The organism is Gardnerella vaginalis ATCC 14018 = JCM 11026 (assembly GCF_001042655.1).
GTDB lineage: Bacteria > Actinomycetota > Actinomycetes > Actinomycetales > Bifidobacteriaceae > Bifidobacterium > Bifidobacterium vaginale.
Genome location: NZ_AP012332.1, coordinates 692,057 through 922,742 on the forward strand (window position 1 = coordinate 692,057; position 230,686 = coordinate 922,742).

General features: G+C 39.5%; 190 protein-coding genes, 8 tRNA genes, 2 pseudogenes, 1 CRISPR repeat array and 3 riboswitches (2 of these 204 cut by a window edge). Of the genes and pseudogenes, 118 read left to right on the forward strand and 82 right to left on the reverse strand.

The window, feature by feature from the left end:
- From casB to cas2e, 6 genes are all read left to right on the forward strand, one after another.
- Window positions 1-324, forward strand: the 3' portion of a protein-coding gene (casB, locus tag GAVG_RS02595; RefSeq protein ID WP_009994023.1) for a type I-E CRISPR-associated protein Cse2/CasB. It extends 291 nt beyond the left edge of the window; only the last 324 of its 615 coding nucleotides appear in the window; the start codon falls outside the window, past its left edge; it ends in the stop codon at window positions 322-324.
- A 94-nt stretch (window positions 325-418) separates the two neighbouring features.
- On the forward strand, window positions 419-1,507 hold the full coding sequence (gene cas7e / locus GAVG_RS02600; RefSeq protein ID WP_004138505.1) for a type I-E CRISPR-associated protein Cas7/Cse4/CasC: 1,089 nt from the start codon (window positions 419-421) through the stop codon (window positions 1,505-1,507).
- Window positions 1,508-1,565: 58 nt separating this feature from the next.
- A complete protein-coding gene (gene cas5e, locus GAVG_RS02605; RefSeq protein ID WP_009994022.1) occupies window positions 1,566-2,441 on the forward strand; it encodes a type I-E CRISPR-associated protein Cas5/CasD in 876 nt (291 codons plus the stop codon).
- A complete protein-coding gene (gene cas6e / locus GAVG_RS02610) occupies window positions 2,442-3,089 on the forward strand; it encodes a type I-E CRISPR-associated protein Cas6/Cse3/CasE (protein WP_004112674.1) in 648 nt (215 codons plus the stop codon).
- Window positions 3,090-3,114: 25 nt separating this feature from the next.
- The gene (cas1e, locus tag GAVG_RS02615) at window positions 3,115-4,056 is read left to right on the forward strand and encodes a type I-E CRISPR-associated endonuclease Cas1e (RefSeq protein WP_004112676.1); all 942 of its coding nucleotides are present in this window, start codon (window positions 3,115-3,117) and stop codon (window positions 4,054-4,056) included.
- A 1-nt stretch (window position 4,057) separates the two neighbouring features.
- On the forward strand, window positions 4,058-5,137 hold the full coding sequence (gene cas2e, locus GAVG_RS02620) for a type I-E CRISPR-associated endoribonuclease Cas2e (protein WP_004112679.1): 1,080 nt from the start codon (window positions 4,058-4,060) through the stop codon (window positions 5,135-5,137).
- Between the two features lie 107 nt (window positions 5,138-5,244).
- Window positions 5,245-7,041: a CRISPR direct-repeat array (repeat unit 28 nt; unit sequence GTATTTCCCGCATACGCGGGGGTGATCC).
- A gap of 215 nt (window positions 7,042-7,256) precedes the next feature.
- Here cas2e and GAVG_RS02625 read toward each other — a convergent pair.
- The 3 genes from GAVG_RS02625 to GAVG_RS02630 form a co-directional block, all read right to left on the reverse strand.
- Window positions 7,257-7,586, reverse strand: coding sequence for a hypothetical protein (locus tag GAVG_RS02625; RefSeq protein ID WP_004111911.1), 330 nt, complete (start codon window positions 7,584-7,586; stop codon window positions 7,257-7,259).
- 10 nt (window positions 7,587-7,596) lie between these two features.
- The gene (locus GAVG_RS06835) at window positions 7,597-7,758 is read right to left on the reverse strand and encodes a hypothetical protein (RefSeq protein ID WP_004111910.1); all 162 of its coding nucleotides are present in this window, start codon (window positions 7,756-7,758) and stop codon (window positions 7,597-7,599) included.
- Between the two features lie 126 nt (window positions 7,759-7,884).
- Window positions 7,885-8,169: a hypothetical protein gene (locus GAVG_RS02630; protein ID WP_013399556.1), complete on the reverse strand. Its 285-nt coding sequence runs from the start codon at window positions 8,167-8,169 to the stop codon at window positions 7,885-7,887.
- A gap of 170 nt (window positions 8,170-8,339) precedes the next feature.
- Here GAVG_RS02630 and GAVG_RS02635 point away from each other — a divergent pair.
- The 4 genes from GAVG_RS02635 to GAVG_RS02650 all read left to right on the forward strand — a co-directional run bounded on the left by GAVG_RS02635 (window position 8,340) and on the right by GAVG_RS02650 (window position 8,727).
- Window positions 8,340-8,412, forward strand: a tRNA-Gly gene (locus tag GAVG_RS02635).
- Window positions 8,413-8,440: 28 nt separating this feature from the next.
- Window positions 8,441-8,511, forward strand: a tRNA-Cys gene (locus tag GAVG_RS02640).
- A 31-nt stretch (window positions 8,512-8,542) separates the two neighbouring features.
- Window positions 8,543-8,614 (forward strand) — tRNA-Val (locus GAVG_RS02645).
- Between the two features lie 40 nt (window positions 8,615-8,654).
- A tRNA-Val gene (locus GAVG_RS02650) sits at window positions 8,655-8,727 on the forward strand.
- Window positions 8,728-8,973: 246 nt separating this feature from the next.
- On the opposite strand, the gene GAVG_RS02655 is transcribed toward GAVG_RS02650, so the two are convergent.
- The 3 genes from GAVG_RS02655 to GAVG_RS02665 form a co-directional block, all read right to left on the reverse strand.
- Window positions 8,974-9,906 carry a LysR family transcriptional regulator gene (locus GAVG_RS02655; RefSeq protein ID WP_004115343.1) on the reverse strand — a complete coding sequence of 311 codons (933 nt, stop codon included), beginning with the start codon at window positions 9,904-9,906 and terminating at the stop codon, window positions 8,974-8,976.
- A gap of 99 nt (window positions 9,907-10,005) precedes the next feature.
- Entirely contained in the window at window positions 10,006-10,692 is a 687-nt protein-coding gene (locus tag GAVG_RS02660; protein ID WP_004111901.1) for an HAD family hydrolase, read from the reverse strand.
- A 14-nt stretch (window positions 10,693-10,706) separates the two neighbouring features.
- The gene (locus GAVG_RS02665; RefSeq protein ID WP_009993726.1) at window positions 10,707-11,750 is read right to left on the reverse strand and encodes an ADP-dependent NAD(P)H-hydrate dehydratase; all 1,044 of its coding nucleotides are present in this window, start codon (window positions 11,748-11,750) and stop codon (window positions 10,707-10,709) included.
- A 341-nt stretch (window positions 11,751-12,091) separates the two neighbouring features.
- On the opposite strand from GAVG_RS02665, the gene GAVG_RS02670 reads away from it, so the two are divergent.
- The 5 genes from GAVG_RS02670 (at window position 12,092) to thrS (ending at window position 18,194) form a co-directional block, all read left to right on the forward strand.
- Window positions 12,092-13,276 (forward strand): metal ABC transporter solute-binding protein, Zn/Mn family, encoded by a 1,185-nt coding sequence (locus GAVG_RS02670; protein ID WP_004115334.1) that lies wholly within the window; start codon window positions 12,092-12,094, stop codon window positions 13,274-13,276.
- Window positions 13,277-13,370: 94 nt separating this feature from the next.
- On the forward strand, window positions 13,371-14,183 hold the full coding sequence (locus GAVG_RS02675) for a metal ABC transporter ATP-binding protein (protein ID WP_013399558.1): 813 nt from the start codon (window positions 13,371-13,373) through the stop codon (window positions 14,181-14,183).
- Complete coding sequence (locus tag GAVG_RS02680) at window positions 14,173-15,117, forward strand: metal ABC transporter permease (RefSeq protein WP_004111894.1); 945 nt, start codon at window positions 14,173-14,175, stop codon at window positions 15,115-15,117. Before GAVG_RS02675 ends, GAVG_RS02680 begins: the two co-directional genes overlap by 11 nt.
- Window positions 15,118-15,119: 2 nt before the next feature.
- Window positions 15,120-16,019, forward strand: coding sequence for a metal ABC transporter permease (locus tag GAVG_RS02685; RefSeq protein WP_004111893.1), 900 nt, complete (start codon window positions 15,120-15,122; stop codon window positions 16,017-16,019).
- 144 nt (window positions 16,020-16,163) lie between these two features.
- Complete coding sequence (gene thrS, locus GAVG_RS02690) at window positions 16,164-18,194, forward strand: threonine--tRNA ligase (protein WP_004115326.1); 2,031 nt, start codon at window positions 16,164-16,166, stop codon at window positions 18,192-18,194.
- Between the two features lie 118 nt (window positions 18,195-18,312).
- On the opposite strand, the gene GAVG_RS02695 is transcribed toward thrS, so the two are convergent.
- From GAVG_RS02695 to GAVG_RS02715, 5 genes are all read right to left on the reverse strand, one after another.
- Window positions 18,313-19,227: a dihydrodipicolinate synthase family protein gene (locus tag GAVG_RS02695; protein ID WP_004117946.1), complete on the reverse strand. Its 915-nt coding sequence runs from the start codon at window positions 19,225-19,227 to the stop codon at window positions 18,313-18,315.
- A 123-nt stretch (window positions 19,228-19,350) separates the two neighbouring features.
- Window positions 19,351-20,124 (reverse strand): amidohydrolase family protein, encoded by a 774-nt coding sequence (locus tag GAVG_RS02700; protein ID WP_004111888.1) that lies wholly within the window; start codon window positions 20,122-20,124, stop codon window positions 19,351-19,353.
- A gap of 66 nt (window positions 20,125-20,190) precedes the next feature.
- Complete coding sequence (locus GAVG_RS02705; protein WP_004111886.1) at window positions 20,191-21,477, reverse strand: MFS transporter; 1,287 nt, start codon at window positions 21,475-21,477, stop codon at window positions 20,191-20,193.
- A gap of 142 nt (window positions 21,478-21,619) precedes the next feature.
- Window positions 21,620-22,411, reverse strand: coding sequence for an SDR family oxidoreductase (locus GAVG_RS02710; RefSeq protein WP_004111884.1), 792 nt, complete (start codon window positions 22,409-22,411; stop codon window positions 21,620-21,622).
- Window positions 22,412-22,543: 132 nt separating this feature from the next.
- Window positions 22,544-23,827, reverse strand: a complete 1,284-nt coding sequence (locus GAVG_RS02715; protein ID WP_013399559.1) for an enolase C-terminal domain-like protein — start codon at window positions 23,825-23,827, stop codon at window positions 22,544-22,546.
- Between the two features lie 496 nt (window positions 23,828-24,323).
- Between GAVG_RS02715 and GAVG_RS02720 the strand changes: the two genes are divergently transcribed.
- A complete protein-coding gene (locus GAVG_RS02720; RefSeq protein ID WP_004111881.1) occupies window positions 24,324-25,367 on the forward strand; it encodes a LacI family DNA-binding transcriptional regulator in 1,044 nt (347 codons plus the stop codon).
- A 142-nt stretch (window positions 25,368-25,509) separates the two neighbouring features.
- On the opposite strand, the gene fucO is transcribed toward GAVG_RS02720, so the two are convergent.
- On the reverse strand, window positions 25,510-26,661 hold the full coding sequence (gene fucO, locus GAVG_RS02725; RefSeq protein WP_004111880.1) for a lactaldehyde reductase: 1,152 nt from the start codon (window positions 26,659-26,661) through the stop codon (window positions 25,510-25,512).
- A 562-nt stretch (window positions 26,662-27,223) separates the two neighbouring features.
- On the opposite strand from fucO, the gene GAVG_RS02730 reads away from it, so the two are divergent.
- The 3 genes from GAVG_RS02730 to GAVG_RS02740 all read left to right on the forward strand — a co-directional run bounded on the left by GAVG_RS02730 (window position 27,224) and on the right by GAVG_RS02740 (window position 32,585).
- Complete coding sequence (locus tag GAVG_RS02730) at window positions 27,224-28,051, forward strand: ABC transporter ATP-binding protein (RefSeq protein ID WP_004111879.1); 828 nt, start codon at window positions 27,224-27,226, stop codon at window positions 28,049-28,051.
- A 17-nt stretch (window positions 28,052-28,068) separates the two neighbouring features.
- A complete protein-coding gene (locus GAVG_RS02735) occupies window positions 28,069-30,762 on the forward strand; it encodes an ABC transporter permease (RefSeq protein WP_009994141.1) in 2,694 nt (897 codons plus the stop codon).
- Window positions 30,763-31,133: 371 nt separating this feature from the next.
- Window positions 31,134-32,585 (forward strand): DNA topoisomerase 2-like domain-containing protein, encoded by a 1,452-nt coding sequence (locus GAVG_RS02740; protein WP_004111876.1) that lies wholly within the window; start codon window positions 31,134-31,136, stop codon window positions 32,583-32,585.
- A gap of 205 nt (window positions 32,586-32,790) precedes the next feature.
- On the opposite strand, the gene GAVG_RS02745 is transcribed toward GAVG_RS02740, so the two are convergent.
- Entirely contained in the window at window positions 32,791-33,522 is a 732-nt protein-coding gene (locus GAVG_RS02745; protein WP_013399561.1) for a response regulator, read from the reverse strand.
- Between the two features lie 23 nt (window positions 33,523-33,545).
- The gene (locus tag GAVG_RS02750; protein WP_004111865.1) at window positions 33,546-36,074 is read right to left on the reverse strand and encodes a sensor histidine kinase; all 2,529 of its coding nucleotides are present in this window, start codon (window positions 36,072-36,074) and stop codon (window positions 33,546-33,548) included.
- A 129-nt stretch (window positions 36,075-36,203) separates the two neighbouring features.
- Between GAVG_RS02750 and GAVG_RS02755 the strand changes: the two genes are divergently transcribed.
- The 4 genes from GAVG_RS02755 to GAVG_RS07430 all read left to right on the forward strand — a co-directional run bounded on the left by GAVG_RS02755 (window position 36,204) and on the right by GAVG_RS07430 (window position 40,527).
- The gene (locus GAVG_RS02755; RefSeq protein WP_009994144.1) at window positions 36,204-37,583 is read left to right on the forward strand and encodes an alpha/beta fold hydrolase; all 1,380 of its coding nucleotides are present in this window, start codon (window positions 36,204-36,206) and stop codon (window positions 37,581-37,583) included.
- Between the two features lie 135 nt (window positions 37,584-37,718).
- On the forward strand, window positions 37,719-38,522 hold the full coding sequence (gene proC / locus GAVG_RS02760) for a pyrroline-5-carboxylate reductase (RefSeq protein ID WP_009994145.1): 804 nt from the start codon (window positions 37,719-37,721) through the stop codon (window positions 38,520-38,522).
- Window positions 38,523-38,579: 57 nt separating this feature from the next.
- On the forward strand, window positions 38,580-39,668 hold the full coding sequence (gene ychF, locus GAVG_RS02765; protein WP_004111854.1) for a redox-regulated ATPase YchF: 1,089 nt from the start codon (window positions 38,580-38,582) through the stop codon (window positions 39,666-39,668).
- Between the two features lie 115 nt (window positions 39,669-39,783).
- Window positions 39,784-40,527 carry a L,D-transpeptidase gene (locus GAVG_RS07430; RefSeq protein ID WP_009994147.1) on the forward strand — a complete coding sequence of 248 codons (744 nt, stop codon included), beginning with the start codon at window positions 39,784-39,786 and terminating at the stop codon, window positions 40,525-40,527.
- A gap of 80 nt (window positions 40,528-40,607) precedes the next feature.
- Here GAVG_RS07430 and GAVG_RS02775 read toward each other — a convergent pair whose 3' ends face one another.
- A complete protein-coding gene (locus GAVG_RS02775) occupies window positions 40,608-41,669 on the reverse strand; it encodes a YeiH family protein (RefSeq protein WP_013399564.1) in 1,062 nt (353 codons plus the stop codon).
- Window positions 41,670-41,917: 248 nt separating this feature from the next.
- Here GAVG_RS02775 and GAVG_RS02780 point away from each other — a divergent pair, with 248 nt between their 5' ends.
- The 3 genes from GAVG_RS02780 to GAVG_RS02790 all read left to right on the forward strand — a co-directional run bounded on the left by GAVG_RS02780 (window position 41,918) and on the right by GAVG_RS02790 (window position 47,605).
- On the forward strand, window positions 41,918-42,286 hold the full coding sequence (locus tag GAVG_RS02780) for a DUF488 domain-containing protein (protein ID WP_004115283.1): 369 nt from the start codon (window positions 41,918-41,920) through the stop codon (window positions 42,284-42,286).
- Window positions 42,287-42,628: 342 nt separating this feature from the next.
- Window positions 42,629-43,918, forward strand: a complete 1,290-nt coding sequence (locus tag GAVG_RS02785; protein ID WP_013399566.1) for a uracil-xanthine permease family protein — start codon at window positions 42,629-42,631, stop codon at window positions 43,916-43,918.
- 132 nt (window positions 43,919-44,050) lie between these two features.
- The gene (locus GAVG_RS02790; RefSeq protein ID WP_013399567.1) at window positions 44,051-47,605 is read left to right on the forward strand and encodes a UPF0182 family membrane protein; all 3,555 of its coding nucleotides are present in this window, start codon (window positions 44,051-44,053) and stop codon (window positions 47,603-47,605) included.
- Between the two features lie 86 nt (window positions 47,606-47,691).
- Here GAVG_RS02790 and GAVG_RS02795 read toward each other — a convergent pair whose 3' ends face one another.
- On the reverse strand, window positions 47,692-48,483 hold the full coding sequence (locus GAVG_RS02795) for an ABC transporter permease (protein ID WP_004111838.1): 792 nt from the start codon (window positions 48,481-48,483) through the stop codon (window positions 47,692-47,694).
- A gap of 314 nt (window positions 48,484-48,797) precedes the next feature.
- On the opposite strand from GAVG_RS02795, the gene GAVG_RS02800 reads away from it, so the two are divergent.
- The 3 genes from GAVG_RS02800 to mfd all read left to right on the forward strand — a co-directional run bounded on the left by GAVG_RS02800 (window position 48,798) and on the right by mfd (window position 54,206).
- Window positions 48,798-49,850: an ABC transporter substrate-binding protein gene (locus GAVG_RS02800; RefSeq protein WP_004111836.1), complete on the forward strand. Its 1,053-nt coding sequence runs from the start codon at window positions 48,798-48,800 to the stop codon at window positions 49,848-49,850.
- Between the two features lie 164 nt (window positions 49,851-50,014).
- Complete coding sequence (gene pth / locus GAVG_RS02805; protein WP_004111835.1) at window positions 50,015-50,614, forward strand: aminoacyl-tRNA hydrolase; 600 nt, start codon at window positions 50,015-50,017, stop codon at window positions 50,612-50,614.
- Entirely contained in the window at window positions 50,604-54,206 is a 3,603-nt protein-coding gene (gene mfd / locus GAVG_RS02810; protein WP_009994014.1) for a transcription-repair coupling factor, read from the forward strand. Before pth ends, mfd begins: the two co-directional genes overlap by 11 nt.
- A 33-nt stretch (window positions 54,207-54,239) precedes the next feature.
- Here mfd and GAVG_RS02815 read toward each other — a convergent pair whose 3' ends face one another.
- From GAVG_RS02815 to GAVG_RS02825, 3 genes are all read right to left on the reverse strand, one after another.
- The gene (locus GAVG_RS02815; protein WP_004111829.1) at window positions 54,240-54,980 is read right to left on the reverse strand and encodes an ABC transporter ATP-binding protein; all 741 of its coding nucleotides are present in this window, start codon (window positions 54,978-54,980) and stop codon (window positions 54,240-54,242) included.
- A gap of 58 nt (window positions 54,981-55,038) precedes the next feature.
- A complete protein-coding gene (locus GAVG_RS02820; protein ID WP_004111826.1) occupies window positions 55,039-56,043 on the reverse strand; it encodes an ABC transporter substrate-binding protein in 1,005 nt (334 codons plus the stop codon).
- A 187-nt stretch (window positions 56,044-56,230) separates the two neighbouring features.
- Complete coding sequence (locus GAVG_RS02825) at window positions 56,231-57,028, reverse strand: ABC transporter permease (RefSeq protein ID WP_004138162.1); 798 nt, start codon at window positions 57,026-57,028, stop codon at window positions 56,231-56,233.
- Window positions 57,019-57,121, reverse strand: a riboswitch (TPP riboswitch). It overlaps the preceding gene by 10 nt.
- 148 nt (window positions 57,122-57,269) lie before the next feature.
- Between GAVG_RS02825 and eno the strand changes: the two genes are divergently transcribed.
- The 8 genes from eno (at window position 57,270) to GAVG_RS02865 (ending at window position 66,402) form a co-directional block, all read left to right on the forward strand.
- Window positions 57,270-58,565 (forward strand): phosphopyruvate hydratase, encoded by a 1,296-nt coding sequence (eno, locus tag GAVG_RS02830; protein WP_004111823.1) that lies wholly within the window; start codon window positions 57,270-57,272, stop codon window positions 58,563-58,565.
- Between the two features lie 221 nt (window positions 58,566-58,786).
- Window positions 58,787-59,701, forward strand: coding sequence for an L-lactate dehydrogenase (locus GAVG_RS02835; RefSeq protein WP_009994092.1), 915 nt, complete (start codon window positions 58,787-58,789; stop codon window positions 59,699-59,701).
- A 185-nt stretch (window positions 59,702-59,886) separates the two neighbouring features.
- Window positions 59,887-60,507, forward strand: a complete 621-nt coding sequence (locus GAVG_RS02840) for an FtsB family cell division protein (protein ID WP_004115258.1) — start codon at window positions 59,887-59,889, stop codon at window positions 60,505-60,507.
- Window positions 60,508-60,567: 60 nt separating this feature from the next.
- A complete protein-coding gene (locus GAVG_RS02845) occupies window positions 60,568-62,196 on the forward strand; it encodes a DUF501 domain-containing protein (protein ID WP_004117978.1) in 1,629 nt (542 codons plus the stop codon).
- A 41-nt stretch (window positions 62,197-62,237) separates the two neighbouring features.
- Window positions 62,238-62,321 (forward strand) — tRNA-Leu (locus GAVG_RS02850).
- A gap of 211 nt (window positions 62,322-62,532) precedes the next feature.
- Entirely contained in the window at window positions 62,533-63,702 is a 1,170-nt protein-coding gene (locus GAVG_RS02855) for a branched-chain amino acid aminotransferase (protein WP_004111815.1), read from the forward strand.
- A gap of 181 nt (window positions 63,703-63,883) precedes the next feature.
- Window positions 63,884-64,639, forward strand: coding sequence for a trimeric intracellular cation channel family protein (locus tag GAVG_RS02860; protein WP_004111813.1), 756 nt, complete (start codon window positions 63,884-63,886; stop codon window positions 64,637-64,639).
- Between the two features lie 71 nt (window positions 64,640-64,710).
- A riboswitch (Lysine riboswitch) is annotated at window positions 64,711-64,902 on the forward strand.
- 51 nt (window positions 64,903-64,953) lie between these two features.
- Window positions 64,954-66,402 (forward strand): amino acid permease, encoded by a 1,449-nt coding sequence (locus GAVG_RS02865; protein ID WP_009994095.1) that lies wholly within the window; start codon window positions 64,954-64,956, stop codon window positions 66,400-66,402.
- 66 nt (window positions 66,403-66,468) lie between these two features.
- Here the strand turns inward: GAVG_RS02865 and GAVG_RS02870 are convergent, their stop codons facing one another.
- The gene (locus GAVG_RS02870; RefSeq protein WP_009994097.1) at window positions 66,469-67,392 is read right to left on the reverse strand and encodes a hypothetical protein; all 924 of its coding nucleotides are present in this window, start codon (window positions 67,390-67,392) and stop codon (window positions 66,469-66,471) included.
- 209 nt (window positions 67,393-67,601) lie between these two features.
- Window positions 67,602-67,677: transfer RNA gene (locus GAVG_RS02875), tRNA-Asn, on the reverse strand.
- A 276-nt stretch (window positions 67,678-67,953) separates the two neighbouring features.
- On the opposite strand from GAVG_RS02875, the gene GAVG_RS02880 reads away from it, so the two are divergent.
- Together GAVG_RS02880 and GAVG_RS02885 are read left to right on the forward strand one after the other, a co-directional pair.
- Entirely contained in the window at window positions 67,954-68,715 is a 762-nt protein-coding gene (locus tag GAVG_RS02880) for a M23 family metallopeptidase (RefSeq protein WP_009994099.1), read from the forward strand.
- 94 nt (window positions 68,716-68,809) lie between these two features.
- Window positions 68,810-70,624, forward strand: coding sequence for an AMP-dependent synthetase/ligase (locus GAVG_RS02885; protein ID WP_004111801.1), 1,815 nt, complete (start codon window positions 68,810-68,812; stop codon window positions 70,622-70,624).
- A gap of 6 nt (window positions 70,625-70,630) precedes the next feature.
- Here GAVG_RS02885 and GAVG_RS02890 read toward each other — a convergent pair whose 3' ends face one another.
- From GAVG_RS02890 to GAVG_RS02905, 4 genes are all read right to left on the reverse strand, one after another.
- Complete coding sequence (locus tag GAVG_RS02890) at window positions 70,631-72,349, reverse strand: substrate-binding domain-containing protein (RefSeq protein ID WP_004115246.1); 1,719 nt, start codon at window positions 72,347-72,349, stop codon at window positions 70,631-70,633.
- Window positions 72,350-72,426: 77 nt separating this feature from the next.
- A complete protein-coding gene (locus GAVG_RS02895) occupies window positions 72,427-73,233 on the reverse strand; it encodes a fructosamine kinase family protein (RefSeq protein WP_013399572.1) in 807 nt (268 codons plus the stop codon).
- A gap of 89 nt (window positions 73,234-73,322) precedes the next feature.
- The gene (locus tag GAVG_RS02900) at window positions 73,323-73,766 is read right to left on the reverse strand and encodes a DUF2871 domain-containing protein (protein ID WP_004111798.1); all 444 of its coding nucleotides are present in this window, start codon (window positions 73,764-73,766) and stop codon (window positions 73,323-73,325) included.
- A 74-nt stretch (window positions 73,767-73,840) separates the two neighbouring features.
- Window positions 73,841-74,281, reverse strand: a complete 441-nt coding sequence (locus tag GAVG_RS02905; protein ID WP_004111796.1) for a hypothetical protein — start codon at window positions 74,279-74,281, stop codon at window positions 73,841-73,843.
- Window positions 74,282-74,486: 205 nt separating this feature from the next.
- Here GAVG_RS02905 and leuS point away from each other — a divergent pair, with 205 nt between their 5' ends.
- The 36 genes and pseudogenes from leuS (at window position 74,487) to GAVG_RS03085 (ending at window position 119,554) form a co-directional block, all read left to right on the forward strand.
- Complete coding sequence (gene leuS / locus GAVG_RS02910) at window positions 74,487-77,471, forward strand: leucine--tRNA ligase (protein WP_009994106.1); 2,985 nt, start codon at window positions 74,487-74,489, stop codon at window positions 77,469-77,471.
- Between the two features lie 151 nt (window positions 77,472-77,622).
- Window positions 77,623-78,414: a ComEA family DNA-binding protein gene (locus tag GAVG_RS02915; RefSeq protein ID WP_004117231.1), complete on the forward strand. Its 792-nt coding sequence runs from the start codon at window positions 77,623-77,625 to the stop codon at window positions 78,412-78,414.
- A gap of 26 nt (window positions 78,415-78,440) precedes the next feature.
- Window positions 78,441-80,264: a ComEC/Rec2 family competence protein gene (locus GAVG_RS02920; RefSeq protein ID WP_013399574.1), complete on the forward strand. Its 1,824-nt coding sequence runs from the start codon at window positions 78,441-78,443 to the stop codon at window positions 80,262-80,264.
- Between the two features lie 126 nt (window positions 80,265-80,390).
- Window positions 80,391-81,362 (forward strand): DNA polymerase III subunit delta, encoded by a 972-nt coding sequence (holA, locus tag GAVG_RS02925; protein WP_009994112.1) that lies wholly within the window; start codon window positions 80,391-80,393, stop codon window positions 81,360-81,362.
- Window positions 81,363-81,480: 118 nt separating this feature from the next.
- Entirely contained in the window at window positions 81,481-81,996 is a 516-nt protein-coding gene (gene tsaE, locus GAVG_RS02930; protein WP_020760277.1) for a tRNA (adenosine(37)-N6)-threonylcarbamoyltransferase complex ATPase subunit type 1 TsaE, read from the forward strand.
- A 38-nt stretch (window positions 81,997-82,034) separates the two neighbouring features.
- A complete protein-coding gene (tsaB, locus tag GAVG_RS02935; protein ID WP_004117227.1) occupies window positions 82,035-82,829 on the forward strand; it encodes a tRNA (adenosine(37)-N6)-threonylcarbamoyltransferase complex dimerization subunit type 1 TsaB in 795 nt (264 codons plus the stop codon).
- A 20-nt stretch (window positions 82,830-82,849) separates the two neighbouring features.
- Window positions 82,850-83,458, forward strand: coding sequence for a ribosomal protein S18-alanine N-acetyltransferase (rimI, locus tag GAVG_RS02940; RefSeq protein WP_009993902.1), 609 nt, complete (start codon window positions 82,850-82,852; stop codon window positions 83,456-83,458).
- Window positions 83,451-84,515, forward strand: a complete 1,065-nt coding sequence (tsaD, locus tag GAVG_RS02945; RefSeq protein ID WP_013399577.1) for a tRNA (adenosine(37)-N6)-threonylcarbamoyltransferase complex transferase subunit TsaD — start codon at window positions 83,451-83,453, stop codon at window positions 84,513-84,515. Before rimI ends, tsaD begins: the two co-directional genes overlap by 8 nt.
- Window positions 84,516-84,551: 36 nt before the next feature.
- Complete coding sequence (locus GAVG_RS02950; RefSeq protein ID WP_004111782.1) at window positions 84,552-85,652, forward strand: tRNA (adenine-N1)-methyltransferase; 1,101 nt, start codon at window positions 84,552-84,554, stop codon at window positions 85,650-85,652.
- A 21-nt stretch (window positions 85,653-85,673) separates the two neighbouring features.
- Entirely contained in the window at window positions 85,674-86,231 is a 558-nt protein-coding gene (locus GAVG_RS02955; protein WP_004117220.1) for a SixA phosphatase family protein, read from the forward strand.
- Window positions 86,232-86,407: 176 nt separating this feature from the next.
- Window positions 86,408-88,744 carry a 5-methyltetrahydropteroyltriglutamate--homocysteine S-methyltransferase gene (gene metE, locus GAVG_RS02960; RefSeq protein ID WP_009993905.1) on the forward strand — a complete coding sequence of 779 codons (2,337 nt, stop codon included), beginning with the start codon at window positions 86,408-86,410 and terminating at the stop codon, window positions 88,742-88,744.
- Window positions 88,741-89,595, forward strand: a pseudogene (gene metF, locus GAVG_RS02965) (methylenetetrahydrofolate reductase [NAD(P)H]). Before metE ends, metF begins: the two are co-directional and overlap by 4 nt.
- Before the next feature lie 49 nt (window positions 89,596-89,644).
- The gene (locus tag GAVG_RS02970; protein ID WP_009993906.1) at window positions 89,645-92,917 is read left to right on the forward strand and encodes a bifunctional [glutamine synthetase] adenylyltransferase/[glutamine synthetase]-adenylyl-L-tyrosine phosphorylase; all 3,273 of its coding nucleotides are present in this window, start codon (window positions 89,645-89,647) and stop codon (window positions 92,915-92,917) included.
- A 111-nt stretch (window positions 92,918-93,028) separates the two neighbouring features.
- Window positions 93,029-94,258, forward strand: coding sequence for an aspartate carbamoyltransferase (gene pyrB, locus GAVG_RS02975; protein ID WP_009993908.1), 1,230 nt, complete (start codon window positions 93,029-93,031; stop codon window positions 94,256-94,258).
- Window positions 94,259-94,344: 86 nt separating this feature from the next.
- Window positions 94,345-95,757: a dihydroorotase gene (locus GAVG_RS02980; RefSeq protein ID WP_004111776.1), complete on the forward strand. Its 1,413-nt coding sequence runs from the start codon at window positions 94,345-94,347 to the stop codon at window positions 95,755-95,757.
- Between the two features lie 84 nt (window positions 95,758-95,841).
- On the forward strand, window positions 95,842-96,876 hold the full coding sequence (pyrF, locus tag GAVG_RS02985) for an orotidine-5'-phosphate decarboxylase (RefSeq protein ID WP_004138240.1): 1,035 nt from the start codon (window positions 95,842-95,844) through the stop codon (window positions 96,874-96,876).
- A gap of 188 nt (window positions 96,877-97,064) precedes the next feature.
- Window positions 97,065-97,973 carry a dihydroorotate dehydrogenase electron transfer subunit gene (locus GAVG_RS02990; protein WP_004138030.1) on the forward strand — a complete coding sequence of 303 codons (909 nt, stop codon included), beginning with the start codon at window positions 97,065-97,067 and terminating at the stop codon, window positions 97,971-97,973.
- A 6-nt stretch (window positions 97,974-97,979) separates the two neighbouring features.
- On the forward strand, window positions 97,980-98,975 hold the full coding sequence (locus GAVG_RS02995; RefSeq protein ID WP_004111773.1) for a dihydroorotate dehydrogenase: 996 nt from the start codon (window positions 97,980-97,982) through the stop codon (window positions 98,973-98,975).
- Between the two features lie 62 nt (window positions 98,976-99,037).
- Window positions 99,038-99,730: an orotate phosphoribosyltransferase gene (gene pyrE / locus GAVG_RS03000; protein WP_004115202.1), complete on the forward strand. Its 693-nt coding sequence runs from the start codon at window positions 99,038-99,040 to the stop codon at window positions 99,728-99,730.
- Between the two features lie 127 nt (window positions 99,731-99,857).
- Window positions 99,858-100,799 carry a hypothetical protein gene (locus tag GAVG_RS03005; protein ID WP_004111771.1) on the forward strand — a complete coding sequence of 314 codons (942 nt, stop codon included), beginning with the start codon at window positions 99,858-99,860 and terminating at the stop codon, window positions 100,797-100,799.
- Window positions 100,800-100,934: 135 nt separating this feature from the next.
- Window positions 100,935-101,498: an elongation factor P gene (gene efp, locus GAVG_RS03010; RefSeq protein WP_004111770.1), complete on the forward strand. Its 564-nt coding sequence runs from the start codon at window positions 100,935-100,937 to the stop codon at window positions 101,496-101,498.
- A 163-nt stretch (window positions 101,499-101,661) separates the two neighbouring features.
- Entirely contained in the window at window positions 101,662-102,192 is a 531-nt protein-coding gene (gene nusB / locus GAVG_RS03015) for a transcription antitermination factor NusB (protein ID WP_004111768.1), read from the forward strand.
- A 189-nt stretch (window positions 102,193-102,381) separates the two neighbouring features.
- Complete coding sequence (gene carA, locus GAVG_RS03020) at window positions 102,382-103,596, forward strand: glutamine-hydrolyzing carbamoyl-phosphate synthase small subunit (protein WP_004111767.1); 1,215 nt, start codon at window positions 102,382-102,384, stop codon at window positions 103,594-103,596.
- Window positions 103,597-103,625: 29 nt separating this feature from the next.
- Complete coding sequence (carB, locus tag GAVG_RS03025; RefSeq protein WP_004111766.1) at window positions 103,626-107,021, forward strand: carbamoyl-phosphate synthase large subunit; 3,396 nt, start codon at window positions 103,626-103,628, stop codon at window positions 107,019-107,021.
- Between the two features lie 3 nt (window positions 107,022-107,024).
- Window positions 107,025-107,924: an orotidine-5'-phosphate decarboxylase gene (pyrF, locus tag GAVG_RS03030; RefSeq protein ID WP_004115188.1), complete on the forward strand. Its 900-nt coding sequence runs from the start codon at window positions 107,025-107,027 to the stop codon at window positions 107,922-107,924.
- A 22-nt stretch (window positions 107,925-107,946) separates the two neighbouring features.
- Window positions 107,947-108,564, forward strand: a complete 618-nt coding sequence (gene gmk / locus GAVG_RS03035) for a guanylate kinase (RefSeq protein WP_004111764.1) — start codon at window positions 107,947-107,949, stop codon at window positions 108,562-108,564.
- Window positions 108,565-108,673: 109 nt separating this feature from the next.
- Complete coding sequence (gene rpoZ, locus GAVG_RS03040) at window positions 108,674-108,958, forward strand: DNA-directed RNA polymerase subunit omega (RefSeq protein ID WP_004111763.1); 285 nt, start codon at window positions 108,674-108,676, stop codon at window positions 108,956-108,958.
- A 113-nt stretch (window positions 108,959-109,071) separates the two neighbouring features.
- Window positions 109,072-110,298: a methionine adenosyltransferase gene (gene metK, locus GAVG_RS03045; RefSeq protein WP_009994736.1), complete on the forward strand. Its 1,227-nt coding sequence runs from the start codon at window positions 109,072-109,074 to the stop codon at window positions 110,296-110,298.
- Between the two features lie 25 nt (window positions 110,299-110,323).
- A complete protein-coding gene (locus tag GAVG_RS03050) occupies window positions 110,324-112,774 on the forward strand; it encodes a primosomal protein N' family DNA-binding protein (protein WP_009994738.1) in 2,451 nt (816 codons plus the stop codon).
- A 46-nt stretch (window positions 112,775-112,820) separates the two neighbouring features.
- Window positions 112,821-113,945 (forward strand): shikimate dehydrogenase, encoded by a 1,125-nt coding sequence (locus GAVG_RS03055; protein WP_004117195.1) that lies wholly within the window; start codon window positions 112,821-112,823, stop codon window positions 113,943-113,945.
- A complete protein-coding gene (gene rapZ / locus GAVG_RS03060) occupies window positions 113,942-114,841 on the forward strand; it encodes an RNase adapter RapZ (protein ID WP_009994741.1) in 900 nt (299 codons plus the stop codon). The genes GAVG_RS03055 and rapZ overlap by 4 nt, the downstream gene beginning before the upstream one ends.
- 175 nt (window positions 114,842-115,016) lie before the next feature.
- On the forward strand, window positions 115,017-115,955 hold the full coding sequence (whiA, locus tag GAVG_RS03065; RefSeq protein WP_004111755.1) for a DNA-binding protein WhiA: 939 nt from the start codon (window positions 115,017-115,019) through the stop codon (window positions 115,953-115,955).
- 215 nt (window positions 115,956-116,170) lie between these two features.
- Window positions 116,171-117,376: a phosphoglycerate kinase gene (locus GAVG_RS03070; RefSeq protein ID WP_009994743.1), complete on the forward strand. Its 1,206-nt coding sequence runs from the start codon at window positions 116,171-116,173 to the stop codon at window positions 117,374-117,376.
- Between the two features lie 105 nt (window positions 117,377-117,481).
- On the forward strand, window positions 117,482-118,279 hold the full coding sequence (gene tpiA, locus GAVG_RS03075) for a triose-phosphate isomerase (protein ID WP_004111753.1): 798 nt from the start codon (window positions 117,482-117,484) through the stop codon (window positions 118,277-118,279).
- Between the two features lie 59 nt (window positions 118,280-118,338).
- Window positions 118,339-118,587 (forward strand): preprotein translocase subunit SecG, encoded by a 249-nt coding sequence (gene secG, locus GAVG_RS03080; RefSeq protein ID WP_004115170.1) that lies wholly within the window; start codon window positions 118,339-118,341, stop codon window positions 118,585-118,587.
- Between the two features lie 130 nt (window positions 118,588-118,717).
- Window positions 118,718-119,554: an HAD hydrolase family protein gene (locus GAVG_RS03085; RefSeq protein ID WP_048653123.1), complete on the forward strand. Its 837-nt coding sequence runs from the start codon at window positions 118,718-118,720 to the stop codon at window positions 119,552-119,554.
- Window positions 119,555-120,147: 593 nt separating this feature from the next.
- Here GAVG_RS03085 and GAVG_RS03090 read toward each other — a convergent pair.
- Both GAVG_RS03090 and GAVG_RS03095 read right to left on the reverse strand, forming a co-directional pair.
- Window positions 120,148-120,597 carry a hypothetical protein gene (locus GAVG_RS03090; RefSeq protein ID WP_004111746.1) on the reverse strand — a complete coding sequence of 150 codons (450 nt, stop codon included), beginning with the start codon at window positions 120,595-120,597 and terminating at the stop codon, window positions 120,148-120,150.
- Between the two features lies 1 nt (window position 120,598).
- A complete protein-coding gene (locus GAVG_RS03095; RefSeq protein ID WP_004111744.1) occupies window positions 120,599-120,799 on the reverse strand; it encodes a helix-turn-helix transcriptional regulator in 201 nt (66 codons plus the stop codon).
- Window positions 120,800-121,039: 240 nt separating this feature from the next.
- Here GAVG_RS03095 and GAVG_RS03100 point away from each other — a divergent pair, with 240 nt between their 5' ends.
- On the forward strand, window positions 121,040-121,687 hold the full coding sequence (locus GAVG_RS03100; protein WP_004111742.1) for a recombinase zinc ribbon domain-containing protein: 648 nt from the start codon (window positions 121,040-121,042) through the stop codon (window positions 121,685-121,687).
- Between the two features lie 478 nt (window positions 121,688-122,165).
- Window positions 122,166-122,429 carry a hypothetical protein gene (locus GAVG_RS03105; RefSeq protein WP_004111740.1) on the forward strand — a complete coding sequence of 88 codons (264 nt, stop codon included), beginning with the start codon at window positions 122,166-122,168 and terminating at the stop codon, window positions 122,427-122,429.
- A 127-nt stretch (window positions 122,430-122,556) separates the two neighbouring features.
- Here the strand turns inward: GAVG_RS03105 and GAVG_RS03110 are convergent, their stop codons facing one another.
- Together GAVG_RS03110 and GAVG_RS03115 are read right to left on the reverse strand one after the other, a co-directional pair.
- Window positions 122,557-123,738: an alpha/beta fold hydrolase gene (locus GAVG_RS03110; protein ID WP_009994748.1), complete on the reverse strand. Its 1,182-nt coding sequence runs from the start codon at window positions 123,736-123,738 to the stop codon at window positions 122,557-122,559.
- Window positions 123,739-123,776: 38 nt separating this feature from the next.
- Window positions 123,777-124,298: an HXXEE domain-containing protein gene (locus GAVG_RS03115; RefSeq protein WP_004111736.1), complete on the reverse strand. Its 522-nt coding sequence runs from the start codon at window positions 124,296-124,298 to the stop codon at window positions 123,777-123,779.
- 129 nt (window positions 124,299-124,427) lie between these two features.
- On the opposite strand from GAVG_RS03115, the gene GAVG_RS03120 reads away from it, so the two are divergent.
- The 4 genes and pseudogenes from GAVG_RS03120 to GAVG_RS03135 all read left to right on the forward strand — a co-directional run.
- The gene (locus GAVG_RS03120; RefSeq protein WP_004111734.1) at window positions 124,428-124,985 is read left to right on the forward strand and encodes a TetR/AcrR family transcriptional regulator; all 558 of its coding nucleotides are present in this window, start codon (window positions 124,428-124,430) and stop codon (window positions 124,983-124,985) included.
- 189 nt (window positions 124,986-125,174) lie between these two features.
- Window positions 125,175-126,080 carry an exonuclease domain-containing protein gene (locus GAVG_RS03125; protein ID WP_009994754.1) on the forward strand — a complete coding sequence of 302 codons (906 nt, stop codon included), beginning with the start codon at window positions 125,175-125,177 and terminating at the stop codon, window positions 126,078-126,080.
- A gap of 25 nt (window positions 126,081-126,105) precedes the next feature.
- Complete coding sequence (locus tag GAVG_RS03130) at window positions 126,106-126,909, forward strand: KilA-N domain-containing protein (protein ID WP_009994756.1); 804 nt, start codon at window positions 126,106-126,108, stop codon at window positions 126,907-126,909.
- Between the two features lie 9 nt (window positions 126,910-126,918).
- A pseudogene (locus GAVG_RS03135) lies at window positions 126,919-127,227 on the forward strand (hypothetical protein); the annotation flags it as partial.
- 590 nt (window positions 127,228-127,817) lie between these two features.
- Here the strand turns inward: GAVG_RS03135 and GAVG_RS03140 are convergent.
- Window positions 127,818-128,621: a sulfite exporter TauE/SafE family protein gene (locus GAVG_RS03140; protein ID WP_013399587.1), complete on the reverse strand. Its 804-nt coding sequence runs from the start codon at window positions 128,619-128,621 to the stop codon at window positions 127,818-127,820.
- A gap of 443 nt (window positions 128,622-129,064) precedes the next feature.
- Window positions 129,065-129,292, reverse strand: coding sequence for a hypothetical protein (locus tag GAVG_RS07565; RefSeq protein ID WP_308726788.1), 228 nt, complete (start codon window positions 129,290-129,292; stop codon window positions 129,065-129,067).
- 103 nt (window positions 129,293-129,395) lie between these two features.
- Here GAVG_RS07565 and GAVG_RS03145 point away from each other — a divergent pair, with 103 nt between their 5' ends.
- The 3 genes from GAVG_RS03145 to GAVG_RS03155 all read left to right on the forward strand — a co-directional run bounded on the left by GAVG_RS03145 (window position 129,396) and on the right by GAVG_RS03155 (window position 130,796).
- Complete coding sequence (locus GAVG_RS03145; RefSeq protein ID WP_009994761.1) at window positions 129,396-129,575, forward strand: hypothetical protein; 180 nt, start codon at window positions 129,396-129,398, stop codon at window positions 129,573-129,575.
- Window positions 129,576-129,799: 224 nt separating this feature from the next.
- Entirely contained in the window at window positions 129,800-130,036 is a 237-nt protein-coding gene (locus GAVG_RS03150; protein ID WP_009994762.1) for a hypothetical protein, read from the forward strand.
- 148 nt (window positions 130,037-130,184) lie between these two features.
- Window positions 130,185-130,796 (forward strand): CadD family cadmium resistance transporter, encoded by a 612-nt coding sequence (locus GAVG_RS03155; RefSeq protein ID WP_004120505.1) that lies wholly within the window; start codon window positions 130,185-130,187, stop codon window positions 130,794-130,796.
- 361 nt (window positions 130,797-131,157) lie between these two features.
- Here GAVG_RS03155 and GAVG_RS03160 read toward each other — a convergent pair whose 3' ends face one another.
- Both GAVG_RS03160 and GAVG_RS03165 read right to left on the reverse strand, forming a co-directional pair.
- Window positions 131,158-131,421, reverse strand: a complete 264-nt coding sequence (locus GAVG_RS03160; protein ID WP_009994065.1) for a hypothetical protein — start codon at window positions 131,419-131,421, stop codon at window positions 131,158-131,160.
- Entirely contained in the window at window positions 131,418-131,660 is a 243-nt protein-coding gene (locus GAVG_RS03165; protein ID WP_004115145.1) for a prevent-host-death protein, read from the reverse strand. Before GAVG_RS03165 ends, GAVG_RS03160 begins: the two co-directional genes overlap by 4 nt.
- A gap of 253 nt (window positions 131,661-131,913) precedes the next feature.
- Here GAVG_RS03165 and GAVG_RS03170 point away from each other — a divergent pair, with 253 nt between their 5' ends.
- Both GAVG_RS03170 and GAVG_RS03175 read left to right on the forward strand, forming a co-directional pair.
- Window positions 131,914-132,639, forward strand: a complete 726-nt coding sequence (locus GAVG_RS03170; RefSeq protein WP_009994066.1) for a MerR family transcriptional regulator — start codon at window positions 131,914-131,916, stop codon at window positions 132,637-132,639.
- 358 nt (window positions 132,640-132,997) lie between these two features.
- Window positions 132,998-133,726 carry an ATP-binding protein gene (locus GAVG_RS03175; RefSeq protein WP_009994068.1) on the forward strand — a complete coding sequence of 243 codons (729 nt, stop codon included), beginning with the start codon at window positions 132,998-133,000 and terminating at the stop codon, window positions 133,724-133,726.
- Between the two features lie 80 nt (window positions 133,727-133,806).
- Here GAVG_RS03175 and tal read toward each other — a convergent pair whose 3' ends face one another.
- Together tal and tkt are read right to left on the reverse strand one after the other, a co-directional pair.
- A complete protein-coding gene (gene tal / locus GAVG_RS03180) occupies window positions 133,807-134,910 on the reverse strand; it encodes a transaldolase (RefSeq protein WP_004111694.1) in 1,104 nt (367 codons plus the stop codon).
- 212 nt (window positions 134,911-135,122) lie between these two features.
- Window positions 135,123-137,222 carry a transketolase gene (gene tkt / locus GAVG_RS03185; protein WP_009994069.1) on the reverse strand — a complete coding sequence of 700 codons (2,100 nt, stop codon included), beginning with the start codon at window positions 137,220-137,222 and terminating at the stop codon, window positions 135,123-135,125.
- A gap of 261 nt (window positions 137,223-137,483) precedes the next feature.
- Between tkt and hrcA the strand changes: the two genes are divergently transcribed.
- From hrcA to fmt, 3 genes are all read left to right on the forward strand, one after another.
- Complete coding sequence (gene hrcA / locus GAVG_RS03190) at window positions 137,484-138,500, forward strand: heat-inducible transcriptional repressor HrcA (RefSeq protein ID WP_020759703.1); 1,017 nt, start codon at window positions 137,484-137,486, stop codon at window positions 138,498-138,500.
- 59 nt (window positions 138,501-138,559) lie between these two features.
- A complete protein-coding gene (locus GAVG_RS03195) occupies window positions 138,560-139,723 on the forward strand; it encodes a DnaJ C-terminal domain-containing protein (protein WP_009994070.1) in 1,164 nt (387 codons plus the stop codon).
- Window positions 139,724-139,838: 115 nt separating this feature from the next.
- Window positions 139,839-140,819, forward strand: a complete 981-nt coding sequence (gene fmt / locus GAVG_RS03200) for a methionyl-tRNA formyltransferase (RefSeq protein ID WP_009994072.1) — start codon at window positions 139,839-139,841, stop codon at window positions 140,817-140,819.
- A gap of 62 nt (window positions 140,820-140,881) precedes the next feature.
- Here the strand turns inward: fmt and serB are convergent, their stop codons facing one another.
- Entirely contained in the window at window positions 140,882-141,565 is a 684-nt protein-coding gene (serB, locus tag GAVG_RS03205; RefSeq protein ID WP_004117887.1) for a phosphoserine phosphatase SerB, read from the reverse strand.
- A 267-nt stretch (window positions 141,566-141,832) separates the two neighbouring features.
- On the opposite strand from serB, the gene GAVG_RS03210 reads away from it, so the two are divergent.
- The 3 genes from GAVG_RS03210 to GAVG_RS03220 all read left to right on the forward strand — a co-directional run bounded on the left by GAVG_RS03210 (window position 141,833) and on the right by GAVG_RS03220 (window position 144,955).
- Window positions 141,833-142,675, forward strand: coding sequence for an inositol monophosphatase family protein (locus GAVG_RS03210; protein ID WP_004111680.1), 843 nt, complete (start codon window positions 141,833-141,835; stop codon window positions 142,673-142,675).
- A gap of 180 nt (window positions 142,676-142,855) precedes the next feature.
- A complete protein-coding gene (gene ppgK / locus GAVG_RS03215) occupies window positions 142,856-143,626 on the forward strand; it encodes a polyphosphate--glucose phosphotransferase (protein WP_004111678.1) in 771 nt (256 codons plus the stop codon).
- Window positions 143,627-143,740: 114 nt separating this feature from the next.
- Window positions 143,741-144,955, forward strand: a complete 1,215-nt coding sequence (locus GAVG_RS03220) for a pyridoxal phosphate-dependent aminotransferase (protein WP_009994076.1) — start codon at window positions 143,741-143,743, stop codon at window positions 144,953-144,955.
- A gap of 10 nt (window positions 144,956-144,965) precedes the next feature.
- Here the strand turns inward: GAVG_RS03220 and GAVG_RS03225 are convergent, their stop codons facing one another.
- Window positions 144,966-147,185, reverse strand: coding sequence for a beta-carotene 15,15'-monooxygenase (locus tag GAVG_RS03225; protein WP_013399592.1), 2,220 nt, complete (start codon window positions 147,183-147,185; stop codon window positions 144,966-144,968).
- 14 nt (window positions 147,186-147,199) lie between these two features.
- On the reverse strand, window positions 147,200-148,801 hold the full coding sequence (locus GAVG_RS03230; protein ID WP_004111673.1) for an ABC-F family ATP-binding cassette domain-containing protein: 1,602 nt from the start codon (window positions 148,799-148,801) through the stop codon (window positions 147,200-147,202).
- A 260-nt stretch (window positions 148,802-149,061) separates the two neighbouring features.
- Here GAVG_RS03230 and uvrA point away from each other — a divergent pair, with 260 nt between their 5' ends.
- The 19 genes from uvrA (at window position 149,062) to GAVG_RS03325 (ending at window position 169,731) form a co-directional block, all read left to right on the forward strand.
- Window positions 149,062-152,085 carry an excinuclease ABC subunit UvrA gene (gene uvrA / locus GAVG_RS03235; RefSeq protein ID WP_009993971.1) on the forward strand — a complete coding sequence of 1,008 codons (3,024 nt, stop codon included), beginning with the start codon at window positions 149,062-149,064 and terminating at the stop codon, window positions 152,083-152,085.
- A gap of 43 nt (window positions 152,086-152,128) precedes the next feature.
- Window positions 152,129-154,360, forward strand: coding sequence for an excinuclease ABC subunit UvrC (gene uvrC / locus GAVG_RS03240; RefSeq protein WP_009993970.1), 2,232 nt, complete (start codon window positions 152,129-152,131; stop codon window positions 154,358-154,360).
- Window positions 154,361-154,448: 88 nt separating this feature from the next.
- On the forward strand, window positions 154,449-155,579 hold the full coding sequence (locus tag GAVG_RS03245; protein ID WP_004111665.1) for a GuaB3 family IMP dehydrogenase-related protein: 1,131 nt from the start codon (window positions 154,449-154,451) through the stop codon (window positions 155,577-155,579).
- Between the two features lie 307 nt (window positions 155,580-155,886).
- On the forward strand, window positions 155,887-156,468 hold the full coding sequence (locus GAVG_RS03250; protein ID WP_009993969.1) for a hypothetical protein: 582 nt from the start codon (window positions 155,887-155,889) through the stop codon (window positions 156,466-156,468).
- Window positions 156,469-156,679: 211 nt separating this feature from the next.
- Window positions 156,680-158,740 carry an AMP-dependent synthetase/ligase gene (locus tag GAVG_RS03255; protein ID WP_004117868.1) on the forward strand — a complete coding sequence of 687 codons (2,061 nt, stop codon included), beginning with the start codon at window positions 156,680-156,682 and terminating at the stop codon, window positions 158,738-158,740.
- A gap of 127 nt (window positions 158,741-158,867) precedes the next feature.
- Window positions 158,868-159,356 (forward strand): peptide deformylase, encoded by a 489-nt coding sequence (gene def, locus GAVG_RS03260; RefSeq protein ID WP_004115099.1) that lies wholly within the window; start codon window positions 158,868-158,870, stop codon window positions 159,354-159,356.
- A 270-nt stretch (window positions 159,357-159,626) separates the two neighbouring features.
- Window positions 159,627-160,427 carry a 30S ribosomal protein S2 gene (rpsB, locus tag GAVG_RS03265; protein WP_004111661.1) on the forward strand — a complete coding sequence of 267 codons (801 nt, stop codon included), beginning with the start codon at window positions 159,627-159,629 and terminating at the stop codon, window positions 160,425-160,427.
- A 29-nt stretch (window positions 160,428-160,456) separates the two neighbouring features.
- The gene (gene tsf / locus GAVG_RS03270) at window positions 160,457-161,308 is read left to right on the forward strand and encodes a translation elongation factor Ts (RefSeq protein ID WP_004117867.1); all 852 of its coding nucleotides are present in this window, start codon (window positions 160,457-160,459) and stop codon (window positions 161,306-161,308) included.
- 176 nt (window positions 161,309-161,484) lie between these two features.
- Window positions 161,485-162,234: a UMP kinase gene (gene pyrH / locus GAVG_RS03275; RefSeq protein WP_004111656.1), complete on the forward strand. Its 750-nt coding sequence runs from the start codon at window positions 161,485-161,487 to the stop codon at window positions 162,232-162,234.
- Window positions 162,235-162,336: 102 nt separating this feature from the next.
- Window positions 162,337-162,891, forward strand: a complete 555-nt coding sequence (gene frr / locus GAVG_RS03280; protein WP_004111654.1) for a ribosome recycling factor — start codon at window positions 162,337-162,339, stop codon at window positions 162,889-162,891.
- A 34-nt stretch (window positions 162,892-162,925) separates the two neighbouring features.
- A complete protein-coding gene (locus GAVG_RS03285) occupies window positions 162,926-163,966 on the forward strand; it encodes a phosphatidate cytidylyltransferase (protein ID WP_004111652.1) in 1,041 nt (346 codons plus the stop codon).
- Window positions 163,967-164,056: 90 nt separating this feature from the next.
- On the forward strand, window positions 164,057-164,992 hold the full coding sequence (gene lgt / locus GAVG_RS03290; protein WP_004111650.1) for a prolipoprotein diacylglyceryl transferase: 936 nt from the start codon (window positions 164,057-164,059) through the stop codon (window positions 164,990-164,992).
- 64 nt (window positions 164,993-165,056) lie between these two features.
- Window positions 165,057-165,722, forward strand: coding sequence for a ribulose-phosphate 3-epimerase (rpe, locus tag GAVG_RS03295; protein ID WP_009993541.1), 666 nt, complete (start codon window positions 165,057-165,059; stop codon window positions 165,720-165,722).
- A 101-nt stretch (window positions 165,723-165,823) separates the two neighbouring features.
- Window positions 165,824-166,426 (forward strand): CDP-alcohol phosphatidyltransferase family protein, encoded by a 603-nt coding sequence (locus tag GAVG_RS03300; RefSeq protein WP_004111646.1) that lies wholly within the window; start codon window positions 165,824-165,826, stop codon window positions 166,424-166,426.
- Window positions 166,427-166,468: 42 nt separating this feature from the next.
- On the forward strand, window positions 166,469-167,500 hold the full coding sequence (locus GAVG_RS03305; protein ID WP_013399595.1) for a DUF881 domain-containing protein: 1,032 nt from the start codon (window positions 166,469-166,471) through the stop codon (window positions 167,498-167,500).
- A gap of 11 nt (window positions 167,501-167,511) precedes the next feature.
- On the forward strand, window positions 167,512-167,844 hold the full coding sequence (locus GAVG_RS03310; protein ID WP_004111642.1) for a small basic family protein: 333 nt from the start codon (window positions 167,512-167,514) through the stop codon (window positions 167,842-167,844).
- 1 nt (window position 167,845) lies between these two features.
- Complete coding sequence (locus GAVG_RS03315) at window positions 167,846-168,748, forward strand: DUF881 domain-containing protein (protein WP_009993988.1); 903 nt, start codon at window positions 167,846-167,848, stop codon at window positions 168,746-168,748.
- Between the two features lie 18 nt (window positions 168,749-168,766).
- Complete coding sequence (locus GAVG_RS03320; RefSeq protein ID WP_004111634.1) at window positions 168,767-169,207, forward strand: FHA domain-containing protein; 441 nt, start codon at window positions 168,767-168,769, stop codon at window positions 169,205-169,207.
- Window positions 169,207-169,731, forward strand: a complete 525-nt coding sequence (locus tag GAVG_RS03325) for a MerR family transcriptional regulator (RefSeq protein ID WP_004115090.1) — start codon at window positions 169,207-169,209, stop codon at window positions 169,729-169,731. The genes GAVG_RS03320 and GAVG_RS03325 overlap by 1 nt, the downstream gene beginning before the upstream one ends.
- A 115-nt stretch (window positions 169,732-169,846) precedes the next feature.
- Here GAVG_RS03325 and GAVG_RS03330 read toward each other — a convergent pair whose 3' ends face one another.
- The 12 genes from GAVG_RS03330 to hisS all read right to left on the reverse strand — a co-directional run bounded on the left by GAVG_RS03330 (window position 169,847) and on the right by hisS (window position 184,885).
- Window positions 169,847-170,545, reverse strand: a complete 699-nt coding sequence (locus GAVG_RS03330) for an HAD hydrolase-like protein (protein WP_004111632.1) — start codon at window positions 170,543-170,545, stop codon at window positions 169,847-169,849.
- 45 nt (window positions 170,546-170,590) lie between these two features.
- Window positions 170,591-170,938: an RNA polymerase-binding protein RbpA gene (locus tag GAVG_RS03335; RefSeq protein ID WP_004111625.1), complete on the reverse strand. Its 348-nt coding sequence runs from the start codon at window positions 170,936-170,938 to the stop codon at window positions 170,591-170,593.
- Window positions 170,939-171,028: 90 nt separating this feature from the next.
- Entirely contained in the window at window positions 171,029-173,680 is a 2,652-nt protein-coding gene (locus GAVG_RS03340) for a DEAD/DEAH box helicase (RefSeq protein WP_009993989.1), read from the reverse strand.
- A gap of 54 nt (window positions 173,681-173,734) precedes the next feature.
- Window positions 173,735-174,100: a hypothetical protein gene (locus GAVG_RS03345; RefSeq protein WP_004111620.1), complete on the reverse strand. Its 366-nt coding sequence runs from the start codon at window positions 174,098-174,100 to the stop codon at window positions 173,735-173,737.
- Window position 174,101: 1 nt separating this feature from the next.
- Window positions 174,102-176,027 (reverse strand): helix-turn-helix transcriptional regulator, encoded by a 1,926-nt coding sequence (locus GAVG_RS03350; RefSeq protein ID WP_004115086.1) that lies wholly within the window; start codon window positions 176,025-176,027, stop codon window positions 174,102-174,104.
- 252 nt (window positions 176,028-176,279) lie between these two features.
- Window positions 176,280-177,707, reverse strand: coding sequence for a UTP--glucose-1-phosphate uridylyltransferase (locus GAVG_RS03355; RefSeq protein WP_004115085.1), 1,428 nt, complete (start codon window positions 177,705-177,707; stop codon window positions 176,280-176,282).
- 163 nt (window positions 177,708-177,870) lie between these two features.
- Window positions 177,871-178,974, reverse strand: a complete 1,104-nt coding sequence (locus tag GAVG_RS03360) for an amino acid ABC transporter permease (RefSeq protein ID WP_004115083.1) — start codon at window positions 178,972-178,974, stop codon at window positions 177,871-177,873.
- 5 nt (window positions 178,975-178,979) lie between these two features.
- Window positions 178,980-179,657 carry an ABC transporter permease subunit gene (locus tag GAVG_RS03365; protein WP_004111612.1) on the reverse strand — a complete coding sequence of 226 codons (678 nt, stop codon included), beginning with the start codon at window positions 179,655-179,657 and terminating at the stop codon, window positions 178,980-178,982.
- A gap of 1 nt (window position 179,658) precedes the next feature.
- Window positions 179,659-180,531: a glutamate ABC transporter substrate-binding protein gene (locus GAVG_RS03370; RefSeq protein ID WP_004111610.1), complete on the reverse strand. Its 873-nt coding sequence runs from the start codon at window positions 180,529-180,531 to the stop codon at window positions 179,659-179,661.
- Window positions 180,532-180,586: 55 nt separating this feature from the next.
- On the reverse strand, window positions 180,587-181,357 hold the full coding sequence (locus tag GAVG_RS03375) for an amino acid ABC transporter ATP-binding protein (protein WP_004137994.1): 771 nt from the start codon (window positions 181,355-181,357) through the stop codon (window positions 180,587-180,589).
- Window positions 181,358-181,573: 216 nt separating this feature from the next.
- A complete protein-coding gene (gene aspS / locus GAVG_RS03380; protein ID WP_004111605.1) occupies window positions 181,574-183,370 on the reverse strand; it encodes an aspartate--tRNA ligase in 1,797 nt (598 codons plus the stop codon).
- A 114-nt stretch (window positions 183,371-183,484) separates the two neighbouring features.
- On the reverse strand, window positions 183,485-184,885 hold the full coding sequence (hisS, locus tag GAVG_RS03385) for a histidine--tRNA ligase (RefSeq protein WP_004111603.1): 1,401 nt from the start codon (window positions 184,883-184,885) through the stop codon (window positions 183,485-183,487).
- Between the two features lie 96 nt (window positions 184,886-184,981).
- Between hisS and GAVG_RS03390 the strand changes: the two genes are divergently transcribed.
- Window positions 184,982-186,349, forward strand: coding sequence for a DUF349 domain-containing protein (locus tag GAVG_RS03390; RefSeq protein ID WP_004111602.1), 1,368 nt, complete (start codon window positions 184,982-184,984; stop codon window positions 186,347-186,349).
- 63 nt (window positions 186,350-186,412) lie between these two features.
- Here GAVG_RS03390 and GAVG_RS03395 read toward each other — a convergent pair whose 3' ends face one another.
- From GAVG_RS03395 to GAVG_RS03425, 7 genes are all read right to left on the reverse strand, one after another.
- A complete protein-coding gene (locus GAVG_RS03395; RefSeq protein ID WP_004111593.1) occupies window positions 186,413-187,561 on the reverse strand; it encodes an Mrp/NBP35 family ATP-binding protein in 1,149 nt (382 codons plus the stop codon).
- A 9-nt stretch (window positions 187,562-187,570) separates the two neighbouring features.
- Entirely contained in the window at window positions 187,571-190,453 is a 2,883-nt protein-coding gene (gene ligA / locus GAVG_RS03400; RefSeq protein WP_009994731.1) for an NAD-dependent DNA ligase LigA, read from the reverse strand.
- An 86-nt stretch (window positions 190,454-190,539) separates the two neighbouring features.
- The gene (locus GAVG_RS03405; RefSeq protein ID WP_009994729.1) at window positions 190,540-193,839 is read right to left on the reverse strand and encodes a tetratricopeptide repeat protein; all 3,300 of its coding nucleotides are present in this window, start codon (window positions 193,837-193,839) and stop codon (window positions 190,540-190,542) included.
- Between the two features lie 270 nt (window positions 193,840-194,109).
- Window positions 194,110-195,009, reverse strand: coding sequence for a LysR substrate-binding domain-containing protein (locus GAVG_RS03410; protein WP_004115065.1), 900 nt, complete (start codon window positions 195,007-195,009; stop codon window positions 194,110-194,112).
- Window positions 195,010-195,098: 89 nt separating this feature from the next.
- A complete protein-coding gene (ahpF, locus tag GAVG_RS03415) occupies window positions 195,099-196,712 on the reverse strand; it encodes an alkyl hydroperoxide reductase subunit F (RefSeq protein ID WP_004111570.1) in 1,614 nt (537 codons plus the stop codon).
- A gap of 75 nt (window positions 196,713-196,787) precedes the next feature.
- Window positions 196,788-197,351: an alkyl hydroperoxide reductase subunit C gene (ahpC, locus tag GAVG_RS03420; protein WP_004115062.1), complete on the reverse strand. Its 564-nt coding sequence runs from the start codon at window positions 197,349-197,351 to the stop codon at window positions 196,788-196,790.
- A 271-nt stretch (window positions 197,352-197,622) separates the two neighbouring features.
- Window positions 197,623-197,698: transfer RNA gene (locus GAVG_RS03425), tRNA-Gly, on the reverse strand.
- 305 nt (window positions 197,699-198,003) lie between these two features.
- On the opposite strand from GAVG_RS03425, the gene adhP reads away from it, so the two are divergent.
- Window positions 198,004-199,014: an alcohol dehydrogenase AdhP gene (gene adhP / locus GAVG_RS03430; RefSeq protein ID WP_009994725.1), complete on the forward strand. Its 1,011-nt coding sequence runs from the start codon at window positions 198,004-198,006 to the stop codon at window positions 199,012-199,014.
- A 106-nt stretch (window positions 199,015-199,120) separates the two neighbouring features.
- Here the strand turns inward: adhP and GAVG_RS03435 are convergent, their stop codons facing one another.
- Entirely contained in the window at window positions 199,121-200,131 is a 1,011-nt protein-coding gene (locus GAVG_RS03435) for a glycosyltransferase (RefSeq protein WP_004111565.1), read from the reverse strand.
- A gap of 108 nt (window positions 200,132-200,239) precedes the next feature.
- Window positions 200,240-200,391: riboswitch (FMN riboswitch) on the forward strand.
- 5 nt (window positions 200,392-200,396) lie between these two features.
- Here GAVG_RS03435 and GAVG_RS03440 point away from each other — a divergent pair.
- The 3 genes from GAVG_RS03440 (at window position 200,397) to GAVG_RS03450 (ending at window position 203,981) form a co-directional block, all read left to right on the forward strand.
- Window positions 200,397-201,011, forward strand: coding sequence for an ECF transporter S component (locus GAVG_RS03440; RefSeq protein WP_009994724.1), 615 nt, complete (start codon window positions 200,397-200,399; stop codon window positions 201,009-201,011).
- 58 nt (window positions 201,012-201,069) lie between these two features.
- A complete protein-coding gene (locus tag GAVG_RS03445) occupies window positions 201,070-203,415 on the forward strand; it encodes an energy-coupling factor transporter ATPase (protein ID WP_009994720.1) in 2,346 nt (781 codons plus the stop codon).
- Window positions 203,416-203,675: 260 nt separating this feature from the next.
- Complete coding sequence (locus tag GAVG_RS03450; protein ID WP_004111562.1) at window positions 203,676-203,981, forward strand: YhbY family RNA-binding protein; 306 nt, start codon at window positions 203,676-203,678, stop codon at window positions 203,979-203,981.
- 76 nt (window positions 203,982-204,057) lie between these two features.
- Here the strand turns inward: GAVG_RS03450 and GAVG_RS03455 are convergent, their stop codons facing one another.
- From GAVG_RS03455 to GAVG_RS03470, 4 genes are all read right to left on the reverse strand, one after another.
- Window positions 204,058-205,431 (reverse strand): replication-associated recombination protein A, encoded by a 1,374-nt coding sequence (locus GAVG_RS03455; protein WP_009994719.1) that lies wholly within the window; start codon window positions 205,429-205,431, stop codon window positions 204,058-204,060.
- 94 nt (window positions 205,432-205,525) lie between these two features.
- On the reverse strand, window positions 205,526-208,054 hold the full coding sequence (locus tag GAVG_RS03460; RefSeq protein ID WP_009994717.1) for a DEAD/DEAH box helicase: 2,529 nt from the start codon (window positions 208,052-208,054) through the stop codon (window positions 205,526-205,528).
- A gap of 65 nt (window positions 208,055-208,119) precedes the next feature.
- Window positions 208,120-210,324, reverse strand: a complete 2,205-nt coding sequence (gene der, locus GAVG_RS03465) for a bifunctional cytidylate kinase/GTPase Der (RefSeq protein ID WP_009994715.1) — start codon at window positions 210,322-210,324, stop codon at window positions 208,120-208,122.
- Complete coding sequence (locus GAVG_RS03470) at window positions 210,321-211,094, reverse strand: pseudouridine synthase (RefSeq protein ID WP_004113665.1); 774 nt, start codon at window positions 211,092-211,094, stop codon at window positions 210,321-210,323. Before GAVG_RS03470 ends, der begins: the two co-directional genes overlap by 4 nt.
- 199 nt (window positions 211,095-211,293) lie before the next feature.
- Here GAVG_RS03470 and GAVG_RS03475 point away from each other — a divergent pair, with 199 nt between their 5' ends.
- Window positions 211,294-212,280 carry an MIP/aquaporin family protein gene (locus GAVG_RS03475; protein ID WP_013399605.1) on the forward strand — a complete coding sequence of 329 codons (987 nt, stop codon included), beginning with the start codon at window positions 211,294-211,296 and terminating at the stop codon, window positions 212,278-212,280.
- Window positions 212,281-212,307: 27 nt separating this feature from the next.
- On the opposite strand, the gene GAVG_RS03480 is transcribed toward GAVG_RS03475, so the two are convergent.
- From GAVG_RS03480 to GAVG_RS03550, 15 genes are all read right to left on the reverse strand, one after another.
- Entirely contained in the window at window positions 212,308-212,697 is a 390-nt protein-coding gene (locus GAVG_RS03480) for a DUF3017 domain-containing protein (protein ID WP_004113661.1), read from the reverse strand.
- A gap of 106 nt (window positions 212,698-212,803) precedes the next feature.
- Window positions 212,804-214,444, reverse strand: a complete 1,641-nt coding sequence (gene purH / locus GAVG_RS03485; protein ID WP_042711328.1) for a bifunctional phosphoribosylaminoimidazolecarboxamide formyltransferase/IMP cyclohydrolase — start codon at window positions 214,442-214,444, stop codon at window positions 212,804-212,806.
- Between the two features lie 73 nt (window positions 214,445-214,517).
- Complete coding sequence (locus GAVG_RS03490; protein ID WP_009994709.1) at window positions 214,518-216,113, reverse strand: cell division protein PerM; 1,596 nt, start codon at window positions 216,111-216,113, stop codon at window positions 214,518-214,520.
- Window positions 216,114-216,246: 133 nt separating this feature from the next.
- The gene (locus GAVG_RS03495) at window positions 216,247-216,828 is read right to left on the reverse strand and encodes an adenine phosphoribosyltransferase (protein ID WP_004113656.1); all 582 of its coding nucleotides are present in this window, start codon (window positions 216,826-216,828) and stop codon (window positions 216,247-216,249) included.
- Window positions 216,829-216,846: 18 nt separating this feature from the next.
- Window positions 216,847-217,263: a preprotein translocase subunit YajC gene (yajC, locus tag GAVG_RS03500; protein ID WP_004113655.1), complete on the reverse strand. Its 417-nt coding sequence runs from the start codon at window positions 217,261-217,263 to the stop codon at window positions 216,847-216,849.
- A 68-nt stretch (window positions 217,264-217,331) separates the two neighbouring features.
- Window positions 217,332-218,393 carry a Holliday junction branch migration DNA helicase RuvB gene (gene ruvB, locus GAVG_RS03505; RefSeq protein WP_048653124.1) on the reverse strand — a complete coding sequence of 354 codons (1,062 nt, stop codon included), beginning with the start codon at window positions 218,391-218,393 and terminating at the stop codon, window positions 217,332-217,334.
- 6 nt (window positions 218,394-218,399) lie between these two features.
- Window positions 218,400-219,038, reverse strand: coding sequence for a Holliday junction branch migration protein RuvA (gene ruvA / locus GAVG_RS03510; protein WP_004113653.1), 639 nt, complete (start codon window positions 219,036-219,038; stop codon window positions 218,400-218,402).
- Between the two features lie 48 nt (window positions 219,039-219,086).
- On the reverse strand, window positions 219,087-219,668 hold the full coding sequence (gene ruvC, locus GAVG_RS03515) for a crossover junction endodeoxyribonuclease RuvC (protein ID WP_009994704.1): 582 nt from the start codon (window positions 219,666-219,668) through the stop codon (window positions 219,087-219,089).
- A gap of 6 nt (window positions 219,669-219,674) precedes the next feature.
- Entirely contained in the window at window positions 219,675-220,433 is a 759-nt protein-coding gene (locus tag GAVG_RS03520) for a YebC/PmpR family DNA-binding transcriptional regulator (protein ID WP_004113651.1), read from the reverse strand.
- A gap of 65 nt (window positions 220,434-220,498) precedes the next feature.
- Complete coding sequence (locus tag GAVG_RS03525; protein WP_004113650.1) at window positions 220,499-221,161, reverse strand: CDP-alcohol phosphatidyltransferase family protein; 663 nt, start codon at window positions 221,159-221,161, stop codon at window positions 220,499-220,501.
- Between the two features lie 106 nt (window positions 221,162-221,267).
- Window positions 221,268-221,338 (reverse strand) — tRNA-Gln (locus GAVG_RS03530).
- A 76-nt stretch (window positions 221,339-221,414) separates the two neighbouring features.
- Window positions 221,415-222,437 carry a ribose-phosphate diphosphokinase gene (locus GAVG_RS03535; RefSeq protein WP_032833905.1) on the reverse strand — a complete coding sequence of 341 codons (1,023 nt, stop codon included), beginning with the start codon at window positions 222,435-222,437 and terminating at the stop codon, window positions 221,415-221,417.
- Between the two features lie 126 nt (window positions 222,438-222,563).
- Window positions 222,564-223,400 carry a nicotinate-nucleotide adenylyltransferase gene (gene nadD, locus GAVG_RS03540; RefSeq protein ID WP_009994703.1) on the reverse strand — a complete coding sequence of 279 codons (837 nt, stop codon included), beginning with the start codon at window positions 223,398-223,400 and terminating at the stop codon, window positions 222,564-222,566.
- A 49-nt stretch (window positions 223,401-223,449) separates the two neighbouring features.
- Entirely contained in the window at window positions 223,450-224,025 is a 576-nt protein-coding gene (locus tag GAVG_RS03545) for a hypothetical protein (RefSeq protein WP_009994702.1), read from the reverse strand.
- Between the two features lie 49 nt (window positions 224,026-224,074).
- The gene (locus tag GAVG_RS03550) at window positions 224,075-225,424 is read right to left on the reverse strand and encodes a glutamate-5-semialdehyde dehydrogenase (RefSeq protein ID WP_009994701.1); all 1,350 of its coding nucleotides are present in this window, start codon (window positions 225,422-225,424) and stop codon (window positions 224,075-224,077) included.
- Between the two features lie 81 nt (window positions 225,425-225,505).
- Between GAVG_RS03550 and thrC the strand changes: the two genes are divergently transcribed.
- On the forward strand, window positions 225,506-227,023 hold the full coding sequence (thrC, locus tag GAVG_RS03555) for a threonine synthase (RefSeq protein ID WP_009994699.1): 1,518 nt from the start codon (window positions 225,506-225,508) through the stop codon (window positions 227,021-227,023).
- A gap of 10 nt (window positions 227,024-227,033) precedes the next feature.
- On the opposite strand, the gene GAVG_RS03560 is transcribed toward thrC, so the two are convergent.
- From GAVG_RS03560 to pgsA, 5 genes are all read right to left on the reverse strand, one after another.
- Entirely contained in the window at window positions 227,034-227,759 is a 726-nt protein-coding gene (locus GAVG_RS03560) for a regulatory protein RecX (RefSeq protein ID WP_013399611.1), read from the reverse strand.
- An 86-nt stretch (window positions 227,760-227,845) separates the two neighbouring features.
- A complete protein-coding gene (gene recA, locus GAVG_RS03565) occupies window positions 227,846-229,000 on the reverse strand; it encodes a recombinase RecA (RefSeq protein ID WP_004113623.1) in 1,155 nt (384 codons plus the stop codon).
- A 212-nt stretch (window positions 229,001-229,212) separates the two neighbouring features.
- Window positions 229,213-229,446 (reverse strand): DUF3046 domain-containing protein, encoded by a 234-nt coding sequence (locus GAVG_RS03570; protein WP_004113620.1) that lies wholly within the window; start codon window positions 229,444-229,446, stop codon window positions 229,213-229,215.
- The gene (locus GAVG_RS03575; RefSeq protein ID WP_009994272.1) at window positions 229,433-230,149 is read right to left on the reverse strand and encodes a CinA family protein; all 717 of its coding nucleotides are present in this window, start codon (window positions 230,147-230,149) and stop codon (window positions 229,433-229,435) included. Before GAVG_RS03575 ends, GAVG_RS03570 begins: the two co-directional genes overlap by 14 nt.
- Window positions 230,150-230,156: 7 nt before the next feature.
- Window positions 230,157-230,686, reverse strand: the 3' portion of a protein-coding gene (gene pgsA / locus GAVG_RS03580; protein WP_004113615.1) for a CDP-diacylglycerol--glycerol-3-phosphate 3-phosphatidyltransferase. The gene runs 85 nt beyond the window's last position; only the last 530 of its 615 coding nucleotides appear in the window; its start codon lies off the right edge, out of view; the stop codon is at window positions 230,157-230,159.

The window sequence follows — 230,686 nt, forward strand, 5'->3', positions numbered from 1 at the left end:
TATAAAGATTTGAACAAATCTGAAGATTCAGAAAATGAAAAATCTTATAACAATATGGGAACAGCTTTAAGAACACTAAGAAGTGATGAAGGCGTACGTGGAGCTATGGATAGGCGCTTTAGTGTTATGATCACTGCAAACGACTACGAAAGTTTTTACTACTACCTTCGTCAACTAGTTCGACTACTAAAAAGCAGAACAAAAGAAAATCAACAATCGATTGATTATTCTAAACTAGCTCGCGATTTATATTTGCTTCAGTTTGAAGATTCAGAAAAAGTAAGACTTTCCTGGGCGCAAGAATATTATCGCTTAAGCAAGTAGCAATAACTTTTTATCAACATCACATATTTTAAAAATTACATATTTCAAAAACAACGTTATTAAACAATTAACTAAAATTTAGAAAGGCAAAACAATGAACGCTCATTTATTCTTAGATATTCAAGCAATCCAAACTGTTCCACCATGCAATATTAATCGCGATGATGCAGGCAGTCCAAAAACTGCTCAATATGGCGGTGTAACTAGAACCAGAATAAGTTCTCAATGCTGGAAGCACTCAATGCGTGAATACTTCAAAGAGCACAGCGGTGATTCTAATGTTGGAATACGAAGCAAAAATATTGTTAAATACGTTGCCGATAAAATCATTACGTTAAAACCAGAATTATCTGAACAAGAAGCATTAGATTTAGCAGATAAAACGTTAAATACTGCTGGAGTTAAAACTAAAACAGATAAGGGGGAAACAGTTCCTACAGCAAAAGCTTTATTCTTCTTAGGCGAGACTCAAGCAAATTCTCTAGCTCAAGCAGCAATCAATAATGTTACTGACAAGAAGCAACTGCAAGAAATCTTGAGAGATAATCCACCTATTGATATTGCGTTATTCGGTCGCATGCTTGCAGACGATCCATCGCTTAATGAGGACGCTTCTTCGCAAGTTGCTCACGCAATTTCCACTCACGCTGTTCGTACTGAATTCGATTACTATACTGCTGTTGATGATTTATCTGCGGATGATAATGCTGGAGCTGGAATGCTTGGAACAATAGAATATAATTCTTCAACGCTGTATCGTTATGCAAATGTTGCAGTACATGAATTTAGCCATCAGTTGAGCGATAACAAAGAATCTACAATTAATGCTCTTAGACTTTTTATTGAAGCTTTCGCTAACGCAATGCCTACTGGCAAAGTAAATACTTTTGCTAATCAAACTTTGCCGCAAATGCTGGTGGTAACTTTAAGAGATGACAGGCCAGTGAACTTAGTTAGTGCATTTGAAGATCCAGTAAAATCTAAGGACGGATATGTTTCAAAATCTATAGAAAAGCTATCTCAAGAATACGAAAAAGTTCAAAAATTTGTCCATAAACCACTTGCATCATTCTATGTAACAATGGATTCTTCGAATGAGGAAATTAAATTAGGCGTGGAAGAGCAAAGTATGCAGCAATTGTTGGATGACTTTTCTTCTAAAGTCTCCGAATTCCTTCAGTAAATTCCTTAATAAATAACACTTATTAGTTGATATTTAGTGTTTAAGAGTTAGGAAGCTTATGAAAAGTTTATTACTGAAGTTTTCTGGGCCATTGCAATCATGGGGTACAGATTCGCATTTTGAGACTCGTCACACAGACTACTATCCATCTAAAAGTGCGGTAGTAGGCATGATTGCTGCAGCTTTTGGATATAGAAGAAGTGCAGATTGTGATGAAGCGATTGCAAAGCTTAATGATTTAGATTTTGCAGTACGAATAGATCAGCAAGGAAATTTGCTTAGAGATTATCATATTGCTGCAAAATATAAGTCTAACGGTGACTTTGAAAAAAATTACGTTACAAATCGTTACTATCTAGAAGATGCCATATTCCTAGTTGCAATAGGATCCGATAATGAGCAACTTATTTACAGTATTAACGATGCGTTGCGCTCGCCGTATTTTCAATCTAGTTTAGGCAGAAGATCATTGCCTCCTACTGCTGACTTTATTCTAGGAGTAGAAGATTGTGGAGTAATTCAGGCTCTATTAACGCATGAGTGGCTTGCAAACAAGTGGTCTAAAAAAAGATTTAATACTTTTAGACTATCTGATTCATCAGAGTCTGCTGATGAATCATGCAATGAAGTATTTATATCCTTATACGCTGATTCTGATTTAGTAGATAAAGCTGCAGCAGAATTAGTTAAAGACGATACTAGTACTTATAAAATTCAGGGATCAGTTCGCAGATTGCGCAAGGATTTCGTTAATTCTTTCTCTAACAAGGAAAGAAAATTCGGATTCCGTTACGAGTCAAAAGTGGAAATACCTATTAAGAGAATTCTCCACAATAATTCGGATTCGGAAGGTATTTCATCAGATAGTAAGCATGTGAAATCTACTGGAGATTTTATTGCTGAGCATGATGCTTTTTCTGGATTGGAGTCTTAAATGTCTTATTTAAGCAGAGTTGAAATTGATTATAAAAAGCCCTCATCATTGAGAGATCTTAAATCTGTCGGAGCTTTTCACAATTGGGTTGAGCAAAGTTTTCCCGACGAATGGGAGAATCATGAAAGAAGCCGAAAACTATGGAGAGTTGATGTTCTGCATGGAAAACATTACTTGCTTATAGTGAGTGATTCTGAACCAGATTTGCAACGTCTAGAGATGTATGGTGTTGCTGGAACAGCGTCAAGTAAGAATTATGATAAGTTTTTAGGCTCACTGATGAATGGCATGAGAATGCAATTTCGTGTGACGCTTAACCCTGTTGTTTCTATTTCTGATACTGCTGAAACTCGCACTACTAGAGGTAGGGTAGTACCACATGTTACTTATGATCAGCAGATGAATTTTTTGCTTAATCGCGCACAAAAATTAGGTTTTTCGTTGAACGAAAATGAATTCGCTATTGTTGAACGCGGATATAGCTTATTTACAAAGTCAGAAAAACCTATTCGATTAAGTAAAGCTGTTTATCAAGGTATTTTAACAATTAGTGATGCAAAGATTATGCGTAAAACACTGTTAGAAGGAATTGGCAAAAAGAAAGCGTATGGCTTTGGAATGATGACAGTAATTCCTTTAGACAATTAAATAAATGATTAAAGGCTGTAACAGTATGAAAAAGAAATTCGGTGCCAAAAAAGCTGAAATACCAGAGCTTCCACGTATAAGCGACAGAGTGAGTTTTATATACGTAGAGCATGCGAAAATTAATCGTCTTGATAGTGCTGTTACAGTCTTTGATGCAAATGGAACTATAAGAGTTCCTGCTGCAATGATTGGCGTTTTACTTTTAGGCCCTGGTACTGAGATTACTCATAGAGCTATGGAATTACTTGGAGATGTTGGTGCAAGCATAGTTTGGGTTGGTGAGCATGGGGTTCGAAATTATGCTCATGGTAGAGCATTGTCAAGAAGTTCAAGATTGTTGGAAAAACAAGCAAAACTTGTTACTAATAATAGGTCTAGACTGAGCGTTGCGAGAAAAATGTATCAAATGCGTTTCCCTAACGAAAACGTATCGTCATATACTATGCAACAATTGCGAGGTCGAGAGGGCGCTCGTGTTAGACATGTATATAGGGAAATGTCTAACCAATACAATGTCCAATGGAATGGTCGCGATTATAAAATCGACGATTTTGAAAGTGGCACTGTTGTTAATCAAGCATTGTCTGTAGGTAACGTATGCTTATACGGTTTAGTGCATAGCATAATATCTGCTTTAGGTTTAGCACCTGGATTAGGTTTCGTACATACTGGACATGATCTTTCTCTCGTATATGATATTGCAGACTTATATAAAGCTGAATTAACTATTCCTGCGTCTTTTGAAGTTGCTTCTCAGTGTGAATCCGAGGATGACATTGAACAGTTAATGCGTTTGAAGATGCGCGATTGCTTCGCAAATTGCAACATAATGTCTCGTATTGTTAATGATATACAAAATCTTCTTGAAATACCAATTGACGAGCAAATTACTGTTGATGTAATACATCTTTGGGACGATAAGGAACTTCTAGTAGATTCTGGAATAAATTACAGTGAGGTGAATTGATATGCCGTTAACTGTGATTACGATGACTAACTGTCCACTATCTTTAAGAGGTGATTTAACCAAGTGGATGCAAGAAATAGCTACAGGCGTTTACGTCGGCAATTTTAATAGTCGAGTTCGAGAAGAATTATGGAAGCGCATAGAAGACAGTGTTGGAAATGGTGCTGTAACAATGAGCTTTTCTTCCAGAAATGAAATTGGCTACGATTTTAAAACTATTCATTCGCATCGTGAGGTGGTTTATTCGGATGGATTACCTCTGGTACGTATTCCAACAGTTGATACATTAGAAAACGATATTAAACATGGATTTAGCGATGCAGCACATTTTCATAACGCAAGGAAATTTTCAAATGTTAGGCGTAAAAGTATTAATACTACTTCTAATAAAATTGAAAATAATCTTACAACTGAAAGTATTAGTTATCTAAGTTATGATAATGTTTCTCAAAATGCAAAATTTACTACAAATAATGAAGAAATAACTTGTACAGATTACTGGAAAGATTTTATTGGTAAAACAAGTAAGAATTTTGTTGTAATAGATTGCGAAACTACAGGTTTAAATAGCAAAGTTGATAAAATTATCGAAATTGGAGCCGTTAAGTTCATTGATGGGAAAATTGAAGAATTCCAGAAATTAATAAATATTAATTGCGATAGCGTTAGTAATTTTAACAAAAATAATTTTATTCCTAATGAAATTATTGAGCTAACTGGTATTACATCCAACATGCTTGAATCTTATGGTGTCGGATTAGATTTAGCATTAAGAGAATTTATTGATTTTGTGGGAAAATTACCATTATTAGGATATAACGTATCGTTTGATATTGGATTTTTTAATTCGGCTTTATTCTCATTAGATGAGAAACTCAGCAGTGCTTTTTCTGTTAATAAAGTTATTGATATTTCACGTTTTGTGAAGCATGATAGGAGGTTTTTGAAAAATTATCAGTTGAAGACTGTTCTGCATGAGTATAACATTTCTGAGTCAGTTCCTCATAGAGCTCTCCTGGATGCTAGGCTAACGGCGCGTCTTGTTCTTAATTTGACAGAATTGTTAAAGTTTCTTTCATAAGGTTATAATTTTGAAGGATTGTGTGCAACAATGGGTTAATTTTGAAAAGTAAATAGTTTTTACTATTTAGTCTTGGAAAAATAGCTATTTTATTGGGATTTTTAAGTGTATTTCCCGCATACGCGGGGGTGATCCCCTTCACGTTCTTTTGCTTTACAAGTATCCTGCGTATTTCCCGCATACGCGGGGGTGATCCCGGCACGGTTAAGCCGTTTGATATGCCGCTCCCGTATTTCCCGCATACGCGGGGGTGATCCCTCATCATTGGCTACACTCTCTGGATGCTTTAAGTATTTCCCGCATACGCGGGGGTGATCCCCGTAAAGTTTGCATAATGCGGCAACCAGATGCGTATTTCCCGCATACGCGGGGGTGATCCTGTGTTTTTACGAGGTTTTATACCTTCAAAAAGGTATTTCCCGCATACGCGGGGGTGATCCTCGTTAATGCGTGCTAAAAAGTTTTGTAAATACGTATTTCCCGCATACGCGGGGGTGATCCTTATAAGCTGTAATTATAGGTGTAATATCTTTAGTATTTCCCGCATACGCGGGGGTGATCCTGGTTTGACGGTTCAGAAACAGATGTTTATGTAGTATTTCCCGCATACGCGGGGGTGATCCTATCAATTTAAGAGCGAAAAGAAAAGTTTTTATGTATTTCCCGCATACGCGGGGGTGATCCCCGATGCGCAATGAGTGATTATGATTTTAGAGCGTATTTCCCGCATACGCGGGGGTGATCCCCGATGCGCAATGAGTGATTATGATTTTAGAGCGTATTTCCCGCATACGCGGGGGTGATCCCACTCTTGTAGATGCTGTGCTTGAGCGGCTTATGTATTTCCCGCATACGCGGGGGTGATCCGCGTCGTGCCGCGGCGTGCGATAGTGTCATCGAGTATTTCCCGCATACGCGGGGGTGATCCTTGTACTAGGTGGCGCAATCGATAGTTTTATTGGTATTTCCCGCATACGCGGGGGTGATCCTATGGCATTAAACGGCATTGACATATCATGGTAGTATTTCCCGCATACGCGGGGGTGATCCTATTTTCCTTATTTTGAGCTAATAATAAATTTAGTATTTCCCGCATACGCGGGGGTGATCCTAATCAAATTATTCGGATACTAAAAACCAAACCGTATTTCCCGCATACGCGGGGGTGATCCTCGTCATCACTCCATCCTTAAGCACAGGCTCAAGTATTTCCCGCATACGCGGGGGTGATCCTGAGCTTGTAAACGCTCTTGTAGATGCTGTGCTGTATTTCCCGCATACGCGGGGGTGATCCGTATGATGCATTGACGTGACATCTAAAGAACAAGTATTTCCCGCATACGCGGGGGTGATCCCTAACACGTTAGCAGATGTAGCCATTCGTGAACGTATTTCCCGCATACGCGGGGGTGATCCCAAACGTTCTTCATTGCTTGCATTGCAAAATTAGTATTTCCCGCATACGCGGGGGTGATCCCCCAATGGCTTCCTCATCTCTAGCACGCTGCGCGTATTTCCCGCATACGCGGGGGTGATCCCTTGTATTCTCAATCAGAGAATACTTTGAGTATGTATTTCCCGCATACGCGGGGGTGATCCCGAAGCCTGCGAAGTGTTCCTGCTGGAATGTTTGTATTTCCCGCATACGCGGGGGTGATTCCACGCCCGAATTGGGTATACTAAGTGTGTCGTTGTATTTCCCGCATACGCGGGGGTGATCCTGTCAAGTGTACCATCTTTTAATTCTTGTGCTAGTATTTCCCGCATACGCGGGGGTGATCCCGTATCATACTTTCTGAGTTTTGTCCTTATTGTGTATTTCCCGCATACGCGGGGGTGATCCCGAGTTGAGCGGCAAAGTCGAACATGAAACACAGTATTTCCCGCATACGCGGGGGTGATCCTAAGCACCCTAAAAACGCGGCGGGTATAACCACGTCTTTTCCGCATACGCTGGATAAAACCTACATGTGCGGCAAGTGTGGTTGTAGTAGTCTAGTGGTGGATATGATAGCGGACGCACAAGTGGAGGTTAAAACGCTACGCGGCGTATTATATCGCGCGCGTTGATTGTTTTTATAATAGGGTAGGCAAATAAAAACTTGCCTACCCCTTATTTTTACTGTTGATTGTTTGACTCTGCTTTAGCTGCTTTACTAACCGCCTCTTGCAGCGCTTGCCATGATGACGGCAGCTCTACAGGGCGATGTGGGCGGCGCGCAGCCCAATCACGTATAATGTCATAATCCCACGCAGGCTTTGCTGTTAGCGCACCAACTGAGTGCGTTGGTAGTGGGATCAGACCGCGGAGGCTACTCGCATCTTGACCATCTAAGGCTGCACGCCTAGATCGCACCAAATACTGGCGCATAGACTCGTAGCCGACGCCAAGAAGACGCGCAATATCATGCAGTGATACGAGTACTGTTTGACCGTTCTCATCTAGCATAATATGCTCCTTATTTTTCTTTACTACTACCCGTTAAACCAGCAGACAGTCCAGCAATACCAGCAGCTAGAGTGAATCCAATGCCAGCAAATGGCACTTGTAGAACAACGTTTGTTGCCGCTGTAATAGCGCAGATGGCTGAAATAATGCCTAATACTCTTGTTTTACTCATAATCGTATTCTTGTTTTACTCATAATCGTGTGGAAAGATTGAGGCTAGGGGTTCTAGCCAGTATCGTTGGTTGGAACCCCCGTTTTTTTGCCCATAATCCCAGCATAACACCATGACTCTTCTTGCTCACCGTCTAGCAGTGCCTTCAGCAACGAGTAGTCGAATAAGCTCAGCCGCGTCAGCTGCACTATTAGGCAAAACGATAGGGTTACGAGAACGGTTAGCAGCATACATGCGAATTGTTTCATAATTCCACAATGGTGCTTCTTGCACAATGCCTGCCAACGCGTCTGGGAGTGGAAAATCCGCAATTGTGAGCGTGCCTGCTTTCTGCTTTTTCCTAGTAATCACCAAATACTGGCGAATCGTATGACTTCCAACGCGTGTTTCGTAGCGACCGTAATAAAACATGAGCACTTTAATAATTGGCGCAAAACACAATATATAAATCTCGAATACTATACAAACTTCTTGAGCACACCAAGCGACACGCCAAAAGACGCAAAGCTTGCATTTGAGAATATTTCGGGTATAGTAGTTACTCGTGCTTCGGCGCTGGCAGTTGTCAGTGTGAGAGCATTGCGGACATAGCTTAGTTGGTAAAGCGCAACCTTGCCAAGGTTGAGACCGCGGGTTCGAGTCCCGTTGTCCGCTCTAGGTCCGGTGAGTTATTCGACCTTACGGTGGGTTAGCCAAGCGGTTAGGCAGCGGCCTGCAAAGCCGTATAGATGAGTTCGACTCTCGTACCCACCTCGATTAAGCGGGTTAGCTTAATAAACAACCTGGGCGGTTGGCGCAGTGGTAGCGCACTTCCCTGACACGGAAGGGGTCACAAGTTCGAACCTTGTATCGCCCACTCGAAAGGATTGCCTTTCACGCATAATTAAAAAAATTTTGGGTGATTGGCGCAGCGGCTAGCGCACTTCCTTCACACGGAAGGGGTCATAGGTTCGATTCCTATATCACCCACAATATTGTTCAGTTTCGCGGTATGATATACCGCATTTTTTGTATCTACTGGTATGTCTCGGTATTAGTCAGCATTTTGTTAATACATTTTTCGCGTATAGGTTGATTTAAGAATAAGCGTAGCGTCAAAATTAAACACTATTTTTGAGTTATGCACAAAAATAGTATTGGATAATGTAACGGTGCTGAATAGTGTAATTCCCAAAATCTCGCAGTTATGCTGCTCGGTTATGCTGCTCAGTTCTACTATTTAGCTCTACTTATTACTTGATATCCGTGTTTAATTAACACAGATTCGAGTTGAGAAAGATACGCAATTGCTGCAGGAGAAAGATTCGTGCGCTCATTCTTAATCCACCCAACAAGCATGGTTTCTTCGCAATCCAGCGGAATAGTCACGATTTTCTCGTTATTCAAGTCGCCATTGTCGATTCCAGTGCAAATAGTAAAACCATTAAGGCCAATAATAAAGTTCAAAATGGTTGCGCGGTCTGTAACATTAATCTTTTTAGGTGGATGTTGAGGCCATACCGCTTCCTCTGTAAAGAAGAAGCTACCATCCTCACCCTGCTCATACTGAATAAACGGATATGGTCGCAAATCCTCCAAAGTGAGTTTTTTATGACCCGCAAGTGGATTGTTTCTAGAAATAAACACATGCAATTTAGCGCGGAAAAGTGGATGGAATTCAAGATGCTTTTCTCGAAGCATCTTTCCAATAACGTCTTTGTTGTAGTCGGAAAGATAAAGCAAACCAAGGTCTGCGCGCATTGAAGTCACTTGATTAATAATATTTTTTGTACGAGTCTCCCTTAGTGAAAACTCGTACTCGTTAGAATCAATGCTGCGAATCATGTCTACAAAAGCTTCAACAGCAAACATGTAGTGCTGAGTTGCAACGCTGCAAAGCTGTTTTCTAGGCTTAGTGCTGTTGTATCGCTCTTCAAGCAAATCTGCCTGGTCTAAAACTTGTCGTGCGTATGTTAAAAACTCAGCTCCGTCAACAGTTAATGCAATTCCTTGAGAAGACCTTGTAAAAATCTCAATGCCAAGCTCTCGTTCCAATTCTTTTACGGAAGAGCTTAACGCTGGCTGTGAAACATAAAGTTCATGCGAAGCTTCGTTCATAGATCCACACTCTACGATTTTCACAATGTACTTTAATTGCAGCAGCGTCATTATTAAGAGCCTTCCGATTTTGGGATTTATACTTGACTATTTCCAACTATTACAACTATAACAACTATAAACTAACGCCTATAATCTTGCGATTAACGCCTATAATCTAACGCCTAGCGATGCTAAATCTTTGCGAGCTTGTTCGGTAGTAGTAAAAACAAACCCATGCATTCCAACGTTATGCGCGCCATCAATATTTACTGGCTTATCGTCGAAGAAAACAGTTGTTTGCGGTTTCAATCCAAATCTGCTCATAGCAAGTTCAAAAATCTCGGGCTGTGGCTTATGCAATTTTTCAACGCCAGAAATAATCGTACCTTGTAAAAGCGTGTTCAATTCTGGGAATTTACGCAATGCGAGTGGGAAAGTTTCTTTAGACCAGTTAGTCAATCCCCAAACTCCGTAGCCAGCTTTGCGTAAATCGTGCAATAAATCAACCATTCCAGGCATCATTTGCGTAAGAACTTGGTCATAGTGTGCGCAATACCATTGAAAAGCGTTACTAAGCTCCTTGCCAAAGCGCCTTTCATATTCTGGCAAAAGGTCTTTTAGTAGTTCGCCGCCGTCCATGCGGTCTTCAAACTCATAGAATCCAGCCAAATCGTCTTTTCCAAAAGTACCATTAGGGCAAATCGTGTCTACTAAATCCGGGAACTGTTTTTGTAAACAATTCCTGCAATTCCACTCGAGTAAGACCTTACAATAATCAAACATTACGTCGTGAATTTCAACAGATTCTACATTTTCATTTGTGTTGATATTTGTGTTGATATTTGTGTTTTTCATTTTTTCTTCTTTCACTAATTAAGATTCATTAAAAGACCAATAATGTAAGGCAGCGCATTAATAATATCGCTTGCTACAATTGGGTGATCTGAAGTTGAAGCATCATTTGATTCCACTATGTCTTGCGCCAATTGAGTGTAATTGTTTTCGCTGTTGATTTTAGATGCTAATGATGCTGAAATTCCGTGGATTACAGCTGCGCTCGCTGCAATAAAAGCATAGTTTTCGTTTTCTGCGTAATTCGCGTAGTTTTCTGCATAATTTTCTGCACAATTTTTATTATTTTCTTTTCTTTCGCGTTGCGCTAATAATGCTCCTAGAATTCCTGCCAGTACATCTCCTGAACCTGCGGTTGCGAGCCAAGATGGAGCGCATTTTGCAATATAAATGGGAGAGTGTAGTTCTGATGGTGATGCAACTGCTGTTGTTGCGCCTTTAACTAGCACAGTTGCTCCAGTAAGATCGGCTGCTTTTTGAGCGTAGTGTGTTGGATTGCTAGATATTTGCTGTGCGCTTATATTCAAGTCGTATCTAGTAAAAAGTGAGCTTAATTCTCCTGTGTGTGGAGTGAGAACCACTTTTGTGCAAACATGTTTTGGCAGTAAATCTAACGCTCCAGCATCTACGCATAGTGGTGGAAGATTATCTTTTTGACTTATTGATTGTTCTTTCGAATTATTATTTTCTTTCGCATATTGCGCAAGAATGCTCGCAATGTATTTTCTTTGATTTGCGCTAGCTTCAGTATTGCAATGATCCGCATCTGGTATTCCAGATCCAACTGTTATAGCGTCGATTTTTCCAGTCAATTGTTCCGAGGCTACTACTTCTGGAGATGTTTGTAATACTAAGTTTTGTGCGCGAAGAGGACCGGCATAACGAACCATTCCAATATTTGCGTGTGACGCAGCACTCGCGCTTAATATTGCAGCTCCAGGATACTCATTAGAACCCGTTACTAATCCCAGAACCCCACGCGAGTATTTATTGTAAAAAGGCTTAGGCTTTTTTAGACATTTGCTTACATCTTTTGCTTCTATGTTTAGAAGTTCACTCATGCTTACGATTGTAGTGAATATCTGGGATTGTTATTTGTGGGATTGTTATTTGTGGTTTTGTTATTTGTCACATTGCATTCGCTATATACACCATTTATTTATATAACGCAAGAAAAATCGCAATTATATCAGACAAAAAATTTGCGACACGCCACTTTTGAAAAAATATAATAAATTTTCAAAATTTCATTGACCATCCATCATATTTTTTCTATGCTTTTAAACGTTATTGCTAACGATAATCTTTCCTAATTAAAAATAATGGAGAAAGTGAAAACGCTTTTTAAACAGATTACAAGACTTGCAATAATGTGAATTCATAGATTCCGGAAAGGAAAATAGTGAAAACTGCACGAATTTTTGCCACCGCAGCCACCGCCGCTTTGCTAACTGTTGGCTTGTGCGCATGTGGATCAACAGCTAAGACAGCAGATCAAAAGACTAACGGTAATCAAGTAAACGTAGTTGCAACCACCACTCAAATCTGCGATTATGTAACTCAAATCGCATCCACTGCAGATGCAAAATCTGGATTAAGCCTTAATAAAACCGATTCTCAAGGCAAAAAGTCTGTGATTGGCGCGCCTCAAGACAAAGCAAAGTCAACAATCAACCTTACATGCTTACTCGCGCCAAACGCGTCTGCACACGAGCATGAGATGACTCCAGCGCAATCCAAAGCGCTTTCTAAAGCAGATTTAATGCTTGTTTCTGGAGTAGATCTTGAGCACTTCTTAGATCAGGCTGTAAAAGCTACTGGATTTAAGGGCACGATGGGAGTAACTTCGGGCATTCTTACCGCAGACGAAATCAAGGATTCAAAGGCAGAAGCTGCTAAAGAAAAGAATCTTCCTTACAAGATTGACCGCGGTGTTGAAAAGGTTCATGCTGAAAAATGGCCATTCCCACCAGAAGAAGGCGAGAAAGAGCCAGAATTCCAGTATGATCCACATATTTGGACTAGCACCAAGAATACTATGATTCAAGTCAAGAATATTGGTAACTTCCTTGGCAAAGCTCTTCCAGAAAGTAAGTCAATCTTCGATGAGCATGTTGAAAAGTTCGTTAAGTCTCTTACTGATTTGGACTCTTGGGCTACTGAAGCTTTGAACAGCGTGCCGCAGGAACATCGCGTTCTGTTTACTTCGCACGACGCATTCGGATACTTCTCACGCGACTACAATGTTAAGTTTATTGGCGCAGCTCTTTCTGACTTCAACAGTCAGCAGGATGCAACTGCAGACCATATTAAGGAGGCTGCAGAAGCTGTTAAAAAGTCTGGTGCCGTAGCAATCTTTGCCGAAAATTCCAACAATTCAAAGTCTATTAAGGCTGTGGCTGCTGCTGCAGGCGTAAAGGCGATTATTGGCGACGATGCGCTTTATGGCGATTCCCTTGGGCCTGTTGGCTCTGCTGGCGAGACCTATATTGGTTCCATTGTCCACAATGTTCAGACTCTTGTTAAGGCTTGGGATGGCAAAGTTCCAGACCTTCCAGAATCTGTAAAAACTGCTTTGAAAAAGTAGTTAATAGGTGGCTATATAAGTAGCTGAAAATAATAAATCACTACAAAAGTAGTTACAAGAAGGTTAATTTATAGTGAATAAGAGCGTCCTAGCAATGAAAGATTGCGACCTAGCATACGGTTATAAAACTGTTGTGACTGGGCTTAACGGAAGTGTAGAAGCTGGAGAGGCTTTAGCTTTAATAGGACCTAATGGTTCTGGAAAAACAACGTTTTTGCAGGCGATTATTGGTATTGTGCGAGTAAGCCATGGAAGCTTAACAATGCCAAAAACGGTTTCTATAGGCTACGTTCCTCAACAAGTTGATTTGGATTTGACTTTTCCAATCACCGCTCGTCAGGTTGTAGCAATGGGCTTAAGCAGGCAAACTGGATTCCTTGGTTTGCTTAAAAAAAGCCAGAAAAAATCTGTTGAGGACGCTCTTAATCATGTTGGTTTGCTAAATAGAGCAGATGTGCGATTTGGTGATCTTTCTGGAGGTCAGCGCCAGCGAATATTGCTTGCTAGAGCTATTGTTGCGCGCCCTACGTTAATTCTTTTAGACGAGCCTTTTAACGGATTAGACGAGCCGAATCGAAAAGAACTGCTCAATATTATGAAGTCCGCAAAAGAAGATGGGATTTCGTTTGTTGTCTCTACTCACGACTTGGTAATCGCGGACGCGATTTGCGAAAAAGCCTTGCTTTTGGCTGGTCGTCAAGTAGCTTTTGGGCCTCTTAGAAAAGTCATGACTAAAGAAAACATATCTTTGGCTTATGGTGGAAGTATGCCAGCTGCAAGTGCGGGTATTACTTTGAATCAATTAGCAAACAAAGATGATTCGTTAAATGCGGCGAGTGTCACAAGCACTTTTAGTGATTCAAGTATTTCGGGCACTGCTTTAGGAGACGAATCCAATGCTAGCTGAATTGGTTGAGTCTTTGCGCAAAATCCTCGAGCCTATACCAGGATTTGACTTTATTGCATCCGCTCCATACATTTTCAGACCTTTCTGTCTTCTTATTGTTCTTGCGATTGCTAGCGGAATAGTTGGCGTGTTTGTTAACTTAAGATGCGCCGAGTTTAATGCGGAGGCTTTGGTTCACGGGATTTTTCCTGGAATCGTAGTCGGAGCGTTATATGGTGGAATTGGGCAAATTATTCCAGGAGCTTCGATTTGCGCAATTTTTCTGGTTGCCGCTCTTGTGTGGGCATCTAGGTCTCAAAAAATCAACGAGTCAATAATTGCAACAGTTTTAACAACATTTTTTGCGCTTGGAATCGTAATATCTCTTAAAAAGGGAGATATGTCTGGACAGCTTGAAGCACTTATGTTTGGACGTTTGCTAGATGTTACAGATGATAGAATGACTCAAGCAATGCTTATTTGTTTATTTGCAATCGCATTACTTGTTCTAACTTGGAAGAAGCAAATTGTTGTTGCGTTTGACCGCGCTAGTGCTCCTTTAATGGGTGTTAATACTTTACTTGTAGATATTGTGCTAAACGTTGCAATTGCGTCTGTTGTAGTTTCTGCATCTTCGGCTGTTGGCGTACTTCTTGTTATTGGATACCTTGTTATTCCTGGAGCTAGCGCAAGATTGGTTTCTCGCACTGTTGGGCGTATGGCGTTTGTTGGCGTTGCGGTTGGTATTTTTGGCGTTTTATTAGGCATGTACGCTATGAACTTGGAACTTGATCATCCAGTTTCTCCGCAAGCTGCAGTGGCGCTAAGTATTTGCGCAATGTTCGTAGTCGTTTTGATTTTAAGATTCTTATACAGAGTTACATACGCACTAGTGTTTTCTAAAAAGTTTTCTAAAAAGAAAAAGTCTAGCGCAATAGATGGTGGTGGAAAGTAATAATGGTAAGTATTTGGCAAATTATTGCTCTTCCGATTGTAGAGGCAATTGCTGTTGGAGCATTATGCGGTTTTGTTGGATCCTTGGCTTTGCTTAATCAGCGTATTTTCTTCACCGAGTCTATAACTCACGCTGCTTTTCCAGGAGCTGTTATTGGAGTTGTAGTTACATCTGTTTATACGATTGACCAAAACGTTTTGTCTATTGGTCTTTTTATTGGCGCTGCTTTGGCTTGTATTGTTTTGTCTTTTATGATGCATGTGCTTTCTAAACTAAAGGGCATATCTTCTCAAGCATCTGCTGGAATAACTCTTACTGTTGGTTTTGCAAGCGGCTACTTTTTAAACAAGTGGTTTGCTCCTCTTCCATTGCGAATTGAGGGTTTTTTAACAGGATCTTTGCTTAATTGCACTCCTGCAGACGTGATTTTTGCGATTATTGCATTCGCTCTTGCACTAGGATTGTGGAGTTTTAATAGTGCTAATTTGATTCACTGCTCTTTTGACTCCACTAATTACAAAGCTTTAGGAGGCAGAAGCGGATTAATGCAAGGAATTGTTCTTGCGCTAATAATCATTACAGTTTCGGTAATTATTCCAGCTGTTGGAACTGTTGTTTCGGTATCTTTAATCGCAGCTCCTGCAGCAGCACTAAAGAGCAGAATGCGTTCCATTAACAAATTTGTGTTTGCGTGCGTATTGTCTTCTATTTTTATAGCGCTTTTAGGACTTGCCTTAGCTGTGATTTTAAGACTTTCTGCTGGCGGAACTATCGCGATTTGCGCTGGATGCTTCTATTTAGTTGTAAAGCTTAGTGAAAGTATCTTTTTGAAAATACATGAGATTTATTCTGGTTTTTGCAAAAAATCATTGTTAAAAAGTCGCTCTGTTGTTCTAGAGTAACATAGAATTGCACGTGAAAAATGCGTGCGATTGACGTCGTTTTTTGCGCGTTTTATTTATGTTTTAATCGCGTAAGTTTATCGACGCCACACAAGTCCAGGTCTGCACATTAGTAACGCAAGACCCCGATAGAAAAGGACAATTATGGCTGAAAATACCATCTCCATCACAGTAAACAATGAGCGCAAGGAGGTGGATGCAAGCTTCACTGGCGTTGAACTTTTCGCGGAAGATAAGAATATTATTGCCGTGCGTTTAAATGGCGAGTTGCGTGATTTGTACACGTCTCTTCATAACGGCGATACCGTGGAATCAGTAGCACTTGATAGTGAAGATGGCATCGCAATCATGCGTCATTCCGCTACACACGTGATGGCTCAAGCTGTTCAAGAAATTCGACCAGACGCAAAGTTGGGCGTAGGTCCTGTAATTAAAGACGGCTTCTACTACGATTTCGATGTTGATACTCCATTTACGCCAGACGATTTGAAGCAAATCGAAAAGCATATGCAGCGCATTATTAAAGAGTCTCAAAGCTTCCGCCGCCGCGTTGTAACAGAGGATGAAGCGCGCGAAGAAGAAGCAAATCAACCTTATAAGTTGGAGTTGATTGGAGATAAGGAAGCGGCTCTTGATCCGGCTGCTGCTGGCGAAATCAGCAAGCATGAGCTTAGCATGTATGACAATTTGGATCGCGAAGGCAATAAAGTTTGGAGCGATTTGTGCCGCGGACCTCATTTGCCAAATACGCGCTATATTAAGGCTTTTAAGCTTGAGCGTGTGGCTGCAGCTTACTGGCGCGGTTCGGAGCATAACCCTATGCTTCAGCGCATTTATGGCACTGCTTGGCCTAGCAAGGAAGAGCTTAAAGCTTATACAACTCGCATGGAAGAAGCTGCTAAGCGCGATCATCGTAAGCTTGGCCAAGAAATGGATTTGTTCTCATTCCCAGACGAGATTGGTCCAGGCTTAGCAGTGTTCCATCCAAAGGGTGCTGCAATCATTAACGCAATGGAAGATTATTCGCGCGAACAGCACAGAAAGCATCACTACAGCTTCGTACAAACTCCGCATATTACTAAGGGCGGCTTGTATGAGACTTCCGGCCATTTGCAGTGGTACAAGGATGGCATGTATCCTCCAATGAAGCTTGACGAAGAGCGCGACGAAAACGGTAACGTAACTCGTCAAGGTGCTGACTACTACTTGAAGCCAATGAATTGCCCAATGCATAACTTGATATTCAAGTCTCGTCAGCGTTCGTACCGCGAGCTTCCTTTGCGATTGTTTGAGTTTGGTACTGTGTATCGCTACGAAAAGTCTGGCGTTGTTCATGGCTTAACTCGCGTTCGCGGATTGACTCAGGATGATTCGCATATTTACTGCACTCGCGAGCAGATGCGCGATGAGTTAAAGAGCTTGCTTAACTTTGTGCTTGGTCTTCTTAAAGACTTCGGTTTGAACGACTTCTATTTGGAGCTTTCCACTAAGGATGAGCACAAGTTCGTTGGTTCCGACGAGATTTGGGAAGAAGCAACTAACACTTTGGCAGAGGTTGCTAAAGAGTCTGGTTTGGAACTCGTGGACGATCCAGGTGGAGCTGCATTCTACGGCCCGAAGATTTCTGTGCAAGCTCGCGATGCAATCGGCCGCACTTGGCAGGTTTCTACTATTCAGCTTGACTTCAATTTGCCTGAGCGCTTTAAGTTGGAGTATATTGCAGCTGATGGTAGCCACCAGCGCCCAGTTATGATTCACCGCGCACTCTTCGGCTCTATTGAGCGTTTCTTCGCGATTTTGCTTGAGCATTATGCCGGCGCGTTCCCAGCATGGTTGGCTCCTGTTCAGGTGACTGGCGTTCCTGTTGCAGACGAGTTTGCTCCGCACTTGCAAAAGTTTATTAGCGATTTGGAAGAGAATATGGTTCGTTGCGAAATGGACAGCTCCGACGATCGCTTTGGCAAGAAGATTCGTAACGCTTCTAAGTCTAAGGTGCCTTTCACTTTGATTGCTGGCGAAGAGGATGTGAACAACAATGCTGTGAGCTTCCGCTTCCGCGATGGTAGCCAATTGAATGGTGTTCCAGTTGAGCAAGCTAAAGAGTGGATTTTGTCCATTATTAAGCAGCGCGTTCAAGTGAATACTGCAGAAGATTTTGAGCGCTACACAAAGTAGCATTCGCGATGCAACTTACGTAGCATAAATCAACGTAAGTCAATACAAAACAAACCCGCACTTCTTAACGTTGTGCGGGTTTATTCCTTTTATTCTTGATTTATTACGAGTGACTTAGTTACTTAAGCAGCGCACGAATTGCTTCGATTTGCTCGCTATTAACTTGACTTGCAGGCTCGCGAACAAGCGTGCTAATCGGCAATCCCTTAAGATTTACAGCAGCTTTAATAGCAGAAATAAACAAGTCGGTAGTGTTGTAAACTGCCATCAAATGGCTGATTCTTTTAGCACATTCAATAAGATGTGCAAAATCGCCAGCCTCATACGCCTTATGCAAAGATGCAAAAGTTTCTGGCTCTACATTTGTAAGACCACAAATCACGCCGTTTCCTCCAGCAATCCTGTTAGGAGTGTAATACTCATCAAAGCCAGAGAAAACAACGAAATCTGGGTTTACGCGTCTAGTGGCTTCAATCATTGCGCGAGTATGGCTTATAGTATCTACCGTATCTTTAATACCAACAATATTCGGGTATTTTTCAGCAAGACTTGCAACTAAGCTTGGTGTTAAATCGCTGCCAGTTCGAGCAGGGAAGTTGTATAGAATAACGGGCAAGCTAGTTGCGTTAGCTATTGCGCCAAAGTATCGTTCGGCAGTTGGTGCAGTTGGTCCAAAGTAGTATGGAGATACAGCTACAACAGCGTCTGCTCCGCAACTTTCCGCAAACTTAGTAAAGTCAAGTACTTCGTTAAGATTTGTGTTTCCAACGCCTATAAGAACTGGAACTCTGTGATTAACATGTTCAATAGCAAACTTAGCAGCTTCCTTTTTTATGCTAAGTGGATATGCGTAGAATTCGCCGATGCTGCCAAAAATCAATATGCCATTAATCCCAGCATCAATCAGATGGTCTAAGTGCTTTGCCCATAAGTTGTAGTCAATGCTTCCGTCATCTTTGCTTACAGTTATTGATGGGCAGAAAACGCCCTTAAAAGCATGCAAATCAAGCTTTGCGATACTAGAAGTAATCATAAAATTCGTCCTTTTATTAATTATTTTGTGTATTGAATTATGGGGTATAAGACTTTAACTGGCAAAATCTTACACCCCATAAGCAATGATTATTCAAATCGATTATTCAAATAACTTAATTAATTACAGTTTAATACCATACGCCTTCTTTGCATTATTCATAAAGAAATCTTCGTCGTCGCCGAAAAGCTCAACCATTAAGTCAAGATGCTGCTTAAGTGAAGAATTCAACTTAACAACTGGCCAATTGGAGCTAAAGAGTAGGCGATCAGGGCTAAAGGTGTCTTTTACAAACTTAACAATATCTGGATTTACTGGATTATCTCCCGAAATCTTAATATAGCTGTGTGGAAGCTTTGCAAACGCACGCAAAGCATTGCAAGAATCGTCGTCTAATCCTGGAACATTGCCCAAATGGTTTAGAACAACAGTAACTTCTGGAACTTGCTCAAAAGCTTTAGCCATATCTCCAAGTTCTTCGCCACGATTGCAAAGCTCGAAAGGCATGCCCTTCTTCGCCATTGCCTTAAGACCACCAATAAACGAAGGCTCTAGGCAACGTCCGCGTGGCTCGCTTGGAATATGAAGAGGCTCGCGAATACCGGTTGCGTGAATTGGAACGCGCATAAACGGATCCAACGTGACTCTAAGCATTTTAGCTAGAATTTTAGGATTAGGATTTTCGCCAATAAGCCTATCTTCTAGCTCGTGGTCTGCAGCATCAACCTCAACGTATACGCCGCCGAGGAAGTCAACTCCTAAATCTGCATACTCTTTTTCTAGCTGCTCTAGAGTAAAAGTGTGGTTTAACTTGTCTAAGCCATCAAGCCAAGGCAAGACTTGCTTTGTTGGATCCCAAATATGAAAATGTGAATCCAAAATACGAAGTTGAGACATAATAAATTTTCCTTTCTAAAGACTTTCAAATAAAAACTTTGTAAAGACTTTGTAGTTATTCGCGAATTATTTAGCTTCTACAAGACCAATCTTTGAGCCCCAAAGAGCGTACCAAGCAACATACAAGAATCCTGGAACTGTGAGCAATACGGCGGCTTCGATTCCAGCAAAATCTTGTACCAAACCGAAAACTAACGGAATGATTGCAGCGCCAACAATGCTCATAACGAGTGCAGAAGAACCAGTCTTTGCTGCTGCTCCATGAATTCCCTTAAGAGTAAGAGAGAAGATTGTTGGGAAGCCAATGGAGATAAACAAGTACGCTACAATGTAGGCGATTACAGAAATCTGACCAAGTCCAAGGAATGCAACAAACATAAGCACTGCGCTTAAAGTCATGTACAATCCAAGAATCTTGCCACCATCAAACTTTGCCATCAAAGGAGTTGTAACAAAGCGGCCGATTGTAAACATTAAGGAAACGATTGCAAGCATAGAAGCAGCAACACCAGTGGTGATTCCAGTACCCCAATGCTTTAGAGCAAAGTCGGAGAACATTGCCATTCCAGCAACTTGAAGTCCAATAAAGATGAATTCTGCAATAATTCCAAGAGTAAAGTATGGCTTGCTCATAAGATGAATGAAGGAAGAATCACCCTTGCTTTCCTGGTCTGCCTCAACGTCTCCTGGAGGAGTAGGGAGTTTAAAGCAGAAGAAGATTGCAATAATCGCAATAAGAACAATGCCAATAACAATGTAAATCAAGCGAGTATCGCCAAGGAACTTTAGCTTAGCAACGTCGAAGCCTGGCTCGTTCTTAGCAACAGTTTTGCCTAAAATTTGACCAAGAATAAGAGGTCCAACAATGTTTCCAACTCCGTTGAAGCTCTGTGCCATGTTGATTCTAAAGGATTCGCCCTTCTCATCGCCAAGCTTAGTAATGTAAGGGTTGCAATTCGTTTCCAAAGTTGCTGCGCCCAACGCTATAACAAACATTGCAACTAGGAACATTGCGTAGCTTGCGGTAGCTGTTGCAGGGATTACCGCAAATGCGCCAAGAGCAAAGAGTGCGAGGCCACTAATAACGCCGCCCTTGTATCCAAAACGCTTTGCGATTAAGCCTGCAGGAATTGCCATAACGAAGTATGCGCCAAAATATGCTACCTGCAGCAATGCTTTTTGAGTATTATTCAGTTCAAGATAATTGCCAAATGGTGAATTCAGTGCATTGACCAAATTCATGGTCAAGCCCCATACAAAGAACAAAGATGTTACCAATACGATGGCAATCATAGCTTTTGAGCCATTTTTACTATTCTTAACGACGGCATTGTCGTTTTCTTTTGTAGTCATCGTCACTCCTGTGTGAGAATAATTCTAAAAGTTTAAGATTTTAAGTTCTTAAATGATTTTGTGCAATGGTGCGCAAACACACATTCGCATTGCGCACCATTTACTAGCTAAACTGCATTAATCTTAAATTTGCATTTGTGATTTAAGACAAAGCGCGATCAAGATGCACGTAGCCTCCATCAACGAATACCCACTGACCAGTGGTGTGCGAAGAGCGATCCGAAAGCAGGAATGCAGCTTCGTTTCCAATCTCTTCCGTAGTAGTCATGCGGTTTTCCAGAGGAATCTTGTCTGTAATAACCTTCAAGCGAGCTTGCTGAGCAGCTTCGTCACCAAATGTCTTAATCCAATCTGCATACAGTGGAGTCCAGCATTCCGAAACAACAATCGCGTTTACGCGCACGCAATCATGGACAAGAGCTGCAGCCCATTCGCGAGTCAAGCCTAAGATTCCGCCCTTTGCAGCAGCATAAGCGCTAGTCTTGCCCTGGCCAGTTAGAGCAGTCTTAGAAGAAATGTTCACAACAGCTCCGTGGCTTTCCTTCAAGTACTTTACAGCAGCATGAACAGTTTCGTAGTAGTGAGTGAGGTTTCCGTGAATCGACTTCTCGAAGTCGCGCCAAGAAGTGGATTCCAAATCCTTGTTGTCGTTAACGCCAGCGTTATTTACAATGCCGTCAATATGACCATACTTCTTATAGGTTTCTTCAATAATTGGTGCAATCTCGTCCGTGTCGTTCAAGTCGAGAAGATAAACATCGTAGTTCTTTGTGTATTGCTCAATATCTTTGCGGAATGTTTCTTCTGCAGCATCTGCGCGGTTAATAACTACTGGAATTGCGCCTTCTCGAGCAAGTTGAAGCGTAATGCCTTTACCAATTCCCTTGAATCCACCTGTTACAATGAAAACTTTGCCTTCCAAATGCAAATCCATAATGAACTCCTTTGTTAAATGATGTGGTTTGCTTTTAGTTAATTTTTAAATTATAAAATTCTATGATTTGTTATTGTTACAAGTGGCTAATCGTTAATCACTATGCGATTAGCCACTTATTTTTTATTATTTTTAGCCGCGATAAAGGTACTTTTCGGCTGTTTCCAGCGTCATCTCAGTGCCATTACCTGGGGCGGTTGGCGCAACGTAATTGCCATTCTTGATTTGTGTTGGATGTACAAAGTGCTCGTGCTGATTGTCTACGTATTCAATCATGCGACCTTCCTTTGTTCCAGAAACTGCAACATAATCAAACATTGCAAAGTGGCATACGGCTTCGCACAATCCAACTCCGCCTGCGTGTGGGCAAACTGGCTTGTTAAACTTACGAGCAAGCAAGTATTCGAGAACAACTTCTTGTGGACCTGCAACTCGAGTTGCGTCGATTTGCATTATTCCAAATGCGTTTGCCTGCAAGTATTGCTTAAACATGATTCTGCTTTGCATTTGCTCGCCAGTTGCAACTGGTATTGGGTTGATTGCGCGAGCGATTGTTGCGTGTCCAATAACGTCGTCTGGGCTTGTTGGCTCTTCTACCCAAGCTAAGTCGAAGTCGTGGAAGCGATTAATCCAAGTAATTGCTGTTGGAACATCCCACACTTGGTTTGCGTCTACTGCAAGTCGAACATTTGGGCCGATTGCTTCGCGAGCGAGTGCGAGTCTTCTTAAATCGTCGTCTACATTTTGACCAACCTTAAGCTTAATTTGCTTAAAGCCTTTAATTTGCGATTCTTCCTTAGCGATTGCAACCATCTTTTCGTCGCTGTAACCGAGCCAGCCTGCGGCAGTGGAGTATCCTGGGTAGCCGTTTACAAGCAAGTCTGCAATTCGCTCTTCCTTGCCTTTTTGGCCATCTTGCAAGAATTCGATTGCTTCTTCTGGCCTTAAAGCGTCTGTCATGTAGCGGAAGTCGAGCGTAGAGACTAATTCCTTTGGATCCATCTCGGCAAGCAAGCGCCACAATGGCTTTCCAGCTCTCTTTGCTTTAATATCCCACAATGCGCTCAAAATCGCGCCAATTGCCATGTGCTCTACGCCTTTTTCAGGACCTAGCCAGCGAAGTTGTGAGTCGTGAACAAAAAGATCCCATGCAAGTCGCATGTTGTCTAGTAATTCTTCTACGTTTCTGCCAATAAGCACTTGAGACATGGAGTCGATTGCTGCGCAAACAACATCGTTGCCGCGGCCAATCGTAAATACAAATCCAACACCTTTAATGCCATCGTCTAGGCTGGTTTTGATTTCTACGTATGCGGATGAATAATCTGGATCTTTGTTCATTGCGTCGGATCCAGAAAGCGTTTGCGACGTAGGGAATCTAAAATCATAGGTTTTTACTGATGTAATTGTACTCATAACGATTCGTGCTCCTTTGCTTTAAGATCGTTGTGACCTACTCCTATATTTTATAACAAAATAATAGAAAAATGTTCTAATTGTTAGGAAATTTTCGTAAATAATTTTTTGCGAATTTTTCCTAATCTCACGTTTTGTGATAAATGTCATATTTCGGATTTTAAGAATATTGAAAAATTGAGCTTTTATCTTTTATAACTGTTAAAAAATGAATACTTTTGGCATCGATGTTATCTGTTAAATTCTGATTATTCGGCGTGTCATAAGAAAATTTCGCGACTTTGCATAGTCTGTAGCGAAATAACATATGATATTATTTCTATTAGGCTTGATATGTTAGGCAATAATGCGGTTTTTCTATTTTTTGAATTTTCGCATTGCTGAGAATTAATGCAAAATTAAGTAAGAAATTTTCTCTGAATTTGTTTGCGACTTAAGAAAATTTTGCGACTTATAAGCATATGAGCATAGGAATATAGGAATTAGGAGAGTGCATATGCCAACTCGTAGTCACGCAACTAGCATTGCTGAAAATGAATCTTCAAAACCTCGCATAACGGAGTTGGCTAAAAAGGCGGGGGTATCGCCTTCTACAATTTCAAAGGTTATTAACGGTAGAACTGGCGTTTCAGATGAGACTCGCAAAAAAGTAGAAGAAGTTCTTTTAAAAAGTGGGCGCGAGTATTCGCTTGTAAGCACTAAGGTATCTCCGACAATTGAATTATTAGTAGATTATGTGGCAAATAATGGCACGATTGAGATGATTACTTACGCATCTCGTTGGGCGCAAAGAGAAGGATTAGCTCTTACAGTCGCTCAAACCGATAATGGTAAGAAACGTGATGAATGTTTGCGTGGAATTGTAGATAGAAATCCTCTTGGTGTTATATCTCAAATGTCTGATCTTACGCAGAAAGATAAGGAATTTTTGCGTATGCGAAATATTCCGTTGATTATAATTGATCCCGTGTCTCTTTCTAATGGGGAAGATCACACGATTTCAATCGATAATTGGACAGGAGCTTATGAGCTTACAAAACATCTGATTAATCTGGGGCATAAGAGAATAGGCGTTATAACTGGTCCTCTTAATGTTCAATCTGGTGTAGCCCGATTTGCTGGCTATAACGCTGCAATGGAGCAGTCTGGCTTGACGATTGATAAAGATTTGGTTAAAGAGGGGGATTATCTTCCTGAACGTGGCTATGAAATGGCTTGTAAGATTTTGGATTTGCCTGAAGAAAAGCGTCCTACTGCTATTTTCGCTTGCAACGATATTACAGCTGTAAATGTGTATCGCGCTGCTCGCGAGCGCGGTATGAAGTTAGGATCTGAGCTTTCTGTAGCTGGGTTTGATGACGTGTATCCTGCACAGTATTTGATGCCATCTTTAACAACTGTTAATCAGCCTTTTGATTCAATAGCAAAGAATGCTATTAGAATGATTCTTGAGATTAGGGAAGGTAAGGAGATTGAGAATCAACTGGTTCTTCCTGCGCATATTGTTATTCGAGAAAGTACTCAGACTGTTGTCGATTGATAGAAGAGTTATTAGATATAGAATTTGACTTATGATTTATGGCTTATGACATAAATCAAATAAATGTGGACGCAGCCTAAATCAAGATAAGTTGCGTCCACAAATATTGCGTATTTATTTATTATTTGATTATTTCAGAAGACTACATCAAACTTGTGTAAATCTTGCGAATGTCTTCCAAAGTGGCCTTGCGTGGGTTTCCTGGAGTGCAAACATCTGCCAAAGCGTCGTGGCTTAAGCCTTCAATATCTGCCTCACTAGCTCCAACCTCGCTAATCTTAGTAGGATTTCCAAGCTTAACAGTTAAGTCGTGAACTGCCTTTACAGCAGCATTGCGCACGGTTTCGAGGTCATCTGTGTATGCGTTTGGAACGTCGAATGCTGCAGCAATATCGCGATACTTTTCGCCAGTGTAATCCTTGTTGTATTCCATAACAGGAGCGAGCAAAATTCCGTTTGCAACGCCATGAGCAACGCCAAGGCGACCGCCGAGTGGGTGAGCCATGCCGTGAACTAAGCCCAAACCAACGTTGGAGTATGCCATGCCAGTTATATAGCTTGCGTAAGCCATTTGTTCGCCTGCTGGAACGTCTCCATCTGCGCTCTTTGCAAGGTTTTGTGCAATCATGCGAATTGTTTGCAAAGACAGGCAATCCGAAAGGCTCCATGCGCCTGGTGTAATGAAACCTTCGATTGCGTGGGTGAGCGCGTCCAAACCAGTTGCAACTTTAAGCGAGCGTGGCATGGAATCGGTTAAGTCTGGGTCTACGAATGCAACGATTGGAATATCGTGAGGGTCTACTGCAACGAATTTACGAAGCTTTGCAGTATCGGTAACAACATAGTTGATTGTTGTTTCGGATGCGGTTCCTGCGGTTGTTGGCACGCCAAAGATTGGAACAGAAGGATTCTTTGTATCTGCAACGCCTTCAAGAGAAAGAACGTCGCCAAACTCTGGGTTTGCTACAATAATTCCAATGCCTTTGCATGTATCTTGTGGAGAGCCGCCGCCGAGTCCAATAAGGAAGTCTGCTCCAGATACCTTGAACTTTTCTACACCGTCTTGAATGCATTCAACAGGTGGATTTGGCTTTACATTGTCGAATACTTCGTATGGAAGACCAGCTGATTCTAGAACGTCTGTAACTTTTTTAACGGTTCCAGTTTTTACAAGAACAGGATCTGTTACTACAAATGCTTTTTTAAAGCCGTGTGCTTTAGCAACGTTTGGAATCTCTTTGATTGCTCCGCGACCGAAGTAAGCAGTCTGATTGAAAATCATTCTATAAACCATGCGAAAATCTCCTTTGAGTTTCATATTGGCATACGCCAAATTTTTGGTAGTCGATTAATATTTTACAATATTGCATGACATTTGGCGAGTGTATTAAATAAGCTTTTTATTACTAAACTTAACAAATAAGCAATTAAAATGAACATAAAGTAACTAATTTTATGCATTTTTATTTATTTTAGATATAAATAAGCACATTTATAAAAATTCGAGCACATGATTTGTAATGCTTATTTTGAAGGAAAAATATTAATCATGTTAAGAAAAATTCTTTAATTGATGGTGTTGTAGTTGCCAAATTGACTTATTTTGCATTAACTAATCGCTTGAAATGCAAATTTGAGCTTGTAGCATTAACAATCTTATGCAAGCTTCTCATACTAAAGTATGACGATTTTATATAAGAGCATTTTTATATCAAAATTTAATATCAAAATTCCTATTATTTCAATGAGAATATCAGCCTTACGCACTATAGAGAATGCGTTTTTAATCCCGTAAATTGTAATTGTAAGGTAATTCCAATACTTGTAAGGAACTGCAAAAGTAAGCGAGGTGCAAAATGAGTGTTGAAAATAGTCAAGATACGCGTTTTACGCAAATGAATTATTCCGCTCAAGAAGGTTTGATTGGCGAGACTGCGGTTGCAGCTTTGCATGTTGTTAAAGATTTTGGCAAGGGTGCAGGCATTGTTCACGCTTTGCGAGATGTAAGCGTTAGTTTCGAGCGCGGCAAGTTTACTGCGATTATGGGTCCTTCGGGTTCTGGAAAGTCAACTTTAATGCATTCTTTGGCTGGTCTTGACAGCGTTAATTCTGGAAAAGTTTTGGTTGACGGCCTAGATATTACAGGCATGAGTGATAAGCAGCTTACGCTTATGCGCCGCGAGATGGTTGGTTTTATTTTCCAAAGTTTTAATCTTCTTCCAATGTTTAGCGCTGAGCAAAATATTCTTATGCCTCTTACTTTGGCAGGCAAAAAGCCAGATAAGCAATGGTTTAATACTTTGGTTAATACTCTTGGCTTGCAAGATCGTTTAAAGCATCGGCCTGCTGAGCTTTCTGGTGGTCAGCGTCAACGCGTTGCAATTGCTCGAGCTTTAATCTCTAAGCCTTCCGTAGTTTTTGCAGACGAGCCTACTGGCAATCTCGACTCTGCTTCCAGCTTGGAAGTTTTGCATTTCTTGAAGAAGTCTGTAACGGAGCTTGGTCAAACTGTGATTATGGTTACTCACGACGCTGTTGCAGCGTCTTACGCGGATCGAGCAATCGTGTTTGCAGATGGTCAAATCGTTGAAGACGTGCAAAATCCTACTGCAGAAGGAATGAGCAAGATGCTTATGGAGCGTAGCGAGGCTGGCGTTAATAATCAGCCTGCTCAATTGCAATAAAAGGTGGTGAACTTAGAATGTGGAAAATCGCACTAAAACTTATGCGTAAAAGCGTGCGCATGCTAATCGCCTCTGGAATTGCAATTCTTATAGGCAGCATGTTTATGAGCGCTACTTTGCTTTTTGCAAACAGCGTTGATGACTTGATGGTTCGAAACGCAACAAATGAATTCGGTAGCGCAAATTATGCAATCTCATTTAGAAATCCTAACAGTTCTCCGAGTAGTGAAATTCATTATAAAGATCTTCATTTAGACGAAATATCGAAGATGCCTGGTGTTAACGGTATTCGTAGTGACGATGCTACTGCGCTTGTAAGAGTAGAAAAAGGTGATAAATCAGTTACGAGTATTGCTTGGTCTAATGGTTTGTATGGAAATCTTCCTGTGTATAAATCAACAGAAGGTAGAGATCCGCAAGAAATAGGCGAAATCACGCTTATTAAAAGTATTGCTAAATCAATACATGCAAATATTGGCGATACTATAACTTTGGTTAAAGTAGATGACACTGGCGGAGATAAAGAAAAATCGTACGATGTTCGTGTGGTTGGTCTTGTTGACGATGGAGAACATTCTCAAATACCATTTTCAAATCGCGGCACGTATCTTGGTGGCATAACGAACGATTTTTGTGCAAAACTCGAAAATATTGAGAATTTTGACAATCAAGTTGTGCAAAGCAAAGTGTACATGAGTATTGATGAATCTAAAATAAACGATTTATCTCCTAAGATTAACGCTTTGCTTCCTTCGAGATTCTCTCTTATGTCTAGGCACGAAGTTGGTGTGAGATCTGTTCGAAATGTGTCTAACGGCACTAATTTTGTGACTATGTTTTTGCTATCTTTTGGTATTCTAGCGTTGCTTATTTCTTCGCTTGTTATAGCAAACACATTCCAAGTGCTGGTTGCTCAACGCAGACGAACTCTTGCGCTTTTGCGCGTAATTGGCGCACAATCTCACCAGCTTTATGCTGCAGTTTTGCTTGAAGCTGCAATACTTGGAGTTATTTCCGCGGCTGTTGGTGTGCTTTGCGCAATCGGATTTATGGGCGCAATTAGTAACGTGAATATTAATTCTGGACCGTTATCTAAGATTCCTTTGATTGTTTCACTTCCGGCAATTGTGTGGCCAATAGCAATTGGCACGATTGTAACAGTTCTTGCGTCTATGAGTGCTGCGCGATCTGCTACAAAAGTAACGCCTATGGAAGCGCTACGACCAATGGATTTGATTAAAGATAAGCGTGCAAGCATTATTCGCGCTGTTTTTGGCGTTCTGTTTATTGTTGTAGGTATTTTAGCTACTGCTTTAAGTGCTACTTCTTTAGCGAGTATGATTGCTGGGAAGTCACCTAATGCTGGTTCTGACTCTTGGATGACTTTGCTTGGAGCAATGTTTGGTTGTGCGCTTGTTTTCATCGGAATTATTATTACAGCAACATTCTGGATGCCGTTCGCTATGAAGGCAACTGGCGCAATCATGGCACTTTGTGGGCCTGCTTCTAAAGTTGCCAACGCAAACGTGCAACGAAACCCTAGAAGAGTTGCAGCAACTGGAACGGCTTTGCTTATTGGCGTAACGCTTGTTTCTACAGTAGTAACGGGCGCAATATGTGGTAAAGCAACTCTTAAAGGTGTTGTTGATGACCGTTACAGTGTTGACATTATTATTCAAGGCAAGAATGTTGATGAATCTCTAGCTGCCGATATTTCAAAGATTAGTGGAATAAAGCATACTGAGTTGCTTCCTGCAGTTCCTATGACTTTTAAGAACGCTAAGGGCAAAACTGAGTATGCTATGGCAGCTGGAGTTGATAATGTAAATCAACTTAAAAATGTAATGCACACTGACCTTGATGGCGTTAATATAAACAAAGATTCTATACTTTTGCCTAAGTTTAATGAAGAAGGTGGAGAACCTTTTGAGCTTAAAAAAGGAAACCTTGATCTGCAAGCTTACGTAGAAAAGTACAGTTCTGGTGAAACAGACAGTGATAATATTACGCCATTTACTGGCACGAATACAGACTCTAGTAATAACGATAAGAGCATTACTGTAAAGCAAGTTCAGTTTAAGAAGTATAGAAATGTTAATATATATTCAAGGAATACTGCTTTTGTTAGCAAATCTTACTTCAATAACTACCTTAAGCCTACAACGCATATTCTGCTCATTTCGGTAGATTCTAGCAAAGCTAATCTTGTAGATATTGTTAAAAATATTAGAAATATTACATCTAGCTATGCGGAGGTTATGGCTGCTGGAAGCGTGTTTGAGCGAGCGCAGTGGGAGAGTGCTATCGACGTAATGATGATGTTGCTTGTTGGCTTAATAGCAGTAGCTGTTGTGATTGCTTTAATAGGCGTTGCAAACACATTAAGCTTGTCTGTTATTGAGAGAACCAAAGAATCTGCAACTTTGCGCGCAATAGGCATGACAAGAGGCCAGGTTAGAAGATCTCTTGCGTTGGAAGCAACGTTGATTTCCTTAACAAGCACCGTTTCTGGCTTGATTGTTGGAACAGTGTTTGGGTGGATTGGATCCTACATGGTGTTTAGCGTAATTGGCAAAGTTCCGTTTGTAGTTGATTGGGCTATTTACGCGGTTCTTGCTCTAATCGCTTTGCTTGCAGCGCTTCTTTCTAGCGTTCTTCCGGCTCGTAGAGCAGTGAAGTCTTCGCCAGTAGTTGCGCTCGCAGAAGAATAAACTATATGTTGTTATAACATATATTAAGTTAATTATAAAAACAGAAATAATGCTGGTGTAGTTGTGCATCAGCATTATTTTTTTCTACATAACGTGCGACACGCAGAAAAAATAATGTGATGTACATCAAAAAAATAAATAAATTTTATGCATAAAATACAATTGTTTAGATATTATTAATATGGATTTATATTTTTATCGGGAAAATCGAAAAAATTAAGTATTAAATATTTGTTATAACAAGTTAATCGAAAAATTTTTCGATTATTTGACGTTGGAATCTTATTTATTTCTCTGTTATGCTCTTTGGTTGACTGCTGACATAAGCATAAATTAAATATGAGGCCGCTACGAGCAAGGAGTAGAAGAATATGGTAACGGTCAATAAAAAATCTGCCGCAGTGATTGCAGGAATCGTGTTGTTATTAATGCAAAGCCCAATGCCAGCGTGGGCACAAGAAGCTGTAAGTGGATCAGAACCAAATAATGTTGTCGATGCTTCTGATAACAAATTCGGTAAATTAGAAGATTTAGATTTGGGTGCTAAAGATCCAGAGACACAAGATGAATTACTTTCTAGTCGTAAAAGTGCAAAAAATAATTTAAAGATTTATGAAAACAAGTTAAAAGAATTAGAAATAAAAGTTAAGACTTTAAATGAACTTGTAAAAAAAGAATTGGAAGATAGTAATAATAAAACTGATAAAATTGAAGAATTAGAACGCAGAATGGAATCTGCTTCTGAATCTGATTTTGATCGTCTTAATGGAGAGAAAATCAAGCTAGATGAAGATAGAAAAAATATAGAAAACAATCTTAGAGACAATACTAAAAAGTTGAATTCTGCTGAAGAGGATTTGAGAAAATATAATATATATTCACAAAATGCAAGGCAACAAGTAGCAGAATATGAACGAAAACTTAAGGATAATTTTGGTGTAGATATCAATGATCTTAATAAGGAAGAAAATAAGGTTCAAGAAGAAACAATGAAGCCGGATTCTCCTACACCAGCTCCACGTACAGAGTCAGATACTACAGTTGATACGCCAAATGACTCTACTAAGTCGAAGAAAGAAGTTGAGAAGTCCATTCCAGAAGTAAAATCTCCAGATACTAAAGTTATTGAAGAAAAAGCTGCACAAGAAAAAGATTCTGTGCAGACTCAGCCGAAGGATTCTAAAGTTGATTCGCGGTCTTCAGATAATAAATTTGCATCTTCTGAATATAGATCTTCGCAAGTAGAATCATTAGAATCTAAGAAATCTAAAGCGAAGAGTGTTGAAGTTGAATCGACTACTTCTTCATCTGTAGCAGCACGCCCAGCAGAATCCTCTGTAACACCATTTGCTCCAGTTTCTGAATCAAAGGTTATCCCACAGAATGCTACATCCAAGGAAATTCCTGCGGCTTCTGTTGGAAACTCACAAAATGCATCTGCTGTTTCTCCTGCGTCAGATGTTTCTGCTGCTTCCGCAAATGTGAGCACTACTGCATCAGTTGCAGCGCAGACAGCATCGCCAGTATCTCATCCAGCAGAATCCGAAGCAAATAACGCTTCTAGTAGCGAAAAAAGCGATTCTCAAAATACTGAAGAAGATAAAAAAGATGAAAATACGGAAAATGAAGAGGTAAAAGAAGATTCCAAAGCTGTTGAAGAAGCCGATAAGTTATCTGAAGCTAAAAGCGATAACGCAAAAGCACCATCGAACAACAATAATCTTGTAGTTGCTGGCGCTGTTGTAGGAACAATGGCAATAGGTGGTTCTGCAGCTGCAGGTATTTATATGAGTCGCGGTGGCAAAATTCGCTTTTCTAAATAAAACTTAGGATTGCTGATAATCAAATACAGATAGCTAAAATAGCTTAATGCGAATATAAATAGCACAAATAATATAAAAAATTAAAATGCGGTTGCAATTCGATCGTTCAATGAAGAATAGATTAATTTTGCAGCCGCATTATTTTATAGAAAAGATTTATTGTTTATAAGAACAGCCGCATTATTTTTTATTTTTATAAGAATAATTAAACAAGACCATTTTCGTAAGCGAACACAACAGCTTGAACTCTGTCTCTTGCGTCGATTTTTCCCAAAATATGAGCAACATGCGTTTTAACTGTTGGCAAGCTAATAAACAGTTTATCAGCAATCTCTTGGTTAGACAGTCCGTGAGCAATTTCAATGAGTACTTCGCGCTCGCGATCTGTTAAATCATTTAAGTAAGAATTGTAAGCGTTTGCGTTTTGTTTGCTTCTAGACGCATTTTCTGTATTTTCTTCTTCCGATGCAATACTTTCGTTGCTCGGCTTAGAAATCATCGACTCAATTAAGCGCTTTGTAGCAGTTGGAGCAATAATTGCGTTTCCTTGATACACAGTTCGTATTGAATTAAGCAATGTTTCTGGCTCTGTATCTTTAAGCAAGAATCCAGATGCGCCCGTATGAATTGCAGCCATAACGTATTCGTCTAAATCAAAAGTTGTTAAAATAATAATGTGCGTGTTGCTATTAGCATCTTCTTGCAAAATTTTGCGAGTTGCTTCCAAGCCGTCCATGTTAGGCATGCGCACGTCCATCAAAATAACGTCTGGATTTTCCTTTGACGCAACTTCTACAATTTCATTGCCATTTGAAGCTTGCGCAACAACTTGCATGTCTTTTTGCGAGTTGATTACCATAGCAAATCCTGCGCGCACAAGCTCCTGATCGTCTGCTATTGCTACGCGAATTACTTCATTGTTTTCCATATGTTCCATAGTATCAACTTACTGTTGCTTATTTAATGTGTTGTGTTTAATGCGTTGTGTTGAATTTGCTCATCAAGTGGTGCAGCAGGGCGAACCGCAATCTCAGAAACATTTGCACTATTATTTGCTGAATTAACGCTTGATCCTGTTTCTCGCAAAATTCCAAGCAATTTTCGCATATATTTTAGTGCTGAACGACCTTCGTCACTAATATTTTTGAAAGCTTTACTAATTGCTTCACTTTGTTCTTGTAGTTGCTCAGGTTCTTTTGACTTTTGATTTTCTGCATTACTATTTGTTTTTTCGTATTTATTAAGCATATCAATTCCGCTATTTGCGGCATCAATTACTTTATGCAATGTAACTGCAACTTTTTGCTGAATATTTGCGCTAATACGCTGCCTTTCGGCATTTGCTGCAAGTACTTCTAGCTGTTTTTGTTCTTGTTCTAATTCTGTTCTGCGCGCTTTTAGAATCAGCAAATTATTGTCATCGTTTCTTCGGTAATAAGCAAATGCAATAGCAGCAAAACAAATTAATGCAACTATAAAACCAAAAATTAATCCTACGGACGCCATTTGCATAATGTCATAAAAATTAGTTGTGTACGCATTAGATGCAAAAAATCGTATTGGAGTTTCATTTTGTGGAATATTTTTTGATGCAACACCAATTTTTACAGCAAAAATAGCAGATTCGGCGAGCACTACTGCGCTAACCCATTGCCATGCGTGCTTTTTGCCATAGAGCACAGCCGCATAAACAATGGTTGGTATAAAGAAATTAGCAAATAAAATATTAGGCAAGCATATAAGTTGTATTGCAGAAAATGCTGCTGCAACAATTGCGCACGTAGTCGGAGCTTTTCTACGAAACATAAATGGAATCATAGTAGTAAGCGTAAGTATTCTATAAAGTATTTGTAATGAAAGCGAGCTTGAATATTGTGAAGTCATTCCAGTTCCAACAGTAAAATCGTAAGTTGGTATAAAAAGCATTAGAACAGTCCAAGGTGATGCATAAATAACATCGCCAATAAGCCAATGTTGTTCAAACCATTGTGATACTTTCTCAATCCTATTTTGTGAATTATTTGTCGCTGGCAAAACTTTTGATGAGGTTTTATCGCTTGTATTTTCTGGTTTTTCTTGCGTTGATAATGGATTATTAACTTTTACGTTTTTATAACTAACATTAGGAATACTATTTAGTGCAGAAGCAGTAGTGTTTGATTGGTCTGTGCTGTAAAAATATGGAATAAAAGCAACAATACTAAACGTTCCATCATTGAGTTTTCCATAATCAAGCGTTCCGTGAAGATTTTCAATGCGCTCTTTCATGCCAATCAAACCATAACCATTTTTATGTGGCACACCACTATTTTGCTCTTGATTAGCTTCAAGCTTGTGTACTTCGTTTGTGATTTTTAGTGTTAATCCTTGTTCGTTCCACTGTTCGTGAATGTTTATTTTAATGCCATTTCCTGCGTGCTTCCGAATATTAGTAAGAGATTCTTGAATAATGCGGTATGCAACGGTTTGTGCGTCCGTGTTAAGTCTATTTTGAGAATTTATGCCATCAACAGTGTGCCAAAAAATGTTATTAGGAGATGCAATTTTTGCTTGCTCAATAAGCGAAGGTATGTGATTAAAATCCAATTGAGCGGATGGAGCGTCTGTTAAAGCCTCTAGCAGTCGACGCATGTCGTGAACGGCGCGCTCTGCTTCGTTTTTAATAATATGCATTGTTTTTTTAGCAAGCGAAATATCTTTGGTTGCTGCATAACGACCACCATCTGCTTGAACAATAATAATAGAAAGCGTGTGAGCAACAATATCGTGCATATCTCTTGCGATTCTAGCGCGCTCTGCAGTAACAGCAATATTTTGAGCTTTCTTTCGGTACGCGCGAATAGCATTATTGTTCTCTTGTAAAAGTTGAATAGTATGCACGTGAGTGCGCTGCCAGTAGCCAATAATAACCGTAATTGTAGTAATAATAATCGCAAAAATTATGGAAGGAATTGCAAAATCAAGTACATTTGAAAAGCAGTTTCTTATGTTGCTGCTATTTATATTTTGTACACTACAAGAATAACTAGCTTTTAAATGATTGATGCCATATATTGGCCCCATTACAATATTCCACGATATTGCTGCGCAAGATAATACTGTTGTTACGTAAGCTGCAATAACAAAAGCTTTTGAATGTTCTGGATTTCCGCGAGCAATAGCATTAACAAGCAGCACAAAACCAAAGAAATCAGCAAAAAGTTGAGTAGGGCCAAATATTACTTGCAAAATGCATGCAACAATAAAAATAACAGCTGTGTGTTCGGGCCATATTCTTCGTACTGAAAGTAATGATGCAACAACAATATTTATAAGATAGGTTGTAATTAGTGAACTTTGCGTCAAGAATCCGTCAACATTGTTTATAGGATACCGATTGCTTGAAAGTGTAAAAAGAATAAGTGGAATAATGCCCCACAATATATCGTTTAGCGTAAGCTCAGTGCGTAAGCGTTGTATAGCTCTGTTAAACGTGTGAGATATTTTCATAATTACTAGGCTAGTACACAGCACTTTATAGAACAATCGAACTTTAGTATTATTTATATAAGAGTGTGTATTTTTGTATGTGATTTGTTATTGCAACGTTGCATGCGAGTGCAGAAAGGAATGTTTACAATGGCACTGCTAGCAAAGTATTACGTACCAGGATTGTATGTAGAAGAGCGCGCAATCGATGTTCCTTTAGACTGGGAGCAAAACACTCCAGGCGATTCTATTAAAGGGGAGACGATTCGCCTATTTTGCAGAGTTATTTGTGCTCCAGAACATGTGCATGACGATTTGCCTTTGCTAGTGTTTTTGCAAGGAGGCCCAGGGGGTCAGTGCCCTCGTCCGCTTTCGCCGTCTAGCGATGGTTGGATTCAAGAGGCAATTAAGCATTTTCGTGTTGTTCTTCCAGACCAGCGTGGCGTTGGGCGCTCTTCTAGAGTAGATGCTTCTACGATTAAGCGCATGGCAGACGACGGCGTGAGTGTAGAGAGGCAAGCATGGTATTTAAAGCGATTCTTAGCTGATTCTATTATTCGCGATTTTGAGCATTTGCGCTTAACTGAGTTTAATGCAAAGCCGTGGGTTTCTTTGGGTCAAAGTTATGGTGGATTCTTAACGCTTACGTATTTGTCTCTTTTCCCACAGGGCTTACTTGCAAGCTTTACAACGGGCGGTATTCCTCACATTCCAGCTAATGCTCTAGAAGTTTACGAGCACACGTTCCCGCGTATGGCTAGAAAAACTGAGCAATTCTACGAGCGTTATCCGCAGGATGTTGCGCGCGCTGCAGCTATTGCAGATAGGATTTCTCAAGGAGATGTTTTCTTGCCTAATGGCGAAAAGCTTACGGTTGAGCGCTTTCAGACTCTTGGTTCATCTTTTGGCATGAAGCCAAGTTTTGAAAGAGTTCATTGGCTTATTGACTCTGCATTTTCGGATGGAGATGGCTCTCTTAAGGCGTTTAAACATGGTGGTGGAACAGCAGATGGCTATTTAAGCGATGAGTTTCTTTATGGCGTTATGGATGCAACATCTTCTAGTCCGCTATATTGGCCACTACAAGAGTTCATTTATGCGGATGGTGAATTAGATCATCCAATTCGTTGGGCAGCTCAGCAAGTTCGAGAAACAATGCCGGAGTTTGCTGGCAGTGCGCGTCCGCTTTTGTTTACTGGCGAAGCTGTGTTTCCGTGGATGTTTGATCAGCAAAAAGCTTTGCAACCGTTCTTGCCAGCTGTTGATTGCATGATGAACGATATGCAATTTGGCAAGATTTACGACTTAGATCAACTCGCAAATAATGAAGTTCCTTTGCAAGCAGCGGTTTATTTCGATGACTTGTATGTTGATTCTGGTCTTCAGCTAGACACTTTGTCTCATATTTCTAACTCTCATTATTGGACTACTAACGAGTTTGAGCACGATGGTGTTCATGGCGACTTTGTGTTCCGTCATTTGCTAGAAGAGGCAAAGAATCGTGGAGATTTAGAGCCTATATATAAGTGATATAAGTCGTATAAGTAACTTTTGATTAAAGTACCTAACAAATGATTAGATATACAAGTTGTATGTACAAATGATTAGATGCTTAATAAAAAGTTAGTGTTTAGTTTATTGTTTACTTATTAGGGAGATTTGTTAATGAGTTCTAACTCAATTGGAACCGTTGGATTTATTGGCTTTGGAAACATGGCTCAAGCGATTGCGCAAGGCTTGATTCGCGCTAATGTTTTGCAAGGAAAAGATATGGTTGCATGCGCAGCCCACTTTGAAAAACTTGTTAATACTACGAGCAAATTTGGAGTAAAAGCATTAAAAAGCGCGTGTGAAGTTTGTGATGCTAGTGATATTTTAATTCTGGCTGTAAAACCAAATCAGATTGAAGAAGTTCTGCATCCTATTGCAAAAACTATTGTGGACAGAAAAATAGCAATCATATCCGTTGCAGCAGGCTGGAGTCTTAAGCATTACCAGAATCTACTTGGAAAAGATGTTCACGTGCAATGCATTATTCCAAACACGCCAATCGCAGTTTGCCAAGGAGTTACTTTAGCAGAAGGCGAAAATACGCTAACCAATAGTCAGCTAGAAGCTTTTAATGCGATTTTTAATCCGATTTCTTTAGTCGAGCGAGTAGATAGCGAGCACATAAATATTGCAATGTGTGTTTCTAGTTGTGCTCCGGCTTTTACTGCTATGTACATGGAAGCTTTAGCGGATGCTGGCGTAAAGTATGGTCTAAAGCGAGATTGCGCATATCGTTTGGCTGCAAAGATGATTGAGGGAGTCGGTGCTCTGTATATGGATACTCGCATTCATCCAGGCGTTATGAAAGACGCTGTATGTTCTCCTGGCGGCACTACGATTCGAGGTGTTTCAAAGCTAGAATCGTGTGGTTTTAGGGGAGATGTTATTAGCGCGGTTGATGCAATTCAACAAAAATAAAACAATACGAGTATAGTAGAGTCGTCAATTCCTCTAGCTGGTCTAAAGTAGGTAATTATGTCTTTAACAATTGGAATCGTAGGTTTACCTAACGTTGGTAAATCGACTATGTTTAATGCTCTAACAAGAAATAACGTTTTAGCAGAAAATTATCCGTTTGCAACAATCGAACCAAATACTGGTATTGTGCCTTTGCCAGACAAACGTTTGCCTGTTTTAGCGAAGCTTGTTAAAACCGAGAAAATAGTTCCAGCAACCGTTACATTTGTTGATATTGCAGGAATCGTTAAGGGTGCAAGCGAAGGCGAAGGCTTGGGCAACAAGTTTCTTGCTAATATTCGTGAAGCAGATGCCATTTGCGAAGTTGTTCGTGCATTTAACGATGATGACATTGTGCATGTTAATGGCAAGGTAGATCCAGCAGACGATATTGACACAATCAACACGGAGCTTATTCTTGCTGATTTGCAAACAATCGAGAATGCTTTGCCAAAGTTAGAAAAAGATTTACGTGGTAAAAAAGTTACTCAAGAATACGTGAATGCTGTAAATAAAGCTAAGGAAATTCTTGAATCTGGCAAGACAATTGATCAGGCTCATAATGAGAAGTTGATTAATAAAGACGACGTTTACGATTTGCACTTGCTTACTGCTAAGCCTTTTATTTACGTGTTTAACGTTGACGATTCGGAGCTTTCGGATGACTCTTTAAAGTCTAAGCTAGCTGCATCTGTAGCTCCTGCAAAGGCGATTTTCCTTAACGCACAATTTGAGTCGGAGCTTACTGAGCTTGATGAAGAAGATGCTCGAGAAATGTTAGCTGATGCGGGCTTGCAAGAATCTGGATTAGATCAGCTTGCTCGAGTCGGATTTGATATTCTAGGGCTTCAAACCTATTTGACGGCTGGCGTTAAAGAAGTTCATGCATGGCAAATTCATAAGGGTTGGACAGCTCCGCAAGCTGCAGGCGTTATCCACACTGATTTTGAGCGTGGATTTATTAAAGCAGAAGTTGTTTCATACGATGATTTTGTTGAAGCTCAAGGCTCAATGGCTAAAATTAAGGAAGAAGGAAAGCTTCGTCTTGAAGGCCGCGATTATGTTATGCAAGACGGAGATATTGTTGAATTTAAGTTTAATGTGTGATTAGTTAAACAATTTGTCTAAACAATAATCATATTAATGTGTAACGGCGCTGCTTAGGTACTGTAGTATAGTATCAAAGTAGCGCCTTTTTATTTTGTTTATTTATGGAGATTTTATGAATATATTTTATTCTTTAAGAAGCGTTCTAAGGTCACTTATTGCGCGATTAGTGAAATATATTATTAGCTTAAAATCTCCAGAAAACCGCAAAATTTTCTATAAGCGCGTTTCTACTATTCTAGTTATTTTAATCTTTTTCAGCTTTGTTGGTTTTCAAGTATCTCATGTGATTGAAGAAGTAAATAGTCGAATCTCTAATAACACAAAATCTTATTATTCAAAACGCAAAAACAATAAGAGTAATAAAAGTAATAAAAAATCTAAAATAAAGATAGATTACTTAAATAATCCTATAATTAAATCTTCTGATTTATGGAAAATTCCTACAGGAGGTCAGTATCCGAATCTTTCTGGTGTCGATGCAAATCATTTACATGTAAATGTAGACCTTAAAAAACAACGTGTTTATATTTATGCGAATAATAATCTTGTTTATACGATGATCGTTAGCGCTGGAATGGATGAATCAACTCCTAAAGGTGATTATAAAATTGGTGCACGAGGTGACCATTTTTATAATGATAGAGAAAAGATGGGTGGCGACTATTGGGTTGGTTTTATAGGTTCTGAATATTTATTCCACTCTGTGCCAACCAGGTTTAATTTTGGTGATTATATTGTTCCAGAGGCTCAAAAGCTGGGTGTTCCTGCGTCTCATGGATGTGTTCGGTTAAGTGTGCCTGACTCTAAGTGGTTCTATTCGTATATTCCAGATGGAACTTCTGTACACATTGAATAACTAAAATATTTATTGATTATATATGCAAAGAGGATTCCCTTAAAGGGAATCCTCTTGTTTCTTTTATGATGTCTGTTCTATTAGAAGAACAAAATACTTGCACCGCAAGCTAACACAACTAGCACTATAGAAGCCAAGAAGCTTGCCAAGAACGCTGCTTTTCCTTGCTTAAATATAACTCTAAAGTTTACGTTGATTCCAAGAGCAGCCATTGCCATTCCTAGGAATACGTATCCTGCATCAACAAGTAGGGATGCGTAAGATGAAACAAAAGGCACATATGTACCAATAACGGATGCTGCAATAAAACCGAGCATAAACCATGGGAAGTTAATCTTGCGTTTTCCGTTATCTTCTACTTGGCTGTGACGAGCATTCCACCAAATTGCAATAAAGATTGATGTAGGAACAAGCATAAGGACTCGTGTAAGCTTCATGATTGTTGCAACGTCAATACTCCCAAAAGCTCCGCCTGCTGCAACAGCGTGTGCAATTTCGTGAAGAGATGCGCCAGATGCGATTCCAAGCTGCTGCTTAGTCATTCCGAAATGAGGGAGAATGAAAATTTCAGCCAAAGCGTAGATTGTGCCCATGATTGCGACTGTTGCAACAGCCATAACTTCGTTTTGTTCTTTTTCATCCTCTTCTTGTGGAGGTACAGGCATGGAGCCAGAAAGACCCATAACAGCTGCCGCTCCGCAAATACTTGTTCCACCTGCTGTTAGCATTGCAAGCTGAGGACTTACTTTAAGAAGTTTTGCAATGTTATAAGTAACGCAAACCATAACAGCAACGAGTACAGCTGCGATTGGTAGGCACTTTAAACCTTGAGTAAATAGAACGTGCAAATTTAGCTTAAAGCCTAGCAAAATAATACCTAGGCGAAGAAGCTTATTTGCAATTAGACCAGCAGAAGATTTAACTCCAGCTCTTCTAGAATCATTATTCAACTTGTATACGTGCAAAGGCAGCTGCAGGGCCATGCCAATAAGCAACGCAATGATAAGTGCTCCCAAAAGGCTTAAGCCTGGGAACTGCTTGAGCCAGCTACCAATTAAGGAAGCTAGAAGAGTCAACACTGCTATAAGAGCCATGTTGATGGTGCAGATTTTCTTTTTCCATGTATCAAAGAAATTAACCATTTAGCTAAGTATTCTCTCATAATCGGACAAAAATGAACAAAAATTCAAAAAAATTTAAACATTTATTTGCATTTCGGCTTGATTACAAGCAACACGCTAAAAATAAAAATCACATAATAAAACATATTCGATAAAAATCTATCGTAGTTTTGTATTAGTTCCATTCGGATTGTGATTAATTAAATCTTGTTGAAAAAAATCATAATTGTGTAATCATTATATGTAGTTAAAGAGGTAATGAGGTAATTATGTGCAATATTAATATTCAAATTAAACGCATTTATGAATCATCTGATGAACATGATGGCTTGCGAGTATTAGTAGATAGATTGTGGCCTAGAGGGATAAGTAAAGAAAAGGCAAATCTTGATTTGTGGTGTAAAGATATTGCTCCATCAAGTGATTTGCGAAAATGGTTTGGGCATAAGTCTGAGCGTTTCGAAGAATTTGCTAATCGTTATATTGAAGAGTTGGACGAGAATCAAGATTGTGTAAACCAAATCGTAGATATATGTAGAAAAAATAAAAAAGTAACGTTTTTATATGGCGCGAAAGATCTGCGTATAAATCATGCAATTGTGTTAAAAGATTACATTCAAAATGTTTTGCAAAATTAAGATTGTAATAAGCAGATTTAATACGTAAGCAAAAGTTTATAAGTATAAACTTTTATTAGTATTAATTAGTTGTGTTTTATCTGTTTTCGACACACCGATTTTCCTTGATATTTCAATGAAAATCACATGTAAATTTGTTATTTTTAAAATTGCCTCGACACTTTATGATTAGTACATTAGAATGACCATTTGGCTAAGGGGCGGCGGTTGATGGCGACCTCTGCGGAAGCTGCCAAACCTGCGCTCGAGTAGTGCTTGTTTTTTTTTTAAGCTGGCGCTTGTTTTTTGTAGTTGTTCGACTACAAACATATATACGAACTCGTTTTACACAAGGAGAAAACGATGAAATCGTTGTTTACATGGCAGCTTCATGGTGACGGAAAAACTTTGAAGCCAGGAGAAGTAGTAGAGCCAGATGAGCGTCTAACTTGGACTCGTACTGCTGGTATTGGCGCTCAGCATGTTATTGCTATGTTTGGCGCAACATTCTTAGTGCCAATTCTTACAGGCTTTGATCCGTCTACTACTTTAATGTTCACGGCTCTTTCCACAGCACTGTTCTTGTTGATTAACGCAAATAAGCTTCCTAGTTATTTAGGAAGCTCTTTTGGTCTTATAGCACCTGTTATGGCTGTAACTGCTGCGCATAAAGGTATTGCTGTAGCAAGCTTTGGCATTATGTGCACAGGTATTCTTCTTGCTTTAATCGGTGTGCTTGTGCATTTTGCAGGAGCAAAGTGGATCGACATTATTATGCCTCCTGTTGTTAACGGTGCAATCGTTGCAATCATTGGCTTTAACTTGGGTCCAGCTGTTTGGGGTAACTTCCAAAAGGCGCCAGATACTGCTTTAGTAACTTTGGTTGCAGTTATGCTTATTGCAGTAATTTTCCGCGGTCTTCTTGGACGTTTAAACATTTTGCTTGGTGTTCTTGTTGGCTACGCTTACGCATGCTTCCAGGGTCAAGTTGACTTTAGTAAGATTGAGCAAGCTTCTTGGATTGGCTTCCCTAAGTTCCACACTCCGCAAGTCGACTTCTCTGTTTTGCTTATGTTCTTGCCAGTTGTGCTCGTTCTTATTGCAGAAAACGTTGGTCACGTTAAGTCTGTAGCTCAGATGACTGGCCGCGACTACGATTCCAAGATTGGTACCGCTTTGTTTGCAGACGGCTTAGGTACTGCAATTGCTGGGTGCTTTGGCGGCTGCGGTACTACAACATATGGCGAAAACATTGGCGTTATGGCTGCAACAAAAGTGTATTCTACTGCCGCTTATTGGTGCGCTGCATTCTTCGCATTCGTATTAAGCCTCTGCCCAAAGTTTGGTGCAATCGTAAACTCCATTCCAGCAGGCGTTTTGGGCGGCGTAACCACTTTGCTTTACGGCATGATTGGCATGATCGGCGTGCGCATTTGGGTAGAGAACAAAGTGAACTTCGATAAGCCAGTTAACATTATGATTGCTGCAATCGTTATGATTATTGGCATTGCTAACTTCCAATTTGCTGTTTCTGGAATTCAGTTTAACGGTATTGCAATCGGCACTGTTGTTGTGTTGGTTGTGTATCACATTATGAAAGTAATTGGAAAGCTTACTGGAACAATTGCTAAAGATGATCCAGATGTTGCTTAGCATAAATGCTTCAATATGATTTAATTTAATCAAATTAGGCGCGTTCGCTACTTTGTGAGCGCGCTTTTTTGTAATTATTTTTGATTACACAACAAGTAGATTGGGAATAATTAATATAGTATTATTAACTTTATGTTGAAAGTCATCATAGAAATAATCATTGGCGTTGCACGGGCTGCTTTTGGCGCGTATATGGCTAAAAAACCTGAAAACACTAAGGTGTATAAGCGTTCTGATTATTCAAGCGATGGAAAGAAAAAGAGCAATCAAAATAATGATTTTGCCGATACTTCTGCAGATGATTCTATTGACCAAGATGTAGTTGTAGAAAGCATTGATGAAGATAATAGCAGTGTCAATGTTGTTGATAAAGATGCTTCTAAAGATGAGTCTAATAGTGAAAACAAAGATAAGACTTCTTCAAAGTTTGCAAAAAAAATAAAAGATTTGGCAGACTATTATAGTGACGATGATGACCTTGGTGACCTCTTTAGCGATATATTAGAAGCTAAGAAAAAACTAGAAAACGAAGGTGACTCGCCCAAAAATAGCGATACTAGCAATGCTAGCGAAGATAGTAAAGATAGTAAAAGCAATAAAAGCGATAATAAAAGCTCAAACAGTAAGGAGAATAATCGCTATATGAGAATAGATTTTGATGTAAATAAGTTTGTTGGAAAATCAAGAAAATGGCGTTGGATTATTGTTGCAATAGTAGTAGCAATAGCTTTTATATGCTCAATTATTTTTGGTTTTTCTACTTTTATTACAGATTGCATGTGGTATGCGCAACTTGGATTTGAGAGCGTAATCTGGATTCAACTAGCTGCTAAAATCGGCGTTTGGGCTTTGTACGCTCTGCTTATGGCTGCGTTTGGGTATTTGTCTGCATATATTGCGATTAAAAAACGCCCTGGAAGCGAAGATGGCGTATACGTTAAAGAAAAAGGCAATATTTTAGACACTAAAAAGGGAATAAGTTCTAAGCTTGCAATGCATGTTGCAGGAGTTGTGTCTTTGATTGTAGGCGCTGTGTTTGGAATGCAATTCTACAATCATTGGGTGCAAATTTTGCTTATGTTTAACTACCAATCATTTGGTATTAAAGATCCGCAATTTGGATTTGATAACGGTTTTTACGTGTTTGTTTTGCCAGGATTGCGTCTTTTTACTAGAGCGTTTATTGTTCTTCTTGCTGTTTCTTTGCTATTTAGCGTTATAACAAACGCTTTAATGGGAGCTGTAAGGATTACGCTGCCTGTAGGAGGCAAGGGCATTTTTAACATAACTAAAAGTGCAAGGCGCCAAATTTCTGCATGGTTTATGCTCGTTATTATTTTCTGGTCCGTTTTGCAAATATTAGATGTATTTGCGATTGTAAATTTGGATGGTTCTAAGATTACTGGCGGATCTTACACAGATATGAATGCTGGCGTTCCTTCCAGCATTGCAATGGCTGTAATAACACTAATTGTTGGAATTGTTATAACAACGTGGCTGCTAAAGTCTCATGCTCTTAATGGAAATGTAAAAATCGGTACGCGTTTTGCTGTAGCTGTTAAAGCTTGGCGCACGCCTGCTATAGCTGTTGCGTCTTTAGTCGTATGCGCTATGGTTTTGTCTTTTGCTTGGCCTGCTCTTTTGCAACGTTTTAAGGTAGCACCGAATGCTCAAGAATTAGAAGCCACTTATATTCAGCGAAATATTGATGCAACTAAGTTTGCGTATGGCTTAAATAATGTTAAAAAAGAATCGTATAACGCTACTTCGGAAGGAAAGTCGGGAGCGCTTGCAAAAGAAGCGGAGTCTACTGCACAAATCAGGCTTTTAGACCCTCAAGTTACTTCTCCAACATTCCGCCAATTGCAGCAATCTAAGCAATACTATACTTTTGCAGATACTCTTTCTGTAGATAAGTATGACATTGATGGCGTGAGTCAAGACACGGTTATTGCTGCAAGAGAGCTTGATTTAGCTGGAAACGATAATCGAAATTGGGTTAATGACCATACTGTTTACACGCACGGATATGGCGTGGTTGCAGCATACGGAAATAAGGTTACTGCAGATGGTCAGCCGCAATTTATGGAATATGGAATTCCAACTCAAGGAAAGCTTACAAAGTTGAAGAAGTATGAGCCGCGTATTTACTTCTCGCCAAACGCTCCAAAGTATTCTATTGTTGGTTCTCCAAAAGGCACTGCTCCTTGGGAATTTGATTATCCAACTGGTTCAAATGGTGCTTTAACAACGTTTAAGGGAAATGGTGGACCAAGAGTAGGAAACTTCTTCTCTAGGTTGTTGCACGCTATTCGTTTTGAGTCAGATCAGATTCTGTTCTCTGATAGAGTTACTTCTGATTCGCAGATTTTGTATGATCGTGATCCTAAGACTCGCGTTTCTAAAGTTGCTCCATACTTGACTTTAGATGGACGCGTTTACCCAGCGGTTGTTGACGGACGAGTTAAGTGGATTGTTGACGGATACACAACGTCCGATTCTTACCCATATTCGCAAATGACTGATTTTGGTCAGGTGACTCAGGATTCTACAACCACAACATCTCGTTCTATTAAAGGCTTAACGAATCAGCGAGCAAACTATATTCGCAATTCAGTTAAAGCTACTGTTGATGCTTACGACGGTTCGGTTGATTTGTATGTTTGGGATAAAAAGGACCCTGTGATTAAGGCTTGGAGATCAATATTCCCAGGTCATTATCACGATATTTCTAAGATTTCTGGCGATTTGATGAGTCATATTCGATATCCAGAAAGCTTGTTTAAAGTGCAAAGGCATTTGCTTGCAAAGTATCATGTTGACAGCGCAAGTCAGTTCTTCTCGGGAGAAGACTTCTGGCAGACTCCAGTAGATCCTACAGAATCTCAAAGTCTTCAGCGAGAAGATATTTTGCAACCTCCATACTATTTGACTTTGCAAACTAGAGGAGCAAACAAACCAGTATTTTCGCTTGTTTCCACATATATTCCTGCTGGAAAAATCACTCGAGAAATCCTAACTGGATTCTTGTCTGTAGATTCCGATGCTGGAAATGTTGCTGGAAAAGTAAGCGAAAATTATGGCAAACTAAGACTTCAAGAGTTACCTAAAGTTTCAAATGTTCCAGGACCTGGTCAAGCTCAAAACAACTTTAATGCTAATGCAAATGTTTCTAAAGAGTTGAATTTGCTTGAATCTGGCTCAACCAAAGTTAAGCGTGGAAACTTGCTTACATTGCCTCTTGGTGGAGGATTGGTTTACGTAGAGCCTGTTTACGTACAATCTAGCGGTTCTACGAGCTATCCATTGCTTAAGAAAGTATTGGTTGCTTTTGGAGATCAAGTTGGATTTGCTGACACTTTGGATGAAGCGTTAAACCAAGTGTTTGGAGGAAACTCCGGCGCAAACGCTGGCGATGCTTCCAATAATTCTGGCTCAAATGAAAATGTCTCCAATAAAAATAATGCAAATAATTCCAATAAGAGCGATGCTAAAAGTAGTGCAAATGCACCTGCAAAATCTAATTCTATTAGTGAAAAAGCTAGGATTGCACTTAAACGAGCAGCTCAAGCATTGAAGGATTCTGATTCTGCAATGAGATCAGGGAATTGGCAAGCATATGGAAAGGCTCAAAAAGAGCTTAGCGATGCTATTAATGATGCAATGAGTGAAGAAGCTGTTAAGTAGAATTAGAAGACAGTTTTGGAACAATAAAAATTAATGCCGAGCATAATCGATTACATTATGCTCGGCATTAATTTTATATATCAGTTTTACAGTTGATTATCTGGATCTTCATCGTCTTCCACAGGACCTAGAAGAAGTTTTTCAGCTGTATTTATAACAAGCATTAGAAGAGCTGTAAGAATTATTATTGCTATAGTTGCTGAAAAAATAAGTGGAGTTCTAAAAGAGTTATATGCGGATTGAAGCCAAATACCTAAGCCGTTTCTAGCTCCTAAATATTCTGCTGTAGCAGCTGTTCCCAAAACATATGCTGCGCTAATTTTAATTCCTCCGAAAATTTGCCTAGCCGCTACGCGCAACTTAACATGCCACAAAGTCCAAGTAGCATTAGCTCCACAAGTTAATGCAACATCGGTATAAAAACTAGGAACTGCGTCTAATCCTCGAACAGTTTGAACAGCAATAGGAAACATACTAAAAATCATTACTATTACTATTTTTCCAGACATTTCAAATCCAAACCAAATCAAGAAAATTGGTGCAATAGAAATTAAAGGCATAGTTTGAGCCGCGCACAGTAGTGGGAATAAAGCAGACTTAACTAGCTTAGAAACATGGAAAAATACGCCCAGAAGAATTCCGCATATTATTGCTAGTGCAAAGCCAATAACTGTTTCTTGAGTTGTTATTAGTGCAGCAGGCAATAAAGTAGGGAATGATTCAATTGTGTCTTGAGCAATAGAAGTTGGTGCAGGAATAAGATTTGGCGATATCTTATAGTGTTGGCAAGCAAATTGCCATAGAATCAGCACAATTGCTATTGATATTACAGTTGGCAGACACTTTGCAAGCGTAGTCTTTAAACGCGATTGCGTCATTTATTTTCAATCCTTTTCTTGAATATTAAACTAGTGACATAAAAATAGCGACTGCTGCCCCAATCGCATAAATTCAGAAATAAGAATAGCACGTGTATTCTATCAGAATCTTATGTTTGTAACATGATTATTAATTTGTCGATTGAATCGTGCATAATCAAAATGTTTCGTGAGTCAATGTGTGGCAAACCTAGTCAAACTCTTAGCTTGATAGGGGGCATTGAACGGCGCGGGCTAGGCCCTTGATACCGTTTTCTGCCAAGTCTGTGCTGCATTTCCCAGAAAATGGTAAGTAAAAACAAAGTAGGGAACTCATGAATATGCGTGTTTTAAAGCGTGGTCTTGCGTTTATTCTTTCTGCATTTTGTGTATTATCTCTTTCTGCATGTGGATTTGAGGATAATAATCAAAATTCGAATCTTCGTAAAGTATCTTTTATGCTTTTTTGGGCACCAGATACGAATCATATTGGTATCTATGTTGCAAAGCATAAAGGTTGGTTTAAGGATGCAGGATTAGATGTAGATTTGCTTGCTGTTGCTCCAACTGGTTCTGAACATGCTGTAGACAGTGGTGCAGCTGATTTTGCTCTTACTACATTAACTAATGTTGCTGATTCTTCTACAAAGGGAGCTAATCTTGAGCAGGTTATGCAAGTGCAGCAAAAACCAAGTGCAATCTGGTGTGCTCTTGCTAAAAACAATAAGATTCATTCTCCTAAAGATTTTGATGGAAAAACTTACGCGTCTTTTGGTGCTGCAGAAAGTGATGTTGTAATTAACAGAATGATTCAGCATGATGGCGGCAAGGGTAAATTCGATAAAGTTACTGTTGGAACCTCAACTTTCCGTACTCTTGAATCTGGAAAAGCAGATTTTGGTGGGTTTTATGCGACTTGGGAAGGTGTCCAAGCAGATATGTTCGGTCCTAAGCTTCGTTGTTTTAGGTCTAGAGATTATGGAGTTCCTGGTCAGCCAGATACGATTGGTATTATTACTAATAAGCGAACAATTAAACGTGATCCTAAGCTTGTTCGCGCATTCGTTAAAGCTGCAAAGCGTGGGTATGAATACGCGTATTCACACCCAGATGAAGCATCTGACATTTTGGTTAAAGAAGCTAAAGATGCAAATCTTAATCCAAAATTTGTTAAACGCAGCATGAAACTGATCGTCGATGGTCAGTATTGGGGAAACCACGCAGATATTAAAAGTGGAAAGTTTGTGTTTGGTACAAGTGATGTTAAAGGTGCTCAAGACTACTTTAACTTCTTAAGCCAAGGAGGAGCTTACACTGATGCAAAAGGTAAGGTAACTCATAAAACTCCTCAAGCTAAAGAATTATCCACCGACGAATTCTTAAAATAGTTTTTGCGAAAGTTTTAAACAATAACCGCATTATTTAAACAATGACCGTCTTATTGGTAGAATAGTGCACAGTATATGAGGGCGTATCGAGAGCCTACGTATTTAAGTAGTATTCAATCGGTACGCCCATTTCGTTGTTGAGTTTATGAGTTGGAGTGTGCGCTATGGCATCGGATTTTTGGCTGATTGTAGGACTTGGAAATCCTGGATCGAAGTATGAAGGTACACGTCATAATATGGGTTTTATGGTTGCAGACGTGTTAAGTGAGCGTTGGTCAATATCTTTTTCCGACCATAAGGGTTTGTCAAAATTAGGCAAGGGAGTAATGAATTTAGACGGTAAATCGGCGAAGTTTTTCCTCGCTAAGCCACTCACATTTATGAACGATTCTGGTGCTGCTGTTTCGTCAATAAGCTCGTATTATCAGATTGAAACTGACCATATTGTGATTATCCATGACGATATGGATTTGGATTTTGGTCGGATTAAAGTAAAATCTGGCGGTTCTGCTGGAGGTCATAATGGTATTCGTTCTATTGATCGCAGTCTTGGAACTCCGCAATATGCTCGTGTGAGAATGGGTGTGGGGCACGCTCAACGCGGAGCGCACGCGCATGATAATACTGTTAATTGGGTTTTGGGTGGTTTTGCCGGTGCGCAAAAATCTGAACTTCCTAATTTTTTGGCAGATGGTGCTGATGCAGTAGAAAGTGTGATCTTCCGCGGGCTTAGCGCCACTCAGGAGCATTTCAATGGCAAATAAATCTGATTTTTTTGCTAACAATATGTCAGATTCTAAAGATTTTATAAATTCTAACGTTTCTTTTGAAAATATACTTAAAGATATTTTAGATAAAAATGAAGCGTTTAAATCTTTAGTTTCTAACGTGCTAGATTTTCCGAATCCGCTTACTGTAGCATCTCCTTTAGGTTCTAGACCTGCTATAGCAGCTGCAATATCAAAGAGTAGTCCTGTTGTACTAATTACTCCATCTGGTAGAGATGCTAGTGACGCTGTTTCTTCAATACGCGATTGGTATGATGGAGATCCTCAGGATATTGCCGAACTCGAGGCTTGGGAGACTCTTCCTCATGAGCGTCTTTCTCCTAGAGCAGACACTGTGGCAAGTAGAATGTCGGTTTTTAGAAGATTAAAACATCCTCAAAGTGGCAAAAATAGAATGTTTAGCCCAATTCGTGTGCTTGTTATGCCAGTTCGTTCTATTATTCAGCCAGTTGTTGAAAATATTTCAGACGTGGAGCCTCTTGTTTTTGAATGTGGTAAAGAAGTTCCTATAGATTCTGCTGTAAAACGTCTTGTTGAAAACTCATATAATCGCGTTGAGTTGGTTATGAATCGTGGAGAATTTGCAGTTAGAGGTGGAATAATAGATGTTTTTTCTCCAACGATGAATCATCCTGTTAGAATCGAATTTTTTGGAGACGAAATCGACACGATTAAGCAGTTTCATGCATCTGATCAACGCACATACGGTGAGAATATTAATAGTATTTGGGCTACTGCTTGTAGAGAATTACAGCTTACAAAAGATATTCAAAATCGTGCAAAATCTTTGATTGGTAAAATTCAAAATGCTGACGACATGTTGGAATCCATATCGAATGCAATACCAGTAGAGGGTATGGAGTCGTTGCTTCCAGCATTAGTTGACAAAATGGAACCAGTAGAAAATCTGCTTCCAAAAAATTCTATAATATTGATTTCTGACCCAGAAAAATGTAGGCGCGCAGCTCAAGATTTAAGTAGAACTGCTAATGAATTTTTGGCAGCAAGCTGGCATGTAGCTGCATCTGGTAGAGGAGCAGGTGCTCCAATAACATTCGATCAGGCGAGTTTTCTTGATTTTGATGAAACTTTAGCAAGCTTAGAAAATAAGAATCATCAGGTAATAAATTTAACGAGTTTTGGATCTGATAAGTCGCCAGCAACCGTAGATATTAAAGAATCTAGCGAAAATAAAATTGTAAAAAATAGCCGTCTAGAATTGAGCATTAAATCTCCTCAAGAATTTAGAGGAGACAATGAAAAGATTTCTAGTGGAATATCTGGTCTTATAGCAAACGGATTTAAAGTTTACATAATTGCATCCGCATATGGAACCTTATCTAGACTAAGTCGCGCAATACAATCAACTGGAATTTTTGATTTTGTACCGATTCAATCGCAAATAGTGGACGGATTCATAGATGAACAAAGTAAAATCGCTATTCTTACAGAAAGAGATTTGACTGGAAAAACATCTTCTGCAAGCGCGCTTAAAACTCCTAGGAGAAGACGAAAATCAATAGACCTTCTAGATCTTAAACCAGGCGATTTTGTTGTTCACGATCAGCATGGAATCGGCAAATTTATAGGCATGAGGCAGCGAAATATAAAAACCTCAAGTGGAGAAGCTACTCGTGAATACTTGGAAATTGAATACGCGCCAAGTAAACGTAATGCGCCTGCCGACAAGCTTTTTATTCCAACCGATCAACTCGACTTGGTTAGCAAATATATTGGGGCTGAAATTCCAAAGTTAAACAAACTTGGAGGATCAGATTGGGCTGCTACAAAGGCAAAAGCTAGAAAGCATGTTCAAGAAGTTGCAGAGGATTTAATCAAATTATATTCAGCCAGAGCATCTACTAAAGGTTTTGCCTTCAGCTCTGACACTCCGTGGCAAAAAGAGCTGGAAGATGCATTTCCGTATCAAGAAACGCCGGATCAGCTTACTACTATTGACGAAGTTAAACAAGATATGCAGAAGCCAATTCCAATGGATAGGTTGATTTGCGGAGATGTTGGGTTTGGTAAAACGGAAATTGCTGTTCGAGCTGCATTTAAAGCTGTTCAAGACGGTAAACAAGTAGTTGTTCTAGCGCCAACCACTCTTTTGGTTCAGCAGCATTACGAGACTTTTACTAACCGTTTTTCTGGCTTCCCTGTAACAGTTGCCGCAATGAGCAGATTCCAGAGTGCAAAAGAAATAGACGCTACAATGCAAGGAATAGAATCCGGGCAAGTAGATGTTGTTGTTGGAACTCATAAACTTTTAAATCCAAATATAAAATTTAAAGATTTAGGATTAGTGATTATAGACGAAGAACAACGTTTTGGTGTTGAGCACAAGGAGACTTTGAAAGCTCTACGAACAAATGTAGATGTGCTTAGCCTTTCTGCAACGCCTATTCCTAGAACGCTTGAAATGGCTGTTACGGGTATTCGTGAAATGTCTACGCTTGCTACGCCTCCAGAAGATCGTCTACCAGTCTTGACTTATGTTGGAGCATATGAAGATGCACAAGTTGCAGCCTGTGTTAAACGTGAATTATTGCGTGGAGGACAAGTATTTTACGTTCATAATCGCGTAGAAGATATTAGTAAAATTGCCTCTAATATTCAAAAACTTGTGCCAGATGCTCGAGTGGCGATTGCACACGGAAAAATGGGCGAGAAGCAACTTGACACTATTATTCGTGATTTTTGGCATAGGGATATTGATGTTCTTGTTTGCACTACGATTATTGAAACAGGATTAGATATTTCTAATGCAAATACGCTTATTGTAGATCACGCTGACAGATTCGGTTTAAGTCAGCTTCATCAATTACGAGGGCGAGTTGGCAGAGGTCGTGAGCGCGCATACGCATACTTTTTGTACGATCCTACTAAGCCTATGACTCAGCAGGCTCACGACAGGCTTGCAACAATCGCTCAATATACTGCTCTTGGCTCTGGTTTTGATGTTGCTATGAAGGATTTGGAATTGCGCGGAACTGGCAATTTGCTTGGAGATGCTCAGAGTGGGCATATTGAAGGAGTCGGATTCGATTTATATGTTCGGATGGTATCTGAAGCTGTTGAAAAATATAAGGAACCAGATCATAAAGAGTCCATATCTGTTTCTATTGATTTGCCAATAGAAGCCTCAATTCCAGTATCTTATATTGATTCAGATAAATTACGTTTGGAAGCTTATAGGAAGCTTGCTGAGGCTCAGAATGATGAAGACTTAAAAGAGATTTTCAATGAGTTAAGCGATAGATATGGAAATCCTCCTAAATCCTTACAAACATTATTTGATGTTGCAAGATTACGTTTTAAAGCTAAACAAATGGGTATTAATCAAATAAGCATGCAAGGTAAAACTGTGCGCGTTATTGGCGTAGATCCAGCTCAATCTGTTTGGATGCGTTTGAGTAGGATCTACAGGGGAGCACAGTTTAAGCCTGTAACCCACACAATGATTTTTCCATCTCCTTTTGCGTCTGTTTTAGGGGATTCATCGTCTATGAGTGAAAAAGAGATAGTCGAATGGGCTAAGCAACTTTTAGAAGACATTGATTGGTAAAAATTAATAGGTGAATTTTAAATAGTGGACATGTCACTTTAAGGCAAGTCTTAAATCATCTTCAATAGAAACATGATTTGTAGGTCTTCCTTGCGAATCAACACTGCTCCTATCGATATTCCATTGCCTTGATATTACGCCATTTTGAAGCATTAGAATACGATCTGATAATCTTACAGCTTCCGCAATATCGTGAGTAACCATGATTGTGCTCCAGCCGTTTTGTGTTCTTAGCTTAGCTAGAAGATCTTGCATGTCTAGTCTTGTTAAAGCATCTAATGCGCCGAAAGGTTCGTCTAAAAGCAATAGCTCTGGGTTTCTTACTAATGCTCTAGCTAAAGAGACGCGTTGAGCTTGACCGCCAGAAAGTTGAGAAGGCCATTTATTGGCGTATTCTTCTAATTGCATTTTGCTAAGAGCATTATTTGCAAGTTTTTTAAGATTGTTTTTACTGTCTGAAAGACCAAAAACAACGTTTTCACCAATTTTTAGCCATGGGATTAATCTTGCATCTTGGAATCCTATAGCCTGCATGTCTGTAACGTTTATACTGCCGCTTGTAGGTTTTAATAAACCAGATATTACTTTAAGAAGCGTTGTTTTTCCGCAACCTGATCTGCCAATAAGTGAGACAAACTCGCCTTGCTTAATGTTTAAATTAATATCTTTCAAAACCTTATAAGTGTCGTCAAATGCTACTTCAATATGCGTTAAAGAAACACAGTAGGAATTGTTGACATTATTAGCATTATTTTCATTGTTTTGAATGTTCATATTAACTCCTACTGTGTTTTGATTTTGAAAATTATTTAGCGTATTTTAAAGGTTTAGGTTACTTGCTGCAATCCATTACGGAATCATCCAAGTTTGTTGGAGCTTGCTTAATTAAACCATATTTTACGTATTCTTTTGCCTGAACCTTCATCATTTCTAAGCCTTTCTTATCGATTGGCTTAATTGTTGGATTATCGAATTTTTCAATCTGCTTAATGATTGTGTCGCTTGCTCCAAGTTGCTTATAAGCATTCCCGATAACATTCTTTTCTTTATGTGACTTATTAGCTTCGCGAACAAGAGCATTATACATTTTTTTAACGAGCTCAGGATGCTTCTTAGCAAATTTTCTAGAAACAATGTGAATGGTAACATTCATGTTGCCATACTTTTTAGCGTTAACAAGTAATTTTGACCCAGGGGTTGTCATCGCTGCAGCAAGATTCTGATCGAATGAGGAAATTGCATCAATCTGTCCAGATGTAAATGCTGCCTGGAAGTTCTTAGGGCTCATCTCTACTTTATGCACTTTAGAAACGTCTAATCCGCTTTTATCGAATGCGCGGTGAAGCATGTAATCGCCAGTATCACCGTTGTGAATAATAGCAACTTTCTTTCCATATAAGTCTTTTAGTGTTTTTGCGCCGCTTTTTGCGGATGCAACGATTCCTTGAGAATCACCATTGTAATATTCGAGCGCAAATGCAACCCAAGGTTGACCTTCTGCAATCAAATCAATAAATCGTCCAGTTCCAGTAGTTGTTGCATCAGCGCTTCCGCTCATAACTGCGGTAAGACCATCAACTGGAGTGTATGGTCCAGTATAGGTGACTTTTGCTTTTCCAAATTCTTCCTGAAGGAATTTTTCATTTTTTAACGTTGTTAAATAGTTTGCTGTAGAAAGATAAGCAACCCTCATTATTCCCGTATCTTTGCTAGAAGATTGGGAGTTATTTGCAGGTTTTTGAGCTCCGCCGCAAGATGCAAGAGCGATAGTTGCGCAAAAAGCGCATATTGCTGCAATAGAGCGTTTGCTAGCAATTTGTATTTTGAAATTAGCCATGATTTGGCTCCTTTACCTTTATTTTGTGTTTTTCTTATTTGGTTTATTTGGTTGTTGATTAAATTTTGTTGATTAAATTTTTATAAAAATTGACTTATTTTTAAAAGTATCGTTAAAAGTATCTCTAAAATTCACAGAGGATTTTATAAATTCTTTATTTACGTGAATTTCTAAAATCAACTCTTTGTTAAGATTCTCTATTTACTCTACGTTCTGGCATAAGCCAATATTCGAATATGTTTGCAGTAACTTCTGATCCAAGTCCTGCAATCGCATATAAAATAATGCATGCCATCATTTGATCTGGTCTAAAGAATTGTTGAGCTCTAGAAAGAATATATCCGATTCCTATTGAAGAATTAACTGTTTCACAAGTAACTAAAGCAACCCATGCTACGGAAATTGAAAATCGCAATCCTGTCATAAAATTAGCTAGTGTTCCTCGCATAAAAATTGTTGTAAAAACAGTCGATTTTTTAACGTTATAAGCCTTTGCAAGTTCTATTAGTTTAGGGTCAATGTTCCTTACTCCATCTCGAATATTGACATACATTGGTCCAAAAACACCAAGCGCTATAAGCATTATTTTCATCATTTCGTCCACACCGAGAAAAATGATCAATAAAGGTGCTAATGCTGGGAATGGGATGGATCTGAGCATATGACTTGGTTTATTTATTACTGATTCTCCTATTTTGCTTCCGCCAGAAATGATTCCAGATGGCAAAGCAAAAGCAATTCCTAAAAGAAGACCAGCTACAACTCTAAATATGCTTATTGCAAGAGACGGTAGTAATATTCCTTCGTTGTTTAAGTCAACAAATGCTTTTATTACCTCGATTGGAGATGGCAAAGCGCGATTTTCGGCAGGAGTTAAGGTTATTAAAAACCATAAAAAAAGAATCGCTATAGTAGAAAGCCAAGCTTTTAAAGAAATAAAAGCTTTATGATGCAGTTTTGCAATCGCGCTAAAAAGGTTATTCATAACGACATTCCCTTCGATAGTTTTAGCTATATCAGGTTCGACGGGTATAATCTCAGCAATTACAATTAAATAATTGCACCCCGTGTCAGTTTGTTATTATCGTATAAAGGCATGGACAAATCGCGAAACGCTTAGATTATATAGGCTTGTATCTTTAACGACTTACGCTACGAAATAACGTCCATAAAACGCATTAATCTTGAATATGTTACACAACCAACAAAATGAATAAGGAGTAGTTGTGGCAGCTATTGAAAGCGTATATGCACGCGAAATTTTGGATTCTCGTGGAAATCCTACCGTTCAGGTTTATTTGGAGACCGAAGATGGCGCTCAGGGTATTGGCTTAGTGCCTTCTGGTGCTTCGACTGGTGAGGCTGAGGCTTGGGAGCGTCGTGATGGCGACAAGTCCCGTTATCAGGGCAAGGGTACTTTGGAAGCAGTTAAGGCTGTTAATGAAGTAATTGCTCCAAAGGTTATTGGCATGGATGCCTCTGACCAGCGTGCTCTTGATGAAACCATGATTGAGCTTGATGGCACTCCAAACAAGGGTAAGCTTGGCGCAAATGCTATTCTTGGCGTTTCTCTTGCTGCTCTTTATGCAGCTGCTGAATCTGCAGAGCTTCCATTGTATCGTTACATCGGCGGAACTAACGGACATATTCTTCCAGTTCCAAACATGAACATCATGAACGGTGGCGCTCACGCTGATTTTGCAACTGATATTCAGGAATACATGATTTCTCCATACGGTTTCGCAACTTACAGCGATGCTTTGCGCGCTGGTGTTGAGGTTTATCACACCTTAAAGAACGTTTTGAAGAAGGAAGGCTTGGCTACTGGTCTTGGTGACGAAGGTGGCTTCGCTCCAAAGATGAAGTCCAACGAAGATTCCTTGAAGTACATCATGGATGCAATCGAAGCTGCAGGTTACGAGCCAGGAAAGCAGATTGGTATTTCCCTCGATGTTGCTTCTTCTGAGTTCTACAACAAGGAAACTGGCAAGTATCGTTTCGACGGCGAAGAGCGCGAATCTGCTTACATGCTTGATTATTACGAGAAGCTCATCAACGAGTATCCAATCGTTTCCATCGAAGATCCATTCCAGGAAGAAGGCTGGGATGATTGGGCAGCAATCACCAAGCGTCTTGGTGATCGTTTGCAGTTCGTTGGCGATGACTTGCTCGTCACCAATCCAAAGCGTTTGGCTAAGGGTATTGAGCTTGGAGCAGCTAATTCCTTGCTCGTAAAGTTGAACCAGATTGGTTCCGTTACCGAAACCCTCGACGCTATTGAGCTTGCAACCAAGAATGGCTTTACTTCTATGGTTTCCCACCGCTCTGGTGAAACCCCAGATACAACCATTTCTGATCTTGCTGTTGCTAAGAACACTGGTCAGATTAAGACTGGTGCTCCTGCTCGTGGTGAGCGTATCGCTAAGTACAACCGCTTGCTTGAGATTGAGGAAGAGCTTGGCTCTACCGCTCAGTATGCTGGTTACAGCGCATTCAAGGCTTGCAAGAAGTATATGAAGTAATATACTAGGGCTTTTATAAGTTCTTCATAAGACTTGTTTAAGCTTTTTAAGCTTTGAGCTGAAGTTTATTTTTGGTCAGTCGCAATAAAATGCGGCTGGCCGTTTTTGTATATTTTCAATGATTTCTTAAAATTTTAAAAAAATTTTTCTAAAATTACTTTCATTATCTCCAGAATAGTGCTATTTTTATGAAAAACTAAAAACAGAAGGAGATGTTTCATATGAGAAAAGTCGCTGTTATAGGCATGGGTAATGTTGGTGCTGCAGTAGCCCATCAGCTCATTATTGGTGGTCACGTTGACGATTTGTATCTTTATGATTCAAATGAAGCAAAAGTTAAGGCTGATGCTCTTGATTTTGAAGATTCAATGGATAATGTGCCTTTTAACGTTAATATTACAGTAAATGATTATGAAGCATTAAAAGACGTAGAAGTAATCGTAAGCGCCTTGGGTCATATAAAACTTTTGGATGTTCCTCATCCAGATCGTTTTGCGGAGCTTAAGTATAACCGTAAAGAGGTTGCAGAAGTTGGTGCAAAAATTAAAGCTTCTGGATTCCATGGCGTTTTGATAGATATCACTAATCCTTGTGATGCTATTTGCCAGCTCTACAAGGAAGCTACTGGGCTTCCATACGAAAGAGTTATTGGTACTGGCACTCTTCTTGATTCTGCCCGTTTGCATCGTGCTGTAGGAAAGTTCTTCGGAGTTCATCCTAAGGCAGTTAAGGGTTATAGTTTAGGTGAGCACGGCGATTCACAGTTCGTTGCATGGTCTACGGTAAAAGTGTTAGAGCAGCCAATTACTGATCCTGCTGAGGAAAAGAACATTGACTTGGATGCTGTTGATGATGAAACTCGCGAAGGCGGTTTCACTGTGTTCTATGGAAAGAAATATACCAACTACGGTATTGCTGCAGCAGCTGTTCGTTTAGTGAATGCTGTAATGACGGATTCTAGAGAACAGATGCCTGTATCCAATTATCGTGAAGAATATCATTCTTATCTTTCTTATCCAGCGATTGTTGGTCGAGATGGCATTATTGAGCAGTGCAAGCTTGATTTGACTGAAGAAGAGTTGCAAAAGTTGCAGCATTCTGCAGATACGATTTTGAGCAAGGCTCAAATGGAATAGTTGGGAATCTAAGTTTTAAAAGAATTTTGAGTATGATTTTGTGACCAGCTCCTATATATGGATAGCTGGTCACAATTTTTGTATTTTGGCGTGTATTTTGTTCATATTGTGTAATAATGATTTTTTAGGCTAAAAGTAAATATAAGGTGTATTTACACGTCGAATATTTAAAGTAACTTAGAAGTATGGTTTTGAGAAATCGCCGCACGGCAACAAGTACAGTTGATGAATCAAATCAGCCAAAGAAAAAAAGGCTGTTTTCTGGTTCGTTCGTATTTGTTTTTATGATAGTAGTGGCGTTTCTTTGTTCTATAGAATTTGTTTCAACAATTCGAAATTATGCGTTAAGCTTGGCTGAATTACACGCTTTGCAAAGAGATGAGTCTGCTCTAAAAGACAAAAAACAGGAGTTGGATAATAATATTGATCGTTGGAAAGATAAAGCGTATGTTACTGCACAAGCTAGGGATAGGCTAGGATTCATATTCCCTGGAGAGCAGGCTGTTAGAGTTGAACACCCAGAAGCTGTTACAGGAGTTGTGCCAAAATCATTTAATAAAGATGAATCACAGTATGAAGAAAGAAAAGCTCTTCCTTGGTATAGTGATTTGTTCTATTCTCTTCATAAAGCAGATAAGCCAGATGATATGAGTATGAAATCTCAAAACGATGACGTTAACGATTCTAATAAAGATAAGACTTCTAAGCATAATAAAATGGATAAAAGTCGCCAGCAAAATGAGCATCAGAAAAATAAATCGTCAAAATCTACAGATAAGAAACAGAGTAATACAAGTAGACAGTAGTAAGAAAATATTAAAGTACTTTATTTTAAAATCATGCAAATGCATAGGGGAGTTAAAAACATGGATTTGAATATACAATCCTTAGTGGATAGTTTGTTGGAAAACCCTGCAAGTGATGCAGATAAAGACATTGTTAAACGTCAATTGGGAAGATTCCCTAGGGGCATGGTTGCAGTTGGAGCTAGATGCGCTTGTGGACGTCCTCTTGCTGTTATTACAAGACCATGCTTAGAAGATGGAACTCCTTTTCCAACTACATGCTACTTAACAAGTCCAGAAGCGGTTAAAGCAGCTTCGCATCTTGAAGCACAAGGTTTTATGAAGGAATGCAACAATTTATTGAATAATGACAATGATGTTGCTAAAAAATATGAGCAGGCACATAAATACTATTTAGAGTTTCGTCACGAATTAGCTATTCGATTAGAAGATAGTGAAGAGCATATTAAAGATATGAGTGCTGGGGGTATGCCTGTTCGTGTTAAGTGTTTGCATGCCTTGCTTGCGCAAAGTCTTGTAATGGGCAAAGGTGTGAATCCTATTGGCGATATGGTGTTAAGCAAGGTAAAAAATGAATTTGACCCTAATGTTTGTAAGTGCACTACTCCTTGGAGTGATGATGCTAATGAAATTGAAACTGAGAAATTATTAAATACAAAATCTTTTAACACCAATACAATCGTTGGAACTAATAAATCGGTTTGCGTAGCAGCAATTGACTGTGGCACGAATTCGATTAGATTAAAAATTGCAAAAGTTAATGCTAATGGTATGCGCGATGTTGTTCCTAGAATGCTTAGAGTTGTAAGGCTTGGTCAGGGAATTGACGAAACGCATATGTTTGCTGAAGATGCTTTGCAGAGAGTTAAATCTGCTGCCAAAGAATTTGCAAAAGTGCTTAGCGAACACAAAATAGATGCTATTCGTTTTGTAGCAACATCTGCAACTAGGGATGCGCTAAATAGAGACATTTTTGAACAGATGATGTTTGATGAGCTTGGCGTACGCCCTGAAGTTATTAGTGGAACAGAAGAAGCTGCTTTGAGCTTTTTGGGAGCAACAAGTGTTGTTTCTAGAAAAGATTTGCAAGCCCCTTATGTTGTTGTAGATTTAGGTGGTGGGTCTACTGAGATTGTTCTTGGTGGAGACGGCGTGAATATTGCGGAAGATAAAGTGGATTCCGCGTATTCAATGAATATTGGTTCCGTTAGAATGACTGAGAGGCATTTGCATACAGACCCTCCAACAGAAGAAGAAATTTCTTGTGCTATAAAAGATATTGACAAGAATATAGATGAAGCTTTTAAGCATGTTAACGCTGGTAAAGCTCGCACGATTATTGGTGTTTCTGGCACTGTTACAACTATGGCAGCCCTTGCTATTGGATTAAAGCATTATGACCATAAGGCTGTTGATGGAGTAAAAATCGCGTTGGATCAGGCATATACAGTTAATGACAGGTTCTTGCATATGACAAGAGAACGTAGGCGTACTTATACCACTATTCATCCTGGAAGGATTGATGTTGTTGGTGGAGGTGCAGTTGTGTTGAGTCGTGTGCTTGAACGACTTGCAAAAGCTGCATATGAAGACCATGGTGGAGTTCTAGATACTTTTGTTGCTAGTGAGCATGGTTTACTAGATGGAATCACGTTAGATTTGGGTCGTAGAATTCTCGCCACACGCTGAGTTGTTTTTAATTGTATTATATGGCATAATAATTGTCTGTTGCCTCCGTGGCGGAATTGGCATACGCATCAGACTTAAAATCTGACGCCCTTACGGGCTTGTGGGTTCGAGTCCCACCAGAGGCACAAATGTTACGCTGCGAGTTTATTTTTTACGTATTTAATGTTAATTTTTTGTTGCAATTCGTAAGATTTTTGGTTTAATTAGTCTTTTTTCTATAAAAATATCTGTTTACAGTCTTGCGTTAATCGAGAATCGTACTAATCTATACCATTAATTGCAATAAAAGCAATAATAAAAATACAAGTAATATCGCAAATTAGGAAAAGAGACATAATGGCTGATTTAGAGGTTGCTCCAGACTTTAAAAATGCCTATGATTCTTACGATCATAGTGATTCTGATCTGTTGAACAAACTGGCTGGCAATTTTACTGTTTTGCCTAACGATAATCCTGTTTCGGATGCAAAGCGAGCAGAGCTGATTGATAAGCCTGCTTTTGGTCAGATTTTCTCCGACAATATGGTCCATATGTCTTGGACCAAGGGAGAAGGCTGGTCGGATAGACGTGTTGAGCCTTATGGGCCATTAAAAATGGATCCAGGTGCTTCTGTGTTGCATTATGCCCAAGAATGCTTTGAAGGTTTAAAAGCATACAAGCGAACTGATGGATCCATCTGGCTTTTCCGTCCAGATATTAATGCGGCACGATTCCAGAATTCTGCGAAGCGTTTGTATTTGCCAGATCTTTCTATCGACGATTTTATTGGATCTGTTGCAGCCTTAGTTAAGCGAGATAAAGAGTGGGTTCCAAGCCGACGCGAATATACTCTTTATATGCGTCCGTTCATGTTTGCTTCAGAGCCGTTCCTAGGTGTGCGAGAAGCTCATGAGGTTGAATATTGTGTTATTGCTTCTCCGTCAGGACCATATTTTAAAGGTGGCTTGAAGCCAGTTAGTATTTGGGTTGAAGATCAGTGGTTCCGCACTGGCCCTGGTGGTACTGGTTTTGCTAAGTGTGGTGGAAATTATGCGGCTTCCTTGCTCGGTGAATACAAGGGTATTGAACACGGTTGCGAACAGGTTTGCTTCGTTGATGCAGCAACTAAGACCTATTTGGAAGAGCTTGGTGGAATGAACGTGTTTGTTTTGCACAAGGATGGTCATTTGGAAACTCCATCTCTTACTGGTAGCATTCTTCCAGGTGTTACACGTCGTTCTATTATTCAGCTTGCAGAAGAAGCGGGTCACAAGGTTGTTGAAACTATGATTCCACTTCAGGGATTGCTTGACGATATTCGCTCTGGTGAGGTCACTGAAGTCTTTGCCTGCGGAACTGCTGCGATTATTACGCCTATTGGTCGCTTTAAGTCAGATGACTTCGATCTTAAGGTTGCTGATGGTGGAGTTGGTGAGTTGACTCAGGCTTTGCGTGATGAATTGCTTGGTATTCAGCTTGGAGATGTTGAAGATACTCACAACTGGATGTGGAAGGTGTGCGACTAGTTAAAAGCTGTTTAAGAGCTATTTAAAAGTCGTTTTAAATCCGTTAGAGTTTTTAGTATTTGGCGCGTCATTTTTTATATCTTATAAAAGGTGGCGCGCTAATTGTATGCTTAATTGGTTATAGGCTTATTAGGCGGATTTTGTTTTTTAAGTGTTTAACTAACCTTGGAAAGGAAATATTGTGGAAGGGGCTTTAGGAGATAACATTTTCTTCCTTGTTGTTGAATACATTGCTATGGGTTGCTGCGGAATGGTTGGCGGAATGTGGGCTATTCGCAAGAATTATGATATCTTTGCAATAATCACAACGTCATGGCTTACAGCATTGGGTGGCGGAATTGTTAGAGACGTTCTGCTTGGAGCTTTGCCGCCAGTTGGAATTGCAGATAGGGGATTTGTTTTTACTGGTCTTGCTTCGGGTGTTATTGTTGCTTTCGCTCATCTAGAAATTGATGAGTGGAAATGGCTTATGTTAACTCTTGACGCTTTAGCATTGGGGCTTTTTGCTGTAAATGGTACCGCTAAAGGCTTGGATTTTCACATGTCTGGAATGGCGTCTGTGTTTTTAGGCATGGCTACAGCTCTTGGTGGTGGATTAATTCGAGATATGGTTTTGAATCAAGTTCCTGTAATTGTTCGAGATAAGCATTGGTATGCGCTTCCTGCTGCAGTTGGGTGTGTTTTGACGGTATTTGTTGTAAAAGCACAACGTGCAGGATGTTTTGACGTTATTACAGAGATGATTTTAGATACTCTTATTGTTGTGCTAGTAGTTGCGATGCGATTAATGTCTGTAAAGTTTGATTTAACGCTTTTTGGTGCAATGAACCGCAAATCGCCAATAAAAATAAGTAAATATCGCAGACATAATGCATATAGTCGTAAAATTTCCGATAAAGCCATAAAAAATACAGAAAAAAATAATCAAAATAAATAGAAAATATAGTCTAATCTGAATAAATATCGGTTAGTGTCTAGAGTTTGTCTTTGCCTATCTCAATAATGAAACACATCGACCAGAGGTCGCGCTCAACAAGAGTAGCAATCATTAGCCAGAAAGAGGCGTTAAGTGATTTGCAAAAGGGGAGAGCGCCGAAGTTTGTAGGTTATTCTTTCTAGCTTACAAGCTGGGACTTGGCTTAATAAGCCAAGGACTGTCGCAGCAATTTTGGCAATTTGCTGCGGAGTGCTATCGACATGCATACTGTTGCCTGTTTGCCTCTGTTTGAATATTGTCAAAAGGAGGAAACAATGAATAACGACAGTTCATCAACTACTGAATCTCAAACTGTGCATCGCAGTTTAAAAACACGCCACATTTCCATGATTGCTTTGGGTGGAAGCATTGGAACAGGCTTATTTGTAGCTAGTGGCGCAACAATCCACATGGCAGGACCTGGTGGCGCGCTTTTGGCATACGCTGCAATCGGTATCATGGTTTATTTTCTTATGACATCTCTAGGAGAGATGGCAACATATATGCCAATTAGTGGGTCTTTTGCATCTTATTCTGGAAAGTTTATTGATCCAGCTTTAGGATTTGCAATGGGTTGGAATTATTGGTTTAACTGGGCAATCACGGTTGCTGTAGATATAAGCACTGCAGCAATCGTTTTGCAATATTGGCTTCCTAATGTGCCAATATGGGTGTTTTCGCTAACAGTTCTTGTTATTATTCTTTTGATTAATATTCTTACTGTTAAGTGCTTTGGAGAAACCGAGTATTGGCTTTCGATTATTAAAGTTGTAACAGTTATTATATTCCTTGCTATTGGTTTGCTTACGATTGTTGGAATTTTAGGCGGAAAAGCACCATTGTTAAGCAACTTTACTCATAAGAATGCTCCATTTGCTGGCGGAATCCCAGCTGTTTTAGGTGCGTTTGCTATTGCAGGATTCTCGTTCCAGGGAACAGAGCTTATTGGCATTACAGCAGGTGAATCTGCAACACCAGATAAGAGTATTCCAAAGGCTGTAAAGCAAGTGTTTTGGCGTATTGTTTTGTTCTACATTCTTGCAATCTTTGTAATCGCATGCATTATTCCATACACAAGCCCAAGTTTGCTTGGATCGGAAGCTAGCGATATTTCTATAAGCCCATTCACTCTTGTGTTCCAGCGTGCAGGATTGGCGATTGCAGCAACAATCATGAATGCCGTTGTGCTTACATCTGTTATCTCGGCAGCAAACTCTGGAATGTATGCTTCTACTAGAATGCTTTACGCTCTTGCAAAAGATAATCACGCTCCAAAGATGTTTGGAAACGTAGATAGAAGAGGTGTTCCAATGCAATCTTTGGTTGCAACGTTTGTTGTAGCTCTTTTAACATTCTTGATGAGTATTTTTGGAACTCAAATTTACATGTTCTTAGTTGCTGCAAGTGGTTTGACTGGATTTATTGCATGGGCAGGAATCGCAGCTGCGCACTACAGGTTCCGCAAAGCGTATATTGCTCAAGGAAAGTCTTTGGACGATCTTGTTTATAAAGCTAAGTGGTATCCATTCGGTCCTATCGTGGCTCTTGTATTGTGCATTTTGGTTATTGTTGGCCAAGATCTTGAATCATTCCACACGCTTAATTGGCAAGCAATTGGCATAACTTATATGTCTGTGCCGCTGTTCATTGTGCTTTATGTTGGATACAAGATTAAGTACCACACTAAGGTTATTCCTTTAGATCAAGTTGATTTAACAAAGTGATTAGAATATAAAAAATGCGCTCAGTGATTTTGCTGAGCGCATTTTTATATTGATTAACAGAGGTTATTATTTGTCTCCGTCGTTAGAAATTTTAGGATCTGGCTGTTCCTTCTTTTTCTCTTCCTCTTCCGTCTGCTTTCTTTCTTCTTCCTTCTTTTTCTCTTCCTCTTCAGCTTGCTTCCTAGCTTGTTCTTCAGCTTGCTTCTTAGCTTGTTCTTCTAGCTGCTTCTGTAGATTTTCGGCAGCATCCCTAATTCGCTTTCTTCTTTCTAATTCTAAACGTCTCTTTTCTGCATCAGCCTTTGCATTTGCTTTAGCTTTAGCAGCTTGCTCGTCAGCTTGACGCTTTGCTTCTTCAATCTTTTTCTGCATGGCGTTATCTGCTTGAACTTTTTCTTCTTGAGTAGGAGGAATATTTTGAATAATAATATTCGGCTTACGCTTTACCTTAGGAGCTATACGAATAACAGGAGCAGTAATCTTCTGCAGTTCCTTCTGGCTTTCTTCAGCCTTCTGCTTCTCCTGTGCATTCGCTGTAGTATCTGTAGATGCTGCAGAAAGCTTATCAATCATTGCAGAAGTCACTCCACGAATACGCTGAGCATTGTCAGAATACCATTGAGTTGCAGCTATAGCTTGAGCTCCCTGAGACCCTAACTCTTCTGGAGAATTAGCATTGCATACAACTGTTTCTGGCAAACGCTGCTTCAAAAGCTTAGCAAGTAATTTGCCATTTTCTGAGTTATCTTGAGCAAAAGAGATAAGAAGAGAATTTTTAGTAAGTTTTTTCCATGACTGGCTTGCTTTGCTAACTTGTGCAACCTTAATTTCGCACTGTTTTCTAGCTTCTTTCATACGAGATGAGTGCTGAATGCTCCAGCAAATACCACCAACGCCTAATACTAAAGCTAATACAATGACGCCAGCAATGAGAATTATCATCTTCTTTTTATGACCATTATTCGTGGCTTCGGAGATGTTTTCTAACATGTATCATCCTCTGTTTTTATCAATCTTCGCCAAGAATTGCTTTTTGCAAAACAACACTTATAGTTTACGCCAAACTAAGTACGTGACCCTTGTAGTTTGTAGCATTTTTGATGATTTGCAAGACAAGCGATATCATTTGCGATTCATTAGAATACAATATTCAAATAAATTCAAAACAAAAAAACCACCAGACTTGCTGGTGGTTTTCTTGGCTCCTGCGGCTGGGCTTGAACCAGCGACCATTCGATTAACAGTCGAACGCTCTGCCAACTGAGCTACGCAGGAATATCCTTTGCGCTTGGCTGTGTGCCGTGCACAAGACATTTATATTACACGGAATTTTATGATATGCAAATATAGCGTGTTTGGGCGTGTCGAAAACTCATAATCGTTGGAATACCAATGATTTGTACGCTTTAACCACATTGATAAAAAAGTGTTCCTAAAAAAAGAATTTTGTGAAAAACTTTCAAATATAAGCGAAAACCTTTAAATAATGCAGATTTTCGCTGTTGAAGCATAAAACAAATTTGATTTATGAAAGGAGAAAAATAAAATATCATGAGAAAAATATTTGATTTAAAAATGATTAAGCCCAGAATCTTAAAAGTCAAAAAATTTATATTAAAACAAAAATCACAATTTGTTAGAATACTGATTTTTATTATTCTGATTGTAATCATGTTGATTATTCATAGTTGCATAAATCCTACAATAAACAAAAGTATTGAGTATGAATATTTGCAATCGAATCAAACTGATTATAGTGTATCTTCATTTGACGCTGGTTGCATAGAAAAATCTTTTGTAGGTAAAAAGCAAAAAATAGTCGCGAATACAGTTAGTCAAGTTTCAACAGCTTCAACACTAAAAGAAACTACAAATTGTAAATCAAGGATGGTATGGCCAGTAAAAAATGTAAACATTATTAAAGATTTTGATGCTCCAGCAAAACCATGGCTCGCAGGTCATAGAGGAGTTGATTTGCGAGCAGAGGAAGGAACTGAGCTATATGCTCCATCAGATGGAATAATAAATTTTGCTGGACTTGTGGCTGGAAAATCTGTTGTAACAATCAAACATGGAGTTTTGTCTTCCACATTTGAGCCATCATATACGGATTTACCAGTTGGAACAGTTGTTAGAAAAGGTCAATTTTTTGGTTACGTAACAGTTGGATCAGATCATTGTGACAATTTGTGTATTCAATGGGGTTTAAAACGAAGAGACAGGACTTATGCAAATCCAAGGAAAATGGTAGCGAAAAAACGAATAATTTTAAAGCCCAAAGAAGAGACAAAAGAAGAAAAAAATAGTCTGTAAAATGCGTGTCGTATAGTGTAATAAGAGTCTTGGGCTTAAGACATTGACCTAAGATTATTACATAAGATTTTCTTAAACATATTAGGGAGCGAATATGCAAAAGTATTCTCGTAATCTCGATGAGAAAATTGATTACAATGCAAACATTTTTTCGCTTCTTGAAAGTCGCGTAGAACGTAAGCCGAACGATTCATTGGTTGAGTATGTAGGACGCGACGGGGAATGGAATTCCTACAGTGCTAAAGACTTTAAAGATTTGGTTATATCGGTAGCAAAAGGATTCATAGCACACGGTGTGATGCCGGGAGATACTATATCGATAATAGCGCATACTTCATGGCAGTGGACTGTGCTTGATATGGCAATAATGTCTATAGGCGCGTTAACAGTGCCAATTTATGAAACAAGTTCTGCAGTGCAAATAGAAAATATTATTAACGATTCTAGAGTAAGCATGATTTTTGTTGAAGATGAAAATATGCGTGAAACTGTGGAAATATCAAAGAAGTCATGTCCAAGCCTTAACGATGTCTATGTATTAAGCAGAGACGCAATAGATGCGCTAATTGAGTATGGAAAAACAGTTACAGACTCAGAGTTTTATGAAAGAGAAAAAGCTGTTAAAGGCGATGATCTAGCTACAATCGTTTACACATCTGGATCTACAGGAGACCCGAAAGGTATAGAACTTTCGCACGGAAATTTTGTGTTTATAGCGAAATCTGGAATGCTTTCCATGCCAGATATAGCATTAAAAGGCAAACCAAGACTTCTTTTATTCCTTCCTTTAGCACATGTATTTGCAAGATTTATGCAGTTCTTCTGTTTTGCTGGAAATGTAACACTTGGATTGTCAAGCAACCTTAAAACAATACTAAGTGATTTTAAAAGTTTTAAACCAACTTTCATACTTGGTGTACCTAGAATATTTGAAAAAATCTACAATGCTGCCTCTCAAAAAGCTGGTAGAGGAGTAAAAGGATTTATATTTGCTCAAAGCGTAAAAGTGGCAAAAGAATGGTCAAAAGCTCAACAATCGGGGAGAATGATTTCGCCAATGCTGGCTATAAGCCACTCCTTATGTAAAAAGCTCGTTTACAACTCAATTTTGCAAGTTTTTGGAGGAGACGTTGAATATGGTGTTTCAGGAGGAGCACCATTAGACAAATCGATTTCGCATTTCTTCAATGGCATGGGATTGCCAATTCTCGAAGGGTACGGAATGACAGAAACATGTGCTCCGTCAATGGTAAATCCAACGAAAGGCTATAAAATCGGAACAGTTGGTTTGCCAGTACAGGGAGTGTCTGTAGCAATAGATGATGAGGGAGAGCTTTGTATTAAAAGTCCCGCTGTTTGCAAAGGATATCATAATCATCCAGAGATAACTGAAAAACAAATAGTAAATGGATGGTTGCATACAGGAGACTTCGGATCTTTAGATTCCGACGGTTTTGTAAAAATTACTGGTCGCAAAAAAGATCTGATAATAACAGCTGGCGGGAAAAACGTTTCACCTAGCATACTCGAAGCATCAGTTATGACTTCTTCAATTATTTCTCAATGCGTTGTTATTGGAGACAGAAAACCTTTTATCTCTGCGATTATTGCGTTAGATCTTGCAGAAGTGAATTCTTGGCTGAAATCTCGAGGAGCAAGCCCAGTGCGCTCGCTGGAAGAGGCAAGAAAAAATTCAATCGTCATAAGTTCCGTAGAACAAAGCATAGTTAAAGCAAATTCTAATGTTTCTAGAGCAGAATCAATCAGAAAATTTGAGATTGTTCCAGATGCTTTTACTCAAGAAAATGGTTTAGTTACACCAAGCCTTAAAGCAAAGCGCAATGCGGTTATAGAACGTTATAACGATCTTATCGAAAATAAGATTTACGCTCCAAGACCAAGAAAATAACGTACTTTACAGTCCTGCATCTGCAAGAGTTACGTATCCAGGGTCAATCAAAAGAGCTTTAAGATTAGTTGCGCTTACAGCGAGAATTGGTTCTGTTATTACAGGTATATCTTTTTCTGATCCACTGTTATTTACAAAAATAGAAATATCTTCGAGTTGAGATAATTTTCCATTAACATTTAGAGAACTACATTCTTGAGCAACATCAGTAGAGATTTTCTGAATGTTTTCGATAGAAGTCATCCATTGCTTTCCATTTACAAGATTTGGTAAAGCATCTTTGTAAGCGCCGTAGCCAGTAATAACAGGCCATTTTGAGTCGTTTAACAATTCATTCGCTGAATCTTTAAGCTCAGAATCTTCAGTATTTTTATTCTCTTTATTGGATTCAGATGAATTCAAATCATTATTTTTTGTGCTAGATTTTTGTGATTCATTATTTTTCGCAGTAGAAGCAGGCGTTGGAACCTTTTTCTTAGTCAAATTTCGTTTTCCTATAAAGCTTCCGATTATATCTGGAAGAGTAAAGGAAGGGTTGATATCCGCAGAGCTTCCCTTATACCCAAGGTCTTCAAGAGCTTTTTCCACTTGCATAACAACTTGATCATCTAAAGCAATAATGCCATCTACGTGTTTTGTGGAAGTTGTTCCGTTATCATTCTTTATTACTAATCTCGAATTAAGTTCTGCCTTAACAGAGTCAGAATTATCTGCGTCGAAAGCAGCATTTTCCCAGTCATTCTCTGTTGAATCCTTACTAAGTTTTCCAGAAGGTGAAATCATTAATCCAGATGCGAAATAAGGTTTTAGAATTTTCCAGATTCCAGCAAAAGCAAGTCGCGCGAATTCATCATCAAATTCTTGAATTTTGGAACTTGAATTATCAGAATCTGAATTACCATGAGTATTTACTCCAAAATGCATATGAACATCTTGTTTTTGATTGTGGCAAGGCAAAAGTACTTCTACGCTTTTTGGATTATCTTTAGAAGCCTGATTTAATGCTAATTTTTGCACAAGAGTATACGCTTGAATTTCTCCAATGCTCTGAGCAGAAGAAAGTTTGAAGAATGCATCTGGCTTAAAATCTCTAGTAAGCCTAGATAACATAACGACATGCATGCCAGCTTTTTTAGCCAAATCTAATGACGATGTAAGTCTATTTTCTGCTTCCTCTTGTGATTTTAGATCTTCTTCTTTTAGTTGCTCTTTAGGTGTTGTGGGTTGAGTGACGTAATCACCATAATTATTATTACCGTTTTTATTACTCCAAGGAGCAACAACAATAGTCGTATTAGAAAGTTGCTTTTTTACGATGCTATGGATATCTCTGATACTTGTTTTCTTGTTTTTATTTTTAGAAGAATTTTTTGTTTTTAAAGATGTAATCATGCTTACAACGTAATCTTGAATATCTTGACTTTGATCGTATAAGCTGCTGGACGATTTAGTAGTAATAGAATTTTCTGAAAATCCTTGCTTTTTTAACGATTTTACTATTTCTGGAACAAGATTATCCCATGTACTTAATGGAGTTTTTCTACTTAAATTTAGACCATCAGAAGGCGTAAAAACTATAACGTTGCCGTGATTCACTTGAGGCTTTGCGCTAGGCGATGCGTTTTTTGCATTGCTCGATCCGCATGCGCAAATCGCAAGAAGCATTGTACTAGATACTACAAGAGCAATAGTTTTGCGCAAAATATGCTTATGCGTGCGAATCATAGTAGTTAAGGCCTTTCGTAAATTTTAGTTTTGTGCTTACTTTTATATTAGTGTCTATTAAATTATCTAATGCAAATTTAGCGATTAAGCAAATCCAAGCACATATCTCGGTATTCGCTAACGTAGCCTCCACCAAAGAAGACACAATGTCCAGCAATAGGGTAGAGCTGCCAAATTGTCATGCGATTTTCAAAACCAGATTTTAATGGATGAACAGATTGATAGCCATCTAAAATCTGCTTAAAATAGCTAATCCCAAACAGTTGCAGCATTGCTAAGTCTTCCTCACGATGGCCGCCGTGAGCTGCAGGATCAATTAAAACAGCTTCTGTGTGTTCGCCATCTTCGCTTTTAGTCCAAAGCACATTTCCACTCCACAAGTCTCCATGGACTCGCGCTGGTTTATCTTCAGATGCTTTTCCCAGCAAATCTGGCATAGCATCAATAACTTTATTTGTAAGATCTAAATCGCTTTTTGTAAGGCTTCCTCTAGAAATACCAAGATTTACCATTGGTAAAAGTCTGCCTTCTGCCAAATAGTCAATAACATTACTCCAAGTGCCACAATCCATTTTTACAGGGTCGCTTAATGGTCCAAAATAGCATGTGCCATCATAATCTGCAGGTGGCTCCCCAAAATATTTCGCACCGAAATCGTGCATATGCGCCAAAGATGCTCCAAATTCAAACGATGCTAAAGGAGTAGGGCTTGTAGTTTCAATGCGTTCAATGTTTAAGTAGTCTTTTCCCCAATCAAAAACTTTAGCTACTTTAGGCCCGCCATAGTCGTAAGCTTCTCGAAGCCAATTAAGGCCACGACCTTCGCATTCAAAGAATCGTTCTGGTGCGTATGATCTACTCTTTTTATACGCGTTATTACTCATAGCAACCTTCTTAATGTAGTAGCATATGCGGCTTATAGTTACACACTTAATAAATATTTTATGAATAAACTAAATTATTCCTATCATCACTATTCTAATGAAGTATTAGCACAATGAGCGATGCTGCGTTTAATTTGCAATAAGATTAGTACAATACTTACGCCAAGTAGGATGTGTCCGATTCCTGCTAAACCAGTTATGGAAAAATCTATAGATGGACTGAGATGTAGACGCATTACTTGTGCAATTCCACGAGTAATCATCATTACTGCTGTTAGGTTGAGTCCAATATGATAAGTTATTAAGATTCTCGTAGTTTTTTCGTTACTAAAACTGAAGTTTTTCTCAAATAGTATGAGTAACAGAAAAACAACCATTCCAAGCATAAAGTAGTGTGTGTGAACTATAGCAAGCACAGTCTTTTCATGGAAAGCATTAAATTTTGTAAATTCGCGATAAAAGACGCCGCCAATCATGGCGAAGACAGCATACAACAAAGACGTATTAATATAACGTTTCATAACATGGTTCATAGTAACTTCCTTACGTAGAGTGATAGTCAAATATTTCTTAGTAATGTTGATGTTGTTACAAGTGTTTGTAAGCGCTATTGCATAGTATGAGTGTTTTTGTAACGCGGACATGCAGTTTTAGCAAAATGATACCCAAAAAGCAATCCTGCTAGAGTAAGAGCAGAACCTAATCCCGTATAAAATACGGCTATAAATTGTTCTGGAGCTATATTTGTTGCACGAAGAACAATTCCAAAAGTCATCATAAAAGCCATGATTATAAAAGATTTAACGTCAAAGAATTTAAGGAAAAATTGCTTGTTTTCTTTGTATGCGTTAATCCTAGCAGTATGTTTTTTAACAAGTTTTCCGAAAATAAACACTTGGAATATTGCAAAAACAGCTAAAGATAAAGCGAAATTAATAGGAGATAAAAAGTTTGAGTATGCAATAATACCAATCCTAAGAATGTTGAATCCAGCAAAACACCATACAATGCATGCGATTAATAAAAGTGTGTTCTTTGATACCTTCATAACTAACCTCGTTAAATCACATTATTCTTAATAAAATCTTATGTTGAACGTTTAAAACAATTGTAGTAATGATTTTTATGAAAAACGCTAAATAAGAGTATTTTGTGAATTGTGCATTAAAACTTTCAAAAAACACAATAAAATATGATTAAAAGTTGTAAAAAGTGTTGCAAATTGACGATATGAGTCGCTATAGTGCTTGTTTATGGAAGACAACGATCAACAGTATTCAACAGCTGACAATAAAGCTACTATTGCTGAGCCAGCTTTTCGTTACAATGCGCAGCTCGCACAAGATATTGAGCAGCGCTGGCAAAAGACTTGGGACGAGCAGGGCACGTTCTGGGCTGCTAATGTTAAGGGCGATTTGAAGGATGGCGAAGGCAGATTGGCTTGTGGCCGTCCTTCTTTCTTTGCAATGGACATGTTCCCTTATCCTTCTGGAAAGGGCTTGCATGTTGGACATCCTCTTGGATATTTGGCAACGGATGTTGTGAGCCGATATCACCGTATGAAGGGCGAGAATGTTCTTCACGCGATGGGCTACGACGCTTTTGGACTTCCTGCAGAACAATATGCTGTTCAAACAGGTCAGCATCCGCGCATTACTACTGAGGCAAATATTGCAAATATGCGCAGGCAGTTGCATCGCATGGGATTGAGCTTTGACGATCGTAGATCTTTTGCAACTATTGATACAAACTACGTTCGTTGGACTCAATGGATTTTCTCGAAGCTTTATGACGCTTGGTATGACCCTGATTTTGTACGCAAAGATGGCGGTAAAGGTTCTGCTCGACCAATTGCTGAGTTAGTTGATGAGTTTAAGAGCGCAAAGCGCGAAATTCCTGGTTTTGCTGACAAAAAGTGGGGAGAGCTCAATAAAGTAGATCAAGCGGATGTGTTGAATGACTTCCGCATTGCTTACATTTCTAAGTCTCCTGTAAATTGGTGTCCAGGATTGGGAACTGTGCTTGCAAACGAGGAAGTTACTGCAGAAGGTAAATCTGAGCGCGGAAACTTCCCAGTATTCCAGCGCAATCTTCGTCAGTGGTCCATGCGAATTACAGCTTATGCTCATCGCTTGGTTGAAGATTTGGATACTATTGATTGGCCAGAAAAAGTTAAGCTTATGCAGCGAAACTGGATTGGCGAATCTCACGGTGCTTCCGTGCATTTTGAAGTTGAATGTGCAGATGGTGAAACGCGCGATTTGGAAGTATACACTACTCGTCCAGATACGCTTTTTGGTACAACTTTTGCTGTTGTTTCTGTAGATCACCCGATTCTTGAGCACGTTCCAGAAGCGTGGGAAGCTAGCGTTCCAGAAAGCTGGAAGGGTGGCTACGCAAGCCTTAAGGAAGGATTGGCAGAGTATCAGGCTCAAGCTCGCGCTAAAACCGCTAAAGATCGTACGGAAGACGCTGGTGCAAAAACTGGTTTGTTTACTGGTCTTTACGCAATTAATCCTGTAACTGGAGCAAAACTTCCGCTGTTTGTTGCAGATTATGTGCTTATGGGTTATGGAACGGGCGCAATTATGGCAGTTCCTGGCGGTGACCAGCGCGATTATGATTTTGCTAAAGCTTTCGGCTTGTCTGTAATTTACACTGTTAAGCCTTTGCCTGATTCTGTCGAAAAGCTAGAAGATTATGATGGCAAAGCTCCGTTTGTTTCTCACGATGGAATTGTTATTAACTCTTCTGTGGAGCATACTTATAAGCTCGGTGACGCTTTGTCTATTAACGGTTTGCGCGTAGATGAAGCTATTAAAAAAGTGACGACTTGGCTTGAAGCAGCAGGCGTAGGCGTTGGTAAGGTTTCTTACAGACTTCGCGATTGGCTGTTCTCTAGGCAGCGCTACTGGGGTGAGCCATTCCCAATCGTTTATGATGAGGATGGTGTTGCTCACCTTGTGCCGGATAGTGAGCTTCCAATTGCATTGCCAGACGTTCCAGATTATCAGCCAAAAACTTACGCTCCAGACGACGCAAATTCTGAGCCTGAAGCACCTTTGAGCCGAAACGAGGATTGGGTTAAAGTTCAGCTTGATCTTGGTGACGGTGTAAAAACCTACTATCGCGACACCAACACTATGCCAAACTGGGCTGGTTCATGCTGGTATTACATGCGTTACTTGGATCCAAACGACGCTGAGCATATGGTTGACAGCGACGAATACGACTATTGGATGGGTACGAATCGACCAGGCAAGGAACATGTTTCTGGAGGCGTTGACCTTTATGTTGGAGGCGTAGAGCATGCAGTTTTGCACTTGCTTTACTCGCGCTTCTGGCATAAGGCGCTTTACGACTTGGGTTACGTTGATTCTGCTGAGCCTTTCCATCGCTTGTTTAACCAGGGTATGATTCAGGCTTACGCTTACACGGATGAGCGCGGGCAGTACGTGCCAGCTGATGAGGTTGAGGAAGGCGCTAATAACGGCGTTGGTGAGCCAACATTTACTTGGCACGGCGAAACCGTGAATCGCGAGTTTGGAAAGATGGGCAAGAGCCTAAAGAATATTGTGACTCCAGACTACATGTACGAAAATTACGGTGCAGACACGTTCCGTTTGTATGAAATGAGCATGGGTCCACTTTCTGAGTCTCGCCCATGGAATACGCGTAACGTTGTTGGAGGCATGCGATTCTTGCAACGCTTGTGGCGTAACGTTGTAAACGAAGAAACTGGCGCTTGCGTAGTAACAGAAGATGCTTTGGACGAAAAGACGCTAAAGCTTCTTAACAACACGATTGTAGAAGTAACTGTAGAAATGGAAGCAATGCGTCCAAACACTGCGATTGCTAAGCTGATTGTGTTGAATAATCACTTAACGTCTCTGCCTCACGTGCCTCGCGCAGCAGTTGAGCCGCTTGTTCTTATGCTTTCTCCAATTGCACCGCATATTTGTGAAGAAATGTGGAGCAAGCTTGGACATACTAAGTCGATTGCTCACGCAGATTGGCCAGTTGAAGATTCCCGCTACGTTGGTGCGGATACTGTTACAGCTGTTGTACAAATCAAGGGCAAGGTTCGCGCAAAGCTTGAAGTTGACCCGAATATTGATGCTAGTGAGCTTGAAAAGCTTGCTTTAGAGGCCGTAGCTGATCGCTTGGGTGGAAAGAAGCCGCGCAAGGTAATCGTGAAAGCACCAAAGATTGTGTCTATTGTGCCAGATGAAAGCTGAAACTCAATGTTTTCTAGGCAAAATAGCCTTTAACCACATTGGTTAATTTTACTTGAAAGATGCTTATCTTCATTTAATAGTGGAAGTAAGCATCTTTTTTTTTTATTTAACAATCAAAAATAAATAGTCTGAAACGAAGGAGGTGGTTAAAATGAACAAAAACAATAGTAACGTTCTAGAAAGATTGGCAGCTATTGATGCTTTAAATAATAATTATGAAAATTCAAATTATTTGCAAAATACTTTGAATGATGATTCTAAAAATCGCATATTGGCACAAGAGAAAAACAATTCTATAGATTATCAGCTTGCTGATTTTTGCATAAGCTCAAAAGATTCTGCTTCAAATATTGATAATCTTAATAAACGAAATAATTTTGAAACAAGAAATCTCGTTAGATTACGAATAAAACCAGTACATGCTTTGTCTATTATGCTAATTCTCGTAGTATTCTTAGCATCAAGTTTAACCATGCTCATATGTCAATCTAGAACTTATAACAAGATTTATTCTTATCAAGCACAGAGAGAATCTAAAGTTAAATCTTTAAGTAAAAAATTTGAATCAAATAATAAAGATGATGATGAATATAGCAATGATTCTAAAGAGGATTCTAAAAAAGACTTACATACAAATGAGACTAAAGATTTAACTGTTAAAAATAAAAATGAAGATTTTAGTGATAGCACGCACAAAATTAATGAAAATGATATAAGCAAAAATAATAGTGTCAACAAAGATAAAAGCGGTTGCATAAATATAAACACAGCAGGGTTGGAAGAATTACAAACTCTAAAAAGTATAGGGCCAAAAATGGCTCAAAGAATATTAGATATGCGTAAAAAGTTGCGTGTTTTTAAGCGGGTTGAAGATCTTATGCAAGTTAAAGGAATTGGGCAAAAGACTTTTTTAAAACTTAAATCAGCAATCTGCATTAAGTAAATTTATGTGATTTTTAAGGTTGGAAAATGAAAGAATTATATTGGGATCTTGAAAATGGAAACAAAGATTTTAGGCTTGTTCCTATTGCGTTTAGCGTATGGTTTGGTTGCTTATTCGCTCGATTTATAGTTGATTCACAACAAGATTTTTTCTGTATGATAATCGCAATATTATCATTTGCTCTTTTGTGCTTTTATACTATTTTTTCAATGGGAAATTGCATTTTTACGTGCCGCTTAAAGAATACAACTGATTACAAAAGTCGCATAAAATCAAAGTTTTATGAGTTAATTAAAAAATTAAAAATAATAGGATACAAGCATGCTTTTTTAACAAGTTTTTGTACGTTTCTAGCAGCTTTTATAATGTGTTCAATTATTCTAAACATAGAACATATGGACCCTGTTTTTAATGCTATTAAAGATCTAAAGCAAAGTGATACAGAATATAAATTTAATAGAAAAAACGATGTTCAATCCATCAGATTGCTTATGGATATAACGTCTCCTCCAAGAGTATCGCAATCCTTTAAGGGGGATTGCGTATTAAACGTGAATGTAAAACAGATTGAAATTATGGATAAAGAAAAAGTTATTAGTAGGAGTAAAAGCTTTGTGTCTGCTAAACTTTACGCTTTTAATCCAGATTGCAAAATAATGAACTACGGATACAAGATAAGTAGTTTTGGAAAAATTTCGATTTCAAAATTTGACTCTCATGCGATAGACATTCAAGTTCCTAAAGCAAACAAAACAGATAAAACGAAATTATATAAAGTAGAAGTTATTGAAAAAGCTAATCTTTTTAAGACATTACTAAATACATTGTGGAAAGAATTTTACAATGTGACTAGTTCTTTAGATGAACAGGGTCAAATGCTTGTTCCTGGTCTTACTGTAGGACTTTTGGGACAAGAGCATTTAAGTGATGTAGAAGATTTACGAAAAGTTAGTATCGATAGCACTTATGCGAATACTATGAAACAAAGATTCAAAATAGCTGGAATAATGCACCTTATGGCGGTTTCTGGAGGACATTTTTTGCTTTTATCTTGTGTTATTCGTAAGACATGTGCTTTTTTGCTTTTGCCAAGAGTAGTGAGCGCAATATTTGAAGCTTGTGGTCATATTCTTTTATCGTGTATTGTGTATCCGTCAGCATCGGTTCTTAGAGCGCTTATAATGGGTTTAATTTCTGCCGGGGCATTAATGTTTTCTAGACAATACCAGTCTGCTAGTGCTTTAAGTATAACTGTTATAAGTGTTCTTTTTATTTGTCCAAAATATGCATGGGATTATTCGTTTGCTCTTTCTGTTTGCGCAACTTTTGGAATAATTGTTTGTGGAATGTCTTTAAGAAGAATCTTTTTAAGATATATGCCGTCTAGTCTTGCAAGCGCATTAAGCATAACGTTGTGTGCACAGTGTTTTACGCTTCCTGTACAAATATTAATGCAACCGCAAGTATCTTTTATATCTGTTATAGCGAATTTAATTGTTGCACCTTTTGTTGATTTTGCAACAATATTTGGTCTGCTTTCGCTTATATGCGCTAATTGGAGTTATTCTATTTCTCTGATTTTTGCCACAATTTCATCTTTTGGAACAAACATTATGGCAAATTGCGCATGGTATTTGGGAGATTTACAAATTGGAACAATACCTTGGGTTAATGGATCTTTAGGTGCGTGGCTAATTGCGTTTGCTGAATTCGCTATCTTTTTATTAGTACTTATCATAAATAAATATTTTAGAAAAAGTGAATCATATAATAGTTTAAGTATATTTTTACAAGTTAAGTCAAATCGTTTTAAGCAGCTTATAAATGATTCAACAAAACTTTTTGAATGATTAAGTGTTTTAAGTTTTATATAGTTTGTACAATTAATAGGCGTGCAAAATTAAGCGGATTAAATAAAAACAAGGATATTCGCGTTAGTTAAATCGTGAGAATATAAATATTCTTAAGGAGTACGTATGCAAGCGTTAAAAAAATTTGCGCCATTTACAGTTGTGGTTGGCGGTGATGCGTATTTAAATGATCTAAACGCGCGCGACTTAAAAACTCGCATATTAGGCTCCTACCCAGATGCAGATGTTATAAATTTAGACGCATTAAATGCCGATAAATATGCTTTTATAACTGCTACAGGACCATCACTTTTTTCTAGCGGAACAATTGTTGTTATTAATAATCTTGAACAAGCTAATGAAGATTTAGTTGAAGCGATAATAGAGTTTTGTACTAGAGAATCTAAATCTAATAACAATGATTACTGGGTTATTGCGCGCCACGAAGGAGGTGTTAAAGGAAAGTCAATTGTTACAAAACTTGAAAAAGCTGGAGCAAGTAAAATAACTGTACCAGATCTTAAAAAAGATGATGCAAGATTGAATTTTGTGCTAAGTCTTTTTGAAAGGCAAAATCGTAGTATAGAGCCTGCAGCAGCTGGACGCATAACAGAAGTCTTAGGTGGGAAAACCGATCAATTAGCGGCTCTTTGTTCTCAATTGTGCTTTGATTTTGAAGATAACCCAATCACATTAAAAATAGTTGACCAATATTTAATATCGGATCCGCAAGTAACTGGATTTTTTGTAGCAGATAAAGCTGCAGAAGGTAACTATGCTCAAGCTATTCTTGCATCAAGAAGAGCGATTTTACAAGGCGTTGATGCTATAGCATTGATTGGGTCTTTGGCTGCAAAAATGCGAATAATTACAAAGGCTATAGCTGTTAAAAACGGGGAAATTTCTAATGCTCAAGCAAAAGTTAACCCTTGGGCGTTAAAAATGGCTATGAGGGATTTAGGTGGATGGAATGATGATGGGATTCGTAAGTGTTTTAAATGTTTAGCGTGGGCAGATGAGCAATGCAAAGGCGGAACAAGTGATGCTGATTACGCTTTAGAAAAATGCATTAGCATGATTGCTTGTCGTGGGCGTTAATGTGAAAATTTTAAAAGCATAAAGTGTTAAAACATAGAGTGTTAAAAGTCTAATATGAAAGTGTGTGATTTTGGAAAATCATAATATCAAAAAGCTAGTAATTCCAACTGGTTCGTGTATGCGAGATCTTGGAAAAACTATTGCAAAAATAGTGCATGAGACAGATGTTATTTTGCTTTCTGGTCCACTTGGTGCTGGAAAAACAACGTTCGCGCAAGGTTTTGGACAGGGCTTGGGAATAAAAGATCCGATAGTTTCCCCGACTTTTACTATTGCTAGAGAGCTAAAAGGCACATTTTCTGATGGAAAAGTTGCGAATCTTATTCATGTAGATGCTTATAGGCTTGGTGGAAAAGATTATGCTCCAGGGCAAGACACTGTTTCTAGGCTTTTAGATGAGCTTGAATCTTTAGGTTTAGATGAAGCATTGGAAGAACCAGGAGAGGGAACTGTTGTGCTTATGGAGTGGGGAGAACAGATGGCTGGTGTTCTTGCTGATGTTCGTCTTGAAATTCATATTGATAGACCGATTGATAAAGAAAAGTCAAATGAGTTTACAAGTGAAGGCAAGCGCGTTGTAACGCTTGTTCCAGTCGGAGGAGACTGGTGCGATCGCTTAAAAATTCTTGATTAAGAGTAAGCTAAATTGGTTGGTTAATTTAAGGAACAAAAATGAGCAATACGCTGATTATAGATACGTCATATGGTTCAACAGTTGGAGTTGTAGGTTATAAGCCAATAGTGGAAACGGATTCGCGTACACATGTTGAAAAGTTGCAAGTAAACATTGATTTTGCAGTAAAAAATGCTGGACTAGAGCTTAATCAAATAGACGAGATTGTAGTTGGAGTAGGCCCTGCTCCTTTTACAGGTTTAAGAGCTGGGTTGGTTGCAGCTAAGGCGATTGCTTTTGCGAATAACGCAAAGATTCTAGGATGCAACAGTTTGCTTCCACAAAGTTTAATGATTCGTTCTGGCGCTTTTGAAGAATCGCTTAAAGATGGCGTTATCTCTAATAGTGAAATAGTCGAAAATAATGAATCTTGCGTAGCTAAACACACGTATGTTCTTTCGTTAAATGACGCTAGAAGACGCCAAGTTTATATGAGTTTATATGACGATAGTGGTTGTGCAGTAATAGAAATGGACATTGATTATCCTGCAAATATTGTTGAAAGAGTAAATCAATATTTTGAATCAAATAATATTTGCGATTATTGCGTTTGCGTTGCAGGCCATGGTGCTAAAAAATACGCTGAAGATTGGAAGAAAATCGGGAATATATGCTTAATTACAGAGGCGAGTGCTCTTGATTTAGGCGTAAAAGGATTAGAGATATTTAAGCTGTGCGCAAGTCAAAAAGACGTTATTGAACCGCTTTATTTAAGAAGACCAGACGTATCTGTTCCAAACCCGTTGAAGCACGTTTTGGGATCTGGCGCTGCTACAAAAGTGGCGGAAAAATAGGATTCAAGCGAAGTACACATATGATTGTAGACATAACTCGCTCAAAATATCCAGCTTGTGCATCAAATAGTCAAAGCTGCGCAATAGAGAAAATTGATTATGCAAAATATGAAGCAATAGTTTCTCAAATTGCAAAAATTGAAGCAGACTTGTTTGGACCAGGATGCTGGAACAAGAACATGATTTTGCAAGAGTTACAAGCACCAATGCGCGCGTATTATGCAGATGTTGATCTAAACACAAATACGGTAACTGGGTATGCGGGATTTTGGTTTGATGGCGATGACGCTCAAATAATGACAATAGGCGTTGCAAAAGAATATCAAAAGCGAGGAATTGCAAGCAATCTTCTAAAAACTATGATTGAAAATGCAAAATCAATAGGCGCAAAACGAATGCTTTTAGAAGTTAGGGTAAATAACAATCCAGCGCTAAAACTGTATGAAAAATTCGGTTTTACAAAAATGGGATTAAGAAAAAGATACTATATGCCAGAAGGAATAGACGCATATACAATGTGCGCACAAATAGACGATTTAGAAGACTTAGAAAATTTAAAAAGCTCAAAAAGCTTAGAAGAATCTAGCGAAGCTTATAACAGCGCTAAAAGTGAGGATAATAATGAGTGAAACAATGAATAAAACAAGCGAGCCAATAGTTTTAGGCATTGAATCAACTTGCGATGAAACGGCAGCCGCAATCGTTAAAGGAAGAACATTAGTTTCTAACGTTGTAGCATCCTCAATGCAAGAACACGCACGCTACGGTGGTGTTATACCAGAAATCGCATCACGCGCGCATGCAGAAGCATTCGTGCCAGTGGTATCAAAAGCATTAGCAGATGCAAATATGGATTTAAGCGATATTGACGCTATAGCAGTAAGTGCAGGTCCGGGATTAGCAGGATGCTTAGCTGTTGGAGTTTCGGGAGCTAAAGCACTAGCAAGTGCAGCAAAAAAGCCGATTTATGGAATAAACCACGTTATTGGACACATTGCAGTAACACAATTGCAATTTGGCGATGTACCTAAAGACGTTCTAGCGCTTATAGTTTCGGGAGGTCACACTTCTCTTTTGCATGTTAATAACATTGCGCGCAGTATAGATGTTGTTGGAACAACATTAGACGACGCAGCTGGCGAATGCTTTGATAAAGTAGCTAGATTGCTTGGATTCCCTTACCCAGGGGGTCCGCATATTGATAGGCACGGGCGCCTTGGAAATCCAAATACTTTGAAAGTTCCACAAGGTCTTACGCAAGGTCGTTCTGGCAAAGAGCATCCTTACGACTTTAGTTTTTCGGGTGTCAAAACTGCTGTTGCGCGTTGGGTGGAAGCTCGCCAAGCACAAGGCTTAGAAATACCAGTTGACGACGTTTGTGCGTCTTTAGCAAACTCTGTTGCGGATGTTCTTTCTCGCAAAGCTATGATGGGCTGCGAGCAATACGGTTCAAAAACTTTGTTGATTGGTGGCGGATTCTCTGCAAACTCGCAACTTAGAGAACATCTTTTAGAGCAAGGCAAAGAGCATGGAATCGAAGTTCGTTTGCCAGAGCTTAAGCTTTGCACAGATAACGGAGCAATGGTGGCAATGCTTGGTGTGAATTTGGTGGAAGCAGGCGTTCGTCCGTCCGCTCCAGATTTTGCAATCGATTCAGCAATGCCACTTACAACCGTTAGCTTATAATAGTAAAAGTCGTTCTGAAGATAAGCGAGGTGTTTTGTGTACGAAAGCTATGCACGTAGAGGAGTTTTGCAAGTTGGTGAAAAAATCCAATTCACCGATAGAAAAGGCAAGCGAATCACAGCACAGCTTACTAAAGGCGGAGTTACACAAACCGAACACGGCATTATTTTGCACGACGATGTTATTGGCAAAACTCAAGGTGTTGTAGTAACAACAGTTAGCACAAAACGTGATTTTGAGCGTAGCAATAAGCAGCTTGACGCATCTAAAGAATCAAACAAGCCATGGATGGCAGCCCGCGCAATAGGCGGATGGGATTATGTAGTTATGCGTCCGCGATTGGCGGATTACGTTTTATCTATGCCAAGAGGCGCTCAAATCATGTATCCAAAAGATATTGCACAAGTGATTTCTTTAGGAGATATTCGCTCTGGAATGCGTGTTTTAGAGTCGGGAGCAGGATCTGGCGCAATGAGTTTAAGTCTTTTAGACGCTGTTGGTCAAAGTGGTGAGCTTACAACAATAGAGCTTAGGCCTGATTTTGCTAGAATCGCGCAACTAAACGCAACAATTTACTATGGCGAAAAACCAGAATGGTGGAATCTTTTAACTGGAGATTTTGACTCAGTAGCAAAGTCACTTCCAGAAGGCTATTTTGATCGCATTATGCTAGATATGCTTGATCCTTGGAACAGGCTTGAACAGGCTTATAGAGTTATTGCTCCAGGTGGAGTATTGGTTGCGTACGTAACAACCACAACGCAAATGTCTAGAATGGCACAAAGTTTGCGAGCTTCGGGAGTTTGGACAGAACCAGAGATTCAAGAAACGTTAGAAAGAACTTGGAAAGCACAAGATTTAGCAGTTAGACCAGATCACGCAATGATAGGTCATACTGGTTTTTTGGTTATTTCGCGCGCAATGGCGCAAGGATTTAATGCGTTAAAAAAGCGCGATCGTGCTACAAAAGATACTGTTAGCGATATTGATGACTTAACTCCCGAAGAGCGCGCAGAACAGTTAGAAGACTTGTCTCTTAGAGATATATCCGATAGAAAGCTTAGAAAAGTCCTTAGAGATTTAGATTTGCAAATCGCACAATTACCTAACTCAAATCCAAAGCCTGATAAGGCTTAACTGAAGACTGAGGAGATTAAAATGGCGGCGTCAATCAAAAAAATCGTTAAAAAAGTAAAGCACGCAAAATATGTGCTACTACTAATGCGCCACGCAAAAGCACAGCCGCCAACAATGGGAGACGATTGGGGAAGGGACCTTAGCGATAAAGGTTTAAAACAAGCAAAAATCATGGCAAAAGGTTTGCAATCTTTAAAGCTTGTTCCAGACTACATTATTTGTTCAAGTGCAAATCGCACCGAACAAACGATGCACAAAATGCTTAAAAAGTTCGGAGATTCTCCAATAGTAGCGTCAAGAAAGAGCTTATATGATGGCGGAATGCAGTCTGTAATGGATGAGCTTTGTGCGATTAGGAGCGATTCTAGAATAACAATGATTATTGGTCATGAGCCAACAATGTCGATGGCTGCGCAATGGCTTTCTTCTCCAGATTCAGATCCTGATATATTAGGAACAATGCGACTCGGATTAGCTAATGCTTCGATTATTGTTTTAGTATCCGACGTACCTTTTGCATCTTGCGGTTTGCGAGGAGCTAAAGCGTTGGGAATTATAACCCCAAAGGATTTTGAATAGTAAAATACGCATAAATTTGCATAAAATCCTTATAAAATTTGCATAAAATCCACACGAATCATCTGCATAAATCTGCATATAAGTTTAGGTTATAACGACACCCCCAAATAGCTAATGACCTCATTAAGCCAAATGTTTGCTAGGCTGAATCAGGTTGTTAATTATTTGGAGGATATATGCATACTGTTCTTACGTCCGTACAGGGATTCCCACGAATCGGCGCAAATCGCGAGCTTAAAAAAGTTATTGAACGCTATTGGAAAAAAGACGCAACTCTAGAAGAAGTAAGACAAGTTGCAAAAGATTTGCGCAAAAAACATTGGAAAATCCAAACAGAATCTGGAATAGAACTTATACCAAGTAATGATTTTAGCTATTACGATCAAATGCTAGACACAGCAATCCTGCTTGGTGCAGTGCCAGAACGGTACAAGAATCTAGAGTTTGAAAATGCAGAAGATACGCTTTTTGCAATCGCACGCGGATATCAAGGTGAACGCGGAGACGTAACAGCGCTTCCAATGAAAAAGTGGTTCACAACCAACTACCACTACATTGTTCCAGAAGTAGAAAATCCGCAAGATTTGCATTTAGCTGGCACAAAACCATTCGACGAGTTCAATGAAGCAAAAGCACTCGGAATTGAAACAAAACCAGTGTTGATTGGACCATACACCTTCTTAAAACTAGCGCGCACCCCGCAAGCACAAGAATTAGAAGCAAACAAAGAGACGATTGAAGCATTAGCAAACGCGTATTGCGATATCGTAAAACGATTTGCAAGTCTTGGAGCAAAATGGTTGCAATTCGACGAACCATACTTGTGCTTAGATAAAGAAGATGGAGATTTAAGGATTTTTAGCGACTTATATAATCCGATTCTTCAAAGCAGATTTGAAAGCGCGGATAATGCTGAAAACGTTAAAATTTTGCTTAACACTTATTTTGGCAATATTTTAGACTCGTACAAAACACTAAACGATTTGGCATTTGATGCAATTGGCTTAGATTTTGTAGAAGGCAAAGAAGAAAACCTTGAAGCTTTGCAAAAATATGGAGTAAACGAGAAAACAACTATTTTTGCAGGAGTTGTAAACGGCAGAAACATTTGGAAAAATGATTACGCGCAAAGCCTTGGCTTGCTAGATGCTTTGCAAAAAAACGTTACTAATCGCATAGCTGTTTCCACTGAATGCTCGCTTTTGCATGTTCCATTTAGTACGGATGGAGAAGAGCTTGGCGAAGACGTATTAAAGCATTTTGCGTTTGCTGTAGAAAAGCTGAAGGAAGTAAGCGAAATCGCTAAGCTTTGCGTTTTGAATGATGATGAGCTTAAAAACAGCGAGGAATTAGCGCAAAATCAGGCATTATTCGATGGGTCTAGAGTAAAAGTAGACGAAAATGTTAAAGCGCGAATCGCAAGCCTTAAGCCAGAAGATTTTGAGCGAAAGCCATCTCGCGCGGAGCGTCAAAAATTACAAAAAGAAGCATTAGGATTGTCTGATTTGCCTACAACAACTATCGGATCCTTCCCTCAAACAAAAGAAATAAGATCGATTCGAGCGCTTTATAGAAAAGGCGAAATTAGCAAAGAAGAATACAACGCGTTTATTGCCAAGCAAATAGACGAGTGCATAGAACACCAGGAGCGCATTGGCTTAGACGTTCTTGTACATGGCGAATTTGAGCGAAACGACATGGTTGAATACTTTGGCCAGCATTTGCACGGATTTAAGTTTACAAAAAACGCTTGGGTGCAGTCTTATGGAACTCGATGCGTAAAGCCTCCAATCGTTTGGAGCGACGTTTCTAGAGCGCAGCCAATCACAGTAGAGTGGAGTGCGTATGCTCAAAGCCGCACAAACCATGTTATGAAAGGCATGCTAACGGGGCCTGTTACGATTCTTAACTGGTCTTGGCCTCGCGAAGATATTACGCACGAAGAGCAAACTCAGCAGCTTGCTCTTGCTATTCGAGATGAAGTCTTGGACTTGGAGCGTGCTGGAATTCGCGTAATTCAAATCGATGAGGCAGCGCTACGAGAAAAGCTTCCGCTTAGACGCTCGGATTGGCATAAGAAGTATTTGGACTGGGCGATTGCAGCTTTCCGTCTTGTGCACTCTGCTGTAGCTGCTACTACGCAAATCCACACTCATATGTGCTATTCGGAATTCAACGACATTATTCGAGACATTGATGCAATGGATGCGGACGTGATATCGTTTGAAGCTTCGCGCGGAGATCTAGTTGTTTTGGACGCTATTCATAACGCGAACTTTGAAACAGAAGCTGGCCCTGGTGTTTATGATATTCACTCTCCTCGCGTTCCTAGCGAAGATGAGATTGTTAACAGGATTCACGAGATTTTGCACAAAATGCCAGCAGACAAGCTGTGGATTAATCCAGATTGTGGCTTGAAAACTCGCGGAAATGCAGAAACTTGGGTTAGCTTGCAAAATCTTGTTTCGGCAGCTAAAAAAGTTAGAAGCGAATTGGGCGGTAGTCTAAAATGACGTACAAACCAAAGTTTTCGCTAGAGGTGTTTCCGCCTAAAAGAACATCTCCAATAGGTACGATTTACGACACTTTAGATGGCTTAAGGGGATTGGATCCAGATTTTATATCTGTAACTTATGGAACTGGAAAATCTTCGGATCGAACTGCTACTGCTAGAATCGCCAACACTATTCGATCGGAGTATGGCATTAAAACTGTTGCTCACTTAACAGCAAGATACTTGGATTATGACGATGTTGACGAAGCTTTAGATATGTTTGATAAGGCAGGCGTTAGTGGCGTTTTAGCTTTGCGCGGAGACGTTATTGAAAATCAGAATGCTGCTGGAGTATTTAATCACGCAAGCGATTTAGTATCATATATTCACTCAAAGCGCCCAGATTTGCCTATTTTGGGTGCATGCTACCCAGAAAAACATCCAGAAGCTGCTACTTTGCAAGAAGACATCGATAATCTAAAGCGAAAAGTTGATGCTGGAGTAACTCACTTGATTTCGCAACTTTTTTACAATAACGATGACTTTTTGCACTTTAGGGATTTAGCTAGAAAAGCTGGCATTAACGTTCCAATTGAAGCTGGAGTTATGCCTGTTGTAAACGCGAATCAAGTTAAGCGAATGACAAAAATGTGCTCTTCTAAAATAAGTGAGCCAGTTTTAGCAATGATTGAGCGATGAGGAAGTAACCCAGAAGTCTTGCAAGACGCTGGAAGCATATTTGCGTCTCAACAGATTAACGATTTAGTTGCGGAAGGCGTAGATGGAATACACTTGTACACAATGAATCGTCCTGGCGTTACCAGAAGCATTTGGTCAAACGTTAAGCCACTTTTTACTAAGATAGTGTAAATTTCTAGATTTGTGGTGCAGTGCAAGGATCATGTTGTACTGCACCACAATGTACAGTGGCGTTATGAGCAGTCAAAAAAGCAGTAATAGCGATTTAGATCATAATTTAGGCACTGATTTAAAACAGCATGCGGATTTTAATTTAAGTTTTGCTAAAGAAACTGACTTATCATACAGAACTCTAGTTAAAGCTGGATTTGCTCGTCCAGAATCTGCTCGTAAAACCATAGAAGATATTTGCAAAAATTGTGAGAATAACTCAATTAATGTGCTCAAAATCTTAGAAAGCATAAATAGAGTAGAAGATCCAGATTACGCAATTTTAGCGTTTAAAGATATATATCAATCTCAGAAAAAAACTGTTGAAAATATTGCGGAGAACTCGAATAATTCATTAATAACAAGCCCACTTGCGTCTTTAATGCAAGTTATTGGAGCATCTAAATCATTTGCGATGCTAATGAGAACGCACGCCGATCTAATAAACGCTGCAGCAAATGACCCAAATCACTTACTACACATGACTTTAGAAGAACGTGTTTCGGATTTACTTCAAGCTATTCAATCTTATAGTGCAACAGTAGTAAACGAAGAAAAAGATGACGCAAAGAATTGCAATTCGTGCACTGTTCCAATAAGCTCTATGCCTTTTGCACAAGCTGTTTGTGTGCTTAGAGCGAGATATCGTCAGCATATTGCCGCAATTATGGCATATGATTTGGCGAGCGCAGACCCTGTAGAATTACAGCCAGACATAAGTCGTAAACTTTCGGATGCTGCGGATGCGGCTCTTGAAGCTGCGCTTGCGATTGCGCGCGGGCAAATTTCTGGATCTTGTTGCTGCAGGTTTGCAATAATAGCAATGGGAAAATTGGGAGCGCAAGAAATAAACTACGTTTCAGACATTGACTTAATATATGTAGTAGAACCGACTAATGGCGTTAAACAAGATGAAGCTTTGCGAGTTGGGTCTTCTATTGCACTTGTTTTGCAAAAAGTGTGTCAATCGGTTGTTATGGGTTGTGCGGAGCCACCATTATGGCAAATTGATACAGCGCTAAGACCAGAAGGCAAAGATGGACCTCTTGTTAGGCGATTGGAATCACATAGCGAATACTACGAAAAGTGGGCAAGTAGCTGGGAGTTTCAAGCATTACTGAAGTCGAGACCAGCCGCAGGAGACAGGCAGCTTGGTAAAGATTATAGACAAATGGCAGATTCGCTTATCTGGAAAGCGTCTGGGCGAGAACACTTTGTTGCAGATTGCCAACATATGCGACAGCGAGTAGAGTCTTTGATCCCTGCATCTCAGCGAGATTTAGACATGAAGCTTGGGCGCGGAGGATTGCGAGATGTTGAGTTTACAGTTCAAATGCTGCAACTTGTGCACGGAAGTGAAGATAAGTCTTTGCGAGTTAGAGATACTTTAGGCGCGCTTAACGCACTATCTGCTGGAGGCTACGTTTCTAGGTCGCAAGCTGCAATTTTGGCAGAACACTACCGTTTTGAGCGTGTTCTTGAACATCGCCAGCAAATGTGGAGTATGCAACGCACTCATTTATTCCCAGATTTAGGTGCCCAAGGAAATGGTGGATTAGATCGCGCTAGAAGCATTAGTGCGGAAGAGCTTAACAATAACGAACAAATCAGGCGTCTTGCTAGAGCTGTTAGACTTAAGCCAGAAGAGCTTGTTGCACGATTCGACAAAGCGCGCCGAGAAATTAGGCACTTGCATAAAGATATTTACTACCGTCCAATGCTGCCAATCAATGCGCAAACGGATGCGGATCCTATTGTGTTGTCTGCAGAAGCTGCTCGCGCTCGCTTTGCATCGATCGGTTTTGCTGATGCAAAAGCTGCACAAATGCATGTTGAAGCGCTTACTGATGGACTTTCACGCGCTGCTAAAATCCACAGAATTTTGCTCCCAGCAGTGTTGAAATGGCTTGGAGAAGGGCAAAATCCCGACATGGGTTTGCTTGCTTTTAGGCGACTTTCCGAGCGCTTTGGTGGAAAAAACACATATCTTGGATTTTTGCGTGATTCTCCTAGCGCGGCTCGCAGGCTTTGTCATGTTTTGTCTGATTCGCGTTATTTAGGCGATGCAATGATGCAGTCAATACAATCTATTACTTGGCTTGGAGACGATTCGGCTCTTGCACCTAGAGGCAGAGAAAGTCTAGATATGCAAACGCGAGCAATGGTGGCAAGATATTCAAGCAGTATTGCGGATTTTGCACAATTTTTGCGCGCTTTAAGAAGGCAAGAAATTGAGCGAGTAGCTCTTGCTTGGATGTGCGGGATTATCGACGATGATACTTCTATGCAAGCGATGAGTGATGTGTTTGATGCTGTACTTGATGCTGCTCTGCAATGGTCTATGAAAGATGCGTCTTTAAAAATGGGCTTAGACGAGAGTAAAGCTTCGATTGCCATTATTGCCCTAGGACGTTATGGCGGAAGGGAAGTTAACTTCTGCTCGGATGCGGATATGATGGTTGTTTATAAGCCGACGTCTAATGGTGATGATTGCAAGATTGAATATGATTCCGTATCTGATCTTGCTCACCGTTTCGCGCAGACTACTGTAGACATATTGCGCAATATTCTGCAAGGTCCTCTTACTTTAGAACCAAAAATCATGGTCGATTTAGATTTGCGACCAGAAGGTAAAGATGGTCCGCTTGTGCGTTCTCTAGAATCGTGTGAGCATTATTACCAAAAGTGGGCTAGTACGTGGGAAAATCAAGCACTTTTGCGCGCGCGTTTTGCTGCAGGGTCGAAAGATTTGGCAGATGATCTGCTAAGCGGAGTAGTAAACGACTTGCGCTATTCACCAGATGCTCTTAGCGAATCTCAATTGGCGGAAATTCGTAAGCTTAAAGCGCGTATGGAAGCGGAACGCTTACCAAGAGGCGTTAGTAGAGACAGACATTTGAAGCTTGGCCGCGGTGGTTTAAGCGATGTTGAGTGGACTGTTCAGCTTCTGCAATTGCAATATGCTGGGAAACACGAGTCCTTGCGCGTAGTTGGCACAATGCAAGCGTTGAAAGCGCTTAAAGAATTGAATTTGATTGAAGATGAAGACGCAAATGTGTTAGAAAAATGCTGGCATATGTGTTCTGCAGTGCGAAATGCGAACTTCTTGTGGTCTGGTTCCTTGGAGCGCGCGGATGTTCTTCCAACAGACTCTTATTCTTTGGGTGGAATCGCCACTTATCTTGGATACGATCCAAACCAGGGTCGCGTTTTTGAAAACGATTTAATGGCTGTTATGCGTCAATGCCGCGAAGTCATGTCTCGTATTTTCTACTGTCGCTAATATTTAGAAACATTTTTATTGTGTCGCTAAGTCTGACAAATCGTGTACAATCTACAAGGTCGCGTGTGGTCGCGGTCGTTTGCCAACTAGCGAAAGGTAAGCGGTTCTATTATGACGAATGTATTTTCTGATTCTTCTAATCAAGTTTTTTCTCGTTGCGCAATTGCTCAATCGTTAGCAAACAAAAGCGTTGTTACTTTAGACGATATTTCCACGGCGCAAATACGAATGCTTTTAGACAAAGCCAGATATATTGACGAGCACAGAAAAGAAGTGGCCCACACTTGCGATGGCAGAGTGTTGGCCACTCTTTTTTATGAGCCGAGCACGAGAACGCGACTAAGCTTTGAAACTGCAATGCTTCGCTTAGGTGGAAAGGTGATTGGTTTTGCAGGCGCTCAGCTTTCTAGTGCAAGTAAAGGCGAAACAGTTAGCGACACTTTAAAAGTGGTGTCAAATTATGTAGATGTTGTAGCTATGCGTCATCCTAAAGAAGGTGCTGCATTTGTGGCGTCGCATGCAGGAAGTGTTCCTGTTGTTAACGCAGGAGATGGTGGTCATATGCACCCTACTCAAACTCTTGCAGATTTAGCTACAATTCTTGCACGATTTGGCAGGCTGAATAATTTAACAGTTGGTTTATGTGGAGATTTAACATACGGCCGCACTGTTCACTCGCTTATCGAAACTTTATGCCGCTTTGGAAACGTTCACTTTGTGCTAATTAGCCCAGATGAGCTTAAAACTCCTCAGTACGTAATCGACCGCATTAATGATACACCTTCGTGCTCTTACGAAGAAACGCGCAATTTGATGGAAGTTATTGGCAGTCTAGACGTTCTTTACATGACTCGCGTGCAAGAAGAGCGTTTTACAGATCGCGAGCAATACTTGCGACTTCGTGACACTTACATTTTGACAGAAGAAAAATTGCAAAAAGCAAAATCTTATATGCCAGTGCTTCATCCACTTCCTAGAATTAACGAAATCGCTGTTGATGTTGATGACGATCCTCGTGCAGCATATTTTGAACAGGTTAAGAATGGCATGCTTATGCGAATGGCATTAGAAAGCTCTGTTCTTGGAGATGAGCTTCCAGGATATGAACCGACTGATTTTGTCAATGTTCCTAAAGATGAGTTGGAAGCTTACGATGCTCATGGAATTTCGTTGGCTAATCCTCGCGTTCACATATCTGACGAGAATGCTCCAGAAAATCTTATATGTCCTAACTCTCGTTGCATAACAAATAGTGAGTTGACTCTTAAGCGTAGATTCTATAAAGCTGAGTCAGATAGACATGAGTATCATTGCTTGTATTGTGATGAAGAATTGCAGTGAATCCAAGTAGAATATACGTAAATAATATAATTCAAAATTAAAAATAAAACTGAATAAAAATAGAAATAAGCAAAACTAGGAGCAATATGAACGACTCACGCATGTTAACCTTGCGAAATATTGCCGTTTGGGATACTGGCGAGCGAATCGATTTGGTTGTAGATGGCGTTAGACAAGACGCTTTAATTGAACAAAATGCCCGAATTTACGGGGAAATTGATGCAAGCGATTGGATTGTTGCTCCTGGTTTTGCAGATCCGCACGTGCATTTTAGGGATCCTGGTCAAACTGATAAAGAGACAATGATGACTGGTGGCAATGCTGCGGCTGCTGGAGGATATACGAATGTGTTGATTATGCCAAACACAATTCCAGCTGTTGACGGTGAGCCTTGGAATGATGCTCCTTTTGATGTAGAAAACGTTATAGATTTTTTGCAAAGATACGGGTGTATTTATGGCGTAAAATTGCCAGTCCACTACGATTTAAGTGTTTGTGCTTCAATAAGTAGGCAAGGTTTAAAACCAAGCAATATTGAACTTTGGAAAAAATATGTTCATGGTGTTGATGATAATCAAAAAACTTCGCCTATGAAAAAGCATCCAATTACTGCCATAAGTGATGATGGTTCTGCTGTTACAAATTCGATTTTGCTAGACGTTCTTAAAATGGCGAAAGAAACAGGATTACCGCTTCTTGAGCATTGTGAGCACCATGATTATGGCTCGGTAAACGAAGGACCAGTTGCTAAAATTCTAGGTGTTGGCGGAATTCCTGCGTCTACGGAGCTTGCGATTGTTAATAGGGATATAGAAGCAGTTCGCAAAACAGGTGTTCACGTGCACTTCCAGCATGTTAGTACGGCTGCTGCTTTTGAAGCTATTCGCAAAGCCAAGAAGGAAGGTTTGCCGATTACTTGCGAAACAGCCCCACATTACGTTGCTCTTTGCGATGAGGATGTGCTTAAGTATGGGTCAATGGCAAAGATGAATCCACCACTAAGATCTAAAGCGGATCGACAGGCAACTCTTGCTGCTATTGCAGATGGCACTATAGATATGATTGCCACAGATCATGCTCCTCACACAGCAGGTGATAAAGCTGGCGATTTTGCTAATACTCCAAATGGGATTATTGGTTTGGAATGTGCTTATGGTGTATGCCGTAAAGTTCTTGTTGATGCAGGATATACGGATGATAAGCACTTAATTGAACTTATGTCGATTAATCCTATGCAATTTATGAGTAGAAGGCCTACAGATGTTGCAGCTTTGCTTAACGTGTCTTCGCGTTGTGCCGTGAGACGAACATTAAAATTAAGTGAAACTGAACATCCAGAAAATATTGATTTAGTGCTTATTAATATGCGTGAAAAATGGAGCGTTGATGCGAATTCATTCCATTCAAAGGCTCGTAATACTCCATTTGAAGGATGGCAGTTACAGGGAAGACCAGTGGCTACTATTGTTGGCTCAGAGATCGCCTTTTCTCGTATGTAATTTGTGTATTTTATAAGTCGTGTTTTATAAGTAAAGACAAAGACTAAAAACTAAAAAATAGTTTGCGGCTAGTAGAGGAACAATATGGACGAACTGATAGAAGAAATAGCAGCGAAGCAAAACCCTACTGTTGTTGGATTAGATCCAAAGCCTGGGATTTTGCCTGCGCAAATTTTAAGTGGATTATCTGATGAAGTTTTGCAAGAAGTCGAAGATGAAGAGGCTTTGCCAACCTTGCTTGCTGCATCGTACTTTGAGTTTAATCGTGCGATTATTGATGCGATTTATGACATTGTTCCAGCTGTTAAGCCGCAAATTGCAATGTATGAGGCGCTTGGTTCAGCTGGAATAGACACTTATGCTATGACTTGTGATTATGCAAAATCACGTGGGTTATTTGTTATTGGTGACGCAAAACGAGGCGATATTGGTTCCACTGCAGCTCAGTATGCAGCACATTTGCGAGGATTCGCTAATCTTGATTCGTATTTCAAAGATGATTCTTACGATTTTAACGAATCTTTAGTTAATCTTCTTAAAAGCGCTAGTACAAAAGATGTGTGGCACGAGGATTCGTTTACTGTAAACCCGTATATGGGTTCAGATGGTGTTAAGCCATTTATAGATGAGGCAGTAGCGCGTAATAAAAATATTTTTGTTCTTCTACGCACATCTAATCCTTCTAGCAAAGAGCTTCAAGAACTTGTTGTTGAAGATGGCAAACCAGTTTATGAGCATATGGCAGGTTTGATAGAAAAATGGGGTGAATCAAATATTGGGACTAGAGGGTATTCGCGAGTAGGAGCAGTAGTGGGAGCAACTCATCCAGAAGAAGGTAAGCGTTTGCGCGAGATTATGCCGCACACTTTCTTCCTTGTTCCAGGTTATGGCGCACAAGGTGGAACGGCACAAGATGTTGCTGGAATGTTTGATGAAAATGGTCGAGGTGCAATAGTGAATTCTTCTCGCGGAATTATTGGTTCTTGGCGAAAATCGCAAGATTATGTTAAAAACAAGTCTTCTCTTTCTCTTAATAATATTCTTGAGATTGTATCTGATTCTGCTCGCAAATCTGCTTTAAACATGAGGGATGATTTAAGACAAGCAGTATATAAATAAATCGTGTGTTAGTGTTAATGCAAAGCGAATCACAATTCGGAAATGTTTCAAGGTCATTGTGTCAAAATTGTGAATATGCGCGTGTAAAAACAATTATGCATGTATAACTAAATATAACTAAAACTAAAAATAGCTAAAGATAGCTAAATTACGCAACGATACGACTACATAAGGTAGGGTAAAACTAGATGAGTGATGGCATGTTTATTCAAACTCGAAAATCTTTGAGAAACGCCATATTTACGTTACGTGAAGACGCTTATGATTCTTCGGGCGCAGATTCTTTTAGTGCAAAAAGTTTGCACGCTGATGATTTAAAATACACTCGTCTTTTAGGTCGCCGTGCTATAGAAGTTCTTGATAATCAAAAGCTTGATGAAGGTGTGTATCGCTTAGTTTTGCGCGATGATGCTATTGCTAAAACTGCCACTCCTGCGCAATTTGTTAACTTATATTCTCCAGATTCTACGACTATGCTTCCTCGACCATTTGGTGTTGCAAGCGTTGATGGAGATACTTTTACTCTTATTTTTGCTGTGATTGGTAAGGGCACTGCCGAGTTTGCGCAGCTTAAAGCAGGAGACACTGTAGACGCTTTAGGACCATTAGGATTGGGCTTTGATATTTCTAAGCCAGCGCACTATGTTCTTGTAAGCGGGGGATTGGGTGTTCCTCCTTTGATTTGTGCTGCACAGGCGATTGCAAAAAACAAGAATTGCAAAGTGACTGCGGTTCTTGGATATCGCGATAATCATTTTGCTGACTCATTTATGAAGGAATACGTTGATAATGTTTATAGCATTAGCAACGCGCAAGGAACTGTTATTACTTTGCTTAATGAACTAGAGCAAGAAAATCATTTTGATTTTAATGGCGATTTGCCTATTGTTGTTCTTTCTTGCGGTCCTATGCCAATGATGAAGGCTGTAGCTCATTGGACGCATGAGCGTAATGTTAAATGTCAATTAAGCCTAGAAGCAAGAATGGGATGCGGATATGGAACTTGTGTTGCTTGCGTTGTAGATACTTTAGAAGGCAGACTTAAAGTTTGTAACGAAGGACCAGTGTTTGACTCTGAAAGATTAGGCTGGGAGTAAAAAGATATGAGTAACGAAATGAATAATACTTTAGAGAATGTGCAAAATAGCGCGCAAAATAATGCATCAACTCTTGGATTTGACACAAGCCACGTTTGGAAGCACTCAACTAAAGTTGCTGGAGTTGAATGGAAAAACATGGTTGGAACAGCGTCTGGCACGTTTCAGCTTGCGGCTTGCGCTCACTTTTACGACGTGAGTCAGCTTGGTGCAATTTGCACAAAAGGTGTTTCACCTGTTCCTTGGCAAGGAAATCCTGCTCCGCGCACTGCTGAATCGCCTTCTGGAATGGTGAATGCTGTTGGTTTGCAAAATCCTGGAGTTGACCACTATTTAGTAGACGAGCTTCCAAAGTTAAAAAAGCTTGGAGCGCTTGTAATCACAAATGTTGCTGGCCACAGTGATGACGATTATGCTCAAGTTGTTGAAAAGCTTGCAGATTCTTCTGCAGACATGCTTGAAATTAACGTAAGTTGCCCAAACGTGACTCACGGCGGAATGAGCGTTGGCACGGATCCAGTGGCATTGCACCGCTTAATTAAGCGACTTCGCGCAATGACAGATAAACCAATGATTGTAAAAATGACTCCAAACGTTACTGATATAGTCTCGATTTGCAAAGCTGCAGTTGATGCTGGAGCGGATGCTTTAAGCATGATTAATACGCTTGTTGGTTTGCGAATTGATATTCGAACAGGCGAGCCGATTATTGCAAACCGTACTGGCGGTGTTTCAGGTCCTGCTATTTTCCCGATTGGACTTGGGTTTGTTTGGAGAGTTCGTCAAGCTATGCCAGATATTCCAATTATTGGCATTGGTGGCATTGATTCTGGCGAAAAAGCTTTGGAATACTTGTATGCTGGCGCGAATGCTGTAGAAGTTGGTGCTGCCGCTTTGGTAGATCCTACTGCTCCTATTCGCATTGCTCGCGAGCTTGACGATTTGCTTGATTCGCGTCCAAAGCTTGCGTCTTTGCTTGCCGAAGGAAAAACTTGGCGCTGAAATTAAGTATTTAGAAAGTATTTAGAAAGTATTCAAAATTATTTTAAGAAAGAGAGCTAATTATGGCAGAATTAGACGAACGTTTTACAAAGTTTTTGCTTGATTCAGGCGCACTTAAATTTGGTGATTTTACGCTAAAATCTGGTCGTCAATCACCTTATTTTATTAACGCTGGAGCTTTTGACGACGGAATGAAAATCGCGAGCTTAGGAGCATATTACGCTCAGCGCGTTGTTGCAGCAATTGAAGATGGCAAACTTCCGCAAGATATTGATACTGTTTTTGGTCCTGCTTATAAGGGCATTCCGCTTGCAGTTTCTACGGCAATGGCTTTGACGAATAATCACAATATGCCTGTTGGTTTTACTTTTGATCGCAAAGAGCGAAAGGACCATGGCGACGGTGGAATTATGGTTGGAAAACCGTTAAAAGACGGCATGAAAGTTCTGTTAGTTGACGACGTGATGACCGCTGGAACCGCAGTTCGTGAAACTTTGCCAAAGCTTAAAGCGGAAGCAAATGTGCAAGTTGTAGGCTTGATTTTGGCAGTAGACAGAATGGAACGCACGAAAGATAGTGAGCTTTCTGCAGTAAAAGCAGTAGAGCAGGAGTTTGGATTCCCAGTGTTGCCAATTGCTAACGTGCGTGAAATTTTTGCTGCAGCACAAAAACTTACTAATAATGACGGAAGCGCTGTTATGGATGAGAATTTAGCTGCTCGAGCTGAAAATTATTTGCGAGAATATGGTGCGTAAATTGTCTGTGCAATATAGACTTATACAATTATAGACTTATATAATCAAGCAATTATATAAGTCATGTATGAGTTGTGTTCTTGCTATTTTATTCATACATAGGTTTGTTAAACAGGAATGGCGGATTATGAAAGAGGACAATAACGAATATCAGGATTTGAATGATATAGATTCATTTAATAATCCGCCTGAGTATGAGCAAGATGCCATTTTTGATCGGTCTAGTAATGATTCAAACAGATCATTATTAAGCGATAAGAAAGCTATTGCAGTGATTATATCTGTTTCACTTATTGCAGTAGCAATTGTTATCGGAATATGGTTATCTTTGTTTGCGCATAGTTCTAGTAATATAAACGCTGGCGAGCCATCTAAAAAGTGCGTGCAGTTGCGTACACAAGTTCTTTCAGCTAAAGCTAATCTTAAAAAAATCATTTCAAGCCAAAACGTGCATGATGCTTCTGAAATAAAATCTTCCGATTTTGATGCTGATTTTGATTCAGTTAAGGATGCTGTTGACGATTTTCAATCTTCCTTAAATTATGCCAAGGATGATTTGAAAAATGATATTTTAGATTGCCCAGTTGGAGCTAGTTCTTACGATTCCCCATCAGTTGAAAATAAGTTTTCCAACCAGTTGGATACTTTGAGTAAAGATGCGGATTTGCTTAAAAAATCTTCTGATAATCTTTTAAAAACACGCAGAACTGCTTTTGGTGATCAATTGTTAAATCTTGTTAAAAAAGCTAGAGAGCTTGTAGAAAAAGCGAAAGATTTGCCTATTTTAGCTGTTGCTTCTAAAAGTCTAGAAAATGCTATTAATGATGCTGGTAATGCTCTTGCTAAAAGCAGCAATAATTATCAAGAGTTAAGACAGTCTTATCAAAAAATAAAAGCTGTTATAAGCCAGTACGAAGATAGAATTAAAAAAATGAGCGATAGATTTTTAAGTAGAGATGGCAATGGGTATCCTTTTGATGCTCCACATCCTCAGGATGATCAAGGTGGCTATATTCCAATGGGTCGTAGTCAAAACTCAGAGTCGTCGGAACAAAACGATCAAGAGTGACGAATAATCGCGTTAAATGCGTGTTGTTATTTCAGTTGTTATTTTAATTAGTTGACGCTTTGTGGCATAATAAGCAAGGTTTATTTCTTAGCTGCGTAAATTGCAGCTTTAATTAACGAAAGAAACGGATAACTCGTGGCACAGACTACCAATGATATTAAGAATGGATCGGTTTTGAACCTTGACGGTCAGCTTTGGACCGTCGTTAAGTTCCAGCACGTGAAGCCAGGCAAGGGTCCTGCTTTTGTGCGTACCACCATTAAGAACGTGCTCTCGGGCAAGATTGTCGACAAGACTTTTAATGCCGGCATGAAGATGGAGTTCGAGACCGTTGATAACCGCACGTTGCAATATTCATACGAAGATGGCGACAACTTCGTCTTTATGGATATGACCACTTACGACCAGGTTTATATTCCTAAGGTTTTGGTTGGCGAGCAGAGCAAGTATTTGCTTGAAGGCACCGACTGCATCGTAAGCTTCCATGACGGCACTCCTTTGAGCGTTGAGCTTCCAGCTTCCGTGATTTTGACTATTACTCACACTGAGCCAGGCTTGCAAGGCAATCGTTCTAACGCTGGTACTAAGCCTGCAACCGTGGAAACCGGTGCTGAAATCCAGGTTCCACTCTTCGTGGGTGAAGGCGAAAAGGTGAAGGTCGACACTCGTGACGGCTCTTACCTTGGTCGTGAAAACTAATTAAATTTTTTGTATAAAGCGACTCGGCGGCGATTCTTGTTGCTGAGTCGTTTTATTTTGCAATAGCTATTTTGTGCAATATTTGATATATATTGATGTAAGTTTAATTCTTGTAGACTTTAATGATCTATAAGACTATGTAGTTTGATAGAAAGACGATACTATGGCACGTTCCACCGCTCGCAAAAGGGCTTTGAATACGCTGTATGAAGCAGATGAAAAGAATCAAAATATTCTTTCTTTGCTTGAAGAACGTTTGAAGGAGCCAGGTGCGCAAACTCCTCTTCCAGATTATGCTGTTGATATTATTCGAGGAGTTGGTGAACGTAGAAATAGGATTGATAAGACATTGAATCGTTATTCTACTGGCTGGAAAGTCGGAAGAATGGCTGTGATTGATCGTAATATTTTGCGAATAGCCGTATGGGAGATTCTCTTAAACGACGAAGTTCCAGATAAGGTAGCTATCGATGAGGCTATTTCTCTCGCAAAAATGTATAGTGATGATGATGCTATTGCGTTTATTCATGGCTTGTTAAGCGCGATTATGGCAGACAAAGAAGCTTGCTTAGCAAAGTTTAATGGTGAGGCATCTGCGGAAGATACTGCTGGAGAAGTTAATGAAACTGAAGCAGCTGATTCTTCAGATGTTGAACAATCTTCTAATGAATTTAATACTGATTCTGTTGAGTGAATTTAAAATTGCGTATAATCCGTTTAGTGCAGTAGCGTTAAGCGGATTTTTTTTTATTATGAATTCGTAATAATGAATTCGTAATAATAATTTGCATTAAGAAATTGTTGATAGCTATTATCGGCGCGTCGCCGTCCGCCAATCTGAGTAGACTTGCCACGAATAACCTAAAGCCATAAGGGGGTTAAGGTGGGCTATAACGACACCTTCGCCGGATTCGGCACTGATGATGCAGTATTAGTATTGGAAGACGGACAAGTTTACGTTGGTAAACCATTTGGCGCAAAAGGTTCTACGCGCGCTGAAATCGTGTTCTCTACAGGAATGACTGGTTACCAAGAAACGCTTACTGATCCAAGTTATGATCAACAAATAGTTGTTCAAACGTTCCCACACATAGGAAATACGGGAATTAACAATGAAGACCCAGAATCTTCAAAAATATGGGTTGCAGGATACGTGGTAAAAGCTCCAAGCCCTATTGTTAGCAATTGGAGATCCACTGGTTCCTTGGAAGATGATTTAGAAAAACAAGGGATAGTAGGAATCAGTGGTATTGATACGAGAATGCTGGTACGACATTTACGCTCAGTTGGCGTTATGCGTGCCGGCATTTTTTCTAATGAAGCACTGATAGACAAATCTACTGGAGCAATTCGCACAGTTGCGTCTTTTGTGAATGAGATTAAACAAACTCCTCAAATGCAAGGCTTGCGACTAACTGACGAAGTTAGCACGCAAGAAGCTTATACAATTGAGCCTTGTGGAGATTACGAAGGCAAGGAGCCTCTTTACACTGTTGTAGCTGTGGACTTTGGTATAAAAGCCATGACTCCGCATCGTTTGGCACAGCGTGGATGCCGTGTACACGTTGTAAGCTCCTCAATAAGTTTTGAGTCACTTCAAGCACTTAACGCAGATGGCGTGTTCTTCTCGAATGGACCAGGTGATCCTGCTCAAGCAAATCGAGAAGTGGAATTATTGCGTAACGTGTTAGACGCAGGATACCCATTCTTTGGAATATGCTTTGGAAACCAGCTTTTAGGTCGCGCGCTTGGGTTTGGAACGTACAAGCTTAAGTTTGGTCATCGTGGCATAAATCAGCCTGTAAAAGACGTGACTACTGGAAAAGTGGAAGTTACGGCTCATAATCACGGATTTGCTGTAGATGCACCTATTGGTAAGACTGTTCAGTCTCCTTACGAAAATGGACATTTTGGTCGCGTAATAGTATCTCATGTAGATCTTAACGACAATGTTGTAGAAGGCTTGCAATGCCTTGATATTCCAGCTTTTTCTGTGCAATATCATCCAGAAGCAGCCGCAGGACCTCATGATGCATCGTACTTGTTTAACCGCTTTGTAGAACTTATGCAAAATCACAAGAATAAAAGCGAAAAATAGTAGGTATAAAGGGATAAAAGGAATTTATAATGCCAAAACGTGCTGATATTAAATCCGTAATGGTTATTGGTTCTGGTCCAATCGTAATTGGTCAGGCTGCAGAATTCGACTACTCTGGAACGCAAGCTTGCCGAGTACTTCACGAAGAAGGAATCCGCGTAATTCTTGTAAACTCTAATCCTGCTACTATTATGACGGACCCAGAGCTTGCAGACGCAACATATATTGAGCCAATAGACACGGCAATTTTGGAGCGCATTATTGCTAAAGAGAAGCCAGATGCGCTTCTTCCAACATTAGGTGGTCAAACTGCTCTTAATGCCGCAATGGACTTGGGTCGTGCAGGAATCTTAAAAAAGTATAATGTAGAGCTTATTGGTGCATCTTTGGAAGCAATCGACCGCGGAGAAGACCGTGAGCTTTTCAAAAAAGTTGTTGAAAAAGCTGGGGCAGAAAGTGCAAAATCCTTTATTGCTCACTCAATTGAAGAAGTAGACAAAATTGTTGAAACACTAGGGTACCCAGTTGTTGTGCGTCCAAGCTTCACAATGGGAGGTTTAGGCTCTGGAATTGCTCACAATCAGGAAGAATTACACCGCATTGCAGGAGCAGGCATTCACTATTCTCCAACAAACGAAGTGCTTATTGAAGAAGGCATTGAAGGTTGGAAGGAATTTGAGCTTGAGCTTATGCGAGATTCCAAAGACAATGTTGTTGTTGTGTGCCCAATCGAAAATGTTGATCCTGTAGGCGTTCACACAGGCGACTCGATTACAGTTGCTCCATGCTTTACGCTAACAGATCGCGAGTATCAAAAGATGCGTGATATTGGCATCGCGATTATTCGAGGTGTTGGCGTTGACACTGGCGGATGCAATATTCAGTTCGCAATCAATCCTCGAACTGGTCGCATTATCGTAATCGAAATGAATCCGCGAGTTTCGCGTTCTTCTGCGCTAGCATCTAAAGCAACTGGTTTCCCGATTGCAAAAATCGCTACAAAACTTGCCCTCGGGTACACTTTGGACGAAATTCAAAACGATATTACGCGTTCAACTCCTGCAAGCTTTGAGCCAACGATTGACTATGTGGTAACTAAGATTCCGCGCTTTGCTTTTGAAAAGTTCCCTGGAGCAGACACTACGCTTACAACTTCTATGAAGTCAGTCGGCGAAGCAATGGCTTTGGCTGGGAATTTCCAGGAATCTCTTGGCAAAGCAATGCGATCAATCGATAAACGTCACGCTTGCTTTAATTGGGACGGCGAGCGCCCAAGTAAAGAAGAAGTTGCTAAGCTTCTTGAAGAAATTCATACTCCAACCGAGCACCGCTACTTGCAAATTCAGCGCGCGCTCTGGGGTGGGGCTACGCCTGAGCAGATTTTTGACGCAACAAAGATAGACCCATGGTTTGTTGAGCAGCTTTCGTTAATCAATAAAACAGCTTTAGAGGTTCGTGAAGCAGAAAATTTGACGCCAAAAGTGTTAAAGAATGCTAAGCTTGCTGGTCTTTCGGATGTTCAAATTGCGCATTTGCGTAATCTTGGCGACGAAGGCGAAAACATGGTTCGTGAGCTGCGTTGGGCGTATGGATTGCATCCTGTTTACAAAACGGTTGACACTTGCGCTGCCGAGTTCGACGCTGTAACACCTTACTACTATTCTTGCTACGCTGACGAAAGCGAGCTTAAGCCACGCGATCGTGACGCTGTAATCATTCTTGGCTCTGGTCCAAACAGAATAGGTCAGGGTATTGAGTTTGACTACACTTGCGTTCATGCTGTGCAAGAGCTGGGTAAGGATTACGACACAATCATGGTCAATTGCAATCCTGAAACAGTTTCTACAGACTACGATATGTCGGATCGCCTTTACTTTGAGCCGCTTACTTTTGAAGACGTGCTCGAAATTTACCAAGCAGAAAAGAAGCTTGGTCCAGTAAAAGGTGTTATTGTGCAACTTGGCGGCCAAACTCCACTTTCGCTTGCTGCACGTCTTAAAGCTGCAGGAGTTCCAATTTTGGGCACTACGCCTGAGGCTATTGATTTGGCGGAAAATCGTGAGCTTTTCGGTGAGGTTCTTCGTCAAGAAGGCATGAATGCTCCGCGCTACGGAACTGCATTAAGCCTTGAAGAGGCTAAAGATGCTGCTCACGCAATTGGTTACCCTGTTCTTGTGCGACCAAGTTATGTGCTTGGCGGTCGAGGAATGGAAATCGTGTACGATGATGCTCAGCTTGCAAAATATGTGGATCGTGCTTTACAGGAAGCTCAAGCAGACACTGTTGTTTCTGGTCGTTTGCCTTCGCCGCTTTTGATTGATAAATTCCTTCAGGACGCTATTGAGATTGATGTTGACGCACTTTACGACGGCAATGAGCTTTATATTGGCGGAATTATGGAGCATGTTGAGGAAGCTGGCGTACACTCTGGTGACGCTGCTTGTACTCTTCCTCCAAGCACGCTTTCCGACGATCAAATTCGTAGACTTCGCGAGGGCACGCTTTCGATTGCTCGCGGATGCTCAGTTCGTGGTCTTATTAATGTGCAATATGCTTTTATGGCAAACACTTTGTACGTAATTGAGGCGAATCCTCGAGCATCTCGTACTGTTCCGTTTGCGTCTAAAGCTACGGGAGTTGCTCTTGCTAAAGCTGCTGCTCGAATTATGGCTGGGGAAACAATCGCACAGCAGCGAAAGCGCGGTCTTCTTCTTCCTAAGGGAGATGGTGGAGATATTCACCCAGGCCAGCAAGTTGCTATTAAAGCTTCCGTCTTGCCTTTCAAACGTTTCCGCACGCCTGTTGGTCGCACAGTCGATATTTTGCTCGGACCAGAGATGCGCTCTACTGGAGAAGTTATGGGCTTTGACCGCGACTTCCCACATGCTTTTGCTAAGAGTCAGCTTGCAGCGTACAAGGGCGGTTTGCCTACAAGCGGCAACGTGTTTGTGTCTGTAAGTGATGCAGATAAAAGACAATTGCCGCTACTTGCAGTGCGCCTAGTAGAGCTTGGATTTACGATTTGGGCTACAGAAGGTACGGCATCTGTTCTTAGACGTTACGGCATTGATTCCGTTATTGTTGATAAGCTTTCTAGCCTTGGCGACACGGCGAAGGATGTGCGAAATGCTGAGCCTTCGCATGAAAGAATCGGCAAAAACGTGGTTGAGCTGATTGAGAATGGTAAGATTGATATGGTGTTGAACACGCCGAATTCAAGAGGGTCGCGTACAGATGGTTATGCTATTCGTGCAGCTGCTGTTGCAGCAGACCTTCCGCAATTCACTACAATTACGGAGTTTGCACCAGTTCTTATGGCTATAGAAGCCGTTAAGAACAACGATTACCAAGTGATGAGCATTCAGGAGCATGCAAAGCAACTGTTTGCAATCGAGAAGGCAGAAAACGAAGAAAGTCGGGCTTAATACATGACCGAAAGCATACGAGAGCAGGAATTGCAGGCGCAAAGATCCGATTTTGGATTGCGTCTAAAAAACGCTATGGCAAAATATGGGCCATTATGCGTTGGCATAGATCCGCACCGCAAGATGCTGCTTAATTGGGGATACAAGATGGATGCTCAAGGAGCAGAATTGTTCTCCATGCGTATGCTTCAGGCCATGAACGGCAGAGCTGCTGCCGTAAAATTCCAGTCGAGCATGTTCGAGCGTTACGGGTCTAAGGGGTTCGCGGCGCTCGAACGAGTGCTGTATGCTGCAAGACAAATGGATGTAATTACTATTGTTGATTGTGGTCATGGTGGTTTGTCTACAACAATCTCTGCGCTTGCCGACGCATACTTTAAGCCAGATGCGCCTCTTCTTACTGATGCTATTACACTTCTTCCGTATTACGGAGCTAGGTCAATGGGTGGGTTGATTAATGAGGCTCTTAATAATGGCAAGGGAGTGTTCATTGCTTCGCTAACGTCTAATCGCGAAGGCGCTAGCCTGCAAACTGCTATTCGTCAGACTGGTTCCTACCGCGGCACAACTGTTGCTCATGGTATTGCTCAAACTGCGCAAATTTTTAACAATAATACAAAGGGCATGGGTTCCGTTGGCTTAATTGTTGGAGCCACTATTGGAGATTGGATGAATGGCGGTGGAATCGATTTAACGAGTTTTACTGGTCCTATTCTTTCTCCAGGTTACGGTTGGCAGGGAGCGGAAGCTAACGATTTGAAAACGGTTTTTGCTGGTACGCATGGAAATGTTTTAGTAACAGTTTCTAGGTCTATTGCTTCTCATGGTCCAGATATTGGTGCATTATCTACTGCAACTGAACGAATAGCTTGGGATATTCGTCAAGCTTTAATGGATTCATGAAAATTATTTAAGAGAGTCAAATATGGTTAGTTTAAACGATACACAGAGTATGCCAGTCGCTACTAAAAGGCGTTTGATTGTTCTTACTGGTCCTACTGCAGCTGGTAAGGGCACTGTTGAGGGAGTATTGCGCGAAAAACATCCTAATATTTGGCTTTCTGTTTCTGCGACTACCAGAAAACCTCGTTATGATGAGTTTAATGGAATTCATTATTGGTTCATTGATGAAGAAGAGTTTGAGCGCAGGAAGAGGAACGGAGAGTTTCTGGAGACTGCTCTTGTTCATGGAATGGCACATTATGGTACTTTAATTCAGCCTGTTTTAGATCATCTTGCTCAAAACGTTCCAACGCTTCTAGAGATTGATCTTCAGGGAGCTAGGAGAGTTAAGCAGGAAGCTTCTAGATTAGGTTTAGAAGTCGTATACGTATTTATTGCCCCTCCTAGCTTTGAGGAGCTTAAGCGTCGACTTATTGGTAGAGGCACTGAAACTCCTGAGCAGCAGGCTAAGCGTTTGCAAACCGCTAAAGTAGAAATGGCTGCGTCTAGCGAGTTTGATTTTGTGATTGTTAATGACGATGCTCAGCGCGCTGCAGATGAACTTTGGAAGATAATAGCTAAAGAATACGATTTAGATTAATTTAAATTAATTTAGATTAATCTAAATGAGTAATTCCTAAATATCCTTGCAATAGCTTACAATAGTCTACTTGGAAACTATTGTGGCACCATAGAATATGGAGAACATTATGGCATTGGGCACTAAGCCAACACCTACGGGACTTGCAAATCCGCCTATTGATGATTTGATGCAGCATGCGGATTCCAAGTATGCGCTTGCCTTGTTTGCCGCAAAACGAGCACGGCAGATTAATTCTTATTTCACTCAGCTCAACGAAGGATTGTTGCAGAATGTCGGTCCTCTTGTTGATTATAGAAACCAAGAGAAGCCTCTTTCTATAGCATTCCGAGAAATTAATAAAGGTTTGCTGGTGGAGAATCTTGGTGAAGATGATATGAATGAGGGAAATTAAGTTTTCTTTACATTTTTAATTGCAGCCGTATTATCCTATGCTTGTTGGTATTGGATATGCGGCTGTTATTGGTTTTAGTGCATAAGTTTTAATTTTTTAATTAAAGGGGAGTTATGTCGGAAGCTAAACTTATTTCTGCAGAATCTGTTACAGAAGGTCATCCTGATAAGCTTTGTGATCAGATTGCAGATGCGATTCTAGATGATATGCTTCGTCAAGATTCTCATGCGCATGTTGCTGTTGAAGTTTGTGCATGCGTAGGACAATTTGTAGTCTTCGGGGAAGTTAGGGGAGAAGTATACACCGACATACCAGGAATTGTTAGAAAAGTTGTACGCGAAGTAGGATACAACAGTTCAACTGTTGGATTGGATGCTGATTCATGTGGAGTAATGGTATCTTTAACTGAGCAAAGCGCGGAGATAAATCAAGGTGTTTCTAGATTAGATTTAGAATCCGAAAGTATTGCGTCTAAAGAAGATCGTTATAAAAGCCAAGGCGCAGGCGATCAAGGCGTTATGTTTGGATATGCTAGCGATGAGACAGACGCTTATATGCCCCTTCCAATATATCTAGCTCATCAGCTTGCCCAGCGCCTATCCTACGTGCGAAAATCTGGAATTGTATCTAAACTTAGACCAGACGGTAAAACACAGGTTACAATCGAATATGATGAATGTGGGAACCCTGTTCGTTTAGATACTGTTCTTATTTCAACACAGCATGACCCAGATGTGAGTCATGATTGGCTTAGAAATCAACTTGTTCAAAACGTTGTAGAGCCTGTTCTTAACAAAGTGTTAGGGAAAAACGTAAATCATAATGATTACAGAATGCTTGTAAATCCTACGGGATCTTTTGTTTTGGGTGGTCCTGCAGCAGATTCTGGTTTAACAGGCAGAAAAATTATTGTAGACACTTATGGAGGGGCTGCTCATCATGGCGGTGGAGCTTTTTCTGGCAAAGACCCTAGTAAAGTGGATCGTTCTGCAGCCTATGCTGCGCGTTGGGTTGCTAAGAATCTTGTTGCCGCAGGTTTAGCCCATAAAATAGAGGTACAAGTTGCATATGCGATTGGAATTGCAGAACCTGTTAGCGTAAATGTAGAAACTTTTGGAACCGAAGCTAATGGAATTACTCGTTCAGATATTTCTAAGATTGTTCGAAAAGTCTTTGATTTGCGCCCAGCAGCAATTATCGACGAGCTTGATTTGCTTCGACCAATCTACTCGAAAACTTCTGCTTATGGACATTTTGGAAGAACAGATGTTGATTTTCCTTGGGAAAGACTTAATCGTGTTGATCAGATTAAGAATGAGGTAAAATCTTTAAAAAATTGATTTGAGGATTTAAAAGGATGTGCTAATGCTTGAGCAGCCTTCACTTGATGGTTTAGCGCGCAAACCACGTAGGCGTAAGAAGAGTGATTCAACCCAGAGTCAAGCTGATAATTGCCCTATTGCTCATATTGTGCTGGATGTTCAAGCATCTCATCTCGGTAAAACTTTTGATTACATTGTTAGCAAAGATCAGGATGATTACGCTAAGCCAGGGTGTATGGTCCGCGTAAAATTTGGTACTAGACGCGTAAATGGAATTATTTGGAGTAGGAGTGAATCAAGCACAACACCAATATCTTCATTAAAGTTTATTGAAAAAATTATTCCAATAGGGGAAGTAGTTTCTAAATCTTTTATGGAAGATATTTCTTCAATAGCTGATGCTTATGGTGGAACAAGAGCTAATATTATTAGACTTGCTTTACCTAGAAGAATTGCTGGTGTAGATAAAGAAAATTTGCTGGACGATATTCATTTATCTAAAAGAGTAAAATGGATTAATGAATTACAAAAAAATTTTAGGTCTAATGATACTTGCGCGATATCTCAATACGATGGAAGTGAGAATCTTAGAAAAACAACATATGCTCGTATGATTGCAACATACAATAATGCGAATCTTCTTAAACAATCCTTAGAAGATGTTCATAAACCGTATTATTTGCATCATGAAAATAGTTCGCTTTCGAATAATTATAAGAATAATTGCAAAGCTTTTCTTATAGATGCCTTACCAGGAGCAATGAGATGGGCTCAGGATTTAGCGTGGATTATTGTAACTGCAATAAGAGCTGGTCGTCAAGTTGCTGTTGTTCTTCCTACAATTCGCGAAGTAAACGATGTTATGCGTGCCCTTATGGTTTATGGTCTTAAACCTTATAAAAAATCGCAGAATCCAAGTGGAACTTTAAGTGGAGATGTTGCTCGTCTTTGCGCATATGATTCTCCAGCAGACAGGTATAGAGCGTGGAGAGCTATAGAAAAAGGAATTGTTCCATGTGTTTTAGGAACAAGATCTGCAATGTATGCACCAGTTGAGTCGCAAGCGCTTTTTGTGATTGTAGAAGATGGCGCATATCAGTACGCAGATGGTATGATGCCTTACGCTCAAGCTAGAGGAGTTATGCGATTGCGCACACAAAATCATAATGGCGTTTTCATAACAATGTCTTTTGCTAGAAGCGTAATAAGTCAAAACGAATTAAAAGGAAAAAATCTTGCTGCAAAAGTAAGTGGACCTTTAATTGAAATTAAACCATTTAATACTATTGTTAGTAATGCTTGCCCATGGGTTCGTCTACTTAATTTGGATAACCTTAATAAGATAAATGACCCGAGTGCAGGATCTAGAATACCGTATACTGCACTAGCGTCGATTAGACAAACTTTAGACGCAAATCTGCCTGTTTTACTTGTTACAGCACAAGACGATACTGTTCAGCGTGCTGCATGCAAAAAATGCCATAGTATGGCTCGTTGTAAACGCTGTACAGGTCCTCTTGACTTACCTATAGATGGTTCTGCTCCTAAATGCGCATGGTGTGGAAGTGCTGCGATTGGCTGGAAGTGCTCGAATTGTTCTAGTGGATCTAACTTTATCGAGGCTATTCGTGTTGGCGTCAATTTTACTGCCAAAGAAATATTTAAGATTTTCAATGATGTTCCAATTATTATATCTTCCGCGAAGCAGAAAAGTGGTGTTATAGAGTGGATTGACCAGAAGCCGATGATTGTCATTTGTACTTTAGGAGCAGAACCTCGAGTTTTAAGCTCATCTAAAAATTCTTGCGGAGAATATGGTCTTGTTGCGATTTTAGACGCGTGGACGAGTCTTTACAACACTGGTTTAGATTCTCGAATAGACACTTTGAATGCTTGGATGAAAGCAGCTTCAATGTGTGCGTCAAAAAACAGAGGTGGAAGCGTTCTTATTTTGGGTGAAACTTACGATATTCTCGCTAAATCTTTGGAAGAATGGGATTCATCAATTCTTTCTAAACAAGAGTTGCAAGAAAGAAGTGAAGCACTTCTTCCGCCAACTGTATGTGTCGCAAGAATATGGGGTTTTAGGCAGGCTGTAGTAGATACGCTTAATGCGATTGGCGCAATGAGTGTAGATGTAAGCGAAGATATTACAAAAGTTGTAAGCAAAAATGGTGATTTAGATAGTTCTAGTAATCTTCCAATGTTAAAAGTCGAAACTAAAGATAGTGAATCTGTGGTTTCAGGCGATTCGAGTGAATCCGAATATCTTCCACCTTTACTTGGAATTGTTCCAATGAAGCCTCCTTCAACATTGCACGAGCAAAATTCTCAACGCTTTGAAGAGTTAAACGACAGAGTTAAAGCAGTTGTAAGAGTGCCATTAGAGTATAGAGATGAATTAGTTAATCGTTTGAAAAAAGAATGTGCAAAGCATTTTGCAATGCGAAAAAATGGTGAATTAAAATTTAGTGTGGATCCTAAGGATTTGTAAAATCGCATAAACTTATTAATAAAGACTTATAAATAAAGAGGTTAAAATGGTTGAAAAATGCTACAATTGCGCGGTTTTGGGCAATCCTATATCGCACTCTCTATCTCCAGTTCTACACAATGCTGCATATAAGGCATTGGGCTTAAATAATTGGCATTATGGTAAAGAAAAAGTTAGCGAGGAAGACTTAAAAGATTTTATTGCAAATCTTGACGATTCTTGGAAAGGCTTAAGCCTTACAATGCCACTTAAAAAAACAATTATGAGCCTAGGTGTAGCTTGCGATTATTGGTCTAAAACGCTTGGTGTTGCAAATACTGCTGTGTTTAGTAAAAAGCCATGCTTAGAAAATCCTGAGACGATTGAGCTTTGTAACACAGATGTAAATGGTATTGTAATGGCGTTAATACACTCTTTAAAGTCTCAAATATTAAACGCTAAAAGTGCGGTTATTATTGGCAGCGGAAACACTGCGTCTTCTGCAATGGCAGCTTTAATAGAAATTGCTCAAGGTTCAAAATTGAGTAAAGTTAGTGTTGTTGCAAGATTGCAAAGCGATGGTAAAACTGTTAAAGGCGTTAGTAGATTTAACGATTTAGTAGATAAATATAAATTGGATTTTCCAAATAGCAGAAGAATAGAGCCGTCTAACTTGAATCTTAAAAACAAACGTGGCTACAAGCCTGTTTGCGGTATAGAATTCCCTACTATTGATCCTGAGTTTATAAAAATATCGCAAGATATAGAAAAATGTGATAAATCTCACATTCTAGAATCTATTTCTTCGTTGGATGCAATTGAAGCAATTGTAAACGCAGATATTGTTATAAGCACTGTTCCTGCTCATATAGCAGACGGATTAGCGCTCGCTTTGTGTGAATATTGCAAGGAAAAGTCAATAAAACATTTAGGAGCTTTGCTAGACGTTGTATATGATCCTCGACCAAGCCAGATGCTTAAAGTTTGGAGAAAATATGGCATGGGTATTGGTGGAGAAGAAATGCTTTTATATCAAGCACTAGATCAAGTAAAACTCATGACTTTTGATTATAGGCATTCAAGTGATGATTCGTGTGATGATTCTTGCATAATCAAACACCAATCTGACAAGGCTACAGATTACGATTACATAAGAAGTTGCATGGAAAAAGCATTGAAGGAGGCGTTATGATCACTGAAAATAGTGAATTCTCGCAGGTGGCAAGCGATTTTGAAGTAATGCTCATTACTGGCATGAGCGGCGCTGGCAGATCTCATGCAGCAAATGCTTTGGAAGACATGGGCTGGTATGTTATTGATAATCTTCCTCCAAAGTTACTCATCCCTCTTGTAGACATGATGACATCTTCTGGATCTAAAGTTCATAAGCTTGCAGCAGTTATTGACGTAAGATCACGCGGATATTTTGATGATTTATTTGTTGTTTTGGGTCATATAGATGATTTAGGCGTAAAAACTCGAATACTATTTTTAGATGCATCTGATTCTGTGCTCATTAAAAGATATGAGTCAGTGCGCAGACCACATCCTTTGCAGCGCGGAGGAAGACTTATAGATGGTATTTTGGAAGAGCGTGAGCTTTTATGTCATCTTAAAGATTGCGCAGATATTATTATCGATACTTCAAATCTTAGTATTCATCAGCTTTCCACTAAACTTTATGAGGGGTTGCTTGGAAAAGGATCTTCTACAGTATCTGTTCACATTTTTAGTTTTGGGTTCAAGTACGGAATGCCTATGGACGCCGATTTTGTGGCAGATATGCGATTTTTGCCCAATCCATTTTGGATTCCAGAGCTTAGGGATTTAACTGGAAAAGATAAAGCAGTTAGCGATTATGTTCTTAAAAATCCAGCGGCAATAGAATTCTTAGACTATTACGAAAAAGCTCTTCTTACGGCAATTGATGGTTTTGCAAAAGAAGATAAGCATTATGTAACAATTGCTGTTGGATGCACTGGGGGTCAGCATAGGTCTGTAGCTATTAGCATAGAGCTTGCAAGAAGACTAAAATTAAGAGGATTGCAGGTTACAGTATCTGCTAGAGAGATGAGATCTAGAACATGATTTAATTTCTCCTATAGGATTATGTAATATAAAAAGTAGAACTATAAAAAGGTAAAATGTCCAAGTCATTGGGTATCACAGAAAGCCGAGCATGTAGGTGTTTTGCACATCGTGCAACGGCATCTTGTATGAATCCCAACGCATACTCTAAGAAGAACAAAATAGGAGGTTTCCCTTGGCTCTTCTTGACGACGTAAAGAACGAACTCGTCGCAAATAATAGTGAGCTACCAGCGGTTGTTATGGCTCAGGCAGCAGCAATGATGCGTTTTGGTGGCGGCTTAAGGCCGGTTAATAATCAGGCTGTGATTCGTGCACAGTTTGATTCTCTAAGCGCAGCGCAATGGCTTGTAGATACGCTTGTGACATGTTTCCAAAGAGAAGCAACGATTTCTCAAACTACTCGTCAGACTCCTACAGGTGTTGTTACTCGTTACGATGTTCTTGTGGAGCGAGGTGCTGCAGCTTTGGCTCTGCAATCAGGTTTGTTGGACCGTCGTATGCATATCGTTGCTGGTCTTGCCCCTGAAATTGTTGGTGGAAGTATTGCGCAGGTTAAAGCTGCGTGGAGAGGTGCTTTCTTAGCTCATGGGGCTATATCCGATCCTGGAAAGGCAAGCTATTTAGAGATTGTTTGCCCAACTCATGAGGCTGCTACAGCGTTGCAAGCAATGGCAGCACGACTCGGAGTTGGTGCAAAGGCGCGCAAAGTTAAAAGCTCTGAGCGTGTTACTTTGAGAGATTCTGACGCTATTGAGCGTATGCTGATTTTGATTGGAGCTCCTCGTTCTGCTCGAGAATGGACTGGTAAGCGTTCTGATGGTGAAGCAAGAGGCAAAGCTAATCGACTGGCAAACTTTGATGATGCTAATATGCGCAGAAGTGCTAAAGCTGCTGCAGAAGCTTGCGAAAAGGTTCGTCACGCTTTCGATGTTCTTGGGGACGATATTCCAGAAAATCTTTTGATGGCAGGAAAGTTGCGACTGCAGCATAGTGATGCAAGTCTAGAAGAACTTGGTCATTTAGCGGATCCTCCGATTACAAAGGATGCTGTTGCTGGTCGTATTCGTAGGCTTTTGCAGCTTTGCGCTAAGGTAGAAAAGTCGCGAATGTAATTGCTTTTTTGACTGAGTATTTATTCGTATTGGCCGCATACTTTGAGTATGCGGCATTTTTTGTAGTTTTTTATTATCTAATTTTGGGCGTGCTTGTTGCGCACATGCGATATAATTGCTCATGGAATTTATAGACGTTTTAGCTTTGCTTTCGTCTTTTTTCTTGTTAAATTCGCCATCATGATTGGTTGAATCATGTTTTGGAAAGGATACCAATGAAGACACTTAAAGATTTGGGAGATTTGAGCGGCAAGCGCGTACTCGTTCGTGCTGATTTTAATGTTCCTCTCAAGGGCACGACTATCACAGACGATGGTCGAATCAAGGCTGCTTTACCAACGATTAAAGCTTTGCGTGAGCAGGGTGCCAAGGTTGTTTTAATGGCCCATCTTGGACGTCCAAAGGGTCAGGTTGTTCCAGAGCTCTCTTTGGCTCCAGTAGCGGCTCGCTTAGGTGAACTTCTTGGTGTTAATGTTGTTTTGGCTGCAGATACTTATGGTGAAGATGCTCAGGCTAAGGTAGCTGCCATGAATAATGGCGACGTTGTGTTGCTTGAAAACGTTCGTTTTAACGCTGAAGAAACCAGTAAGGATGCGTCCGAACGCGCTGAATACGCTAAGAAGATTGCTGCTCTTGGAGAAGTTTTTGTTTCCGATGGTTTCGGTGTTGTTCACCGCGCCCAGGGTTCAAATTACGATGTTGCTGCCGATCTTCCAGCTGCTGCTGGCTTGCTTGTTGAGAAGGAAGTTAAGGCTCTTTCTCGCGCAACCGAAAATCCAGAGCGTCCTTTGACAGTAGTTCTTGGTGGATCTAAGGTTTCCGACAAGCTTGGCGTTATTGAAAACTTGCTTTCTAAGGCTGATCGCCTTGTTATTGGCGGCGGAATGGTGTTCACATTCCTTAAGGCTTTGGGTCATGAAGTTGGTACTTCTTTGCTTGAAGAGGATCAGCTCGAGAAAGTTAAGGGATATATTGAAACTGCTAAGAAGAATGGCGTTGAGCTTGTTCTTCCAACCGATATTGTTGTGAACGCTGGCTTCCCAGCAGGCGATACTCCTGTTGCTCCAGAAGTTGTTCCAGCGGATGCTATTCCAGCAGACAAGATGGGCTTGGATATTGGCCCTGATTCTCAGAAGCTTTTCCACGACAAGATTGTTGATTCCAAGACTGTTGTTTGGAATGGACCAATGGGCGTGTTCGAAGTTGCAGAGTTTGCTGCTGGTACTCGCGCTGTAGCTCAGGGTTTGGTTGATGCAACGAAGAACGGCACTTTCACTATTGTCGGTGGTGGAGATTCCGCTTCTGCAGTTCGTAATCTTGGATTCCCAGAAGATGGCTTCTCTCACATCTCCACTGGTGGTGGCGCTTCACTCGAGTTCTTGGAAGGTAAGACGCTTCCAGGTTTGAGCGTGCTTGAGTAAGTGACTTTAAAATATTGTGCCGACTTCGATTTTATAAATTCTTTTTGTAGATCGGGGTCGGCATAATGTTAATTTTATCTTTATAACTAATTCTTAAGGGTGATTATGGTTGTCAATAGGAAACCGCTAGTTGCAGGCAATTGGAAGATGAATTTTAATCACCTCGAAGCCACTCATTTTATTCAAAAATTCTGGTGGCGTCTATGTGATTCTCACTTCGACTGTAAAAAATGCGATATTGCTCTTATGCCATCGTTTACGTCCTTAAGAAGCGTGCAAGTATTAGTTGAGTCTGATAATCTTCCTATTCTTTATGGCGCGCAAGCAGTTTCCGTTACAGCTCAAGGCGCGTTTACTGGAGATGTTTCTGCAGATATGCTTGCAAGCTTGGGCTGCTCAATGGTGATTGTAGGTCATTCTGAGCGACGTAAGTATCATCCAGAAGATGATGCGAATATTGTTGACCAAGTGCGAGCTGTGCTTGCTGCTGGAATGCAACCTATTCTTTGCGTTGGTGAAAGTTTTGAAGAGCGCAAGCAGGGTATAGAGCTTGATTTTGCAGTTGGACAGGTTCATGACGTTACTCGCGATTTGGATTCTAAGCAGGCAGAGCGTTTGATTATTGCATACGAACCAGTTTGGGCTATTGGAACTGGAATGGTAGCTACAGCACAGTCTGCTCAAGATGCTGCTAAGGCTATTAGGGATGATCTGCAGGAAACTTTCGGGGATACTGTATCACAAAAAGTTAGAATACTTTATGGCGGCTCTGTAACGTCTTCTAATGCAGCAAGTCTTATTTGTGAGCCAGACGTTGATGGATTTCTTATTGGTGGAGCTTCTTTAGACATTGAGGAATTGGCTACTATTGTTCAATTGTCGTCTTACAAAAATCGAATTTAATACATAGGTCAATGGCTTTTACTATGCTTTACAAAGTACTCTAAAACAGGAGGTTACTTGTGTCCGCTGTGAAAATTGTTTTGCAAGTGTTGCTTGTGCTGACCAGCATTTTGTTGACATTGTTGATTTTGATGCACAAGGGCAAGGGCGGCGGTCTTTCCGACATGTTCGGCGGCGGTTTAACGAAGAACGCTGGTAGCTCTGGTGTTGCAGAAAAGAACTTGAATCGTTGGACTGTTATTATAGCGTTGATTTGGGTGGCTGTTATTGTTGCCTTGAATCTTATGACTAAGTTTTCACTTATCTAAGTATTCTTTTAAGCGCGTAGTCGAAAGATTGCGCGCTTTTTATTTTATAAGCAGAGCAGGTGTACATTTTGCTATGCTTTTTAAGATGTTAGAAGATGTTAGACTAATTAAAATACATTAGGTTATTGTTATGCTTCATTTTTCTCCTTCTCTTGTGGTAGCAGATCTTGATGGCACTATGCTTCATGATGCTAATGCTTTTGAAAGCAGATATTTAAGCCAAGAAACTGTTAGCGCTTCTAAGCGTTTGAGTGAATGTGGAATTCCGCTTGCGATTATTACTGCTCGACCTGTTGGAAGTGCTTTTGATTTTATTCACGATTTGAATGCTCAAGTTTGCGCGTACCTTAATGGTGCTCTTATTGATTTTGACTGTGCTCACAGCACGATAGGTGAGCTTACTTCGCAAAGAAGCCTTGATACTCTTACGCGTTTTGGATTTGATTCTCAACATGCTTGTAGTGTGTGTTTGCGCTTGCTTAATGAGATTCCTACGCTTCGCATTGGCATTGTTATGAACGATGTTCGTTACACTAATTTTGATGTTCGTATGCTTTGGAGCGAGCAGGATTTTATTATTACCGATTTTTCTAATGTTCCAAGTGTCATTGCAGACAAGATTATTATTGTTCCTCGAGAGAGTGAGAAGGAAAAACTTCAGAGCATTCTTCCAAGTGATTTTTCGCTACACATTAGCGAAGATGTTTTGTGGATGCTTACGAATCCTCTTGCAAACAAAGGTCATGCTTTGAACGTTATTTGCGATCGTTTGGGTGTAAAGCCTAGTCGCACAGTCGTTTTCGGAGACGATATTATAGATATAGACATGTTCCGCGCAGGGGGATACGGTGTAGCGGTATCGAATAGTAATCCTCGGTTGCTTGCGATTGCGGACGAGGTTTGTGATTCCAACAACAATAATGGCGTTGCTACCTGGCTTAATTCAAATCTTTTTACTAGATTGTGAATAACCCACCTTTCGTTACCGGCGAAGTTGTGTGACGAATTCTTTCGTAGAGAGTCAAACGGAAAGCTTGGTGACATTATCAGTGAAGAGAAGAAATCTACCATTAAAGTCGGAGCAGCTAAAGATCTCAATGGAGAATACCCATTTTTCATTAGTGGTGATGCTGTACTTTCTTGTGATAAACCACTAGTTAATAATCGACCCATTTATATTCCAAATGAGATTGAACTTAAGGTGTTTAATAGCATTGGATATGCCTGATTATACGACTATATCGTATAATCAACGCGAAAATAGAGCTTTGATAGCTCTCCGTGATTGGCTTTTACCTACTATGCTCATGAACGGGCAAGCGACAATCGAAGATTAGGCAGCTAAATTATCATTTCTCTATCCATTAATTTCTTCTCCTTAATCTACAAATTTCAATTAACAAAGCGACTGAACTTATATTTCAATCGCTAAAAGTCTTATATGTTAAATTGTTTTAAGTGGGGATTCTTATCCTTACCATTTTTACATCCTAATTTTGAGTATAAAAAAGACGATAGAGTTTTAACTGTCTATCGTCTAATACCTTTACTATGATATTTTTAAATCTTTTTTGACCAATATACTTTTAATAATTTAGAAAATATTATTTGCACAAATGCAACTATTATTAACGCTAAAAAGGCTTCATAACTTACATATGCTACAAATAAAGAAACAGTTACAATAGCCATTGAAAATATAGGTATTATATTTGATCCTGACTTCATCTTTATTAATATCATTCTTTCATCTGTTTCTTTAGTATGCATCTTCTCCAATATATCTCTATTTCTATATGCTCTACCAAGCATTGACATGTAGAATACAGATACAAGTTCAAGTCCAATAAAAAATACTGCTACATAATATGTCACATCTTCTTTTAATGGGAATTTATATTTTAAGTAAAAATTTCCAATAATAACTGCGAGTAAGGCAACCATACATAATAAGACTAAAATACTAATTCTAAATCCTATTTCTTTTTTATATTTTTCTAATTTGTTCATATTAATCATCCTCTTCTATACTAAATATTTCTTCAATACTCATATCAAAAAACTTAGCAATTTTAAAAGCCAAAGGCAGTGACGCTATATACTTCCCAGTTTCAATGGAAGTTATGGTCTGCCTTGTAACTCCAACTTCATTTGCCAATTCTTCTTGAGTTATTTTATGCTGTTTTCTTAATCGAAAAATTGTATTTTTCATTTTCCTCCTTCAACAGCAAGTTAACTTTACATATAATGTATAGCTCGCTTTGCTTTTTTTGTCAAGCGTACTTTGCTTTTTATAATTTCTTAAACTAAAAAGACGATAGATTTTATTAACCATGTTCGTATAAAAAATGATGAAACAGAACCACAGTATTATGTAAAAGATAGCCACGCTTCGATTATTCCAAGAGATATTTTCTTTAAAGTTCAAGAAGAAATGGTAAGACGAGCCAACATGTTTAGTGGTGAGGAGAATAAAAAAAGAAGAGTTTATTCCAGTAAGTACGCTTTATCCAGCTTATGTGTTTGTTCTAAATGTGGGGATGTTTACAGAAGAATTGCTTGGAACAATCGAGGAGTGCGTTCTGTTGTTTGGCGTTGTTGTACCAGATGGGAAAATGGTCCTAGTGCTTGTGATGCTCCGACAGTACAAGAGAACGAACTGCAGTCTGCTACAGTGAAAGCCATAAACAAGGTGTTTAGTATACCGGATGAAGTATTGGATACGTTGAAGAATAATATTAGAGAAATTATTGCGGGCAACAACTTAAGTGAGATTGAGACGGTTGATAAAAAAATCGCAGACAAACAAGCGATACTACTAACCTTGCTTAAAGCTAAAAAAGACTACACGAAAATAGCTGATGAGATTGATGAGCTTAAAGTTAAGAAACAGCAGCTTCTTATAGAAAAAGCAGGTCAAGAAGATGCTAAAAGACGAATCAGAGAAATGGAAGATTTTCTGAAAAGTGAGCGTCACGAGCTTAGTGAGTATGATGAGAAGCTGGTAAGAAAGTACATCAAGAAAATAAAAGTTTACGAGGACAAGTTCAGCGTAACTTTTAAATCAGAGATTAGTGTGGATATTGAAAGGGCATCGTAAAAGCCAAAAGAATGTGAGCATTTGAAATGTTACAAAACTCAGCCTAGGGGAATCATCTCTAGGCTGTTTTTATGCTCAAAAACCAAGTTATCAAGCCAATCTTAAACCTTTTAACGATAGCTTTTCCTATCGTTAAAAAGTGCACCCAGTATACATAGTGTGCACTCAAAAAAGTGTAGCTATACTAGGAGTTCTCTCAATCCACGTCGAGAGTGTTGTATTGATGTCAAGGGCTTAATAGGTGGGTGCATTTTTGCCCTTGTGTAGCAGGGGTTTGCGAGGGCTATCGTTAAAAGGTTTAATGCGTGGCAGTTTTAAGCTGGGTTCTTGCGGTTTTTGAGTGCGATTTTGCTGTTTGAGGGAACATGTCAACGGTGTAGGGTCGAGTGCACAGGATGTTAACGTTAAAAGGTGCACCCACTTTGCACCCAGGCTGTGAAGTGGGAAAATTTATGCAGAAGGAAATGTACCGTAGCATATGTGTGAGAAAAAATATGCGAGTTTAGTGAACAGGTTTAATACTGTAGAGTCGAGGCTTAAGGAAGTTAAAGCTCGTATTGTTGAAAAGCAAGCGAGGCGTGATGAGGTTGAATATTTTATTGATGGCTTGAAAAAGCAGGACTTGTTAACAGCGTTCGATGAAAACGTCTGGCTTAGCATGGTTGACTATCTATGCGTGCATAAAGATGGAAAGGTTGAGTTTACTTTCCTTGATGGGAGCAAAACAGAATTAAAGCGTTAAGCTTATAGGAAATGTTAGAAGGCAAAATAAAAGCATATCAGCAAGCTGCTGACGTGCTTTTTTGCTGTTAAAAGAGTTACACGTTGAGTATAATAGGATAGATGTACATGAGATTCTTGAAATGAATTCAATTCTTCCTAACTTCTAAATCACGCTGTTTTAAAAATGTCAACCATTGCAGTATCACATCTAAAGCCAGTTTGGCGTTTCCTAAATTGCAATGATTTCCCGCATTTTCTTTTTCAGTAAAAAGGCGAAATGTGAGAGAGTTCGCATTGGTAAGTGCGTTGATTTCTTTGCTGATCATTCGGTAATCAACGAGGTGGTCTTGGTTGGCACCAAGAATCAATACATCTTGTTCAATCATGGAGGCCACATCCATAATCTGATATTTACTCACTTTCTTCAGATAATCATAAATGCTGTCAGCTCCATAGGCGTACATTCCATGATTGACACCCCATTGAAATAATGGGTCATTCTTCCGTATCAATTTCATCATGCAAAGAATAGGGCTGAGAACGATGCGAAGATTATGTTTCAACATAAACCGAACGATACCGGCTACCTTTTTTGGTATTTGGTCGAGAACCACGTCAAGAAAGTCCGGAAAAACAGACCAAGATACAGCCCTTGTAATTCTCTTGTCAAGTGCAGCAGCACGCAGGGCCAGCATAGCTCCCAAAGAAACACCAATAATAATGACGTCATTCAAGTGAAAGAAATCTAATATTGCTTTGACCGGACGTTCCCAAGCATATGTAAAGTGTTTACCTTGAACACGAAGAACGTTGCCTTGTCCAGGACCTTCAAATAGATATACATCATACCCGTGTTCAGAAAGATATAACATCGGCAAAAACATTTCCTCAAAGCATGAATCGTTACCACCGTGTAAAAGAATGGTGCCCTTACATTGTTTTTGAGTTTTTGCAACCATGATTGGCAGCATAACATCTTCATATGGAACTTGAATTTTCTGGACACGTCTCTCATCGAAATAAGAATGGTAATACTCATAAAACAGTCCTGTGGCTTTTATATAGTATTCCTTGTTGCCAGGATTTCCATCAAAAAATTCGCTCATCTGGTAATATGCAATTGCCTGAGGGATTCTGTTTTGAGAGAGTGCATGATCCCCAAGGTAAATCATTTCCTGTTTCCAGCTTGTGTTGTCTGTAATCCTTTTGGCAGCCTGCATCACATCGTTTAAATTCCCTCCATCCCAAAGAATGACACGGTTAAGCTGAAAGTTAAAATTAGGATCAGGATTTAGGTGATACATACCTTGTTTAAATTCCAACTCCATGCAAAAGACCTCCTTAAAAATTTGCTATTTGTGGGTAATTAAACTTCCCACTTCTTGATAAAAGTTTCAAACGATTTCATACATCTATGCAAAACAGCCACCATTAAGAGCATCAAAATAGCGCCTACTACACAACTGATCCATAATTGAGCTGTGGTAAAAGAAAGGAATTCATTTGAGACCCAAAGGATATAAAAGCAAAACGGAAGTAACGGGACTGCGGTGACCACTCCGGGTACATAGCCTTTAAATTGCGACGCCAACATACAATGCACAATCAGGTGAATGGTAAATCCAAAAAATAATCCCAGCCACAAAAAGTACCAATCAAAGATACAAGCAGAGAGCGATAAAGCTGAAATAATGAAAAATTCAATCAATACACCAATGGAAAATGACGGGGTGCTTCCCAAATCGGCAAATGGAATCTTCTTCATTTTTGTTGTTTGTATTTTTCTTTTATATTTCCGTTTCCATGCCTCCACAAAAATAATCTCCTCGAAGTCATGCAGCATAAAAATAACCGGGAACAGCCAAACAATCGTATTTATTGTATTCATAAAATTGAGCCTCCTTTATCTGTCTCACTTGTGTCACTTTATAATTTATATTATATTCAAAAAGACATGATTGTTAATGGAAGAAGTTCAAGTGCTACAATCCCGAAAAAGTGTGACAGGAGGACCAAAATGAGTTTGGTAGAAAAGGAAAAGAATCCCATCGCTGAGCAATCCCGTCAATGGTTGATGCAGTCCTTGTTGGATCTTATGAGCCAAAAAGACTACGCTCGTATTACCGTAACAGAAATCGCCGAACATGCGCTTTTATCAAGGAGAACTTTTTATCGGATCTTTGATTCGAAGGAGCAGGTATTACAGCAATGCTTCTTAGAAAGATGTGAGGACTACATTACTTATTTTCAAAAAGACAGGCACTATACACTGGAGCAGATTGTGGAAGTGTTTTTTACCTTTTGGGAGAAACAGATCAACTTTTTGCGTCTTTTGCAGCGGAATCATCTGTTCTATTATCTGCTGGAAGAATTCAATCGGGCCTTACCTGTGATTTATGACACCGTTCGTGGAAATCAAAATTTGTACGATAGCATCTTTGAAAAGAAAGCTGCACTGCTTGTCAGTGCCGGTGCACTTTGGAATCTTCTTTCCGAATGGATGCAAATGGAAAATCGCCCGTCTCCAAAAGAAATATCTAAAATGATGCTACAAATAATTGCATCTAATTCTTGAGTTTTTTAATAGTTAATCTGATACACTAACGGTAGTAATTGCGCGAAAAAGGCTGACAAAATCTTTATAAAAAATAGTTAAAACAGCCGGCCAATTATTACAATCGACCTGTTTTTATGCTTAAGGCACTTAGCTTTCAAGATATAATAAGTGCTAGACTGATTTCAATAGATGAAGGAGGTGCTTTTTATGTCCAATTCAAACTCAAATTACACTAAGCAACTCATTGATGATTACTGTGTGCTGGATACCGAAACGACCGGCTTATCTGCGTATTACGATGAAATTATTGAAATTGGTATTTTAAGGGTCAGGAATAATGAAATAGTTGACCGTTATGATCAGCTGATTAAACCGAGTATAGAAGTAGACGGTTTTATTACAGCATTAACAGGAATAACTAATGACATGCTGGAAGACATGCCATCTATATCAAGTGTTAAAAATGACGTGCTCTCATTTATCAGTGAGGATATTATTCTTGGCCATAACACTTCTTTTGATATGCGTTTTTTGAATGAGGGTTTTAAGGAACAATTGTCTAATCAGTATATGGATACGATGCAATTTGCTCGTAAACTGTATCCTGAGTTGAAGCATCACAGGCTTTCTGATTTAACTGATTATTTGGGTTTGCATAATAATGAGCATCGTGCTTTAGCTGATTGTATTGCGACGAAAGAATTATATGATGCTGTTAAATCACGCATGGTGGAGAAGAATCTCGCTATTGAAGATTTATGGATCACCGGCGAAAGCCACGGCGGCAAAGGGATAGATATCAAAGCAATTAAGCCTGATGAAGTGGTTGTTGATAAAGATGGGTTTTTCTATAATCGGCACGTGGTTTTCACTGGTAAGCTTGAGAAAATGCTTCGCAAGGATGCTCAGCAGATTGTAGTGAATCTCGGCGGTGTCTTAGATAATAGTGTGACTAAGCAGACGAACTATCTGATACTTGGTGACAATGATTACAATGCAATTCTTAAAGGTGATAAGTCATCAAAGCATAAGAAAGCAGAAAAGCTCAAGATTGAGGGGCAAGATATAGAAATTATTGATGAGCATACTTTCTATGATTTGCTAAATGTGTGAAATTGGATGATTGAGAGGTGATTACGTGTCTAAAATAAATGTTGAAGGTTCAGAAATTAGCATTATTGCCATTGACAATAGAGATTATATTTCTTTAACGGATATGGTTAGAAATATTGATAACGGTTCTGCTTTGATTGAAAAGTGGCTTAGGAATAAGAATACGATAGAGTTTTTAGGTATTTGGGAAGAAATGTATAACACGAATTTTAATTCCACCGAATTCGAGGGAATTAAAAATGAAGCAGGACTTAACCGTTTTATATTATCTGTTAAGCAATGGGTGGGGAAAACCAATTCTATCGGTATCGTTGCTAGAGCGGGAAGATATGGTGGAACTTATGCTCATAAAGATATAGCGTTTGAGTTTGCTTCTTGGGTATCGCCATACTTTAAATTATATTTAATCAAAGAATTTGAACGTCTAAAGGAAGAAGAACAGAAGAAGCTAGGATGGGATATTAAAAGAAATTTGGCAAAAATCAATTATAAAATTCACACAAATGCCATTAAGAACAAACTTGTACCAGATAAACTTTCAAAAGAAAAAATCAATTTTATTTATGCAAATGAAGCGGATATTCTTAACGTTTCTTTATTTGGAATAACAGCTAAAGAGTGGCGTGATGAAAATCCGGATTTAAAAGGCAATATTAGAGATTATGCAGATATATCTCAGCTTGTTTGCCTTTCTAATCTTGAGAATCTTAATGCGGTATTTATAAATGAAGGTATGAGTCAATCTGAAAGATTGGAGAAATTAAATGCAATAGCTATTGAACAAATGAGGATACTATCTGAAAGTGAATCAATTAAAAAATTGCAATAAGTTGCGTAGTATCATTGGGAAACGGTAGCGGTGTCTCGGGAAGAGTTTCGTATACCAGAAAACTATATGAATAAGGATGAGTTGTATCTCTTTGTGTCACGAGATATTCTGGATTCTCATTATGATTTGTCTGAAGTTACTCTTGGAGATAAGCCCATCAAATTAGTTGACTCACAGTTTAATTTGCCTAGTTCAGGGTATAAAGCTTTATTTTTAGTTGGTAAATTTGATTTAAAAGACAAGTCAAGCTCTGATGTTCTTAAAGTACCAGGACTTAATAAAACAGGTAATGTTGCTATAGGCTATAAGAAGAACTAGTAGTATTTTGCACTCAAAAATCAAGCTATTAAGCCAATCTTAAACTTTTTAACGATAGCTTTTCCTATCGTTAAAAAGTGCACCCAATATCCATTCTGTGCACTCAAAAAGTGTAGCTATACTCGGAGTTATCTCAATCCACGTCGAGAGTGTCGTATTGATGTCAAAGGCTGATTAGGTGGGTGCATTTTTGCCCTTGTGTAGCAGGGCTTAGCGATGGCTATCGTTAAAAGGTTTAGCGTGTGGCGGCTTTAAGCTGGGTTTTCGCGGTTTTTGAGTGCGATTTTTCTGTTTGAGGGAAGATATCAACGCTCTGGGGTCGAGTGCACAGGGTGTTAACGTTAAAAGGTGCACACACTTTGCACCCACCCTGTGAAGTGAGGATATATAGTATAGTTTGCGTAATTATTTATCACGCAAAAAACATGATAATAAAATTTATACAAGCAAAAAGAGATGTTACTCAAATGGCATAATTGTAAAAAGTTACTTTATAACATTCTCCTATATCGTGGGGCTTAAATCTAAGCCCCACTTTTTATATTCAAAACTATTTTTTCAAATAAATAAAAGTCAAAGACTTTACATATTTAACGCTTATTCTTAGCTAAAATACCTGTTTTTAATATCATTTGTAAGCATACACTGAACAAGAAAATACAAAACAATATATTGCATATAAAAGGTGAAATACTGCGCGCAATTATTGCGCCTAAGTTTACAGTAAATGTCGCAAAAATACCGATAATAATTCCTTCAGTAAAATGAGTATAATGGTAACGAGCATTAGCAATACTACCACTTATAACTGTAGGAAGCGTGACAAGCAAAGCAGTTCCTCTTGCCATAAGGTCTCCCATGCCGAGCAAAAGTTGCACGCATGGCACTATAATTCCTCCGCCACCAACGCCTAAAATACCTGAAAAAATACCAGAAACAACGCCTATAAATATAAGACATATAGCTTTTAAAAAACTAACATTAAAATCTACATTTCTTAACGGAATCCAAACTTGACTAGAACATATAACTAGTAATACAAAAAGTGTAAAACACCAAGGAAATATTTTTTTAGGCAAAATATGTGAAAAATATACCCCAATTTGTGATCCGAAAACTGAACCTATTATTAGAAAAAATGCTGATAAAAATGACACTTTGCCGTTTAAACCGTAAACAATGCTTCCACAAAGTGACGTTATAATTATGGCAACAAGAGAAGTAGCAGTAGCATGACGCTGATCAAATTTCATAAAAACAGTTAATGCAGGAACTATCACCATTCCTCCACCTACACCGAACAATCCTGATAAAAAACCTGCTAATAGTCCAATGAAAACGATTAAAACAATATTATGGAAGTTATATTTGATTTTAAAAATATTTCTAAACATATATCTTTTCTTCACAAAATACCTCCTCGTACTTTATTCACTACTTTTACTATATTATATGAAAAATAGAATATTTCTATACTAGTTCAATTGTAATTTATGTATTTATTTATCTAATTAACGTAAAATATTCTTTGTTAATAAACACAGCAATTCGATGGGCTCATATATGGTAAAAAAATTGCATCAACTATACTAATACTTTGTCTTAGGGGGGGGGGGCTCTCTAGGCTGTTTTTATGCTCAAAAATCAAGCTATTAAGCCAATCTTAAACCTTTTAACGATAGCTTTTCCTATCGTTAAAAAGTGCACCCAATATCCATAGTGTGCACTCAAAAAAGTGTAGATATACTCGTAAGTTTCCTCAATCTCACGTCGAGAGTGTTGTATTGATGTCAAGGGCTGATTAGGTGGGTGCAATTTCGTCCTCGTATAGCAGGGCTTAGCGAGGGCTATCGTTAAAAGGTTTAATGCGAAGCGGCTTTAAGCTGTGTTCTCGTGATTTTTGAGTGCGATTTTTCTGTTTGAGGGAAGATATCAACGCTCTGGGGTCGAGTGCACAGGATGTTAACGTACTTCGCTTGCGTTGAAAGCACAGTGTGCTTTCAACTTTGAGCAAGCTCAGCGAATCGAAGTGCATTCGCGAATTATGTTTTAATCGCTCATGCAGGTCGATTCGCCACTTTGCACCCAGGTTGTGAAGTTGGAAAATATAGCTCACAAGGTAGAATGAGACCTGATCATTAGTATGTGCACGAGGAGGTTTTTAAGGAATGGACAAGCTCGTTCGTTTTTGCCGTGAAGTAGCGACATTCGGCTTGACGGTTGCCTTAATCGCGATGCTGGTTGCCTTAATATGGGATGGCACACTTGCTATTAGAATTGGTTTTACCTCTTTTGTTATTGGTGTCACAGTGATCTCGCTTAAGACTGTCCTTCGAAAGACTGATTGAATTTTGTTTGGTTCAAGTCAATAGTTGAATATCTCACGTTGGGTGACTATTACTGATCTCTGTCAGTAATAGTCACTTCTTTTTATGAATCTTAAAGTCAGGCTCAATGTCCGTCCTGTTTAGCCGGTGATTAGGGGTAATCGTTAAAAGATTAACAACTGTATCAATGAAAATGCAAGGAAATTGCAGAACCAGGATGAGTATGAGAAAAATATACGAGTCTAGTGAACAGGTTCAATACTGTAGAATCAAGGCTTAAGGGAGTAAAAGCTCGCATTGTTGAAAAGCAAATGAGGCATGATGAAGTTGAATATTTTATCGAGGACTTGAAAAAACAGGACTTGTTAACAGTGTTCGATGAAAACGTCTGGCTTAGCATGGTTGACCATCTAACTGTGCATCACGATGGAAAGGTTGATCTTACTTTCCTTGATGAGAGCAAAACGGAACTAAAGTGTTAAGCTTACAGGAAAAGTGTAAGGTAAAATAAAAGTATATCAGCAAGTCGCTGACGTGCTTTTTTGCTGTTAAAAAAGTTACGGGTTGAGTATCAATGTAGAGAAGAGGGTGCGTCTGTCTAAAAAATTTAACATTTTGAAAGGAGAAATAATGGAAACAATAGTATCCGCTTTATTAGTTTTTGTTTCTACATCCATTGACTACTTAGTTGTTTTGACTATTTTATTCGCTAGTCAAGGAAAGAAAGGTTTGAAATCAATTTATGTAGGGCAGTATTTAGGTACAGGACTGCTTGTACTGGCTAGTCTTATTGCCGCTTACTTTTTAAATTTTATTCCACAAGATTGGATTATCGGACTCCTTGGTCTAATTCCGCTAGGTCTTGGTATAAGAGCAATTTTTGTGGATGAAGATATTGATGAAGAAGATATCGAGGGGAAAATTACCGGAGATGGATCAAAAATCTTAGCATTTACAAGTTTAACAGTGGCAATGGGTGGAGATAATTTAGGAATTTATATCCCCTATTTTACAGGAAAGAGTTTGATTGAGATTAGTATAAGTTTAGTAATATTTGCCTTAGGGATTTTGATTCTATGCAAATTATCTCAAAATCTCGCCTCAATTTCTGCTATCGGAGAGACTGTGGAAAAGTACGAAAAAGTAATTGTACCTGTCGTGTTTATTGGACTCGGTCTTTATATATTGATTGAAAATGGAACTATTAATTATTTCATAGGTCAAGTCCTAAAAGTGGTGTAAATTCATTTCCTTCCCTTTATCTGCTATTTTTATGTTCAAACTCAAACGAGAAAAATAAGTGGTGCTTCCCACCGTCACGGCGCTTGATCGTGCTATCAGATGCAGGAGGCTGATTAGGTGGGTGCAAATTTGCCCTTGTGTAGCAGGGGTTTGCGAGGGCTATCGTTAAAAGGTTTAATGCGAAGCGGCTTTAAGCTTACTTCTCGCGGTTTTTGAGCGCAGTTTGGCTGTTTGAGGGAAGATATCAACGCTCTAGGGTTGAGTGCACAGGATGTTAACGTACTTCGCGTTCGTTGAAAGCACAGTGTGCTTTCAACTTTGAGCAAGCTCAGCGAATCGAAGTGCATTCGCGAATTATGTTTTAATCGCTCATGTAAGTCGATTCGCCACTTTGCACCCAGGGTGGTGAAGTGGGAAAATACAGCTCGAAAGATAAAATAAAAGGTAGGCTTTGCAGGTCAGGTAGACTTTGACAAGTTCTAAAAATGCTCTCAAATGTAAGTCTGTAGTGGAGTTTTAGCGCAGAGTTGAGCATTCCCTCATCACGAATACCTAACGAACCACCGCTTGTTTCAATCAGAGCCTGGTGAAATTTAATCACCTGTTCTCGTGTTAAATACTTCATTTAGCAAGTTCCTCATAGACTTTTTTGTTCTTTTTGATGAACATATCCGATAAAGCCATGACCTTATCATCAGCTGGAGCAGAAACCTCATCGGCTTTAGGAAACTCTAAAATCACATAGCGCGGAGAGTTGTTTTTTAGTATTACAGCTGAACCGTATTTATCGACAAGACGAGCAACCTTTGAGAAGTTTTGATTGGCTTCAGAAATTGAAATCAGCGTATCTGTATTTACATTCATAACGATAGCCTCCTTTTAAGGGGATTGTGCCCTATATTTTAGGATGAATCAATCCTAAGTATTTCAAATCCACATCATAACTATTAACTCAGAAAAGATGTGATGGGTGTCAATCGGAACTCATGGTTTGCTGATTGAAGCTGTATAAATACAACAGTCCTAGGTTGAGCATTAGACGGTAACGCTAGCAAAAAATACTTGACTATGACGTTGCGTAATACTTTATTCTAGTGATAAGGAAGGAGGTGAGATAGTGAAAACAGTGAATGAAGTCAGCAAGATGGCAGGAATTAGTATTCGTACTCTTCAGTATTACGACAAAATCGGTTTGTTAAAACCGTCCGCTTATTCGGAGTCAGGATATAGGTTGTATGGTGATGAGGATCTAAAGGTACTACAATCCATTTTGCTGTTTAAAGCTCTGGAATTTCCGCTCAAAGAAATTAAAGAAATAATAACCAGTGAGCATTTCGACAAAGATTTAGCGCTGGAACAACAAATCAAATTATTAATCCTGAAAAAAGAGCATTTGGAAAATTTAATTCTTTTTGCAAAGGGATTAAAAGCATTAGGAGGTAACTATATGAACTTTACAGCATTTGACACAAGCAAAATTGATGAGTATGCCAAACAGGCAAAAGAGTATTGGGGAGATACACCGGAATTCAAGGAATTTGAAGCTAAAGAAAAAAGGAGAAACAGCGAGGAAACAAAAATGCTCCATCAACAACTCAAGCTGATTTTTGCAGAATTTGGCAAGGTAAAATCACAACCCAGCGATTCAGTTGAAGTTCAGGCTTTGGTAAAGAAACTGCAGGAATTTATTACAGCTAATTTCTATAAGTGCTCGAATGAGATTTTATCCGGACTTGGCAAGATGTATGCTTCCGGTGGTGATTTTACGAAAAATATAGATGCGTTTGCAGGCGAAGGGACATCAGTATTTGTCAACAAGGCAATCGAATATTATTGCAAGTAAGTTTTATAATCGACTTATTGATTAAAAACACCTGATTAACTAATGTAGTGCTCCCAAAAGTTGGACCAAAAATCTAACTTTTGGGGATCATTACAAAAAGGTGCTTTAATTTTCTACCAGAATAAAAAATTGTTTTGTAGAAAATAGATTCTCAAACTTTTTAACGATAGCCCTTCCTATCGTTAAAAGGTGCACACACTATCCATAGTGTGCACTAAAAAAGTATAGCTATACTACCCATTCTCTCAATCCAGATTGAAGTACTGTTTTAGTAGTCTTTAGTGTTAATTTATCATCGCATTTATTACCATTTTTGCTTAATTTTCAATCATTAAGAGTTGATGATACCCCGTTGCATATGGCAATTAGAGAAGCTCTTGCAAACACGTTGATTCATGCTGATTATTATATGCGAGGAAACACGGTTATTACATATAATAATGATGTGAACACTTCTGTTGATGGTTCTTCACAATCTTCTACAGAAACGAATAGCTTGAACGCTGGTTTTAAGCTTTCTTTTGCAAACCCTGGGTGTTTACGTATGCCTATAGAAGTGGCTTTGGCTGGAGGTTTTTCTGATTCTCGAAATCCCGCACTGCTTAAAATGTTTGCACTGATTTCTGTTGTTGAACGTGCAGGAAGCGGATTTGATGCTATGAGAGCTGGATGTGATTGGGCTGGAATACCTCATCCAAGGTTAAGTGAGTCCTTTAATCCTGACCGTACCACTCTTGAATTTTTTGTAAGCGATAAGAATAACATTGTATCTAGTCCTGAAAATCACAAAACGAATCTTAGTGTTCATTCGTCAAATTTAGTGAATAATACTTATAATTCAGGACTTACTGCAAATGCACTTTCACAAGATTCTAATAAGTCATATAAGCGTATGAGCGTTGACGATTGCTATAAAAAGATTATTGAAGCAGTGCATAATCATGGAACAATAAAGCGTGAACAAGTGCAAAATATTCTTAACGTGGGTAGCACCAAAGCTAAGCAATTGTTATCTAATCTAGTTAGTAGAGGAGATATTTCAGTTTGTGGAAAAGGTCGGTCTACTACTTACGTTTTTAACCGCTAGTTAAACAAAAACCGCACATGTGCGGAAATTAATCCACGTGCACGTGCGGCTTCTGTTATTTATTTATTGATTTAATCAAATCAGGCGTTTACGCGATCGATGCCAGACTGTACGTCTGCAATCACGGAATCCCAAGACTTGATGAAGGCGGCAACACCGTCGGCCTCAAGCTTGTCGGTAACGTCCTTAATGTTAATGCCAAGCTCAGCAAGCTTGTTCATAACAGCGTGGCTCTCTTCGTAAGTGCCCTTAATGGAAGCAGCACCGTTGCCGTGATCAGCAAGAGCGTTCAAAGTCTTCTCTGGCATGGTGTTAACAACATGCTCAGCAACCAACTCATCAACGTACTTGCAATCGGAGTAAGCCGCATTCTTGGTACCGGTAGAAGCCCAAAGTGGACGCTGCTTCTTTGCGCCCTTGGCCTCAAGTTCAGCCCAACGTGGGTCGGCAGCGAACTTCTTCTCGAAGAGTTCGTAAGCCAAGCGAGCGTTAGCAACAGCAGCCTTGCCTTCAAGAGCCTTAGCTTCTTCGGAACCGTTAGCTTCGAGGAGCTTGTCAACAGCGCTATCAACGCGGGAGACGAAGAAGGAAGCTACGGAACCAATGTGCTTCAAGTCGTGGCCGTTAGCAGCAGCTTGAGCAATACCTTCGATGAAGGCATCGATAACCTGCTCGTAGCGCTCGAGGGAGAAGATCAAGGTCACGTTCACGGAGATACCCTTAGCAAGGGTAGCGGTGATAGCTGGAAGACCTTCTAAAGTTGCAGGAATCTTGATCATAACGTTTGGACGATCAACCTTTGCCCAAAGCTCTTCAGCCTGCTTTTCGGTGTTAGCAGTATCGTGAGCCAAGCGTGGGTCAACTTCGATGGAGACGCGGCCGTCAACGAAGTCGGTCTTTTCTGCAATCTCGCGGAAGATATCAGTTGCGTTACGAACGTCGGTGGTTGTCAACTCGCGAATAGCGGTCTCAACGTCAACCTTGCCGAGTTCCTTAAGCTGTGCGTCGTATGGGCCAACCTGGCTCAAAGCCTTCTGGAAGATAGATGGGTTGGTAGTAACACCAACAACATTCTTGTTAGCGATCAAATCCTGCAAAGAACCAGACTCAATGCGGGTACGGGACAAATCGTCCAACCAAATAGAAACGCCGGAATCGCTAGTGCGCTGCGTTGCTTCAGTCATGTTATCTCCTTAACACTGTGCTCCACCAGTTGGAACACGTTGGTAGTGTTGGCGTTTTACAGGAAACAGCGGTTGATGCTAAACCAACTGTAGCTTAACATCAACACGCCTTTGCTGTTTCCAGTGAAGTTGCTAAATTAGCACTTCGAGTTTTGTGATGAATCAATTTTATTTTGACACATCAAGTTTTTTTATTTTGCTTAATTTCTATCTTAAGCGCGTGCTTCTTCGATAGAAGCCTTAGCAGCTTCTACTACGTGCTCAGCAGTAATGCCCAAATCGATCATGTTCTGACCGCCGTCACCCTGCAAGCCGTACTGTTCGATAGAAACAGCCTTGCCGCAATCGCCAAGATACTTGTACCAAGGCAATGCCAAACCAGCTTCGATGGAAACGCGAGCCTTGACGGACTTTGGAAGGATTGCTTCCTTGTACTCTTCGTCTTGCTCTTCGAACCACTCGAGAGATGGCATAGAAAGAACGCGAGCCTTAATGCCTTCTGCTGCCAAAGTCTTGGCGCCAGCAACAGCCCACTGAACTTCAGAACCAGTAGCCATGATGATTACGTCTGGAGTGCCTTCGCAGTCAACCAACACATAACCGCCGTGCTTTACGCCTTCGCGAGCCTTCTCAGCAGTTTCTGCGAGGGTTGGTACGCCTTGACGTGTCAAAATCATAGCGGTTGGGTAGTTGTTCTTCTTCTCGAAGAAGTAGCGGTAAGCTTCAGCAGTCTCATACTCATCTGCAGGGCGTACAACCTCAAGCTGAGGAATAGCGCGGAAAGCAGCCAAGTGCTCGATTGGCTGGTGAGTTGGACCATCTTCGCCCAAGGCTACGGAGTCGTGAGTCCAAACGTAGAGGTTTGGAATCTCCATCAAAGCAGCCAAGCGAACTGCTGGGCGCTCGTAGTCAGAGAACTGGAAGAATGTGCCGTTGAATGGGCGAGTGTCAGAACCAAGCAAAATACCGTTGGTAATAGCACCCATTGCGAACTCGCGCACACCGAAGTGAAGCTGGCGGCCGTACTCGGAAACATTTGGCCAAGTACGAGTTGCATCCTCGGATGTACCGAAGGAGTCAGCGCCCTTAATGTTGGTGTTGTTGGAGCCGCCCAAATCAGCGGAGCCGCCCCAAAGTTCTGGCATAACAGCAGCAATTGCGTTAAGAACTGCGCCAGAAGCCTTACGGGTAGCCACCTTGGAACCGACTTCGAAACCAGCAACCAAGTCGTCGATAGTCTTGTCGAAGCCTTCAGGAAGCTTGCCAGCCTTAAGGCGCTCGTATAGAGCAGCCTTATCTGGGTTTTGAGCAGCCCACTTTGCAAGAGCTTCATCCCAAGCCTTGTGAGCAGCCAAACCGCGTTCAGCAACCTTACGAGCATGAGCCAAAGCTTCTTCGTCGATTGGGAACGAAACTTCTGGGTCGAAACCGCAAAGTTCCTTCAAACCCTTAACAGCTTCTTCACCAAGCTTAGAGCCGTGAGAAGCTTCATTGTTGGTCTTGCCTGGGGTTGGCCAAGCAATCAAAGTATTAACCTTAATGAAGTGAGGCTTATCGGTAACTTCCTGAGCCTTTTCAATAGCTGCAGCCAAAGCCTGAACGTCTTCCTTGTAGGAGCCGTCTGGCTGAATGAAGCTAACTTCGTCGGTGTACCAACCGTATGCACGGTAACGAGCAAGAATATCCTCGGAGAAGGTGAGCTTAGTGTCGCCTTCGATCTGAATGTGGTTTGCATCGAAGATTACAGTCAAATTACCAAGCTTTTGGTTTCCAGCCAAGGAAGCAGCCTCGGAAGAAACACCTTCCTCAACGTCGCCTTCGCCGCAGATAACCCAAACCTTGTGATCGAATGGGGAAGTGCCAGCTGGAGCTTCTGGATCAAGAAGACCACGCTCAAAACGCTGACCATAAGCGAAACCAACAGCAGAAGCAAGACCCTGTCCAAGAGGACCAGTGGTCATTTCAATGCCTGGAGTTAAGCCATATTCTGGGTGACCTGGAGTACGCGTGTCTGCGCCGCCACGGAAATACTTGAGATCATCAAGAGTCAAGCCGTATCCAGAGAAGAACAGCTGCACATATTGCGTAAGCGAAGCGTGGCCGCCAGAAAGAATAAAACGATCGCGACCGGCCCACTTTGGGTCAGCTGGATCGTGCTTAATGAAGTGCTGGTACAAGGTGTACGCAATCGGTGCCAATGAAACAGGGGAGCCAGGATGTCCGTGTCCTGCTCGCTCAACAGCATCAGCCGAGAGAACCTTCGCCATCTTTACGGCGCGCTCGTCTAATGCAGACCAGTTGAATTCGGTCATGTGATCTACTTTCCTTCCAATAATTCGGGTTTTTTGCGCACAGCTTACGCTGGCCATCACCCTCACATTGCCATTTAATCCTATCTTTTATATCAGACGAATTTCTAACAAAGTGTGTCAAAACTTAACAAAAGTTTATATTTATAGTTAGTTGTTAAGATAACAAAAAATAGTTAATCACATATTATTCTGGAATATATAATAGTTGACAGTAAAAGTTACATTACCTAAATAAAAGGAGGATCAATGCAATCACGTCGCATGATGATACTCCGTGCGGTTGTTGAAGATTATATTCGTTCACACGAGCCTGTTGGATCAGCGTCTTTGGCTAAAAATCACAAATTAGGTGTTAGCTCTGCAACAATTCGCAACGATATGTCAATACTAGAAGAAGAAGGTTATTTAATTCAGCCACACACATCTGCTGGTCGAATTCCTACGGAAAAAGGATACAGATATTTCGTTGATGGATTGGCGGCGCTAATACCACTTTCTAATGCACAAAGAAGAGGAATACGCAGTTTTTTAAGTGGATCTGTAAGTTTGCAAGACACACTTCAACGTTCAGCTCGTCTTCTTGCAAGTATCACTGGGCAGGTTGCTCTTGTTGCGTCACCTGCATTATCTAGATCAAAAGTAAAAAGAATTGAGATTGTTCAAGTATCGTCATCAACTCTTCTTGTCGTAGTAATTACAGACGCTGGAGGGGTAGCGCAACATATGATTCAGGCTTCTAATGTGAATTCAGATGATTTGTTGCATTTAACAAATATGATTAATGAAGATTGCATTGGATTGTCACTTTTGAATGCATCTAAAAAAGTGTGTGCATTGTCGGAACGTAAAGATTTAGTTTCTTCGTTACAAATAATTAAACAATTGTCTAATGCTATTGAAGATATGTACGATGGCGATCGAGCACACGAATTATACATGGCTGGAACCTCCCAGCTTGCTCATAGACAGAATATTGGTGATTTTGCTGCTCTTTTTGATGCTTTAGAAGAGCAAGCTGTTATTATGCGTTTGATGACTTCGCTAAGTGAGGAGGCAAGTGATTGTGCAAGTGGAGTCAGTGTTGCAATAGGTTCGGAAACTCACACGCCTGGTCTTTTGAATGCTTCTGTTGTGACGAGTGCTTACGGATATAATTCCGATCCTGATTCCGCATTCATTGGTTCAATCGGACCTACGCATATGGATTATGCTGCAACAATGACTGCGGTTAAAGCAGTGGCTAAGTATCTTAATGCGTTTATATCCGAAAATTCATAAAAATATAACTGGCTGTGCCTTATGCAAGAATTATTTTATTAAGGTAAAAGGGGAGTTAAGTGACTGACTATTACAAGATTTTAGGTGTTGATTCTAACGCTAGCGATGATGAGATTCGAAAAGCATATAGAAAATTAAGTCGAAAGTACCATCCAGATATCGCAGGTCCTGAGTTTGAAGACAAATTCAAGGAAGTTAATGCTGCATACGACGTTTTGTCTAATCCAGAAAAACGCAAAATGGTAGATATGGGTGTTGACCCAAACAATCTATCGGCATCGGGTGCTGGAGCTGGCGCTGGCGCTGGCGGATATGCCAATATGAATATGGATATGGGAGATATTTTAAATCAGTTCTTCTCTGGATCCTTTGGAACAAGTACGGGTTCTCCTATTCCTCGCGTGAATCGTGGTGAAGATTCACTCACAGAAGTTAAAGTTGATCTTAAAACAGTAGTATTTGGTGGAAATGCTAAGGTTCATGTGGTGACTTTTGGCTTGTGTCAAGATTGTGCTGGAAAAGGCTCTGCAGATAAATCAGACCCTATAACTTGCCCGCAATGCAAGGGCGCTGGTTTTGTACAAAGGGTTACTCGAACAATGTTTGGTCAAATGATGTCTTCGGAGCCTTGTAGAGAATGCGAAGGTCACGGAACAATCATTAAGAATGTTTGCCCAAATTGTCATGGACATGGTCGAATTCGTACATCAAGAGAAATTGGGATTACTATTCCTGCTGGTATAAAAGATAATTCTCGATTGCGACTTGCCTCGCAAGGAGCAGTAGGGGAATGTGGCGGTCCTGCTGGCGACTTGTATGTTGATGTACATATTCGAGAAGATAAACAGTTTGCTAGGAATCTAAACGATTTACATTGTTGGATTGACATTCCAATGACTTGGGCTGTTTTGGGACATAAAGTTGATATAGATACTTTTGACGGCAAAAAGAGCGTGGAAATCCCTTCTGGCTCTCAAAGTGAAAATACTATTTCTGTACCTAATTTGGGTGTAACGGTTCTAGGCTCTAAAGAACGCGGAAATCTTGTTGTTCACATTCTTGTTAATATTCCAACAAAGCTGAGCGATGAAGAGCGTAAACTTATTGAAGAGTTTGAAAAATTGCATGATGGAAAAGATGATGTTATTGTTCAACGCGCTATCCCAGATTCAACTACAAATCACAAAGGGTTCTTTAGCAAGTTAAAGGATGCTTTCTGCTAATTCGCTAATTCTTAGTATTTTCATGACTATTCTCGTTACTGTTCGATTGTTGAGAGTATATGATTTTTGAAGATGTTAAGAATAATGAAGATATTTTTCTTAAGGGGGTTTACGTATGGTGCTACCTATTTTATTTGCTGGAACACCAGAGGTTTCTGTTGCGCCATTGCGTGCTTTAGCTCAAGATAAAGAGCATTTTGATGTTCGTGCTGTTCTTACGAGACCTGATGCTCCGACAGGCAGAGGTAGGAAAATTGTTCCTAGCGCTGTTAAAAAAGCTGCGATTGAACTTGGGATTCCTGTTCTAGAGGTTAATCCTAGTGATGAAGAGGAGTGCATAAGAGCTTTAAAGGCAACTGGCGCTAAACTTGCTGCCGTGGTTGCTTATGGAAAGATTCTTAGACAATCTGTTTTGGACGCTCTTCCTCTAGGATGGTACAACTTGCATTTCTCGCTTCTTCCACAGTGGCGAGGGGCAGCTCCTGTTCAGCGTGCGATTTGGGCTGGAGATGATATTACCGGTGCCACTGTTTTTAAGATTACGCGTGGAATGGATGAAGGACCTATTCTTGCACAAATGACTACCGAGATTGGTGCTCATGAAACAGCTGGCGACTTGCTTATGAGACTAAGCAATGATGGTGCAGATCTTCTTTGCTCTGCTCTTGTTGGGATGGAATCTGGTCAAATTATTCCTGTTGAGCAAGATCCTACACCTTGCCAAATCGCGCAAAAAATCACTGTTGAGGATGCTCATATTCGTTTTGATATTCCAGCATTTGCAATCGATAGGCAGATTCGTGCTTGCACGCCAAATCCTGGAGCTTGGTGTAATCTGCATGTTGATTGTGGCGATTTGCAAATCATTAGTTTGCATGTTCTTTCTTGTGCATTGGCAAAAGATGAGGATATTTCAATACATAATCTAAGCGAACTTAAGCCTGGGCAGATTTTTGCAGGTAAGCGAAATGTCTGGGTTGGTTCTTCAAGTGGTGTTCTTGAGCTTTTAGAAGTTAAAGCGCAAGGTAAAAAGGCTATGAAGGCTGCAGATTGGGCAAGAGGAGCGCATTTAAGTCAAGAGTCCTATTTGGATTGAAGCGATAAGTGTAATCTTGAAAAACGCAAAGTAAAATTTGTATAAATTCTAGTTAGTTAAGTTTAGTTTAGTAAATCTAAAACTAGGCTTAGGTCACGCGTATCTATGCTTGCTTTAGCTTGACTTTTTAATAACTGCTTTGCGCAAAATGCGACGCCTAATCCTGCTGTTTTAATCATATCGATATCGTTAGCACCGTCTCCAATAGCAACGCTTTGAGCAATATCAATATTGTTCTTGCGCACCCAATTAATCAATGCTTTTGCTTTATATTGGCGATTTACTATAGGCTCAATAACTTTCCCACTTAGCTTAGAATCTACTACTTCTAGATTGTTTGCTACCCAAAAATCTATGTTTAGATTTGGCAGAAAATCATCTAAAACATTATTGAATCCTCCAGAAACTGCTCCTATTTTCCATCCAAAGGAATGTAATGTGTCTATAAGTTTTTTGGCTCCACTGGTTACGTGGATACTTTCAATAGCTTTTTTAAAACAAGTGCATTCGAGTCCTTTTAACATTGAAACCCTTAGCTTTAAAGATGTGTCAAAGTCAATTTCTCCTTTCATTGCTTTAGAAGTTATATATGCTAAATTTGACCCGACCCCAGCAATATCTCCTAGTAAGTCAATCACTTCTTCTTCAATAAGAGTGGCGTCAACATCTAAAACAAGAAGTCCTGGTTTTTTCAATGAAGGAACATTAATTAATTTTTGGTTTTTTAACTCTAGTATTTTAGTCATGTTATAATCTTTTGAAAGAGATGTTAGGTTATGAATTAATTTTAAGGCTGGTTTAAGAAATTTAAGGATTTGTTTTTCTATGCGTTTTGCATTGTAAAACTTTTCTATAAAACTTATATCAAATGTGAAAGTTTATTGATTTTATTGGAATATTGCGTGTGGAAGTTTGGTTTAATTTAATTAGTTGAGTAGAATAGTTGCAGATTTTATGAGAACAAGATTAAAGAATTTGAAAACAATTGTATTAGACAGAGGGGTGAGAAGAATATGGCAGGTATGAATTTAAGGGATGTAGCTCTTGAAGTTGCTAGAATATTAGAAGATGTTGGTAAACATGCATATCAGGATCAGCTTAATCCTAGAGATATGGCAAGTATGATGGTTCTAGGTGATCCTAATCAATCCGATTCAGCTTTTGGAGATAAGCTAGTACGTTTTATTGAAAATCGTCTTACTTATATAAATACTTTCCAAGGATTCTGGAGAAATAGACCAGATGATTGCAAAACAGGTGATCGTTTTTGGTGTGTAGGCAATATTGACGGTGCTATTAACTTTAACCGCGATATGGCTGAATGGACTTTAACTGTTTCGCTTTTCGAGTTTAATGATCAAGGCTCTGCTAGACCTGTTCTTGGTGTTGTTCATGCCCCAGCTTTAGGGCTTACATATTTGGCTGCTAAGGGTCAGGGTGCTATTCGTATTCGTAAAACTCCTAATGGGGAGAAGCGAGAGAAAATCACGCCTTCTACAACATCAACATTGCATGGCTCTGTTGTTTGCTATGGAATGTCTTATATTCCAGGTGAATCTAAAAGAGCTTTAGACGTTGTTTCTTCGCTTGAGGAAGAATGCCCAGCAGATATTAAGCGTATTGGTCCTGCTTCGCTTGACTTGTGCAAAGTAGCAGATGGTACTTACGACGCATATTTTGAGCCACATCTTCATAGGTGGGATATTCCAGGTGTTTCAGCTGGTGCCGTTGTTGTTAAAGAAGCACAGGGGCATGTTCGACAATGGAATGGTGACTCAATTCATTGGAGACGTGAAAATGACGTTATTGCTTCAAATGGTTTAATAAACAAGGAGCTTCAAAACTATTTGCGATAAATTAGAGTTAAAAATCTTAGCAATTGTTTGCATGATTTTTAATATTAAAGCTTTAATTTTGAGAAAAACATTTATGCAATCGTTATCATTAAATAGACAATATATAAGCGTGTCGCTTTAGCAATATTGTAGAATGAACATGATATCCCATTGTCCGACATTCAGAGGGGAGTGTTAACGATGATTGACACTGCACAAGCATTTGGCGTAGATATTGGTGGCTCTGGTATTAAGGCTGCACCAGTTAATTTGGAAAAAGGCGAGTTTGCAGAACCGCGATATAAGATTCTCACTCCAGCGGTTTCCACACCTCAAGCTGTTGCAGATATTGTTCGTCAGCAACTTGAGCATTTTGATGTTCCTGCAGATGTTCCTGTTGGAATCGCTTTTCCAGCTCCTATTAAGCCTGGAAAGAAGCTTGAGTTTATGGCGAATCTCGATCAATCTTGGATTGGTGTGGATGTTACAGAAGTGTTCAGCGAAGCTTGCGGTCGTCCTGTTACTGTAGTGAATGATGCTGATGCTGCTGGTCTTGCTGAGCAACACTTTGGTGCTGCAAAAGATAAAGATGGCTTGGTTATCGCTACTACGCTAGGCACTGGAATTGGCACAGCATTGATTTATAACGGTACTCTTATTCCTAATACAGAGCTCGGTCATATTCAGCTTGAAAAGGGTAAGGGAGATGCGGAAAAGTATGCTGCTTCTTCTGTTCGCGAAAAGTTAGACATGGGTTATAAAAAGTGGGCTAAGCGTCTTACTAAGTATTATGGTTTGATGGAAAAGTACTTTAACCCAGACTTGTTCGTTGTTGGAGGCGGTGTTAGCCGTGTTAGCGAGAAGTTCTTGCCTCATATCGATATTAAGACGCCTATTGTAGTTGCGTCTTTGCATAATGAAGCCGGCATTATCGGTGCAGCTTATTATGCAATGCAGCAAAGAAACAATTAAGGATTTTTGATATTTTATTTGCGCTGGATGCTTTTGCGTTCAGCGCATTTTTTTGTATTTGCATATTTTTGTATTTTTATATATTTGGTTTATACAATGCGCTAGTGTAGTCGAGTGCGATTTTCTTCTAGAGTTGATGTTAGTGAGCCAAATCCAATTATTCTGACTCAACGTGTTGCTATATCTAAAGGTATTAAACTTACAAAACTTAATGATTCAAATCCAACAGTACATGGTCTTTCTCCAGAGTGCTTAAATGCAAAATATACTGCGGATCCTAGAGGACCTGTCGAAGTTAGGCGCATTCTTGCTAACTTTATAAATCATAGAGATAATCGCGTAGATCAAAATATTGTAAATAAGAAGGGTAGTTCAGCTAAGGTTCTTAATCCAGATAATCTATACGTATTATCATCAACTTCTCAAGCATACGAATGGTTAATGATGCTAATGTGTGATTGCGGTGATTCTGTTTTAGCTCCGACTCCTGGATATCCTCTTATAGAATCGATTGCAAGACTACAAGGCGTAAAATCTATACCTTATCCGCTTGTTTATGATGGCTCTTGGACTATTGATATTCCTAGGGTTAAAGAACTTTTAGAGAATACGGATAATCGTATTCGTGCACTTGTTTTAATAAATCCAAATAATCCAACAGGATCTTATATAAAGCCTCAAGAAAGAGACGCATTATTGCAACTATGCAATAAAAATAATGTGGCAATTATAGCTGATGAAGTTTTTTATGATTATTGTCTAGAACCTTTTGATGGAAACTGTAGGTTAGCAGGTGAAGAATCTACGCTAGTTTTTGCTTTAGATGGATTCTCAAAGATGCTTGCAGCTCCGCATGCAAAAGTTGGATGGATTGAGGTTTCGGGACCTAGTCAAGACGTGCAGGATGCTATGAAACGCCTTGATGTTATTGCTGATGATTTTCTTCCAATTGGTGCAACTGTATCAGAAAGAATTCCGGAATTATTGCAATGTGCTAAAGAACAAACCGATCTTGTTCAAAACAGAGTTAGGTCTAATCTTAAAACACTTAGAAAAATGCTTGCAAACTACCCAAATTGTTGCGTTAGTGCATTGCGTGCAGAAGGCGGATGGAATATTCTTATCCGTGTTCCATCGTGTTTAGATGATGATGATTTAGCTCTAAGACTTATGCAAGATTATCATCTTGTATCTCAGCCTGGCTATTACTTCGATATGCCAAATAATGGATATTTGGCATTATCTTTGTTGCCAGAAGAAAAACAATTTGTGTATGGTGTTAAAGCGTTGCTAGATACTGTTCATACAATGCTGGAAGAATTAAATTAATGAAAACAAATTAGATTAATGTGAACCAGCATCTCACAGTATGCCACATTTGAGGATTAAAACGTAGTATTGAGTCTTCTCTGCCTGGTACGAACCAGCTTAGAAAAGCTATTGCTATGGAGAAAAATAGAAGACCAAAAATAACGAATCGCAGTAAATAGCATAATGTTTTAGTTTTCCAAGTGTCACATACTGTAATATCAGCATATTTTTGTAGCAAAGAATTAATACCTATTATTGCGCTTAAAGCGAAAAGCCATGCAAAATCCGCAATATATCGCCATCCTATCCCAGCTTTTAAGCTGTCAAAAACAATAACGATTATGCCAGAAATTACAGATATTATAGCTAATCTTGTAGCGATTTTACTCATGTTTCTAGCCATTGTGAAAACGCATATAATTCCTAGTAATGCGAGTGGAGATAATGTAAACATTCCACCAATCATTGGCTCTGCATATTGCCATTTTTCAAAAGCAATAGGTTGAATTGCTATCCAAGGGAAAGTTGATATAAAACGTATTGGCAGAGCTATATAACTTAGGATAGAAGGAATGATGTTCTGCGAAGGAAGACGCATTGTAGTCATATCTGTAATCGTAATCTGATATTCATTGCCAAAATTAAAAGGGGACCCAAATCTTAAAGCATTATATAATCCGATTGGTATTGCAACTATTATAAATGGAATAATTATGCAAAGAATTAGTTTTAATAAGTTTTTAAGATTTTCTATAGATTTTTTGTCACTGATAATAATATTTTTAATATATGAGTAAAAATGAGTATAAAATAGCGGAATTGCGAATAGAAAAGCGATTATAAAAGTTGGTCTACAACCAAGATTAAAAGCAATAAACAATGATCCTGCTGCAATATGCTTAAACGATATTATTGATGATGGTTTTAATTGTTCCACTATTTTGTGCGTTTTTGTAGTTTCTTCATCTTTAATAGATCCGAGATAAAACCATAATCCAAGTGAAGTGAAGAATAATGATGCGGCCATTGGAACTGAATAAAAGGATGTTCTAAACCACAAGTAAACGGTGTTTGAAGTAATAAAGAATAAGGTTAAACAAATTGATACACAGGCAAGAGTTGCCTGAGGATTAACGCGTTTAATTAGACGAATAACCAATAGTGAGCCAAAAATTAAAAATCCAATTAAGCATATGAAAGTGGCTATTGTTGTAGGGAGCATGGCTCCACCAGGAATCCACAAATTGGATATAATCTTATACGGGATAAAGAATAAAACAACTGGTATTACACCAAAATACGAATACCAATGACCCTTATAATACGCATGATCCCAATAAATATTGTGTACACAATCAGAAAGAAGATTATTTCTTGCAATTGGGTCATACGGATTAGGTAATTTTTGCATTTGCGGTGGAACAGGTAAATCAAGATGAGTCTTACCTTTAAGTAGAGCGTCTGCTGTACGTGCGTATTGATCAAAATCGTAAGTGTAGTTTCCAGCAACATCAAAATGCATTGGAATACCGTTAAAAACATTCCAAAATATTGCAAAAATAGCAATCAAAAGGAAAGGCGTCCAGAATAAAGTGAGTAAAAGCCTTTGATTAATACTCTTTGTATTAAGTTTGATTTTCCATAATTTAGACCACGGATTCCATAATGCAATAAAAATTGAAATTATTATAAGAAGAAAAACGCGACCCCAATTCCAGCTAAAAGGTGCTCTAACATTTGCTTTAGCATCCTCAACGTCTACAACATCTCCTTTAGGATGTTGTATCCATAATCTAAGAGTGCTTTTAACTCCAATTGCTTGATCTGGAACTGGAAGCATAGCAAAACTAATGGCTCTAGGATTGGTGCTCAACGGCTTTCCAGCGATTTTATTAACATCAATTCGTACATGCACATCCGTTTTAACAGGATTTTTGCCAATTTTTTTCGGAGTAATTAGTGAAGGCTTAAGCTGAATATACGGTGAAGATCCGTCGGAATTAACTTCTAAATAAGATTCCGAAGGATCAGTAATTAAAAGTCCTCCAGAAGAAAGTCTTTCAATACCTGGACCAGTTGCATTGTGTGCAAACATGCTATCTGTGCTGCCAGTAACACTATTCCAAAATGGAATATTTCCAACAGTGCATTCAAACAATGCTATTAACAGCAAGATTGCTAAAGGCGCGCGAAGAACATGGAAAATGTGTTGTAGCGTAAAATTAGCAAGTCTAGCTGTTGGTCTCATAGCAATCCTAAATCCTATTCTTCCGCAACCAAATCAAGATAATCATCACTCCACAAATCTTCGTCACCGTCTGGCATAAGAAGGACTCGTTCAGGGTTTAACGCAAGAACTGCTCCTTCATCGTGAGTAACCAATACAATAGCGCCTTCGTATTTTGCAATGGCTTTAAGAATTTCATCTCTAGAAGCTGGATCTAAATTGTTAGTAGGCTCATCGAGCAAAAGCACGTTTGCTTTTGAAGTTACAAGAGTTGCCAAGGCTAGACGAGTTTTTTCGCCTCCCGAAAGCACTTTAGCTGGCTTCATTGCGTCATCTCCAGAAAATAGGAAGCTTCCTAGCATAGATCTTGCTTGAGTGTCATTTAAATCTGGAGCAACATGCTGAAGATTTTCTAATACTGTCGCATCTAAATCCAAAGTGTCGTGTTCCTGAGCAAAATAGCCAATCTTGCAGCCATGCCCATAGTTTACGCTGCCAGTATCTGCACTTTCTTCTCCAGCTAGAATACGTAAAGTGGTTGTTTTACCAGCACCGTTATATCCAAGAATAACAACTCTTGAACCTTTATCTATAGCCAAATTTATGCCAGCAAATACAATATTGGATCCATAAGCTTTTGAAATATCTTCAGCCATAATAGGTGTTCGTCCGCAAGGAGCAGGTTCTGGAAAACGAATATCTGCTACTTTCTCGCGACTTTGTGCTTCGCTTGTTTCACTTAACAGACGTTCAGCCCTACGCATCATGTTTTGAGCTGCTACTGCTTTTGTTGCTTTTGCATGTAAACGAATACCTTGTTTCATAAGGCGTTCAGCTTTTTTTTCAGCCACTTCTCGTTCTCTGCGCCTGCGTTCTTCGTCTACAACGCGTTGATGTAAGTATGCTTTCCAACCCATTGAATACATGTCTATTTGAGCCAATTGTGCATCTAAATGCCAGACTTTATTTACAACCTCATCTAGCAATTCTGTTGAATGGGATATTACTAAGAATCCACCAGAGAATTTTTTCAAATAGTTTCTCAGCCAAATTATAGAATCTGCATCTAAATGGTTAGTAGGCTCATCTAAAATCAGCGTGTCTGCATCGGAGAAAAGTATTCGTGCAAGTTCAATTCGTCTACGTTGACCGCCAGATAGTGTTCCAAGAGCTTGCTTCATAATTTCTTGTGGAAGCCCAAGGCTGTTTGCCATCGATATTGCTTCCGATTGAACAGCATATCCACCAGCTTTTTCAAAGTCTTCAATGGCTTTGTCGTAGCGATTCATGGCTTTCGTCATAATATCTGGATCTGGATTCGTCATCTCTTTTTCTGCTTTTCGTATACGAGATACAATTGACGAAATGTCGCGAGCGCTCATGATTCTATCTAACGCGCTTTGTTCTGGGTCTGCTGCATGAGTATCTTGTGGTAGATACCCCAATCCACCACTTACTCGTACAGTTCCGCCAGCAGGGAGCATTTCTCCTGTTATTACTCGTGTAAGAGTTGTTTTTCCAGCTCCATTCCTTCCAACTAAGCCGATTTTGTCGCCTTTTGTAACGTGAAAATCTGTTGGGTTTAATAGCGTGCGCGCACCAATTTGTATAGTAAGTCCTTGTGCGTCAATGGCCATTTGCACCCACTCCTTAAAATAATGCTTTAATCTGAATATCTTCAAAATGTGTTAGCCAAACTCACGATTATACAGTTAGGCTTGCATAGTTTTTACTAAAGGATTTTATTCTTTATTTTTCTATGTATTTCGACAACACGCAGAAAATTATCTACTTCGAACAAGTGTTCTATAATTAATCGTATTGTATAATTAATGCTCAATCAAGAATGGGTTTGGTGCAAAGTCTTGATTCTTAAAATAGCTCTTAGGGAGGCAGAATGCAAAGCAAATCAGATTCTTCGCAAAACATGCAATTACCTTTATCCCAAGATGCAATTTTAGATAACAAAAACCGTGAATGTATTAAAAAAGCTGACATCTTGCAATCTATGCTCGATTCTGCTCATCCTGTAAAAAACAATGACAATTTAGTATATGATTTGTCTTCTGTTCCTTCAGATTTAAAGATAACCATACAAGGAGCTAGAGAACACAATTTAAAAAATGTTAGTTTACAATTGCCTAGAAATCGTATGATTGTTTTTACTGGATTGTCAGGATCTGGTAAATCTTCTCTTGCTTTCGATACTCTTTTTGCAGAAGGTCAAAGGCGTTATGTGGAATCCTTAAGCGCGTATGCCAGGCAATTCCTTGGAAGAATGGATAAACCAGATGTAGATTTTATTGAGGGATTAAGCCCAGCTGTATCTATTGACCAAAAAACTACTAATCGTAACCCTCGTTCTACTGTTGGAACAATCACAGAAGTTTATGATTATTTAAGGCTTCTTTTTGCTAGAGTTGGAATTCCTCATTGCCCTAAATGTGGCGAACTTGTCAGTGCTCAAACACCACAACAAATGGCTAATTCTATACTTTCTTTACCAGAAAGAACAAGATTGCAAATATTAGCACCTGTTGTTAACGGCAGAAAAGGCGAATTCAAAGATACAATTACTCTTCTTAGATCAGACGGCTATTCGAGAGCGCTTGTAGATGGGCAAATGCGCGAGCTTTCTGAAGATATTACTTTAGAAAAACAAAAGAAACACACAATCGAAGTTGTAATAGATAGGTTAATTATAAAAGATGGCATACGTACTCGTTTGACTGATTCTATAGAAACGGCTTTAAAACTTTCTAAAGGAATTGTTATAGCTGATTTTGTAGATGAAGTTGCTGATTCTAAATGCAGACGCCGAAATTTTTCTGAGCACAGAGCTTGTCCTAACAATCACCAGCTTAATTTATCAGAAATAGAGCCTAGAACATTCTCATTCAACGCTCCTTATGGGGCGTGCCCCGATTGCTCTGGAATCGGTTACAATCTAGAGATTGACCCTGCTCTTGTTGTTCCAAATACAGAAAAATCACTTAACGAAGGCGCGATAGAACCTTGGGCACTAAATAAAGCTGCAGGGGAATACTATAGGCATGTGCTACAAGGGCTAAGTGTTGAACTTGGTTTTAGTATGGATACACCATGGTGTGAATTGTCGAAAGATACGCAAAATTCAATACTTTATGGGCATGATTTCGAAGTAAAAGTATCTTATAAAAATAGATGGGGTAGGCAGAGAGAATATTCAACAGGATTCGAAGGTGTAGTGCGCACTCTTATGCGCAAGCATGATGAAACAGACTCAGATCAAATGCGCCAATACTACGAGTCGTACATGCGAGAAGTTCCATGCTTAACATGTAACGGTAAACGATTGCGTCCAGAAGTCTTAGCAGTAACAATAAACTCATACTCAATTGCAGACATATGTGATATGCCAATAGAAAAAAGTCTTGAATGGATTAATTCTTTAAAACTAGAAGGATCAAGCAAGATAATTGCTAAAGAAATTGTAAAAGAAATCAAGGCAAGATTAGGATTCTTAAATGATGTTGGCTTAAATTATTTAACTCTTTCTAGAGCCGCAAAAACACTTTCAGGTGGAGAGGCACAAAGAATAAGATTGGCGACTCAAATTGGATCTGGACTAGTTGGAGTCATGTACGTTCTTGACGAGCCTTCAATAGGATTACATCAAAGAGACAATGAGAAACTCATATCAACATTGCACAATCTTCGCGACTTAGGTAACACTCTTATAGTTGTTGAACATGATGAAGATACAATTCGACAATCCGACTGGTTAGTAGATATTGGACCCGAAGCTGGAGAAAACGGTGGAGAAGTAGTATATTGCGGACCAGCAAATCACATAAAAGATGCAAAATGTTCAATCACAGGAGACTATATTGCAAAAAGAAAATGCATAGAAATTCCTAAAAATCGTCGAAAAATAAACAAAAATCGTTTACTAACTATTGTTGGAGCAAAAGAACACAACCTTAAAAATATAGATGTACAAATACCTTTAGGCGTATTTACTTGCATAACAGGAGTATCTGGATCTGGAAAATCTAGTCTTATAAACTCGATACTCTACCCAGTTTTAGCAGATAAGCTAAACGGCGCTCGCATTGTTCCAGGACTTCATAAACGAGTTGTTGGTATTGAAAATTGTGACAAGGTTGTTCACGTAGACCAAAACCCTATTGGCAGAACGCCAAGATCAAACCCTGCGACTTACACTGGTGTCTGGGACAAAATACGTACACTTTTTGCTCAAACACCAGAAGCAAAAGTTAGAGGTTATGGTCCTGGAAGATTCTCGTTTAACGTAAAAGGCGGAAGATGCGAAGCTTGCAGCGGAGACGGAACGCTTAAAATCGAGATGAATTTTTTGCCAGATGTATACGTACAATGTGAAGAATGTCATGGGAAAAGGTACAACAGAGATACTCTAGACGTAACGTATAACGGTAAAACTGTTTCAGACGTGCTGAATATGCCAATTTCTGAAGCTGCTGTATTCTTTAAAGCATATCCATCTATTTCAAGATATTTGGATACTCTTGTACAAGTTGGTCTTGGATATATTAAACTCGGACAAAGTGCTCCAACATTATCTGGTGGAGAATCACAAAGAGTAAAGCTTGCTACAGAGTTGCAAAAACGTTCAACTGGCAAAACTGTTTATATTCTTGATGAGCCTACAACTGGATTGCACTTTGAAGATGTTCGTAAACTTTTAAGCGTTCTTCAATCTTTGGTAGATAAAGGCAATACTGTAATAGTGATTGAACACAATCTTGATGTTGTAAAATGCGCGGATTGGATTATTGATTTAGGACCAGAGGGAGGAGACAAAGGCGGTGAAATAGTAATCACTGGTACTCCAGAAGAAGTTGCAAAATCGAAAGAAAGTTGGACGGGCAAATTCTTAAAGCCTATGCTCAAATCTTAAAGGAATATAGTTAAATAGTATTTTTATGAAAGGAGGTGAAAGAATGGAAATTATGAATAATAACATAGATATCAAAGAAGATGTTATAAGCAGTCAAGGCAAATGGAAGAAAACTCACCTATCTAATTGTGATATAAGTACTACTGAAATTTTGAACAATTCAGTTAAAAATAATTTTGGAGCATCACTTTTAGGCGACACGAGAGACTTATTTAGACCAAAAACTTCTGATATTCCAAATCAACCGGGAGTATACAAGTGGAGAGATGAGAAGGGGAAAGTAATATACGTTGGAAAAGCAAAAAGTTTAAGAAATAGGTTGTCTAATTATTTTCAACCGTTAAATCAGCTTCATCCTAGAACTCAGTCGATGGTTTTAACAGCTCGAAGCCTAGAATGGACCGTCGTAAACACTGAGCTTGAAGCTTTAACACTAGAATACACGTGGATTAAGGAGTTTAATCCACGTTTTAATGTTGTCTTTAAAGATGATAAAACATATCCATATCTTGCCGTATCTGTGAATGATGATTTTCCAAGAGTCTGGATCACAAGAAATAGAAATTCTAAATCAACTAGATACTTCGGTCCATATGCGAAAGTGTGGCAGCTAAGGCACAGCCTAGATTCTTTACTTAAGACTTTTCCTGTAAGAACGTGTAGACAATCCGTTTTTGTCAAAGCTCATAAAACTGGTAGACCTTGTCTTCTTGCAGCTATTGGAAAATGCTCTGCACCTTGCATTGCAAAAGTGGATCGTAAAACTCACAGACATAATGTTGAACAATTAGTAGGTGTACTAACTGGTTCTATAGGTGATTCTTACATTAACGATTTAACAAGAGAAATGAAAGAATCCAGCGATAATCTTGATTTTGAGAATGCTGCAAAAATAAGAGATAAAATAAACATTTTTAAAATCGTTATGCAACAAAATTCTGTCGTTTTTGACGAGAACGTTGAAGCAGATGTTTTTGGTTTTAGTGGAGATTCTCTAGAGGCATGCGTTCACGCATTCTTTGTTCGCGAAGGCTTATTGCGAGGAGAGAAAAATTGGCAGGTTGAAAGAAGCGAGGACATTAGCAATGCAGATATAATAGCGAATTTGCTTATGCGAGTTTATTCAGAATATGAATCAAATAATAATTTGCAATATGAAGACTCTTTGAAAATAGAGCAATCAAGAAATGCATTGCAGATTGACTTGGAGAATACCAAGAGTAAATATATTGACTCAGCGTATCGTGCAAAAACCACAAAAGAGCGTAAAAAAAGGCAGGAATCAACAGGAAGGGGAGATTTACTAGACCCAATTACCCCAATCCCTAGAGAAATAATCATTCCTTTTGAGATATCACAGAATCAATGTGAAAATTTGGAAAATTGGTTAAGCAAATTGCGTGGATCTAAAGTTAGCATTAAGGTTCCTGAACGTGGCGATAAACGAAATCTTATGAATCAAGCAAATGATAATGCTAAACAATCATTAATGAGACTGAAGTCCAGCAGAATCAGCAGTTTAGATGCAAGAAGTAGCGCCATGAACGAGGTGGCTGAAGCTCTTGGAATGAGCGAATCTCCTTTGCGTATTGAATGTTATGATATTTCCAATACGGTAAATGGAGAATATCAGGTTGCATCAATGGTTGTATTTGAAGATGGTATTGCTAAACCTAGCGAGTACAGAAGATTCTCCATAAAAGGGTCTGATGGCAACGGAAAACTTGATGATTTGAGCGCATTGTATGAAACTATTTCTAGGCGTTTTAAGCACACAAGTAGTGGCGATGTAGATGATGATTACGGAGAAAATCTTGAAAAATCAAAATATAAAAAATTCGCTTATACGCCTAATCTTATAGTTGTTGACGGGGGTAGAGAACAAGCTAGAGCAGCACAAAAAGCTATGATAGATTGTGGAATAAAAAACATAGTCGTATGCGGTTTGGCTAAAAAGCTTGAAGAAGTTTGGCTTCCTAATAATGAATACCCAATTATTCTTAAACGAAGCTCCCAAGGATTATATTTGCTACAGAGAGCTAGAGATGAATCGCATCGTTTTGCTATAACTTATCATAGGCAGAAACGAAGAAGAGCCATGTTAAATTCGTCACTAGACTCGATTCCTGGTATTGGAGAGTTTTACAAAAAACGTCTTCTTTCCGTATTTGGTAGTGTTAAGAAATTAAAAGATGCGAGTGTTGACGATTTACAAAAGGTTTCTGGAATCGGTCAAGCTAAAGCTAAATCTATTTACGAATCATTGCATAAGTAACACTGATATTCAATAGAATTATCTTATAAATTAGTTAAATAATTTTCGGCATGTTGATTCGTCATGATAAGACACTAGCCTTGTAAGTATGTCTCAGGAAATTGAAATAGGATTGGGCAAAAAAGCCCGAGTTGCTTACTCACTTGACGATATTGCTATACTACCTTCTCGTCGTTCTCGCGACCCGCAGGCTGTTTCTACGTCCTGGCAAGTCGATGCTTATAGTTTTGACGTACCAGTGATTGCTGCGCCAATGGATTCTGTTACTAGCCCAGATACGGCTATTGCAATGGGTCAGATGGGCGCCTTGGGTGTACTTGATTTGGAAGGTTTATGGACTCGTTACGAGGATCCAGAACCACTTCTAAAGGAAATTTCGGAGATTCCAAACGAAATTGCTACGAAGCGTATACAAGAAATTTATTCTGAACCAATTAAGCCTGAACTTATTGTTAAACGTTTGCGCACTATTCGTGATTCTGGAGTTACTGTTGCAGGTGCTCTTTCTCCTCAGCGCACTCAGGAATTCTATTCTACTGTGTTAGAAGCTGGAGTAGATCTTTTTGTTATCCGTGGAACAGCTGTTAGTGCAGAACATGTTTCTAAAGATCATGAACCACTTAATCTAAAGAAATTTATTTATGATCTTGATGTTCCAGTTATTGTGGGAGGCTGTGCTGATTACACTTCAGCTTTGCATTTAATGAGAACTGGTGCAGCTGGAATTCTCGTAGGTTTCGGTGGAGGTGCAGTTTCTGCAACTATGAATACTCTTGGTGTTCAAGCTCCTATGGCAACTGCAATCTCGGATGTTGCCGAAGCTCGTCGCGACTATATGGATGAATCTGGCGGAAGGTATGTTCAAATTATTGCAGATGGCGGAATGGGAACATCTGGCAACTTTATTAAGGCTTTGGCTATGGGAGCAGATGCAGTCATGCTTGGAACTCCTTTAGCACGAGCAACCGAGGCTCCAGGACGTGGAATGCATTGGGGAGCAGAAGCTCGCCATCCATCTTTGCCACGCGGAATGCGTACGAATGTTGGAACTGTTGCTCCGCTGGAGAATATCTTGTTTGGTCCAAGTCATATGGCAGACGGAAAAACAAATTATGTTGGTGCGTTAAGGCGCACAATGGCATCCACTGGGTATGTTGATGTTAAGAGTTTCCAGCGTTGTAGTGTTGTATTTAACCCATTCCATCAGGATGTTCGGTAATTTTTAATACTATTTGTTTACTTCCTTGTGAGCTTAAAACTAAAAATTTAAGTGCACAAGGAAGTAAAAACTATAATGTGCATAACTTAACACTAAATAATCCTTGATTTTTCAACAAAAATCGAGGATTTAATTTTATTTATGCACACTTAGAAATAATACTTTGAATTTTTGAAATAAGTTGTATGCTTTATTTAAACCTTTGCTAGACATTGGTTTTAAATTAAAAATACAAAAAATAAAATAAGGAATTTAAAAATAGAAAATGGGATAAGTAACAAATTTTTTAACGGGAAAGAGCAGGAAAATGAATAATACTCTTGGTACCATAGTCAGCGATAACTATGACGAAAATGATGCATTCTGGGAAGTTGTAAAAAACGACTTTACTGCAAATGATGATCATCCTACGTTCAAGTGGAATGATCGCAAGCCATTGCCAGTATACGAAGGTTCATTCCTAGTGGGTTCTTCGCATTTTATGGCAACATATCATGTATCATCATGCTTTAATAATTCGGCAGATGAGGAATTGTACTTAGACCTCGCTTTAAGAGCGTGCAAAGTAGCATGTATTGCTAGTGACATTTCTAGAGGAAGACCTATATCGTCACAAATGCGTAAGGCTCTTAGCGAAGAATGTATTTTTAAGCTTGAAAACATGTGGTATTTAATATCTCAATGTTTCTCAGACAAACACGATGAATATACAAGTTGGCAACTACGTTGCAAACCGACTATGCCAAGAATGATAAATGGAATGCTAATTAGTCCAACTCGTTTTGAGGCAGTTGTTTTATTTTCTATTGGAAGCTTAAATTATTGTGCGTCTTTGGCATTTAAATCTCAAAACGGGAGTTGGATATGTACATTAGTTGACTTGGGATGATTGGTAGGAAATATACTAGCCTTTAAATTCCATTGTCAATTAAATAATAGTTAAATACAAAAATATGACTCTTCTGGTTTAGGTAATCATTATTAGTTTGCTTCTAATTATCTAACCAGAAGAGTTTATTTGTAAAGACCACCAATTTTAGGTTGACATTTTTGTATGACTTTCGTTTGTGTCGTGTTAGATATACCGTACAATTAAGACTATGCTGCGAGAATTTGCTGTAGAGGTCATTCACCCAACAAATGACGGTGACACAATTTATTCACTGCTTGCCAATAGGGCAATGCGAGATCCACAAGGCGTAATAGCCCAATGGCAAGACGATGATACTCGTCAATGGCATGATGTTACTGCATCTGAAATGCTATTAAAAGTTCGTGCAACAGCTAAGGGGTTGATTGCTCTTGGCGTTGAACGAGGAAGCAAAGTTGTTATTTATTCCCCAACCTGTTATGAGTGGGGCGTTGCGGATTTTGCTTGCGCTTGCATTGGTGCTGTAACCATTCCGATTTACGAAACAGATTCAGCAATTCAAGCTGCTGAAATTATTTCTGAAGTAAAACCTGTGATAGCTTTTGCAGGTGATGATGAACATGCACAGTGCTTAGAGCGAGTTCGCCAAGACAATAAGCGTATGTCTTTAAAGACTATTTTTAACTTTAAAGCTGCTGGAATAGACGCAGTGATTGATTTCGGAAAATCAATCAGCGACGACGAGCTTAATAAAAGCATATGTCAAGTAAAAGCTGATGATTTAGCGACTATTGTATACACCTCTGGTTCAACTGGAAAACCAAAGGGTGCAATGCTTTCTAATAGGAATTTTACGCATATTGTGTATGCAGCTTATGACGTTTTAAATGATATGCTTTATAAGCCAAGTAGACTATTGCTATTCCTTCCGTTAGCTCATTGCTTTGCCAGATACATACAGTATGTGGCAATAGGTTCTCACGGTGTTATTGGATATGTGCCAAATGCAAAGCATTTATTAGCAGATTTGCGTAGTTTTAAACCTACATATTTGCTTGGAGTCCCAAGAGTGTTTGAAAAGGTTTATAATGCTGCGTCTCAAAAAGCTGGAGCAGGTATACGAGGTAGGATTTTTGCAAAGGCTGTACAACATTTTATTGAGTGGTCTAAAGATGAAGTTGAAGGTAGAACACACTCAATTTATGCAAAACTTCAGCATGACTTTTATATGAAAACTGTTGGATCTTCCATACGATCTGCTTTGGGACCTAATTTATCATGGCTAGCTTGCGGCGGAGCTCCAATAAACGCTGAGCTTGCTCATTTCTTTAACGGGTTGGATGGAATAACCTTTATTCAAGGTTATGGAATGACCGAAACAGCAGCTCCTTGTGTTGTTAATTTTGAGCATGCTAATCAAGTTGGTTCTGTGGGTCGCCCTGGTCCTGGAATTACTATCCGTATTGCAGATGATGGAGAAGTCCTTGTAAAAGGTCCTAACGTTTTTATCGGATATTATGATAAGCCAGATCTTACTTCGGATGTTATTGACGAAGATGGATGGCTCCATTCTGGAGATTTAGGCGAGATCGACGATGAAGGATTCTTGTCTATTACTGGTAGAAAGAAAGATATTATTATCACTGCTGGTGGAAAAAATATAAGTCCAGCGCCTTTGGAAAGTATTATCTCTAAGTGTCCTCTCGTATCTCACGCAGTAGTTGTAGGAGACGGTAAGCCATTTGTTTCCGCTTTGATTGAGGTTGAGCCAGATATGGTTCGTTCTTGGCTTAAGAGTCAAGGAATGGATGAAAATCTTTCTATGAGTGCTGTTGCGGAAAACGATGCTATTCGTTCTGTTGTACAACAGTTTATTGATCAGGCAAATAGCACTGTTTCTAGGGCTGAGTCTATTCGTAAATTTATTATTTTGGATGAAGAATTTTCACAAGAAACTGGCACTTTGACTCCAAGCATGAAAGTTGTGCGTCCTAAGGTTTTGAAGAGGTATTGTGATCTTATAGAGAATCAGCTTTATGCTCCAAAACCAAACAGTAGACCATTACCTGCTACAGTTAAGATTTTAGATAAGACAACTGAGACTGTTAAGCAAGCGCAAGAAACTGTTAAACAGGCTCAAGAAGCGGTTACTCCTAGAGTTAAGCAAGCAATCGATCAGGCTGCTACTCATCTGAAACGTTTTGGTGAGGATTTGCCTACACAGGTTAATGTAAAAGATCAGCATACTGAATATGCTGAGAAGAATAATAATTCTAACGACAAAGAATAGTTATTCGAAACTAAATTAGCTATAAAACGTTAAATAGGCTGATTAAAATTGCAATTTTAATTACACTAAGTCTTGTATAATTGCATTGCATTTTTAATTAGCCTTTTAGAATTTTTAAGGAAGTACTGTGACTATTAGACAGATTCGCATTGTTCCAGATCCTGTTCTTCGAACACCATGTGATCCAATTCGTGAGATTACTCCAGCAGTTAGAAATCTCGTAGAAGATTTATTAGAGACTGTAAACGATCCAGGAAGAGCAGGTCTTAGTGCAAATCAAATAGGTATTAGCCTTAGAGCGTTTTCATACAATATTGAAGGTCATATTGGCTATATTCTCAATCCTGTTATTGAAGAATTGAGTGGTGAACAATATGGGGATGAAGGTTGCTTGTCCGTTCCAAGATTATGGTATAAGACTCGCAGGGCAGATTATGCTAGGGCTAAAGGCATTGATTTAGACGGTAAAACTATTGTTCTAGAGGGCAAGGGTTTAATGGCTCGTATGATTCAGCATGAGTGTGATCATTTAGATGGACACGTTTATTTGGATCGTTTAGAGAAAGATGTTAGAAAACAAGCTTTGCGCCAACTTCGTAATGGATTATCTAAATAATATCTAAATGAGAACTAGCAACAACTATAGTATTAGTTTGTATTATTTATTTAGTATTAAGCGTCTGATATGATTATCTTTTGCGTGTCCATTGAGCATGAATGTTGTCGCGTTATATGATTGCTCGTTTTTTATTGTCTACTCGGATACGCGAATACGCGCCATGTACGCGTCCGTTCGTGTCGGTCGGCTTGGATTTAGACATATGTTATCCAAGTTGCATGCGAACAGGCATGGCCAGGCAAGAACCGACAAGAAAGGTATATAGATATGGCACAGATTACCATGAGTGAAATGCTGAAGGCAGGTTTGCACTTCGGACATCAGACTCGTCGCTGGAATCCAAAGATGAAGCAATTTATTCTAACCCAGCGCAATGGTATTCATATAATCAATTTGTTCAAGTCGCTCGACATGATCGACAAGGCTTATGACTTCATTAAGCAGACTGTTGCTCACAACGGTACTGTTTTGTTCGTGGGTACCAAGAAGCAGGCTCAAGAAGCTGTGCAAAATCAGGCTACTCGTGTGAACATGCCTTACGTGAGCGAGCGTTGGCTCGGCGGTATGCTGACGAACTTCCAGACTGTTTCCACTCGCGTAAAGCGTCTCAAGGAACTTGAGGAAATGGACTTCACTGATGTTCGTGGATCTGGTTTGACTAAGAAGGAGCTTTTGCTTCTTGAACGCGAAAAGGACAAGCTTTCCAAGCAGCTCGGCGGTATTCGCAACATGAACCGTACTCCTTCGGCAATGTTTGTTGTTGATATTAACAAGGAAGCTTTGGCCGTTGAAGAAGCTCACAAGCTTGGTATTCCAGTTGTGGCAATCGTTGACACCAACACTGATCCAGACTCTGTTGAGTATCCTATTCCAGCAAATGATGATGCAATTCGTGGTGTCGAGCTTCTTACTAGCTTGATGGCTGACGCTGTTGCAGAAGGTTTGCTTGAACGTGCTGGAAAGGGCGCAAAGTCCGAAGGTTCTGACGCTCAGCCAATGGCAGCATGGGAAAAGGAACTACTCACTAAGGAAACTGAACAGTCTGAAGACGAAGCCAAGGCTGAATAAGTCTGTTGGCGGTTAATGAGGAGAACAAAATGGCAGCAATTACTGCAGCGTTGATTAAGCAGGTGCGCGAAGAAACTGGCGCTGGCATGATGGACGTTAAGAAGGCTCTTACCGAAGCCGAAGGCGATGTAGCTCGCGCTAAGGAAATTATCCGTGCTAAGGGCATTCAGGCCGCTGGCAAGCGTGAAGGTCGCAAGGCTCAGGAAGGAACCGTTGCTTCTAAGGTTGTTAAAACTGCAGAAGGTGAAACTGGCTATGCAGTTGAATTGAATTCCGAAACCGACTTTGTTGCTAAGACTCCAAAGTTCGTTGAATTCTCCGAAACTGTGTTGAACAATGCTATTGAAGCCAATGCTTCTAGTGCAGAAGAGCTTCTTGCAGCTAAGGCTGGAGATGCTACGGTTAAGGAAGAAGTAGAAGAAGCAGCAGCATTGTTTGGCGAGCACGTTAAGGTTGGGCAGATTGCCAAGATTAGCGGTCCTCACGTTGAGGTTTATGCTCACAAGAAGTCCGTTGAATTACCTCCAAGCATTGTTTCTATGATTGCTACCGACGAAGCGGGCGCTAAGGTTGCTCACGAAGCTGCTTTGCAGATTTCCGCTATGGGCGCTCAGTGGCTTCGCCGCGAAGATGTTCCAGCAGATGTGTTGGAGTCTGAGCGTCGCGTTGCTACAGAAAAGTCTTTAGCTGAAGGCAAGCCAGAGAAGATTGTTCCAAAGATTGTTGAAGGCCGTTTGAACGCCTTCTTCAAGGAAACCGTTCTTCTTGAGCAGTCTTATGTCAAGGATCCTTCCAAGACTATTGGAGATTTGTTCAAGGAAGTTGGTGGCACTGCTTTGGCTTTCGCTCGCGTTGAGGTTGGCAAAGGCTCTGCTGAATAATTTTTAAGCGAAAGCTTATTAAAAATTCATAAAACAAGAATGGGTTTGCGTGATAAGTCATGCAAGCCCATTCTTTTAATTTATACATTATAAAATCGTGTTTTGCTGTGTCGTCATTGAAAGATATCATGGCAAAGATATGCTTGCGTTCGCCGTTATGACTGGAGGAAAGTTTTATGACTATCGCACAAGCGGGGGAAAGCAAGTCTCGTAGAGTTTTATTGAAGCTCTCGGGAGAAGCATTTGGCGGTGGAGCCGTTGGTATTGATACTCATGTTATTCGTAGAATTGCTGGAGAAATTGTAAAAGCAGTGCATGAAGGCGTGCAAGTTGCAATTGTTGTTGGCGGCGGAAACTTCTTCCGCGGAGCAGAACTTCAGCAGGCTGGAATTGATCGTAGCCGTGGTGACTATATGGGTATGCTCGGTACTGTTATGAATTGCTTGGCTTTGCAAGATTTTCTTGAACAAGCAGGGCAGGCAACGCGTGTGCAAACTGCTATAACAATGGGTCAAGTTGCAGAACCTTATATTCCACTTAAGGCAATTCGACACCTTGAAAAGGGTCGTGTAGTTATTTTTGGTGCTGGTGCTGGAATGCCATATTTTTCAACCGACACTGTATCTATTCAGCGATCTTTGGAAATACATTGCGATGAGGTTTTGATGGGCAAGAATGGTGTAGATGGCGTTTATAGCGCTGATCCACGGAAAGATAAGAACGCGAAGAAATTTGTAACGTTAAATTATCAACGTGCTCTTGTCGATGGTCTTGCTGTTATGGATGCTTCTGCACTATCTATGGCTAGAGATAACAAGCAGAAGATTCGCGTATTCGGATTAGAGGGTGAAGGAAACGTCACTAGAGCACTGGTTGGTGAGGAAATCGGAACTTTAGTTTCGGATGCTGAACCTACATTTGCTTAAATATGCGAATATTCATAATTTGAATATTTAAAATTTAATAAACATGAATAGATAGTTAAATAATAAATTTTAAAATTGGCACATACCGATAAAGGAGAATACATGCCAGCGATTATCGATCAGGCTCTTGAACAGATGAACAAGTCTGTGGAAGCTACTAAAGAGAACTTCATGGGTATTAGAACTGGACGTGCTAATCCTGCTCTTCTTAATGGCATTATGGTTGACTATTATGGTGCTCCAACACCTATTAAGGCTGTTGCTTCTATTGGTGTTCCAGAGCCTCGCACTCTTTCTGTAACTCCTTTTGATGCTTCGCAAGCTAATGCTGTAGAAAAGGCTATTCGCGATTCAGATTTAGGAGTAAGCCCTAATAGAGATGGAAATGTAATTCGTGTTACAATGCCAGAACTTACAGAAGACCGTCGTAAAGAATACGTAAAACTTGCTAAAACAAAAGCTGAAGAAGGTAAGGTTGCTGTTCGAAATATTCGCCGTAAAACCAAGGAGAATATTGATAAGTCTGTAAAAGATGGTGAAATCGGCGAAGATGAAGGAGAGCGCTTACAAAAAGAGCTTGATAAAGTTACGAAGCAAGTAACTGATTCCTTAGATGCTTTGCTTGATGGCAAGCAGAAGGAAATAATGGAGGTCTGATTCTTCAGAAACTTTTAGGTTGAATGGGTGTCGTATGAATCAAGAAAATCTTGGAGAATTGTCTAACAAAGCTGATTTGTTAACTAATAACAATTTAGTCGGTAATAATAAGTCGGCAAAATCTGATTCTTCACATGAAAAGACCATTAACGGCACCCATGATACTTTAGACGATATAAATCGTCGTACTGGCAGAAATATGCCTCAGGCTATAGCGACTGCGATTTTATTGGTTGCTGTGATTGTTGCTTGTCTTGTAATTAGCATCGATACTTTTGTTATTCTTTTAACCATTTTTATGGTTCTCGCGTTGTGGGAGTTGCATGTAGATTTTGCTACGGCAGGTTTCAGGATTCCATTTCTGTTATTGTCTGTTTGTTCTGTAATCACTATTCTTTCTGCTTTTTATGCAAGATGGCATACTGTTGCTATGGCTAGTGGCATAACAGCATCATTGCTTTTAACTGTTGTTTTTGCTACATTGAATAGCACTGTTTCGCAAAGGACTTTACGCGCTGTAGAAAAAAAGCTCCAGCATCCTACATCATCTAAAAGTGCAAAGGCAAATACTTTCACTAATACGGCAGTCTCATTGTTTGTTGTATTGTATATTCCTTTGCTTGCCTCATGCATTGTTTTGTCTTTAACAAATACTAAGTATGCTATAGCGCATGCGATGCTGCTTGTGTTTCTACCAGCTTTAAGTGACACTGGTGGTTTGTTTGCTGGTGCGTGGCTTGGTAAGCATAAGCTCTCTCCTCGTATTTCTCCTAAGAAATCAATAGAGGGTCTTTTAGGGTCAATGCTTTTTGCTTTGATAGGTGCTTACGCTATCATATCTGGCTTCTATGGATCTTCTTGGATAAAATTCTGGTGGATGCCAGCAATAATGGGTGTTGCATCAGGCATGGTTGGTACCTTTGGTGATTTATGTGCTTCAATGCTTAAAAGGGATATTGGCATTAAGGATATGGGGCATTTGCTTAAAGGTCACGGTGGCGTTTTAGATAGAGTGGATTCTATTTTGCTTTGTGCGCCTGTTCTTATGGCATTGATTAAGGTTGTAGGGTTCTAATTTATAGGTAATATTTTAGATATTAATCGTTTGTTTTGTCATAAAAACATTACAAGTAACCGTCATGGTTTTCTACTAACATGAGGATTTATGACGATTTGTTCTATTCCTAGTCCTAGTATTTCTCAGATTACATTAGGACCTATAACGTTAAGATTTTATGCTTTATCAATTCTTGCTGGTGCACTTGTTGCAATGTGGATTACCACTCGTAGATGGAAACGAGAAGGCGGAGATTTTAATCAGATATTAGATGTTGCACTGGTTAGTCTTCCGTCAGGAATAGTTGGAGCACGTCTTTATCATGTTATTACCACTCCCGAAAAGTTCTTTGGACCTAAGGGAGATTTGTTGGAGATATTTAGAATTTGGAATGGTGGTTTAGGAATCTGGGGAGGAGTAATCCTAGGATCTATTGCTGCAAGCGCACTGTGTACCTATAAAAAATATCCAATAAGCTTGCTTGCAGATGCAGCTGCACCTAGCTTGCTTATTGCACAAGGTATAGGGCGGTTAGGTAATTGGTTTAACCAAGAACTTTATGGTGCTCCAACTACTTTGCCATGGGGCCTAAAACTTAATTATTCTGCTGCAAATGCTATAGGACACAGTGAAAGTTGCTACGATGGTCTCACATGCCCAGAGGGTACTCTGTTTCACCCTACTTTCTTATATGAAATGATTTGGAATTTTGCAGGCGCAGCCTTGCTTATTTCTTTCGGCAAAGTTCTTAAGAGAAAACTTAAATCTGGATCTGAGTTTGTTCTTTACGTAATGTGGTATACGGCAGGAAGAATGTGGATTGAGTCTTTAAGGATTGATTTTTCACATACTTTTCTTGGAATAAGAATTAACGTATGGGTTTCTATAGTTGTATTTATTATTTCAATTATTGTTTTTATGATTTTGCAAAATACCCACAAGTCACGAACAGATCTTGTGAATCGTCTTATTGATATAACTGCAGATGAACGTGAGCGTGAATCTCAATCTAATTCAAATATTAAAACAAAAAGATTATCTTAAAATATTCTTAAATAATATAGATATTTTGTTTTTCTAGTCGCTTGCTTTTCTTAGAATGGAACACATGAATATACAAATAGCACCTAGCATTCTTTCTGCAGATTTTTGCAATCTTGAAAGAGATCTTATAGCAATTTCAAATGCTGATCTTGTTCACGTTGATGTTATGGATCATCATTTTGTACCGAATTTAACTTTAGGGGAGCCGATTGTAAAACGCATTTGCGAAGTTACTAGTCTTCCTGTAGATGTTCATTTGATGATTGAGGATCCTGATCGTTGGGCTCCAGAGTACGCAAAACTTGGTGCTGATTCTGTGAGCTTCCATATGGGTGCCACTCATGCGCCTGTTCGTCTTGCTCGTCAGCTGCGAGACATGGGTTGCAAATCTTGTTTTGCAGTCCGCCCAGCTGAGCCAGTTGAACCTATTTTCGATATTCTTGATGAATTCGATATGATTCTTATTATGACTGTTGAGCCTGGTTTTGGTGGACAAAAGTTCTTGAGCAATCAAATGGGTAAGGTTCGTCGTTTACGTGATGAAATTACTCGTCGTGGATTGGATACTCATATTCAGGTTGATGGTGGAGTAAGCCCTTCTACAGCTGCTATAGTCGCAGAAGCTGGTGCTGATGTGCTGGTTGCAGGATCTGCTGTTTATGGAGCTGAAAATCCATCAGCTGCTATTGATTCTATTCGTAATATTGCGCAAGAGGCTTGGCGAGCATAAAACTTTTATTGGGGCATTTTTAGAATAATGCCCCAATATTTTATATATGCAAAATAGAATACAATTGGTAAGTCTTTTAAATTGTTTTTAAGGAAATAGGTATGGTTAAGTTCATTTCTAATCAGGAGTACAGTCCTGAAGCACTTGATCGAGTTTTTACTGTACCTAATGTGATTAGTTTTCTGCGTATATGTTCTATACCATATCTTGCCATTTTAATTGCGCAAAATAAAATGGGGGTTGCTCTAATCATTCTTGCTATATCTGCTTTTTCAGATTGTGTTGATGGTTATATTGCTAGAACTTTTAATCAGGTTAGCAAATTAGGGCAGATTTTAGATCCTGTTGCAGATAGGCTTTTAATAGCATGCAGCATTTTAGCTTTAGCGTTTGCCAAGATTATACCTTGGTGGGCGTTGGCTCTTGTTGTTTTGCGAGACATAGTAATGGCTATTTTGATTGTTATTCTTGCACAATATGATTATGGACCTTTACCAGTGAATTTCATGGGTAAAACTGGAACAGCATTATTGATGATTGCTATCGTATTATTTATGATTGTTTATGCTGTTGCTACTGAACCAATGCTTATTTTGTATGCTGCAGCGATAGCTTGTGCAATTTGGGGAATAACACTTTACTGGTTTGCTGGAGTATTGTATTGCATTCAAGCCTATAAGCTATTAATAAAAAAGTTTAAATAAGGATTATAAGTATTATAAACTGGTTTAAATAACGGACATATTATGGTGCAAAAGACTTCTAATCTAAATCATGATGTGAATAACACTGATAATAGTGTTATTCCAGAGTCTTTTCCTGCTCCAACCGTTATCTTATTTTCAAAACGCAGAGCAGTTTTTTCCAAATCTGTATTTGCTCTTGGTCCTCATCATGTGACTAATTCAAGTTATAACTTTTCTAACCATAATGAAAAAAGACGTCGTATTGAAGACTATTCATTACGCTTAATTGACGATTTAAGCAATAGACCAGTGGATCCTCTTTTTATGGATTCCCGTCTTAATAAGCAGAATGTTAGTAAGATTAATCTCTGGATTACTAGAATAATTGTCTTTGTTATTTGTGTTGCTCTTGGTACTGTGGGAAGCCAATTTGTGCGAAAATTGCATACGGATTCTCGTAAAGCCATACGTTTATCGTTAGCTAACGAGCTTACTTCTCACGCAAGCCGTTTTGACAATCTTGTTAAAGATGTAACTAGATTGCGTGCTAGTGTAGATCGTGAGTCAAAAAGAATTAATACTCCTTATGAAAATCAAGTTGATAAATCTGACAATATGACGAATGGTACACATGGCGTTGTAGGGTCTGGAATTGTTTTAACTATTGCTAATCCTATTTCTACAAACAATGACGTATCTAGCGGCAACATTCCTAGAGAAATGGCTAAAGGAGAAAGAATTAGGGTTGTTACAGATAGAGATATTCAGATTTTTGTTTCCATTCTTTGGGATGCAGGCGCAGAAGCAATATCAATAAATGGTCATAGAATTGGCGCTCAAACGTCCATCCGTACTGCTGGGTCAACTATTCTTATAGGTGTTAATCAGACTCAAAGCCCTTATATGATTGAGGCTATTGGAGACAGTTCTAGTCTTATTGAAAAGTTAAATTCTCAAAAGCGCTCTCCGTGGTTTGTTTCTCTTAGCGACGCAGGTATTAACCCGCAAATTTCTAAGTCAAATACGCTTAAACTTTCTGCTGCGGGAACTGGTGAAATTAATTTTGCAAAAGAATTATTGAGTAGGAGATAGGAAAATAGGTTATGACAGCTGTTCTTGGATTGATTTTAGGTGCGCTTATTGGGATTGTTGTACATCCTGATATTCCAGTAGTTATTCAACCTTATCTGCCGATTATGGTTCTTGCAGCCTTGGATGCTCTGCTTGGAGCTGCTAGAGCTTATTTTGAGCGTAGTTTCTCTGATAAGGTGTTTGTTATTTCATTCTTTTCGAATGTTATTGCTGCTACTCTTTTAGTTTTACTCGGAAACCAACTTGGAGTTGGAGCACAATTGCAAACTGCTGTTATTGTTGTATTAGGAATACGAATCTTCTCTAACGTTTCTGCAATACGTCGTTTTATATTTAGAGGCTGATATGCGTCACCCATTTTCTAATACATCAAAAAATAGCATAAAGAACGACAATTTAGACGATACTTTTGATAAAAATATTGACAAAAATATTGATAAAAATATTGACAATATCGTCAGAAAATTGCATCGTCAGCATGCTAAAGATCGCGAAAGTGATCGTACACAAACAGGTTCTTTCCCGATTGTTAAACGAAAAAATAAGCCTTCATTGCAAGGTCATATTACGCGTACTCGTATTTTAACTGGCTTACTTGTTATGCTTCTTTGTGCATTGCTTGGATTTGCTTATATGATTCAAGTTAATAGAAGTACACTTGTATATCAGACGATGAGTGAGGATGAGCTTACTCGTTTAATTACAGAAACTAATTCGCAAATACAAAATCTAGAGCAGCGAAAGTTTGAGTTAACTAGCCAGCTTAATTCTTTAAAAGCATCTGTTAACAAACAGGAGGAAGCTGCTAGGATCGCTAAGCAGAATTCTCAGACGAGTGGTTTAATATCTGGTCGTCTTCCAGCTGTTGGTAAGGGAGTAATTATTCACATTACTGCTGGAGAAAAAGAGCGTGTGGATGCTGCTACAATGTTTCAACTGCTTGAAGAGCTTCGTAATGCTGGAGTGGAGGTTATGTCTGTTAACGACATACGTATAGTAACTTCTAGCTATATTTCTGACACTAAGCATGGGTTATTGTGTGATGCAATTGAGATTAATCCTCCATATGTTGTTAAGGCTATTGGCGAGCCTCAGAATTTGCAAAACGCCGTAAATATTGCTGGGGGAGTTGGGTCTAGATTAAAAGTCAAATTCGGTGCTTCCGTATATGTTTCAACGCCTGAAGAGGTTGAAATTCGCTCGACACGCGAACCAAAACAGTATCAATATGCAAAACCGGTCGAATAAGAAGGTAAAATAGCAATTATGACTGAACCGATTCCTACTGCTGGCGAAACAACCATTATTGGTATGCCAGCTATTACCATTCCAATAAACTCTAATGCAGATCGTCCTCTTAGGCAGGATGATTTAGATACTATAGCAAAGCTGCTTCCTGGTACCGCTTTACTTATTTCTACACGTGGAGCAGTTTCTGGATCGCGTTATTTACTAGATGAGGACGTCGTTTCTGTTGGACGAGATTCTAGAGCTGATATTATGCTAGACGATTCTACTGTCTCTAGAGCTCATGCTGTTTTTCGTAGAAATGGTACTGTTTTTAGCATTGCTGACGCTGGAAGTCTAAATGGAACGTATGTTAATCGTAACCGTGTTGATGAAGCTATTCTTCATAATGGTGACGAAATTATGATTGGCAAGTTCCGATTAATGTTCTTTACGTGTGACGCTGTTACTAAACGATAATGAATTTTGAAAACTCTCCTGAAGATAGTGCGTTGGTTGATTCTTTAAAACATGATCATCAGCCAACGCAGGGGGAACTGTTTTCGTTTTCGGATGATGAAGAGTATTCCACAGGATACCGTGGAAGCGTTGCTATGAATATCGCTGGTATTACATATAGACAACTTGATTATTGGGCTCGTAAACACATAATTGAGCCTTCTATTAATCCGTCTCATGGTTCTGGGTCTCGTCGTTTATATTCTTTTAAAGACATTGCAATTATGGCGGTTTCTAAGCGACTTTTAGACGCTGGAGTAAATCTTACTAATGTGACTACTGCTATAGTGTTTTTAAATTGTTTTAGTGTAAAGCATCTCGAAAATATGACCATAATTTGCGATGGTCAATCTGTTGTGGAATGCGATAGTAATCAGGAAAATATGCGAGATATGCTTGAATGTGGCACAGCTGTTTTTGCTATAGCTGTTGGTCGTATTGTTAAACAGGTTAAAGCTGATTTAGACTCTGCATTATCTAAGTAAATTTCTAATGTATTTGTATATTTTATCCCTAAAATATATCTAATCTGACATAACGTACATTATCGGATAAATACTCATATATTTTTTAGCACGAAAAACAAATAATATTTCAAAATTATTCAAAATACTCGTTAATGGCATTATTCAAATCAGAAACACTGTCGATAATACGATATGCTCCGTGAGTTTTAAGCTCACCAGGCTCGGCATAACCCCAAGAGCAACCCAAACAATCAATATTGCATGCTAAAGCGCCATCAACGTCCGTCCAACGGTCGCCAACCATTAAAGCACGGTCTCGTAAAGGATCGAATTCAATATTTTCAAAAACATAGCGAATAACTTGATCTTTATTAATCCTAGACATATCTTTGCTAGCACCATAAATACCATCAATCAAGTTTGTCAATCCAAAATGATCACAAATTGGTTTAACTTGATATTCAGGCTTGCAAGATGCAGTAGCAAGATAATAACCAGACTTTCGTAGCAACTTAAGTTGCTCAGGAATGCCATCATAAACTTTGTTCAAAAAATTCCCAGTAATCATATCACCATTTGGATTATCAGGATCTATAAAAGTTGCAACTTCGGAATAATATTTCCTATACAATTTAACGCCTTCAGATTGCAATTCTTTAGGCATATGATTCCTCTGAAAAGATTCAAGTATAGACGGTCCAACAAAACGCAACATTTCAGTATCATCAGGTATTTGCATACCAAGATCAGACATCGCTTTTTTAGCGCACGCAATAATACCAGCATGCGATTGTGTTAAAGTACCATCTAAATCAAGAAGAACAACTTTCATGACAGCTTATTTCCCTTAGAAGTGTTTTGTTTGTAAAAATAATTCTCACTCGTAATCAGGAATCCAACCCTCATGATGCATCTTTAAACGCTTATCAAGTAAAGCTTTAAGCTCTTCTTCACTTCTACGCTCTAAAAGCATATCCCAATGCGTACGAGCTGGCTTATTAAAATCATCATCTGGTCTGTCTGCATCGCCTTCCTTATGTGCTAATGCACCACAACGGCATTCCCACTCTTCAGGGATCTCGGCACCTTGAGCAAATGGAAGAATCGTTCTGTGACCCTTAGGGCACACATATGCAACATCGTTACGAGCAGCGAAATCAACATTATCGTCGGATTCCAATGATTTAGCTCCAATGCTCATTCCACGTAAACTGCGCTCTGCCATAATATATTATTCTCCTTTTTGTTTTCATTATAAAGCTAGCGAATTGCACGGACGATACACAAAGGTATACCATGATATATCAATAACATATCAAACATCACAATAAGCAACTACCCCGCGATTAATAAGTTTAGCTGCTTCATAAGCATTGTGAGCTAAAGAATCATCTACGTTAGGCAATATTTTCAAATATTCGCTAGCAACAGCAAGTTGATTAAGTAAGTCAATAAGTCTTTTTGCAAATCTGACAAAATCACCACCAGTTATGTCAGTATTTTGCAATATGTCAAGTAAATCAGCACCTTGAGCCCAATCATAAATCATATCAATTGCACCAAAATCAAGAGGTCTTAAAGCATCAAGATGATTATTCAAGCACATATCACTTATACGAATAAATAATTCTTTCATCTTTAAAACTGTATTGAATACAGGCGCATTTAATCCTCCAGGATACCTACGCGGCTCTCCCCCAGCAGGACCCCTAGATTCATACACTAATGCAGATAAACAAGACAATAATTGAATAGGAGTTAGATTATTAAAAATTCCTTCACAAATTGATTGAGCAAAAACAACATCAAGCTCGTTGTAAAGTCTACGAAGCAACTGACCCTTGTCTGTTAACACTAAAGCATCGTTCGTATTTTTTAAATAATCTAATCTACAAAGTACTTCACAAATACTATCAAAACATCTTGCAACTGAGCCAGTACGAGAATTATAGCGATCCTTAACCTGATTTAGTTCACGCATTTCTCGAGCCCAATAATAACCCCAGTGTAAATGTTCTTGAATATCTGGGCATCCTGCACAAGGATGGTTACGCTCCTCGTTGCGTAAGGTATCGATAGTTTTATCTAATTCTTTAAAAGCTTTAGCACGTTCAACTTCACTAGCAAATATTGTGTGCTTAAGTTTTCTGCGCTGATCATGTTGAGCATCTTTAAGACGCATTCTAAGAGTCATAAACTCAGAAAAATCACCTTGAGTGCAATGAAATGCTTGTTCGTAGCCGTTAATAGCTTCTTTAAGATCCTCAATACGACTTAAAAGCCTTTGAGCAGAAGCATTGGCTTCCCATTGAGCAAAAGAACTGCTTAGAGTTATGCGAGCAGTTTTAACATCACTATTATTTAGAAGATTAACAGCCATGTTGAATGTAGGAACAAAGCTAGAATGAAGAGGATACACACGTTTACTAGACAAGGATGCAGCCTTAGAAGGATCAAAATCAGGATTGTCAATTAACACTGCATGACCAATATCATCTATGCCACGTCTGCCAGCGCGACCAGTAAGTTGTGTGAACTCACCAGGAGTTAGCGGAACATGACCTGTACCATCAAATTTAACAAGTTTTTCAACAACAACACTTCTCGCAGGCATATTTAAACCTAAAGCAAGAGTTTCTGTAGCAAAAATAACCTTAATAAGACCGCGTTCAAAAAGCGCTTCTACAATATGGCGAAAAATAGCAATCATACCAGCGTGATGAGCTGCAAAACCTTGTTCAAGAGCATACCTAAAACGCTCAAATCTAAGTGCCTTTAAATCGCTTTTGCTTAGCTTATTTTCCGCAATCATAGAATCAACTATTCTGCGGATTTCATACATTTCTTCATCGCTAGTAAGAGATAATCCAGCGTTTAAACATTGTTGAACAGCCTGATCGCATCCTGAACGAGAAAAAATAAAATATATTCCTGGTAGCATATCAAGATAATCAAGCTCATCTATAACAGCCCACCTTTTAGGGGTGTGTCTAACAGCAACTTCTCCCCTATTACTTTTAGATGAATTATCATATCTGTTAGAAAACTTATTCTTAGAAAACTTGCCTTTGCTAAAACGTTTATTTACATTACGATAAGATGCTTTACGTCGTAAAGAGGCATTCTCCCATTGAGTGATTTTTCTTGTTAAAGCAAGATTTACATGATTGGTGCTATTACCATTTTTATCAACATCATATAAGTTAAGTAATTCAGGCTCTGTGCGTCCATCCTTTTGGATAATAACATGTCTTTCAAGTGGAACAGGACGATGCTCATCTACAACCAAATGTGTTTCTCCGCGCACAGAAGAAATCCATGCACTAAAATCTTCCACATTAGAAACAGTTGCAGAAAGACCAATAATCTTAACGCTCTGAGGAAGATGAATAATAACTTCTTCCCACACAGCACCCCTGAACTTATCTGCAAGATAATGAACCTCATCTAAAACAACAAATCCAAGAGATTTAAGAGTAATTGAACGTTCATAAAGCATATTGCGTAAAACTTCTGTAGTCATAACAACAATATCAGCCTCTGGATTAACCGAAGTATCTCCAGTTAAAAGTCCAACTCTATCTATTCCATAAACTTCACAAAAATCATGATATTTTTGATTACTTAAAGCCTTAATAGGAGTTGTGTAAAATGTTTTAACTCCACGATTTACGCCTAGAAAAACAGCAAAATCAGCAACAACAGTTTTACCTGCTCCAGTAGGAGCTGCCACAAGAACATTATCTCCATTTTCCAGTGCATCAATTGCTTCTGCTTGAAAATCATCTAAATCAAAACTTAAAGATTGTTCAAATTTTGCAGCCATAGTTCGAGAGTGCTCAATAGTTTGCTTAAACAAATTAAACCGTTCAGCTGGAGATAAAGGAATTTCAGAATCATTCTTGTAATCGTTTGAATCAACAAGAATATCATTTTTCTTTTTCTTGCGATATGACGTCTTAGACATAAAAAAGTTTAGTTCTTTCTTCTTAAATCAAAATAATTTTAAGTTCGCAATTCACTAAGATTCTTTTGACTCTTTAAAATTAGGATTATCAATATCTTCTTGACGCAACGACTTTGTATTCCAATTTTGCCAAATGGACTTATGGGTTTCTCTTATACGATTATGACGATCATTAACCTTAATTCGAGTATGCTCGTATCTACGTGCCGCATCCTTTATAGGACGAGTGAATAGCGGGCTTGTATCATTATCTAAAGAATCATTATTGTCTTGAAGTCTTTCAAAGCAAGAAGAAACTTTTTCAAGAAAACTTGAAGAATTTTCAAAAATCCTAAAAGCATTTCTAATAGCGAAAACAGTCCCGCATGCAATCATACAAAGCATGAAAAGCGTAATAATAACCCAAATCCACCACGGCATTTTAATTCTCCACAATAGGAGAATCGCTATGATCAACACTCAATTCACGTTGAGCACGAGCAATAATCATAGTACGCAAAGTTTCTGGAGAAACAGCTTTAATATGACGGGCATGCGCAATACAGAAAGCAACAAACCAAGAATCTGAGCAAACAGTCAAATGAACTTTAACCCCACTCCCACAAGGCTCAACCGTAGCACCTGAAAGACTCTTTAAGAAGTTTAAATCAGGTTCATCAGTGATAAAGCATGTTTGCGTACCATTGTCAAAACTCCACTTACGAAGTTCGCTAATAGGAACATCTGGAATTTCTACAGGGCAAACAGGCGTAATTACCTCTGCATGCTCAATGCGAGCAACGCGAAGAACTTGCCAAATTCTAGGCAAACCATTTGCCTTATTGATAGAAGTATCCTTCGCAACTAGACTACGTTTATCTTCTGGAGCCTGATTTTCAACATCAGTCCAAACTGCAACGTAATAAACGCCTTCATCAACAAAAATCTTAGAAGGTGCAACAACTTTCCTACGAGTTCTGCCAGCTCCGTCCGTATACTCCATGTCAATTAGAGCACCAGCATTAATAGCGCTACGAACTATAGAACAGTTTCTAGGCTCTACTTCATAACCAGTAAGGCTCAGCCAAGGAGTTTCACCTGGACGCACATGCCTACGCAAACGCATATACAAAGCCTTAGCCTGGTCTCTCTGTTCAACAGGAAGAAGCGGAGAATGAGCAAGATAATTAACTGATGCGGTCAACATGCTCATATACTGTTGAGAAACACCAGCCAAACGCTCAAGCCCTAATGAATTTGTTGCAGAAACAATTCCTTCAGCTTCTAGCAAAGACCAATCAATATCGAAGAACTGACTACCAGCCATCTCTCCATCATCAGATACAGTCGTAAGAGTATTGATATCTTTGTGCAAAATAGCAACAAATCTACGAAGTTCGTCTTCACTCTTTGGCTTTCCTATAAATCTAACAGCAAGCTCATCCAATGGGAACTCTTCACCAAGATGTGCAGAAAGGAAGAGCATTAATCGAAGTCTGCGATCAACCTCACTGCCAGTTTGGAAAGATGCTTTCTTTTGGCGTGATTTGTCTGGCTCAGAGTCAGACAAATCCTGATTATCGTCAGAGCTATTTTGCGATAAATCGTCTTGCTCAACATAATCTTCATCGCAAGACACAAATTCCGTTGCAGCATTAAGTCTACGATGGAATGCATCTACTGCTTCTTGTGGACTTACAACACAAGAACCTGGATGTTCAAGAACGAACATCGCTAAATCATCTGAATCAGTATAAGCAACATTCAAATGCTCGCCATCAACATCAACTGTTGCGGCGAATCTACGTGAATCAATAACCTTAACTAATGCATCTGGAATTGTCTGAGTTCCTAAACCTGGAGCGATAGAATCAAGACCTAGTCCAGGTATAGGAGTTTGAGGAACTCTTGGAGCTGTGCGAGACGCAGAAGAATGCTGTTGCTCAACTTTACGAGATTCAGAAGAAGAAATGGACATAGACCTAGCCAAATAATTGGCAGCAGCCAAAACAGGAAGTTCTTCTTGCTCGAAACGTATACGAACTCTTGGCTCATCGCCAAGCTGCAATCTATAAGATGCAAAATCTTGCCCTTCGGATTTGGAAGAATATTCTGGCTGTCGTGACTCAATTGCAATTCCCATAGCCGCAAGTTTTGCACGATCCCTTTGGAACTGCTTGGCAAAAGCTGCCTTAGCAGCCTGATCAGCAAGCTCTCCATATGAATCAGCATAAGCTTTAACTCGTTGTGCAATCTGACGCGAAGTCAGCCATTGTGGAAATGCGGAAGACAACACCGCTAGCACATCTAGCTCATGTTTGCCCCACTTATCGGAAAAACGACGTCTTCCGTTACTTCCTTCTGCCATTGGTCCTCACGTATCGTTTCTTTTGTAGTTTCCTTCCATGCATAGAGAATCTGCGATTAATGTAAGACGCTAAATCCTCCACACACACTTTATCTATTTTAATGGTGTTTTGCTATACGTGTGGACATTTTTAAAAAAACTCATGATTTTTCTTATTTTATTATTTTCAAGGGTAAGAGAACCCTTGAAAACAAGCCATTTCACGCGCGACACGCCATAAATATTTTTTAATTCTCAAATTTCACACGCTATTTACACCCATTCATCTGGTTCAATACCCTGAGGCCCAACAAATTCCCCATTTGGAACGTAGCTTGGCTCTCCAGTATCTTCTAAAACAGCATCGGAGAACATAGAAACCTGATTACCAAATGTCCAATCACCACGAATAGTAACTGACTTTGCAGCAGCTAAAGCAGGCACCGAATAAGGGAATCTTTCGTTGAAATCATTGATATTTCGATAATAACGAGGATCGAGATCAATATCTGGGAATATGTAGTTGCCATCCTCCATCTCATAAGAATCAGTAAGATGGAATCTGTCTGAACGCATTATAAACAAATCATTAGTTGTCTTGACAGGCAAGAATCTCATTCTATCTACTTCTACACAAATAGCATCATTAAAAAGCGAAATTGCAGCACCCATCGCAGTTTCCAGCTGAATAACTTTCTCGCTTTTTTCATTTGTAGGATCAATAGTTTTTCTATTGCAAATCACAGGAAGAGGAAGAACTCCATTGTATTCTTCCAACTTTTTTTGTAATGCGTCAACGCGAACCCAAATATTATTTGTATTAAAATAGGGATGTTTCTTAATACTTTGAGCACTTCTTCGATCTTCTGGATGAACTTGAGTCATTTCTCGAAGCATCATTCTTCCAGTTTCGAGATCTCTAACAATATGACCACCTTTACGATCGGCTTGAGTACGCTTAGCAACCTCAATCATTATTGAAGCACCCGTGTTTTCAAAGTGCTGAGCAAGAGTACGAGAAGGTCTAGCGCCTAAATTATCTGAATTTGAAATAAATAAATATTCAATACCATTTTTCTTCAAAACGTTTAACAATCCTGATTCCCAAATTGTAGAGAAAATATCTCCATGACCTGGAGGACACCACTCTAACTCAGGATCTTCTGGATAAGAAACTGGCTCACAGGTTTCCTCTAGCAATTTCGGTTCTTGATGCTGAATAATTTCAACAGGAATGTTTTCTTGAGAAAATTTACGATTACGCTTCAGCACTTGTAATGTATCTTTAGATGTGCGGAAAGAGTTCATAAAAATAAGAGGTAAATCAACACCTAAGCGTTGGCGTGCTGTAAGAACCTGACCGATTATTATATCTATAAATCGCATTTGTCGAGCTTTGTGCCTACGGACAGGCAACAAAGATTTTGCGCACGACAATCCCATAGACGTTCCCAAACCACCATTAAGCTTAATAAACGCTGTTTTTGCAAAAGCGTTTACAGCTTTATCATGATCAATAGTCTCATAAATTTCGTGAAAATTTGGAACACTCTTAATAGGCTCTACAGTGTTTTCGCGAATAAATTCACCAGACTTATCATTAATCCACGAGTCATAAAGATGCGCAAATTGATTAATCGCAATCTCACTCATACCTTGTTCGCGCATCTTTGCAGCGGACAATTCAAAAGTGTCGCCCATTTAAGACAGCCTCCTTGTATGCATTATGTTTAATAGTTTATCTATTCAATCTATATGTTGCAAACAAGGTGAATGGATTTTATTACTAAAAATCAAAAAAATAGCACAACAGGCGGAATCAAACCCATTGCGCTATTATTCATAATTAATCTAAAAATTAGAATTAATCATGCTTTTTATTATTTTTATCTTGGTTAGTATTTTGACTATCATCTAAATTCTCGTCACCAGTTTCTAGATGATGCTCATCGTAGCCTTGCAAGTAACGAGTACGACGCCAATGGTGAATAGAAGCGTTTGTACCGCGGTGATGCACGTGGTACTTTCTAGGAGTTCCACCGTACGGAAGCTCTTTAACTTCCTTAGCAACAGCAATCTGATTCACGTTAGAAGGATCCATAATTGCGATTGGCGCAACAGGTTCTGGTTCAGTCGGAGCTGCCGTTCTGCTACTAAGCTTTGATGGGAGCCATTCAGCAAACCAAGAAAGCGCCCAGCAAATCAAGAAGTACACAACTGCAGCAACAGTCAAAGTTTGCAAAATGTTAAAGTACATTGATCCAAGTCGTCTAGATTCTTGGAGCAAATCAGTGTACATAATGATGGAACCTAATGCAGTGTCTTTTAACACAACAACAAGCTGAGTTACTGCTGCTGGGAGCATTGCGATGATAGCTTGTGGCATTTCGATTTGTGTTAAAGACTGATATTGAGATAGTCCAAGTGCCAAAGACGCTTCACGCTGACCGTTAGGAAGATTTCCAACGCCAGATCGAACTAGCTCTGCAACAACGGAACCGTTGTACAAGATCAAAGACAACACAACGGCCCAGTAAGACGCGCCACTTATTCCAGCAAACGCAAATCCTCGCCAAAGGAAGATCATAAGCAAAAGCACTGGCACAGCGCGGCAAAACTCAACTACAACGGCAGAAATGCTGCGAAGAAACAGGTTAGGCAATAGTCTTAAAAGACCAAATAAAAGTCCAAAAACTATCGATCCCACAACGGCAAGAAGTGAAGCTTTAAGAGTCATCCACAATCCTGGAAGATAAAAATCAGTCCACGCTTCCGATTCCACAGCTGGATTCCACAAATCCCACGAAAGCTGATTTTCGCCTTCGGGAGGATTGCTAAGTCTTAAAAGCAAAGCAATAACAATAAGTGCAAACACAACGCACGCAACAATATTTGCAATGCGAATCTTTTTTAAAGCCTTAGGCCCAGGCGCATCAAATAACAGAGATTTTTCTTGTTTTTTTGCCATTTTCATCACCTTCTAACCGCAAGCTTATTAGACAAATAAGTTGTGAAAATACCGATTGGAATAATCAACACAATGTATCCGCACGCAAAAATCAAAAAGATTGGAACAATCAAATCTGCATGCCTTTCAATCATCTCACTCATAAGAGTAGATGTTTCAGTTGCAACAGATGCAGCTGCAGCAACAGTGGAATTTTTAAGCAACGCAATAAAAGTGTTTCCAAGAGGTGCTACAGATCCGCAAAATGTTTGAGGCAAAATCACATTAAAAGCCGATTGGAAGAAGTTAAGTCCAAGCGCTCTACATGCTTCTGCCTGACCCAAAGGTACGGTATTTAAACCAGATCTTAAGGATTCGCAAACAAAAGCTGCAGTGTAGAAACTCAAGCCAGCAATTGCAAGCCAGAAGAAGTTTACGCTAAAAACAGTTGAAAAACCGAGCTTTAGCTGAGCATACACGCCAAGAACCATAAATACCATGATTATTGTTAGAGGCATATTCTTAAAGAACTCAACGTATGCGCTTGCAATAATTCGAAGCGAATGAATTGGGCAAATCCTCATCATAACTAGAATCACACCAAGAATCGTTGAAAAAAGCACGCTCCACAATGTGATTTCAATATTCACCAAGAATGCTCCTGGAATATTGTATGAAGTAAATAATTGCACAAAGTCTTGCATTTTACTCCTCCCCCTCATTTGTTACTGGCGGATTATACTTTGCGTTTGGCTTAAAACCAGTTCCGCGCATGTTATCGTCTAAAGCTCTTTTCCATGAACCATTTTTAATCATGTCTTTAAGAGCATTATTAATGCGCTTAGCTAGCTTAGTGTTTCCTTTTTTAATGCCAATGCCGTAGTGCTCTTCAGTAAATGGCTTACTAACAAGCTTTAGTCTGCCTCTAGATGCTGTAGCAAGACCAGCGAGAATAATATCGTCTGTTGTAACAGCGTCTACGATTCCAGAGAATAATGCTGTTGCACATTCTGCATAGCCAGGCTGTTGCATAAGTTGAACTTTTGAAGAGTACTTCTCTTTAATAACTATTGCAGACGTAGAACCAGTTACTGAGCATAAACGCTTTCCGTCTAAATCGTCTGGACCGCTTACTTTATGCTCGTCTTTGCGAACTAATAAATCTTGACCTGCAATAAAGTATGGTCCAGCAAAAGAAACAGTGTTTTTTCTAGCATCTGTTATAGAATATGTTGCAACAATCATATCTACATCGCCATTTTGAAGCATTGCTTCACGCTGTTTTGAAGGCGATTCCTTCCAAACAATCCTATCTTCGGAGTAACCCAACTTTTTGGCAACGTACTTTGCAACGTCTACATCAAAACCAACGTAAGTTCCAGACTTTTTAAAGCCAAGACCAGGCTGATCAAACTTAATGCCAATGCGTATTACATCGTTGCGACTATTTTTACTGCAAGCGCTAAGTGGTAGAACGCAGCACAATGCGCAAATCATAGATAAAATTGCGCGATATGTATGTCTTAATCCCAGTTTGTAACGCTTACACTTAAGCGCAATATTGTGTAAATATTTCATAACTACCTCTTAAAGATTTAAAAAATCGCTATTAATGATTTAAAAACGAGTCAAATTAATGAGTCAAAATCTTTGAAAGGAAGTCTTTTGCTCTGTCTGTCTTTGGATTTTCAAAGAACTCTTCTGGTGTATTTTGCTCAAGAATTCTGCCATCTGCCATAAACACGATTTTGTCTGCAGCTTTACGTGCAAAACCCATCTCGTGAGTAACGCAAATCATGGTCATTCCTTCTTTTGCAAGCTCAACCATAACATCAAGAACTTCGTTAACCATTTCTGGATCAAGCGCAGATGTAGGCTCATCAAAAAGCATAACCTTTGGATGCATTGCAAGCGCGCGAGCAATTGCCACTCGCTGCTGCTGACCTCCAGAAAGCTGAGAAGGCATTTTATTAGCTTGATTATCAACACCAACTCTAGCAAGAAGATCCATTGCCAAACTTTCTGCTTCTTGCTGCTCCATATGACGAACCTTAATAGGAGCAAGCGTAACGTTTTCTAGAATCGTCTTGTTTGCAAAAAGATTAAAAGACTGGAACACCATTCCTACTTCTGCACGCAATGCGGCAAGTTCTTTTCCCTCTTGAGGAAGAGGCTTACCATCAATGCGAATGTCTCCAGAGTCAATAGTTTCAAGACGATTAATCGTCCTGCACATTGTTGACTTGCCAGAACCAGAAGGTCCAATAATAACAAGCACTTCGCCTTTATTAACAGTCAAGTTAATATCTTTTAAAACGTGAAGCTTACCGTAGTGTTTTTCAACATGGCTAAGTTCCACCAACGGCTGTGCTACTTTTTTTGTGTTGTTTAATTTAGTATCCATAAAAAGGATTCTAATGTTCTTTTGTTACATGCGTTTATCGTAATAGTTACTTTTAAACGCTTATAAAGTTACGGAAAACAATAAAAATGATACCAAAATGTTAATTTTAGTTTAAAAATGCCGTTAAGTTCGGATTTCCTAATACAATCACACAACTTAACGGCATTTATTAGCAATATTTAAATTGTAAATTATTGCATTCTATTATATTTACGATTACTCGTCTTCTTCTGGATCGTAATCGACGCCAGTTTCAGCGCGCTGTTCGTCAGAAATTGGAGCAGGAGCGCCAGTTAGAGGGTCGCGTCCGCCGCCAGCCTTAGGGAAGGCGATTACGTCGCGAATCGAGCTTGCGCCTGCAAGAATTGCAGCAGTACGATCCCAGCCCAAAGCAATACCAGCGTGAGGTGGAGCACCGTACTTAAAGGCTTCAAGCAAGAAGCCGAACTTTTCTTCTGCTTCCGCTTTGTCGATTCCAAGAACATCAAGCACGCGATCTTGAATATCGTCGCGGTGAATACGAACGGATCCGCCGCCCATCTCGTTACCGTTGCACACGATATCGTAAGAATCACTCATTGCATGCTCTGGATCTTTATCGAACTTATCAATCCAATCAGCAGATGGCATTGTAAACGGATGATGCATAGAAGTCCACTTTGAGTGTCCAACAGCAACATCATCATCGTCTGGATCATCTGTGCGCTTAAACAATGGGAAGTCAACAACCCAAGTGAAAGCAAACTCATCTGGGTGAAGTAATCCTGCGCGGCTTGCAAGCTCTACACGAACTGCACCAAGCAAAAGCTGAGAAGATTCACGGCTTCCTGCTGCAAAGAATACAGCATCGCCATCTTGCGCACCAACAGCTTCCTTAAGTCCTGCACGCTCTTCTTCGCTAAGATTCTTAGCAACAGGGCCTTTGAGCTCACCATCTTCACCAAAGACTACATAAGCCAAGCCCTTAGCTCCACGCTGCTTAGCCCAATCCTGCCATGCGTCAAACTGACGACGAGGTGTATCTGCACCGCCCTTAAAGAGCACAGCGCCAACATAAGGAGCTTGGAACACGCGGAATGGAGTGTTCTTAAAGAAGTCAGTCAACTCAATAAGTGGGTTTCCAAAACGCAAATCAGGCTTGTCGGAACCGTACTTATCCATAGCTTCCTGCCAAGTGATTCGAGGCAAAGGAAGAGTAATCTCGTGACCAGCTTCCTTCCAAATAGCAGCAATAACGCGCTCTGCCATAGCCATAACATCTTCTTGGCTTGCAAAGCTCATTTCCATATCAAGCTGAGTGAACTCAGGCTGACGATCAGCACGGAAATCTTCATCACGATAGCAGCGAGCAAGCTGATAGTAGCGTTCAACGCCAGAAACCATAAGCAACTGCTTTAAAAGCTGAGGAGACTGTGGAAGAGCGTACCAAGATCCTGGAACCAAACGTGCTGGAACAACAAAGTCGCGAGCGCCTTCTGGAGTGGACTTAATAAACGTTGGTGTTTCTACTTCTGTAAAGTCCATATCTTCCAAAGCGTGACGAGCTGCCTTAGCCATATCAGAGCGAAGCTTTAGATTACGCTGCATTGATGGGCGGCGCAAATCAAGATAACGATACTTCAAACGAACATCTTCGCTAGGAAGCTTGTTTTCAGACTCGTTTTCCAATGCTGTAGAAACCTGGAATGGTAACGCATCGGACTTAGCGAGAATTGTCATTTTATTCGCAACGATTTCGATTTTTCCTGTTGCTAAATGGTCATTTTCATTGCCATCTGGACGCAGGCGAACTTCGCCAGTAACCTGAACAACAAATTCACTACGCAATGGTCGCGCAGTTTCCTCATCGTAAATAACAACCTGCACTAAACCTGTGTTGTCACGAACATCTACGAAAGCGACGCCACCGTGATCACGGCGACGATCAACCCAACCAGCAATGGTTACGTTCTGTCCGACCAAGGTCTCAGTCACTTCAACGGCATGGTGTGTGCGATACGCCGTCTGGCTCATAAGTCCACTTCCTTGTTTAAATAATTTTGTTAATTTTTGTTTTGACTTTAATAGTTTACCGCATGAATCGCGCGTTCAAATATTGCAAAATATATTCTTAAAATATAAAGCAAATTATTGAGCGCAAGAAACAGTCTGCCGGGCATAAACAGTATCTGGTTGCCAAGACGTGGCGTCTGCAGAAACTTGTTCCCCAGTAATAATATTCTTCACTTCATCATGGTTAGATTCAGAATCTGCACTATCAGCTGGGAACCACACATAAGGAATACCTAACTTATCTGCATATTTTATCTGCTTACCAAGTTTTGCTGCACTTGGAGAGACATCGGCAGCAATTCCTCTAGCACGAAGCTTTCGAGCAATCTCGTTACAAGCAGACCTATCTTCCTCATTCCAAACTGCCACCAATACTGCAGCAGGAGAAACACGGGAAACAGTGGCACCAGCTGTGTGAAGCATATAAGAAAGTAAACGCGAAAGTCCTATAGAAAGACCTACGCCTGGATACTTTTTATTACCTTGAGAAACAAGATTGTCGTAGCGTCCGCCAGAGCAGATTGATCCAAGGGATTCAGCACCATCCAAGAATGTTTCATACACAGAGCCAGTGTAATAATCCAATCCTCGCGCAATCTTCAAATCTGCCACAACAGCACCTGGACGAATTTTTGCTGCATCGTCCACAATCATTGCAAGAGTTTCAACACCTTGTGAAGCTAAAGTGTACGATTCGTTATCTTCACTGCGAGAAATATCATGCTTATCGCATAATTCATCGAAACGAGACTTCAACTCATCTCCTGTTTCAGCAGTAAGTTCAGCCAATTCTAAGCATGCAGCAGCTTGGGAGTCCGTAGCTCCGCACTCTTTTACCAAAAGCTTAGCAACTTCTTCAGCGCCAATTTTGTCGAGTTTGTCGATTTCTCGAAGAACTCCCTCAATATCGCTTAAACCAATACCTCGATAAAAACCTTCAGAAAGCTTACGATTATTGGCGTGAACAGTGGCTTTAGGTAATCCAAATTCGCGCAAACGTTCAAGTGCTTCTACCATAACAAGAGGAAGCTCTACTTCGTAGTGAGACGGCAAATCACCATTCCCCACAACATCAATATCTGCTTGAACAAATTCACGGAAGCGTCCTTCTTGCGGACGTTCGCCGCGCCAAACTTTTTGCATCTGCCAGCGTTTAAAAGGAAAAGCTAAATCGCCAGTGTGTTCAACAACATAACGACTAAGAGGAACTGTTAAATCAAAATGCAAACCTATTCGATTTTCAACAGGAGTGTCGCTTTCATGCCCCACCTCTTGCAATCTAGACAAAAGATATATTTCTTTGCTAGTTTCGCCTTTTTTTAACAGACTTGAACCCTGCTCAACAGCACGAGTTTCAATGCCTATAAAACCATTTAATTCAAATACTTCCCGCAATGTGTCCATAACACGCTGTTCAACAGCGCGCTCACTAGGAAGCCACTCTGGAAAACCAGATATTGATGAGCCTTGTACCATGTCCACTATAATAGGTTATGTTGCGGAAAAATCATGGCTTACCGTCATACTTATTCGTAACACTGTTACCGTGCATTTGCTGTAAGGAGTCGACCCGTGACCGAACAGACTAAACCTGAAGAAACTACTAAACAAACTACCCCAAAGCCGCATGCGCCGTCGCCTGCAAACTTTGCTAACAAGGCTCGCGTTGTTGCTGCGGTTCCAACTATCTCGTATAGCGACGAAGATGTTAAAACCGCTAAAACCTTTGGGCGAGTTGATGAAAATGGAAACGTTTATGTTCGTGAAGGAGCTGACGAACGCGAAGTGGGTCAGTATTCTACTGGTACTCCAGAGGATGCTTTGACTTTCTACGTACATCGTTATCTTGACTTAAAGATCAAGCTTGATCTCTTCGAAAAAAGACTTGAATCGTCTAATGTGAGACCTAAGGAAATTGATGAGACTTTAGCTACTTTAGAGGCGGATCTTAAGGAACCATCGGTAGTTGGAGACATCGCTGCTTTGAATGCTCGACACGCCGAATTGCAAGCTAAGGCTGCGTCTAAAAAAGAAGAACTTGCAAAAGCTCGCAAAGATGAATTAGATAAAGCTCTTAAAGAACGTACTGCTATTGTTGAACAGGCAGAAACGTTAGTTGCTCAAATAGGTGATTCTACAAATTGGCGCTCGCTTTCAGATAAGCTTCGTTCCCTGTTTGACAAGTGGCAGCAACATCAGCGCACTACGATTCATCTCAATAAGGCGGATGCTGACGCTTTGTGGCAGCGATTTTCTAAAGCTCGTTCTGCTTTCACTCAAGCACGCAACGCTTGGGTTAAGGAGCGTGATACTGAAAGAAATACTGCTAAAGAAATTAAGGAAGCCATTATTGCTGAAGCTGAAAGCTTGAAGGAATCAACTAAATGGCGTGAGACTTCTATGAAGTTTAATGCTTTGATGGATCGCTGGAAGAAGGCTGGAAATGCTGGTCGTCAGCACGACGATGAGTTATGGGCTAAGTTCCGTGAAGCTGCAGACACATTCTATCATGCTCGTCAAGAAGATAGAGAAAAGATGAATGCTGGTGAAAAAGAAAATCTTTCCAAGAAGGAAGCTTTGCTTGTTAAGGCAGAAGCTCTTCTTCCTGTTAAAGATGAAGAAGCAGCAAAAGCAGCTCGCAAAGCGTTGTCTGAGATTCAAGAAGAATGGGACAAGATTGGTTTTGTTCCACGCGAAGATATGCGCAGAATTGAATCCCGCTTAAATGATGTGGATAAGAAGATTAAGGCTGTTGAAGATGCTGCTTGGAAAGATGCTGACCCAGAGGCAGACGCTCGTAAGTCTAGTTTTGCTACGCAATTGAAGGCTCAGCTCGAGGAACTTGATTCTAAAATTGCAAGTGAAAAAGATGCAAAGCGTAAGGCTAAGCTTCAGGCTGAAAAAGCTACAAAAGAACAATGGTTGAATGCTATTAAGTAATTAATCATTAATCATTTAAATATGGGGTTACTTAATTTTTAAGTAACCCCATATTTAATAGTTTTATTTAACAGTTTCCATTAAAGCTTTAGCAAGTTGAATAAAGGTGTTAGATAATTGTGAATTAGCTAGGCTTCCATCCTTTTTAAAAACCGCAGGTCTGCCAGACTCTCCAATTTCTCTAATACTCGTATCTAATGGAATTTGTGCTAAAAGAGGCACATTCTTACCAAGAGCTTTACAAAGCTGGTCACTAACGCGTTTTCCGCCACCTGAACCAAAGATTTCCAAGCGCGCTCCATTATTTTCAAACCAACTCATATTTTCTACAACTCCACGCACATTAACTGGAATTTGCAACGCCATAAGACCTGCTCTAACGGCAACATCTGAAGCACTAGGCTGAGGAGTTGTAACAACCACAAGCTCCACATTAGGCAATGATTGAGCAACAGCCAGAGCCATATCTCCAGTTCCAGGCGCCAAATCTAAAAGAAGCACATCTGGGTCTGCCCACCAAACGTCGCAAAGAAACTGTTCAAGAGAACGTTGCAAGCGAGGACCACGCCACAAAATCGCACGATCTGTTCCAGCAAACATTCCAATAGAAATCAGTTTAACTCCCCAAGCTTCCACTGGCATAAGCATGCCATTCAAATTAGTAGGCTGACTTGTAACACCAAACATACGCGGTAGAGAAAATCCATAAACGTCTGCATCTATTGCTGCTGTTTTGTATCCAAGAGCCGCGAAAGTGGCTGCTAAATTGGCAGTTATGGAAGACTTTCCAACTCCCCCTTTTCCAGATGCTATAGCAAAAATTCTTGTTTTAACGCCATTTTTATTAAAAGGATTTTCTTTACGTTCCTCTTTCAAATCCGAAACAAGTTTCGCAAGCTTATCCTTACTCATAGCGCTTATATTTACGTGAGGAACAAGATTTGCATTAGGATATTTTTTTACAGCTGATTGAATTCTCTGTGTAATTACTTGTGCTAGAGGACAATCTGGAACAGTAAGTTCTATGCTTATAGTCACATCATAAGTTGGATAAGAATTATCAAAATCGCATACACTAGTGACATTTTGTTTTCCACTTACGTGTATGCCAGTTACCATATTTAGTTCAGTAACTGAACGACCTAATTCTGGATCAATAACACTTCCTAATAGATCGTAAATGCGAGTTTCGAGTTCAATAGTGCTGCTCATTTTTAACTTTTACGATTCGTTCTTAAAATCAAGTTCGTATTTGCTATCTAGAGCAGATTCAATACTGCCAGTATTAAGCAAAATCTTAAATTGATTCTCATCTAGCATAGGTATACCAAGTTCTTCTGCTTTAGTGGCTTTAGAACCAGCATTTTCTCCTACAATAACGCAATACGTCTTTTTGCTAACAGAAGAGGCTGCTTTTCCTCCCCTAGAAGAAATAGCTTCTTTAGCTGAATCTCTGGTAAAGCCTTCTAATGATCCTGTAACAACAACCGTTTTGCCACTAAGAGTCTGTTCGATACTGTCCGCATTAGAAGAGTCAGAAGATCCAACTACTCCGGCTTCATTCCATTTACGTAAAACTTCACTACGCCAATCTTGAGGATTCTTCGATTTTTCAAACCAATCGTATACAGCTTGAGCAATTTCTGGACCAACTCCATCAATTTGTGTTAAATCTTCAACAGATGCTTTAGAAATATTCTCAATTGAACCAAATCTTGCCGCTATTAGTCTTGCTGTAGGCGGACCAAGTCTACGAATAGACAAAGCCACTAGCACACGCCAAAGTGTTGCAGACTTACCCTTTTGAGCTATTTCTTCTAACATTGCTCTTGTTGTTTCGCTTGGACGAGTGTATTCAGGAACACTCACTGTTTGAAGAACATTATTTTTACGAATTTTCTTTTCAACTAACCTTATTACATAAGCGTCAGAAGGAACTTCAAATATTGGGTAATCTGGATTTAAAGATTCCTTAAGCTCATCACTGTTGGAATCATCATTGGATTTTCTTCTTGTAGCTTCTAAAGGTCTAGTCCAGAATGCAGAAACCTGTCTCCACAATCCAGATCCGCCTATTTTTTTAGTTCTTTTCTTTAATTTTCCGTCTTTTCCTAATTCTTTCCATTCTTCAACAAGAGGTATTTCTTTCCAAACTTTAATATTTCGCAAATCGGCTGCAGTAATGTTAAAAATATCCGCTTCGCTTCTTATAACAGGTTCTTGAGATTTTGGAAGATCAAACACAGATTCCGGAATAGTTGGTTGCAAAGAAGAGCCGCGCTGAATTACTATTTTGTCAATATCAGGATGATAGACCTCTGCAGTTGTAGGTCTAGAATCTTCTGGATTTGTTAAAGCTAGTGCAGAAGATTCTCCAAGATTTTCAATGTCGAATGCGTGCCTCGATGCAAGATTAATTATTCTCTCTGTTAATTGTGCTGGGCAGTTTTCTACATTTGGACAACGAATATCCTTGTCTCCCTCTTTAGCAGGTGCAAGCTTAGATCCGCATGATGGGCAATACTCTGGCATAACAAATTTGCGTAATTTGCTTTCATTCCCATCCCTATACTTTAGTACTGGACCAACTAATTCTGGTATAACATCGCCAGCTTTACGAACAACAACAGTATCGCCTATAAGAACACCTTTATGCTCAACTTCGTAAGGATTATGCAATGTTGTGCGCGATATTGTAGATCCTGCAACAGTTACTGGGTCCAAAACAGCAACAGGAGTGACTCTACCTGTTCTTCCTACTTGAACAACAATGTCTTTAAGAACAGTATTTACTTCTTCTGGAGGATACTTGTACGCAATTGCCCATCTTGGTGCTCTAGATGTAGACCCTAGTTCTCTTTGCAAAGCACGATCGTCTACTTTGACTACAATTCCGTCTAAGGCATGAATAATAGAGTTTCTATGTTCTCCATAGTATTCAATCATATCTTCTATTTGTTCAAAAGACGTAACTTTGCGAGTATAAGGAGATACGGGTATCCCCCATTTTTTATACAGCTCGTATGCGTCCGACTGATTAAACGATGTTTGCTTATGTGATTTATGCTCAGAATCATTTCTTACTGAATCTTTCCACTTTAAATCACCTAATCCATGCGCTATAAAGCTTAATCTTCTTGTTGCAGTGATTCTAGGATCCTTTTGTCTTAAAGACCCTGCAGCAGCGTTTCTTGGATTAGCAAAAGCAGGCTTTCCTAAATCTTCTTGCTCAATATTCAGCTTTCTAAAATCCGCCCATTTCATAAAAACTTCACCACGAATTTCCACAAATTCTGGAATATCGTCTGAATTTTCGCATTTAAGCTGAGTCGGTATTTCTTCGATTGTTCTTACATTCAGAGATATGTCTTCTCCAGTAACGCCATCTCCTCGAGTTAGCCCTTGTTCCAAAGTTCCATTTCTGTATATGAGATTTAACGCAAGTCCATCAATTTTTACTTCGCATGTCATTGGCAATGGCTTATTTTGAGGCCATTTTAAATCACGAATAATGCTATCGTACCAAGATTTTAGCTCTTCTAATGAGAATACATCGTCTAAACTCATCATTCTTGATGGATGTTTAACTGACGCAAAATCGTTCGAAAAAGTTCCACCAACTCTATGTGTTGGTGATTGAGGCGTATCTAATATTGGGAATGTAGATTCTAGTGAGCTTAAAACTCGCATTCTTGTGTCATAAGCAGCGTCAGAACTACTTGGTGAATCATCAACATAATAAGCTATCTGATCTGATTGAGCCCAAGCAGCTAATTTTGCCCATAATCTAGCAGCTTGCTCGCTTGTTAAAAGTGAAGGTTCTAGCTTAGATAATGCAATAGCGTCTACATCTGTTGGCTCTAATTTAGAAATCCAATCATTAAAATCTGTAGTTGAACTAAACTCGTGTGATGTGTTAGATGTATTGTTCTCGCCTGGCTCATGAACATTTTGGTTTTGATTATCGACTTTGCTGATGCTTGAAGATAATGAATCGTTGTTAACACTTGATTTATCAGTATTTAGCGAATCATCAAAATCGTCGAAAAGAGATAATTGTTCTCCAACTGCGTGTGACGACTTATCGCTATTAGACGCAATCATAAGCTTTCCCTTCAAAACCTTTTCATTATCCTATCTACCAGACAGGAGTCAATAACTGATTATAATTACTATTTAATAAGAGTTGTTTATGAGTTAAGCGAGCGCAAAAACTGCATTTGAACAACGTTATCTGATGAATTGTTGCTGAACAGCATTCTTGCTCTTGCGACGGAAAGCGTTCGTGCAATAACAAACATTCCCTCGTTTACTGTTATTTTTGCGGCTTCATCTATAATCTCATAAGCTTCAACATCTGGCCATTTTGGAACATTGTTTATTTTTAAAACTTCTTCTACTTGAGACATATCATTAGGAGCTGGAATGCACTGTGACTGCATACGGCTCAGTAATTCATCAAGCTCTATTTCAATAGACTCAATTTTTCCAGAAGATAAATTGTCTGCCATTTTATATGCTGCTACAGCAAGAGGGAAATTATCTTGCATCCACTCTGCGTAAGCAAGTCTGTAATATATAAAAGCGGCGTCTTCTCTATCAAAGCATACTGGTAATGCGTTTAGACACACTGCTTCTACAGAAGTCCAATCTTCTTTCTCTGTAAGCTGTGAAGCTAACTTGAGATGAGAAATAACATATGTTGGAGCGTATGAAACCATTGTGTTTAAGTGTTTTAGTGCATCCTCATGCCTGCTGAGTTGAGTTAGTAAGTCTGCTAACTCCATATACGCGTAAAAAAGACCATCTGGTATAAGTATCATACGTTCATTTTGGGTTGCAAATATTCGATTGTATACAACTCGCTCTGCGTAGGAATTAAAGTATCTTGGTACAACATCGTTGAAGGAAAACATGGAATCGAAATGTTTTACTGCATTTTCGTATTCTTCGATGGCATTTTCCAAGTCTCCACTCATAAATTGCTCATGAGCATGAAGTCTCATATTATAAATATCTTTTGAAACTTTAAAAGATATTTCGGGTATTTCTTTTTCGTCTATTAAAGCGCTTGTTATAAGATTTGCTTTCTCATTTAATTCTGGATCGTCAATACTTTCCACAATATCCATTGCCATACGAGCTTTTTCTGCATTAGATATCATTACTTCTGACGATATGTGATGAAAATCCGCAACAGCCTGTTGTAATAAATCTTCTCTTTGAATTGAAAGACCTTTAGAGTTGGTAGTACCTAATGTTTTTTGAGATTTGATGTCAAAAATTACATCTGAAAACTCAGGTTCTTCCTGTGCTCCATGAGGAGAAAAACAACTATCTCTCAGATCAAAGCTTGGTTCAATCGGGTTTAATGCGCCTTCTTCATCTATTTTCATATTTGCGTTAAATTTTTTGTATGCGCCAAGAGGATTATTCAACCCATTTGCACGAATATGTTTTATAAAAGATTCGCGATTGAATGTGACTGTCAATAAAGACTTTACAGTTGGGTATTTGCTAAAAGCATCCATAGGATCAGGTTCAATAGGATCTGATCCAATATCGTTCGTATTGCTATCACTAATCTCAGTATCACTGTAGCTATCACTAGAATTTATCGATTTGCTACCAGTGGCTTTATTACTACTATCAGGCACAGTCACTTCATCTTCGTGAAGAATAGTATGATTAGTGAAGTTTTGTAAATCTTGCACATTCGCTAGTCCGTTATTAACATCTCCATGAATATCTCCATCTTTAGGATCGCCTTTAGAACGAGCTGCCTCACGATTCATATTATTCAAAGCATTAATTGTTTGATTTAGGATTTTACTCATAGCATCATCTTGAGCAGCAACCATTTCTTCTAAGCCTATTGAATCTAATCTTATAGATACATTCTGTACTTCTTCACTTGCTCCAAATGCAAGGGTTGCCATGATTATTCCAAGTCGAAGATTGTAATCAGTTGTCATACGAGACTTATCTGCATTAGTTAAAGTAATCCATTTTTGGTTAGCAGAATCAAATCTTCTAGTAGGCATCATCGAACTGCCAGTTGCCATAAATGCTAATGCAACATTACCGTCTTCTAGATTAGAGCGAAAATCAGTATCAAACCTAAATGGTAAATAAAGACTTCTAATTAATCCAGATAATCTTTGCCTATAAGACCATTCGCAATTAGAAGATCCATCTGACTTGTAAATATAAAGGTCGTTAGATTTTTTTGCAGTATTCCACAAGTGCATTAATGGGCGAATATTGTCGTCTTGTAAAGGATTACCAAAACTATTCATATCCAATTCGCCGTTAGCACAAAACGCTGGATCTTCTATAAACGATAAATCTATTTCAGATATTTGACCAAAGTTTACAGAATTTTCCGTTAAATTACCGCCATTAGCGCAATTTTCTTCTAAACAACTACTAATGGACTGGAAACGGTTAATAGCACCTTCTATTCGCAATACTTTCAACGCAGCTTTTGCTTCTAAAGAATCATCCCATACTAGGAAATTAGCGTCTGAAACTTGCGACTTTTGCAAATGTAAGCGTTCTGCTCCATGAACAGCTTCAAGCGGACCACTATGTTCTAAAGCGCCAGAATCTAACATAAGATAAGCAAAATATTTTTCCATTGACGAAACACGCAAACCTGCTTTTTCCGCCACTTTTGAATCCATAATGCTTCTTCTAATAGCTCCAAGAGGGGCTTCCTTTGTAAGACGCCTAAAAATATTGCCAGATCCGAAACCGCTAAACGCTCTAGTTATATCTGGAATAAAGAACGATGCAAAGAAAGATGTTGAAATAGCATCGCAGTATGAAAGATTGCAACGGAGTCTGTCAGGAAGCAAAACTCTAGTTTCTTCAAGAGTATATGCTTCTTTTTTGTCATTAACTTTACGAATCCAAGATGATACCCATTGCATGCCTTCATCTTGTGATAGCTGAACAACTACATCTCCTCTTATAACAACTAAATCAGATTCACGATTATTTTTATTGATTGAATTTACTTTTTTACGCGCATGACTCGCATGAGTAATTTTCCTATCATCAACACCATAGAAACGTAACGAATCTTTAAGAGTCATAGAATTTTGTTCTACAAAAGATAACTCTGGTATTCTTTCCATCGTATCTTCAATAGAAATGTCATGTCCTGTATAAACACGACCTTCAAAATCTGCAACAGCAAGCTGACGAAAACGTTTGCAATCATCATTGAATAATCCAATAGCTATACCATGTTTTTTCCCAGAAAGTTTAATCCAACCTAACTTTACGTTTTTTGGCATCATTGGAAAATCTTTAAAAATATGCTTTTTAGAAAATATCCTAACTGGAATAGATTCTCTATTTTCCCACAATGTTTTAATGGTTTCCTGCACAATCTGCATACTATCATCTGCAATATCTGAGCGATTTTTTTCACTACTTTCGGCAGAATCTATTTTCTTGCTAGATTGCACTTCGTCTTGCATATTCCTCGTTCTTTCGTTTTAAAGCCAACTACTATTTTCGTAAAACCCGTAAAACTAAATATTTAAGTGATTTCCATACGTGTTGCATTTATTCTTACTCAAACATTTTAAGTATAGCTGATTATCGGTTCGAAAAACACAATTAGAAGTAGAATATGTTTTAACTCTTTTAGAACAAAATCAAATTATATTTCATTTCAATCTTGTTTTAATCTAACATGTGAATGCTTTAATTGCTTTTAAAGTTTAAAAATATAAATTTTATTAACTTCACTTATGCAAATTCACGCATGCACCAGAAATAATCTTAGCTAAACCGTCCATAATTTGATCCACTGGAGAAGCTGCTCTCCAGTTTAAATACAGCGAACGATATGGTTTTGGATCTTTAAACTCGCGAATTGTTAATCCTGATGGCTGAACAATTGGAGGAAGAATAGAAAGACGCGGAAGCAAAGTCACATCTTTACTTCCAACAACCATGTATCGTAAGGTTTCCAAAGACGTAGCATAAAATTCAGACTGTTTTGCACCAACTTTTTGACATACATCTATCATGCTTCTACGCATGCAATGACCATCTTCTAAAAGTAGCACTTTTTGGCTAGACAATTGCGAAACATCAATCGGAGTTTTTTCATGACCAAACTGCGAATTTGTAGAAGCAGCCAATAAAAAGTCCTCGTCAAAAATATGTTTTACTTTCAAAGAAGATTCATTTAATTGCTCGCTTAATATTGCGCCATCAATCTGACCACTATGCAACATTTCTACAAGGCTAGCAGACTTTTCTTCAACAAATCGAATATTAAAATTCGGCTTAACTTTACGCAAAACTGGCATTATTCTTGGCAAAAGATAAGGGCATAATGTTGGAAAAACGCCTAAAACTATAGTAGATGACCATGGGTCTTCTAATCGCCTTGCTGCTTGATAAATACTTGAAACGTCGGCATGAATACGCTTTGCATAATACACGACTTCTCTGCCTGCTGGAGTTAGAATTTGCTTTCCAGGAGTTCTTTCAATAAGACAAACTCCAAGCAAATCTTCTAACTTTTTAATTTGCGTAGACAACGTTGGTTGAGAAACGTGCATACGTTCAGCTGCTTTTGTAAAACTTTCCTCTTTTGCAAAAGCAATTAAGTATTCAAGTGATTTAATGTTCACGTAATCATCTTTCTTATTAAAAGTAGTAAGAATATAATATATATAAATTTTAAGTATCAAAAGCTTATGCGTTAAAAGTTAATCTAGTTTTACACATTTCTAATTAGATAGTCGAATGCACTAAGAGCCGCGTTTGCTCCAGATCCATATGCTGTAACAATTTGCTTATAAGGCTCATCTGTGCAATCGCCAGCAGCAAAAATGCCATGAACACTCGTGCACCCTTTTCTATCTGTTACTATTTCCGAACGATTATTTAAGCTTAGTTTGTTTGAAATCCATTTAGTATTTGGCATTAAACCAATTTGAACAAACACGCCGTCTGTGTGCAAAATTTTCTCACTATTTTCACCATTATTAGCATTGCGATCTTTATAACGTACTGCAATAACCTTTGTTCCGTCTCCTTCTATAGAACTAAGAGCAGCACCTATTATTACAGTAGTATTAGAAAGATTATTTAGAGCATTAACTAATATTTGATCTGCTTTAAGCGTGTTCATATACTCGATTAGAGTAACGTGATTTGCAACACCTGCTAAGTCTATTGCAGCTTCGACTCCAGAATTTCCTCCGCCAACAACTACAACATTCTTATTTTTAAATAATGGACCATCGCAATGCGGACAGAACGACACTCCCTTGTTTCTATATTCGTCTTCCCCAGGAATGCCAAGTGTTCTCCATGTAGCGCCTGTTGCAATAATCACTGCTTTAGCTTTTAAGCTTCCGCCAGATTTAGTACTAATTGTGTGCAATCCGTAAGATTCTTCAGCAATATCTAAAGATGTAGCCCAATCGGGAGTAAATACGTCAATGTCATATTGAGCAATGTGGTTTGTTAAATCGTTAGCAAGCTTTGCGCCTGTTGTGTGCGTTTGCGAAATATGATTTTCAATGCTTTCTGTTTCAACAACTTGACCGCCTCTGTGGTCCATAATCATTGCTGTTTTAAGGCCTTTTCTAGCTGTGTAAATCGCTGCGGCGCTTGCAGCAGGGCCTCCACCTACAAGAATAACGTCGTACGGATTTTTGGCGTTCATTTTTTGTGCTAGTGAAGAATCGCCAGAAACCTTAGAATTGCTTGAATCGCTATTTTCCTCTTGACTTAAAAGAATCGCAACTAATTCGTCTATAGATGATCTTCCAGAAGAAATCATCTTTCCGTTTTCAAAAACTGCAGGAACACTCATTACGCCAAGAGAATCTACCTCGTCTTTAAAAGCGCTCCCTTCTACAGCAATATGTTTTACTTTAGGATTAATAATCGAAATTGTATTAAGCGATTGAACAACCTCTGGGCAATTAATGCAAGTAACAGACATGTATGTTGTAACTTCATGACTTCCAATGCTCAAAATTGCTTTGCGCTGACCATCGCTTATTTTGGGAGCGTAACCGCTTACTTGCAAAATCGCTAAAACTAAAGAGCTAAACTCGTGTCCAAGAGGTAAACCAGCAAAGCTTACAGACACATTAGTTTGTGGATTAAGTACTGCGAAACTTGGTTTGCGATTTACGCGACTTTTATCACCTTCTATAACAGTGATTTTGCTGCTTTGATCTGCTACTTCATTTAAAAGCTCAATAACTTTTTGAGAATTTTTACTACTATCAACATATGCAACAAGATTAATAGGATTAACCATTTTTGTTAGTAATCCAGCAAGTTGAGTAGTTAAGTTTGAATCCAATAAAGACATTATTTTCACTTTCTATTCTTAAGTAGCAGATCTTTAGCAGTAAATTAATTATTAGAAAATCAGACTTTTAAAAAATCAGATCTTCCCAACCAAGTCAATAGATGGAGCAAGTGTTTCTTCTCCCTGCTCCCACTTTGCTGGACATACTTCTCCTGGATGGGCTGCAATAAATTGAGCAGCTTTAACTTTGCGAAGCATCTCATCTGCATTTCTGCCGATTCCATCTGCTGTCATCTCGTAGAATTGAATATTTCCTTGAGGATCAACCAAGAATGTTGCGCGATGAGCTAAACCAGATTCCTCATTCAAAGCATTAAAGTTTTTAGAGAGCGCGCCGTTTGGATCTCCAAGCATTGTGTATTTTACTTTTGCAATAGCTTTAGAGTCATCGTGCCAAGCTTTGTGAACAAAATGAGTGTCTGTTGAAACAGAATAAACTTCTACGCCTAATTTTTGAAGATCTTCGTAGTGATTTGCAAGATCTTCAAGCTCTGTTGGGCACACAAACGAAAAGTCTGCTGGATAGAAGAAGAATATAGCCCACTTTCCAAGAACATCATTATCGCTTACTTCTACAAATTCACCATTTTTATATCCGTTTACTTTAAACGGAAGAATATGCGTACCAATAAGGCTCATAACAACTCCAATCTCTAATTGTTTATTTAAAAAATTTTCATTTTTTGCAATTAGCAATATTTTGACCTATTTGCTAAATCTAATTATTTAGAATCAGAATTCAGCATTAAAGTCATGATAGATTATTTATATCAAAAAGACTATATGTATAGACAACATCTATAGCGCTAGATATTGTATGTCAATAACTATTTAATAAATTTATATTTTCATAAAACAAAGATGACTAAAACAAACTAAAAAAATATGACAAAAGCAGAAGAAAAAAAAATGGAGCGGACAACGGGACTCGAACCCGCGGTCTCAACCTTGGCAAGGTTGCGCTTTACCAACTAAGCTATGTCCGCAAACAAAATGTCATAATAGCCTGATTTCTTTTTAAATGCAAGTTATGAGTAAAAATAAAAATTTATAGTGATTTTTCTGCAATATACATGCAATTTTACGGAGTGTTGAATAAAAGAAAAATATTGATTACGATAATTATTATCATTAAGCCAGAAATTTTTATAAAATTTTTCTTAAAATGTGATTTTTATCATGAAAAATCGTAAAAATAATGTAGAATAAAAGATAGCTTTTGCCAAACAGGTAAAAGAAAACTGAAAAGGTAATGTTTTTCAAAAATGAAGCATAGAACAAGGAGGTTTCTATGAAGGCTATTGTTGCAACCAAAGATAAGAAGGCTCAGGTTGTAGAGAAGGAACTCCGCCCATTGGAATTTGGTGAGGCCTTACTCGATATGGAGTGCTGCGGCGTATGCCACACCGATCTTCACGTTAAGAACCAAGATTTTGGCGATAAAACAGGCGTGGTTCTTGGACACGAAGGTATTGGTATTGTTAAGGAAGTTGGCCCTGGTGTTACAACATTAAAGCCAGGCGACCGTGCATCTGTAGCATGGTTCTTCAAGGGTTGCGGACATTGCGAATATTGCACCACGGGCAGAGAAACACTTTGCCGTAGCGTTTTGAACGCAGGATACACTGCAGATGGTGGCATGTCTCAAGAGTGCATCGTCGCAGCAGACTACGCAGTAAAGGTCCCAGAAGGCTTGGATCCAGCTCCTGCAAGCTCCATCACTTGCGCTGGCGTTACAACCTACAAGGCTATTAAGGAATCTGGCGTACATCCAGGCGAATGGCTTATTTTATTCGGTCTTGGCGGTCTTGGTAATCTTGCGTTGCAATATGCAAAGAACGTATTTGGTGCGCACGTAATCGCAGTAGATGTTAACGATGCTCAGCTTGAATTTGCTAAGGAATATGGCGCAGATTTGTGCGTGAACCCACTTAAGGAAAATGTTCCTGAATTTGCTATGAAGAAGGTAGGCGGCGCTCATGGCGCTGTCGTAACCGCTGTAAGCAAGGCTGCTTTTAACAGCGCAGTTGACTCTGTGCGAGCAGGCGGCACTGTTGCAGCCGTTGGTCTTCCACCAGAAGACATGGAACTTAGCATTCCTCGCCTTGTTCTTGACGGAATCCGTTTGGTTGGATCCCTTGTTGGAACTCGTAAGGATTTGGAAGAAGCGTTCCAGTTTGGTGCTGAAGGCAAAGTTGTTCCACAGTGCCATATGCGCAAGATGGAAGACATTAACGACATCTTCGACGAGATGCTCAGCGGTAAGATTCGTGGTCGAATGGTAATCGACCTCTCCCACTGAAAAAGAGATAAAATAAAAAAACTAAAAGCCACTTAGCAAATGCTAGGTGGCTTTTAGTTTATGTTTTAAGATGCTTTAAGATGTTTTAAGACTTAATTTTTGTACACTATTTCAACGGAGGCATTGGCTTCCAATTAGGATCATGCAAAATTTTTCTGCTTGCAATCCAACCAGTAAAAAGCTTTTTAACACCACTTAAAATATGCTCACGATCTACAGCAACAAGCCTAATAAACTCTTTTGCAGCAGTTAATGCCGTTCCAAGAGCAAACATAAATGGTCGATAATCGCCATGAATCATAAAGTATCGCGCCATAAAACCACGATTTCGCATAATATGGTAACGATTCATGTCAGAAGTAGAATTTAGTTGACGAACGCCAGCAATATCCCAATTAGGAATATTACGAGTTCTACGAAGAATAACATCTTTTACAACAATCGGATTCGTAACTTTGCTAGCAAGGTATCCGTAAGTTGTGTCATCCCAATAAATAAAATAATGCGGATCTGGCAAACCGATTTTCTCTACAATATTGCGCTTAAACAATCCGCCTTCAAAGCACATAGTGTTCATAACGCGATACCCAGATGGTCCAAATGCTGCTGGAGCAATTGGATTAGGGATTCCAAGAGAAACAATAAATTTATATTGCCAATAAAAATCGCCACCGTCGTAGTCTAAACGGCTGCCTTGAATCACATCGTGGCTTTTAGTCCACTTTGAAAGACGTTCAATAGATTCTGGAACAGTTTCAACATCATCGTCCATAACCCAGAACCACTGCGCGCCAAGTTCATACGCTTTTTTAACACCAGCACTAAAACCGCCAGCTCCCCCAAGATTGCTGCTTTGAGGCGCGTAAACAACGCGGTTTGAATCGCCAAAATTATCCACGCTAGCAGAACCCCAGCGACGTGTAAGAACATCATCTAAATCTTGCACCATATCACGAGTTTTTTCACTCTTCTCATTGTCTACAACAACAATCCTCCATGGGCATTGATTTAATCGTTCAAAAGATTTAAACAGATTTTCAAGCAACTCCTGACGCTTATAAGTAACTACAACAACAGCAAGCTTATCAATAGTATTATCATTTATAACTTCGCTCATATTTTTAATATTACACTAGCATTGCCATCAATATTATTAATAAAATTCAAATTTTTTAGTACAAACTTCATTTTCAGATAAATGTTCATAGCATAAGATAAAAATAAAGTGTAGTTTCAGGGAAGGTGAAAATCCTTACTGGCGGTAACGAGGTAATTCTTGTATTAGTGAATTTTCTCGAAGCCCGCGAGCGGCAACGCGCTGCTGATTCGGTTAAAATCCGAAGCCAACGGTTAAAGTCCGGATGAAAGAAACGGAGGCTCTAATGAGCATTTCACGCGAAAATAATCATAAAACAAGCAATCACACAGCAAATAATAAAGTAGCAAATAATCACGCAACTTACTCTGGCACAAACTATTGGTCAAGCGAAAAAATTGCTAAATACGCGCTATTTGTTGCGCTCTCTATTGCTGTAAGCTTTATAGAATTTCCACTTATTCCAGACCTAAGCTACCTTAAATACGATCCTTCGGGAATTGTGTGTTTAATTGCAGGATTTGCATACGGACCATTCGCCGCTGCAATCGTAAGCGTGCTAGGATTTGCTCCACACTTCTTTACTAACCCGTTTGGCGCAATAATGGCAATATTGGTTTCAATGGGTGCGTCTGTTAGCGCTGCAATCGTCTACAAAAAAATTAGAACCAAAGAAGGCGCTATTATTTCGCTTATAGTTGGCTCTGTAGTTGCGATTGCTCTTGCAATAGTTGGAAATCTTATTATTACGCCATTTTATGCGCATATGAGCGTTGAACAAGTTGCCGCTCTTATAGTTCCAGCTCTGCTACCGTTTAATGCTATTAAGCTTGCGATTCATTGCGTAATAACTATGCTTGTTTATAAGCCTGTTTCAAAGCTTCTTAACTACAACAAATAGCAAACAAATAGCATTAGCCAAAATAGCATTAGTCAATTAAGTAAAAAGCAAGCTGATTATGCAAAGCAATAAAGTTATTCAAGATAAAACAAGTTGCAAAGTCGAAAAAAGCAATACGGATTATTTTGCTAAAAAAGATAATGCTGTTTCTTTGCAAAAAGTTCGCTTTAGCTACGATGGCGGAAAAACTTGGATTCTAGACGGAATAGATCTTGAAATTGCATATGGTCAAAGAATCGCAATCATTGGCAAAAATGGTAGTGGAAAGTCCACGCTAGCTAAAATTATTGCAGGACTTTCTTCCCCAGATTCTGGAATTGTTACGCTATGCGGAATAAAAGTTTTTGAAGCAAACAATGTTGATTCAAAAGCTTACCAAAAAGCACGAGAATCTATTGGAGCATTGTTTCAAAGCCCAGAAGACCAAATCGTTACAACAGTTGTAGAAGACGATGTTGCTTTTGGGCTTGAAAACTTGTGCGCTTCTAAAGAATTTATGAAGCAAAATATAAGCAATGCTTTACGCGCTGTAAACATGGAAAATCACCGTTTTAGCGACCCGAGCAATATGAGTGGAGGTCAGCAGCAGCGCGTTGCTATTGCATCGTCGATTGCTACAAAATCAAAACTTCTTGTATTAGATGAGCCTACAAGCATGCTTGATTCTTGCGCAAAAGAAGATGTAAATAAGCTTTTTAACAAATTGCAAACGAGCGGCACAACAATCGTACAAGTTACGCATAAGATTAGCGAATGCAAAAATGCGGATCGAATATTGATGCTAGAAAATGGAAAATTGCGTGATGTAAGTTTATTGGAATTAGATGAATTTTTCACGGAAAAATCGCCAGCTGTTATTGAATCAAAAAGCATGACGGAAAATGCAAAAAAATCAAATACGGCAATTGAAATATCTAATTTAAATGTGAGCTATACAAATAGTCAAACTCCAATAATAAGAGACTATTCTCTAAGCGTAAAATCAGGCGAAATCGTTGCAATAATGGGAAAAAACGGGTGTGGAAAATCAACGCTCGCAAAAGCAATATGCGCACTTATTAAATACGATTCTGGCTCCATGTGCGTAAACGGAATAAAAATTAGCGAAAAAACAAGCAAATCGCAAATGCGAGAAATTCGCAAAAACATTGGTTACGTTATGCAATTGCCAGAACAGCAACTTTTTGCACAAACTGTTTTTGAAGACGTGGCATATGGGCCAAAAAACTTTGGATTAGAAGGATGCGAATTAGATTCCCGCGTATTAAACACGCTAAAATCATTGCATATTGAACACTTAGCGCAAAAATCCCCATTCGAACTTTCTGGCGGACAGCAACGACTAGCAGCAATCGCAGGTGTTTTAGCTTGCAATCCAAAAATTTTGGTTTTAGACGAGCCTACAGCAGGATTAGATTTTGAGTATGCAAAAATCGTACTAAAAATTTTAAGCGATTTACACAATAAAGGCATAACAATTATTGTTATTACTCACGATCTAAACGAAGCAAAATCGCTTGGAGCGCGCATAGTTACGTTAGAATCGCGCAAAAAGAAGGAGATTCAAGAACACGCGCAAGACGAAAAGCTTGAAAATGCTAGCGAGAATGTTAACGAAAAGAAAAACGAAATCAAAAACAAGTCATTGCTAAGCTTATTCAATACGCGAATCATACTAATATCATGCTTAATTCTTATGTTTAGCGCGTTTAGTATTACAAACTTCTATCAACTAGGAATTCTTGCACTATCAACGCTTGCTCTAATATTTCTCGCTAGAATATCACCTATAAAATTATTGTTGTCATTGCATATGTTTATTGCAATATTCGTATTTTCTGGAATGTTTAATCTTCTAGTTGTGCATTCTGGAAGAGAAATTTTTAAAATTGGACCGCTATTAATAACAGATGATGGAATAAAGTTTGCAATACTTTTCGCTTCAAGATTTTCGCTTGTTATACTAATCGGATCAATAATTGTACTAACAATAAGCCAAACGCAGTTGACTGAAGCGTGCGCGTCTATTATTTCGCCTCTTAGAATCATAGGATTGCCAAGTCAAGAAATTGCTCTTATTATGAGCCTCGCTTTGCGATTTTTGCCGACTCTTGCAAAAGAAGCAGAATCTGTAGCTTTAGCTCAAATTGCAAGAGGCGGAAACATAAAAGACGGGTCTATAAAAAAGCGATTGCAAGCAATAACATCTCTTATAGTTCCAGGATTTGCAAGCGTGATTCGGCACGCAAACACACTGGGACTTGCGCTAGATTCTAGATGCTACGTTCCTGGAGCTAAGCGCACGCACTTACATACGGAGAAAATGCGCTTAAAAGACTTTGCACTTTTAATAATTACATTAGCTATTGTGTGCGGAATAATTTTTGCTGGAATATTTGTATAACTGATAACTGTAATATTTGCATATTGAGCGTATTAATCGTATTGAACGTATTGAACGCGGATTCTTAAGGTTAATGTATAATCCGATAAGCATTGAAAATTTAAGCGTTACAAGTAGATGATCAATAGTCGATAGTTGGTTGTCGATAATTGCGTTTAACAATATAGCGTTTTGACGTTTTAGTGTTTTAATGTTTTAATGTTTTAAAAATTGACGTTTTAGCGTTTTACGCATGTTGAACGCGATTTGGAAGGAAAATAATGGCATTAACTAAAAAGCAGATTAAGCAATTGCGCGCGCTCGCTAACACTTTAAGCCCATTGCTTTACGTTGGAAAAAACGATATTAGCGATGCTGCTGTTAAGCAAGCAGACGAAACAATGCAATCTCATGAGCTTATGAAGTGTGCTGTACAAGATGGCTCTGGATTAAGTGCTAAAGAAGCTGCTGAAGAACTCGCAGAACATCTTGGTGCAGAAGTCGTGCAAGTAATTGGCAACCGTTTTGTGTTATTCCGCGTTTCAAATCGCGAAGATATTGACCACATTATGCTTGTTCGTGAATAAAACTCTCTTAAAAAAAAATAGTAATACTGTATTAAAAGGCTTCTTAGAATTGTAAGAAGCCTTTTAATTATTGACTTTAGTTATTGTCAGCAGATTTGTGGAGAATATTGCGGATTTGAGATAAACGTTGCGAAATCTCGTGCTCGTAGCCGCGATTATTTGGGTGATAATATTCGCGACCAACTAGCTCGTCTGGCATATATTGCTGAGATGCAACAGCACCCGGATAATCGTGAGCATACTTGTAACCGTCGTGATTGCCCCAACTTTTCATCAAAGCAGTTGGCGCGTTACGCAGATGAAGAGGCACTTGACCAATATTTCCAGCATCAACATCTTGCAAAGCCTTATTAATAGCGTTGTAGCTTGCGTTTGATTTTGGAGCAGTTGCTACAGCAATCACAGCTTCCGAAAGAATAATCCGCGCTTCTGGCATGCCAATTAGAGCAACTGCTTGAGCTGCAGCAACAGTTACTTGTAAAATTTGTGGAGCCGCCATACCAACTTCTTCGGCAGCAGCAATCATAATTCGCCTTGCAATAAAACGCGGGTCTTCACCAGCTCTAAGCATTCGCGCTAAATAATGCAAAGAAGCGTCAACTTCACTTCCGCGCATTGATTTAATAAAAGCAGAAATAACATCGTAATGGTCATCGCCATCTTTGTCATAGCGAACTGTAGTAGTATCCATTACGTTAGAAACTATATCAGCAGTAATTACAGGCTTATTTTTACCATGCTGCAACGCAACATCTCCTGTTACAGCTCCTGCTGCCGCTTCTAGAATAGTAAGAGTTTTGCGAGCATCTCCCCCACTTAAACGAATAATTGAATCTATTGCGTCTTCGTCGATTTTAAGCTGATTATTAAGACCATTTTCGCTAGAAATTGCGCGTTCTATCAGAGTGTGCAAATCTTCAACACTAAGAGACTCAAGTTTAACAACTACTGATCTGCTAAGTAGTGGCTTAATGATTGAAAAACTTGGATTTTCGGTAGTAGCTCCAATAAAAGTTACATCGCGATTTTCTACGCTTGGAAGCAAAGCATCTTGCTGTGATTTAGAAAAACGATGAACTTCGTCAATAAACAGAACTGTTTCTTGACCTTTACTAACTAAACGCTCATGCGCTCGATCTAACACAGCTCGAACATCTTTAACTCCAGAAGTTACAGCAGAAAGCTCTTCAAACACGCGACCAGACTGTCTAGCCACAATATAAGCAAGCGTAGTTTTACCAACTCCTGGAGGTCCAAACAACACAACAGAACTTGGAGCAGTAAGAGAACCTTTAGATTGTGGATTTGCAAGCCTGCGCAAAGGCGAACCTTCTTTTAGCGCATGCGACTGCCCCAACACATCTTCAATACTGCTTGGGCGCATACGCACTGCCAACGGACGCGTAACATCGCTAGGTGCACTACTTGCGGAAAATAAATCTTTCTCCATGAATACCAGCTTACACTACATATAGAACAAACGTTCGATTGCATTCTGCATTCTGTGTTTTACCTTCTGTGCTCTGTTAGCACATTTTTAAGAATCACACGTGCGACACTCTGTAGTCAAAGAACACAACTTCGCCTGTATCTTGTGTGGAATCCAAATCAACAACACCAGTAATAGCCCAATTATGGTCTCCGTCCGAATCGTCAATAATTTGCCGAACTTTCCACGAATGTTCACTCTTCTCAAGCGAATCATCCAAAATAAACAAGTCGCCACTTCTAGCCTTGGCATCGATACCAACATACTCGTGCTCATCGTAATAGTCGTCAAGCACATCATTCCACTCGTGAACGCCGTAACCCCAAGCCTTGTCAAGCTCTCCTAAAGTATCCGCATCTTCCAAATCCATAAGCTGCACGCGACGGAACATTGCGTTTCTAATCAACACAATAAGTCCACGACGATCCTCAACAACAGACTCAGAAGTTCCAGGCGCAGCCATAGTTACAGCACTAGCTTCAGCGTCCGATCCTCCTGCACTCTCCCACTCGTCAACAAGACTTGAATCAATAGATCGCACAACAAGACGAAGCCACGAAATAATATCACACAATTCTTCGTTAAGCATGTCTTCTGGCACAGTGCGAGCAAGCGAACGATAAGCGTCCGAAAGGTAACGAAGAAGCGTTCCTTCACTTCTAGCAATGCCATAGCGCGAAATATAGCCAGTAAAATCGGACGCTGTTTCGACCATGTCTCGAAGCACAGATTTAGGCTTAATCCAGTAGTCGTTTGCCCACGGAACATCTTTGCGATATTGCGCAAAAGCAGGCTCAAGCAAATCTTCAAGAGGCTTAGGGTAGCTAACTTCCACTAAGCGTTCCATGCGCTCCTCGTAATCAATGCCATCATCCTTCATGCCAACCATTGCAGCATCGCGAGCCTTACGCTCTTGTGCGCGAAGCACAGGCTTAGGGTCATCTAAAGTTGCTTCAACCATAGAAATTACGTCAAGCGCATAGCTTGGAGATTCTGGGTCTAGAAGTTCCAAAGCTGCGAGTAAGAATGGAGAAAGCGGCTGATCTAGCGCAAAACCCTCTGGCATAGCAACATCAAGATCATAATCACAAGAACCATCCGAAAGCTCTCTGCATTCAATCACTTGAGTATCGAGCAAAGTTTGGAAAATATCGTTGCAACGCTCGAGCAATTTCTCTTTATCTTGCGGCTTTTGCGCACTATCTTCAATAAGTTTTTCAACGCGTGCTCTAGCATCCCCACCTTGCGTAACTTCGTTCAAAATCATTGAGTGCGTTACAACCATGTGAGGATTCAAAGTTTCTGGAGCGCTTTCAATAAGCTTAGTAAACGTTGGCTCGCCCCAAACTACAAAGCCTTCTGGAGCTTTCTTACGCTTAACTTTTTTAAGCTTCTTAGGATCATTTCCAGCTTTTGCAACAGCGCGCGCATTCTCAATCTCGAACTCTGGAGCCTCTGCAACTACTAAGCCCTCAGTATCGAATCCCATTCTGCCTGCACGTCCTGCAATTTGATGAAACTCGCGAGCACGAAGCTTTCTACTACGATTCCCATCAAATTTTGTAAGAGCTGTAAGAACAACCGAGTGAATTGGCACGTTAATGCCAACTCCGAGAGTGTCTGTGCCACAAATAACGGGCAGCAATCCTTGCTGTGCGAGCTGTTCGACAAGCCTACGGTAGCGCGGAAGCATACCAGCATGGTGTACGCCGACACCGGTGCGCAGTAGCCTTTGCAAAATTTTGCCGAAACCTGTAGTAAATTTAGTGCCTTTAATAGCTTGAGCAATTTTGTCTCGCTGATCTTTGCTAGAAACCCCCGTGCTTGCAAGCGCTTGAGCTGTTTCTAGAGCTGCATCTTGCGAAAAATGAACTACATAGATTGGCGTTAAACCCTTGTTAAATAAGAGTTCTACAGTTGTTGCAAGCGGCTTATCTGTGTACTCGTATTCGAGTGGGATTGGTCTTGGCGCATTAGCAATAATATCAACACTACGTTTTGTTGATTTTTCTAAACGTTCCGCAATATCCGTTACGTCTCCAAGAGTTGCGCTCATAAGTAAGAATTGCGTATTTGGAAGTGTAAGTAACGGAACTTGCCAAGCCCATCCGCGCTCTGGATCACCATAGTAGTGGAATTCGTCCATTGCAACGCAATCGACTTCAGCGTTTGCGCCTTCGCGTAAGGCTTGATTTGCTAAGATTTCTGCAGTGCAGCAGATTATTGGAGCGTCCGCGTTAATATGCGAATCTCCTGTAATCATGCCAACGTTGTCGCGCCCAAAAATCGCAACTAAATCGAAGAATTTTTCGGAAACAAGAGCTTTAATTGGCGCAGTATAGTAGGAGCGTCTGCCGGTAGCGAGCGCTGCAAAATGCATGCCGAGCGCTACTAGAGATTTTCCAGAACCGGTTGGAGTATTTAAGATAACATGGTCTCCTGCAAGCAAATCCATAACAGATTCTTCTTGATGCGGCCACAAATCTACATGCTTGTTATCTTTAACCCAATCAACAAATGCTTGAAAAATCTCGTCTTCGCTAGCATGATGCAAATCAAAAGCTAACTCGCCCAGACCAGCCATATTCCGCTCCTACTTTACTTAAGCTTTACTCGTGACTTTAATCGCAAATTTATTTACTTGCGATTTTACTTGCGCTTCTTCTTATCTCGTACTTTTACAGAGATTTGAATAGGAGTTCCCTCAAATCCAAACTCTTCTCGAAGAGAACGCTCAATAAAGCGACGGTAACCGTGCTCTAAGAAGCCTGTTGCGAATATCACGAAACGCGGTGGGCGCGTAGAAGCCTGAGTAGCAAACAAGATTCTCGCTTGCTTTCCGCCTCGCAAAGGATGCGGATGAGCAGACTGAATACGACCTAAGAAAGCGTTGAGCTTGCCTGTAGGAATGCGCTTATCCCAGCTGTCTAAAGCTGTTCGCATAGCGCGCGCAAGACGATTCGTATGCCATCCTGTTTTTGCGGAGAGATTAACGCGCTCAGCCCAAGTTACGCGCTCAAACTCAGTTTTCCACAAGCGTTCCATGCGCTGTCTGGAAAATTCGTCCATCAAGTCCCACTTGTTAAACACAAGTACGATTGCTCGACCCGCGTCTACAGCCTGGCTCATAACTTTCAAATCCTGCTCTGCAATCGGCTGGGAAGAATCGAAAAGAATCAAAGCAAGTTCAGAACGCTCAATCGCAGCTTGCGTACGAAGTGAAGAATAGTATTCAGCACCAGTAAGCTTATGCTGCCTGCGCTTAATACCAGCAGTGTCAATAAACAGCCAGTCTTCTCCATCAACTCGCACAACCTCATCAACAGGATCTCGAGTAGTTCCAGCCAAATCGTTTACAACAGAACGTTCTTCATGAGCTAAATGGTTCAAAAGCGAAGACTTACCAACATTTGGACGCCCAACTAAAGCAACTCTGCGAAGTCCTTCTGGAGTCAAGAATCCTGAAGTTTTATTCGCTTTCTTCAAAGAGTTAAGAGCCGCGTCAAGCAAATCTCCAACGCCTCTGCCATGCATTGCAGAAATTCCGTAAGGCTCACCCATTCCGAGCTTCCAAAACTCTGCAGTTAAATACTCGCTTCTAGCGTCGTCAACCTTGTTAACTGCCAAAGTAATAGGCTTACCTGCAGCGCGAAGCATTGAAACAATACGCTCGTCTGTAGCAGTTAAACCAACTTGACCATCTACTAGGAAAATCACAGCATCGCTTAAACGCACTGCCACTTGCGCCTGTTGAGCAATAGAAGAATCAATGCCTTCAACATCTGCTTCCCAGCCGCCAGTGTCAACCAGCTTGAAGTTGGTTCCAGCCCACTCAGCGTCGTAACTTACGCGATCTCTAGTAACACCTGGAGTATCTTCTACAACAGCGACACGATGGCCCAAAATACGATTTACAAGCGTTGATTTTCCAACGTTTGGTCGACCTATAACGGCGATTACTCCAACAGCTTTTGTATCTTTCGATTCATCATCGCTTGCAAAATCACCGCTAAGAAGCGCACGATCTTCATCATCAAGATCGTAGCCTTCAAGATTTGCAGCATAACGGTCGTACTCATCTTGCTCAATTGCATCGTCAACAATCTCTACAAGCGCGTCAAGAGTCTGCTCAAAAGTTAAATCAGAATTATCTAGAGTTGTAACACCGTCTGCAGCTTTAAGAAAATTCGTAACTTTAGCATCTTTAGCATCACGAGCGCGAATATCGTCTTCTTCAGATTCATTATTCTTAGATTCATTATTTTGCAAATTTTCTTGCTCAATATCCTGCTTATTTCTGCGAGCTTGACGCACTTCCTCACGAGCAGTAAGAAGCACTCGAACTTGAGCATTTGGAGCCACAACAGTAGTAATATCGCGGCCTTCTGCAACTATTCCCTCTCCGCCTGAGAAAGAATCTTCACTAGACTCTGAAGCAATATACGCGCGCTGAGCAGCAATAAGCATGCGTCGAACTGCAGGAATCGAAGAAACCGTAGACACGTGCGAAGAAACTTCGCTGGAACGCAATTCTTCGCTAATATCTTCACTATCAATTACGACTACAGGATTTTTTGGATCAACACTAAATTCAGCATGATCTTCCGTAAACAATGCTCCAACAGCTTCAACAATTTGATTCAAGCGTTTTGCATCTGCAGAATTCGTTGAATTTCCTTCTTCATCCAACTCAAGCTGCTTGCTTAAATCAATACCTTGCTTCAAGCACCACCAAGCAGCAGCTCGATACATTGCCCCCGTATCTAAATACGCAAAACCATAGTATTGCGCTAAAGCACGAGAAGTAGAAGATTTACCTACTCCTGCTGGTCCATCAATTGCTACGCAAATCACAGGCCAACCTCCTTAGAAAGCGAGCGCACTTCTGTTTGAGAAAGCACTCGATACGATCCAGCTTTTAAGTCCCCTAACTTAATAGGCCCAATTTGAGTACGCACAAGACGCTTTACAGGATATCCTACGGCTCCAAAAATCCTGCGCACAATGCGATTTTTGCCAGAGTGTAAAACAACTTTTACGATTGTTGCATCGTGATTTTGGTCGATTATTGCACAGCGATCGAGCTTAATCCAGCCGTCTTCCAGATTTACGCCTTGCGAAACTAGCCTGCGGCAAACCATTCCGTTGATCTTGCCTTCAACAGTTGCAATATACGTTTTCTCAACTTCATACTTTGGATGCATAACATGCTGGCTTAACTCACCATCGTTGGTCATTAAAATAAGACCTTCAGAATCGTAGTCCAAGCGTCCCATGTGGAAAATTCGCTCGTACTTATCTCCAACAATGTCTCTTAAAGTGAAGCGACCTTTTGGATCATCCATTGCGCTCAAAACTCTTTTAGGCTTATTAAGCGCGAGCGTTACAAGCTTGTGATTAAATTTCACTCTCGATCCGTCTACGCGTATTTTTTGTTTACTTGGATCTACTCGAGTTCCGAGTGTTGTTACAAGCTCATCATCTACTTCAACACGCCCATCTAAGATTATTTCTTCACACTTTCGGCGTGAACCAAATCCCGCTTCAGCAAGTAGCTTTTGCAGTCGAACAGCGTTTTTGGATTCTTGTTGCGCCTGATTGGCGCGGGAATATGCGTTTGGCATCGTTCTCCCAACGTGACCTTATTCGTATTCTTTTAATAAATTAGTAGCAAATTTTCATATTCTGCAATAAATACAGGAAATTACCACGTTTTTCTATGTTAGCGTATGGCATAGCCGTGATACTATAGCAAACGTTTGGTTGTGCTGTAAATAATAAAAACCAGCATAGCGGTGTACACAATTAACGTAAGGAATTGTTATGAACTACACTTCAAATGCAGATTGCTCTGTTTCTAAACAATCTTCTGCACTTAGAACTCCGCTCATTTTTAGAGTAGGAGCAGAATTCATTGCAAGCGCTTTTGCAATGTTCACTATCTACATGTTCTCATCTATTGTTACTGCAATGTATGGCGTAAATGTTCTTATGATTGCAGTAGGAACTGGCATTGCTTATGCTGCTGCTATTGGTATTGCATCTAAGTTTTCTGGCGGACATGTAAATCCTGCTATAACTATCGCATCTATGCTTACTGGCAGAACTCCTTATATTTCTGGAATTTTATACATTATTGCTCAGGTTCTTGGAGCTATCGCTGCAGCTGGAGTAACTGTTTTTGTTCTGCCACAAACAAAGATGGTTCCAGCTCACACTTGGTTTGCTCCTGTTGTTAATGGTTTTGAAAATGCTTCCATTTCTGCAAACCAACTTAAGAGTGTTAATGCATCTTTTGGCGTTATTACTGCTCTTGTTGTTGAAATTATTGCAGTTCTTGTTATTGTTGCAACAGCCATGACGTACATGAATGACAACGGCAGCACAAAATGCGGATACTCTACTCACATGGGCATTGCTTATGCCGCTGGAGCTTTCATTACTTATCAAATTACTGGAGCTGGTTTAAACCCTGCCCGTTCTACTGGCATTGCTATTCTTGCTCAATCGCAAAAGTTATCTGTCTCACCATTGAGTCAACTTTGGGTATTTTGGATTGCACCTGTTTTTGCCGCTGCGCTCGTAGGATTTGTCATGCTTATTTGCAAGCTTGCAACTTCTTCTTCAAATAATCAGAATCCTGTTGCTGCTGATTGCTCAAATCAAACTTCTCCTGTTCTACAGAATACTGTTCCTGTAGTTCCAGAACCTCCTGTTAACACAGAGTCTTCAGTAACCCCTTCTACGACTTTGGATTCTACTGGAAACGATAATGTTCCATTTAATCCTTTTAACAGAGATGATAAATAGAATTTCGTGAATTAAATCTATCGGATTCTACATTAAGAAAAAAATTGAAAAATACGTTATCAATAGTCCAATTCCTAGCGAAATGCTTATGAAAGAATCGAAGGCTACAGATCTAACCTTCCATGGACTTTTTTGAGTAAATATTAAGCGTATGATTCCAAGAACAATGGCTGTTGCGGCAATTATTACCGTGGCAGCCATTGTTTTACCCATAAACGCCAATACTGCGCTTACGCATACTATTGCTGCCACAATCCATTGCGCATACGGTTTTCCTTCTTTGACTTCAGAAACGTATATATGGTTTGATTTTTTTGCTAATTCAGATTCATTTACATTTAAAATGTTCTTTTGAATTTTTGATACATCGTCTTGTTTTTCATACCGATCATTAATTGTCATACTTGTATAATACATAAAAGACCTTGGAAAGTATACGAAAATACAATCCAAGGTCCTTTTTATAGAATACTTGTATTAATTAAAAAATTAATAAATATTTTATTATTCAGTCAAATACTATTTAGTGGAAGAAGTGCCTTGTACCAGTAGTGTACATTGTTACTCCAGCCGCACGCGCAGCTTCAAACACTTCCTCATCTCTAATTGACCCTCCTGGCTGCACAATTGCTCGCACACCTGCGTCAATAAGGATTTGCGGACCATCAGCAAATGGGAAGAATGCATCCGAAGCCGCAACAGCTCCACGAGCACGCTCAACACCATCAGCAAGAGTATTAGCACGCTCAACAGCCAAGTGGCAAGAATCCACGCGATTAACCTGCCCCATGCCAATGCCAACAGTAGCATTATCGTGTGCAAGTAGAATTGCGTTAGACTTTACGCAACGAAGCGAGCGCCATGCAAACTCTAAGTCTCTCAAAGTATCAGTATCTGCAGCTTCTCCAGATACAAGAGTCCAATTTTGAGGATTATCGCCAAAATCATCAATCTTATCTGCGCTTTGTACCAATGCGCCACCATCAATAGGATGCACCTGCAAGCCCAAAACTGGAGGATTTGCAACCTTTAAGATTCGCAAATTCTTCTTCTTAGTGCGCAATAACTCCAAAGCCTCAGGCTCATAATCTGGAGCAACAATTACCTCTGTGAAAATTGGTCGAACACTTTCAGCCATTTCTAGTGTAACAGTTGAATTGCAAGCAATCACACCGCCGTAAGCACTTACAGGATCGCAAGCGTGAGCTTTCTTATGAGCAATAGCTGCAGTTGCACCTATTGCTAAGCCGCAAGGATTATTATGCTTGCATACTGCAACAGCGATTTGTGGGGCAAAATCCCATACTGCACGCCAAGCCGCATCCGCATCAACATAATTGTTGTAGCTCATCGGCTTTCCACCAAGAAGTTCAGCTTGAGCTAAACCTCCCTTATGCAATGGGTCAAGATAAAGCCCCGCCTGCTGATGTGGATTTTCACCATATCTAAGCTTGCGATTTAACTTCCACGTACGCGTATAATCAGTTGGAATAATCAAATCCTCACTTGTTTTATCAACTGAATTTGCGTCTTCCTCAGACTTGGTCTTCATACTTTCTGGAATTGACCAAACTTCACTTGTCCACTGGCATATTGCAGCATCGTAAGAAGCCGTATGTTCAAATGCTTTATGCGCCAAGTATTCGCGTTCTTCTAGGCTAAAACCTTCTCCAGATAACACTCTTTGGGCAAGAATATTATAATCTGCATGGTCTGTAATAACAGCCACAGATTTATGATTTTTCGCGGCAGCGCGAACCATAGATGGTCCACCAATATCGATTTTCTCAATAATCTGAGCTTCGCTTCCACCGCTCATAACAGTGTTTACAAACGGATACAAATTCACTACAACAGCATCAAATGGCTCAATATTTAACTCTTTAAGCTGCTTTACATGATCAGGATTGCTCATATCTGCTAAAATCCCAGCGTGAATATGTGGATCGAGCGTCTTAACCCTACCATCTAAGCTTTCTGGGAAACCTGTTATATCAGATACTTCCGTAACCTTTACACCTAATTCTTGGAGTTTTGCAGCTGTTGAACCTGTTGAAACAACCTGAGTTCCGCACTTTTTAAAAGCGTCTGCCAGAGTTTCTAGCCCTTCTTTGCAAAATACTGATACAAGTACTCGCTTGATTGACCTTTTACCTGTGGTTATCAGCACATCTGCACTTGATTCTTGCGCGTGTATCTGTTGCACGGTGGTCTTCCTCCTTGATGTTGGACGAGGATTATTTTTTATTGACTTTCGAACTAACTGTTCTAGGTTTTCTAGTATCAGTTTTGTTCTCAAGCAAAGGTTGTTTTTTAGTGGATTTAACGCTTCGCGGCTGACTTATATTATCTGTTTCATTTTGACTAATTGAACAAGATGAACGCGTTTTTTCTTTTTTTGAAGACATATAATCAGCAGACTTTTCAGACATATTGTTTTCTTTAGGAGTTATTACTGACGTTTCACATGACTGTTCAACTGGTTTTGATTGCGATTTTATGTTCTGATTTTCTTTTGACTTTTCACTAATATTTTCAGATAACTTTTTGGAAAATATATTAAAATTCGACGGCTTAATGGAATCATATTTCTCAAAAATTTTAGAACTTAACGCACGAATAGAAATTATTATTGCGCACACAAATATAACGAGAATCCAGGCCAACCCAAAACCAAATACTGTTAAATGACCTAAAGCACGAACACTTCTACTTACATTTACACCAACATTGGATAAACGATATTTACCTAAATCACCGTTTGCGAACAAGAATAGTATACTCATAACGAGTATTACTAATATGCAAGTTGATACCAAAACTACAGCTGATTCCACAAAAGCAATAACGGTAGACTTCCAATCAAGTTTATCTTTATCGAAATGCAAACGAATATTACAAGACTTAGAATATAAGATCACAAATAACGCAAATACGCCACATAAGGCAAAAACAATACCATTGACAAGAAGCCTATAAAGTGAATCACCTATAGAGTCTGGGAATATGGCAAAGAATGGAACAGGAGGCAAAGACTTACGATTAACTGCATAAATTGTGAAATTAGCAACTGATCCTATAGCAAATCCTGAACCTGAAATCCATGATAATGCCCATAATGCAACGTTTGGAAGCCATACCAGACATGCAATTGTGGTTAAAATTCTTGAACCTAATTGCATTCCTAACTTTGAAAAAACTATCTCAACATTACTTGCTCCAACAATGGACCAAAAGATAATCGTTGATAATGCAATAATTGCATAAATTGACAACACGATTACGGTTGAATAAAGGCAAATTTTTATGCGTTTTAATATATGTTCAGGAACATTTTTTGTTATATTATTTTTGATTAATACAAACAATGAGCTGTATGGGAAAACAGCTATTAACTGTGCAAAAGCATATACACAAAAGCTTTTTAACAATATGACTGGTAACGAATCCAATAACTCAATATTGGTATTTTGAGATATAACTCCATTGATGAAAACCCAAACAAATAAACCAATACAATTTACTAGCGATCCACCTTTTAGTTTTCTCATCAGAATCGCAAGCATTGTAATTATAAGCGAAGTCAAACCAAGTGGAATAACTGTAAGAATAAAATCATCAAAGCCTAGACCAACTCCTTGCGCAAAAAGAAGAGCAGCCCACGTCATCGACATTGATGAATCGGAAAGATTACCAGTTCCTTCTTCTATAGAAATAACAAGAAGGGTTAGTGACATGAATAATCCAACAACTATTGCAAAAATCAAAGTCGCAATAGCGGGTATAGATATCCCCTTCAAAATGCTAATAAGAGAAGACTTCAGTTTTTTCATAACATCATCCTCCCTTATTAGCCGCTTGAAGTTAGATCTAAGTTGTTCGATTTTTTATGATTACACCTAAAAACAATATATGAATAAATGTAGCTGCCCAAGTACAACACAAGCTACTACTCATACACCACTTTTATGCAGGCATCGTCATTAAACTAGAGCATTTATAAGATTGCAACTCATTCATTCCGCTAATTCCTGTTAACTCCATTACAAAGCAGAATCCAGCAACAGTGCCCTGCGACCTTTCAACAAGTCGCGCAGCAGCTTTTGCAGTTCCTCCTGTAGCAATTAAATCGTCAACAATAAGAACACGCTGACCAGGCTTTATAAGATCTTTCTCAATCTCTATCTTAGCTTCCCCATATTCGAGAGAATATGACTCGCTTATGACTTCGGGAGGCAATTTACCTGCTTTTCTTACGGCAACAAAACCTTTATTGAGTCGAGCAGCCAAAGCTGGACCAAACAAAAATCCACGAGCCTCAAGTCCAGCAACTAAATCAAATGAATCTTGAGAAACTGGCAACGAATCTACTAATGAATCAATAAGAATTCGCATACCACGATTATCAGCAAAAACAGGAAGAAAATCGCGGAAAACAATCTTTGGATTTGGAAACCCTGGAATTGTTCTAATAAGAGATGCTAAATATTTAACATCCTCATCACTAACATTCTTCAAAGATTTTACTGTAATATCAGTTGTTGTCATAATCTTATTGTTCTTATCTCAGTTTTCTTTGACTTCACCAGTTTCGCTGGATTCTTGAATCTGCTCAGTTTCGCTCGATTCTTGAGATTCATCTTTATCAGATGCATCAACATCTTCCGAGTTATCAGCTTCATCGTCTTTGTCATAGCTGTTGAAATCTACACGAACATAAACTCTATTCACAGCTCTGAAAGACACTCGAAGTAAACTACCTTCTGAATCTAGAACAATCTCTTCGTGATCAGAATCAACTACGACGACCTTACCGATAATTCCACCAATTGTTATAACTTCAACGCCTGGTTTCAAAGAATCATGGAAGGACTTCAACTCATTTTGACGCTTTTTCATATTACGAGATTGGAACCACATGATACCAACCATGGCAATCACGAGTACAATAAGCATGCCATACTGGCTAACAAATTGGGGCACAATAAACTCCTTATGTATCCAACCCTGAGACGGACAAAACACCGCCCAAAACACTTATTTTATGTTATCTATCTGACATTATCAGGCGCTTTAAGACCTAAGTGTTGCCAAGCTTTTTCAGTGGAAACACGACCTTTAGGAGTCCTAATAAGAAACCCTTCACGCACTAAATACGGCTCACAAACGGTTTCTACAGTTTCTGCCTCTTCTCCAACCATTGCAGCCAAATTATTAAGCCCAACTGGACCACCATTAAAATGATTCACAATAGCTTTCAAAACCGCAATATCTAGACGGTCAAGACCTTGAGTATCAATCTGATACAACGATAAGGCTTCTATTACAGACTCGCGATTTACATCTTTAAGATTATGCACAACTGCCCAATCACGTACGCGTCTTAACAGTCGATTTGCGATTCTAGGAGTTCCTCTGGAACGAATAGCAAGTTCTTTAGCTGCTTGATCAACAAGATGAACACCAAGAAGAACAGATGAACGTTCAATCAGTTTTTCCAACTCATCGTGAGGATAAAAATCCAAGTGAGCCGTAAAACCAAAACGTGCTCTAAGCGGAGAAGGAAGCATACCTTCGCGCGTAGTAGCACCAACCACAGTAAAATGCGGCAATGTAAGAGGTATAGAAGACGCCCCTGGTCCTTTGCCAACCATAACATCAACTCGGAAATCTTCCATAGCTATATAAAGCAACTCTTCTGCAGCTCGAGGCAAACGATGAATCTCATCAATAAACAGTACTTCACCAGTATCAAGAGAACTCAAAATTGATGCTAAATCACCAGCATGTTGAATAGCAGGACCAGACGTAACTCTAATAGATACGCCTAACTCATTAGCAACAATCATTGCTAATGTTGTTTTTCCAAGCCCAGGAGGACCTGCAAGCAACATGTGATCTGGAGGAACATCACGCAATCTTGCAGCATCCAAAAAAAGTTGTAACTGCGCCTTTAAAAGAGGCTGTCCAATAAATCCATCTAGAGCATGAGGTCTTAATTCTTCATCGCTAATCTGTTCATTTCCTATAGGAGATGATGAAACAATTCTTAATGAATCTTCGGATACGCCAGTATTTAAAGCTTGTACGTCGATTCCTTCATCCAAACTCATGAATCATCACCTGCCTCTATCTAACGCTGCCAATGCCATACGCAAAACATTAGGCATATCTGAATCACTGATTGGCAGAGCAATTTTTTCACTATTACACACGTTTTCAACCGCTCTTTGAGCATCTGACTGCTTCCACCCTAAAGACATAAGTCCATCGACAACCTTGCTGATGCCAGATTCATCAAATTCCTTTTTATAAGATTTTGAATCTTTAGAAGTATCATCTTCATTTAATTGAGATACGTCAATAGAACCTTTAAGTTCAAGAACAATTTTTTGAGCACCCTTTTTACCTAATCCTGGAGCAGAAGACAATGCGGTGATATCGCCATCTGCAATAGCCTGCAATAAACGATTCACATTTAAAGTGGAAAGTAAAGAAAGAGCAACTTTAGGACCAACACCACTAACTTTCTGCTGAATTTGAAGAAAAATACGCTTGGCAGGCATACTCGTAAAACCATACAAAGTAACAGCATCTTGACTTACTTGTAAAGACGTATAAACCTTAACATCTTGACCTTCATGCAGCGCAGCCAAATCAGACGATGGCATATAAACTTCATAGCCAACACCACTAACACAGATAAGCGCACATCGAGAATCAACTGATTCAATAACGCCGTTAAGCATACCAATCATCAGCGCTCACCTTTCTAGATAAATAGAACATCTGTTCTATAAAACATACTACATGTCACGTCCGACAGAAGAATGTCTGCTAGCAGAACGCAAAGAAGCAGCCCACTTTCGTTGAGCCTCAGTTAAATGCTGCTCTCGCTCTCCTCCTTGCAAAGCCCCTGCTGGGCGAAGCGCGTGACAAATCGCTTGAGCCAAGGCATCAGCTGCATCTGCAGGAGTCGGTAAAACATTAAGATTTAAAAGACGCGCAACCATGCGCTCTACCTGAGTTTTATCCGCCTTTCCATTTCCAGCAACAGCGAGTTTAACCTCTGTAGGAGTATGCAAAGCTACAGGAATACTTCTCTGAGCAGCAGCCAACATTGCAACACCTGCAACTTGAGCAGTACCAAGAACAGTGTTTCGATTTTCTTGAGCAAAAACACGCTCAATCGAAATAGTATCTGGCGAAAACCTTTCGATTTTCTCCACCAGTCCATTGTAAATTTCGAGCAATCTTAAATCTTGAGAAGTCTTAGGATCACTTCTTAATACATCGACGTGAATAAAAGAAAGCCGACGAGAAACGCCGGCTTCAATCACGCCGACCCCGCAGCGAGTAAGCCCGGGATCAACGCCCAAAATCATCATAGGAAACTATTCTGCTTCCTCAAGCTGAGCCATAACCTCATCTGAAGCAGTCCAGTTGCTGTAAATATTCTGAACATCGTCCAAATCGTCGAGATTGTCAATCAAACGAGACACTTTCTGAGCATCTTCAAAGCTCAATTCAACCTCATTGTTTGGATGCATAACGATTTCTGCGGAATCATAGTCGAAACCAGCATCTTGCAAAGCCTTACGAACAGTTACCAAATCGCTAGAATCAGTGTATACGGAATACACATCACCGTCGTCAGCAACATCTTCAGCGCCAGCTTCTGCAGCAATATCAAAAAGCTTGCTATAGTCAACGCCTTCGCTAGGAACCTCAATCAAGCCCTTACGCTCAAAGTTGAAGCTAACAGAACCGCTTGTAGCCAAAGAACCATTGCCCTTTGTAAGAGTGGAGCGAACGTCTGCTGCAGCGCGGTTGCGATTATCAGTAAGGCACTCAATAATCAATCCAACACCTGCTGGAGCATAGCCTTCGTAAACAATCTCTTCGTAGTTTGCGCCGCCTGCTTCTTCACCAGAACCACGCTTAACAGCGCGCTTAATATTATCTGCTGGCATAGAAGCTTTTTTAGCCTTAACGATTGCATCGTACAAAGTTGGGTTACCATCAGGGTCTCCACCACCAAGACGAGCAGCGATTTCAATATTCTTAATAAGCTTGGCGAAAAGCTTGCCGCGCTTAGCGTCAATAGCGGCTTTCTTATGCTTTGTGGTCGCCCACTTGGAATGACCTGACATGATACTCCTAAAAAGTGTACGGTTACGTAAACGTGATGATTTTAATGCTCTTTAGCGACAAATCGTCATGCGCTAGTATTTTTAAGCAAATTTTTAACTTCAAAAATCCTCTGTATAACGGTTATGATACCACCAATACAAAGGATAAACATGGCTAAACTAAGCCATAAAAGCCAGTCAGTTAATCCACTTAATCCCATTGAAATCAATATAATAGCCACTCTGTCTGCTCTAGTAATCAAACCTTTTTTAGCTTCCACCCCAACGGACTCACCTCTTGCTCTAGCATATGACGTTACAAAAGCAGCCATAATTGCTATTAGCGAACAAAGCAATCCGCAATATTTTATAAAACCATTAACATATTCTGGCAAATATAAACATATGTTGATATTTTTAGCACGATATAAGCAAATACAAACACACAAAAATAGAGACCAATCAGCGATTCTATCTAAAGTAGAATCCAAAAACGCACCAAATTTCGTTCCACCATTTTGATTAGTTAAAGCAGCGACTGAACCATCCAAAGCATCTGCAAGGACAAAAATCGTAAGCAAAATTGTACCGAATAAAAGCCAGCCAGTCATAGAAACAAAAATTGAGGTTACTACAACAGCCAAAGTACCGAAAACAGTAATGCCATTTGCTGTACAGCCAAATTTTACAAGCAGCTTAGCAATAGGCGCAATAACACGCTTGAATCCACCTCTTAAAGATTCCAACATATCTAATAAAACGCCTTCCTAGATTAAACAAGCTACTCATACACACACTATCAACAAACTATGTTAATAAAAAACGCCGCTTAAAATTAAGCGGCGCAATTTCTAGCTCCCTCACCTGGATTCGAACCAAGACAAAGGGTTCCAAAGACCCGTGTGCTGCCATTACACCATGAGGGAACGGCGGAAAAAACCGCCAAGTCACTATTATGCCATAACAATTGACATCGTCAAGTTTGGCGTGGCGAAATAGGATTTATGCAAAGAAGAACCCCTTGCCATGATGCTCTGGATAAGTGTCAAACAGCTTTGCAACAGACCCATCTTCAAACACAGCTTTAATAGCACTTGCCAAAAGTGGGGCAATTGAAAGAACAGTTAACCCATCCCAACGCTTTTCTTCTGGAATTGGAACAGTATCCGTTAACACCACTTCCCTAGCTCCGCAATTCTTTAAACGTTCAACTGCAGGACCAGAAAGCACTCCGTGAGTTGCAACAACCGTAACAGACTTTGCACCAGCGTCCTTAAGAACATTACAAGCGCCTGCAATTGTTCCAGCAGTGTCAATTAAATCATCAACCATAACACAATCACGCCCAGCAACATCACCAACAACACGATTTGCTACAGCCTGATTTGGACGAGTAATATCTCTAGTCTTATGAACAAAAGCCAATGGACCTCCGCCTAAACGTTGCGCCCACTGTTCTGCAACTCGGATTCGACCTGCGTCTGGCGAAACAACGGTAACGTTTCCTAAATCTTCGCTGAAACGATCTCGAACGTAATCAACCAGCACTGGCATAGCAATCAAATGGTCTACAGGACCATCGAAGAATCCTTGCGATTGTGCCGCATGCAAGTCAACGCTCATGATTCGATCTGCGCCTGCTGTTTTAAGCAAATCAAACATCAAGCGGCAAGAAATAGGCTCACGACCGCGATGCTTTTTATCTTGTCTAGAATATCCAAGCAACGGGCACACAGCGGTAATAGAACGAGCAGACGCGCGCTTTAATGCGTCGATCATAATTAACTGTTCCATAATGGACTTGTTAACAGGGTCACTATGACTTTGCAACACAAACACGTCTGTTCCTCGCACAGACTGAGTGTAACGAACATACATCTCGCCATTGGCAAAATCATATGCTGTTGTTTCCAATACTTCTATACCAAGCTGATTTGCAACATCTCGAGCAAGCTTCGGATGCGCGCGACCAGTTACGAGAACAAGGTTTTTATCTGGCTTTCCTTCAAGGACGATGCTCACCATATCTCCAAACGCTAGTTCACTAACAGCCCACAAAAAACGGACTGTGATTAATACTATCTATTTGCGCAGACTATAATCATTAAGCCGTTTCATACACAACAAATCATTGCAAAAGATTCCAAATAATCACAAATCGCGTCTGTATAAACCATGCTTAACAATGTATTGAACAACTCCATCTGGAACCAAATACCATACAGGCTCCCCGTGCTCAGCTCGCTTACGAACATCAGTAGAAGAAATTGCTAGTGCTGGGATTTCCAAAATGTCAACTGGGAAACGATGACTGTGACAATTAATCATATCGTCACAAGAATCCGCTGAATACACATGAGCCTCAATTTGAGTAAACTTTTCTGGACTAGAATACCCAGGACGAGTAACAGCCACAAATCTAGCCAAATTCCACAGTTCTCTAGCATCTTTCCATTGCATAATCTCCGCAATAGCATCCGCGCCTGTAATAAAGAAAAGTTCAGCATCTGGATGCTGAGATCGAATATCGCGAAGCGTATCAATTGTATAAGTAACACCTGGTCTATCAATATCCACTCTGGAAACTGTGAACTTGGGATTAGAAGCAGTTGCAATCACAGTCATCAAATATCGATCTTCTGCGTTAGTAACCTTCTTATCAAGTTTAAAAACAGGCTTTCCTGTAGGAACAAATATGACTTCGTCTAAATCATAAACCCACGCAACTTCAGAAGCTGCTACCAAGTGACCGTTGTGAATAGGGTCAAAAGTGCCGCCCATGATCCCTATTCGTTGGCGCTGATGAACATTACCTCTAGCAGATTGACGGTGTTTAGCAACGCCTGCCACAACAGGCGGCGCAGCCTCAGTGCCATTAAAAGACCCTTGGAACAAGTCAGACATTCTGCGCTCTTCAGAAAAATCTTTTACTTCTGACTTAAGACTATTTTGGGAATCAACTTTAGAGTTGTTTAGATTATTTTGCATTAATTCATTTCCACATTTTGTTCAAAATACACAAAATCAAGCATCATGATTATTTTGCACCATCAAGCAAATCAGCAGCATCATCTGCCTTAGCTTCACCGATAACACTAGAGGCAACGTTCGCCTTATCAGGATTAATATTGCCCATTTCTTCATTCCACTCATCTTGAACAACCCGTTTAATCTCCTCAAATGTTGGAAGAGGAAAATCAGGCTGGAAAATACTTCTAATCTTTGCAACAGATTCTGTAATCTTAATAAGAATATCTGCCATATTATCTACTTCACCACAACGCTCAAGATTACTGAATTGAGATATATTATCTTCCATTTTTCTCAAATTCTTATTAATCTCATCTAAAGCAGCATTATCCTGAGGCTTGAAAACAGTACGATTATCCCTATCTGGCCAACCCATTAATATTGCATCAGCATATTCAAGAGAAGATCTTTGAGATGCAGACGCAATACCATCTTCAATTTGCACTAAAAACACATAGCGAACTATGGATAAACGCTCAGCGGAAATATCTAAAGCATCTAAAACATTAAAATCAGACACACCATATGATTCGCTTTTCGCGTATAGATTATCTGATTTAGTTGATTCCTGCGTATTTGGCATACTCATAACCTTACTCTTAATACCTTATTATCTGTCACAATTTATAACATCAAGCTCTTATTTGACCATCTCCATAACCAATCCACTTTGTGGTTGTCATTTCTCTCAAACCCATCGGACCCCTGGCATGTAATTTTTGAGTGGAAATGCCAAGCTCAGCTCCAAAACCAAATTCGCCGCCATCCGTAAATCTTGTTGAAGCATTTACCATAACAACAGCTGAGTCTACAGATGACACAAAATTATTGATTGTTAAATAATCTTCAGCAATAATCGTCTCAGTATGCCCCGTTGAATACTTTGTAATATGATTCGCAGCATCCTCAACATCTTTTACAATCTTTACTCCTATTTGCAAAGACAAATATTCACGATTCCAATCATCATCATTTGCATGTTCTAACTGCAAACCATTGATATTTGAATCGAATAGAATATTGTAGGATTTTTCATCAGCATGAATCAAAACATTATGTTTAGCTAACTCGCTTGCAATTCTTGGCAGAAAATCTTTAGCAATATCTTGATTTACAAGCAATTTTTCTGCAGCATTACAAACTCCAACTCTTTGAGTTTTTGCATTTACAATAATTTGTATCGCTTTTTCAAAATCTGCTGTTTTATCCACGTAAATATGAACATTTCCAGCTCCAGTTTCTATAACTGGAACTGTTGACTCTTTAACAACTGCAGCGATTAGATTTGCGCTTCCCCTAGGAACAAGAACATCAATATGACCATGAGCATGCATCATTGACGTTGCTCCACTTCTTCCAAGATCATCAACAGATTCTATAAGATTTCCACTTACACCAAAATCTTTTAAGACTTGCTTGATTACAGAAATTGTCGCATAGTTCGTGCGCTCAGCTGCACTACCGCCTCTTAAAATTACAGCATTTGAAGATTTTATGCACAAAGATGCAACGTCAACAGTCACATTTGGTCTAGCTTCGTAAATAATTCCCATTACGCCTATTGGCACTCTTACTTGAGAAAGCCTAAGACCATTTTCTAGCGTGTATCCACGAACAACTTCTCCAACAGGATCTTGCAATTGCGCTATTTTTCTAATACTTTTTGCAGACTGAACTATTCTTTCTTCATCAAATTTAAGTCTGTCTAGTTTTCCAGCATCCATACCATTTTTTTGAGCTTTTTCTAAGTCTTGCTTATTTGCTTTTTCAATAAATTCTGCATTATTTTCAATAGAATCAGCAATAGCATTTAGAAGATTATTTTTAAAATTGGTATTAGCTTTAGCAAATTCACGCTGTGCTATTCGCGAAGCATCCGCTCTAGAAAAAACAATAGAATCTATAGAGTCCCCATAATCTTTAGACATATTGCTTTGTGCATTACTATGCGTTTCATCTAACTTTGTATCAAGATTAATCATATTGAACATATTAGCAATAGCAGTGCTTAGGCTCCACCTCTTCAGGTAACATGTATACCAATTAGCACAAATGGAGGAATCATGGCAGAAAACACTACGAATACAGTTATGTTTCACAGCACTAGGTCAAGCTCTAAAACCTATACCTCGAAGCAAGCTATTCGTAGAGGAATAGCAGATGATGGTGGATTATTTGTTACAGATTGCCTTGGTGAAACTCGTTACGATATTTCTAATCTTTCTGGAAAAACTTATAAACAGATTGCTAAAGATGTTCTTCAAATTCTCCTTCCAGATTTTACATCTAGCGAGCTTGATGATTGTGTAGAGAAGGCTTATGGAAGTCAGTGGGAAGATACTGAAATTACTCCTTTAAAGGCTCTTGGCAATAATAATGACTTTGTTCTAGAGCTTTTCCACGGTCCTACCTGTGCTTTTAAAGATGTTGCTTTGCAAATTTTGCCGCAATTCATTAGTCACACAAAAGATGTATCTGATTCTAATCAAAATGTTATGATTCTTACAGCCACTTCGGGAGATACAGGAAAAGCTGCGTTAGCTGGGTTTGCGGATGTTGAAGGCACTTCTATGGTCACTTTTTACCCAGAAGGTAAAGTAAGTAAAATTCAAGAATTGCAAATGACCACTCAAAGTGGAGATAACGTAAAAGTATGTGCTGTTAGAGGAAATTTTGACGATGCACAAAGCGGCGTTAAACAAATATTTACTAACAATTCAATTAATGAAACAGTTGAAAACAATAATCACGCACTGCTTTCTTCTGCTAATTCGATTAATATTGGCAGACTTATTCCTCAAGTTGTTTACTACTTCTACGCTTATTCTAAACTTGTTGAGCAAGGCGTTATTGAACTTGGTGATGAAGTGGAATTTTGTGTCCCTACTGGAAATTTTGGAAATATTCTTGCTGGATATTATGCGAAAATGCTTGGTCTTCCTGTAAAACACTTGATTGTAGCAAGCAACAGCAACAATGTTTTGTTTGACTTTTTGGTCAGTGGAACATATAACAAGATTCGACCATTTAACCAAACAATTGCACCGTCTATGGATATTCTTGTTTCTTCTAATTTAGAACGCATGCTTTACTACATGTGCGATAAAGATACAAGACTGTTGCAAATGCTTATGAATGATTTACAACAATGGGGCGCTTTTGAAATACCAGATAATGTTCTTTCTAAAATTAGGAAACTTTTTGGTTGCGGATGGGCAAACGAGAAGCAGATTCGCGACTCTATAAAAGAATGTTGGGATAATCATAATTATGTTATAGACCCGCATACTGCTTGCGGATACTTTGTTATGAATCATATTCCTCATGATTCTAATGTTCCGCGTGTTCTTTTGAGCACCGCAAGCCCTTACAAATTCCCGAGGGTTGTTTGCCAGTCTCTGGGATTAAACGTTCAAGACTTAGATGACTTTGGATGCATGGAGCTTCTTGAAAAGAAAACCTCTACTAAGTCGCCTAGTATGTTGAGTGAACTTAAGAATAAGACTGCTCGCTTTAATGATGTTATTAACGTCGAAGATATGCCAGATTATGTTCTTAAGTGCGCTAACGAAATTTGCTGAAGATTTTGGTTTAAGACTTAAACAAAGCATAATATACTTCGTTTAGCGTGCTTAAATCATGACCTTTCCTAGCTCCTGCAGAAAAGAACCTACGTCTTTTTACATTATCTTCTAGGCTTTTGAGTTTTAACGATAACTTTCTGCCTAATTCCCATGCAGCTTCTTCAAAAACACCGTCTTCTCTAGCTTCTTGCAATGTTGAACAGACCACAGTGGAAGAAACGCCCTTTTTTTGTAGCTCAAGGCGAGTCGCACGTTCTCCCAACAATCTAGATACACATGAGCGTATAACGGATCTAGCATATTGTTCATCGTCAACCAAATATAATTCTTCCAAACGAATTATTACGGATTCAACAATATTCTCTTTGTAACCCTTATTTATGAGCCTATTCTTTAAATCATCGGAAGATCTAGCTGAATAATCTAGCATTCGTAAAGCAGATTCTCTACAATCGTCGAAATCAGAGGCTTTTTTGGCATCTACTTTTTTAGCAGCTTTTCTACTATTAAATGAATTATACTTCTTAAAAGCGTAAGAAGAGTTTTCTTCACAATAATCTTCATGATTATTATCTAAGCTATCAAATGACGTATCATAAGCATCACTAACGCCAACTGTTGTTAAATCACAACCATTAACTTCAGATTCTTCTGCTTTTTCACACTCATTTTCTGCAGAATAATAAGAATCAACAGGTTTATGATTGCGAAGAAAACTCTCTACACTAATCATCTTCTATTCTTTTCACTGAATCTCAGCCAATATGATGTGAATCAGCTAAACTCAACTTTGTTTTAATAATTTTATTTAATATAGTTTTATTTGACATCACTGCCTTTTGAAGTGTTTGTTTTACTATCAGCACTTGAAGATGATACTGACTGAGAATTGTCATCTTCATCTTCTACCTCAACGAATTGATCTTCTGGCTTCATTAGCCCAAACGCTACTTTTACTTTATCGCTAATCTCTTCTGTAATAGCAGGATTATCTTTAAGGAATTGGCGAACGTTCTCCCTACCTTGCCCAAGTTGTTCACCTTCGTAAGTGAACCAAGAACCAGATTTTTTAATAACATCGCACTGTACAGCCATATCGATTACAGAACCTTCAGTTGATATTCCTTCTCCGTAAAGAACATCAAACTCTGCTGTTTTAAAAGGCGGAGCCATTTTATTCTTTACAATCTTTACCTTAGTACGATTTCCAACAGCCTCTTCACCATTTTTGATAGTAGAAACTCGTCTAATATCCATTCGAACAGATGAATAGAATTTAAGAGCTTTACCACCAGTAGTTGTTTCTGGATTACCGAAGAATACACCAATTTTTTCACGAAGCTGATTAATAAATATTGCTGTCGTTCCAGCTTGAGACAATGCACCAGTCATTTTTCTTAAAGCTTGGCTCATTAAGCGCGCTTGTAAACCAACATGGCTATCTCCCATGTCTCCATCAATTTCCGCTTTTGGAACAAGAGCTGCTACAGAATCAACTACTATAACATCTAAAGCACCAGAACGAATTAGCATGTCGGCAATCTCTAATGCTTGTTCACCATTATCTGGCTGAGAAACAATAAGAGAATCTGTGTCAACACCCAATTTACGCGCATAAACTGGATCTAAAGCATGCTCAGCATCAATAAATGCAGCAATACCACCATTCTTTTGAGCATTAGCAACAATATGCAAAGCTAATGTTGTTTTACCAGAAGATTCAGGACCATAAACTTCCACAATACGCCCACGAGGAACGCCACCAATCCCTAGAGCCATATCTAGAGCTATTGAGCCAGTAGGGATAACCTCCACGTCTTGTAGTGGCTTATCACCCAATCGCATTGCGGAACCTTTACCATATTGTTTTTCAACATTGGCAAGAGCTGTTTCCAACGCTGCTTTTCTACGAGGATCTGCCTTGTCGGCATCAATAAGACGATCCACTGCACCTTTTTTTGCTTGTTGTGCCATATCTGCTACTCCTTTCGCATGCCGATGTATTGATTGACGTTAATGCAATACATAATGACTATGCAAGCGTTTTAGAGCAATGTGGTTAAAGGTTTTACTCAATAACACAATAGGCACTTATCACGCTGCAAGAAGCCCAACAATTGACATTATACACCATAAACGAACATTTGTTCGACAAGTGTGTTGACTTGAAATTCCAACGAAAATATCTATTTTGCAGGCATTGGTGGAGCATTATGATCTTTACCCCACCTCTTACTATCAGGAATATTCATGTGATCACATAAAACATTCCAGACAATTCTTGGCTCTACTCCAGCATCAATCGCCTCACGAGCACTCATACCATTAAGTTTTTGCAGCTCCTGATCTTTTGCGATACTCCTGCCAAACTCCCTGCCAAATACCTCTTCAAGAAGCTCCCAGAATTCACGCTCGCGCATCAAAAATCCAATCTTCAAAAATTATGGAATGCAGAATTTTTATTAACGCATAAACGACACCGTTTCGAACTTCTTCACGATTACCAGAAATATCTAATTGAACAGAAATCAACAATCCTAAATCACAAGAATAAAAATCACATTTCTCCAAGGAGAAATTACTAATTTTCCCACACTTACAATCAAAAACGCAATTTTTTATTCTATTAAACTTGCAAAAAATCGCATCAGAGTCAAGCGAATAGCAAGATTTATCTGTAACAGTTGGAACAAAAACACCAATATACGCCAACCCAGCTGGCTTACCAGCATCAGAGCCAGGTCCAGCAACACCAGTAGTTGACAATCCAATAATAGGAAAATCAGGATTGTCAACATCTTTTTGTTGCTCAAAACGCTTATAACACCAACCAGATCCACTGTATAATCTTGCTGCACCAAACGCCATTTGCTTTGCTACTCGCGCATCTACAGCACCACACGATTTTAATAAATCGCAATCCACACCAAGTATCTTAGATTTTTCACGAATATCGTAAGTAACAGCAGATCCAAGAAAAACTCTAGAAGCGCCAGGAATCTTTACAAACGAATCTGAAAGAAGACCCCCAGTCAGAGACTCAGCACATGCGATATGCAAAGAATGTGCATCGCAAAAATCAAGAATCTCACTAGCTAAAACACTAACAGAGTCACTACACATATCTATATCAATGCTTCAAAGCGTCGTTCACATAAAGAATACCAGAGTAAGTAGCAAAACCTATTGCAATTCCAATCAAACCGTAAGCAATGGAGTAATAGCAAATCACCCAAAGTGGAATATCATTTGCGCAGAAAATAGGAACAATAGGAACGAGAAGCATTGCAATACCAATTGACTGAGAAAGTGTCTTAAACTTTCCAGCAGAAGATGCTGCAATCACTTTACCGCCCTTATTTATAACATAGAATCGTAAAATAGTTATGCCAATTTCACGAATAACAAACAAAGCAGTAATCCACCAATATAGTTCTCCAAAAGCTGACGCAATAATAAGCGCGGAAAGCATAAGAAGCTTATCTGCTATAGGATCTAGTAATTTACCAAGCTCAGTTACCTGATTGTATTTTCTAGCCATCCAACCATCTAATTTATCTGTAGAAGCTGCAATTACAAACAAAACAAACACTGACCAACGTATCGCAGTAGAAGTATAACCCCAAGGACCTGCAACCAAATATAAGATTATAAATAGAA

What these genes read in the sequence shown, in the direction of transcription:
- pyrB (WP_009993908.1), top strand. Translation starts at nt 93,029, where the DNA reads ATGACGAATGTATTTTCTGATTCTTCTAATCAAGTTTTTTCTCGTTGC.
- pyrE (WP_004115202.1), top strand. Translation starts at nt 99,038, where the DNA reads ATGGCAGAATTAGACGAACGTTTTACAAAGTTTTTGCTTGATTCAGGC.
- GAVG_RS02825 (WP_004138162.1), bottom strand. Translation starts at nt 57,028, where the DNA reads ATGAATAACCTTTTTAGCGCGATTGCAAAACTGCATCATAAAGCTTTT.
- GAVG_RS02890 (WP_004115246.1), bottom strand. Translation starts at nt 72,349, where the DNA reads ATGATTCGCACGCATAAGCATATTTTGCGCAAAACTATTGCTCTTGTA.
- uvrC (WP_009993970.1), top strand. Translation starts at nt 152,129, where the DNA reads ATGGAAATTATGAATAATAACATAGATATCAAAGAAGATGTTATAAGC.
- GAVG_RS02845 (WP_004117978.1), top strand. Translation starts at nt 60,568, where the DNA reads ATGGATTTGAATATACAATCCTTAGTGGATAGTTTGTTGGAAAACCCT.
- thrS (WP_004115326.1), top strand. Translation starts at nt 16,164, where the DNA reads ATGGCTGAAAATACCATCTCCATCACAGTAAACAATGAGCGCAAGGAG.
- GAVG_RS02870 (WP_009994097.1), bottom strand. Translation starts at nt 67,392, where the DNA reads ATGTTAGAAAACATCTCCGAAGCCACGAATAATGGTCATAAAAAGAAG.
- mfd (WP_009994014.1), top strand. Translation starts at nt 50,604, where the DNA reads ATGGCAAATAAATCTGATTTTTTTGCTAACAATATGTCAGATTCTAAA.
- fmt (WP_009994072.1), top strand. Translation starts at nt 139,839, where the DNA reads ATGGTGCTACCTATTTTATTTGCTGGAACACCAGAGGTTTCTGTTGCG.
- ppgK (WP_004111678.1), top strand. Translation starts at nt 142,856, where the DNA reads ATGATTGACACTGCACAAGCATTTGGCGTAGATATTGGTGGCTCTGGT.
- GAVG_RS02700 (WP_004111888.1), bottom strand. Translation starts at nt 20,124, where the DNA reads ATGTCTCAACTTCGTATTTTGGATTCACATTTTCATATTTGGGATCCA.
- GAVG_RS02970 (WP_009993906.1), top strand. Translation starts at nt 89,645, where the DNA reads ATGTACAGTGGCGTTATGAGCAGTCAAAAAAGCAGTAATAGCGATTTA.
- GAVG_RS02680 (WP_004111894.1), top strand. Translation starts at nt 14,173, where the DNA reads ATGCTAGCTGAATTGGTTGAGTCTTTGCGCAAAATCCTCGAGCCTATA.
- GAVG_RS03545 (WP_009994702.1), bottom strand. Translation starts at nt 224,025, where the DNA reads ATGCCAAATACGCAGGAATCAACTAAATCAGATAATCTATACGCGAAA.
- cas5e (WP_009994022.1), top strand. Translation starts at nt 1,566, where the DNA reads ATGAAAAGTTTATTACTGAAGTTTTCTGGGCCATTGCAATCATGGGGT.
- ruvB (WP_048653124.1), bottom strand. Translation starts at nt 218,393, where the DNA reads ATGAGTTTGGATGAAGGAATCGACGTACAAGCTTTAAATACTGGCGTA.
- GAVG_RS02880 (WP_009994099.1), top strand. Translation starts at nt 67,954, where the DNA reads ATGAGAAAAATATTTGATTTAAAAATGATTAAGCCCAGAATCTTAAAA.
- GAVG_RS02775 (WP_013399564.1), bottom strand. Translation starts at nt 41,669, where the DNA reads ATGGTTAATTTCTTTGATACATGGAAAAAGAAAATCTGCACCATCAAC.
- GAVG_RS02905 (WP_004111796.1), bottom strand. Translation starts at nt 74,281, where the DNA reads ATGAAGGTATCAAAGAACACACTTTTATTAATCGCATGCATTGTATGG.
- GAVG_RS03450 (WP_004111562.1), top strand. Translation starts at nt 203,676, where the DNA reads ATGGCATTAACTAAAAAGCAGATTAAGCAATTGCGCGCGCTCGCTAAC.
- ahpF (WP_004111570.1), bottom strand. Translation starts at nt 196,712, where the DNA reads ATGTCTTTATTGGATTCAAACTTAACTACTCAACTTGCTGGATTACTA.
- GAVG_RS03575 (WP_009994272.1), bottom strand. Translation starts at nt 230,149, where the DNA reads ATGTGTAGTGACTCTGTTAGTGTTTTAGCTAGTGAGATTCTTGATTTT.
- pth (WP_004111835.1), top strand. Translation starts at nt 50,015, where the DNA reads ATGGCATCGGATTTTTGGCTGATTGTAGGACTTGGAAATCCTGGATCG.
- GAVG_RS02695 (WP_004117946.1), bottom strand. Translation starts at nt 19,227, where the DNA reads ATGATTACTTCTAGTATCGCAAAGCTTGATTTGCATGCTTTTAAGGGC.
- ruvA (WP_004113653.1), bottom strand. Translation starts at nt 219,038, where the DNA reads ATGATTGGTATGCTTAACGGCGTTATTGAATCAGTTGATTCTCGATGT.
- GAVG_RS02795 (WP_004111838.1), bottom strand. Translation starts at nt 48,483, where the DNA reads ATGACGCAATCGCGTTTAAAGACTACGCTTGCAAAGTGTCTGCCAACT.
- GAVG_RS02630 (WP_013399556.1), bottom strand. Translation starts at nt 8,169, where the DNA reads ATGTTTTATTACGGTCGCTACGAAACACGCGTTGGAAGTCATACGATT.
- tsf (WP_004117867.1), top strand. Translation starts at nt 160,457, where the DNA reads ATGGCAGCAATTACTGCAGCGTTGATTAAGCAGGTGCGCGAAGAAACT.
- holA (WP_009994112.1), top strand. Translation starts at nt 80,391, where the DNA reads ATGCAAGCGTTAAAAAAATTTGCGCCATTTACAGTTGTGGTTGGCGGT.
- pyrH (WP_004111656.1), top strand. Translation starts at nt 161,485, where the DNA reads ATGACTATCGCACAAGCGGGGGAAAGCAAGTCTCGTAGAGTTTTATTG.
- cas7e (WP_004138505.1), top strand. Translation starts at nt 419, where the DNA reads ATGAACGCTCATTTATTCTTAGATATTCAAGCAATCCAAACTGTTCCA.
- GAVG_RS03550 (WP_009994701.1), bottom strand. Translation starts at nt 225,424, where the DNA reads ATGATTAATCTTGATACAAAGTTAGATGAAACGCATAGTAATGCACAA.
- GAVG_RS02995 (WP_004111773.1), top strand. Translation starts at nt 97,980, where the DNA reads ATGAGTAACGAAATGAATAATACTTTAGAGAATGTGCAAAATAGCGCG.
- GAVG_RS02865 (WP_009994095.1), top strand. Translation starts at nt 64,954, where the DNA reads ATGAATAACGACAGTTCATCAACTACTGAATCTCAAACTGTGCATCGC.
- GAVG_RS03250 (WP_009993969.1), top strand. Translation starts at nt 155,887, where the DNA reads ATGAATAATACTCTTGGTACCATAGTCAGCGATAACTATGACGAAAAT.
- GAVG_RS03070 (WP_009994743.1), top strand. Translation starts at nt 116,171, where the DNA reads ATGAAGACACTTAAAGATTTGGGAGATTTGAGCGGCAAGCGCGTACTC.
- GAVG_RS02900 (WP_004111798.1), bottom strand. Translation starts at nt 73,766, where the DNA reads ATGAACCATGTTATGAAACGTTATATTAATACGTCTTTGTTGTATGCT.
- GAVG_RS03085 (WP_048653123.1), top strand. Translation starts at nt 118,718, where the DNA reads ATGCTTCATTTTTCTCCTTCTCTTGTGGTAGCAGATCTTGATGGCACT.
- GAVG_RS03255 (WP_004117868.1), top strand. Translation starts at nt 156,680, where the DNA reads ATGCTGCGAGAATTTGCTGTAGAGGTCATTCACCCAACAAATGACGGT.
- GAVG_RS03350 (WP_004115086.1), bottom strand. Translation starts at nt 176,027, where the DNA reads ATGGCAGAAGGAAGTAACGGAAGACGTCGTTTTTCCGATAAGTGGGGC.
- adhP (WP_009994725.1), top strand. Translation starts at nt 198,004, where the DNA reads ATGAAGGCTATTGTTGCAACCAAAGATAAGAAGGCTCAGGTTGTAGAG.
- GAVG_RS02735 (WP_009994141.1), top strand. Translation starts at nt 28,069, where the DNA reads ATGTGGAAAATCGCACTAAAACTTATGCGTAAAAGCGTGCGCATGCTA.
- hisS (WP_004111603.1), bottom strand. Translation starts at nt 184,885, where the DNA reads ATGGTACAAGGCTCATCAATATCTGGTTTTCCAGAGTGGCTTCCTAGT.
- nusB (WP_004111768.1), top strand. Translation starts at nt 101,662, where the DNA reads ATGGCACGTTCCACCGCTCGCAAAAGGGCTTTGAATACGCTGTATGAA.
- uvrA (WP_009993971.1), top strand. Translation starts at nt 149,062, where the DNA reads ATGCAAAGCAAATCAGATTCTTCGCAAAACATGCAATTACCTTTATCC.
- ychF (WP_004111854.1), top strand. Translation starts at nt 38,580, where the DNA reads ATGTCTTTAACAATTGGAATCGTAGGTTTACCTAACGTTGGTAAATCG.
- GAVG_RS02855 (WP_004111815.1), top strand. Translation starts at nt 62,533, where the DNA reads ATGGCTGATTTAGAGGTTGCTCCAGACTTTAAAAATGCCTATGATTCT.
- GAVG_RS03095 (WP_004111744.1), bottom strand. Translation starts at nt 120,799, where the DNA reads ATGAAAAATACAATTTTTCGATTAAGAAAACAGCATAAAATAACTCAA.
- GAVG_RS03445 (WP_009994720.1), top strand. Translation starts at nt 201,070, where the DNA reads ATGCAAAGCAATAAAGTTATTCAAGATAAAACAAGTTGCAAAGTCGAA.
- GAVG_RS03155 (WP_004120505.1), top strand. Translation starts at nt 130,185, where the DNA reads ATGGAAACAATAGTATCCGCTTTATTAGTTTTTGTTTCTACATCCATT.
- aspS (WP_004111605.1), bottom strand. Translation starts at nt 183,370, where the DNA reads ATGAGCCAGACGGCGTATCGCACACACCATGCCGTTGAAGTGACTGAG.
- tsaD (WP_013399577.1), top strand. Translation starts at nt 83,451, where the DNA reads ATGAGTGAAACAATGAATAAAACAAGCGAGCCAATAGTTTTAGGCATT.
- GAVG_RS03560 (WP_013399611.1), bottom strand. Translation starts at nt 227,759, where the DNA reads ATGATTAGTGTAGAGAGTTTTCTTCGCAATCATAAACCTGTTGATTCT.
- metK (WP_009994736.1), top strand. Translation starts at nt 109,072, where the DNA reads ATGTCGGAAGCTAAACTTATTTCTGCAGAATCTGTTACAGAAGGTCAT.
- GAVG_RS03225 (WP_013399592.1), bottom strand. Translation starts at nt 147,185, where the DNA reads ATGAGACCAACAGCTAGACTTGCTAATTTTACGCTACAACACATTTTC.
- GAVG_RS02750 (WP_004111865.1), bottom strand. Translation starts at nt 36,074, where the DNA reads ATGAAAATATCTCACACGTTTAACAGAGCTATACAACGCTTACGCACT.
- rpe (WP_009993541.1), top strand. Translation starts at nt 165,057, where the DNA reads ATGAATATACAAATAGCACCTAGCATTCTTTCTGCAGATTTTTGCAAT.
- GAVG_RS03300 (WP_004111646.1), top strand. Translation starts at nt 165,824, where the DNA reads ATGGTTAAGTTCATTTCTAATCAGGAGTACAGTCCTGAAGCACTTGAT.
- hrcA (WP_020759703.1), top strand. Translation starts at nt 137,484, where the DNA reads ATGATGATACTCCGTGCGGTTGTTGAAGATTATATTCGTTCACACGAG.
- rpsB (WP_004111661.1), top strand. Translation starts at nt 159,627, where the DNA reads ATGGCACAGATTACCATGAGTGAAATGCTGAAGGCAGGTTTGCACTTC.
- ahpC (WP_004115062.1), bottom strand. Translation starts at nt 197,351, where the DNA reads ATGAGCCTTATTGGTACGCATATTCTTCCGTTTAAAGTAAACGGATAT.
- GAVG_RS07430 (WP_009994147.1), top strand. Translation starts at nt 39,784, where the DNA reads ATGAATATATTTTATTCTTTAAGAAGCGTTCTAAGGTCACTTATTGCG.
- GAVG_RS02785 (WP_013399566.1), top strand. Translation starts at nt 42,629, where the DNA reads ATGAAATCGTTGTTTACATGGCAGCTTCATGGTGACGGAAAAACTTTG.
- tsaB (WP_004117227.1), top strand. Translation starts at nt 82,035, where the DNA reads ATGAGCAATACGCTGATTATAGATACGTCATATGGTTCAACAGTTGGA.
- GAVG_RS03490 (WP_009994709.1), bottom strand. Translation starts at nt 216,113, where the DNA reads ATGAAAAAACTGAAGTCTTCTCTTATTAGCATTTTGAAGGGGATATCT.
- recA (WP_004113623.1), bottom strand. Translation starts at nt 229,000, where the DNA reads ATGGCACAACAAGCAAAAAAAGGTGCAGTGGATCGTCTTATTGATGCC.
- GAVG_RS03120 (WP_004111734.1), top strand. Translation starts at nt 124,428, where the DNA reads ATGAGTTTGGTAGAAAAGGAAAAGAATCCCATCGCTGAGCAATCCCGT.
- lgt (WP_004111650.1), top strand. Translation starts at nt 164,057, where the DNA reads ATGACGATTTGTTCTATTCCTAGTCCTAGTATTTCTCAGATTACATTA.
- GAVG_RS02980 (WP_004111776.1), top strand. Translation starts at nt 94,345, where the DNA reads ATGAACGACTCACGCATGTTAACCTTGCGAAATATTGCCGTTTGGGAT.
- GAVG_RS03440 (WP_009994724.1), top strand. Translation starts at nt 200,397, where the DNA reads ATGAGCATTTCACGCGAAAATAATCATAAAACAAGCAATCACACAGCA.
- GAVG_RS02990 (WP_004138030.1), top strand. Translation starts at nt 97,065, where the DNA reads ATGAGTGATGGCATGTTTATTCAAACTCGAAAATCTTTGAGAAACGCC.
- GAVG_RS03335 (WP_004111625.1), bottom strand. Translation starts at nt 170,938, where the DNA reads ATGGCAGAGCGCAGTTTACGTGGAATGAGCATTGGAGCTAAATCATTG.
- rimI (WP_009993902.1), top strand. Translation starts at nt 82,850, where the DNA reads ATGATTGTAGACATAACTCGCTCAAAATATCCAGCTTGTGCATCAAAT.
- GAVG_RS03360 (WP_004115083.1), bottom strand. Translation starts at nt 178,974, where the DNA reads ATGGCAAAAAAACAAGAAAAATCTCTGTTATTTGATGCGCCTGGGCCT.
- GAVG_RS03405 (WP_009994729.1), bottom strand. Translation starts at nt 193,839, where the DNA reads ATGCAAGACGAAGTGCAATCTAGCAAGAAAATAGATTCTGCCGAAAGT.
- GAVG_RS06835 (WP_004111910.1), bottom strand. Translation starts at nt 7,758, where the DNA reads ATGAGTAAAACAAGAGTATTAGGCATTATTTCAGCCATCTGCGCTATT.
- GAVG_RS02920 (WP_013399574.1), top strand. Translation starts at nt 78,441, where the DNA reads ATGAAAGAATTATATTGGGATCTTGAAAATGGAAACAAAGATTTTAGG.
- GAVG_RS03345 (WP_004111620.1), bottom strand. Translation starts at nt 174,100, where the DNA reads ATGCCGTGGTGGATTTGGGTTATTATTACGCTTTTCATGCTTTGTATG.
- GAVG_RS02685 (WP_004111893.1), top strand. Translation starts at nt 15,120, where the DNA reads ATGGTAAGTATTTGGCAAATTATTGCTCTTCCGATTGTAGAGGCAATT.
- GAVG_RS02780 (WP_004115283.1), top strand. Translation starts at nt 41,918, where the DNA reads ATGTGCAATATTAATATTCAAATTAAACGCATTTATGAATCATCTGAT.
- tpiA (WP_004111753.1), top strand. Translation starts at nt 117,482, where the DNA reads ATGGTTGTCAATAGGAAACCGCTAGTTGCAGGCAATTGGAAGATGAAT.
- gmk (WP_004111764.1), top strand. Translation starts at nt 107,947, where the DNA reads ATGGTTAGTTTAAACGATACACAGAGTATGCCAGTCGCTACTAAAAGG.
- GAVG_RS03570 (WP_004113620.1), bottom strand. Translation starts at nt 229,446, where the DNA reads ATGCGCGAGCGTGAATTCTGGGAGCTTCTTGAAGAGGTATTTGGCAGG.
- GAVG_RS03375 (WP_004137994.1), bottom strand. Translation starts at nt 181,357, where the DNA reads ATGGATACTAAATTAAACAACACAAAAAAAGTAGCACAGCCGTTGGTG.
- GAVG_RS03245 (WP_004111665.1), top strand. Translation starts at nt 154,449, where the DNA reads ATGTCTCAGGAAATTGAAATAGGATTGGGCAAAAAAGCCCGAGTTGCT.
- GAVG_RS03110 (WP_009994748.1), bottom strand. Translation starts at nt 123,738, where the DNA reads ATGGAGTTGGAATTTAAACAAGGTATGTATCACCTAAATCCTGATCCT.
- GAVG_RS03330 (WP_004111632.1), bottom strand. Translation starts at nt 170,545, where the DNA reads ATGAAAGTTGTTCTTCTTGATTTAGATGGTACTTTAACACAATCGCAT.
- GAVG_RS03520 (WP_004113651.1), bottom strand. Translation starts at nt 220,433, where the DNA reads ATGTCAGGTCATTCCAAGTGGGCGACCACAAAGCATAAGAAAGCCGCT.
- GAVG_RS02790 (WP_013399567.1), top strand. Translation starts at nt 44,051, where the DNA reads ATGTTGAAAGTCATCATAGAAATAATCATTGGCGTTGCACGGGCTGCT.
- GAVG_RS03005 (WP_004111771.1), top strand. Translation starts at nt 99,858, where the DNA reads ATGAAAGAGGACAATAACGAATATCAGGATTTGAATGATATAGATTCA.
- GAVG_RS03325 (WP_004115090.1), top strand. Translation starts at nt 169,207, where the DNA reads ATGAATTTTGAAAACTCTCCTGAAGATAGTGCGTTGGTTGATTCTTTA.
- GAVG_RS03320 (WP_004111634.1), top strand. Translation starts at nt 168,767, where the DNA reads ATGACTGAACCGATTCCTACTGCTGGCGAAACAACCATTATTGGTATG.
- GAVG_RS03475 (WP_013399605.1), top strand. Translation starts at nt 211,294, where the DNA reads ATGAACTACACTTCAAATGCAGATTGCTCTGTTTCTAAACAATCTTCT.
- cas6e (WP_004112674.1), top strand. Translation starts at nt 2,442, where the DNA reads ATGTCTTATTTAAGCAGAGTTGAAATTGATTATAAAAAGCCCTCATCA.
- ligA (WP_009994731.1), bottom strand. Translation starts at nt 190,453, where the DNA reads ATGATTGCGTCTAATAGCGATAAGTCGTCACACGCAGTTGGAGAACAA.
- GAVG_RS03355 (WP_004115085.1), bottom strand. Translation starts at nt 177,707, where the DNA reads ATGGGCGACACTTTTGAATTGTCCGCTGCAAAGATGCGCGAACAAGGT.
- GAVG_RS03525 (WP_004113650.1), bottom strand. Translation starts at nt 221,161, where the DNA reads ATGTTGGAATCTTTAAGAGGTGGATTCAAGCGTGTTATTGCGCCTATT.
- GAVG_RS03435 (WP_004111565.1), bottom strand. Translation starts at nt 200,131, where the DNA reads ATGAGCGAAGTTATAAATGATAATACTATTGATAAGCTTGCTGTTGTT.
- GAVG_RS03165 (WP_004115145.1), bottom strand. Translation starts at nt 131,660, where the DNA reads ATGAATGTAAATACAGATACGCTGATTTCAATTTCTGAAGCCAATCAA.
- GAVG_RS03460 (WP_009994717.1), bottom strand. Translation starts at nt 208,054, where the DNA reads ATGGCTGGTCTGGGCGAGTTAGCTTTTGATTTGCATCATGCTAGCGAA.
- leuS (WP_009994106.1), top strand. Translation starts at nt 74,487, where the DNA reads ATGGAAGACAACGATCAACAGTATTCAACAGCTGACAATAAAGCTACT.
- tkt (WP_009994069.1), bottom strand. Translation starts at nt 137,222, where the DNA reads ATGACCGAATTCAACTGGTCTGCATTAGACGAGCGCGCCGTAAAGATG.
- GAVG_RS02655 (WP_004115343.1), bottom strand. Translation starts at nt 9,906, where the DNA reads ATGACGCTGCTGCAATTAAAGTACATTGTGAAAATCGTAGAGTGTGGA.
- GAVG_RS03395 (WP_004111593.1), bottom strand. Translation starts at nt 187,561, where the DNA reads ATGAGCAGCACTATTGAACTCGAAACTCGCATTTACGATCTATTAGGA.
- cas1e (WP_004112676.1), top strand. Translation starts at nt 3,115, where the DNA reads ATGAAAAAGAAATTCGGTGCCAAAAAAGCTGAAATACCAGAGCTTCCA.
- GAVG_RS03090 (WP_004111746.1), bottom strand. Translation starts at nt 120,597, where the DNA reads ATGAACAAATTAGAAAAATATAAAAAAGAAATAGGATTTAGAATTAGT.
- GAVG_RS03480 (WP_004113661.1), bottom strand. Translation starts at nt 212,697, where the DNA reads ATGTATTATACAAGTATGACAATTAATGATCGGTATGAAAAACAAGAC.
- GAVG_RS03495 (WP_004113656.1), bottom strand. Translation starts at nt 216,828, where the DNA reads ATGACAACAACTGATATTACAGTAAAATCTTTGAAGAATGTTAGTGAT.
- GAVG_RS02955 (WP_004117220.1), top strand. Translation starts at nt 85,674, where the DNA reads ATGGCGGCGTCAATCAAAAAAATCGTTAAAAAAGTAAAGCACGCAAAA.
- pyrF (WP_004115188.1), top strand. Translation starts at nt 107,025, where the DNA reads ATGACCGAAAGCATACGAGAGCAGGAATTGCAGGCGCAAAGATCCGAT.
- tsaE (WP_020760277.1), top strand. Translation starts at nt 81,481, where the DNA reads ATGCGAGATCTTGGAAAAACTATTGCAAAAATAGTGCATGAGACAGAT.
- metE (WP_009993905.1), top strand. Translation starts at nt 86,408, where the DNA reads ATGCATACTGTTCTTACGTCCGTACAGGGATTCCCACGAATCGGCGCA.
- GAVG_RS03470 (WP_004113665.1), bottom strand. Translation starts at nt 211,094, where the DNA reads ATGCCAAACGCATATTCCCGCGCCAATCAGGCGCAACAAGAATCCAAA.
- proC (WP_009994145.1), top strand. Translation starts at nt 37,719, where the DNA reads ATGAGTTCTAACTCAATTGGAACCGTTGGATTTATTGGCTTTGGAAAC.
- GAVG_RS02675 (WP_013399558.1), top strand. Translation starts at nt 13,371, where the DNA reads ATGAAAGATTGCGACCTAGCATACGGTTATAAAACTGTTGTGACTGGG.
- GAVG_RS03315 (WP_009993988.1), top strand. Translation starts at nt 167,846, where the DNA reads ATGCGTCACCCATTTTCTAATACATCAAAAAATAGCATAAAGAACGAC.
- GAVG_RS02740 (WP_004111876.1), top strand. Translation starts at nt 31,134, where the DNA reads ATGGTAACGGTCAATAAAAAATCTGCCGCAGTGATTGCAGGAATCGTG.
- GAVG_RS02800 (WP_004111836.1), top strand. Translation starts at nt 48,798, where the DNA reads ATGAATATGCGTGTTTTAAAGCGTGGTCTTGCGTTTATTCTTTCTGCA.
- GAVG_RS03535 (WP_032833905.1), bottom strand. Translation starts at nt 222,437, where the DNA reads ATGGTGAGCATCGTCCTTGAAGGAAAGCCAGATAAAAACCTTGTTCTC.
- GAVG_RS02840 (WP_004115258.1), top strand. Translation starts at nt 59,887, where the DNA reads ATGGTTTTGAGAAATCGCCGCACGGCAACAAGTACAGTTGATGAATCA.
- GAVG_RS03175 (WP_009994068.1), top strand. Translation starts at nt 132,998, where the DNA reads ATGGCAATTAGAGAAGCTCTTGCAAACACGTTGATTCATGCTGATTAT.
- GAVG_RS03365 (WP_004111612.1), bottom strand. Translation starts at nt 179,657, where the DNA reads ATGCAAGACTTTGTGCAATTATTTACTTCATACAATATTCCAGGAGCA.
- thrC (WP_009994699.1), top strand. Translation starts at nt 225,506, where the DNA reads ATGGCAGAAAACACTACGAATACAGTTATGTTTCACAGCACTAGGTCA.
- GAVG_RS02705 (WP_004111886.1), bottom strand. Translation starts at nt 21,477, where the DNA reads ATGACTACAAAAGAAAACGACAATGCCGTCGTTAAGAATAGTAAAAAT.
- GAVG_RS02745 (WP_013399561.1), bottom strand. Translation starts at nt 33,522, where the DNA reads ATGGAACATATGGAAAACAATGAAGTAATTCGCGTAGCAATAGCAGAC.
- tal (WP_004111694.1), bottom strand. Translation starts at nt 134,910, where the DNA reads ATGACTGAAGCAACGCAGCGCACTAGCGATTCCGGCGTTTCTATTTGG.
- GAVG_RS02660 (WP_004111901.1), bottom strand. Translation starts at nt 10,692, where the DNA reads ATGAAAAACACAAATATCAACACAAATATCAACACAAATGAAAATGTA.
- GAVG_RS02885 (WP_004111801.1), top strand. Translation starts at nt 68,810, where the DNA reads ATGCAAAAGTATTCTCGTAATCTCGATGAGAAAATTGATTACAATGCA.
- nadD (WP_009994703.1), bottom strand. Translation starts at nt 223,400, where the DNA reads ATGCAAAATAATCTAAACAACTCTAAAGTTGATTCCCAAAATAGTCTT.
- pyrF (WP_004138240.1), top strand. Translation starts at nt 95,842, where the DNA reads ATGGACGAACTGATAGAAGAAATAGCAGCGAAGCAAAACCCTACTGTT.
- ruvC (WP_009994704.1), bottom strand. Translation starts at nt 219,668, where the DNA reads ATGATGATTTTGGGCGTTGATCCCGGGCTTACTCGCTGCGGGGTCGGC.
- serB (WP_004117887.1), bottom strand. Translation starts at nt 141,565, where the DNA reads ATGACTAAAATACTAGAGTTAAAAAACCAAAAATTAATTAATGTTCCT.
- fucO (WP_004111880.1), bottom strand. Translation starts at nt 26,661, where the DNA reads ATGGTTTATAGAATGATTTTCAATCAGACTGCTTACTTCGGTCGCGGA.
- GAVG_RS03125 (WP_009994754.1), top strand. Translation starts at nt 125,175, where the DNA reads ATGTCCAATTCAAACTCAAATTACACTAAGCAACTCATTGATGATTAC.
- GAVG_RS02895 (WP_013399572.1), bottom strand. Translation starts at nt 73,233, where the DNA reads ATGAGTAATAACGCGTATAAAAAGAGTAGATCATACGCACCAGAACGA.
- GAVG_RS02715 (WP_013399559.1), bottom strand. Translation starts at nt 23,827, where the DNA reads ATGAGTACAATTACATCAGTAAAAACCTATGATTTTAGATTCCCTACG.
- GAVG_RS02755 (WP_009994144.1), top strand. Translation starts at nt 36,204, where the DNA reads ATGGCACTGCTAGCAAAGTATTACGTACCAGGATTGTATGTAGAAGAG.
- cas2e (WP_004112679.1), top strand. Translation starts at nt 4,058, where the DNA reads ATGCCGTTAACTGTGATTACGATGACTAACTGTCCACTATCTTTAAGA.
- GAVG_RS03370 (WP_004111610.1), bottom strand. Translation starts at nt 180,531, where the DNA reads ATGAAATATTTACACAATATTGCGCTTAAGTGTAAGCGTTACAAACTG.
- GAVG_RS03105 (WP_004111740.1), top strand. Translation starts at nt 122,166, where the DNA reads ATGTGTGAGAAAAAATATGCGAGTTTAGTGAACAGGTTTAATACTGTA.
- GAVG_RS02625 (WP_004111911.1), bottom strand. Translation starts at nt 7,586, where the DNA reads ATGCTAGATGAGAACGGTCAAACAGTACTCGTATCACTGCATGATATT.
- GAVG_RS02720 (WP_004111881.1), top strand. Translation starts at nt 24,324, where the DNA reads ATGCCAACTCGTAGTCACGCAACTAGCATTGCTGAAAATGAATCTTCA.
- GAVG_RS02665 (WP_009993726.1), bottom strand. Translation starts at nt 11,750, where the DNA reads ATGAGTGAACTTCTAAACATAGAAGCAAAAGATGTAAGCAAATGTCTA.
- GAVG_RS03210 (WP_004111680.1), top strand. Translation starts at nt 141,833, where the DNA reads ATGGCAGGTATGAATTTAAGGGATGTAGCTCTTGAAGTTGCTAGAATA.
- GAVG_RS03340 (WP_009993989.1), bottom strand. Translation starts at nt 173,680, where the DNA reads ATGTCTAAGACGTCATATCGCAAGAAAAAGAAAAATGATATTCTTGTT.
- GAVG_RS02730 (WP_004111879.1), top strand. Translation starts at nt 27,224, where the DNA reads ATGAGTGTTGAAAATAGTCAAGATACGCGTTTTACGCAAATGAATTAT.
- GAVG_RS03305 (WP_013399595.1), top strand. Translation starts at nt 166,469, where the DNA reads ATGGTGCAAAAGACTTCTAATCTAAATCATGATGTGAATAACACTGAT.
- GAVG_RS03145 (WP_009994761.1), top strand. Translation starts at nt 129,396, where the DNA reads ATGGACAAGCTCGTTCGTTTTTGCCGTGAAGTAGCGACATTCGGCTTG.
- frr (WP_004111654.1), top strand. Translation starts at nt 162,337, where the DNA reads ATGCCAGCGATTATCGATCAGGCTCTTGAACAGATGAACAAGTCTGTG.
- GAVG_RS03310 (WP_004111642.1), top strand. Translation starts at nt 167,512, where the DNA reads ATGACAGCTGTTCTTGGATTGATTTTAGGTGCGCTTATTGGGATTGTT.
- GAVG_RS02820 (WP_004111826.1), bottom strand. Translation starts at nt 56,043, where the DNA reads ATGGCTAATTTCAAAATACAAATTGCTAGCAAACGCTCTATTGCAGCA.
- GAVG_RS03285 (WP_004111652.1), top strand. Translation starts at nt 162,926, where the DNA reads ATGAATCAAGAAAATCTTGGAGAATTGTCTAACAAAGCTGATTTGTTA.
- rpoZ (WP_004111763.1), top strand. Translation starts at nt 108,674, where the DNA reads ATGGCATTGGGCACTAAGCCAACACCTACGGGACTTGCAAATCCGCCT.
- GAVG_RS03115 (WP_004111736.1), bottom strand. Translation starts at nt 124,298, where the DNA reads ATGAATACAATAAATACGATTGTTTGGCTGTTCCCGGTTATTTTTATG.
- rapZ (WP_009994741.1), top strand. Translation starts at nt 113,942, where the DNA reads ATGATCACTGAAAATAGTGAATTCTCGCAGGTGGCAAGCGATTTTGAA.
- GAVG_RS03055 (WP_004117195.1), top strand. Translation starts at nt 112,821, where the DNA reads ATGGTTGAAAAATGCTACAATTGCGCGGTTTTGGGCAATCCTATATCG.
- GAVG_RS03050 (WP_009994738.1), top strand. Translation starts at nt 110,324, where the DNA reads ATGCTTGAGCAGCCTTCACTTGATGGTTTAGCGCGCAAACCACGTAGG.
- GAVG_RS03230 (WP_004111673.1), bottom strand. Translation starts at nt 148,801, where the DNA reads ATGGCCATTGACGCACAAGGACTTACTATACAAATTGGTGCGCGCACG.
- GAVG_RS03160 (WP_009994065.1), bottom strand. Translation starts at nt 131,421, where the DNA reads ATGAAGTATTTAACACGAGAACAGGTGATTAAATTTCACCAGGCTCTG.
- carB (WP_004111766.1), top strand. Translation starts at nt 103,626, where the DNA reads ATGCCAAAACGTGCTGATATTAAATCCGTAATGGTTATTGGTTCTGGT.
- GAVG_RS02915 (WP_004117231.1), top strand. Translation starts at nt 77,623, where the DNA reads ATGAACAAAAACAATAGTAACGTTCTAGAAAGATTGGCAGCTATTGAT.
- GAVG_RS02815 (WP_004111829.1), bottom strand. Translation starts at nt 54,980, where the DNA reads ATGAACATTCAAAACAATGAAAATAATGCTAATAATGTCAACAATTCC.
- GAVG_RS03140 (WP_013399587.1), bottom strand. Translation starts at nt 128,621, where the DNA reads ATGTTTAGAAATATTTTTAAAATCAAATATAACTTCCATAATATTGTT.
- GAVG_RS02835 (WP_009994092.1), top strand. Translation starts at nt 58,787, where the DNA reads ATGAGAAAAGTCGCTGTTATAGGCATGGGTAATGTTGGTGCTGCAGTA.
- GAVG_RS03100 (WP_004111742.1), top strand. Translation starts at nt 121,040, where the DNA reads ATGTTTAGTGGTGAGGAGAATAAAAAAAGAAGAGTTTATTCCAGTAAG.
- GAVG_RS02710 (WP_004111884.1), bottom strand. Translation starts at nt 22,411, where the DNA reads ATGGATTTGCATTTGGAAGGCAAAGTTTTCATTGTAACAGGTGGATTC.
- GAVG_RS03455 (WP_009994719.1), bottom strand. Translation starts at nt 205,431, where the DNA reads ATGGAGAAAGATTTATTTTCCGCAAGTAGTGCACCTAGCGATGTTACG.